At 70.6% G+C, this 230,686-nt stretch carries 183 protein-coding genes, 9 tRNA genes, 3 rRNA genes, 3 pseudogenes and 1 riboswitch (2 of these 199 only partly in view); of the genes and pseudogenes, 102 read left to right on the forward strand and 96 right to left on the reverse strand.

Annotated elements, in window-relative coordinates:
• Positions 1–211, reverse strand: partial view of a right-handed parallel beta-helix repeat-containing protein gene (locus PS467_RS21675; RefSeq protein WP_311036653.1) — the 5' portion only. It extends 1,139 nt beyond the left edge of the window; 211 of the gene's 1,350 nt are visible here — the first part of the coding sequence; it begins with the start codon at positions 209–211; the stop codon falls past the left edge of the window.
• A gap of 67 nt (positions 212–278) precedes the next feature.
• Here PS467_RS21675 and PS467_RS21680 point away from each other — a divergent pair, with 67 nt between their 5' ends.
• The gene (locus PS467_RS21680; RefSeq protein ID WP_311036654.1) at positions 279–1,430 is read left to right on the forward strand and encodes a Dyp-type peroxidase; all 1,152 of its coding nucleotides are present in this window, start codon (positions 279–281) and stop codon (positions 1,428–1,430) included.
• Positions 1,431–1,447: 17 nt separating this feature from the next.
• Here PS467_RS21680 and PS467_RS21685 read toward each other — a convergent pair whose 3' ends face one another.
• Positions 1,448–3,613, reverse strand: a complete 2,166-nt coding sequence (locus PS467_RS21685) for an ATP-binding SpoIIE family protein phosphatase (RefSeq protein ID WP_311036655.1) — start codon at positions 3,611–3,613, stop codon at positions 1,448–1,450.
• 119 nt (positions 3,614–3,732) lie between these two features.
• Here PS467_RS21685 and aspS point away from each other — a divergent pair, with 119 nt between their 5' ends.
• Both aspS and PS467_RS21695 read left to right on the forward strand, forming a co-directional pair.
• Positions 3,733–5,550: an aspartate--tRNA ligase gene (gene aspS / locus PS467_RS21690; protein ID WP_311036656.1), complete on the forward strand. Its 1,818-nt coding sequence runs from the start codon at positions 3,733–3,735 to the stop codon at positions 5,548–5,550.
• Positions 5,551–5,704: 154 nt separating this feature from the next.
• Positions 5,705–6,640 (forward strand): intradiol ring-cleavage dioxygenase, encoded by a 936-nt coding sequence (locus PS467_RS21695; RefSeq protein ID WP_311036657.1) that lies wholly within the window; start codon positions 5,705–5,707, stop codon positions 6,638–6,640.
• 48 nt (positions 6,641–6,688) lie between these two features.
• Here the strand turns inward: PS467_RS21695 and PS467_RS21700 are convergent, their stop codons facing one another.
• From PS467_RS21700 to PS467_RS21710, 3 genes are all read right to left on the reverse strand, one after another.
• The gene (locus PS467_RS21700; RefSeq protein ID WP_311036658.1) at positions 6,689–7,114 is read right to left on the reverse strand and encodes a DNA-binding response regulator; all 426 of its coding nucleotides are present in this window, start codon (positions 7,112–7,114) and stop codon (positions 6,689–6,691) included.
• Between the two features lie 108 nt (positions 7,115–7,222).
• The gene (gene metG / locus PS467_RS21705; protein WP_311036659.1) at positions 7,223–8,950 is read right to left on the reverse strand and encodes a methionine--tRNA ligase; all 1,728 of its coding nucleotides are present in this window, start codon (positions 8,948–8,950) and stop codon (positions 7,223–7,225) included.
• Between the two features lie 135 nt (positions 8,951–9,085).
• Positions 9,086–11,389 (reverse strand): VWA domain-containing protein, encoded by a 2,304-nt coding sequence (locus PS467_RS21710; RefSeq protein WP_311036660.1) that lies wholly within the window; start codon positions 11,387–11,389, stop codon positions 9,086–9,088.
• A gap of 269 nt (positions 11,390–11,658) precedes the next feature.
• On the opposite strand from PS467_RS21710, the gene PS467_RS21715 reads away from it, so the two are divergent.
• A complete protein-coding gene (locus PS467_RS21715) occupies positions 11,659–13,737 on the forward strand; it encodes a PhoX family protein (protein WP_311036661.1) in 2,079 nt (692 codons plus the stop codon).
• Positions 13,738–13,802: 65 nt separating this feature from the next.
• Here the strand turns inward: PS467_RS21715 and PS467_RS21720 are convergent, their stop codons facing one another.
• The gene (locus tag PS467_RS21720; RefSeq protein WP_311036662.1) at positions 13,803–14,801 is read right to left on the reverse strand and encodes a DNA polymerase domain-containing protein; all 999 of its coding nucleotides are present in this window, start codon (positions 14,799–14,801) and stop codon (positions 13,803–13,805) included.
• A 156-nt stretch (positions 14,802–14,957) separates the two neighbouring features.
• On the opposite strand from PS467_RS21720, the gene PS467_RS21725 reads away from it, so the two are divergent.
• On the forward strand, positions 14,958–16,007 hold the full coding sequence (locus PS467_RS21725; protein ID WP_268973323.1) for a LysR family transcriptional regulator: 1,050 nt from the start codon (positions 14,958–14,960) through the stop codon (positions 16,005–16,007).
• 75 nt (positions 16,008–16,082) lie between these two features.
• Here PS467_RS21725 and PS467_RS21730 read toward each other — a convergent pair whose 3' ends face one another.
• The gene (locus PS467_RS21730) at positions 16,083–17,621 is read right to left on the reverse strand and encodes an ATP-dependent DNA ligase (RefSeq protein WP_311036663.1); all 1,539 of its coding nucleotides are present in this window, start codon (positions 17,619–17,621) and stop codon (positions 16,083–16,085) included.
• A gap of 222 nt (positions 17,622–17,843) precedes the next feature.
• Here PS467_RS21730 and PS467_RS21735 point away from each other — a divergent pair, with 222 nt between their 5' ends.
• Positions 17,844–19,040: a PP2C family protein-serine/threonine phosphatase gene (locus PS467_RS21735; protein WP_432280616.1), complete on the forward strand. Its 1,197-nt coding sequence runs from the start codon at positions 17,844–17,846 to the stop codon at positions 19,038–19,040.
• Positions 19,041–19,061: 21 nt separating this feature from the next.
• Here the strand turns inward: PS467_RS21735 and PS467_RS21740 are convergent, their stop codons facing one another.
• Positions 19,062–19,517, reverse strand: a complete 456-nt coding sequence (locus PS467_RS21740; RefSeq protein ID WP_311036664.1) for a DUF7144 family membrane protein — start codon at positions 19,515–19,517, stop codon at positions 19,062–19,064.
• 176 nt (positions 19,518–19,693) lie between these two features.
• Between PS467_RS21740 and PS467_RS21745 the strand changes: the two genes are divergently transcribed.
• From PS467_RS21745 to PS467_RS21785, 9 genes are all read left to right on the forward strand, one after another.
• A complete protein-coding gene (locus PS467_RS21745) occupies positions 19,694–22,366 on the forward strand; it encodes a SpoIIE family protein phosphatase (RefSeq protein ID WP_311036665.1) in 2,673 nt (890 codons plus the stop codon).
• Positions 22,367–22,600: 234 nt separating this feature from the next.
• On the forward strand, positions 22,601–24,178 hold the full coding sequence (locus tag PS467_RS21750) for an ATP-binding protein (protein WP_311036666.1): 1,578 nt from the start codon (positions 22,601–22,603) through the stop codon (positions 24,176–24,178).
• 14 nt (positions 24,179–24,192) lie between these two features.
• Complete coding sequence (locus PS467_RS21755; protein WP_311036667.1) at positions 24,193–24,618, forward strand: roadblock/LC7 domain-containing protein; 426 nt, start codon at positions 24,193–24,195, stop codon at positions 24,616–24,618.
• Entirely contained in the window at positions 24,615–24,974 is a 360-nt protein-coding gene (locus PS467_RS21760) for a DUF742 domain-containing protein (RefSeq protein WP_268973329.1), read from the forward strand. The genes PS467_RS21755 and PS467_RS21760 overlap by 4 nt, the downstream gene beginning before the upstream one ends.
• Positions 24,955–25,581 (forward strand): GTP-binding protein, encoded by a 627-nt coding sequence (locus PS467_RS21765; protein WP_361251576.1) that lies wholly within the window; start codon positions 24,955–24,957, stop codon positions 25,579–25,581. The genes PS467_RS21760 and PS467_RS21765 overlap by 20 nt, the downstream gene beginning before the upstream one ends.
• A 224-nt stretch (positions 25,582–25,805) precedes the next feature.
• Positions 25,806–26,423 (forward strand): TetR/AcrR family transcriptional regulator, encoded by a 618-nt coding sequence (locus tag PS467_RS21770; RefSeq protein WP_311036668.1) that lies wholly within the window; start codon positions 25,806–25,808, stop codon positions 26,421–26,423.
• A gap of 97 nt (positions 26,424–26,520) precedes the next feature.
• A complete protein-coding gene (locus PS467_RS21775) occupies positions 26,521–27,750 on the forward strand; it encodes a cytochrome P450 (RefSeq protein WP_311036669.1) in 1,230 nt (409 codons plus the stop codon).
• A gap of 29 nt (positions 27,751–27,779) precedes the next feature.
• Positions 27,780–27,974 (forward strand): ferredoxin, encoded by a 195-nt coding sequence (locus PS467_RS21780; RefSeq protein WP_311036670.1) that lies wholly within the window; start codon positions 27,780–27,782, stop codon positions 27,972–27,974.
• Positions 27,975–28,220: 246 nt separating this feature from the next.
• On the forward strand, positions 28,221–28,832 hold the full coding sequence (locus tag PS467_RS21785; protein WP_311036671.1) for a TetR-like C-terminal domain-containing protein: 612 nt from the start codon (positions 28,221–28,223) through the stop codon (positions 28,830–28,832).
• Between the two features lie 82 nt (positions 28,833–28,914).
• On the opposite strand, the gene PS467_RS21790 is transcribed toward PS467_RS21785, so the two are convergent.
• The 6 genes from PS467_RS21790 to PS467_RS21815 form a co-directional block, all read right to left on the reverse strand.
• A complete protein-coding gene (locus PS467_RS21790; RefSeq protein WP_432280617.1) occupies positions 28,915–29,694 on the reverse strand; it encodes a DUF305 domain-containing protein in 780 nt (259 codons plus the stop codon).
• Positions 29,691–30,359 (reverse strand): thioredoxin-like domain-containing protein, encoded by a 669-nt coding sequence (locus PS467_RS21795; protein WP_311036672.1) that lies wholly within the window; start codon positions 30,357–30,359, stop codon positions 29,691–29,693. Before PS467_RS21795 ends, PS467_RS21790 begins: the two co-directional genes overlap by 4 nt.
• 714 nt (positions 30,360–31,073) lie before the next feature.
• Entirely contained in the window at positions 31,074–32,177 is a 1,104-nt protein-coding gene (locus tag PS467_RS21800; RefSeq protein ID WP_311036673.1) for an AMP-binding protein, read from the reverse strand.
• A gap of 72 nt (positions 32,178–32,249) precedes the next feature.
• The gene (locus PS467_RS21805; protein WP_311036674.1) at positions 32,250–33,644 is read right to left on the reverse strand and encodes an aldehyde dehydrogenase family protein; all 1,395 of its coding nucleotides are present in this window, start codon (positions 33,642–33,644) and stop codon (positions 32,250–32,252) included.
• A 221-nt stretch (positions 33,645–33,865) separates the two neighbouring features.
• Positions 33,866–34,210 (reverse strand): YbaY family lipoprotein, encoded by a 345-nt coding sequence (locus PS467_RS21810; RefSeq protein ID WP_311036675.1) that lies wholly within the window; start codon positions 34,208–34,210, stop codon positions 33,866–33,868.
• Between the two features lie 149 nt (positions 34,211–34,359).
• Positions 34,360–35,295: a hypothetical protein gene (locus PS467_RS21815; protein ID WP_311036676.1), complete on the reverse strand. Its 936-nt coding sequence runs from the start codon at positions 35,293–35,295 to the stop codon at positions 34,360–34,362.
• 412 nt (positions 35,296–35,707) lie between these two features.
• Between PS467_RS21815 and PS467_RS21820 the strand changes: the two genes are divergently transcribed.
• The 4 genes from PS467_RS21820 to PS467_RS21835 all read left to right on the forward strand — a co-directional run bounded on the left by PS467_RS21820 (position 35,708) and on the right by PS467_RS21835 (position 39,114).
• Positions 35,708–36,097 (forward strand): TOBE domain-containing protein, encoded by a 390-nt coding sequence (locus tag PS467_RS21820; RefSeq protein WP_268973341.1) that lies wholly within the window; start codon positions 35,708–35,710, stop codon positions 36,095–36,097.
• Between the two features lie 61 nt (positions 36,098–36,158).
• Positions 36,159–37,049, forward strand: coding sequence for a molybdate ABC transporter substrate-binding protein (gene modA / locus PS467_RS21825; RefSeq protein WP_311036677.1), 891 nt, complete (start codon positions 36,159–36,161; stop codon positions 37,047–37,049).
• 35 nt (positions 37,050–37,084) lie between these two features.
• Positions 37,085–37,918 carry an ABC transporter permease gene (locus PS467_RS21830; RefSeq protein ID WP_311039930.1) on the forward strand — a complete coding sequence of 278 codons (834 nt, stop codon included), beginning with the start codon at positions 37,085–37,087 and terminating at the stop codon, positions 37,916–37,918.
• Complete coding sequence (locus PS467_RS21835; protein ID WP_311036678.1) at positions 37,915–39,114, forward strand: ABC transporter ATP-binding protein; 1,200 nt, start codon at positions 37,915–37,917, stop codon at positions 39,112–39,114. The genes PS467_RS21830 and PS467_RS21835 overlap by 4 nt, the downstream gene beginning before the upstream one ends.
• 156 nt (positions 39,115–39,270) lie before the next feature.
• On the opposite strand, the gene PS467_RS21840 is transcribed toward PS467_RS21835, so the two are convergent.
• Entirely contained in the window at positions 39,271–39,831 is a 561-nt protein-coding gene (locus PS467_RS21840) for a hypothetical protein (RefSeq protein WP_311036679.1), read from the reverse strand.
• 226 nt (positions 39,832–40,057) lie between these two features.
• Between PS467_RS21840 and PS467_RS21845 the strand changes: the two genes are divergently transcribed.
• The gene (locus tag PS467_RS21845) at positions 40,058–40,654 is read left to right on the forward strand and encodes a TetR/AcrR family transcriptional regulator (protein WP_311036680.1); all 597 of its coding nucleotides are present in this window, start codon (positions 40,058–40,060) and stop codon (positions 40,652–40,654) included.
• 93 nt (positions 40,655–40,747) lie between these two features.
• Here PS467_RS21845 and PS467_RS21850 read toward each other — a convergent pair whose 3' ends face one another.
• Positions 40,748–41,341 carry a TetR/AcrR family transcriptional regulator gene (locus tag PS467_RS21850; protein ID WP_311036681.1) on the reverse strand — a complete coding sequence of 198 codons (594 nt, stop codon included), beginning with the start codon at positions 41,339–41,341 and terminating at the stop codon, positions 40,748–40,750.
• Positions 41,342–41,438: 97 nt separating this feature from the next.
• On the opposite strand from PS467_RS21850, the gene PS467_RS21855 reads away from it, so the two are divergent.
• Positions 41,439–41,825 carry a nuclear transport factor 2 family protein gene (locus PS467_RS21855; protein WP_311036682.1) on the forward strand — a complete coding sequence of 129 codons (387 nt, stop codon included), beginning with the start codon at positions 41,439–41,441 and terminating at the stop codon, positions 41,823–41,825.
• Positions 41,826–41,934: 109 nt separating this feature from the next.
• On the opposite strand, the gene PS467_RS21860 is transcribed toward PS467_RS21855, so the two are convergent.
• Together PS467_RS21860 and PS467_RS21865 are read right to left on the reverse strand one after the other, a co-directional pair.
• The gene (locus tag PS467_RS21860; protein WP_311036683.1) at positions 41,935–42,474 is read right to left on the reverse strand and encodes a DinB family protein; all 540 of its coding nucleotides are present in this window, start codon (positions 42,472–42,474) and stop codon (positions 41,935–41,937) included.
• Positions 42,475–42,589: 115 nt separating this feature from the next.
• Positions 42,590–43,246 carry a hypothetical protein gene (locus PS467_RS21865; protein WP_311036684.1) on the reverse strand — a complete coding sequence of 219 codons (657 nt, stop codon included), beginning with the start codon at positions 43,244–43,246 and terminating at the stop codon, positions 42,590–42,592.
• Positions 43,247–43,627: 381 nt separating this feature from the next.
• On the opposite strand from PS467_RS21865, the gene PS467_RS21870 reads away from it, so the two are divergent.
• The gene (locus PS467_RS21870; protein WP_311036685.1) at positions 43,628–44,980 is read left to right on the forward strand and encodes a hemolysin family protein; all 1,353 of its coding nucleotides are present in this window, start codon (positions 43,628–43,630) and stop codon (positions 44,978–44,980) included.
• A complete protein-coding gene (locus PS467_RS21875; RefSeq protein WP_311036686.1) occupies positions 44,977–45,993 on the forward strand; it encodes a hemolysin family protein in 1,017 nt (338 codons plus the stop codon). The genes PS467_RS21870 and PS467_RS21875 overlap by 4 nt, the downstream gene beginning before the upstream one ends.
• Before the next feature lie 117 nt (positions 45,994–46,110).
• Here the strand turns inward: PS467_RS21875 and PS467_RS21880 are convergent, their stop codons facing one another.
• Positions 46,111–48,399, reverse strand: a complete 2,289-nt coding sequence (locus tag PS467_RS21880; protein WP_311036687.1) for a protein kinase domain-containing protein — start codon at positions 48,397–48,399, stop codon at positions 46,111–46,113.
• A 253-nt stretch (positions 48,400–48,652) separates the two neighbouring features.
• On the opposite strand from PS467_RS21880, the gene PS467_RS21885 reads away from it, so the two are divergent.
• The 4 genes from PS467_RS21885 to PS467_RS21900 all read left to right on the forward strand — a co-directional run bounded on the left by PS467_RS21885 (position 48,653) and on the right by PS467_RS21900 (position 51,689).
• Positions 48,653–49,417 (forward strand): DUF4232 domain-containing protein, encoded by a 765-nt coding sequence (locus PS467_RS21885; protein ID WP_311036688.1) that lies wholly within the window; start codon positions 48,653–48,655, stop codon positions 49,415–49,417.
• 138 nt (positions 49,418–49,555) lie between these two features.
• The gene (locus PS467_RS21890) at positions 49,556–50,314 is read left to right on the forward strand and encodes a sulfite exporter TauE/SafE family protein (RefSeq protein ID WP_311036689.1); all 759 of its coding nucleotides are present in this window, start codon (positions 49,556–49,558) and stop codon (positions 50,312–50,314) included.
• Positions 50,315–50,354: 40 nt separating this feature from the next.
• Positions 50,355–51,137: a vWA domain-containing protein gene (locus PS467_RS21895; RefSeq protein ID WP_311036690.1), complete on the forward strand. Its 783-nt coding sequence runs from the start codon at positions 50,355–50,357 to the stop codon at positions 51,135–51,137.
• A 111-nt stretch (positions 51,138–51,248) separates the two neighbouring features.
• Positions 51,249–51,689, forward strand: a complete 441-nt coding sequence (locus tag PS467_RS21900; protein ID WP_311036691.1) for a nuclear transport factor 2 family protein — start codon at positions 51,249–51,251, stop codon at positions 51,687–51,689.
• Positions 51,690–51,765: 76 nt separating this feature from the next.
• Here the strand turns inward: PS467_RS21900 and PS467_RS21905 are convergent, their stop codons facing one another.
• Both PS467_RS21905 and PS467_RS21910 read right to left on the reverse strand, forming a co-directional pair.
• Positions 51,766–52,326 (reverse strand): NUDIX hydrolase, encoded by a 561-nt coding sequence (locus PS467_RS21905; protein WP_311036692.1) that lies wholly within the window; start codon positions 52,324–52,326, stop codon positions 51,766–51,768.
• A 432-nt stretch (positions 52,327–52,758) separates the two neighbouring features.
• Positions 52,759–56,079, reverse strand: a complete 3,321-nt coding sequence (locus tag PS467_RS21910; RefSeq protein ID WP_311036693.1) for an AfsR/SARP family transcriptional regulator — start codon at positions 56,077–56,079, stop codon at positions 52,759–52,761.
• 193 nt (positions 56,080–56,272) lie between these two features.
• On the opposite strand from PS467_RS21910, the gene PS467_RS21915 reads away from it, so the two are divergent.
• Positions 56,273–58,396: a tetratricopeptide repeat protein gene (locus PS467_RS21915; protein WP_311036694.1), complete on the forward strand. Its 2,124-nt coding sequence runs from the start codon at positions 56,273–56,275 to the stop codon at positions 58,394–58,396.
• A gap of 185 nt (positions 58,397–58,581) precedes the next feature.
• Here the strand turns inward: PS467_RS21915 and PS467_RS21920 are convergent, their stop codons facing one another.
• From PS467_RS21920 to PS467_RS21940, 5 genes are all read right to left on the reverse strand, one after another.
• Positions 58,582–59,268: a hypothetical protein gene (locus tag PS467_RS21920; protein WP_311036695.1), complete on the reverse strand. Its 687-nt coding sequence runs from the start codon at positions 59,266–59,268 to the stop codon at positions 58,582–58,584.
• The gene (locus PS467_RS21925; RefSeq protein WP_311036696.1) at positions 59,265–60,533 is read right to left on the reverse strand and encodes a hypothetical protein; all 1,269 of its coding nucleotides are present in this window, start codon (positions 60,531–60,533) and stop codon (positions 59,265–59,267) included. Before PS467_RS21925 ends, PS467_RS21920 begins: the two co-directional genes overlap by 4 nt.
• Before the next feature lie 228 nt (positions 60,534–60,761).
• Entirely contained in the window at positions 60,762–61,457 is a 696-nt protein-coding gene (xynA, locus tag PS467_RS21930) for an endo-1,4-beta-xylanase XynA (protein ID WP_311036697.1), read from the reverse strand.
• Between the two features lie 259 nt (positions 61,458–61,716).
• Entirely contained in the window at positions 61,717–63,765 is a 2,049-nt protein-coding gene (locus PS467_RS21935; protein ID WP_311036698.1) for a CocE/NonD family hydrolase, read from the reverse strand.
• Positions 63,766–63,907: 142 nt separating this feature from the next.
• On the reverse strand, positions 63,908–65,245 hold the full coding sequence (locus tag PS467_RS21940) for an ATP-grasp domain-containing protein (protein WP_311036699.1): 1,338 nt from the start codon (positions 65,243–65,245) through the stop codon (positions 63,908–63,910).
• A 185-nt stretch (positions 65,246–65,430) separates the two neighbouring features.
• Between PS467_RS21940 and PS467_RS41935 the strand changes: the two genes are divergently transcribed.
• On the forward strand, positions 65,431–65,796 hold the full coding sequence (locus PS467_RS41935) for a con-10 family general stress protein (RefSeq protein WP_349256469.1): 366 nt from the start codon (positions 65,431–65,433) through the stop codon (positions 65,794–65,796).
• A gap of 225 nt (positions 65,797–66,021) precedes the next feature.
• On the opposite strand, the gene PS467_RS21955 is transcribed toward PS467_RS41935, so the two are convergent.
• On the reverse strand, positions 66,022–66,414 hold the full coding sequence (locus PS467_RS21955; protein ID WP_311036700.1) for an ANTAR domain-containing protein: 393 nt from the start codon (positions 66,412–66,414) through the stop codon (positions 66,022–66,024).
• A gap of 600 nt (positions 66,415–67,014) precedes the next feature.
• Here PS467_RS21955 and PS467_RS21960 point away from each other — a divergent pair.
• Positions 67,015–67,665, forward strand: a complete 651-nt coding sequence (locus PS467_RS21960; protein WP_311036701.1) for a DUF4232 domain-containing protein — start codon at positions 67,015–67,017, stop codon at positions 67,663–67,665.
• 264 nt (positions 67,666–67,929) lie between these two features.
• Positions 67,930–68,655: a DUF899 domain-containing protein gene (locus PS467_RS21965; RefSeq protein WP_268973367.1), complete on the forward strand. Its 726-nt coding sequence runs from the start codon at positions 67,930–67,932 to the stop codon at positions 68,653–68,655.
• A gap of 170 nt (positions 68,656–68,825) precedes the next feature.
• Here PS467_RS21965 and PS467_RS21970 read toward each other — a convergent pair whose 3' ends face one another.
• The 3 genes from PS467_RS21970 to PS467_RS21980 form a co-directional block, all read right to left on the reverse strand.
• A complete protein-coding gene (locus tag PS467_RS21970; protein ID WP_311036702.1) occupies positions 68,826–70,040 on the reverse strand; it encodes a serine hydrolase domain-containing protein in 1,215 nt (404 codons plus the stop codon).
• Positions 70,041–70,780: 740 nt separating this feature from the next.
• Positions 70,781–71,182, reverse strand: coding sequence for a PIN domain-containing protein (locus PS467_RS21975; RefSeq protein ID WP_311036703.1), 402 nt, complete (start codon positions 71,180–71,182; stop codon positions 70,781–70,783).
• Positions 71,179–71,427, reverse strand: coding sequence for a hypothetical protein (locus tag PS467_RS21980; RefSeq protein WP_311036704.1), 249 nt, complete (start codon positions 71,425–71,427; stop codon positions 71,179–71,181). The genes PS467_RS21975 and PS467_RS21980 overlap by 4 nt, the downstream gene beginning before the upstream one ends.
• A gap of 288 nt (positions 71,428–71,715) precedes the next feature.
• Here PS467_RS21980 and PS467_RS21985 point away from each other — a divergent pair, with 288 nt between their 5' ends.
• Entirely contained in the window at positions 71,716–72,261 is a 546-nt protein-coding gene (locus PS467_RS21985; RefSeq protein ID WP_311036705.1) for an AAA family ATPase, read from the forward strand.
• A 245-nt stretch (positions 72,262–72,506) separates the two neighbouring features.
• Here the strand turns inward: PS467_RS21985 and PS467_RS21990 are convergent, their stop codons facing one another.
• Positions 72,507–73,652 (reverse strand): FAD-dependent oxidoreductase, encoded by a 1,146-nt coding sequence (locus tag PS467_RS21990; RefSeq protein ID WP_311036706.1) that lies wholly within the window; start codon positions 73,650–73,652, stop codon positions 72,507–72,509.
• A 79-nt stretch (positions 73,653–73,731) separates the two neighbouring features.
• Here PS467_RS21990 and PS467_RS21995 point away from each other — a divergent pair, with 79 nt between their 5' ends.
• On the forward strand, positions 73,732–74,427 hold the full coding sequence (locus PS467_RS21995; RefSeq protein WP_311036707.1) for a TetR/AcrR family transcriptional regulator: 696 nt from the start codon (positions 73,732–73,734) through the stop codon (positions 74,425–74,427).
• A 98-nt stretch (positions 74,428–74,525) separates the two neighbouring features.
• Here the strand turns inward: PS467_RS21995 and PS467_RS22000 are convergent, their stop codons facing one another.
• From PS467_RS22000 to PS467_RS22010, 3 genes are all read right to left on the reverse strand, one after another.
• Entirely contained in the window at positions 74,526–74,672 is a 147-nt protein-coding gene (locus tag PS467_RS22000) for a hypothetical protein (RefSeq protein WP_311036708.1), read from the reverse strand.
• A gap of 178 nt (positions 74,673–74,850) precedes the next feature.
• Positions 74,851–75,111 carry a hypothetical protein gene (locus tag PS467_RS22005; protein ID WP_311036709.1) on the reverse strand — a complete coding sequence of 87 codons (261 nt, stop codon included), beginning with the start codon at positions 75,109–75,111 and terminating at the stop codon, positions 74,851–74,853.
• A gap of 423 nt (positions 75,112–75,534) precedes the next feature.
• Positions 75,535–75,795: a DUF7660 family protein gene (locus PS467_RS22010; protein ID WP_311036710.1), complete on the reverse strand. Its 261-nt coding sequence runs from the start codon at positions 75,793–75,795 to the stop codon at positions 75,535–75,537.
• A 242-nt stretch (positions 75,796–76,037) separates the two neighbouring features.
• Between PS467_RS22010 and PS467_RS22015 the strand changes: the two genes are divergently transcribed.
• Positions 76,038–76,298, forward strand: a complete 261-nt coding sequence (locus PS467_RS22015) for a hypothetical protein (protein ID WP_311036711.1) — start codon at positions 76,038–76,040, stop codon at positions 76,296–76,298.
• 117 nt (positions 76,299–76,415) lie between these two features.
• Here PS467_RS22015 and PS467_RS22020 read toward each other — a convergent pair.
• From PS467_RS22020 to PS467_RS22040, 5 genes and pseudogenes are all read right to left on the reverse strand, one after another.
• Positions 76,416–76,980, reverse strand: a pseudogene (locus PS467_RS22020) (nucleotidyl transferase AbiEii/AbiGii toxin family protein).
• Positions 76,977–77,324 carry a transcriptional regulator gene (locus PS467_RS22025; protein WP_311036712.1) on the reverse strand — a complete coding sequence of 116 codons (348 nt, stop codon included), beginning with the start codon at positions 77,322–77,324 and terminating at the stop codon, positions 76,977–76,979. The pseudogene PS467_RS22020 and the gene PS467_RS22025 overlap by 4 nt, the downstream one beginning before the upstream one ends.
• Before the next feature lie 280 nt (positions 77,325–77,604).
• The gene (locus PS467_RS22030) at positions 77,605–78,015 is read right to left on the reverse strand and encodes a type II toxin-antitoxin system VapC family toxin (RefSeq protein ID WP_311036713.1); all 411 of its coding nucleotides are present in this window, start codon (positions 78,013–78,015) and stop codon (positions 77,605–77,607) included.
• Positions 78,002–78,223, reverse strand: coding sequence for a hypothetical protein (locus PS467_RS22035; protein ID WP_037954114.1), 222 nt, complete (start codon positions 78,221–78,223; stop codon positions 78,002–78,004). The genes PS467_RS22030 and PS467_RS22035 overlap by 14 nt, the downstream gene beginning before the upstream one ends.
• Positions 78,224–78,376: 153 nt before the next feature.
• Positions 78,377–78,450 (reverse strand) — tRNA-Gly (locus tag PS467_RS22040).
• Positions 78,451–79,013: 563 nt separating this feature from the next.
• Between PS467_RS22040 and dcd the strand changes: the two genes are divergently transcribed.
• Together dcd and PS467_RS22050 are read left to right on the forward strand one after the other, a co-directional pair.
• Entirely contained in the window at positions 79,014–79,589 is a 576-nt protein-coding gene (dcd, locus tag PS467_RS22045) for a dCTP deaminase (protein ID WP_268973373.1), read from the forward strand.
• 5 nt (positions 79,590–79,594) lie between these two features.
• The gene (locus tag PS467_RS22050; RefSeq protein ID WP_311036714.1) at positions 79,595–80,092 is read left to right on the forward strand and encodes a phosphoribosyltransferase; all 498 of its coding nucleotides are present in this window, start codon (positions 79,595–79,597) and stop codon (positions 80,090–80,092) included.
• Positions 80,093–80,218: 126 nt separating this feature from the next.
• On the opposite strand, the gene PS467_RS22055 is transcribed toward PS467_RS22050, so the two are convergent.
• Together PS467_RS22055 and PS467_RS22060 are read right to left on the reverse strand one after the other, a co-directional pair.
• On the reverse strand, positions 80,219–81,184 hold the full coding sequence (locus PS467_RS22055) for a Yip1 family protein (RefSeq protein WP_311036715.1): 966 nt from the start codon (positions 81,182–81,184) through the stop codon (positions 80,219–80,221).
• 160 nt (positions 81,185–81,344) lie between these two features.
• Positions 81,345–82,967, reverse strand: a complete 1,623-nt coding sequence (locus PS467_RS22060) for a VCBS repeat-containing protein (protein WP_311036716.1) — start codon at positions 82,965–82,967, stop codon at positions 81,345–81,347.
• Positions 82,968–83,891: 924 nt separating this feature from the next.
• On the opposite strand from PS467_RS22060, the gene PS467_RS22065 reads away from it, so the two are divergent.
• Entirely contained in the window at positions 83,892–86,639 is a 2,748-nt protein-coding gene (locus tag PS467_RS22065; RefSeq protein WP_432280618.1) for a SpoIIE family protein phosphatase, read from the forward strand.
• 130 nt (positions 86,640–86,769) lie between these two features.
• Here PS467_RS22065 and PS467_RS22070 read toward each other — a convergent pair whose 3' ends face one another.
• Positions 86,770–89,058 (reverse strand): (Fe-S)-binding protein, encoded by a 2,289-nt coding sequence (locus tag PS467_RS22070; RefSeq protein WP_311036718.1) that lies wholly within the window; start codon positions 89,056–89,058, stop codon positions 86,770–86,772.
• A 285-nt stretch (positions 89,059–89,343) separates the two neighbouring features.
• Between PS467_RS22070 and dnaK the strand changes: the two genes are divergently transcribed.
• The 6 genes from dnaK to proP all read left to right on the forward strand — a co-directional run bounded on the left by dnaK (position 89,344) and on the right by proP (position 96,126).
• Positions 89,344–91,212, forward strand: a complete 1,869-nt coding sequence (gene dnaK / locus PS467_RS22075) for a molecular chaperone DnaK (RefSeq protein ID WP_311036719.1) — start codon at positions 89,344–89,346, stop codon at positions 91,210–91,212.
• Entirely contained in the window at positions 91,209–91,868 is a 660-nt protein-coding gene (grpE, locus tag PS467_RS22080; protein WP_311036720.1) for a nucleotide exchange factor GrpE, read from the forward strand. Before dnaK ends, grpE begins: the two co-directional genes overlap by 4 nt.
• A 45-nt stretch (positions 91,869–91,913) precedes the next feature.
• Positions 91,914–93,095, forward strand: coding sequence for a molecular chaperone DnaJ (dnaJ, locus tag PS467_RS22085; protein WP_268973381.1), 1,182 nt, complete (start codon positions 91,914–91,916; stop codon positions 93,093–93,095).
• Between the two features lies 1 nt (position 93,096).
• Positions 93,097–93,576: a heat shock protein transcriptional repressor HspR gene (locus tag PS467_RS22090; RefSeq protein WP_311036721.1), complete on the forward strand. Its 480-nt coding sequence runs from the start codon at positions 93,097–93,099 to the stop codon at positions 93,574–93,576.
• 481 nt (positions 93,577–94,057) lie between these two features.
• Positions 94,058–94,429, forward strand: a complete 372-nt coding sequence (locus tag PS467_RS22095; RefSeq protein WP_268977059.1) for a cupin domain-containing protein — start codon at positions 94,058–94,060, stop codon at positions 94,427–94,429.
• A 167-nt stretch (positions 94,430–94,596) separates the two neighbouring features.
• Positions 94,597–96,126 (forward strand): glycine betaine/L-proline transporter ProP, encoded by a 1,530-nt coding sequence (proP, locus tag PS467_RS22100; RefSeq protein WP_311039931.1) that lies wholly within the window; start codon positions 94,597–94,599, stop codon positions 96,124–96,126.
• Positions 96,127–96,161: 35 nt separating this feature from the next.
• Here the strand turns inward: proP and PS467_RS22105 are convergent, their stop codons facing one another.
• Positions 96,162–96,566, reverse strand: coding sequence for a pyridoxamine 5'-phosphate oxidase family protein (locus tag PS467_RS22105; RefSeq protein ID WP_311036722.1), 405 nt, complete (start codon positions 96,564–96,566; stop codon positions 96,162–96,164).
• A 115-nt stretch (positions 96,567–96,681) separates the two neighbouring features.
• Between PS467_RS22105 and clpB the strand changes: the two genes are divergently transcribed.
• Together clpB and PS467_RS22115 are read left to right on the forward strand one after the other, a co-directional pair.
• Positions 96,682–99,279, forward strand: coding sequence for an ATP-dependent chaperone ClpB (clpB, locus tag PS467_RS22110; RefSeq protein ID WP_311036723.1), 2,598 nt, complete (start codon positions 96,682–96,684; stop codon positions 99,277–99,279).
• 107 nt (positions 99,280–99,386) lie between these two features.
• Complete coding sequence (locus PS467_RS22115) at positions 99,387–99,923, forward strand: type III secretion system chaperone family protein (RefSeq protein ID WP_311036724.1); 537 nt, start codon at positions 99,387–99,389, stop codon at positions 99,921–99,923.
• A gap of 53 nt (positions 99,924–99,976) precedes the next feature.
• On the opposite strand, the gene PS467_RS22120 is transcribed toward PS467_RS22115, so the two are convergent.
• Together PS467_RS22120 and PS467_RS22125 are read right to left on the reverse strand one after the other, a co-directional pair.
• Positions 99,977–101,194, reverse strand: a complete 1,218-nt coding sequence (locus tag PS467_RS22120) for a putative hexosyltransferase (RefSeq protein ID WP_311036725.1) — start codon at positions 101,192–101,194, stop codon at positions 99,977–99,979.
• A gap of 194 nt (positions 101,195–101,388) precedes the next feature.
• Positions 101,389–102,570, reverse strand: a complete 1,182-nt coding sequence (locus tag PS467_RS22125; protein WP_311036726.1) for a pyridoxal phosphate-dependent aminotransferase — start codon at positions 102,568–102,570, stop codon at positions 101,389–101,391.
• Positions 102,571–102,808: 238 nt separating this feature from the next.
• Here PS467_RS22125 and PS467_RS22130 point away from each other — a divergent pair, with 238 nt between their 5' ends.
• A complete protein-coding gene (locus tag PS467_RS22130) occupies positions 102,809–103,753 on the forward strand; it encodes a DUF5996 family protein (protein WP_311036727.1) in 945 nt (314 codons plus the stop codon).
• 16 nt (positions 103,754–103,769) lie between these two features.
• Here PS467_RS22130 and PS467_RS22135 read toward each other — a convergent pair whose 3' ends face one another.
• Positions 103,770–104,150 (reverse strand): VOC family protein, encoded by a 381-nt coding sequence (locus PS467_RS22135; protein WP_311036728.1) that lies wholly within the window; start codon positions 104,148–104,150, stop codon positions 103,770–103,772.
• Positions 104,151–104,287: 137 nt separating this feature from the next.
• Between PS467_RS22135 and PS467_RS22140 the strand changes: the two genes are divergently transcribed.
• The 15 genes and pseudogenes from PS467_RS22140 (at position 104,288) to PS467_RS22210 (ending at position 118,746) form a co-directional block, all read left to right on the forward strand.
• Positions 104,288–104,791 (forward strand): hypothetical protein, encoded by a 504-nt coding sequence (locus PS467_RS22140; RefSeq protein WP_311036729.1) that lies wholly within the window; start codon positions 104,288–104,290, stop codon positions 104,789–104,791.
• Between the two features lie 142 nt (positions 104,792–104,933).
• Positions 104,934–105,233 carry a hypothetical protein gene (locus tag PS467_RS22145; protein WP_268973397.1) on the forward strand — a complete coding sequence of 100 codons (300 nt, stop codon included), beginning with the start codon at positions 104,934–104,936 and terminating at the stop codon, positions 105,231–105,233.
• A gap of 289 nt (positions 105,234–105,522) precedes the next feature.
• Positions 105,523–106,038: pseudogene (locus PS467_RS22150) on the forward strand (DUF2617 family protein); the annotation flags it as partial.
• A gap of 232 nt (positions 106,039–106,270) precedes the next feature.
• Positions 106,271–107,845 (forward strand): polyamine aminopropyltransferase, encoded by a 1,575-nt coding sequence (locus PS467_RS22155; RefSeq protein ID WP_311039932.1) that lies wholly within the window; start codon positions 106,271–106,273, stop codon positions 107,843–107,845.
• Positions 107,846–107,961: 116 nt separating this feature from the next.
• On the forward strand, positions 107,962–108,858 hold the full coding sequence (locus tag PS467_RS22160) for an SRPBCC domain-containing protein (RefSeq protein WP_311036731.1): 897 nt from the start codon (positions 107,962–107,964) through the stop codon (positions 108,856–108,858).
• A gap of 25 nt (positions 108,859–108,883) precedes the next feature.
• Positions 108,884–109,699, forward strand: a complete 816-nt coding sequence (locus PS467_RS22165; RefSeq protein WP_311036732.1) for an aldose epimerase family protein — start codon at positions 108,884–108,886, stop codon at positions 109,697–109,699.
• Positions 109,700–109,740: 41 nt separating this feature from the next.
• On the forward strand, positions 109,741–110,286 hold the full coding sequence (gene pyrE, locus PS467_RS22170) for an orotate phosphoribosyltransferase (protein WP_311036733.1): 546 nt from the start codon (positions 109,741–109,743) through the stop codon (positions 110,284–110,286).
• Positions 110,287–110,475: 189 nt separating this feature from the next.
• The gene (gene fbaA / locus PS467_RS22175) at positions 110,476–111,498 is read left to right on the forward strand and encodes a class II fructose-bisphosphate aldolase (protein ID WP_268973402.1); all 1,023 of its coding nucleotides are present in this window, start codon (positions 110,476–110,478) and stop codon (positions 111,496–111,498) included.
• A gap of 161 nt (positions 111,499–111,659) precedes the next feature.
• Entirely contained in the window at positions 111,660–113,270 is a 1,611-nt protein-coding gene (locus PS467_RS22180) for an MFS transporter (RefSeq protein WP_311036734.1), read from the forward strand.
• Positions 113,271–113,404: 134 nt separating this feature from the next.
• Entirely contained in the window at positions 113,405–113,818 is a 414-nt protein-coding gene (locus PS467_RS22185; RefSeq protein ID WP_311036735.1) for a DUF3151 domain-containing protein, read from the forward strand.
• Between the two features lie 248 nt (positions 113,819–114,066).
• Positions 114,067–114,903, forward strand: coding sequence for a tryptophan 2,3-dioxygenase family protein (locus PS467_RS22190; protein ID WP_311036736.1), 837 nt, complete (start codon positions 114,067–114,069; stop codon positions 114,901–114,903).
• Positions 114,896–116,248, forward strand: a complete 1,353-nt coding sequence (gene kynU / locus PS467_RS22195) for a kynureninase (RefSeq protein ID WP_311036737.1) — start codon at positions 114,896–114,898, stop codon at positions 116,246–116,248. The genes PS467_RS22190 and kynU overlap by 8 nt, the downstream gene beginning before the upstream one ends.
• A 3-nt stretch (positions 116,249–116,251) precedes the next feature.
• Positions 116,252–117,238, forward strand: coding sequence for a prolyl oligopeptidase family serine peptidase (locus PS467_RS22200; RefSeq protein ID WP_311036738.1), 987 nt, complete (start codon positions 116,252–116,254; stop codon positions 117,236–117,238).
• 98 nt (positions 117,239–117,336) lie between these two features.
• Positions 117,337–117,474 (forward strand): hypothetical protein, encoded by a 138-nt coding sequence (locus PS467_RS22205; protein WP_432280619.1) that lies wholly within the window; start codon positions 117,337–117,339, stop codon positions 117,472–117,474.
• A 39-nt stretch (positions 117,475–117,513) separates the two neighbouring features.
• Positions 117,514–118,746, forward strand: coding sequence for a cytochrome P450 (locus PS467_RS22210; protein ID WP_311036739.1), 1,233 nt, complete (start codon positions 117,514–117,516; stop codon positions 118,744–118,746).
• A 127-nt stretch (positions 118,747–118,873) separates the two neighbouring features.
• Here PS467_RS22210 and PS467_RS22215 read toward each other — a convergent pair whose 3' ends face one another.
• Together PS467_RS22215 and PS467_RS22220 are read right to left on the reverse strand one after the other, a co-directional pair.
• Positions 118,874–120,526: an ABC transporter permease gene (locus tag PS467_RS22215; protein ID WP_311036740.1), complete on the reverse strand. Its 1,653-nt coding sequence runs from the start codon at positions 120,524–120,526 to the stop codon at positions 118,874–118,876.
• A complete protein-coding gene (locus tag PS467_RS22220) occupies positions 120,523–121,440 on the reverse strand; it encodes an ABC transporter ATP-binding protein (RefSeq protein WP_268973411.1) in 918 nt (305 codons plus the stop codon). The genes PS467_RS22215 and PS467_RS22220 overlap by 4 nt, the downstream gene beginning before the upstream one ends.
• Positions 121,441–121,532: 92 nt before the next feature.
• Here PS467_RS22220 and PS467_RS22225 point away from each other — a divergent pair, with 92 nt between their 5' ends.
• A complete protein-coding gene (locus tag PS467_RS22225; RefSeq protein ID WP_268973412.1) occupies positions 121,533–122,054 on the forward strand; it encodes a GbsR/MarR family transcriptional regulator in 522 nt (173 codons plus the stop codon).
• A gap of 388 nt (positions 122,055–122,442) precedes the next feature.
• Here PS467_RS22225 and PS467_RS22230 read toward each other — a convergent pair whose 3' ends face one another.
• On the reverse strand, positions 122,443–123,615 hold the full coding sequence (locus tag PS467_RS22230) for a hypothetical protein (protein ID WP_311036741.1): 1,173 nt from the start codon (positions 123,613–123,615) through the stop codon (positions 122,443–122,445).
• 154 nt (positions 123,616–123,769) lie between these two features.
• Between PS467_RS22230 and PS467_RS22235 the strand changes: the two genes are divergently transcribed.
• The gene (locus PS467_RS22235) at positions 123,770–125,053 is read left to right on the forward strand and encodes an adenylosuccinate synthase (RefSeq protein WP_268973413.1); all 1,284 of its coding nucleotides are present in this window, start codon (positions 123,770–123,772) and stop codon (positions 125,051–125,053) included.
• Between the two features lie 67 nt (positions 125,054–125,120).
• On the opposite strand, the gene PS467_RS22240 is transcribed toward PS467_RS22235, so the two are convergent.
• Positions 125,121–126,992 carry a protein kinase domain-containing protein gene (locus tag PS467_RS22240; protein ID WP_349256487.1) on the reverse strand — a complete coding sequence of 624 codons (1,872 nt, stop codon included), beginning with the start codon at positions 126,990–126,992 and terminating at the stop codon, positions 125,121–125,123.
• 1,733 nt (positions 126,993–128,725) lie between these two features.
• A pseudogene (locus tag PS467_RS22245) lies at positions 128,726–130,090 on the reverse strand (serine/threonine-protein kinase); the annotation flags it as partial.
• Positions 130,091–130,443: 353 nt separating this feature from the next.
• Here PS467_RS22245 and PS467_RS22250 point away from each other — a divergent pair.
• Both PS467_RS22250 and PS467_RS22255 read left to right on the forward strand, forming a co-directional pair.
• The gene (locus PS467_RS22250; protein ID WP_311036743.1) at positions 130,444–131,178 is read left to right on the forward strand and encodes a GntR family transcriptional regulator; all 735 of its coding nucleotides are present in this window, start codon (positions 130,444–130,446) and stop codon (positions 131,176–131,178) included.
• A 137-nt stretch (positions 131,179–131,315) separates the two neighbouring features.
• Complete coding sequence (locus PS467_RS22255) at positions 131,316–131,966, forward strand: putative DNA-mimic protein (RefSeq protein ID WP_311036744.1); 651 nt, start codon at positions 131,316–131,318, stop codon at positions 131,964–131,966.
• Between the two features lie 27 nt (positions 131,967–131,993).
• Here the strand turns inward: PS467_RS22255 and PS467_RS22260 are convergent, their stop codons facing one another.
• Positions 131,994–132,728: an SLATT domain-containing protein gene (locus tag PS467_RS22260; protein WP_268973417.1), complete on the reverse strand. Its 735-nt coding sequence runs from the start codon at positions 132,726–132,728 to the stop codon at positions 131,994–131,996.
• A 325-nt stretch (positions 132,729–133,053) separates the two neighbouring features.
• Here PS467_RS22260 and purD point away from each other — a divergent pair, with 325 nt between their 5' ends.
• The 3 genes from purD (at position 133,054) to PS467_RS22275 (ending at position 138,267) form a co-directional block, all read left to right on the forward strand.
• Positions 133,054–134,319, forward strand: coding sequence for a phosphoribosylamine--glycine ligase (gene purD / locus PS467_RS22265; RefSeq protein ID WP_268973419.1), 1,266 nt, complete (start codon positions 133,054–133,056; stop codon positions 134,317–134,319).
• A gap of 324 nt (positions 134,320–134,643) precedes the next feature.
• Positions 134,644–136,494, forward strand: coding sequence for a hypothetical protein (locus tag PS467_RS22270; RefSeq protein ID WP_311036745.1), 1,851 nt, complete (start codon positions 134,644–134,646; stop codon positions 136,492–136,494).
• 273 nt (positions 136,495–136,767) lie between these two features.
• The gene (locus PS467_RS22275; protein WP_311036746.1) at positions 136,768–138,267 is read left to right on the forward strand and encodes a N,N-dimethylformamidase beta subunit family domain-containing protein; all 1,500 of its coding nucleotides are present in this window, start codon (positions 136,768–136,770) and stop codon (positions 138,265–138,267) included.
• Between the two features lie 63 nt (positions 138,268–138,330).
• Here the strand turns inward: PS467_RS22275 and PS467_RS22280 are convergent, their stop codons facing one another.
• The gene (locus PS467_RS22280) at positions 138,331–139,800 is read right to left on the reverse strand and encodes a phytoene desaturase family protein (protein WP_311036747.1); all 1,470 of its coding nucleotides are present in this window, start codon (positions 139,798–139,800) and stop codon (positions 138,331–138,333) included.
• Between the two features lie 230 nt (positions 139,801–140,030).
• Between PS467_RS22280 and PS467_RS22285 the strand changes: the two genes are divergently transcribed.
• On the forward strand, positions 140,031–140,951 hold the full coding sequence (locus PS467_RS22285; RefSeq protein ID WP_311036748.1) for a phosphoribosylaminoimidazolesuccinocarboxamide synthase: 921 nt from the start codon (positions 140,031–140,033) through the stop codon (positions 140,949–140,951).
• A 125-nt stretch (positions 140,952–141,076) separates the two neighbouring features.
• Here the strand turns inward: PS467_RS22285 and PS467_RS22290 are convergent.
• From PS467_RS22290 to PS467_RS22325, 8 genes are all read right to left on the reverse strand, one after another.
• Positions 141,077–141,149 (reverse strand) — tRNA-Gly (locus PS467_RS22290).
• A 127-nt stretch (positions 141,150–141,276) separates the two neighbouring features.
• On the reverse strand, positions 141,277–141,897 hold the full coding sequence (locus tag PS467_RS22295; RefSeq protein ID WP_268973424.1) for a response regulator transcription factor: 621 nt from the start codon (positions 141,895–141,897) through the stop codon (positions 141,277–141,279).
• Positions 141,894–143,240 carry a sensor histidine kinase gene (locus PS467_RS22300; protein ID WP_311036749.1) on the reverse strand — a complete coding sequence of 449 codons (1,347 nt, stop codon included), beginning with the start codon at positions 143,238–143,240 and terminating at the stop codon, positions 141,894–141,896. The genes PS467_RS22295 and PS467_RS22300 overlap by 4 nt, the downstream gene beginning before the upstream one ends.
• 28 nt (positions 143,241–143,268) lie before the next feature.
• Complete coding sequence (locus PS467_RS22305) at positions 143,269–144,051, reverse strand: ABC transporter permease (protein ID WP_311036750.1); 783 nt, start codon at positions 144,049–144,051, stop codon at positions 143,269–143,271.
• Positions 144,052–144,089: 38 nt separating this feature from the next.
• Positions 144,090–145,091 carry an ABC transporter ATP-binding protein gene (locus tag PS467_RS22310; protein ID WP_311036751.1) on the reverse strand — a complete coding sequence of 334 codons (1,002 nt, stop codon included), beginning with the start codon at positions 145,089–145,091 and terminating at the stop codon, positions 144,090–144,092.
• Between the two features lie 164 nt (positions 145,092–145,255).
• Positions 145,256–145,331, reverse strand: a tRNA-Gly gene (locus tag PS467_RS22315).
• An 80-nt stretch (positions 145,332–145,411) separates the two neighbouring features.
• A tRNA-Gly gene (locus PS467_RS22320) sits at positions 145,412–145,483 on the reverse strand.
• Positions 145,484–145,587: 104 nt separating this feature from the next.
• Positions 145,588–145,905 carry a histone-like nucleoid-structuring protein Lsr2 gene (locus tag PS467_RS22325; protein ID WP_268973429.1) on the reverse strand — a complete coding sequence of 106 codons (318 nt, stop codon included), beginning with the start codon at positions 145,903–145,905 and terminating at the stop codon, positions 145,588–145,590.
• 302 nt (positions 145,906–146,207) lie between these two features.
• Between PS467_RS22325 and purS the strand changes: the two genes are divergently transcribed.
• Genes purS through purL form a run of 3 tightly spaced genes read left to right on the forward strand, consistent with a single transcriptional unit; the run spans position 146,208 to position 149,415 of the window.
• Complete coding sequence (gene purS / locus PS467_RS22330) at positions 146,208–146,492, forward strand: phosphoribosylformylglycinamidine synthase subunit PurS (protein ID WP_268973430.1); 285 nt, start codon at positions 146,208–146,210, stop codon at positions 146,490–146,492.
• Positions 146,489–147,169: a phosphoribosylformylglycinamidine synthase subunit PurQ gene (gene purQ, locus PS467_RS22335; RefSeq protein WP_268973431.1), complete on the forward strand. Its 681-nt coding sequence runs from the start codon at positions 146,489–146,491 to the stop codon at positions 147,167–147,169. The genes purS and purQ overlap by 4 nt, the downstream gene beginning before the upstream one ends.
• On the forward strand, positions 147,166–149,415 hold the full coding sequence (gene purL / locus PS467_RS22340; protein WP_311036752.1) for a phosphoribosylformylglycinamidine synthase subunit PurL: 2,250 nt from the start codon (positions 147,166–147,168) through the stop codon (positions 149,413–149,415). The genes purQ and purL overlap by 4 nt, the downstream gene beginning before the upstream one ends.
• 100 nt (positions 149,416–149,515) lie before the next feature.
• On the opposite strand, the gene PS467_RS22345 is transcribed toward purL, so the two are convergent.
• Positions 149,516–149,914 (reverse strand): nuclear transport factor 2 family protein, encoded by a 399-nt coding sequence (locus PS467_RS22345; protein WP_311036753.1) that lies wholly within the window; start codon positions 149,912–149,914, stop codon positions 149,516–149,518.
• 78 nt (positions 149,915–149,992) lie between these two features.
• On the opposite strand from PS467_RS22345, the gene PS467_RS22350 reads away from it, so the two are divergent.
• The 3 genes from PS467_RS22350 to purM all read left to right on the forward strand — a co-directional run bounded on the left by PS467_RS22350 (position 149,993) and on the right by purM (position 153,662).
• The gene (locus PS467_RS22350) at positions 149,993–150,781 is read left to right on the forward strand and encodes a maleylpyruvate isomerase family mycothiol-dependent enzyme (protein ID WP_268973434.1); all 789 of its coding nucleotides are present in this window, start codon (positions 149,993–149,995) and stop codon (positions 150,779–150,781) included.
• A gap of 201 nt (positions 150,782–150,982) precedes the next feature.
• Positions 150,983–152,542, forward strand: a complete 1,560-nt coding sequence (gene purF / locus PS467_RS22355) for an amidophosphoribosyltransferase (RefSeq protein WP_268973436.1) — start codon at positions 150,983–150,985, stop codon at positions 152,540–152,542.
• 43 nt (positions 152,543–152,585) lie between these two features.
• The gene (gene purM, locus PS467_RS22360) at positions 152,586–153,662 is read left to right on the forward strand and encodes a phosphoribosylformylglycinamidine cyclo-ligase (RefSeq protein WP_268973437.1); all 1,077 of its coding nucleotides are present in this window, start codon (positions 152,586–152,588) and stop codon (positions 153,660–153,662) included.
• A gap of 104 nt (positions 153,663–153,766) precedes the next feature.
• Here the strand turns inward: purM and PS467_RS22365 are convergent, their stop codons facing one another.
• Together PS467_RS22365 and PS467_RS22370 are read right to left on the reverse strand one after the other, a co-directional pair.
• Positions 153,767–154,018, reverse strand: a complete 252-nt coding sequence (locus tag PS467_RS22365; RefSeq protein ID WP_311036754.1) for a DUF3073 domain-containing protein — start codon at positions 154,016–154,018, stop codon at positions 153,767–153,769.
• 385 nt (positions 154,019–154,403) lie between these two features.
• Positions 154,404–155,558 carry a Leu/Phe/Val dehydrogenase gene (locus PS467_RS22370; RefSeq protein WP_311036755.1) on the reverse strand — a complete coding sequence of 385 codons (1,155 nt, stop codon included), beginning with the start codon at positions 155,556–155,558 and terminating at the stop codon, positions 154,404–154,406.
• A 175-nt stretch (positions 155,559–155,733) separates the two neighbouring features.
• Between PS467_RS22370 and PS467_RS22375 the strand changes: the two genes are divergently transcribed.
• Positions 155,734–156,570, forward strand: a complete 837-nt coding sequence (locus PS467_RS22375) for a DUF8083 family protein (RefSeq protein ID WP_268973440.1) — start codon at positions 155,734–155,736, stop codon at positions 156,568–156,570.
• A 480-nt stretch (positions 156,571–157,050) separates the two neighbouring features.
• Positions 157,051–157,257: a developmental transcriptional regulator BldC gene (bldC, locus tag PS467_RS22380; protein ID WP_003949541.1), complete on the forward strand. Its 207-nt coding sequence runs from the start codon at positions 157,051–157,053 to the stop codon at positions 157,255–157,257.
• Positions 157,258–157,699: 442 nt separating this feature from the next.
• Here the strand turns inward: bldC and PS467_RS22385 are convergent, their stop codons facing one another.
• The 3 genes from PS467_RS22385 to hrpA all read right to left on the reverse strand — a co-directional run bounded on the left by PS467_RS22385 (position 157,700) and on the right by hrpA (position 162,159).
• On the reverse strand, positions 157,700–157,900 hold the full coding sequence (locus PS467_RS22385; protein WP_311036756.1) for a DUF6274 family protein: 201 nt from the start codon (positions 157,898–157,900) through the stop codon (positions 157,700–157,702).
• Between the two features lie 119 nt (positions 157,901–158,019).
• Positions 158,020–158,094, reverse strand: a tRNA-Asp gene (locus tag PS467_RS22390).
• Positions 158,095–158,232: 138 nt separating this feature from the next.
• A complete protein-coding gene (gene hrpA / locus PS467_RS22395; RefSeq protein ID WP_311036757.1) occupies positions 158,233–162,159 on the reverse strand; it encodes an ATP-dependent RNA helicase HrpA in 3,927 nt (1,308 codons plus the stop codon).
• 100 nt (positions 162,160–162,259) lie between these two features.
• Here hrpA and PS467_RS22400 point away from each other — a divergent pair, with 100 nt between their 5' ends.
• Entirely contained in the window at positions 162,260–163,324 is a 1,065-nt protein-coding gene (locus PS467_RS22400; RefSeq protein ID WP_311036758.1) for an ABC-2 transporter permease, read from the forward strand.
• A gap of 252 nt (positions 163,325–163,576) precedes the next feature.
• Here the strand turns inward: PS467_RS22400 and PS467_RS22405 are convergent, their stop codons facing one another.
• Positions 163,577–164,668, reverse strand: coding sequence for a DUF1152 domain-containing protein (locus tag PS467_RS22405; RefSeq protein ID WP_311036759.1), 1,092 nt, complete (start codon positions 164,666–164,668; stop codon positions 163,577–163,579).
• A 223-nt stretch (positions 164,669–164,891) separates the two neighbouring features.
• On the opposite strand from PS467_RS22405, the gene PS467_RS22410 reads away from it, so the two are divergent.
• Complete coding sequence (locus PS467_RS22410; RefSeq protein WP_311036760.1) at positions 164,892–165,323, forward strand: hypothetical protein; 432 nt, start codon at positions 164,892–164,894, stop codon at positions 165,321–165,323.
• 81 nt (positions 165,324–165,404) lie between these two features.
• On the opposite strand, the gene PS467_RS22415 is transcribed toward PS467_RS22410, so the two are convergent.
• Together PS467_RS22415 and PS467_RS22420 are read right to left on the reverse strand one after the other, a co-directional pair.
• Positions 165,405–165,478 (reverse strand) — tRNA-Phe (locus tag PS467_RS22415).
• Positions 165,479–165,482: 4 nt separating this feature from the next.
• Positions 165,483–165,557: transfer RNA gene (locus PS467_RS22420), tRNA-Asp, on the reverse strand.
• 560 nt (positions 165,558–166,117) lie between these two features.
• On the opposite strand from PS467_RS22420, the gene PS467_RS22425 reads away from it, so the two are divergent.
• Positions 166,118–167,401: a sulfite oxidase gene (locus tag PS467_RS22425; RefSeq protein ID WP_311036761.1), complete on the forward strand. Its 1,284-nt coding sequence runs from the start codon at positions 166,118–166,120 to the stop codon at positions 167,399–167,401.
• Positions 167,402–167,417: 16 nt separating this feature from the next.
• On the opposite strand, the gene PS467_RS22430 is transcribed toward PS467_RS22425, so the two are convergent.
• The 3 genes from PS467_RS22430 to PS467_RS22440 form a co-directional block, all read right to left on the reverse strand.
• On the reverse strand, positions 167,418–168,239 hold the full coding sequence (locus tag PS467_RS22430; RefSeq protein WP_311036762.1) for a DUF1684 domain-containing protein: 822 nt from the start codon (positions 168,237–168,239) through the stop codon (positions 167,418–167,420).
• 206 nt (positions 168,240–168,445) lie between these two features.
• Positions 168,446–168,521, reverse strand: a tRNA-Glu gene (locus tag PS467_RS22435).
• Positions 168,522–168,602: 81 nt separating this feature from the next.
• A complete protein-coding gene (locus PS467_RS22440; protein WP_311036763.1) occupies positions 168,603–170,222 on the reverse strand; it encodes a metallophosphoesterase family protein in 1,620 nt (539 codons plus the stop codon).
• Between the two features lie 126 nt (positions 170,223–170,348).
• Between PS467_RS22440 and PS467_RS22445 the strand changes: the two genes are divergently transcribed.
• The 5 genes from PS467_RS22445 to PS467_RS22465 all read left to right on the forward strand — a co-directional run bounded on the left by PS467_RS22445 (position 170,349) and on the right by PS467_RS22465 (position 175,972).
• Positions 170,349–170,699, forward strand: a complete 351-nt coding sequence (locus PS467_RS22445) for a metallopeptidase family protein (protein ID WP_180990685.1) — start codon at positions 170,349–170,351, stop codon at positions 170,697–170,699.
• A gap of 411 nt (positions 170,700–171,110) precedes the next feature.
• Entirely contained in the window at positions 171,111–171,695 is a 585-nt protein-coding gene (locus PS467_RS22450; protein ID WP_311036764.1) for a hypothetical protein, read from the forward strand.
• A gap of 272 nt (positions 171,696–171,967) precedes the next feature.
• The gene (locus PS467_RS22455; protein ID WP_311036765.1) at positions 171,968–174,388 is read left to right on the forward strand and encodes a DEAD/DEAH box helicase; all 2,421 of its coding nucleotides are present in this window, start codon (positions 171,968–171,970) and stop codon (positions 174,386–174,388) included.
• Positions 174,389–174,569: 181 nt separating this feature from the next.
• Positions 174,570–174,642, forward strand: a tRNA-Lys gene (locus PS467_RS22460).
• 262 nt (positions 174,643–174,904) lie between these two features.
• Positions 174,905–175,972, forward strand: coding sequence for a right-handed parallel beta-helix repeat-containing protein (locus tag PS467_RS22465; protein ID WP_311036766.1), 1,068 nt, complete (start codon positions 174,905–174,907; stop codon positions 175,970–175,972).
• An 89-nt stretch (positions 175,973–176,061) separates the two neighbouring features.
• Here the strand turns inward: PS467_RS22465 and PS467_RS22470 are convergent, their stop codons facing one another.
• From PS467_RS22470 to PS467_RS22480, 3 genes are all read right to left on the reverse strand, one after another.
• Complete coding sequence (locus PS467_RS22470; RefSeq protein ID WP_311036767.1) at positions 176,062–176,625, reverse strand: hypothetical protein; 564 nt, start codon at positions 176,623–176,625, stop codon at positions 176,062–176,064.
• A gap of 310 nt (positions 176,626–176,935) precedes the next feature.
• Positions 176,936–177,442 (reverse strand): hypothetical protein, encoded by a 507-nt coding sequence (locus PS467_RS22475; RefSeq protein ID WP_311036768.1) that lies wholly within the window; start codon positions 177,440–177,442, stop codon positions 176,936–176,938.
• 205 nt (positions 177,443–177,647) lie between these two features.
• Complete coding sequence (locus PS467_RS22480) at positions 177,648–177,998, reverse strand: hypothetical protein (protein WP_311036769.1); 351 nt, start codon at positions 177,996–177,998, stop codon at positions 177,648–177,650.
• Between the two features lie 644 nt (positions 177,999–178,642).
• Between PS467_RS22480 and PS467_RS22485 the strand changes: the two genes are divergently transcribed.
• From PS467_RS22485 to PS467_RS22505, 5 genes are all read left to right on the forward strand, one after another.
• Entirely contained in the window at positions 178,643–179,413 is a 771-nt protein-coding gene (locus PS467_RS22485; RefSeq protein ID WP_311036770.1) for a DUF6227 family protein, read from the forward strand.
• Positions 179,414–179,630: 217 nt separating this feature from the next.
• Complete coding sequence (locus PS467_RS22490; RefSeq protein WP_311036771.1) at positions 179,631–180,041, forward strand: hypothetical protein; 411 nt, start codon at positions 179,631–179,633, stop codon at positions 180,039–180,041.
• 194 nt (positions 180,042–180,235) lie between these two features.
• Positions 180,236–181,690, forward strand: a complete 1,455-nt coding sequence (locus tag PS467_RS22495) for a PP2C family protein-serine/threonine phosphatase (protein ID WP_311036772.1) — start codon at positions 180,236–180,238, stop codon at positions 181,688–181,690.
• Between the two features lie 249 nt (positions 181,691–181,939).
• A riboswitch (cyclic di-AMP (ydaO/yuaA leader) is annotated at positions 181,940–182,083 on the forward strand.
• Positions 182,084–182,094: 11 nt separating this feature from the next.
• A complete protein-coding gene (locus PS467_RS22500) occupies positions 182,095–183,342 on the forward strand; it encodes a M23 family metallopeptidase (protein WP_311036773.1) in 1,248 nt (415 codons plus the stop codon).
• A gap of 162 nt (positions 183,343–183,504) precedes the next feature.
• Positions 183,505–184,449: an aldo/keto reductase gene (locus PS467_RS22505; protein WP_268973460.1), complete on the forward strand. Its 945-nt coding sequence runs from the start codon at positions 183,505–183,507 to the stop codon at positions 184,447–184,449.
• 109 nt (positions 184,450–184,558) lie between these two features.
• Here the strand turns inward: PS467_RS22505 and PS467_RS22510 are convergent, their stop codons facing one another.
• The 4 genes from PS467_RS22510 to PS467_RS22525 all read right to left on the reverse strand — a co-directional run bounded on the left by PS467_RS22510 (position 184,559) and on the right by PS467_RS22525 (position 186,250).
• On the reverse strand, positions 184,559–184,858 hold the full coding sequence (locus PS467_RS22510; protein WP_268973461.1) for a hypothetical protein: 300 nt from the start codon (positions 184,856–184,858) through the stop codon (positions 184,559–184,561).
• A gap of 93 nt (positions 184,859–184,951) precedes the next feature.
• Positions 184,952–185,143: a DUF397 domain-containing protein gene (locus tag PS467_RS22515; RefSeq protein ID WP_311036774.1), complete on the reverse strand. Its 192-nt coding sequence runs from the start codon at positions 185,141–185,143 to the stop codon at positions 184,952–184,954.
• 52 nt (positions 185,144–185,195) lie between these two features.
• Positions 185,196–185,405, reverse strand: coding sequence for a DUF397 domain-containing protein (locus tag PS467_RS22520; RefSeq protein WP_311036775.1), 210 nt, complete (start codon positions 185,403–185,405; stop codon positions 185,196–185,198).
• Complete coding sequence (locus PS467_RS22525) at positions 185,405–186,250, reverse strand: helix-turn-helix domain-containing protein (protein ID WP_311036776.1); 846 nt, start codon at positions 186,248–186,250, stop codon at positions 185,405–185,407. The genes PS467_RS22520 and PS467_RS22525 overlap by 1 nt, the downstream gene beginning before the upstream one ends.
• A 220-nt stretch (positions 186,251–186,470) precedes the next feature.
• On the opposite strand from PS467_RS22525, the gene PS467_RS22530 reads away from it, so the two are divergent.
• Positions 186,471–187,106: an ATP-binding protein gene (locus PS467_RS22530; protein WP_311036777.1), complete on the forward strand. Its 636-nt coding sequence runs from the start codon at positions 186,471–186,473 to the stop codon at positions 187,104–187,106.
• A 246-nt stretch (positions 187,107–187,352) separates the two neighbouring features.
• Here the strand turns inward: PS467_RS22530 and PS467_RS22535 are convergent, their stop codons facing one another.
• Positions 187,353–187,841 carry a DUF397 domain-containing protein gene (locus tag PS467_RS22535; RefSeq protein WP_311036778.1) on the reverse strand — a complete coding sequence of 163 codons (489 nt, stop codon included), beginning with the start codon at positions 187,839–187,841 and terminating at the stop codon, positions 187,353–187,355.
• An 88-nt stretch (positions 187,842–187,929) separates the two neighbouring features.
• On the opposite strand from PS467_RS22535, the gene PS467_RS22540 reads away from it, so the two are divergent.
• Genes PS467_RS22540 through PS467_RS22550 form a run of 3 tightly spaced genes read left to right on the forward strand, consistent with a single transcriptional unit; the run spans position 187,930 to position 191,917 of the window.
• Positions 187,930–190,017 carry a helix-turn-helix domain-containing protein gene (locus PS467_RS22540; RefSeq protein WP_311036779.1) on the forward strand — a complete coding sequence of 696 codons (2,088 nt, stop codon included), beginning with the start codon at positions 187,930–187,932 and terminating at the stop codon, positions 190,015–190,017.
• A complete protein-coding gene (locus PS467_RS22545) occupies positions 190,014–190,985 on the forward strand; it encodes a hypothetical protein (protein WP_311036780.1) in 972 nt (323 codons plus the stop codon). The genes PS467_RS22540 and PS467_RS22545 overlap by 4 nt, the downstream gene beginning before the upstream one ends.
• Complete coding sequence (locus PS467_RS22550) at positions 190,982–191,917, forward strand: DUF6339 family protein (protein ID WP_311036781.1); 936 nt, start codon at positions 190,982–190,984, stop codon at positions 191,915–191,917. The genes PS467_RS22545 and PS467_RS22550 overlap by 4 nt, the downstream gene beginning before the upstream one ends.
• On the opposite strand, the gene PS467_RS22555 is transcribed toward PS467_RS22550, so the two are convergent.
• The 10 genes from PS467_RS22555 to PS467_RS22600 all read right to left on the reverse strand — a co-directional run bounded on the left by PS467_RS22555 (position 191,892) and on the right by PS467_RS22600 (position 206,047).
• The gene (locus PS467_RS22555; RefSeq protein ID WP_311036782.1) at positions 191,892–193,085 is read right to left on the reverse strand and encodes a DNA cytosine methyltransferase; all 1,194 of its coding nucleotides are present in this window, start codon (positions 193,083–193,085) and stop codon (positions 191,892–191,894) included. The genes PS467_RS22550 and PS467_RS22555 overlap by 26 nt on opposite strands.
• 89 nt (positions 193,086–193,174) lie before the next feature.
• Positions 193,175–194,155 carry a DNA cytosine methyltransferase gene (locus PS467_RS22560; protein ID WP_311036783.1) on the reverse strand — a complete coding sequence of 327 codons (981 nt, stop codon included), beginning with the start codon at positions 194,153–194,155 and terminating at the stop codon, positions 193,175–193,177.
• 88 nt (positions 194,156–194,243) lie between these two features.
• Positions 194,244–197,243, reverse strand: coding sequence for a Z1 domain-containing protein (locus PS467_RS22565; RefSeq protein WP_311036784.1), 3,000 nt, complete (start codon positions 197,241–197,243; stop codon positions 194,244–194,246).
• Positions 197,244–197,268: 25 nt separating this feature from the next.
• Positions 197,269–198,264: a PD-(D/E)XK motif protein gene (locus PS467_RS22570; protein ID WP_311036785.1), complete on the reverse strand. Its 996-nt coding sequence runs from the start codon at positions 198,262–198,264 to the stop codon at positions 197,269–197,271.
• Positions 198,254–199,789: an ATP-binding protein gene (locus PS467_RS22575; RefSeq protein ID WP_311036786.1), complete on the reverse strand. Its 1,536-nt coding sequence runs from the start codon at positions 199,787–199,789 to the stop codon at positions 198,254–198,256. The genes PS467_RS22570 and PS467_RS22575 overlap by 11 nt, the downstream gene beginning before the upstream one ends.
• A 136-nt stretch (positions 199,790–199,925) precedes the next feature.
• A complete protein-coding gene (locus PS467_RS22580) occupies positions 199,926–200,315 on the reverse strand; it encodes a very short patch repair endonuclease (protein ID WP_311036787.1) in 390 nt (129 codons plus the stop codon).
• A gap of 145 nt (positions 200,316–200,460) precedes the next feature.
• Positions 200,461–202,107, reverse strand: coding sequence for a PrsW family intramembrane metalloprotease (locus PS467_RS22585; RefSeq protein ID WP_432280620.1), 1,647 nt, complete (start codon positions 202,105–202,107; stop codon positions 200,461–200,463).
• Between the two features lie 64 nt (positions 202,108–202,171).
• Positions 202,172–202,987, reverse strand: a complete 816-nt coding sequence (trmB, locus tag PS467_RS22590) for a tRNA (guanosine(46)-N7)-methyltransferase TrmB (RefSeq protein ID WP_311036788.1) — start codon at positions 202,985–202,987, stop codon at positions 202,172–202,174.
• Positions 202,988–203,087: 100 nt separating this feature from the next.
• Entirely contained in the window at positions 203,088–204,302 is a 1,215-nt protein-coding gene (gene lhgD / locus PS467_RS22595; RefSeq protein ID WP_311036789.1) for an L-2-hydroxyglutarate dehydrogenase, read from the reverse strand.
• A 278-nt stretch (positions 204,303–204,580) separates the two neighbouring features.
• Entirely contained in the window at positions 204,581–206,047 is a 1,467-nt protein-coding gene (locus tag PS467_RS22600; RefSeq protein ID WP_311036790.1) for an NsdA family TPR-like regulatory protein, read from the reverse strand.
• 963 nt (positions 206,048–207,010) lie between these two features.
• Between PS467_RS22600 and PS467_RS22605 the strand changes: the two genes are divergently transcribed.
• On the forward strand, positions 207,011–209,098 hold the full coding sequence (locus tag PS467_RS22605) for an asparagine synthase-related protein (protein WP_311036791.1): 2,088 nt from the start codon (positions 207,011–207,013) through the stop codon (positions 209,096–209,098).
• 334 nt (positions 209,099–209,432) lie between these two features.
• The gene (locus PS467_RS22610; RefSeq protein ID WP_311039934.1) at positions 209,433–213,434 is read left to right on the forward strand and encodes an AfsR/SARP family transcriptional regulator; all 4,002 of its coding nucleotides are present in this window, start codon (positions 209,433–209,435) and stop codon (positions 213,432–213,434) included.
• Positions 213,435–213,698: 264 nt separating this feature from the next.
• Here PS467_RS22610 and PS467_RS22615 read toward each other — a convergent pair whose 3' ends face one another.
• Positions 213,699–214,424, reverse strand: a complete 726-nt coding sequence (locus PS467_RS22615; RefSeq protein WP_268973471.1) for a TetR/AcrR family transcriptional regulator — start codon at positions 214,422–214,424, stop codon at positions 213,699–213,701.
• A gap of 321 nt (positions 214,425–214,745) precedes the next feature.
• On the opposite strand from PS467_RS22615, the gene PS467_RS22620 reads away from it, so the two are divergent.
• A complete protein-coding gene (locus PS467_RS22620; RefSeq protein ID WP_311036792.1) occupies positions 214,746–216,101 on the forward strand; it encodes an NAD(P)/FAD-dependent oxidoreductase in 1,356 nt (451 codons plus the stop codon).
• A gap of 235 nt (positions 216,102–216,336) precedes the next feature.
• The gene (locus PS467_RS22625) at positions 216,337–218,289 is read left to right on the forward strand and encodes an ATP-binding SpoIIE family protein phosphatase (protein WP_311036793.1); all 1,953 of its coding nucleotides are present in this window, start codon (positions 216,337–216,339) and stop codon (positions 218,287–218,289) included.
• Positions 218,290–218,474: 185 nt separating this feature from the next.
• Here the strand turns inward: PS467_RS22625 and PS467_RS22630 are convergent, their stop codons facing one another.
• On the reverse strand, positions 218,475–219,788 hold the full coding sequence (locus PS467_RS22630) for an MFS transporter (protein ID WP_311039935.1): 1,314 nt from the start codon (positions 219,786–219,788) through the stop codon (positions 218,475–218,477).
• Positions 219,789–219,946: 158 nt separating this feature from the next.
• On the opposite strand from PS467_RS22630, the gene PS467_RS22635 reads away from it, so the two are divergent.
• The 4 genes from PS467_RS22635 to rrf all read left to right on the forward strand — a co-directional run bounded on the left by PS467_RS22635 (position 219,947) and on the right by rrf (position 226,163).
• Positions 219,947–220,498: a MarR family winged helix-turn-helix transcriptional regulator gene (locus PS467_RS22635; RefSeq protein ID WP_268973474.1), complete on the forward strand. Its 552-nt coding sequence runs from the start codon at positions 219,947–219,949 to the stop codon at positions 220,496–220,498.
• Between the two features lie 539 nt (positions 220,499–221,037).
• Positions 221,038–222,564: ribosomal RNA gene (locus PS467_RS22640) — 16S ribosomal RNA — on the forward strand.
• 290 nt (positions 222,565–222,854) lie between these two features.
• Positions 222,855–225,974, forward strand: a 23S ribosomal RNA gene (locus tag PS467_RS22645).
• A gap of 72 nt (positions 225,975–226,046) precedes the next feature.
• A 5S ribosomal RNA gene (rrf, locus tag PS467_RS22650) occupies positions 226,047–226,163 on the forward strand.
• Together the 16S, 23S and 5S rRNA genes form the textbook arrangement of a ribosomal RNA operon.
• 120 nt (positions 226,164–226,283) lie before the next feature.
• On the opposite strand, the gene PS467_RS22655 is transcribed toward rrf, so the two are convergent.
• The 3 genes in view from PS467_RS22655 to PS467_RS22665 are tightly spaced (at most 49 nt apart) and all read right to left on the reverse strand, a layout consistent with a single transcriptional unit that may run on beyond the window.
• Complete coding sequence (locus PS467_RS22655) at positions 226,284–228,143, reverse strand: hypothetical protein (protein WP_311036794.1); 1,860 nt, start codon at positions 228,141–228,143, stop codon at positions 226,284–226,286.
• Between the two features lies 1 nt (position 228,144).
• Positions 228,145–229,548: an ATP-binding protein gene (locus PS467_RS22660; protein ID WP_432280753.1), complete on the reverse strand. Its 1,404-nt coding sequence runs from the start codon at positions 229,546–229,548 to the stop codon at positions 228,145–228,147.
• 49 nt (positions 229,549–229,597) lie between these two features.
• Positions 229,598–230,686, reverse strand: the 3' portion of a protein-coding gene (locus PS467_RS22665; RefSeq protein ID WP_268977066.1) for an SCO6880 family protein. It continues 468 nt past the right edge of the window; only the last 1,089 of its 1,557 coding nucleotides appear in the window; its start codon lies off the right edge, out of view; the stop codon is at positions 229,598–229,600.

The raw sequence follows: 230,686 nt of genomic DNA on the forward strand, positions 1-230,686 counted from the left end.
GCGCGACCAGCACCAGATCACCGGACCGGGCCAGGGACACCGCGTCCGAGATCGTCGGGGCGTCGGCCGGCACGTTGATCGTCACATGCGCACCGGACGGTCGTCGGCCGTGGTTGGAACCGTCACCGTCATCGTCCGCGCCGCAGCCGACCAGTACGGGGGCCAGTGTTCCGAGCACCGCGGCCATCAGGCGAAGACGGAGACGAGGCATGGCCTCATCCTGGCACGGAGGCCGACGGAGTCGCAGGCGCCGGAACGGATATGGCACAGTTCACACTGTGCGCCAATCCGATTCCCGTCCGTCACGCCGCGCCTTCCTCGGTGCCACCGGTACCGTGACCGCCGTCGGCCTCTCCGCCGGGTGCCAGTCGGATTCCGCCCGTCCGGACCGGTCCGATGCCCCCGCGCCGACCCCGCCGGTCTCCCCAACGGGCCGGTACCAGGCGGGCATCACGCTTCCCCAGCCGGCCCAGCGGAACCTGCTGGCCGTGGTGGCCGACCTCGCTGACGCCGGGTCCGTCCGTCCGCTGCTGGCCGAACTCGGCGAGGCCATCCGCACCCTCACCACGGGGACCGACGCACGGCTGATGGGCCTGGAGCCGGGCGATCTGACCGTGACGATCGGGGTGGGCCCCCGACTGGTGCGCACGGTCGATCCCGCCCTGCCCGGCGCGAAGGACCTGCCACGGTTCTCCCGTGAGCGGATCGACCCATCGGCACGCGGCGGCGACCTGCTGATACAGATCTGCGCCGGCGACGCCCTGGTGTTACCGATGGTGGCCGCCGCGCTGCTGGAGCAGGCCGGTGACCGGATACGCGAACGCTGGCGGCAGTCCGCAGGCCGCGGCTCCAACGTCCGAGTGGATCAGGGCCTCGCCGCGCCACGAAACCTGTTCGGTTTCGTCGACGGCATCGTGGGCCCCCACACGAAGGCCGAACAACGACGCCACCTGTGGCTGGCCGGGCCGGCTCCGGTCGCAGACGGCACCCTCGCCGTCGTACGACGCATGGAACTGGACCTGCCGCGGTTCGCCAAGCTGTCCGTCGCCGAACAGGAAGCGGTCTTCGGCCGGCGCCGAGCCAGCGGCGTGCCCCTCTCCGGCGGCACCATCGCCTCGGGCCCGGACCTCGGCGCCAAAACGCCGGACGGACGCTATCTCGTCCCGGCGGACGCCCACGCCCGCAGAGCGCACGCCACCGCGGTCGGGGTCGGCCTCATGCTCCGTCGCTCCTACAGCTTCGACGGACCCGCCCCCGGCCTGCTCTTCATGAGCTTCCAGAACGACCTGCGCACCTTCACCAGCACCCTCACCCGTATGGACGCTTCGGACGCCCTGCTGCCGTACACGACCACGACCGCCAGCGCGACCTTCCTGATCCTTCCGGGTTTCGACGAGGACCACCCGCTTGGTTCCCGGCTCTTCCGCTGACCGGGCCGGCCGCCTGATCAGCGCCCATCGGGCGGAGGCGGGGGCGAGGCCGCGCCGTCCGGCGACGCCTCGTACAGCTCGTACCAGATGCACTTGCCCTCGCCGCGCGGATCGACCCCCCAGTTGTCGGCGAGCATCTCCATCAGCAGCAGTCCGCGCCCCGACGAGGCCAGCTCGCCCGGCCGCCGGCGGTGCGGCAGCTCATCGCTGCTGTCGGCGACGTCCAGCCGCAGCCGCCGGGCCCCGCGCACCCCGCTGACCTCGGCCACCAGCAGGGCGTCCCCGTCGGTGTGCACCAGGACGTTGGTGACCATCTCGGAGAGCATCAGCACCGCCGACTCCACCTGGTCCGGATCGGCCCAGTCGTGCAGCATCTCGCGCAGCTGCCGGCGGACGCCCGCTATGCGCTCCGGCTCGGCCTGCGCGACCGTGACCGCCGTCCGCCGCACCGGCGCCGTACCGGGCCCGACCAGGCACACCTCCGCGTCCCGGCGGATCAGCAGCAGCGCTATGTCGTCCTCGCGCCGGTCCGCCAGCGGGCCGGTGGAGTGGTGGGAGGGCGGCCCGTGCACCGCCTGCACCAGGGACTCGGCAAGCGCCTCCAGGTCGTCGGAGCCGTCGGAGCCGCCGGCGCGGTCGTACGGGGTGGCCCGCTCGAAGACCTCGCGGATCCGGGCCCAGCCGGTCTCCAGATCGTGCCCGCCGGTCTCGATCAGCCCGTCGGTGCACATCAGCAGCGTCTCACCGGGCTCCAGCACCACCCGGGTGGTCGGATAGTCGGTGTCCGGGACGATGCCCAGCGGCAGCCCGCCCGCCGTGGGCCTGATCATCATGGTGCCGTCGGCGAGCCGGACCGCCGGGTCGGGATGGCCCGCGCGGGCGATGTCCAGGGTGCCCGCGACCGGGTCCACCTCCATGTAGAGGCAGGTGGCGAACCTCGGGTCGTACCGGCCGTCCGGGCCGTCGGGCTCGGCCAGTCCGGCCAGGAAGCGGGAGGCGCGGGAGAGCACCGCGTCGGGGTGGTGCCCCTCGGAGGCGTACGCCCGGACCGCGATCCGCAGCTGCCCCATGATCCCCGCGGCGCGCACATCGTGGCCCTGGACATCGCCGATCACCAGCGCGGTACGCCCCGAGGGCAGCCCGATCACGTCGTACCAGTCGCCGCCGACCTGGAGCCCGCCGCCGGTCGGCACATAGCGCGCGGCCACCGTCAGCCCCGGGATATCGGGCTTGCCGGCGGGCAGCATCGAGCGCTGGAGCCCGTCCGACAGCTCCCGCTCGGTCTCCTGGAGCGCGGCGCGGGACAGCGCCTGGGCCAGCATCCGCGCGATCGTGGTCAGCACCGAACGCTCATCGGGCGAGAACGACACCGGATGGGCGAATCCGGCCATCCACGCGCCGATGGTGCGGCCCGCGACGATCAGCGGCAGAAAGGCCCAGGACCGGCGCTTACGGGGCCGGCCCAGCGACCAGGCGGTCGGAAACCGGCCGCGGTAGTCGTCCGGCGTGGGCAGATAGACCGCCCGGCCGGTGCGGATCACCTCGGCCGCCGGATAGTCGGTGTCCAGCGCCATGTCGTGAAACGGGTGATCGGTGCCCGCCCGCGGCCCGTGGTGGCCGATCACCGAGATCCGCTCGCCCCGGAGGCCGAAGACCGCGAGCCCCTCCGGCGAGAAGCCCGGCATGGACAGCCCCGCCGCGACCCGCAGCACCTCGGCGGTGGACATCGCCTCCGCCAGCGCCCGCCCCGCGTCCAGCAGGAACGCCTCCCGGTTGCGCCGCCAGTCGCCGGTGATCGGCGGGCCGGCGGCCGAGGTGCCCGGCAGCGGCTCGGGGACCTCCTGGAGGATGCCGAGCAGATAGTGGCCGTCCTCGCTGTCACCCCGCGCGATCGGCCGGGAGCGGGTGCGCACGGTCCGCAGTACGGTGCCCTTCTCGTCCACGACCCGCAGCCGGGCCTCGGCGAGGGTGCCCTCGGCCACCGCGAGCTGGACCATCCCCTTGATCTCCAGCCAGTCCACCGGGTGGAAGCAGGCGCGGGCGGCGGCCACGGGGAGGGTGACGGCCTCGGCGGGAAGGCCCACCAGCCGGGCGGCCTCCGCGTCGTAGCTGACGGCGCCCGAGACACTGTCCCAGCGCCATAGGCCGGTCGCTATGGCGGCCAGCAGGTCCTCGGTGCGCATTGCACTACCTTATGGGGATTTGCCAACCGCTTACCAGCGAGGGGCGCGGCGCCGGTAGGCTTGGCCGGAAGCTTCCCGAGGGTACGTACGCCTCCCGATCGACACGACTTGGATGAATGATGCATCGGTACCGGTCCCACACCTGTGGTCAGCTCCGCGCCGCTGACGTCGGCACCGACGTCCGGCTCTCCGGCTGGCTCCACAATCGACGGAACCTGGGCGGCATCCTCTTCATCGATCTCCGCGACCACTATGGCCTGGTCCAGCTGGTGGTCCGCCCCGACACCCCCGCCAACGAGGCCCTGAGCTCGATCAGCAAGGAGACCGTCGTCCGCGTCGACGGCCGGGTCATCGCGCGCGGCGCGGAGAACGTCAACCCCGAGCTGCCGACCGGCGAGATCGAGGTCGAGGTCACCGATGTCGAGGTGCTCGGCGCCGCCGACCCGCTGCCCTTCACGGTCTTCCCCGAGGACGGGGTCGGCGAGGAGCGGCGTCTGGAGTACCGCTTCCTGGACCTGCGCCGCGAGCGTATGCACCGCAACATCATGCTGCGCTCCGCGGTGATCTCCGCGATCCGGCAGAAGATGACCGCGCAGGGGTTCAACGAGCTGGCGACCCCGATCCTGTCCGCCACCTCGCCCGAGGGCGCCCGGGACTTCCTGGTCCCCTCCCGGCTGCACGCGGGCAAGTTCTACGCGCTGCCGCAGGCCCCGCAGCAGTTCAAGCAGCTGCTGATGATCGCGGGCTTCGACCGCTACTTCCAGATCGCCCCCTGCTTCCGCGACGAGGACGCCCGCGCCGACCGCTCGCCGGGCGAGTTCTACCAGCTCGACGTCGAGATGAGCTTCGTGGAGCAGGAGGACGTCTTCGGCGTCATCGAGAAGGTCATGACCGAGCTCTTCGAGGAGTTCGGCGGCGGCCGCCACGTGACCTCGCCGTTCCCGCGCATCCCGTTCCGCGAGGCCATGCTGAAGTACGGCTCCGACAAGCCGGACCTGCGGGCCAAGCTGGAGCTCAAGGACGTCAGCCATGTCTTCGCGGGCTCCGGTTTCAAGGCGTTCGCGGACAAGCACGTCCGCGCGCTGGCCGTGCCGGACACCGCCGACCAGCCCCGGAAGTTCTTCGACCAGCTCGGCGAGTTCGCCGTGGAGCAGGGCGCGAAGGGGCTCGCCTGGGTCCGGATCGGCGAGGACGCCAAGCTGACCGGGCCGATCGCGAAGTTCCTCACCGACGAGGACGTCGAGAAGCTGATCGCCGAGGTCGAGGGCAAGCCCGGCACGTCGGTCTTCTTCGGCGCGGGGGAGTTCGACGAGGTCTCCAAGATCATGGGCGCGGTGCGCGTCGAGGCCGCCAAGCGGGCCGGCCACTTCGAGGAGAACGTCTTCCGCTTCTGCTGGATCGTGGACTTCCCGATGTTCGAGCGGAACGAGGACACCGGGCAGATCGAGTTCTCCCACAACCCCTTCTCCATGCCGCAGGGCGGCCTGGAGGCCCTGGAGACGAAGGACCCGCTGGACATCCTCGCCTGGCAGTACGACATCGTCTGCAACGGCGTGGAGCTGTCCTCCGGCGCCATCCGGAACCACGAGCCGGACGTCATGTACAAGGCGTTCGAGATCGCGGGCTACGCCCGGGAGGAGGTGGAGCGCGAGTTCGGCGGCATGCTGCGCGCGTTCCACTTCGGCGCCCCGCCGCACGGCGGTATCGCCCCCGGTGTCGACCGCATCGTGATGCTGCTCGCCGATGAGCCCAACATCCGCGAGACCATCGCCTTCCCGCTCAACGGCAACGCCCAGGACCTGCTGATGGGCGCGCCGAGTGAGGTGGACGAGGCCCGGCTGCGGGAGCTGCACCTGTCGCTGCGCAAGCCGCCGCAGGTCAAGAAGGCCGAGCAGGCCGAGAAGGCGGAGGGTGCGGCGGAGCAGCCCGCCGAGTAACGGGCCTGACGAGACCCACAGGGCGGGGGCGTGCCGGACGGCGCGCCCCCGCCCTGCTGCCGTACGGCGGGATTGGCCGAAAGGCGCTCATCACCAGGCTCTTCACAGCCCGCACCCATGTGGCTGCCAGGTTGTCTCCCTACCGTCCTCCGCCATGACCGAACAGCAGAGCAACGACCTCGACCCCCAGCCCCAGCGGGACATGACGAGACGGCGGGCCGTGATGGCGGGCGGCGCGGCGGTCGCGGCGGTGGGCCTGGGAACGGCCGTCGCCACCACCGCCTCGGCGGGCGAGACCTCCGCCACCCCCTCGGCCTCCGCCTCCTCCTCGTCCGGGGAGGTCTGTTACCGGCTCACCTCGGAGACCACCGAGGGGCCGTACTACATCGACGCCGACAAGATCAGGAAGGACATCACCGAGGACAAGGAGGGCATTCCGCTGACCCTCCGCCTCAAAGTGATCGACTCCGAGAGCTGCAAGCCCCTGGCGAAGGTGGCCGTCGACATCTGGCACTGCGACGCACTGGGGATCTACTCGGGCTATGAGGACTCGAGCGCGGGCGGCGGCACCCCGCCCACCGGGACGCCGCCCACCGGTACCCCGACCGGGACGCCGCCCACCGACACCCCGACGGGCGCTCCCACCGGTGCCCCGCCCGGTGGCGGCCACCAGGAGCCGACCGACGACGAGCGGTATCTGCGCGGCACCCAGCTGACCGACCGGCACGGCGTCGTGGAGTTCACCACGATCTTCCCCGGCTGGTACCGGGGCCGCTGTGTGCACATCCACACCAAGGTGCACGTCGGCGGCACGATGACCGACGCCGGTTACGAGGGCGGCCACACCTGCCACACCGGTCAGCTCTTCTTCGCCGAGGAGGCGGTGCTGGCCTCGGCCGAGGTGGCTCCCTACAACACCAGCACCACCGAGCGCACCACCCTCGACGAGGACGGGATCTACCCCGGCAACGGTGCGCAGGGCGGTCTGCTGAACCTGAAGTACCGCAAGGGGAAGATCGAGAAGGGCGTCCTCGGAAGCCTCACCCTGGGGGTCGACCCCGACGCGACCCACGACGGCACGGACCTCTGAGGCCCCCGTGACTCTCTGAGGTCCCGTGGTTCTCTGAGGCCCCTGCGGTCACAGCTTCCGGTCCACCCCGCACGGTGCGCCGCGGTCCGCGCGGGCGGCCCGGTGCACGGCGCGCAGCAGCCGCTTCGGGGTGGTCCGGTGCTGCCATAGGACGGCCCGGACGCCGTACTCCATCACCGCCATCAGCTCCGTCTCACGGAGCTCGCCCGCGATCAGCACCACCCGCTGCCGGCCGCCCCGCACCAGACGGCGCAGCTCCGCCCCGGCGCGGTCGTCGAGGCGCTCGGCGAGCATGACGGCGACGGCGCCGTGGGGTTCGGTGCCATGGGGTTCGGCGCCGTGGGGTTCGTCGCTGAGCGGGCGCGGCCGGTCGACCAGCTCGACGCTGGGCTGATGCTGTAGATGACGTACGACCCCGGCCCGGCTGAGCGGGTCGGGGCCGTGAACCGTCACCGTGACACGTGGGTCCGGCACTGCGTTCCTCGATTCCGGTGGACAGGGACTCCACAGGGTCACCGAGGGGGCTAAACGAACGGTTGCCGGGCGATCAATGACCGCTCGGGACCCGGCCGCGTCCGCCGGCTACGCGGCGCCGTTCTGCTCCGCGCCGCCGAAGCGCTCCCGGAAGGACTCCAGGTCCTCCTCGGTGATCTTGGCGAAGAGCACCGGGGGAACGGTGAAGGCCGTGCCCGACGGGACCGACGCCAGCGCCTTCGCCTCCTCCTGGCCGACCCAGGTCGCGGTGTCCTCGCCCAGCGCGAACGCCGTCCGCATGGCCCGCGCCGAGGACGGGATGAACGGCTCGGAGACGATCGCGTAGAGGTGGATGAGGTTCATCGCCGTACGGAGGGTGAGGGCCGCGGCCTCCTGGTCGGTCTTGATCTCCAGCCAGGGGGCCTTCTCCTCCAGGTAGGAGTTGCCCGCGCTCCACAGGGCGCGCAGCGCCGCCGCGGCCTTGCGGAACTGGAGCGCGTCCATGTGCTCCTCGTACTCCGCCAGCAGCCGCGCGATCTCCTCGCCCAGCCGCTCCTCCGCCTCCCCGGCGGCCTTCCCGGCCGGGACCGCGTCGCCGAACCGCTTGCGGGAGAAGGACAGCACGCGGTTGACGAAGTTGCCGAGGGTGTCCGCCAGGTCCTTGTTGACGGTGGCGGTGAAGTGCTCCCAGGTGAAGGAGGTGTCGTCGGACTCCGGGGCGTTCGCCATCAGGAAGTAGCGCCAGTAGTCGGCGGGCAGCACCTCGAGCGCGGCGTCGGTGAACACCCCGCGCTTCTGGGAGGTGGAGAACTTCCCGCCGTAGTACGTCAGCCAGTTGAACGCCTTGACGTAGTCGACCTTCTTCCAGACGTCCCGGGTGCCGAGGAGGGTGGCCGGGAACATCACGGTGTGGAACGGGACGTTGTCCTTGGCCATGAACTCGGTGTAGCGGACGGACTCGTCCACGTCGTACCACCACGACTTCCAGTCGCGGTGCTCCGGGTCCCGGTCCGCCCACTCCTTCGTCGCGCCCATGTACTCGATCGGGGCGTCGAACCAGACGTAGAAGACCTTGCCTTCGGCCGCCAGGTCCGGCCAGGTGTCGGCCGGCACCGGCACGCCCCAGTCCAGGTCACGGGTGATCGCCCGGTCCTGAAGCCCCTCGTTCAGCCACTTGCGGGCGATCGAGGAGGCCAGCGTCGGCCAGTCCTTGCCGCGCTCGTCGACCCAGGCGGCGACCTCCTCCGCGAGCTTGGACTGGAGGAGGAAGAGGTGCTTGGTCTCCCGGACCTCCAGATCGCTGCTGCCGCTGATCGCGGAGCGGGCGTCGATCAGGTCGGTCGGGTCCAGCACCCGGGTGCAGTTCTCGCACTGGTCGCCGCGGGCCTTGTCGTAGCCGCAGTGCGGGCAGGTGCCCTCGATATAGCGGTCGGGGAGGAAGCGGCCGTCCGCGTTGGAGTACACCTGGCGGATCGAGCGCTCCTCGATGAAGCCGTTCGCCTTGAGCTCACGCGCGATCGTCTGGGTGATCTGCACGTTCTGCGCGGAGGAGCTGCGGCCGAAGTAGTCGAAGGCGAGGCCGAAGCCGTCGTAGATCGCCTTCTGCGCGTCGTGCTGCTGGGCGCAGAACTCGTCGACCGGCAGCCCGGCCTCCTTCGCGGCCAGCTCGGCGGGGGTGCCGTGCTCGTCGGTGGCACAGATGTAGAGGACGTCATGGCCGCGCTGGCGCATATAGCGGGAGTAGACGTCGGCCGGGAGCATGGACCCCACCATGTTGCCCAGGTGCTTGATCCCGTTGATGTAGGGAAGGGCGCTGGTGATGAGGTGTCGAGCCATTGCAGGCTGCTCCCGAGTCGGTACGGTAAGTGACGTTTCGCTCTACTGAGCCGCCCATATCGTATCCGAGTGACAGGGGCCACCCGCGCGGCGTTTTCCGCGGCGGATGGCCCCTGGTGTGCTGCGGGTCGCCGGTCAGCCCTGTGCGCGGGCGGCCAGCCACCCCGGGAACTTCTTCAGAAGCTCCCCGTACAGCTCGGCGTCGGCGACCGTACGCGGGTCGAGCCCGGCGTGGAAGAAGCCGGTGTTGTCGACCGCCCGCTTCTCCGGGACGGCGAGGGCGGGCGAGGTGTCGAGCTTGCGGAGGAAGTCGAAGCCCTTCGCCTCCGGGTCCCCGAACGCCACGAACTGCCAGAACAGCGGCAGCCCCGCCGCCTCGCACAGCGCCTTCTCGGCAGCGGTCTTGGCGGTGGGCGCGCCGTCCGTCTGGAAGATCACGAACGCGGGGTCGGTGGTGCCGGACGCCTTGTAGTGCTCGATGACGGCGTTGACGGCGGCGTGGTAGTTCGTCCGCCCCATGTGCCCGAGCGCACCGTGCAGCTCGGCGATGCGGCCGGCGTGGTGGGCCGGCTCCAGGTCGGCGGTGCCGTCGATGTCGGTGGAGAAGAACACGACGGGCACGGTGCCGGTGCTGTCGAAGTGCGCGGACAGGGCGAGCGCCTGGTCGGCGAGGTGCTGAACGGTGCCGTCCTTGAAGTACCCCCGCATCGACCCCGACCGGTCCAGCACGAGATACACCACGGCCCGCTGCCCGGCCAGCCCATGGGCCCGGATGGCCTCCCCCGCGGCGGTGTACGCCCCCACGAGGGCGGGAGCCCGCGCCTCGAGGTCATCGAGCGCGATGGCGGCGGGCGCGGTGGGGGTGGGCGCGGTGGCGGGTGCGGCCGGCTCGGCCTCGGGCGTGGGGTCTTCCTCGGCCTCGGGCGCGGGGTCGGCTTCGGCGTCGTTCTGGGTCTCGGCGTTGGCGGCCTCGGGCTGTCCGTCGGTGCCCGTCTCGGCGACCTGGGCCGTCGTGGCTTCGGTCTCGGGTGCGGTGGTGGCTTCGGTGGCGGGCTCGGCCTCTGCCTCTGCGTCCGCCGTCGTCTGGGCAGGCTCCGGTGCGCTGTCGTCCTCGGTCTCGGCCGCCGGGCTGGTCTCCGGCTCCGCCTCGGCGGTGGCGTCACCGTCGGCCGCGGGCTCCGGCTCGCGGGCCTCCTCGGTCTCGGCCTCGGAGGTGGTGTCGGCTGCTGCCTCGGGAGCGGTGGCGGTGGTGGGTGCTTCGGTCTGGGGTGCGGTGGCTGCGACCGGCTCGGTCTCGGGCGCGGGGTCGGCCTTGACGTCGTTCTGGGGCTCGGCCTCGTCGGCGGCCTCGGGCTGTCCGTCGGTGTCCGCCTCAGCGACCGGGGTCGTCGTGGCTTCGGTCTCGGGCGCGGCCTCTGCCTCCGCGTCCGTCGTCGTCTGGGCAGGCTCCGGTGCGCTGTCGTCCTCGGTCTCGGCCGCCCGGCTGGTCTCCGGCTCCGCCTCGGCGGTGGCGTCACCGTCGGCTGCGGGCTCCGGCTCGCGGGTCTCCTCGGTCTCGGCCTCGGCCTCGGGCTGTGCGTCGGTGTCCGCCTCGGCCGCCGGGGCTGTCTCGGCTTCGGCGTCGGGCGACGCGGTGGTGTCCGTTGCCGCCTCGGTGGTGGCTTCGGCGGTGTCCGTCGCGGATGTGGTGGTGGTTTCGGTCTCCGGCGCGGGGGCGCTGTCGGTGTCGGCCTCCGTCACGGTCTCGGCGGGCTCGTCGTCGGCCTTGGTGGCTGGGCTCGTCTCGGCTGCCGGGTTGGTCTTCGCCTCTGCCTCGGCGGCGTCGGCCTCGGCCTGGGGCTCGGACTCGGAGGTTTCTGCCTCGGCGGGCTCCGGCGCGGGGTCGGTGTCGGCCTCAGGCTCTGCAGCTGCCTCCGCCCCCGGCTTGGGCGTGGTCTTGGCCTCGGCCTGGGGGTCGGGCCGGTCTGCGTCTGCCTCTGGCGCGGCACTCGCTTCGGTGGCCGAGGGCGTCGTGGGCTCCGAGGTGGCCGTTTCCTTCCCGTCGGCGGTTGCCGTTGCCTCGGTGTCCTCGGACGCGGGGGATCGCAGGATCTCGTCGAGGGACTTCAGCGGGGTGGACAGGGCCGGATCGTGCGCGGTTTCGTCGTCGGAGGGGTCCGGGGACGGGGCGACGGTGTCCGCGGTGGGTTCAGACGCGGGCTCGGGCGTCTGCTCGGACGTCCGCTCGGGCGCCGGCTCGGGCTCCGATTCGGGCTTGGGCTCCGTCTTCCGTTCAGCCTTCTGCTCGGCCTTCCGCTCGGCCTTCTGCTCGGGCTTCGGCTTCGGCTCCGTCGACTCGGGGTCCGGGACAACCGCCGCCTCCGGCGCAGCAGAAGATTCGTCCACCCCCGTGGCTCGGGAGCGTCCGAATACTTTGCGCAGTAGGTCCCGTATGCCCATGGGAGATACCTCTCACGTGTCGAGTGCGGTGCATGGCGGTGCATAGCCGTGGTGCCGAAAGGCTAGCGGGCCGGTCCTCGGGGCTCTTCCGCCGATTCCGCTCGCGCTTCGTTCACCTTTGGTTCAGGCGTTCGTCGCCGCCGCGCGGTTCTACGCCCATAGCTTCGCCGCCGAAGGATTCCGACCTCATGTCGGCGCGTTCCGCGTCGGCGGACTGCTCACGCGGGCCCTGCGAAGCCCATACGTGACACCCTTACGGAGGGGAAGACGTGCGCAACCTCCTGCCGCTCATCAGCTCGCACCCGGGCGGTCGTTCCGCGCTGACATGCCGGTACCGCTGCGGTGACGCCTGCTTCCACGAGACGCCGAACACCAGCGACAACGCCTATGTGGGCGATGTCATCGCCGGTGCCGCGTCGCGCCGTTCCCTGCTGCGGGCCGGTGCCGTGATGACCGTGGCGGCCGCGACCGGGGCCGTGGCGCTGGAGCGGGCGCCGCAGGCGTCCGCCGCGACGGGCACCGCCGCCGCGCAGCACACGGCCGCTGCCGCGAAGGACAAGGCGGCCCGCGGCCTCCGCTTCGCGCCGGTCGCCCCCAACACCGAGGACAGCGTGGTCGTCGCCGAGGGCCACGACCAGAACGTGGTGCTCCGCTGGGGTGACCCGATCCTGCGCGGTGCGCCCGCGTTCGACCCGGACAACCAGAGCGCCAAGGCCCAGGCGGGCCAGTTCGGTTACAACAACGACTACATGGCGGTGCTCGACGTCCCGGGCGAGCGCGACCACCAGATGCTCGTGGTCAACCACGAGTACACCGACGAGGTGCTGATGTTCGCCGGGTACGACCCGGAGAACCCCACCCGCGAGCAGGCCGAGATCGGCTGGGCCGCGCACGGCATGTCGGTGGTCGTGACGGCCGAGGAGCGCGAGCTGGGCCGGCTCACCGCCGTACCCCGCCACCGCCTCAACCGCCGTATCACCGCCACCACCCCGTTCGAGGTCACCGGCCCGGCGGCGGGCAGCGAGCTGCTGCGCACCTCCGCCGACCCGTCCGGCAAGCGCATCCTCGGCACGCTGAACAACTGCGGCGGTGGCATCACGCCGTGGGGCACGGTGCTCTCCGGTGAGGAGAACTTCAACCAGTACTTCGCCAACGCGGACGCGGTCACCGATCCGGAGACCGCGGCCCGCCTCAAGCGGTACGGCATCACCGGCGCCGCCTCCGAGCGCAAGTGGGAACGGTTCGACGACCGTTTCGACGTGGCCAAGGAGCCGAACGAGACCAACCGCTTCGGCTGGGTGATCGAGATCGACCCGTTCGACCCCGAGTCCACCCCGCGCAAGCTGACCGCGCTGGGCCGCTTCAAGCACGAGGCCGCCGAGCCCCGCCTGACCACCGACGGCCGCCCGGTCCTCTACATGGGCGACGACGAGAAGTTCGACTACTTCTACAAGTTCGTCTCCGCCAAGCGGATGATGAAGGGCAACAGCCGCACCGCCCGCGAGCACAACCGCACCCTCCTGGACGAGGGCACGCTGTACGTAGCCAAGTTCACCGGCGACAGCCCGTCCGCCGAGATCGACGGCTCCGGAAAGCTGCCGAAGGACGGCGAGTTCGACGGTGCCGGTGAGTGGATCCCGCTGGCCAGCGGCAATCGCTCGTTCGTGGCGGGGATGACGGCCGAGGAGGTGTACGTCTTCACGCGGATCGCCGCCGACAAGGCCGGTGCGACGAAGATGGACCGCCCCGAGGACGTCGAGCCGAGCCCGCGCACCGGCCGGGTCTACATCGCCCTGACCAACAACTCCGACCGCGGCAAGGCGGGCAAGGCCCCGGCCGACGAGGCCAACCCGCGCAACGCCAACAAGCACGGCCAGATCCTGGAGCTGACCGAGCGCTGGAACAACCCGGGCTCCACCCGCTTCAACTGGCGGCTGTTCCTGGTCTGCGGCGACCCCGAGGACCCCAGCACCTACTTCGGCGGCTTCCCCAAGGACCAGGTCAGCCCGATCTCCTGCCCGGACAACATCACCTTCGACGCGTACGGCAACCTGTGGATCTCCACCGACGGCAACGCGCTCGGCAACCACGACGGGCTGTTCGGCGTGGCGACCTCGGGCAGCCGCCGCGGTGAGGTCAAGCAGTTCCTGACCGTGCCGACCGGGGCCGAGACCTGCGGGCCGATCGTGCAGGACCGGCGGGTGCTGGTGGCCGTGCAGCACCCGGGCGAGATCGACGGCGCGAGTGTCGAGAAGCCCGCGTCCACCTGGCCCGACGGTCCGGGCAAGCTCACCCGCCCGTCCGTGATCAGCGTCTGGCGCCGCGACGGCGGTGCCATCGGGGCCTGAGCCGCGTTCACACGCCGAGCCTCTGAGCCCTGGCCCTGGCCCTGGTCCTGGTCCTGGCCCTCGTCCTAGCCCAGGCCCTCGTCCTCCGCGAGCCGTCGTAGCCGCTCGCGGGGGGCGCGCAGGGAGCGGCCCCTGGTGTCCGTACGGGCCCAGGGGTCGTCGGCGAGGCGCTCGCCGACGGTCCGCAGGGTCCAGCGGTCGGACCGCAACGCCGGGTCGTCCAGCTCCCGTGCGTCGATGGGCGTGGCGACGGGGGCTCCGGGGCGGGCGCGCACCGCGTACGGGGTGACGGCGGTCTGGGCGTAGGCGTTGCGCTGGGTGTCGAGGTAGAGCCGGCCGCGCCGCTTGGCCTTGCGCGGCTCGGTGGTGAGCCGGTCGGGGTGGCGGGCGGCCAGCAGATCGGCGGCGTCGCGGGCGAAGGACCGCACGGTGTCGAAATCGGCGTGGCCGTCCAGCGGGACGACGACGTGCACGCCGCGCGAGCCGGTGGTCATCAGCAGCCCCGGCAGCCCGAGCTCGCCGAGCAGCGCGCAGCAGCGGCGGGCCGCCCAGCGCACCTCCTCGAAGCCGCTTTCAGCGGATACACCGGATGTGCCGGATGCACCGGGTTCGTTGGTTTTCCTCGACTCGTCGGACGACGGCGGATCGAGGTCGAGGATCAACCGGTCGGGGTGGTCGGGCCGGTCGGCGCGGGAGAGCCAGCGGTGCGGGGTGACGCACGCCTGGTCGGCGAGGTAGAGCAGGGTCGCGGTGTCATCGCAGACCACATGCGTGACCTTGCCGCCCTCCTTGGGAAGGACGGCGCGCCGCACCCAGTCCGGAAAGTGGTCGGGTGCGTTCTTCTGCATGAGCGGCTTGCCGCCGATTCCGTCCGGATGGCGTTCCATCATCAATGGGCGGCCGCGCAACTGCGGAATGATGCGCCGCGAGACCGAGCGGTAGTACTCGACAAGATCCCACTTTGTGATCCCATCATCGGGGAAGAGCACCTTTTCCGGCCGGCTGACCCGTACGGTGCGGCGCCCGGCCCTGACGTTCCGCGCATCGTTCCGCTTCTCGCTCATATGGGACGGGGGTTACCGCATGGTCGCTGACTAAACTCTGGAGCCGGGAAAAACGGAGGAAGTTGAAAAGCGGGGGAAATCATGGTGAGGCCCGGATCGCTCGGATCACCGGTGAGGGAGGGGCCCCGGCGCTGGACGCAGAGCCCGCTCGCTCTCATGGACACCACGATGGACCAGTTGCGCACCCTGATCATGGTCCATGAGGCCGGTACCGCGCTGGGCGCGGCACGGATTCTGGGCCGCGAACAGTCCAGCGTGCAAAAGCAGATCGACACGATGAACCGGAACTTTCGCGAGCTTTGCGGCGAACCGCTCGTGCTCAAGCAGGGGCGGGGCAAGGACGTGCTGTTCACCGGCACCGGAGAAGCCCTGGTCGAATTGGCGCGCGGAACTCTCGGTGACTGGCTGGACGGCATCCATGAGTCGCGCCGCCGACTGGGAAAAACCCTGATGGTGGGCACCACCCGATTTACTCTCAGCTATCTGGCGGGTGCCGGGGAACTGGTGGCCGAGGAGTTCCGGCAGCGGGAGATCGAACTCAAGGTCGGCCATGTGCGCACCCGGGACGTACTGGCCAAGCTGCGCGCCAAGGATGTCGACCTGGTGTGCGGCTCCGTGGTGACCAGGCCCGACAGCGCGGATGAGCTCACCGCCTTCGATGTAATGGAGTGGCGCCGCAGCGGGGTTTCGCTGCTGACCAATCTGCCCGAGGACGAGCTGCCCGGCCCGACCGCCCCGACCAGCGCGCTGCGCACGCTGCCGCTGGTGGTCTCGGCCAGCGGGCTGATGGCCGGGGTGCTGCACACCTGGTTCGGCGGTGACTACCGCGGCAAGCTGCGCATCGCCGCCGAGATCGACACCGTCAACTACGGTTTCGAGCTGCTGCGCTCCGGTCTGCTGCGCGGCTGCATGCTGGTCACCAAGGGGGTCGCGGACGCGGCGGGCGATCCGAGGGTGGCCTATGGACGCGGGTTGCGCGCCGTCGAGCTGGTCAATGACACCGGGCCCCGGCTGGAGGTGCTGCTGGGCGCCTTCACCCGGCGCGGGGAGCGCGCGTCCTACGACGCCGCCCACCCGCTCAATCTGCTCTGGGACGCGCTCGCGCGGGAGAACGCGCGCTGGCAGCGGGAGCAGCGCTGGCCCACACCGGGGCTGGAGCCCGATCCGTTCGAGCTGGCCAACTCCTACAACCCGAGCGAGAGCTGAAGCTCCGCCCAGCCGCCACTGCCCCGTCCCCGCCCGCCCCGACCGTACGACGGCCCGGGGCCGGGCGGTCCGGGGTCACTCGCCGCGCAGCGCCAGCACCGTCTCGACCGTGTCCGCCTGGTCCGCCGGCTTGTCCTCCCGGTAGCGCAGCACCCGCGCGAACCGCAGCGTGACGCCCGCCGGGTAGCGGGACGAGCGCTGCAGCCCGTCGAAGGCCACCTCCACCACCAGCTCCGGCCGCACCCGCACCACCCAGCCGTCGTCGCTGACCGCGAGCCCCAGCAGCGCCTCCGTCTGCCACTCCAGCATCGCGTCGGTGAGCCCCTTGAAGGTCTTGCCCAGCATCAGATACGTCCCGTCCGGCTGCCGCGCGCCCAGGTGCAGGTTGGACAGCTTCCCGGTGCGGCGGCCGTGCCCCCACTCCGCCGCCAGCACCACCAGATCCAGCGTGTGCACCGGTTTGACCTTCAGCCAGGACGCCCCGCGCCGACCCGCGCCGTACGGCGCCTCCAGCGCCTTGACCAGCACCCCCTCATGGCCCCGGGCCAGTACGTCCGCGGCGAACTCGCGCGCCGCCCGGCGGGTCTCCGGGTCCGCGGGGTCCCCGGCCACCAGCCGCCGCACCCGGCGGGGACCGGGGGCTATCCGGGCCAGTTCGGCGTGGCGCTCGCGGGCCGGGAGATCGAGCAGATCGCGGTCGTCCACGGCGAGCAGGTCGAAGAAGACGGGGGACAGCGGCAGCGCGGCCGACGCCCCGGCCACATCGAGCCGGGAGCCGACCCGGCCGGAGATCTCCTGGAACGGACGCGGCCGCCCCTCCGCGTCCAGCGAGATCACCTCGCCGTCGAGGATCGCCCGGTCCACCGCCAGTTCGCGCGCGGCCGTGACGACCTCCGGCAGGCGCTCGGTGATCTCGTCGAGGGTGCGGGTGTAGATCCGCACGTCCGCGCCGTCCCGGTGCACCTGCACCCGGATGCCGTCCAGCTTCTCCTCGACCGCACACGACCCCAGCCGGTCCAGGGCCTCGTCGAGGTCCTTGGCGCTCTGCGCGAGCATCGGCAGCACCGGCCGTCCCACCCGGAGCCGGAAGTCGGCCAGCGCCTTCGGGCCGCGCGCCAGCAGCGCCTCGGCGACCGCGCCCAGCGAACCGCCGAGCATCACCGCCCGCCGTACCTCGGCGGCCGGTGCGCCCACCGCCTCGGCGAGCCCCTCCACGGCCAGCCCCTCCAGCGCCCCCTGCCGCAGCTCCCCGCCGATCAGGCCGAGCAGAAAGTGCTGCTCCTCCTTGGTCGCGGCCGACATCAGCCCGCCCACCAGCCGCTTGCGGGCCGCCGTCGCCCCGGTGCCGGAGACCGCCGCGACCTCGCTCAGGGTCTGGTCCACATCGAGCACCGCGAGACTCGGCTCGGCGGCGGGCTCCCGCCGCTGCCGCAGGGTGGACCAGCCCACTCCGGTGCGGCGCTGGGGCAGTCTGCCCGCGAGGTAGGTGATCACCACGGCCGCCTCGGCCGGTTCCGTACGCCGGAACAGCCGGGCCAGCGCGGCGATCTTCGCCGAGCGGGCGGAGGTGGCCGCGACCTGGCGGGAGGTCAGCGCGACATCGGCCAGCAGCATGGCTCCAGCCTGCCCCGCACCCCGCCCGGCCGCCATACGGCACCGGGGCCCGGCCGCCCCGGTGGCCCCGGCCGCCCCCGCGGCATCTGTGGGCCCGAGCGGTGGGAGAGGAATACATTTGCACATAAGGGTCATAGGGGGCGGGGCGGGTGTACACACAGGGAGCGCGCCACGAAACAGCACATCGACTACGAAACTCTGTTCGAGGCCACTCCGAGCCCGATGCTCGTTCTGGGTCCCGATCTGGTGATCGTCGCGGCCAATGACAGCTATCTGAACGTCACCGGGCGCACCCGCGAGGACCTGATCGGGGAGTATGTCTTCGACGCCTTCCCCCGCAACCCGGCCCAACCCGAGTCCACCGCCACCCGCAATCTGGAGGCCTCGCTGCACCGGGTGCTGTGCACGGGGGAGCGGGACGCGATGGCGCTGCAGAGGTATGACATCCCGGTCACCGACCGCGCGGGCGGATTCGAGGAGCGGTACTGGAGCCAGATCAACTCCCCCGTGCGCGGCCGGGACGGCAGCGTCGAGCTGATCATCCACCGGGTCGAGGACGTCACGGCCTTCATCCGGGGGAGCGAGGGCCGGGCCGCATCGGAGGAGGGCCTGGGCCCGCGGACCGAGAACATGGACGCGGACCTCTACATCCGCGCACGGGAGCTGCAAGAGCTCAACGAGTGGCTGCGGCAGGCCCACGCCCGCGAGCGGGAGACCGCGCTGACCCTCCAGCAGTCGATGCTGCCCGCCTGCCCGCCGGAGGCGCATCCGAACGCGGCCGTGCGCTACCACCCGGCCGTGGGGTCGCTCAATGTGTGCGGCGACTGGTACGAGCTGACCGACCTGGCCGACGGCCGGATCGCCGTCGCGGTCGGGGACGTGGTGGGCCAGGGGCTGGAGGCCGCGTGTGTCATGGGGCAGCTGCGCAGCGCGCTGTCCGCCGCGACCCGCGCCGTGAACGGACCGGCACGGGCGATGGACGTGCTCGGCCGCTATGCGCGCTTCGTCGACGGGGCGCTGGCCGCGACCGCCGTCCAGGTCGTCATCGACCCCGCCGCGCACACCGTCGAGTACAGCTGCGCGGGCCACCCGCCGCCGCTGCTGCTCCAGGCCGGGGGCGCCGTGGACGTGCTGGACCAGGCGACGGATCCGCCGCTGGGGGCTCGGGCCGAGGAGATCCCCCGGCCGCAGGCCAGCGTCGGCTACGCCGCGGGGGACACGCTGGTGCTCTACACCGACGGGCTGATCGAGCGCCGCGAGGAGGACATCGACGTCGGGCTGAACCGGCTCAGCGAGAGCCTCGCCCGGCACTGCGGGCTGAAGCCGGAACCGATGGCCGACGCGCTCCTCGGCGACCTCGGTGTCACCGGTGGCGGCCCGGCCGCCGACGACACCGCGCTCGTGGTGATCGGACTCTGAAACAGAACGCGACGCCGGGGGTCAGGCGGTACGCCCCGCCTCGGCGCGTGCCGCGTCGCCACGGCTCGGCCCGGCGCACAGCGCCCAGATGACCAGGGCGTCGAGGATGAGCAGCACCGTGGCCCAGACCGGGTAGTACGGCAGCCACAGGAAGTTGGCGACCAGCGCGAGACCGGCCAGCACCACCCCCGTGACCCGCGCCCACATCGCACCGGTGAAGACCGCGCAACCGGCGACCAGGAGGGCGATGCCGATGGCGAAGTGGACCCAGCCCCATCCGGAGAGGTCGAACTGGAAGATATAGCTCCGCGTGACCAGGAACACATTGTCGGTCCGGATGGCCGAAATGCCCTGGAGCAGGTTCATCGCGCCACCGAAGATCATCATGACGGCCGCGAAGACGACCCACCCGCTCACCGCCCGGTGCGCGCGGCCCGGGGCGGCCCCTGTCTGCACTCCACCGACGTGACTGGCCATGTCGGGCTCCTTCATCAGGCGAAATTACCCTTTTTACAGGTTTGCACAGCGCCCCGCTTTCGGCACTTCGCCCGTCGGCGGCGCACCCCGTGCCGAACGTCCGGAGCGGTGCGTCCGGAGCGGTGCGTCCGGAGCGGGACAGGGATTCGCCTTCCGGGAATTCCCGGTGTAGATGTATGGGTATGCCCCGGTTCATGGGTCGATCGCGGGGTCGGTCATGGCTGAGCGTGCGCAGCGTCGCCGGCCAGGTCTTCGTTCTCCAGCTTGTGATCGTGCTGCTGCTCGGCGTGGCGGCGACCGTCGCCCTGGTGCTCCAGGGGCGGCACGACGCCGTCGAGCAAGCCCGCGGCCGGTCCGTCGCGGTCGCCGAGACCTTCGCCAACGCACCGGGGGTCGCCCAGGCGCTGCACAGCCGCAATCCGACCAAGGTGCTCCAGCCCAGGGCCGAGGCGGCCCGGAAGCGGTCCGGGCTCGACTTCGTCGTGGTGGTGAACCCCAAGGGCATCCGGATCACCCACCCCAATCCGCATCGCATCGGCAAGCCGTTCATCGGCACCATCGGCCCCTCGCTGCGGGGGCACACCATCACCGAGAGCCGCCCCGGAACCCTCGGCCCGGCGATGCAGGCGGTCGCCCCGATCTTCGACAGCCGGCACAAGGTCGTCGGCGTGGTGGGTGCCGGGTTCACCATCCGCAGGGTGAGCGGGCTCGCCGAACGTCAGCTGCCGCTGCTCGTCGGCGCCCTCTCCGCCTCCCTGGCCCTGGCCACCGGCGGCACCGCGCTGGTGGGCAGGCGGCTGCGGCGCCAGACCCGCGGCCTGGACCCGGTCGAGCTGACCCGGATGTACGAGCACCATGACGCGGTGCTGCACTCGGTGCGCGAGGGCGTGCTGATCGTCGGCGATGACGGCCGGCTGGTGCTCGCCAACGACGAGGCGTCCCGGCTGCTCGGTCTGCCCGAGCGGCCGGAGGGCCGGAAGGTCGCCGAGCTGGGCCTGGAGCCGCATGTCAGCGACGTCCTGACCGCCGGGCGCGATGTCACCGACGAGGTGCTGGTGGCCGGCGACCGGCTGCTGGCCATCAACAACCGGCTGACCGACCGCGACGGCGGGCCGCCCGGCAGCGTCGCCACCCTGCGCGACTCCACCGAACTGCGCGCCCTCTCCGGCCGTGCCGAAGTGGCGCAGAAGCGGCTCAAGCTGCTGTACGACGCGAGCGTGGGGATCGGCACCACGCTCGATGTGAGCCGGACCGCCGAGGAGCTGGCGCAGGTGGCGGTGGACCGCTTCGCCGACTTCGTCACCGTCGACCTGGCGGAGCCCGTCCTGCGCGGCGACGAGCCGCTGGCGCTCGGCGGTACCGACATGTGCCGGACGGCGGTCCACGGCATCCGGCCGGACCACCCCTTCTATCCGGTCGGCCGGCGGTTCTCGTTCGTCCCCACCTCACCCCAGGCGGGGGGCCTGAACAGGGGTGAGCCGGCGGTGGAGACCGATCTGGCCGAGGCCACCGGCTGGCAGGCCCAGGACCCGCGGCAGACCGCCAAGGTCATCGCGTACGGCGTGCGGTCGCTGGTGACCGTGCCGCTGCGGGCCCGGGGCGTGCTGCTGGGCGTGGTCAACTTCTGGCGGACGGCGCGGCGCGACCCCTTCGAAGAGGAAGAGGTGTCCCTCGCCGAGGAGCTGGCCTCGCACGCCGCGGTCTGCATCGACAACGCCCGCCGCTACACCCGCGAGCACACCATGGCGGTGACGCTCCAGCACAGTCTGCTGCCCCGCGCCCTGCCCGCCCAGAGCGCCCTCGATGTGGCCTTCCGCTATCTGCCGGCCGAGTCGGGGGTCGGGGGCGACTGGTTCGACGTGATCCCGTTGCCGGGGGCGCGGGTGGCGCTGGTGGTGGGCGACGTCGTCGGGCACGGTCTGCACGCGGCGGCCACGATGGGGCGGCTGCGCACGGCGGTGCACAACTTCTCCACCCTGGACCTGGCGCCCGATGAGATCCTCTCCCACCTGGACGATCTGGTGGCCCGTATCGACCAGGACGAGCGCCCCGGGCAGCCGGGCGGTGACGGCGGTGAGGGGATCACCGGGGCCACCTGTCTGTACGGGATCTACGACCCGGTCACCCGGTGCTGCACCATGGCGCGGGCCGGTCATCCGCCGCCCGCGCTGGTCCGGCCGGACGGCACCGTGGAGTTCCTCGAGCTGCCCGCCGGACCGCCGCTGGGCCTGGGCGGGCTGCCGTTCGAGACCGCCGAGGCGGAGCTGGCCGAGGGCAGCCATCTCGTCCTCTACACCGACGGGCTCGTCGAGGACCGCCGCCGGGAGATCGACACCGGTCTGGAGCTGCTGCGCGACGCCCTGTCCCATCCCGGCCGGACGCCCGAGCAGATCTGCACTGAGGTGCTGGACGCGATGCTGCCCAGCGATCCGAGCGATGACATCGCCCTGATCGCCGCCCGTACCCGGGTCCTGGGCGCCGACCGCGTGGCCTCCTGGGACGTGCCGTACGATCCGGCCGCCGTGGCCGGGGTGCGCGCCGAGGTCATGCGGCGGCTGGCGGAGTGGGGGCTGGCGGAGGTCGCGTTCACCGCCGAGTTGGTGCTCAGCGAGCTGATCACCAACGCCATCCGCCATGCCACCGGCCCGATCCGGGTGCAGCTGATCCGCGAACGCGCCCTGATCTGCGAGGTCTCCGACACCAGCAGCACCTCCCCGCATCTGCGGTACGCGGCGACGACGGACGAGGGCGGCCGGGGGCTCTTCCTGGTCGCCCGGTTCGCCGAGCGCTGGGGCACCCGCTACACCTCGGACGGCAAGGTCATCTGGGCCGAGCTGGCCATTCCCTGACGCCTGGGTCCACGGCCCGTCAGGGCGCGGCGTGGCGGGAAGATGAGCGTCGGCCGTGGCATATACGTCCGGAACGCGGCGCTTTCGGCCAACTCGATTTGACGGTCCGTCATGATCCATGTGCTGAGAGGGGCCGGTCAAAATCACGTGACTCTACTAACATGTGGCGCCCACGGCTTGATGTCCGCGTGGTCCAGCCACAAACCCTCAACGCGCCCCATGAGGACCTGATAGATGTCAGCACATATATCCAGCCATCCGTACAAAGGGCCCTCGGTGACGTGGCGGGCCCTGACCGTCCCTGTGCTGGCAGCCGTCGCCGCCGGTGCCGCGGGACTGTGGGTGACCACCGCCGTGCCGTCCGCTCAGCGCGTCTTCGTCGCCGTCTTCTGCGGGACCGCCGCCGTACTGCTCGGTGTGGCGCTCGCGGTGGCCACCTACCGTTCGCGGACCATCGGCCGGCTCCAGGAGCGTGTCACGGCGCTGGAGACGGCGGCCACCGCGCGGGAGATCGAGGCGGTCCGGATCGCCGAGGAAACGATTCCTTCCGCGGTTCGGCAGCTGCGTGCGGGTGGCTCGGTGGACACCGTGGTGAGCCGCCTGCCGCGGCCCACCAGCAGGGCCCATCAGCAGCTGCTGCGGACGCTGCTGCGCGAGATCGGCGACGGTGAGCGGATGCGCGCCTCGGCGATGGCCGCGTGCGCCAACGCCGCGGGCCGGGTCCAGGCGCTGGCCACCAGCATGCTGGCCGATCTGCGGGAGATGGAGAACCGGCACGACGAGAGCGTGCTCGGCGATCTGCTGAAGCTGGACCACACCACCGCCCAGGCGGGCCGGATCGCCGACAGCATCGCGGTGCTCACCGGTGCGCGCTCCGGGCGCCGCTGGACCAGGCCGATCGTCATGGAGTCCGTGCTGCGCGGCGCGGTCGGCCGGATCAGCGCCTACCAGCGGGTACGGGTCCACTCGGCCAGCAGCGCCGCGGTGGCCGGTTACGCGGCCGAGGGCGTCATGCACGCCCTCGCCGAGCTGATGGACAACGCCGCCAGCTTCTCGCCTCCCACCGAGGAGGTGCATGTGTACGTCGAGGAGACGCACGCGGGCGTCGTGGTGACCATCGAGGACGGCGGGCTGGTGATGGGCCCGGCCGCCCTGGAGCGCGCGCAGAAGGCCGTCTCCTCCGAGACCCTGGACCTGATGAGCCTGTCCGGCACCCGGCTGGGCCTGGCGGTCGTCGGCTGTCTGGCCCGCAAGCACGGGCTCACCGTCTCCTTCCGGCCGTCCGCGCGGGGCGGCACCGGTGTCGTGGTCCTGATCCCGCAGCAGCTGATCACCCACGTCAACCAGGACGCCGTCGTCCTCGGCACGCCGGGCTCCATCCGCTCCGGCATCCCCCGGCAGGCGTCCGCCCCGTCCGCCCCGTCTGGTTCAGCCGCCGCGACCGCGATCGCGCCCGCCCCCGCCACCACCCCGTCCTCCGCTCCGCTGCCGCCCGCCACCGGACCCTCGTCCGCGCCGGAGCCCGCCGCGGAACCCTCGCCGGCCGTCAACGGACTGCCCAAGCGGCGCCGTGGCGAGACGCTGGCCGCGGCCACCCGGGCCGCCGCCGGCGCCGCCGAGGGGGAACCCAAGGCGAAGACCAGCCGTCCCCGACCCGAGGACGCCGGAGCCCGCTTCGGCGCCTTCCGCCAGGCGGCCCGCGGTGGCTCCGCCGCTGGTGCCCCGCGTGATACCGAGCCCGCGTCCGCGCAGCCCGCCGAGGCCACCCAGTCCGCCGAGTCCGTCGAGCCCGCCGAGAACGACAAGCCGTGACGATAGGAACGCCGATGAACACCACCGACCGCAGCTTGGACTGGCTGTTGGAGAACCTGCTGGAGAAGACCCCGGGGTCACGCCACGCCCTGGTGCTGTCGCGGGACGGGCTCAAGCTGTGCCTCTCCTCCGGGTTGTCCGTGGACCAGGCCGATCAGCTGGCGGCCATCGCGTCGGGCATCCAGAGCCTCGCCCATGGCGCGTCCATCGAGTTCGGCGACGGCAGCGGCGGCGTACGGCAGTCGATGACGGAGTTCCACGGGGGGATTCTGTTCATCATCGAGGCCGGCGAAGGCGCCCACCTCGCCGTGGTGGCCCATGACGACGCCGATGTCGGCATCATCGGCCACAACATGAACGAGATGGTCGAGCAGATCGGCGACCATCTGCGGGCCGCCCCGCGGGTGGCCACGGACGGCAGCGGCGGGACGACGGCATGATCCGAGGGCCGCTGGACAAGGAGGGACCGGACCGGCTGTACACCGTCACCGGCGGCCGCAGCCGCGCGGACGAGAGCCGGTTCGACATGGTCACGCTGATCGTCAGCGAGAGCGACCCCACTCCCGGGATGCAGTCCGAGCACGTCAAGATCCTGCGGATGTGCCGTCGCCCCTTGTCGGTCGTGGAGATCTCCTCGTATCTGGAACTGCCCGTCAGCGTGGTCAAGATCCTGCTGTGCGATCTGCTGGACACCGGCCGGATCACCGCGCGCCATCCGCAGCCGGCCCGCCCCGGCGGGCGGCTGCCCGGGCCCGAAACCCTGAAGAAGGTGCTCGTTGCACTCCAGAATCTCTGACAGCACCGCCAGCGCCGCTCTCCCCGGCAGCACCGGACACGCCCCGCTGCGGGAGAGCGCGAGCAACGGCCTCAAGATCGTGATCGTCGGCGGGTTCGGTGTCGGCAAGACGACGATGGTGAAATCCGTCAGCGAGATCCGCCCCCTCAGCACCGAGGAGACGATGACGCAGGCGGGCGTCGGCATCGACGACGCCTCGTTCGTCCAGGACAAGACCACCACCACGGTGGCCTTCGACTTCGGCCGGATCAGCCTGGACGAGCAGATGGTGCTGTATCTGTTCGGCGCCCCGGGGCAGGAGCGGTTCTGGTTCCTGTGGGACCGGCTCTTCTCCGGAACCCTGGGCGCGGTCGTCCTGGTGGACACCAACCGGCTGGCCGACTCCTGGTACGCGCTGGACCGGCTGGAACACCACGGCACACCGTTCATCGTGGCCCGCAACAACTTCACCGAGCCGGAGCACTCGCTGGAGGACGTGCGGGAGGCGCTCGATCTCTCCCCCGATGTGCCGATGATCGACTGTGACGCCCGCAAGCGCGACTCCAGCAAGGCCGTACTGGTCGCGCTCGCCCGTCACCTCTACTCCCTGTCCACCGGCGCCGCCTGAGCGCCGCCGGCCCTCCTACTCCCCCCCGAACGGCCCGACCGGCCCGCCCGAACCCGCCCGGCCGCCCGCCCCCGCGCCCCCGAGGGGGCGGTGCCCGGCACGACGATCCGGCCCTGTCGCCCTGACGGCAGGCCATCGCCGTGGGTGCTGGCGCATCGACGGGATCTGGCCACATTCCCTCATGCTTCACCGAAGCTTGAGGGGGAGTCGGAGAGGAGCCGGAGATGACCGAGGGGTTCAAGCGCCGCACGCCGAGCCGGTGGGGCGAGGGCGGTGCGCTGAAGGAAGAGATCCTCGTGGCCGCCGCGCGGATGCTGATGGAGTCCGGCCGGGAGGGGGATCTGTCGCTGCGCGCGGTGGCGCGGGAGGTCGGGATCTCCGCGCCCAGCGTCTATCTGCACTTCAAGGACCGGGCGGAGCTGGTGGCCACCGTCACGCGGCGGGCCTACGAAAGGCTGGTGGCCCAGCTGCGCGAGGCCGGGGACCGCGGGGGTGAGGGCGGCCCGCGGGAGGCGTTGCGGGCGATGGCCCGGCGGTACTGCCACTTCGCGCTGGACAACCCCAAGCTGTACCGGCTGATGTTCGGCATCGAGCGGATCGAGGGCCCCCGCGATGAGCTGGCCAGTCATCCGCTGTGGACGGTGCACGAGGTGTGGGTCGAGGCGGTGTCCGCCTGCCGGGACGACCGTACCGGGGCGGCGGACGACGAGCGGGTGGCCAAGCTGCTGTGGTTCTCCCTGCACGGGATCGTGGCCATGGCTGTGTCGATGCCGTTCGCGGCCAGCCGGCAGGGGATGGAGGAGATGGCGGACGACCTGCTCGATCTGGCGTTGACCAAATAGCGGCGGTGCGGCTGGTCACTCTTGGCCATTTGGTTGCCCTGGGCTCCTAACGCTGTTAGGAAAGTCCGTGACGCGCTCCCTCTCCACGGAGGCACATATGACCGAGACACTGGCGGACACGGCGGCCGGGCCGCTGGAACACCCGATGCCCAGGGCGGCCGGGTGCCCCTTCGACCCGCCGCCGGCCCTGATGGCCCTCCAGACGGATAGCCCGATCTCCAGGGTGCGGATCTGGGACGGCACCAGTCCATGGCTGATCACCCGCCACGACCATCTGCGGACCCTGCTCGGCGACCCGCGCGTCAGCGCGGACCCCACCCGGCCCGGCTATCCGCACCGCACCGCCGGGATGAAGGCGAGCGACCAGGCCCGCCAGACGTTCCTCACCATGGACGACCCGGAACACGCCCGGCTGCGCCGGATGGTGACGGCGCCCTTCGCGGTGAAGAAGGTGGAGGCCCTGCGGCCGTCGGTGCAGAAGATCGTCGATGACCTGATCGACGGGATGCTCGCCGGGCCGAAGCCGGTCGACCTGGTCGAGGCGTTCGCACTGCCGGTCCCCAGCCTGGTCATCTGCGAGCTGCTCGGCGTGCCCTACGAGGACCACGACCTGTTCCAGCGCAACACCAAGGTCGTCGTCCGCCGCACCTCGACCTCGGAGGAGGTGCTCGCGGCCCAGCGGGAGCTCGCCGACTACCTGGACGACCTGCTGACCGTCAAGCGCGCCCGGCCCGCGGACGACCTGCTCTCCGTGCTCGCCACGGAACGGGTGGCCACGGGCGAGATGACGCAGCGGCATGCCGCGGAGACCGGTGTCCTGCTGCTCGCCGCGGGCCACGAGACCACCGCGAACATGATCGCGCTCGGCACCCTCGCGCTGCTCCGCAACCCGGACCAACTCGCCCTGCTCCGCGACGCCGAGGACCCCAAGACGGTCGCCGGGGCCGTGGAGGAGCTGCTGCGCTACCTGAACATCACCCACTCCGGGCGCCGCCGGGTGGCGCTCGAGGACATCGAGGTCGGCGGCGAGGTCATCCGCGCGGGCGACGGCATCATCTTCGCCAACGACATCGCCAACCGGGACCCGGAAGCCTTCCCCGAGCCCGACCGGCTCGACATCAGCCGCGACGCCCGCCGCCACGTCGCCTTCGGCTACGGCGTGCACCAGTGCCTCGGCCAGCCGCTGGCCCGCCTCGAACTCCAGGTCGTCTACAGCACCCTGTACTCCCGCATCCCCACCCTGGCCCTGGCCACCGGGTTCGACCAGGTGGAGTTCAAGCACGACGGCATCGTCTACGGCGTCTACGAACTCCCCGTCACCTGGTAGCAGCACCCCCGAGCAAGAGGAGAAACCCCATGCGCGTGGAAGTCGACCAGCCCAAGTGCGTCGCGTCCGGACAGTGCGTCCTGATCGCTCCCGAGGTCTTCGACCAGGACGACGACGGCTTTGTCGAGTTGCTGACCGACCGTCCCGAGCCCGGCCAGTACGACGGCGTCAAGGAGTCGGCGGTGGTGTGCCCGGCCGCGGCGATCCGGCTGGCGGAGGACTGACGGCCAACTCGCCGCCGACTCGCCGCAACGCTCGTCCAGGGGAGCGTGCTGGACCTTCCTTCCCCTCGTGAGGAAGGTCCGGCAAACTCTGCCCCCCACCTAATGCGCTTTCACGCGCATTAGGTAACGGGTGTCACAGTAGCGAGGGGGTGTACGGGTCGCAATGGGTTACCGGGCGTAGGGTGACGGGGTGTTCGTGAAGATCTGGTGCTCACCAGAGCGGAGGGGACGTAGGGTCGGCGCGTCATGACAGAGCGACCACCGCATGGGTCGGCCCGCCCCGGAGGGCGTACGGCCCGGACCCGGGCCGCCGTGCTGGCGGCCGCGTACGAGGAGCTCGACCGCGACGCGTACGCCGCCCTCACCCTCGACCGGCTGGCGCGTCGGTCGGGAGTGCACGTGTCCACCATCCGGCGGCGCTGGCGCACGGTGGAGGGGGTCGTCGTCGACCTGCTGGCCGAGCGCAGCTCCACGCTGCCCACCCCGGACACCGGCGACTTCCGGCAGGACCTGGCAGAACTCGCCATGGCCATCGGGGACTTCAACAACGCGCTGCGCAACCGCAACGTCATCCAGGGGCTGCTCGTGGCCGCCGCGCACGACCCCCAGGTCGAGGAGATCGTCCGGGGCGCGTTCGTGGGGCGGATCGAGCAGGTGACCCGGATCGTGCGCCGGGCGATCGAGCGGGGGCAGATCCCCGAGCGCACCGAGCCACGCGAGGTCATCGCCGCGCTCGCGGCGCCCATCTACTACCGGGTGCTCATCCTGCGCGGGTTCATCGACGAGCGGCTGGTGCGCACGGCCGTCGAGGTGACGTACCAGGCGGCCTTGTCGGGGACGTTCGTCCGCGAGGGATGAGGGCGTCGTCCCGGTTTCCGGCGATAGCGCCCCTCCGGCGATGGGCGCCCCTGCCGGGTGAGGGACGCCCATCGTCGCGGTGTCAGGAGGACGCGCCGCGTGCCGTGAGCATGTCGGCCATCAGCTGGATCTCCGACTGCTGGCCCTGGACCATCGTCTCGGCCAGATGTTTCTCGGTCGGGTCCTTGACCAGCTCGACCGCGCCCTTCGCCATCCCGATGCCGCCCTTGTGATGGGCGGTCATCAGCTTCAGGTAGAGCACCTCGGCCGCCTTGCCCTTGGCCTTGCGCAACGCGTCCAGCTGGGTGTTGGTGGCCATACCCGGCATGAGCGAACCGTCGTGCGGCGTGTACGTGGAGCCGCCGTCCATGCCCTCCATGCCCTCCATCGAGCCGTGGTCCATGCCGTCCATGTGGTCCGTCGACGCGTTCTTCATCCACGTCATCGGCGGGTCGTCGGACGTCTTGTCCAGCCCCCACATGTCCAGCCAGCCCTGCAACATCCCCGCCTGGGTGGCCTGCGTGCTGGCGATGTCGAACGCCAGCCGCCGCACCTCCTCGTCGCTGGTGCGGTCGCGCACGATGAACGACATCTCCACCGCCTGCTGATGGTGGATGGACATGTCGCGGGCGAAACCGGCCTCGGCGGAGGTGTCCTTCGGCGTACCCGTGCCGGCTGTGCCCTCCGAGCGGTCGCTCATCAGCCACACCACCGCCACCGCCACCAGCGTCAGCACGGCGAGGGCGGCGGCGATCCCGGCCACCAGCGGCTGTCGTGACGCGCGGCCGACGGCGGCTCCGTCGGTCCCGTCGGTCACCTCGGTTCCGGCGGTCACGTCGGCTCCGTCGGTCACATCGGTCACGAAGACTTCCCGTTGGTGCAGTAGGCGCCCGGCTCGGGGGTCTGCTTGCCCTGGACGAACTTCTTGAAGAACGCGGCCACCCTCGGGTCCGACGCCTCCTGGATGTCCAGCTGGTTGCCCCAGGCGTTGAGGACGATCGGCGCGTCCTGGTCCTGGTAGGGGCTCATCATCGAGTACGGCGTCTTCTCCACCCGCTCCTTGAGCGTGGCGATGTCCTCCTTCGACGCCTTGTCGGTGTAGGTCACCCACACCGCGCCGTGCTCGAGCGAGTGCACCGCGTTCTCCTTGGTCAGCGGCTTGGTGTAGACGTCGCCGTTGCAGTTCTGCCAGACCTGGTTGTGGTTTCCGCCGACCGGCGGCGACATCGCGTAGTCGACCGTGCCCTCGACATGCGTCCGGCCCAGGTTCTGCCAGGTCCGCATGGACTTGAACTCACCGGTCCTGACGACCGACGAGGTGACCTTGGCCTCCTTCTTGTCCTTCTTGTCGCCCTCGTCGACGAGGAAGTAGCCGCCGACGGCCAGTCCGGCGACGATCACCACACAGGAGGTGATGGTGATGATCCGGTAGCGGCGCTCGCGCGCCTTCTCCGCGCGGCGCAACTCCTCTATCTTCGCGCGGCGGTCGGCCGCGCCGGCCTTCGTCTTCGATCCCTTGGAGCCCATGGCTGTCCTTGTCCTCGCAGTTCTCTCGGTTCTCGCGGTTCTCCTGACTCGCGGTGAGCGGCGTCGGCCTAGGTCCGAAGCACTTGGAGCTGATGGAGGCCGAGGGCTCGGACAAGGTGATCGGGCGGCGCCCGGACGGAGTCCGGGTCCCGAGGGGCGCCGGGCGGCGGAACCTCGGCGAGGGAGGGCGGGGGCACGGGCGTGGGCACCAGGGCCTGGACCACCGCCCGGGGGCCCGCGACGCAGTTGCCGCTTCCGGTGCCGGTGCCGGTGCGGGAGACGTCGGCCGGGCAGCGGTGCGGTGCCGTAGCCGTGAGCGGATCCTGGGCCGGAAGCGGCGGACGCGCCCCGGTGCCGGCCACGCGGGTACCCGCCGGGCGGTTGTCGGCCAGGCGGTCCGGGCACCTCGTCGACAGGGTGCTGTGGTCATCTGCGGCGGGATGGACGCACGAGGGCGCCACCCATATCGCCGCGGCGAGCACCAGCACGGCACGCCAGAAGGCGGAAGGTACGGTGCCGCGCACCGGAACCCTTCGTATGTGGCCCGCTCCGTCCCGCCCTCTGCCCATCGCGCCAGATCGTAACCACTGTGCCTGCCGCGACTGAATGGGTACATGACGAAACGCGGCAAACGCCTGGTGGGCGGCGGACGTGTAAGCAGCTCAGAGAGCGGGCGCAGCGGACGTAGCGGGCACAGTAGACGTAGCGGACGTCTCAGTAGACGCCCTCGATCACGACCTCGTCGTCGAACATCGCCACCGGCCCCACATCGGCCACCGAATCCCCGACCCCACCCTCGGGCGGCGGGATGCGGATCGCCAGATCGCGTTCGAGGTTGTTGGGCAGCAGACAGGACTTGCTGACGTGGTTCATCACCACCTGGCCGCGCTCGCCGTACGGCACCGGCTCCCCGCTCACCGGGTCCACCACCGAGAAGGTGACGAACGGGGTGCGCGGATCGAAGACACACGGCTCGTCCGGGCCCAGCCCCAGCCGCTCCGTGGCGCCGCCGAGGATCATGGTGTTGCCGTAGGTGCCGTAGAGCTCACAGTCGGGGAAGACCTCGGTGCGCAGCAGATCGCGGGTGTCGGCGTCCATATGCGCACCGCCCCACATGATGCCCTTGACCTTCCGCCCGATCAGCTCGATGAGGTCGTCGTGCCGGGCCAGCCGCTCCAGCAGCGGCGGAGTGGTCATCAGCACACCGATGTCCTGGGTGCGCAGGACGTACGCCGCCTGCTCCACCAGATGGCTCACATAGGCGTCGGTCTCCTCGGTCTTCCCGGCGGAGATCAGCTTCTTCACCCACCGAGGGTCCATGTCGACGCGGAACATCAGCCCACCGTGCCGGGCGGCCGCGCCCGCGACCATCTCGCCGACCATGTGCGGGCCGCTGGGGGCGATGGCGAGCCAGTCCACCCCGCGCGGGATGCCGAGCCCGTCCAGGTCGGCGCTCAGCCCGTACGTGAGGCGGTCCAGCCAGTCGCGCAGACACACGATCCGCTTGGGCGCGCCGGTGGTCCCGCCGCTTTCGAAGACACCGACGATCCGGGCGTCCGCGCCGTAGCCCTGGGGGATGAGGTCCCGCACCGGCACCTCGCGCAGCTCCCCGGTGACATTGGGGAAGAGCGCCAGATCGGCGACGCCCTTGACGTCCCGCCGCGGATCGAAGTCCAGCGACGCGGCCCGCCGCAGCCAGAAGGGGGAGCCGGTGTCCGGGCCGAAGTGCCACTCCATGGCGGCGCGTATGTACTCGTCGGGGTCGGGGCGCTCGTCGAAGGGGACGTCGAGCACCGAAAGGGAGGGAGTGGTCGGCACGGAATGCTCCTCGCGGGTGGCGGCGGGTGGCGGCGGGGCGGCGCGGACAGTGGGTGAGGTGACAGGGGCCCGTCAGCCGCGGATGACGGCTTTTGTGCGCATCAGGAACTCGCCGAGATACGCGTCGTGCGGAATGCCCGGGGCGATCCAGTGGGTGGGATGGTCCCCGATGTAGAGGTTCTTGATCGACGGCTCGGCGAGCAGCGCGTCCAGCAGCGCCTCGTCCCCGGTGATCGCCGTGACGACCAGGCTGTCCCGGAGCGCGGCGACACCCGCAGTGGGCGTCCAGGGGGCCACCCAGACGCAGGGGAACGACAGCTCCACACCCAGCCGTGCGTCCCGTGGGTCGTCGAGCTGGAAGACGGCGGGGCGCAAGGCGGCGCTGCCGTCGCCGAGGTCGTCCACCACCCCGTCGCCGCCCAGCCAGGCCCGCGCGCCCGCGGCCTTGGTGCGCAGATGGCGCTCGAAGCCGCGCGCGACCTCGAGCGGATGGACCGGCAGCACCGCCTTCTCGTCGTGCGGCGGCAGGCTGGGCAGGGCGGCGAGCCGTTCCGCCAGCGCCTCCGCGACCGGCGCCGGATCGCCCTCGACGAGGACGGCGGTGGCGTTGACACACGCGGTGCCGCCGTGGCGGGCGACGGAGTCGACGACGACATCGAGGTGGTCGCGCCAGTCCCGGTCGGCGGTGATCAGGATCTTGGAGCGGCCCGGTCCGTTGGGCAGTACGGCCGGATCGGCGGCGTAGCGGTCGATGACCTCCTGTCCGCCGTAGACCATGCTCAGATCCGCGCCCCGCAGAATCTCGCCCGCGGCGTCGTGGTCGGTGGGCAGCAGCACCACCTGGTCCGGGCCGAAACCCGCCTCCCGCAGGGCGCTGACCAGCCGGTACGGGGTGAGTGGCTCACGGCGGGAGGGGCGTACGGCCACCCGGTAGCCCAGCGCCAGCGCCTCCAGCCACAGGGCGTGCACGGCAGGGTGGTTCCCGGCGGCGTGCACGGCGAAGACATCGCCGCGCCGTATCCACACCGCGCTGCCGGTCCGGGCGTACGGATCGCGCCAGTCGCCCACCGCCCCCACCGGACGGGCCGCCTGCACACTGCGGAACGCCTCGGTGGCGCTGAGCCGTATCGCCTCCACCGCGATCCGCACATTGGCGAGCGGGGTGCCCGACATCCGGCACACCGCGCTCTCGTATCCGGCGGCCGTCATCCCGGCGACGGTGCCGGTGGCGAACAACTCCCCCGCCCGCTTCAGCGCGGCCAGCCGCTCCTCCAGCGGCGGCGTCCCGGCGGCGCGCAGCGCGGCCAGCGCCCGGGTGACGAACAGCCGCGGCACCAGGGAGAGTTCGGCCATGGGTGCGCCGGTGACATCGCTGACGGTGAGGCGGTGCCGGGAGCGGTAGGGCCCCTTGGGCCCCAGCGCGTCGAGCGTGTCGAGGGCGTCGAGGGCGGTGGCGGGCTGGGACACGCTGGCTCCTTGACGACGTTGCGCTGCTGAGGGGTGGCACAGGAAGGGATGGCAGGGAGGCATGACAGAGAGAGATGACGAGGAGGGATGACGGGGGATGAACCCGCCTCAATCCCACGGCGTGGACGGGGAGGTGTCAATTGGCCCAAAGGCCATGCCGGACCTCGTTCGCCGTACGAGAGCGCCCCTCGTCCGTCGGACGAGGGTGACCGGGGCGCCCGTCAGACGAGGCCGACCGGGGCGATCAGACCGGCGGTGGGACCGGCCGGTACGGGACTGGCCTCAGCACTGGCCAGGTCGCCGCTCTCCACGACCCCCGAGCCGCTGATGTCCACATGGACCCGCAGTCCGTAGGTGGCGCCCGGGTCGAGCTCACCGGGGACGGTGACGCTGAACGGGACATGGCCCCCCGGGCTCAGCGGCACATCGGTCAGCACCTGCGCCGCCACGCTCGACTCGGGCGTATCGGAGCGGGACACATTGCGCACCTCCACCACCACCCGCGCCGCGCGCCCGGCGGGGGCGTCGGGGGGCAGGGTCACGATGCCGCTCAGGACACTGCTCATTCCGCCATGGATTCCCCTCGGGCCGGTGGTCCTGTTCCGCCGTTCGGGTGGGAGTCCGTTGGTACGCCGTTCGGGCCGGGGGGAGTGGTGTCGTCAGCCCGCGCAGGGGCGGCCCCGGCTGTGCCGCGTCTGCCGTCGGCGCCGTTGGCTCATTTGCGCCGCCGTGCACCGATCCCGTCCCGGACCCGCTCCCGTAATCGCTCCCGCAGTGGCGCCCGGACCGGGTGCGCGGTGGGCGCTGCGGCGTGGGTCGCGGCCGGGGTACGGTCGGCGGCCGCGCGGCGCCGCTCGAGGTAGAGGTGGGCGCCCCAGCCGATGACCCCGCTCGCCAGCGAGCCGGGCAGCCCGCCGCCGTCCACGTACATGCAGGCGGCGGCGTCCCGGCAGGGCCCGCAGCGGGCCAGGTGCTGCCACAGGTCGGCGGGTGAGGGGGTGTCGGGCGACCGGGTGGCGGCGTCCAGCAGCTTGGCGTAGCTGCGGCACTCCTCGTCGGTGAGGGTGTCCACATGGGCGCGCTGACAGCGCGCGCGGAAGGACTCGCGGACCCGGGTGATCTCCTCGGGGGCGTACTCCGGGTCGTAGCCCAGCTGACGGGCCACCGTCTCGGTGGACCGCCCCTCCACCTCGACCAGCCACAGCAGCTCCCCGTCCGCCTCCGGCAGGTCCCGCAGACCGCGCAGGGCGAGCGGCTGCTCGCGGGGCGCGGCGGCGAAGCGCGCGGCACGGTCGGACGCCAGCCAGGTCCGCAGATCCGGGGTGAGCCGGTCTCCGTGGCGGTGGGCGTGCCAGTCGGCGGCGGTCTTCCGTACGGAGGTGAGGAAGAGCGGAAGCCACGGGAGGCGCTTGCCGAAGCCTCGGCTGCGGCGGTTGCGGGTCTCCCGGATGCCCCGCCGGAACGCCTCGGTGGCGAGCCGCATACCGGCTTCGGGGCTGGTGGTGCACAGTTCCGCGTAGTCGGCGACCGCGTCCCAGTAGGCGCCCAGCAGGGCCGTCGCGGAGGCGGTGCCATCGGCTTCCTCGGCGGGCGCTCCGGCGGGGCCGGGGCGCCTCGGGGAGCCGTCCCTGGGAGATGCGTGGTCGGGCATGGAGGCGATTCCTCCCTCACGAGCAGCGGCACTCACACGAACAGCGGTGCCCCCGCCGGGGGCGACCCTTCCACCACGGATCGCGGGGGGATGGCGGCCAACAGGGCGTCCCCACCTCGGAGTTGGGGATTCCCCTTGCGGGGCGCGCCGAGCTTTTCACGCGGGCGAGCCGGCTGACAAGGGACGTCGGGGAGTCCCGGCCCGGGTTTGTGATCCACCTGATAACCCCCGCCCGAGCGGTTCGCGACGTGAACTCCTGTGCGTTCGCGGGTACGTGAGGTGGGGCCGGGCGGCCGGTGACTCGGAGCACCCGCGCCGGTCACGCAGATGCCAGCCTCCATGCCCCAATGGTTGGACGAATACCAGCCTCCACCCCTGTACCACCTCGCAGACGCGGCGTTACCATCGGCGGATGCATACGTACCGGATCGGCGAGGCCGCGGCCTTGATGGGGGTCAGCGTCGACACCCTGCGGCGTTGGGTCGACAGCGGACGGCTGACCGCCGAACGGGACGAGCAGGGGCGCCGGATCATCCCTGGCCCGGCGCTCGCCGCGTTCGCCCGTGAGGTCAGCAGCGGCGCAGAGCGCGACCATCCCGGCTCATCGGCCCGCAACCGCTTCTCGGGCATCGTCACCGAGGTGATCCTGGGCGATGTGTCCGCGCAGGTGGAGATCCAGGCGGGGCCGTTCCGCGTGGTGTCCATGATCAGCCGCGAGTCGGCGGAGGAGCTGAAGCTGGAGCCCGGCGTTCCGGCCGTCGCCGTGATCAAGTCGACCAACGTGGTCGTGGAAACGCCGTGAACGCGCGCGCCGGGAACGGCAGCGGCAGAGCGGCAGTGGCAGAGAGGGAGAGACAGACCCCATGACGACCCCGGCCCGTTCCGTATCCGACCCCCAGCACGGACCCCGCCCCCGGCTCCGGTCCCGCCTCCGCTCTCGCCAGGCGCTGCGCGCGGTGGGCGGTTTCGCGCTCGCCGCCGTGGCGCTCACCGCCTGCTCCTCCGGAGACTCCGGCGGCTCCGGCGACTCCGACGGCTCCGCCACGAAGTCCGGCTCCGGCTCCTCCTCGAAGAAGCTGTCCGGCACCGTGACCGTGTTCGCGGCGGCCTCGCTGAAGGAGAGCTTCACCTCGCTGGGCAAGACCTTCGAGAAGGAGCACCCCGGCACCAAGGTCTCCTTCAACTTCGGCGGCAGCGACTCCCTCGCGGCCAGCATCACCTCCGGTGCGCCCGCCGACGTCTTCGCCTCCGCCAGCCCGAAGACCATGAAGACCGTCACCGACGCCAAGGCCGCCAAGGGCACCCCGGCCACCTTCGTCCGCAACCAGCTCGAGATCGCGACCCTCCCGGGCAACCCGAAGAAGATCGCGACGCTGAAGGACCTCACCGGCTCCGGGCTGAAGGTCGCGCTGTGCGCCAAGGAGGTGCCCTGCGGGGCGGCGGCGCAGAAGGCGCTGGACGGGGCCGGACTGAAGCTCACCCCGGTCTCGTACGAGCAGGACGTCAAGGGCGCCCTGACCAAGGTGGAGCTGAAGGAGGTGGACGCCTCCGTCGTCTACAAGACCGATGTGAACGCGGCGGGCGGCAAGGTCGAGGGCGTGGAGTTCCCCGAGTCGAAGCAGGCCATCAACGACTATCCGATCGCCCTGCTGAAGAACGCCCCGAACGCCGAGGCGGCCACCGCCTTCATCGACCTGGTGAAGTCCGCGCAGGGCCAGAAGGTGCTCGGTCAGGCCGGTTTCCTCAAGCCGTGACCGAGCTGGAATCCGCGGCCGGCCCCACGGAGGTCCTGGAGGACACGCCGCGACGGCCCCGCACCCCCCGCACACCCCGCACCCGCCTCCGGGCGGGGGTGCCGCTGCCGCTGCTGCTGCCCGCCCTCGGCGGCCTGGTCTTCCTGGTGCTTCCACTGGTGGCGCTGCTGGTCCGCGCACCCTGGCGGAGCCTGCCCGACCAGCTGACCGGGGTCGCGGTGTGGCAGGCGCTGCGGCTTTCGCTGATCACCGCGACCGCCGCCACCGCCGTGGCCCTGGTGCTGGGCGTACCGCTGGCGTGGCTGCTGGCCCGCACCCGGTTCCCCGGCCGCCGGCTGGTGCGCGCCCTGGTGACCCTGCCGCTGGTGCTGCCGCCGGTGGTGGGCGGCGTGGCGCTGCTGCTCGCGCTGGGCCGCAACGGGATCGTCGGCCGCTGGCTGGACTCCGCGTTCGGGATCACGCTGCCGTTCACCACCGCGGGGGTGGTGGTCGCGGAGGCGTTCGTGGCGATGCCGTTCCTCGTGATCAGCGTCGAGGGCACGCTGCGGGCCGCCGATCCGCGGTACGAGGAGGCCGCCACCACCCTCGGCGCCTCGCGTTTCACCGCCTTCCGGCGCGTCACCCTGCCGATGGTGGCGCCGGGCGTGGCCGCTGGCGCGGTGCTGGCCTGGGCGCGGGCGCTGGGCGAGTTCGGCGCCACCATCACCTTCGCGGGCAACTTCCCGGGCCGTACGCAGACGATGCCGCTGTCGGTCTATCTCGCGCTCCAGAGCGACCCGGCCGCCGCCATCGCGCTCAGCCTCGTGCTGCTCGCCGTCTCCATCGCGGTCCTGGCCGGGCTGCGCGACCGCTGGATGGCCGCCTCATGACCACGGACACCTCCCCCGAGCCCACCGAACCCACCGAGCCCCCCGAGCCCACCGAGGACACCGAGCCCCCTGAGGATGCCGCGCCGCACACCGACGGCCGCGACGGCCGCGACAGCCGCGACGGCCGCGACAGCCGCGACCGCGACGGCCTCGACGCCCGTCTCGTCGTCGACCGCGGCACCTTCCGGCTCGACCTGCGGCTGTCCGCCGCGCCCGGCGAGGTGCTCGCCCTGCTCGGGCCCAACGGCGCGGGCAAGACCACCGCGCTGCGCGCCCTGGCCGGGCTCACCCCGCTCACCGCGGGGGCGCTGCGGCTGGACGGCACGGCCCTGGAGGAGCCGGAGCGCCGGCTGCGGGTCCCGCCCGAGGACCGCCCGGTCGGCGTCGTCTTCCAGGACTATCTGCTCTTCCCGCACCTCACCGCGCTCGACAACGTGGCCTTCGGCCCGCGCTGCCAGGGGGTCCCGAAGGCGGCGGCCCGCGCCCAGGCGGCCGACTGGCTGGACCGGATGGGCCTGGCCGACCGGGCGGGCGCCAAACCCCGCGCGTTGTCGGGCGGACAGGCCCAGCGCGTCGCCCTCGCCCGCGCCCTGGCCACCCGGCCCCGGCTGCTGCTGCTGGACGAACCGCTGGCCGCGCTGGACGCCCGCACCCGCCTCGAGGTGCGCGCCGGGCTCCGCCGCCATCTGGCCGACTTCCAGGCGGTGGCCGTCCTGGTCACCCACGACCCGCTGGACGCGATGGTGCTCGCCGACCGGCTCGTGGTCGTCGAGGAGGGCCGTATCGTCCAGGAGGGCGCCCCGGCGGACATCTCCCGCCGCCCCCGCACCGACTACATCGCCAGCCTCGTCGGACTCAACCTCTACCAGGGCCGCGCCGACGGCCACACGGTACGGCTCGACGGCGGCGCCACCATCACCATCACCGAGGACCTCACCGGCCCGGTCTTCGTCGCCTTCCCGCCCGCCGCGGTCACCCTCCACCCCGACCGCCCCGACTCCAGCGCGCGCAACCTGTGGCGGCTGGAGGTGGCCGGCATGGAGTCGCACGGCGACCAGATCCGCGTCGACCTCACCGGTGAACTCCCCCTGCTGGCCGACCTGACCACCGCCGCGGTGGCCGAACTCGCCCTGCACCCGGGCCGCACCGTCTGGGCCACCCTCAAGGCGACCCAGACCCACGCGTATCCGGCCTGAGCCCGGACGCCGGCCCCTCGGGCACGGGATCGTCGGGCGGACGGGTTCGCGCTGCACGCGACGGCCTTTCGTCCCCTCACGGAGCCGCGGGCCCGGTCGGCGCGGGGGTGCCGACCGGGCCCGCGGTGCTTGGGGCCGGGGTGCTTGGGGCCGGGGTCATGCCTCCTTGCCGGCGCGGTTCAGGCGGAGGGCGGAGACGAGGAAGAAGACGCCGCCGAGGAAGGCGTAGCCGGCGAGACTGCCCAGGGAGGCGTCGTCCTTGCCGGCCTGCGCGAAGAATGATGCTCCGGCGAGGGTGGAGATGGCGCCGCTGGCGATCATCGGCCACTGGCCGCCCAGGTGGCGCCGGACGGCGCCGACGACGAGCTGGACGATGCCCGCGGTGATGGCCCAGACGCCCCAGACGCGCAGGACGGCCGGGATACCGGAGGTGGCGGCGATGACCAGGCCGATGCCGGTGAGCGTGCTGAGCGCGATGTTCGCGTACAGGCCCTGGACCGGGCCGTCGTTCGCCTGGGCGGACCTGACGTCGACGACCGCGCACGCCACGTCGAACAGGGGGTAGATCACCAGCAGCGTCGCGCTCAGCGGCCCCAGCGTGTCGGCGGTCGCGAACAGCAGGGCGGCCCACACGGCGGCGAACGCGAAGCGCACGAAGTACAGCTTGCGCAGGGCCGCGGGAACGCTGGTGGGGGTGGTGCCGACGAGGGTGTCCAAGGGGGTGCCTTTCGGTGGCGGCGTAGTGGTGTGCAACGGCTGAGTCATCGGGTGCCTGCGTCCGCTTCCCCGATCAGGCGGGTGACCGTGCGACGGAGGGCCATGAGGCGCCATGAGGCACCGCCAATCGTGAGGGAGAACGATCTGTCTCACCGGATCCAACGGGATCGGTGCGGCCACTGTCAAGACCGAACGTTCTCCCTCGCCGCATTGATAAGGTGGGCACATGAGCCCCAGCCCAGGAAGCCGCAGCACATCCGAAGCGCGATCGCGGCTGCTCAGTACGGCGGTCAGGATTTTCTACGCGGAGGGCATCCACTCCGTCGGCATCGACCGGATCATCGCGGAGGCGCGGGTGCCCCGGGCCACGCTGTACCGGCACTTCTCGGGCAAGGAAGAACTCGTCCTCGCGTACCTCGACCAGGCCGACCAGGGCATCCGGGCGCAGGTCGAGGCCGCCCAGGCGGGCGAGGGGTCGGCGGCCGACAAGGTCCGGGCCGTCAGCCGGTCCATCGCCGAAGGCATCCGGTCACCCGGCTTCCGCGGCTGCGCCTTCCTCAACGCGGTGGCCGAATACCCCGACCCCGCCCACCCGATCCACCAAGCCGTCCTGGCCCACCGGCAATGGTTCCTGGACGCCATCACGGACCTGCTGGCGCAAACCGACGACGCGCCCGCCGACACGGCCGGCCGGCACCTCGTCATGCTCCGGGACGGCGCCATGGCGGCCGGCTGCCTCTTCGACCCGGAACTGGTCACCGAGACCTTCCTGCACGGCGTCGAAGGAATCCTGCGGGCGCGCGCCGCCTCATGGAGGCCGTAGCCAGGACTCGGATCGGGTTCCCTCGGCGCGGCCGCTCCCGGTGTGACGCCCCAGCCCCTTCCCGGCGGACGGACCCGGACCGCCGCGGCGGGCTCAGGCGTGGTGTGCCGGAGGGGCGGCGGACCCGGCGTCCCACAACTCGGTGACCAGGGACCTCGCGTAGTCCTCGTCCGTCTCCGGGATCGAGAACACCACCCGGAAGTAGAGGGGGGCGACCACGCGGTCCAGCACCCGCTCCAGTGAGGGCGTCCGCTCGCCCCGCCGGGCCGCGGCCTCCAAGGGGGCCTGGAAGCGGGCGCTGACCCGCTCCAGGCACTCGCGCAGCCCGGCCCGGCGGGCGTCCACGTCCGGCGCCACTTCGGCGCGGAAGAACGCCACGCCTCCGGGCCGGGACAGATCGGTGAGCGTCCACACCGCCACCTGCTCGAGATCCTTCCGCAGATCGCCGAGCAGCTCCGGCGTCTCCTCGTCCTGACGCCGGGCGGCCACGTCCGCCAGGAGGGCGGAGGTGGTCCCCCAACGGCGGTAGACCGAACTGGGGTTGACGCCGGCGCGGCGCGCCACCGCGGGGATGGTCACCTTGTCGGCGCCGACTTCGTGCACCAGCTCGACCGTCGCCCGGTGCACGGCGGCGCGTACGCGGGCGCTCCGGCCGCCGGGGCGGCTGTCTTTGCTTTTGTCGGTCATCCCCCCACCTTAAAGCAATGAGTTGCGCTTTAGTGCGTGGTCTGTCTAGGCTGCTAAAGCAGAGATCGACGCTTTAAGCACTTCCCATGGAGGACCCATGTCCCAGTACGAGGCCGCCCACCAGCTCGGCAAGCAGTTCCACGCCTTCCTCGCCGCCGGTGACTGGGACGGCATCCGGACCCTGCTCACCGACGACGCCACCTGGACGCTCCCCGGTGACAACACCATCTCCGGTACGGCGGAGGGCGCCGACGCGGTCGTGGCGCGGGCGAAGAAGATCGCTTCCTACGGTCTGAACTTCGAGCTGCTGCACATCCTGGTCAGCCGCGAGAACATGGCCCTGTCCCTGCACAACACCGCCCGCCGGGGCGAGGTCCGGCTGGACGAGTACCTGTCCACCGTCTGCCGCCTGCGCGACGGCAGGATCGCGAGCATCGAGACCTACCTGTCCGACGTCCCCGGCATGAACGCGTTCTTCGTCTGAGCCTGTTCCGCACGCTCTGGCCCGGCGCCACGTTCGGTGACGGGCCGCCGGGGTGTTCCGGGTGTCCTGGGTGTCCTGGGGTGTCCTGGGGTGTCCTCGCGCCGGTCCGTCATTCCCCGGCGCGCAGCGGGGACGCGGCACGCAGCAGCCGCAGCTGGCCGATCTCCGAGACGTTCTTCATGAGTTCCGCGTTCACCCACGCCACCGTGTGAGCGACGGTCCGCTCGGGGTCGCGCTCCCACGGGAATGTCGCGGCGCGGTCGAGATCGGCGTCGGTGAGGTGATCCAGCCCGCTCAGCCAGTCGTCCCGAAGGCCGCGCAGCCAAGCGATCGCCGCGTCTCCCGGCCCCGGCCATACGATGTCCGCCCGCTCACGGGGCGTGCGGCCACATACGTGATCAGTGGTCACGCCCAGCCACCATCCCAGGTGCCAACTCACCCAGCCGATCGTGGGAACGGGCACCGGATCCGGCTCCGTATCCGCCCAGTCCGGGACCCAGCCGCCCCGGGCGTCCCGGCGAACGGTCCAGCACTCGGCGGCCGGCTCCCACAGGAAGTCCTCAGGCGCCAGACGCTCCAGGTGGTACTCGAACAACGACCAGGTCAAGCCGAACTGCCAGCGCAGCAGATCGCATCGGGGAGAATCCACCGGGCGACCCTGGCACGGAGGGTGAAGCCTCCGCAAAGCAATATCCCAGCCCTGACACACCGCCCGCCCCGCGCGCCGTCTGCCGCGCTGTTCCGCCTCGGCCGCCGCCTGGCTGCTACGAGGCGTCCTTGGAGCCGCTGCCCTCGGTGTCGGCGTCGGTATCGGCGTCGGCGTCGGTGTCGGTGTCGGCCTTGGTGTCGCTGGGGGCGTCCCCCTCGGCCTTGCCCTTGTCCTCGGCCTCGTCCTCGCTGGAGTCCTCGAAATACTCATCGAGCACCGCGTCGAGCTCCGCCGTCCATTCCTTGAGGAGCTTCCGGGCCGGTGCCTCGACATCGGCCGTGTACCAACGCCGGTTGGTCGTATAGACCGTGATCCCGAACCGCTTCCCGAACCGCGGGGTGTCGACCTCCACCGCGCCGATCTCGTCCCACTCGAACTCGGCCTTCTCGCCGTCGAGTTCGAACGCGACGCCACGGCGTCCGGCCCGGATCGCACCGCGCCGGTCGGACACCTCGAAGGCGACCCCGTCGTCGTCCGCTTCCCCGTCGGACGACGCGAGATCGGACGTGACGTCGGCCTCGGTGCCGGAGGGCGCCTCGGCGCCGGACTCCTCCTCGGCGTCGACGCCCTCTTCCCGGTCGACCTCCTCCTCGGCGGCGACTTCGTCCTGCGGCCGCTCGGCTGCCTTGTCCGGGGCGTCCTCCTCCGCATCGGCAGGGCGCGGGGGCGTCAGGCCGGGGACAAACCCCGGGTCCGTCCCGGCTGTGTGCATGGGCGGGATGATCGGTCCAGTGCTCTGCTCCACGGCCGGAAGTATTGCCGATAAACCTGTGCCGACGACAGGCAACCCCGCCCCCCAATCCAGCCGCCCGGCAAAGCCGCAGGTGACGCGCAAGGGATCGCCGGTGATCCCCACCACCCCGCCCCTTTTACCGTCCCTTTACCATGGATGTGGGGACACTGCTTCCCCGGACACCCGGAAAGCCGAGCGATGAAGGAGCACCAGACCCGCAATGGGTGAACCTCCCAGTACCACCCGTGCCATACCCCGCGCGCCTCTCACCAGGGCGCCCCTGCCCAGGGCAACCAGGGACACCAGGAACACCTGGGAAACCAGGAACACCTGGGAAACCAGGGAGACGGGGATGGCACGGTGACCGAGATCCTGCTGCTTCTGCTCGCCCTGGCCCTCACGCTCGCGTGTGCGGTGTTCGTGGCCGCCGAGTTCTCCCTCACCACCGTCGAACGCGGTGACCTGGAGCGGGCCGCCGAGGCCGGTGAGCGCGGGGCCGACAGCGCGCTCGCGGCGGTGCGCCGGCTGACGGTCCAGCTCTCCGGGGCCCAACTGGGCATCACCGTCACCTCCTTGGTGATCGGCATGCTCGCCGAACCCTCGCTGGCCGCCCTGCTCGAACACCCGCTCACGGCGACCGGCCTGCCCGCGGGCGCGGCGTCGACGACCGCGGTGGTGCTGGGCGTGGCCGTCTCCACGGTGGTGCTGATGGTCGCCGGGGAGCTGGTGCCCAAGAACTGGGCGATCTCCCGTCCCCTGCACGTGGCCAAGGCGGTCGCCGCCCCGCAGCGCGCCTTCACCGCCGCCTTCGCCCCGCTGATCCACCACCTCAACAACACCGCGAACCGCCTGGTCCGCCGTCTCGGCCTGGAGCCCGCCGAGGAGCTGGCCTCCGCCCGTACCCCGGACGAACTGGTCGCGCTGGCCCGCCACTCGGCCGCCGAGGGCGCGCTGGCACAGGACTCGGCCGAGTTGTTCGTCCGTACGCTCCACCTGAGCGAGCTGACCGCGGAGAACGTGATGACCCCGCGCGTGGACGTCCAGGCGCTGGAGGCCCACGCCACCGCCGCCGACGCGGCCAACCTCACCCTGGCCACCGGCCGGTCCCGCTTCCCCGTCTACCGCGACACCCTGGACGAGGTGGTCGGCACCGTGCACATCCGCGACGTCCTCGCCCTGACCGCCGCCCACCGCGCCACCACCCCGGTCACCGACCTGGCCACGCCCCCGCTCCTGGTCCCCGACAGCCTCCCGGTGGACCGGCTGCTGGACCGGCTGCGCGGTGCGCACACCATGGCCGTCGTCATCGACGAGTACGGGGGCACCGCCGGTGTCGCCACCCTGGAGGACGTCGTCGAGGAGGTCGTCGGCGACGTCCGCGACGAACACGACCCCGACGAGACCCCCGGCCTGGTGCCCCTCGGCCCCGGCACCTGGGAGGCGGACGGCGGCGTACGGCTGGACGAGCTGACCGGCATCGGCCTGACCGCTCCCGAGGGCCCGTACGAAACCGTCGCGGGGCTCCTGGCCACCGCCCTGGAACGCATCCCGGCGGCCGGGGACGCCATCGAGACCGACGGCGGCTGGCAGCTCACGGTCCTGAAGGTGGACCACCACCGCGCCGACCGCGTACGGATCACCGCTCCCGCGGCGGCTCCCTCAACCGGCACCCAGACCCCTGCCGAGAACGACGCCACCCAGGACGCCCGATGACCCTCCTCCAACTCGCCGTCGGCGCCCTCACCCTCCTGACCAACGCCTTCTTCGTCGGCGCCGAATTCGCCCTGATCTCCGTGCGCCGCAGCCAGATCGAGCCGCGCGCGCAGGCGGGCGAGAAGCGGGCGCGCGGTGTGCTGTGGGCGCTGGAACACCTGTCCGCGCAGTTGGCCACGGCCCAGCTCGGCATCACCATCTCCTCCCTCGTCCTCGGCGCGGTCGCCGAACCGGCCATCGCCCATCTGCTGGAGCCGGGCTTCGCCACCGTCCACGTCCCAGCCGCCCTGGTGCACCCGATCGCGTTCGTCCTCGCCCTCACGGCGGCCACGTATCTCCACATGCTCATCGGCGAGATGGTCCCCAAGAACATCGCCCTCGCCGCCCCCGAGCGCACCGCGCTCCTCCTGGGCCCGCCGCTGGTGGCCCTCACCCGCCTCCTGCGCCCCGTCGTCTTCGGCGTCAACGCCTTCGCCAACGCCGTGCTGCGGCTGCTGAAGGTCGAACCCAAGGACGAGGTCGAGTCGGTCTTCACCGACGCCGAACTCATCCGGCTGGTACGGGACTCCAGCGACGCCGGGCTGCTCGACAAGTCCGGCAGCGACCGGCTGCGCGACGCCCTGGAACTGGGCACCCGGCGGGTCGGCGACATCCTCGTCCCCCTCGACGAGATGGTCACCGTGGACCACCGCGTTACTCCCGACCAGCTCGAACGCACCGCGGCCTGCTCCGGCTACTCCCGCCTCCCGGTCACCGGCCCCGACGGCGCCGTCCTGGGCTACCTCCACATCAAGGACACCCTCGGCACCACCGACCGGCACCGCCCGTTCCCCCGCGCCGCCGTGCACACCATCCCCCGTGTCCGCGCCGACACCCCCCTGGACGACACCCTTACCACCATGCGCGCCACCGGTACCCACCTGGCCGCCGTGACGGCCGACACCGGTACGGTCCTCGGCTTCGTCACGATGACGGACGTCCTGGAAGAGCTCGTGGGCCCGGTCACGGAATAAAGGCCGACGGCATGAACGGCGACGGCATGAACGGCGACGGCATGAACGGCGACGGCATGAACGCCGACGGCATGAACGGCGACGGCATGAACGCCGACGGCATGAACGCCCACGGCCTTACGGGGCGCCGCGGTCCGGGCCTACGGAGAACGCGGTGTCGCCGGCCGTCGCCACGATCGCGTCCTTGACCAGCATCACCTTCGGTTCGGTCCCCTGCGCCGACGTCCCGGGGTTGTCCAGCGCGGCCGTGTGCCACGCCTCCGTGCCGTCGTCCGCGTTCAGCGCCAGCAGGCGACCGAAGCGGTTGGAGAAGTACAGCCGCCCGTACCGCCGGGACAACACCGGCGCGGACAGGCTCTCCGTGTCCGTCGCCCGCTGCCACAGCTCCCGGCCGCTGTCCGCCGACACCGCGGTGACCGTGCCGCTGGCCCGGACGAAGTAGACGACCCCGTTCAGCAGGGTGGGCGTGCCGCGCACCGCACGCCGCAGCGCGATCCGCGTCGTCTCGCCGGTGCCCGGATCGACCCGGACCAGGGCCGTGTACGGGCGCTCGTACCCCGAGTCGTACACGTCCTTCGCGGTCTCCGGCACCAGGAACAGCGGCTTGCCCTGGACGGCGCCGAGGGGCAGCGTCTTCCGCGGCAGGGTGGTGCGTGCGCGCTGGGTGCCGTCGGAGGGGTCGAGCCGCAGCAGGTCGTACGGGCCCTCGGCGGCCAGGCCATCGGCGTTCAGGGGCGAGCACATGACGTACGGCGCGTCGGCCGGCCCCGTCGGCTCGCAGAACTTCCCGTAGCGCCCCGGCGCCTGCCACAGCCGCGTACCGGACGTCCCGTAGGCGACGATCTGCCCGCCATCCGGCGACATCGTCAGCACCCCGCCGCGGAACAGGCGTACCGACGCCGAGCCGCTGACCCTGCGCTCCCACCGCCGGCGCTTGGTGCCGGCGTCCAAGGCCACCACCCACCGCGAACCGTCCATCGACACGCGGTAGGCGTAGACGGTCCCGTCCCGCACCCCGATCGGCCGTGCCGACTGGGGACGGGTGCCCCACCGCCACTGGACGCGACCGGTCGCGGCGTCGACCTTGGCCACCGTGAAACCGTGCCCGGCGCAGTACAGGGCCCGGCCGCCGCCCGAAACGCATCCGGATTCGTCGTAGTCGAGGGGCGGCCCCTCGGTCTCGACCCGTAGATTCGTCCGCCACGGCCGCCAGTCCGCGGGGAGTGACGCGGTCGGCAGGGAGGAGGCGGTGGACGCGTCGCCCGACGACTTCGTCGTGATGTCCGGGGCGAAGACCGCCGCCGCCACCATCAGCCCGGTGACGGTCAGGGCCACACCGGCGGTGGTGACGACGAGCCGCCGCCGGGCTCCCCGCCCCGGCAGGGTCCGCTTCGGGGCGACGTCGGGTGCGGGGGAGGCGGCAGGGCGTTCATCGGCAGCCGCTTCGGGATCGCCGGTTGTGCGGGGGCCCGTGGCCGTTCCGGCGTCCGTGGCGGATGCGCCCGTGCCCCTGTCCGTTCCCGTTCCCGTGCCCTTGGCCGTTCCGGCGTCCGGCTCCGCCACGCCTTGGCCGTCGCTCACCGGCTCCGCCGCCGGGAAATCGGGCAGCGCGCGCAGCATGCGGTGCAGCTCGTCCAGATCCGGCCGGGCGTCCGGCTCCTTGGCCAGACAGCGTTCGGCGATGTCCCGCAGCGGTTCCGGGACCCCCTCCAGCGTCGGATGCTCGTACATCACCTGGTAGCCCGACAGATAGGGACTGTCGGACTCGAACGGACTGCTCCCCCTCGCCGCGTACACCAGCAGCGACCCCAGCGAGAACACGTCCGATGCCGCCGTGACGCCACGCGGACTGCGCAGTTGCTCCGGCGACATGAAGGGCGGGGTGCCGAGCACGCGCCCGATGGTGACGGTGAGCGTCTGGCTGTCGACGGCGCGGGAGATGCCGAAGTCGATGACGCGCGGCCCGTCCTCGGCCATCAGGATGTTGGCCGGCTTCAGGTCCCGGTGCACCACTCCGGCCCGGTGGATGTCGCGCAGCGCCTCGGCCAGTCCGAGCCCGAGCGTCCGCAGCTCCCGCCCGTTCAAGGGGCCGTTCTTCCGTACGACCTCGGACAGCGTGCGGCCCGGCACGTACAGCGTGGCCATCCACGGGCGGTCGGCCTCCGGATCGGCGTCCACCACGGGGGCGGTGAACGCCCCGCTCACCCGGCGCGCCGCCGCGACCTCCTGGCGGAAGCGGGTCCGGAACTCCTCGTCCTGCGCGTACTGCTCGTGCACCAGCTTGAGCGCGACCTGCCGCCCCGAGGCCGAACGCCCCAGATAGACGACGCCCATGCCGCCCGCCCCGAGCCGGTCGACCAGGGCGTAGCCGCCTATGGATTCCGGATCTCCGCTGGCCAGCGGCATTGCCGATCCCCTCTCCCACGCCGTTGCCGCGTCTGGAACGGCCGTACCGGAGCCTAGATTAGGTCGGCGGGGGAGCCGGCGGACCATGCGGCCCACGCCGTGGCGGAACGGTGACGTATGCCGTGGCGTTAGTGCCGTGTTAGCGGAACGGTGCCGGGGCGGCAGTATCACGCCAGCGGACCACGGAAGGCTCATAGCCGTACCGAGAGTCCGGTGAGCACACCGGCCGACCGCCGACCGAGGGAATCCCGCCATGCACGTCACCGCTTACCGCCGCGGGCGCACCGTCCGTACGATCGCCGCCTCGATGCTGGCCGTCGCCGCGCTGAGCCTGACCGCGGCGTGCGGCGGGGACGGGGGCTCCGGCACCGCGGGCAGCGCGGGCAAGGCGGAAACGTCGGCGTCGGCCAAGGCCGCGTCCTCGGGCGGCCAGGACGCGGGCACCGAGCGGGGCACGGACACCAAGGACGGCCGGAGCACCGAGCAGGGCACGGACCTGGGCGCCAACAAGGGCACCGGCGGCGCCGGGGGTGAGGAGGACACCACGGGCGTCAAGGACGCCGAGACGCCGGACCAGAACCCCACCGGTGGCTCTCGGACCGGCCCGATCGGCGACTGCGACATCAACAAGACGCCGCTCTCCCTCCAGGAGGTCAAGAGCCCCGTCAACCACCTGCTGCTCAAGGCGACCAACGGGGCCGGTGCGGCCTGCAAGCTCGTCGGCTACCCCAGCCTGAAGTTCGGCGCCGACGCGCAGGCCGCCACCCCGGCGTACGAGGACAGCAAGCCGCAGTCGGTCGTCGTCCTCGCCCCGGGCGAGAGTGCGTACGCGGGCCTCACCACCTCCGCGGCGGACGGCTCGGGCGCGGAGGGCGGCACGGCCGACTCGCTCGACGTGTTCATCGACGGGAACGAGAACCCCACCAACGTCGAACTGCCCGGCGGCTCGGTCTTCGTCGACAGCGACGCTCAGGTCACGTACTGGCAGGCGGATGTGCAGGACGCGCTGTCCTGGTGAGGCGTCCCTCTATATGAACACTGTCTTGCATACGGGACAGCCCCCCTGGAGGATGAAGCGGTGCCGCCGACGCGGTGCACGGCGGCGCACACCAGCGCGCACCCGCACACAGAGCACAGGCACAGGGGTGGGGAACGGATGGGGATCGGCTCCGCGGCGCTGCTGGTGTCGGCCGGAGTGGCCTCCGGGCTCGCCGGTTCGATCGCCGGGCTGGCCTCGTTGTTCAGCTATCCGGCGCTGCTCGCGGTCGGCCTGCCGCCGGTGGCGGCCAATGTGACCAACACGGTGGCGCTGTTCTCCAACACCGTCGGCACCGCGGCCGGGTCCCGCGCCGAGCTCCGCGGTCAGCGCGACCGGCTCCTCCGGCTGGGCGTCATCGCGGCGCTGGGCGGCGCGGTCGGGGCCGCCCTGCTGCTGGGAACCCCGTCCTCGGCCTTCGAAGCCGTCGTACCGTGGCTGATCGCCCTCGGCTCGGTGCTGATCCTGGTCCGCGATCCGCTCCGCCGGCTCATGGCCTCCCGCTCACACCCCGTCGCCGACACCGCCCGGCCCACCGTCCCGCTGGCCTGCGCGGTCCTGCTGGTCGGCCTGTACGGCGGCTACTTCGGCGCGGCCTCGGGCGTCCTGATGCTGGCGGTGCTCTCGCTGTCCGCCGCCGAACCCCTCCCGGTCACCAACGCCGTCAAGAACATCGCCACCGGCGCGGCCAATCTGACGGCATCGGTCGCCTATGTCGTCGTCGCGCCGGTGAACTGGTCCGCCGCCGTCTCCCTCGGCCTCGGCGCCCTCCTCGGCAGCTGGCTCGGCCCCCTGATCGTCCGCCGCCTGCCCGAGACCCCGCTGCGGATCGCCATCGCCCTCGGCGGCTTCGGCCTGGCCATCTCGCTCTGGCTCTAGGCGTGCTCCGGCCCGCTCGGCTGGAGGACAATCACTGCGCATGGCCATCGACTACCGCAAGCGCCCCGCGACCCCTGGGATCGACTACCGCAAGCCGGCCAAGGCGCCCGCCCCCGCGATCAGCCTGGAGAAGGTCAGCACCAGGGCTCCCGCGCTGGTCAGCCTCTACAAGACGGCCGCCGTCTCATTGGCCAAGCACCAGGTCGGCGGGCAACGAGCCGCCGTGTACCTGGTCCTGGACCGCTCCGGGAGTATGCGCCGGTACTACCGTGACGGCACCGTGCAGCACCTGGCCGAGCAGACTCTCGCCCTCGCCGCCCACTTCGACGACGACGGGGTGGTGCCGGTCGTCTTCTTCTCCACCGACATCGACGGAACCGCCGAACTCGGCCTCGACGCCTATCGGGACCGGATCGGCCCCCTGCACGACTCGATGGGACACATGGGCCGCACCAACTACCACGTGGCCATGCAGGCCGTCATCGACCACTACGCGTCCTGCGGCTCGCAGGACCCGGCGTTCGTGGTCTTCCAGACCGACGGTTCCCCCACCTCCAAGGCGGCCGCGGAACATGTGCTGTGCACGGCCGCGAAGTTGCCCATCTTCTGGCAGTTCGTCGGGTTCGGCGACGATGAGTTCCGCTTTCTGCGCAGGCTCGACGACCTGCCGGTGCCGGACCGACGCGTGATCGACAACGCCGGGTTCTTCGCCGCCGGGCGGTCACCGAAGACCCTGTCCGACGCGGACCTCTACGACCAGCTGCTCCACGAATTCCCCCAGTGGCTGACCGCCGCTCGCGCCGCGGGCATCGTGAAGAGCTGAGCCCGGGACATTACCTGCCACGTCATCGCGCTGAGCCGCCACCTCGGACAGCATGGTGATCGCTTCGCTTCGCTGCCCGCAAGCGCGAGGCTTCCGATCGGAGGGATCACCATGTCCTTGGCCGCACCCACGACGACCCGCACCTTGGTGGCGGAGCTGCTGCGCCGCATCGGTGAGGGCGACCCCGAGCGCATCGCCGAACGGTACGCGGAGCGCGTCGACTGGAAGCTGGACTGGCCGGAGGCCGAGCACGGCCGCGCCGCCACCCCGTGGATCCGCCACCGGTCCACCCGCGCGGACGTGGCCGCCCACTTCCGGGAGCTGGCCCGCCACCATGTGCCCGAGCAGGCGGCCACCGAGATCGAGCGCGTCCTGGCCGACGGCGACGACGCGGTCGTGCTGGGCGAGATCCGCCAGACCGCCCGGTCCACCGGACGCGCCTATCGTGCGCGGTTCGCCCTGCATCTGACGTTCGCGAACGGCCTCGTCACCCGGCACCACGTGTACGAGGACAGCCTCGCCGTCGCCCAGGCATGCGACCTGGAGGCATGACCCGGGACCACTGGGGACCACCCGGGACCACTGGGACCCAGGCCCCCGGGACCACCCAGGACCAGGACTGCCGAGGTCAGCGCACGAGCAGGGGCTCCACCCGGGACAGGGTGTCCAGGATGTTGGCCTCGGTGATCGCCATCCGCGCCTCGTCCGGCGTCAGCCAGCGCAGCGGCGCGTCCGGGTTCTCCGGCCGTACCGCCTCGGGAGCGCTGGTGGCCAGCACGAAGCGGATGTCGGCGTGTTCATGCGCCGGCTCCCGGCTGTTCGCGGGGACCGGCACGATCACCAGGTGCCGTACCTCCGCGTCCGGCCACGGCGCCAGGTCGGGCAGCCCCGTCTCCTCCCGCCCCTCCCGCAGGGCGATGGCCAGCGGATCGTGCTCCCCCGGGTCGGCATGCCCGCCGACCAGCAGCCACGACTGATGACGCTGGTGCCAACGCAACAGCACACGGCCGCTGTCGGGGTGCACGATCAGCGCGGAGGCGGTGATGTGGAGGGGGCTCGACCGGTGCCAGGGGCTGCCGGGCTCACCCTCCATGAGGGCGCGCACCCGCTGCACAGCGACGCATTCCGCGGTGGTCTTCGGCCGGTAGCCCGTAAGGACATTGACGGCTGCATGATCGGCTGTGGCCATGCGCCGGATCCTAACGACGCGGCCGCCACCGCGGCGCGGGGTTTTCGGCAACGGCAAGGCCCAGGTCGGTGACCTGGGCCTGATGCTCGTGACGGGCCAGCGATCCTGGTCCGCTGGGGCGGACGCCCGTCAGGTAGCGGGTGCGGCGGTTTGAGTGCCGCCTCCGGCGCCAGAATTCCCTGATGGGATGTGCAAGGTCGGCATGCAGGCGAAGGCGACGTAAGCGCCTACAAGAAACGTTCCTGCCATGAGCAAGCCGATAAGGGGCTTATTTATGTGCACTGGTCCTCGCGCTTGTGCTGGTGGTGGTGCAAGTGAAGATCGAACAGCGCTGAGGCTAGCGTTCTTGATGTCCACAGGCAAACGCGAAATCGATAGACAGATGTGCGAGTCACTTGATGTGTACAGGCCGCCAAGCGATTCGATAGTAAGTTACTCGGTGGTCGCTCGGCCTGTGCCTTCTCGGTCGATTCTGCTCAGGAGTATGTGCAGTCTGCTCGTTTCCTGTTCGTCCCATGCACAGAGCGCGGAGAGTGCTCTCTCCAGCAGGTCCCTGGCAGCCGCCGTATCCCCCGTCGCCAGTCGTACCTCGGCGAGGATCGCTTCCGCCCTCGCCTTCTCGTCGAGGGCGTTGACCCTCGCCGCGGTCGCTACGGCCGCCGCCAAGTGCTCGGCCGCGTCATCGAGCCGGCCACCGGCGAGTTCGGACTTTCCGAGGCCGCGCAGCGCGCGTGTGATCTCCTGGGTCGTTCCGATGTCGCGGGCGATGTCGAGCGCCTTCAGATGGTTCTCCACGGATGCCTCGACGGAGTGCTGCTTCAAGTGCGCTTCCCCGAGCCCGTTGTATGCTGTCGCCTGACTCTTTCTGTCGCCCAGCAGGCGAAAATCCACCAAGGCCTGTTGATGCAATGCCAGGGCGCGGCCGCTTTCGCCGGTTTCGGCGAGATTCGCGGCCAAATTGGTGCGCACCATCGCCTGGGCGTAGAGATTTCCCGTGGACTCGGTCAGGGGGAGCAATTCCTCGAAGGTCTTCCGGGCCTGTGCGTAGTCTCCTTTGCGTGCGAACAGGTCGCCCAGATTATTGAGCGTCCTGATAAGGCCCGACTGGTCACCTGCGGATCGGAAACCGGATATCGCGTTCTGGAAGTGGTCGCGCGCGCGATCCAGTTCTCCGAGAGCGAGCAGGGAGATGGCGATGTTGTTGCGGCACTTGGCCTGGTCCCAGACGCTCCCCGTCGTCATCGCGATCGCGAGCGCTTTCCGGTGCAGTGCCACGGCCGTTTCGTTCTCGCCCAGGTGCCAGCGCAGCACTCCCAGAATCCGATAGCCCTCCGCCTCCGCCTCGTGGTGGCCCGTGGCCCGTGCGATCTCCAGAGCCCGTTCGCCCGCCTCCACGGCTTGTGCGTAGCGGCCCGTATTGGCGTGGTTGGAGCTGAGGCAGAGCAGCGCGTGGCTCAGAGCCTGTTGGTCGCCGGTGCGTGCCCAGTGTCCGGCGGCGTGCTCGAGGATGTCGGCGGCGTCCCGCCAGTGACACTCGGCGTCCAGGAAACCGGCCAGGGCGTGGGCGAGAAGGGCCGCGGAGCGCGGGGAGCCGTGCACGCGGGCGTGGCGCTCGGCGGCCAGGAGGTTGCCGCGTTCGGCGGCGAACCAGGCGCGGGCCTCGTCGGCGTTCCGAGGGGCGGAGGGGGCCGGGGGCCGGTCGGTGTCGTCACCGGGGAGCCTGATCCTGCGCGGATACGCCAGGCGATTGGCCTGCTCCGCGCCCAGCAGGTAGAAGGCGACGAGTCGCTCCAGGGCCGCTGCGCGCTCCTGCTCGCTGTCTTCCGCAAGGGAGAGCATCCGGGCGTATTCGCCCAAAAGGTCGTGGTAGCGGTAGCGTTCCGGGGTCGGTTCCCGAAGGAGATGGCACTCCAATAACGACTCGATCAGACGTTCGGTGTCCTTCGGGGGAAGATCGAGCAGCGCGGCGGCCGATTCAGCGGTGAAGTCGGGCCCCGGGTGCAGTCCCAGGCGGCGGAACGTCGTGCGTTGCGCGGTGTCGAGGGCCCGATAGCTCAGGGCGAAGGCGCGCACCATCTCCCCGTCGGCGTTGCGGATCTCCCCCAGGGGGCCGGGGCCGCGCGCCAGCCGCTCGCCCAGGGTGGTCAGGCTCCAGGAGGGGCGGGACCGGAACCGATTGGCCACGAGTTCGATGGCGAGCGGCAAATGCCCGCACAGCCGCACGATGCGGGTGGTCTCCGTGATGTCCTGGGTCCGTGCCGCACCCGCGAAACTACGGAAGAGGCTGATCGCGTCATCGGTCGGCAGGACGTCCAGGGGAAGCGGAACCGCATGGGGGAGCCCGGTCAGATGGCGGCGGCTGGTGACGATGGTCAGGGACGGCGAGTTGCCGGGCAGGAGCGGTGACACCTGATCGGGGCCGGCCGCGTCGTCCAGCACGATCACGGCTCGGCGGTCGGCGATGGTGGTCCGCCACTGGGCGATCAACTCGTCCATCCGGACGGGTATCGTGCCGGCGGGCGCGCCGAACAGCCGCAGGAGCATCGCGAGGGCCGCGCTCGGATCCAGCGGTTCCTGGGCCGGTGAGTGGCCCCTCAGATCGAGGAACACCTGCCCGTCCGGGTACCTGGGCGCGAGCGTACGGGCCGTGTGGACGGCGACCGCCGTCTTACCGACACCCGCCATGCCGCTGACCGTCTCCAGCGTCAGCACCGGCCCCTCGTGCGACTCGGCGCTGATGGCGGCCATCAGGACGTCGAGCTCGGAGCGCCTGCCGACGAGCGGGGGCTGGTACGGCAGGTTCCGTGGCGGAGGGGGCTGGGCGGCGGGGTGGGGCCCGGGAGGGGGCGCGGAAGACGCTCCCTCTCCGGCGGTCGCCTCCTCCTCGATGGAGGCCCTCTCCCCGGTGGCCGCCCGGTCTCCCGTGGTCGCCCCGTCAGCGGCCCGATCCTTGCCAGCGACCCCGTCGGCAGCGCGATCCCCGGCGGTTCCGACGAGTCCGGCCACCGGTGCCCTGTCGAGGACACCGCGATGTATCCGGTCCAGTTCGGCGCCCGGGTGCGAGCCGAACTCCGACATCAGCAGCCGCCGGGCTTGCTGGTACACCCGCAGCGCGTCGGTGTACCTCCCGCTGCCGTAGTACGCCAGCATCAGCAGTCCCGCCAGCGTCTCGTCCTCGGGGCGGTGGCGGACCAGGGCCGACAGCTCACCGACCGAGTCCGCGAAACGGCCGAGCCGGTGCAGGGCGGCGATGCGGGAGACGGTGGCGTGGAGACGGCGCTCGGCGAGCGTCTCGCGCACGGTCCCGGCCCAGGTGCCGGGAAGTCCGGCGAGGGCCTCCCCTTGCCAGAGGCGCTCGGCGCGGGTGAGCAGGTCCACGATCCTCTCGTCGTCGCCGTCTGTCGTCACCGCTCCCGCCAGATCGGTCAGGTGCTGGAAGCGGTTCAGGTCGATCGACTCGGGGTCGGCCTCCAGCGCATAGGTGTGGGCCCGGCTGGTGATGCGCGGGGCGCCCGGACCCGTACCGGCGAGGCGCAGGTGTTTCCGTACCCGCGAGATGTACGTGTGCGTGTTCTCCCGGGCGCGCGGTGGAGCCTTGCCGTCCCAGAGCCGGTCCGTGAGCGTGTCCATGGAGACGGGGCGGCCCGCCTCCAGCGCCAGAGCGGCGAGTACGGCCCGCTCCTTGTCCGATCCGAGCGTCAGCCGCCGGTCTGCCAGCCGAAGCTCCACCGGCCCCAGTAAGTGGATGTCCACCAGCGCCCTCCCGCTGGTCGGTCCCTTCTCAGCGAGCATGGCACGGGGCGGTGGAGAGTCGCTATACGCCGCGTCCGACGCACTGGCCGAATCACGTCCTCGGGTCTTTCCGGGTGCATCGCCGAAGCCCGGTTCAGGGTAGGACCGGACTGATCCACTCAAGCGGCGACCGACTGACCGGGGGGGCGGACGGATGGGCCAGGCACCGGAGGACGCCCATAACAACACGGTCGGCGGCCAGGCCCGGATCTATGGCGCAGCCGTGCAGGCGCGCGATGTGCACGGCGGCATCCATGTGCACACCGAGGCGGCCACCGCGATGCCACCGCCCCGGCAGCTCCTGCCGGTGCCCGCCCACTTCACCGGCCGTCGCCAGGATCTCGCGGCGCTGGACGCGCTGTTCACCGGACGGGAGCGGGACCGGCCGTCCCGCACCCTGATCGTGGTCAGCGGCCCGGCCGGTGTCGGCAAGACGACATTGGCGGGCAAGTGGCTGCACTCGCTCGCGTCCGAGTTCCCCGACGGGCAGCTCTACGCCGACCTGCGGGGGCACTCGGCCGGCGGCCCGGCGAGCCCCGGCGAGATTCTGAGCCAGTTCCTGCGGGCGCTCGGTGCCGGTTCGGTACCCGCCGATATGGCCGAAAAGGCATCGTTGTGGCGGTCTTGGACCGCTGAGGCCCGGATCGCGGTGATGTTGGACAACGCGTTCACGGCCGCGCAGGTCCGTCCGCTGCTGCACGCGGGCCCGGGTGGCCTCACGGTGGTGACCAGCCGCCGCAGGCTGACCGGCCTCCGCATGGACGGAGCGGCGATGCACCACCTGCACGCGCTGGCACCGGCCGCCGGGGCCGAGCTGCTCAGCCGTGCGATCGGTGACGACCGCGTCGCGAAGGAGCCCCACGCCGCGCGCCAGGTCGTCGCGCTGTGCGCGGGACTGCCGCTCGCCGTCTGCGTCGCCTCCGCGCGCCTGGCGTCCAGGCCACGACAGTCCGTCAAGACGCTGGCGGACGCTCTCAACCGGGACACGGAGCGTCTGACCGCGCTGGAAGTGGAGGGGGAGGCCACGGTGCGGAACGCGCTGGACGCGTCGTACACGGTATTGAGCGAGGGCGCCGCCCTCCTGTACCGCAGACTCGGACCACTGCCCTTGCGGACCTTCGACGCGCGAGTCGCCGCCGCGGCCTGCGCCGAATCCCTGGCGTGGGCCGAAGCCCGGCTGGACGAGCTCGTCGAGGCCAGCCTGATGGAGGACATCGGTCCGGACACCTGCCGGTTCCACGACCTGGTCCAGATCCACGCCCGGGGCGCGGCCGCCGCGGAGGACAGCCCCGAGGCCCGTGAGGAGGCCCTGCGGCGGGTCTGCGACTGGTATCTGGAGACCGCCACCGAAGCCGAGAAACGGCTCACGCCCGCACAGTTCGCCCTCCCCAGGGATGTGGTCCACCCGTCCGGGCTGCCCGTGCCGTTCACCGACGACCCGAGCGCGCTCGACTGGCTCGATGCCCACCGGACGAACCTGATGGCGGTGGTCCGTGCCGCCGCCGCCCGCGCATGGCACGCCATGGCCTGGCAGTTGGTGGACGCCATGTGGCCGCTCTTCCTCCGGCTGCGCTACTACGACCTGTGGATCGAGGCCCATGAGCTCGGCCTGGAGGCGGCGCGCGGAGACGGGAACACCGAGGCCGAGCGCCAGATGCTCAATTCCGGTGCCATCGGGCTGAGCGCCGCCGACCGCGTCGACGAGGCGGCCGAGTGGTATGCGCGGTCCCTCCGGGCGGCGCGCGAGGCGGGCGATGTACGGGACCAGGGGCAGGCGCTCCTGGGCCTGGGGACCTGTCACCGCACGGCCGGGCGGACGGCCCAGGCCGTCCCGTACCTCCATCAGGCCATCGACCTGTGGGGCTCGTGCGGATATCCGCGCGGTGTGGCCCTCACCAGGATCGTCCTCGGCGAGATCGCACTCGCCCAGGACGATCCCGGCCTGGCCATCGAGTACTTCACACAGGCTCGGGCCGGCCTCCTGGCCGTACGGGACCCCCATGACGCCGCCCGCGCCCTGGTCTTCCTGGGCCGTGCCCGTGCGCGCGCCGGCGAGCACACGGCGGGGGTGGCGGCGATGGAGGAGGCGCTCGCGGTGTTCGCCTCCTCCGGCGCCGCTCACTGGCAGGCCCGTGCCCTCGAAATGCTCTCGGACAGCGCGCGGGAACGCGGGGACGACGCGGCGGCACGCGACTTCCGCGCTCGGGCGCTCGCGCTGTTCGAGGTCACCAGCCCCTCCGACGCACGGCGGCTCAGGGACGCGCCGGCCGGAACCTGACCCGCGGGCGCGCGGCCGGACCCTTCAGGGACGCCGGTCCCGCGAGCCCTTCCGGGCTCTTCAGCGCCGCCGGGCTCTTCAGCGCTTCCGGGCCCTTCAGCGCTGCTGGTCCCGCCAGCGGGCCGGGCTCTTCAGCGCCGTCGGGTCCATCAGTGCTGCTGGTCCCGCCAGTGCGTCCGGGCTCTTCAGTGCTGCTGGTCCCGCCAGCGGGCCGGGCTCTTCAGCGCCGCCGGGCTCTTCAGTGCTGCTGGTCCCGCCAGTGCGTCCGGACCCTTCAGTGCTGGTGGTTCCGCCAGCGTGTCCGGACCCATCAGCGCGTCCGGACCCTTCAGCGCCACCGGTCCCTCCAGTGCGTCCGAACCCTTCAGCGCCTCGGGCCCGTCCAGTTCCTCCAGTCCTTCCAGCAGCCCGCTCAGCGGGAGCCCCGCCACCAGCCAGGCGTGCAGGCAGGACACGAAAAGCCATTGCTCCGCAGGTACCCCGCATGGCAGAACGACGACGCCCGGCTCCGTGCCGGCGGCCGCCGCCCAGCCGCCCTCGGCCAGTGGCACGGCGGCCAGTCGGCAGCCTGGTCGGGAGGACCTGACGTCCGCCAGCCATCGCACCGCCTCGGCGGCCGGACGCGGGCGGCTTCCGCGCAGGACGTCGGCGCAGTCCAGCCAGCGGGTGCCGGGGCGGGCGTCGGCGTCCACCGTCAGATGCTCGTCGAGGACGGGCGCCCGCGGGGCGGCCGCGCGTCCGGGGCGGGCCAGCAGGACGCCTCCGCCGGTCGCCCGGCCCGTCCCCAGGCACAGGGACGGAGCCGGTGTGGGCTCCGGCGGAGCCTCCTCCCGCCACTCCACGGTGACGAAACACCAGGCCGGGCAGGTCATGCCGACGCCTCGCCACGATCGGACGCGCCACGACCGGACGCGCATGCCCACGGTGACGGATCGGACGTCCACGTCCGCAGCGACGGCGGATCCGGCAGCGGCAGTGCCCGCGGCTCGTGGGCGGGCTGGCCCAGCCCCATCAGGCGGTACATCAGCCGCCGCATGTTGCGGTGGAAACGGCCGGGCTCGGAGGTGATGCGCGCGGCGATCGCGGCGTACTCCTCAGGGCGGTATTCCGCGGCGGCGTAGGCGAGTTGCTCGGGGAGCGGATGGGCCGGTGACAGCGCGGGCGCGGTGACGGCGAGCGTGGCGGCCGGAGAGTCCGGGTTGATCTCCGGCTCCGGCGACCCGGTGAGCAGGATCGGCACTCCGGTGAGTGTTCCGTAGAGCGTGACCGAGCCGTGGTCGCCGACGATGTAGTCGGCGGCGATCAGCATGGTGCGCCAGTCCGCCTCCGGCGGCACCACGCTGACCCCCAGCTGACCGCACCACGCCAACCACGCCTTGACCTGCCACGGTCCATGGCCCGACCACACGTTGGGGTGGACGAGGACGGCCGTACGGTACCGCCCGGACGGCAGCTCCCCGATCATGCGGGGCAGCATCGTCTCGAACCGGCCGAAGAACGAGTGCGGCCCCCAGGTCGAGACGGCGAGCACCAGCCGTTCCCCGTCCGCGAGGCCCAGCGCACGGCGGTACGCGGCGCGCCGCGACAGGCTCGCGGCGATCCGGTCGTGCGCGGGGTCGCCCACCACATGCGCCAGCTGGAGCGCCTCGGGGCAGTGACGGCCCAGCTCCCGCAGATCGGCGTGGTGCGGCACGACCACGGCGGCCGGCGGCTTGCCGCCGGGCATGAGGTCGCGCCTGCGCAGCCCCGCCACGCCCGCGTCCGGCGCTCCGGACAGGCGTTTGAGGTAGTTGGCGCCGTGCGGCATGGTGATCAGCGGTGCTCGCACCTGCTCCACCCCACGCGGCCCGGCCGCCACGGCGAGGTCGAAGGTCATGCGGGTGGCCTCCGCCCAGGGCAGCACGGGGCTGCCCAACTCCTGGAGGAAGCGCGGCACCTCGTCCCCGAAGACATGGGGCGGTGCGGTGAACGCCACCTGGAGCCGGAAGTCGGCTGCCAGGAGCGACAGGACATCGAGAAGTCGCTTCGCGTAGGTGATGGTGTGGACGACGGCCAGCACTTTCTTGCGCCCCACCAGTGTGAGCCACTGACGGGGCTCGTCCAGCGGAGCCTCTGTGATCGTGTTCAACGCCGACATGGCGCCCCCCGGTTCGATCTCATGCGGATTCCGGATGATTTCCGATATGGACTTGTCTGGGTCTCGCGTCGGTCCTCTGCCCGGCCCGGCGGACAGAAGGCTTGCCGGACCCTTGCGGAAACCTTGCGCGGGGGGTCTGTGTGCGGGGGGCGCTGGGCCTGCGCGGCAAGAAGCCCCGGGCTGTCGGCCCGGGGCTTCAATGGTGGTGGGACGGGAGGGGCGGGATGTTCATCCGCTCACTGTGAGGCTGGAGTTCCCACTGCTCTGGTATCCCTCGGTGGCGAGGATCATGTAGTACACGAAACTGCCCAGGGGCATTCCGGAGCGGGCCCATGCGTCGAAGTGATTGCCCGTGGTGATGGTTCCGCCCGTTTTCTTCGACTGCCGGACACTCCAGTACTGGTTGAACGTTCGCGTGCCTTCGACCGAGGGGGCGTTGTAGCGCGTGGTCTGGTAGATGTCGTACGTACCGCCGTCACTGCTGACCGCGCCCTTGTACGTGCCGGTGGGCCGGTATGTGCCCCAGTTGTCGACGATGTAGTACTCCACCAGTGGATTTGAGGTCCACCCATAGAGGGCCAGATATCCGTTGCCGGACGGGTTGAAGCTGCCCGAGTACTGCACGCTCCTGCGGCCGCCGTTGCTCCAGCCCTTGCCGCAGACGAAGTTCCCGCAGTTGGTCCACGAGGTCCGGTAGCTGCCACCGGACGCGAGGGTCATGGAGACCGATCCACCGCCGTCGGTCCAGAACGAGTAGTAGAAGCCGTTGTTGGTGCCGGTCTGATTCGTGGTGATCGTGGTGTCGGCGTTGGCGGCTCCGATGCCGGGCAGCGTCATCCCGGCGGTGACCAGCGTCAAGGCGCCGGCCCGGCCGAGTAAGCCTCGGCGGCTGATCGGGTGTGCGGGGGTGTTGTCCCGGTGCATGCTTCCTCCTCGTGAAGGACCGGTGATGCCGACAGTGTTGGACCACCCCTGTGGAGTGTCAACGGTTTCCGCAAGGATTACGGAAAGTCTGCCGTGGTCAGTGATCTCTTGAGGAGGAATAACCGCTGTTCATGCGCCTTTCTTGTTGATCGAATTCGGCGCGGATCGCTGAAATCCCGACTACGAAGATCAATCTTCATCGCGTCGGGGCGAAAGTTTTCGGAGTACTTCCGGATCGTCCGGGCGTCGCGGTGGGCGGTTACAGACAGTCCCGGGGCAGCGTCTCGTTCCAGCTGCGGGAGAACACCCGCCGGTCGCCCTCGTAGCCGTCCAGCGTGGCGTCGATGAAGAACTCGGTCTCGCTGGACCGCAGCACCGTGCTCGTCACCACCCGCGTCTCCCAGTCGTCGCGGTGGAAGCGCATGGTCCAGGTGGACTCGCCGCCCACCGAGGTGAAGTCGTCCGCGACGGCGGTGTAGCGCTCGTAGGCCCGGCGGCCGACGTCCAGCCCGATGTCCTCGAACCGCTGGATGCCCGCGTCCTTGACGATCTCCAGCTCGGACCGGTAGCCGACCAGGTCGCGCTTGACGTCCCAGCGTTCCTCGGGAGGCGTGAGCCGGGTGGTGGCGATGGGGGCCGCGCCCTCGGGTTCGCCGAACGGACGCTGGGGCCCGTCCTCGCCCGACGGCGCCCGGCGCAGCGGCAGGGTGAGGGTGCTGGCGCCCTCGTACACGCTCAGCAGGACCGGCCTGGGCGGGGGCCAGGCGAGCGGCCAGTACGACGTGGACAGCGACAGCCGGATGCGGTGGCCGGGCGGGAACGCCTGCGCCACGCCGTTGAGGTGCACGCGGGCGCGGTAGCGCCGGCCGGGCTCCAGGGGTTCGGGGGTGCCGATGGACTCGCGGTGGGTGAGGTTGAGCAGCCCGTAGGTGACGCGGGTGGCGCGGCCGTCCGGAGCCACGTCGGACAGCCGGGCGGCGACCATGGCCACCGGTTCGCTGACCGACAGCTCCAGTTCGACGGAGGGGGAGCCGAGGATCTCCACCCGCTCGGTGAGCGGTTCGGTGTCGAACACCAGTGAGCCGCCGTCCTCCTCCCGCTGGTCGTACGGCAGGTCCGGAGGCGCGTTGTAGGAGGCCCACTTGCCGGCGAACTGGCCCACGGACAGCGGGGACTGAACGGTCAGCGCCGTGCCGCCCGGGTCCTGTTGCCGTTCCTGTTGCTGTTTCTGTTTCTGTTCCCCGATGCGGTGGCGCGTGAGCGGGTGCGCGACCGGCTCGACGTTCGGGGAGGGCCACTGGGGCTCGTCCACCCAGCGGCCGGGCCGTTCCTCGTAGGCGGTGGAGGGCGGCACGCTGTCCTGCATCCAGGTCCGCAACATGGGCCCGTCCATGACGCCGTTGTCCACCCCCTTCAGCCAGTGGTCCCACCAGCGCACCACCTCCTGGAGATAGCCGATGGCGGGGCCGGGCTCGCCCAGGTGCGGGTACTTGTGCGACCAGGGGCCGATCAGGCCCTTGCGCGGCACGTCCAGATGGCTGAGCAGCCGGGTCACGGCGTTGGAATAGCCGTCCGCCCAGCCGCTGGAGGCCAGCACCGGGCACCGTACGGCCTGGTAGTCCTCGCACACCGAGGCGTGCCGCCAGTAGTCGTCGCGGCGCTGGTGGCGCAGCCACTCCAGCACCCAGGGGCGGGCGTTCTCCAGCCGCTCCCGCCACATCTCGCGCCAGCGCTCGCCGACCACCGCCGGGTCCGGCGGGCAGGTGGCGTACGCGAACATCGTCCCCGCCTCGGCGAGGTTGTCCGACAGCAGCGCACCGCCCATGTAGTGCATGTCATCGGCGTACCGGTCGTCGGTGAAGGAGGCGATCACGATGGCGCGCAGGGACGGCGGCCGGCGGGCCGCCACCTGGAGCGCGGCGAAGGCGCCCCAGGAGATGCCCATCATGCCGGTGGTGCCGTCACACCACGGCTGCTCGGCGAGCCACGCCAGGATCTCCTCGGCGTCGCTCTGCTCCCCCTCCAGGTATTCGTCCGTCAGCACGCCCTCCGACTCGCCGGTACCGCGCAGGTCGACGCGGACGCAGGCGTAGCCGTGGCCGGCGATGTACGGGTGGTGGATGGAGTCGCGTACGGCAGTCAGATCGCGTTTGCGGTACGGGATGTACTCCAGCACCGCCGGCACCGGCTCCTCGTCCGAGGACGTGGGACGCCAGATGCGGGCCGACAGGCGAACGCCGTCGGACATGGTGATCGTGACGTTTTCCTCTTCCTTCGTCGCACATGGCAGATTGCTCACGAGGCGCATAGGGCCGACATGCTCCTTCCTGGCGTCCTGGCGTCCTGGCGTCCTGGCGTCCTGGCGTCCTGGCGACTTTTCTTGCGAGACGGGTGGCACGGGTGCCCCCGGACGCCACCGGCACACCACCCGCGCCCGGGGCGACCGAGGCTCAACCGACCTGCCTCTCCCTCTCCGTGTCCGTCTCCGCCTCCTCCAGGCCGCCGTCGGGGGCGGTGGCGTCGAAGAGGCGGTTCAGGGCGGCGACACAGCGGTCGTACTTCTCGCGCAGGTCCGCCTCGCTGTCCCCGCCGGTGAAGATGTGGGCCAGTTCGAAGCTGTAGCTGTCCTGCTGCGCCATCTGCGACAGCCGCTGTCCCTCCTCGGGCACCACCTCGATCCGTACGCCCGGGATCTCCCGCTCGATGCGCTCGATCTCCTCCTCGACGGGGGTGTCGTGGACCACTCCGTCGGCGAACCACCGGTAGTACCACTTGGCGGCCATGTCGTAGGGGCCGGCGCGGTGCGGCAGGGCCGGGTCCTCGCCGAGAGCCAGGCTGAGCATGCAGTGGTGGTTGGACACCCCGTCCACGTAGGCGAAGAGCTCGGCGTGCGACTGGGAGTGCCGGGGGTTGATCTCCAGCAGATTGATCTCGTCCGTGCCCGGGTCGTAGAAGTACTCGATGCTGAACGTCGCCCCGTCCATGCCGATCTGCCGCATGACCCGCCGGGAGACGTCGTGCAGCCGCCGGATCACCGGCTCGGGCAGCGTGGAGGGGTACTGGTGGCGCAGAAAGCACGGGCTGTCGGGGTAGTCGATGGAGTCCAGCACGCCGTAGACGGTGACCTCGCCGTGGTGGACGTATCCCTCCACGGCGACCTGCACTCCGGTCAGCGCCTCCTCCGCGAGACACACCTGCCCGCCCACGCCCTCCATCTCGGGCGGCAGGTCCAGCCGTTCGAGGATGGCGTCGAACGGCCTGCCCACGCGGCCGATGCCGTCGCGGATCTCGGCGACCGCCGCCCGGAACTCCTCCTCGTCCTTGACGGAGAAGGCCAGCTCCGAGGAGTACGCCAGGGCCGGCTTGAGCCACATCGGAAACCGGACGCCCTCCGGCGGCCGCGGGTCCCTCGCCTCCAGATCGACCCGGCCGAACCGCGGATGCTCATCGATCACCTTCCGCTGCTCCAGCCGACTCCAGTACTTGTGCTCGCACTTGACCACCGACTCCAGGCTCGTGCTGCGCGTGCCGTAGCGCTCGCTCAGAATCGGCACGAGCGTGCTCACCGGGAAGTCCCAGTAGCCGACGATGGCGTCGACGCTGCCCTCGAAGGCATCCAGAACACCCTCCGCCTTCGCGATGAGATCCGCCACGGAGACCTCGCCGCCCTGTAGATCCTCGACCGTGAGCAGGCGATGGAACCGGTACCGGTGGGCACCGGGGCCACTCTCCAGGATGGGCACATTGGCCTCGTCCAGACCGATCACAAAGATGTTCTGCTCGTCCACGGAGTCCCTCCCTGCGCTGACACTTTCCGGCGCTCTGGGTACCCCTCAGCGGGCCGTCAATCCCCGGTGCGACCTTGAGTTCAAACTGTTCAAACCGGCTGGGGCGGTGCCCTGTTTAAGTCTGGGATCTCGGGTACCCGCTGCCCCGGACAGCACGAAACTCCGCGAATGAGGAGGAATCAGTGATGGCTGACAATCCCGGCAACTTCGCCAACGACCCGCAGCGGGCTTCGGAGGCTGGTCAGCGGGGTGGCCACGAGAGTGGTGGCAACTTCGCGAACGACCCGCAGCGGGCTTCGGAGGCCGGTCAGAAGGGCGGCCACGAGAGTGGTGGCAACTTCGCGAACGACCCGCAGCGGGCTTCGGAGGCCGGCCAGCGGGGCGGTCACGAGAGTGGTGGCAACTTCGCGAACGATCGGCAGCGGGCTTCGGAGGCTGGTCAGCGGGGTGGCCACGAGAGTGGTGGCAACTTCGCGAATGACCGGCAGCGGGCTTCGGAGGCCGGCCAGAAGGGCGGCCGTGAGAGCGGACGCGGCCAGGGCGGTGGCTGAACCAGCCGCTGCTGGGCGCAGTGGGCAGGAGCCATAGCCCCTGCCCACTCGCTCCGGGAGACCGGTGGGCCGGACGCCACGGCGAACGGCCCACCGGTCTTTCTCTCGCCCACCGATCCTTCTCTCAGGCGGAGGCCGTCTCAGGCGGAGGCCAGTCTCAAGTGGAGGCGTCTCAGACGGAGACCGTCTCAGACGGAGACCGTCTCGGATGGAGACCGTCTACGACTACGCCGAACCGGAACGGTGGCGGCGGAACGCGGCCGCCATGGCCTTCTCCACCTCCGGCGCCAGGCGGCGGCGCTCGGTCGTGGCCACGAGCTGGGTCGCGACGTCACGCAGCTTGGTGTTGGTGTGCTGTGAGGTTTCCACCAGCACCTCCCACGCCGTCTCGGCCGGGCACGGCACCATGGCCATCACCATGCCCCGGGCCTGGTCGATCACAGGGCGGCTCGCCATCGCCTCCCTGAGCTGAGCGGTTTCCTCAGCCAGCTGAGCGACCTCGGCCGCCAGCCGCGTCTCACGCCTCGACGCGTCGCGCCCCCTCCGTCTCTTCCCCCTGTGCGCGGCGGCCGGGCCGACCGCGCCGACGGTGCGGGCGTGACCAGGGACGGTGCTCATCAGCTCGTACTCCTGCCTGTGGTGACCCCTTCCAGGGCTTCATGGGCAACGCCACCAACTCCACCAACGCCACCAGCGCACTTTCGAGCGCGTAGGGCGTATGTAGATGCAAAAGCGGCACCGGAGGCTGTTTCGCCAACCTGCCGGTGCCTACGCGAGCGACGTCGCATGCGCGCATCGAGCAGGTTGCCACTGACGCCATCGGTTAAACCACCCCGGAGTCCCGCGTCAGCGGCCGTCCAAGAGGTGACGACGGTGGGCCCGTCACCAGCCCCCAACAACGGTGGGAAACAAGCCCTCTGCATACCCGTCAGGCACAGAGAAAGACACACAGTACGACGCTCAGTAACTCCCCTACGCACACCGACAGTTGGAACCACCCGTGCCGCCCCGGCCCTGAGCGCGGCCCAGCGGCGACGCCCCCGGTGCACCCACCTGTAGCTCCCCCTTCCCCTCGATTCACTCAATTCGCGAGGTCAGGGCGCTGCCAGCCCATTAGAGACGCGTTAGTAGGGTGGCAGCGGATCGTCAGCGCGGCCGGACAGTCTTGTTGTCACGGCCCCAGGACGGGGACAAACGCCCACGACAACAGGGGAACACATGTCACGTCGCATCACACTCCGTCACCTGCGCAAGGTCGCCGCCGGCGCGGTGGTCGCCGTCGCCGCGTTCGGGCTGACCGCGTGCCAGGACAACGCGGACGCCGGCGAGGGCACGAGTTCCTCCGCTTCGGCCAGCGCCTCGGACTCGGGCTCCTCCGACTCGGGCACCTCGGGCACCTCGGGGTCCTCGGGTTCCTCGGACTCGGATTCCGCCGGCTCCTCGGACTCCAGCGGCGGCAGCGACACCTCCGGCGGTTCGGGCTCCTGCAAGACCTCCCAGCTCGCGTTCAGCAGCTCCCATGGGATGGGCGAGGGCGATCTGATCGTCAACCTCAAGAACACCGGCTCCGCCGCCTGCACCCTCCAGGGCTTCCCCGGCGTCGACCTCAAGAGCAAGAACGGCACCGTCAGCGCCACCCGCAGCACCCTCGACGCGCCGAAGGTCAGCGTGGCGCCCAACGAGGAGACCCGCTTCACCCTCCACTACCCGCCGAACGACTCCGGCGGCAGCGGCGAGACCTTCACCACCCTCGTTGTCACCCCGCCCAACGAGACCCACTCCACGTCCCTGTCCGTCAGCATCAACGTCCCCGTCACCGACGAGACCACGTCCTCCATCAAGGTCGACCCCGTCGGCACCGGCAAGTAGGCACGCGCGGCGCGCTGACGTGATGACGCGCTGACGCAGAGATGACATCGCACCGCAGCGGCGCTTCCGGAACCATCCGGAAGCGCCGCGGGCGTTTGCCGGAGTCGCCGCGGGGAGGCCCGATCACACGTTTGATTTCTTGCCTTACGACGTGCGCCCGCACCGATGTCGGCCGACCCTGGACGCAGGGCCTGCCGAGCAGCGTCCGCTCACACTCCTGGTCCAGCGCATGAGCCGGGACCGCGTTGGAAGGTGAACGTCGACATGAAGACACCCCCGATCGTCTCGCCGCAAGAGTGGGAGGCCGCACGCGAGCGGCTGCTGGTGGAGGAGAAGCGGCTGACCCGCGCCCGCGACGCACTGGCCGCCAAGCGCCGGCGGATGCCATGGGTGGCGGTGGAGAAGGCGTACGAGTTCGACGGGCCCGAGGGCAAGGCGAGTCTGCTCGACCTGTTCGCGGGCCGTCGCCAGCTGATCGTCTACCGCGCCTTCTTCGAGCCCGCCGTATTCGGCTGGCCTGACCACGCGTGCCGCGGTTGTTCCATGGTCGCCGACCACGTGGGGGACCTCGCTCACCTGCACGCCCGCGACACCACCCTCGTCTTCGCCTCGCGCGCGCCGCAGCCGGAGATCGAGCGGGTGAAGGCCCGGATGGGCTGGACCATGCCCTGGTACACGATCACCGACGATTTCGACGCCGACTTCGACGTGGACGAATGGCACGGCACGAACGCGTTCATCCGCGACGGCGACAGGGTGTTCCGCACCTACTTCATCAACGCCCGCGGCGACGAGGCGCTGGGGAACACCTGGAGCTACCTCGACATGACCGCGCTCGGGCGGCAGGAGACCTGGGAGGACTCGCCCGAGGGCTATCCCCAGACGGCACCGTACGAATGGTGGAACTGGCACGACGCGTACGGCGACCCCGAGCCGGCGCCCGAGTGGCTGGCCCAAACCCGCCGAGGCCCCCGCCACCAGCCCGACTGAGCCGGTCGTCGGGCACCCGGGCCGGAGCGGGTGGGCACCGCCACTGAGCCCGTCGTCGGGCACCCGGGCCGGAGCGGGTGGGCGCCGCCGCGCACATCACCTGCACACGCACACGCACACGCTTCAGGCGACCAGCCCGGCGGCACCGCTCCCTTTCTTCTTCCGGCTCCTCACTTACCGCTGGTGGCGCAGAGCTCCCGGTCGACGAGGGCGTTCTTGGCCTTCTCGGTGGACTGATCGGGCGCGGAGTCGCCGGTCGTCGCCACCACGACGACCCGGCGGCCGTCGGCGCTGATGCCGTCCCGGGTGGAGAATCCGGGGATGTCCCCGCCGTGGGTGTAGTAGGACCCGCCGCAGGACAGCGGGACCTCCTGGAGCCCGAGGCCATAGCGCGCACCGGGCCACACCGCGTCCAGCCCCTCGGCCCGCACGGTGGTCTTCATCTCGGCCAGCTGGGCCGGGCGCAGCAGCCGGCCGCCCAGGAGTGCCGAGTAGAAGCGGGACAGGTCGGCTGTGGTACTGATCATGGCTCCGGCCGAGCCGGCCGCCGTGGGGTTGAGGGCGGTGACGTCCATCGTCGTACCGGTGCCGTAGAAGCTCGAGTAACCGTGCAGGTGGGTGCCGGCGATCCACGACTCGGTGTCCGGGGCGGAGGTGTGCCGCAGGCCCAGCGGGTGGATGATCCGCCGGGTCACCTCCTGCTGCCAGCTGCGTCCGGTCGCCTTTTCGATGATCATTCCGGCCAGGACGTAATTGGTGTTGGAGTATCCCCAGCCGGCGCCGGGCGCGAAGTTCGGCTTGTGCCGCATGGCGATCGCCACGAGCTGCTCGGGGGTCCAGGTGGTGTACCGGTCGGCCTGGAAGCCGTCCGCGGTGGTCATCTCCGGGAAGTCCGCGGTGAAGTCGTAGAGCCCGCTGGTGTGTTGCAGCAGCTGCCGCACGGTGATGTCGCGGCCGTCGTTGCCGTTGCCGGACACCGCTCCCGGCAGCCAGTGGTCCACGGTGTCGTCCAGCGAGATCCGGCCCTCGCCGACGAGTTGGAGTATCACCGTGGAGACGAACGTCTTGGTGGCGCTGCCGATCCGGAAACGGTCCCCGGCCCGCGCGGGCTGCCGCGTGGCGGTGTCGGCCACCCCGGCGGTGGCCGAGTACTGACCGCGGGGCCCGCTCGACCGGGCGACCACGCCGACCGAGCCGGTTCCGAGGATCGCGTCCACATCCTTCTGCAACGCGGCCCGGCCCGAGGCGGACGCCGCACCGGGGGATGCGGCCGAAGCCGCGGGCACCGCGACGGCGAGACCGGCCAACCCGGTCACGAGCGCCGTCGCCACGAGGCGGGAGGCGATCCGGGTCTTCGTTCGGGACGAACGCTGAGCCGATGTCATCAGGGGACGCTCCTTGCGGTGAGTACTGGTGGCGCGATGGACATGAACGTCTGTTGATCGCCGGTGCTCGCTGCACGAGGAAGAAGCGCTGCCACCCGGACATGGCGGCCACCCGCCAAGCCCGATTGCTCTCAACAACGAGAACGTTATCAGGTATGAGATCGGTAAGCCATCGCATCGGACGTCAGGCATCGGACGTCATGCGCCGGAGGTCAGACATGGGGGTGGGGGTCAGACGTCGGGTCGGCGGAAGCCCGAGGCAGTGCCGGGACCGGGCCGCGCGTGGCGGGCGTGAGCGAGTCGACCCGGGAAGCCATGATGGCCGGGGACGTTGGGGGAGACGACCGTGCGGAGTTGTCGGCCCGTGCTGGGTCGGTGCGCCCACCCGGGCGGAGAGACGAGGGATTCCGGCGCGGATCGGGCGCGGCGGTGACTCCGGTCACTCGTACCCGACTGCCGCGCTCAGCGCACGAGCGAAGAGTTTCCAGTCACCGTCCGCCAGCGGCTCCTGACCGAAGTTCGGTACCAACCCGGTGAGCCTTCGATCCATGCCGCGAGCGCCTCTAGGCAGTTCTCAAGCGTGGAACTCCCGACGGCGGGCGTACGGCTGGCTGCACCGGAAACGGTCGGCCCGTACTCCATCGCGAGCCCGGTCGAAAGGCATCGGCGCACCCTGCGGGATCACCCAGGGGTGGGGGTAGCGCGCCCGACAACAGGCGGCGTGCCAACAGGCCCGTGCCTCATAGGGCGATCAGCCGCACGCGGTCATCGCAGAGCTTGGCCATGTCGTCGGTGTCGGAGGTGACTACAGCGACTGGTGGCGGCTGGCGTAGTGCTGCCTCAGCGACGGTGGCGTCGATCGCGTATGTGTGCCCGTGCAGCCCTGCCGACTTGAGTAGTTCGGCAGCTGCCTTGGCCGCCTGTTCGGTGACGGGTTCGACCTTGACCCGCGACAGAGCCCAGTTCAGCCGTGGGAGATTCACTCGCGAATGGCTGACTTCGACGATGGTGTTGGCGCTGACGACGAGATCAGCTCCCATTTCATGGAACACCTGGAACATCGCGAGAACCTTGCGGTCCTGGGCGACCCAGGCGGATAGTCCCTGGGAGTCCAGGACGACGGTCTCAAGGTGTGTGCTCACGCGGCGTCCGTGTGGTCGGCACGGTCGGTGGTGCCGAAGATCTTGGCACGGGCTTCGGCCAGCTCTTCATCCGTGAAGGCGCCTTGCTCGTCCTGGTGGCGCCGCAGATCGTCACCGAGGAGCTGGTGCCTGAGCTGCCGGGCCACTGCTTCGGCCACATAGCCGGACACGTTGTCGGTGAGCTTCCTCAGCTCGGCGACCTGCTCGGTAGGCAGAGTGACGGTGATGCGCGTCGTGGCGGACATGAGTCGAGCATACTGCAGTATGCGTCCGGTCGGAGGCGGGCTGCGAACGGCTGTCCCTGTGAAAACCAAACGGTGCTCAGGCCACTGAGGTTTTCTCTCTGAAGATCACTTCCAACGCTGGTTGAGGACAGGTGCGGCGCGGGTGATGTCGCCGATACAGCGGGGGCTGAGTGTGATTAGGTGACCAACGTGAAGCCTCTGGTGGTTACGGACATGATCTTGTGGTGAGACCTGTCCTACCAGTGGCTTCACGGCAGTGACTCAGGCGCACCACGACGGGGGCCAACAGTGCAGGAGCTCAGTTCCGCGGTCGTGCTCGTCACAGGCGTCATGGCGTCCGGGAAGTCCACCATCGCCCAGCTGCTGGCCGAGCGGCTCCCCCGCTCCGTGCACCTGCGCGGCGACGGCTTCCGGCGGATGATCGTGTCCGGTCGCGAGGAGTTCACGCCCCAGCCGACCGCCGAGGCAGAGGCGCAGCTGCGACTGCGCTACCAGGCATCCGCTGCGGTCGCAGACCTGTACGCGCAGGCGGGATGGACGGTCGTCGTCCAAGACGTCGTCCTCGGCGAGCACCTGGATGCTTACCTAGACGCCGTGACGGCGAGGCCCCTGTATCTCGTCGTCCTTGCGCCCGGCCCCGAAGCAGTCACACGGCGTGAGGCCAGCCGCCACAAGAGCGGCTACGGCGGCCCCTGGACGGTCGACGTCCTGGACGACGTACTACGCCGGCACACTCCACGCCGCGGGCTCTGGCTGGACACGTCGATCCAGACACCCCACCAAACCGTGGATCAGATCCTCGCCGACCTTGCTACGGCTCGCATCGTCGGCTGAGAGAGCCCATCGCGAGGTCGCTGAGAGGGCGGGCCGGATCGACCGCGGGGCGTTGGGGCAGCAGTGCCGCGCATTGGTCCCACGGCGGATCGGTCAGCCATGCCGGAAGGACGGGCGCAGGTCTTCCCGGCGATCACAGCCCGGCGACACAGCCCGGCGATCACAGAGCGCCGCAACTCCATGATCACGGAAACCTGTGCCCGCCATGCCGTCGAGGCCCCCACCTCGCCTATCCGCGCGAACTCTTAGGCGAAGAAGGACTTCAGCCGCTCGGCCGCGTCCGGCGCGAGGCCCACCTTCTCCATCTGCGCCGCCCCTTCCGCGATCTCTGCCGCCCGGTCGAGCATCTCGGCCTCGTAGGTGCTGATGGCCGCCGCGAGGTCACCGCTGTTCTCCGCGATGGCCTGGGCCAGCATGATGCCGTCCAGCATCGCCTGATTGGCGCCATCGCCCACCGGCGGCATCAGGTGAGCGGCGTCTCCGAGGAGGGTGACATCCGGACGGGACTGCCACCGGGTGCCGACCGGCAGGGCCTCGATATTGCGCCCGATGAGCGAGCCGGGGTCGCAGGCATTGATCAGTCCGGTCAACTCCGGCGCCCAGTCGGGGAACAGTGCGTGCAGACGCGCCACGACGTCGGCCCACTCCGCGTTGCCGAACTGCTGGCGGTCGATCCAGCCCTCGTCGGTTCGGATCGTCACCGAGACGCGGATGCTGCCGTCGCCGGACCGCTGCGCTCCGAGGTTCAGGTTGTTGCCGAGGGTCATCAGGCTGCCCGGTCCGACGAAGTCCGCTACGTGCGGCTGACGCCGATCGGCGTCAGCGATGGTCAGCTGGAGATAGGCGGACAGGTGGACCGGCTGCGCGTCCGTGAGGAGGGCGCGGATGCGGGAGCGTCCGCCGTCCGCGCCGACAAGGAGGTCGCAGTCGCACTGGCTGCCGTCGGCGAAGTACAGCCGGTAGCCGCCGGCCGGCAGTTCCTCGGTACCGGTCAGGTGACGACCCCAGCTCATGGCACTGTCCGGCACCCTGGACATCAGCAGCTTCCGCAGAGCGCCGCGGTCGACCTCCGGCCGGGTGCCGCTGCCCGGCTCGGGGGCGTGCTCCGCCACGGTGTTGCCCCTGGGATCAAGAATGCGCAGGGACTCGCCCTCGGGCCGGGCCTCTGCCGCAAACGCGTCGGCCAGCCCCAGCTCCTCCAGGGCGCGCTGCCCTGATTCGGGGTGCAGATCGAGCGAGCCTCCCTGGGCGCGGGCGTCGAGGTCGGTGTCCCGCTCGTACACAGTGGCCGGCATCCCCTGCCGGTGCAGCATCCCCGCCAGCACCAGGCCGCCGATCCCGCCGCCGACGATGGCGATCCGCGGCCTCTTGTTCGTTTCGGTCGTGTCCATGCTTCCCTCCAGCTCGTTCCGTACAGCGTACGGAAGTTACCGTACACCGTACGGAACGATGCCGACGTACGGTAGTGCCGTGGAACTGATCTGGGAGCGTCCCGAACCACGTGGCCGCACGGTCGCACCCGTCGATCGGCGCCGGATCGTGGCGGCCGCCATCGCCCTGGCCGACGCGGAAGGGCTGTCCGGGTTGTCGATGCGCAAGGTCGCCGCCGCACTCCAGGTCAGCCCGATGCGGCTGTACGGCTACGTCGCCACCAAGGACGAACTGCTCGACCTGATGGTCGACGCCGTCTACGGCGAGATCGCGGCCGGACTCGGCGATCACCCTGAGCGGGAGGAGGCGCTCCTTGTGATCGCCGTCACCACCCGTGAATGCGCCCTGCGGCACGAGTGGTTCGTCGAGTTGATCGGCGGCAGGCCGCCCTTGGGGCCAAACGCTCTGACGGTGATGGAAGCCACCGCCGCCGCATTGGATCGCGCCCTTGGGCCGGACGGCGCCGACCGCATCATGGCGGCCCTCGGCGTCTACAACGCTTATCTCGTCGGCGCCGTCCGCAACGAGGTCACCGAGCTACGCCTCAACCGGGAGAGCGGCACCGAGGAGACGCAGTGGCAGGCGTCGGTCGGCGCCTACCTCGGCCGACAGCTCGAGACCGGCCGCTATCCGACGACGGCACGCATCCTCAACGGGGAACCAGAGGGCGACCCCGCCAAGACGTTCGCCGAGGAAGTCGCGATCATCATCCGCGGCGTGACCCACACCGGGTGACCTTGTACGCACGGGCTTCCGCAGTTCCCGGCATTGACCGCCATATCTGGTGCGCTTCTGGCGCGGGGGACGTTAGCCGAGCCATGTCACGCGGGTGATCACAACAAGTTCGAGCCGGTCAGAGCCATGAACATGAAGAAGCCCCGCCCTCCGAAAAGGTCTTGTGTCCGCAGACCTCCGCCCTGCGGGTTTCCGCGGCCGACGTCGACCGCGTCGCGGCCCAGGACCGTCAGCTGCTCAGCCAAGCGCTCTACCTCGGCCACGACTTCATGCGGCAGGCCGCCTACGACATGCTCGGCATCGGGGTCGTAGTCCCAGGTCCAGTTATCGCTTACGCGGAGAATTCGCGCTGCGCCAGGTCTGTGATCTGCCGCATCTCGGCGAGTGCGGAGTGCAGGGCCTCGTGGTCCGTTGCTTCTTCCGCTACGGCTTCCAGTTCACGCAGGCGAGCCGCGCGCGGGGGTAGCGCTCGATGGCAACGAATTCTCCCCACCACAGCAGGAAAGTGCGCAGCGGAGCGATAGTGCTCTGAGTGGCGGCTTGTTCAACCGCGCGGTCGAGGTGCTCGACGAAGGATGGCAACTGGGCGGGGGCGACCTGGGCGACCGCTGCGCGGAGCGCTGCCGGAGTGAGCGCCGGCATGGGGATGAGGGGCCCGTCGGGGGCAGAGGGCTGCTCGGTCATCGGAACGTCTCCTGGGCGGCGGTCTGCGTGATCATCGTGAGCATGGCCGTTGTTGCGGACGCTGGGCTGAGCCCACGTCCGCGCCTCGTCCGCCACACAACGCCTGACCCGTCTCGATCGCTTTGGCCCAAGTGCGATCGCGTCGCGTTACATCTTGGTGCGTCGTCGCAAGTTCCCGGAGACGCCAGTGGTCCCGAGCAACAAAGAAGCCCCGGGCCGCTGGCCTGGGGCTTTGCGCCGGAGCGGGTGACGGGAATCGAACCCGCGCTCTGAGCTTGGGAATCACCGGCTGTTTGCAGCCGATCATTGCGCTGACCTGGGTAAACAGGTTCTGGTGTGATCTTGGGCGTGGGCTCCTATAGCTGGTGTTGACCGTGGTTCACCGGTCGTTCTGGCACGTATCTCGCACGGTGGTAGCTGCGGTCACTCGTATACGACTGCGGCGCTCAGCGCACGGGCGAACAACGTCCAGGCGTCATCCGCTGGCATTTCTTCGCCGAAGTGCCGATACCACGCTGGTGATCCCTCGGGCCACGCCGCCAGTGCCTCTAGGTAGTGCTCAAGCGTGGGGTTCTCGCATTCATCGCCTCGTTCGAGGAGATCGTCACGCAGGCCGAGTATGTGGCTCACCAGGGCTTCCCGGCTGTCGACTCCGTGCGCAGGGTGGTCCGAAAAGTCCTCCATGGCGGCACCTTAGTGTGGCCTGCTGCCTCACTTCGATCTGCACCTCGGCCAAGGTTGCCCGGCCCGGTCGGGGCTGGTGACGGTGGGCTATGGCCTCGTTGGTTGCTGTACTTCGTTGCTGTACAGCTGATGAGCTCGACCCCAGTTTGCGCAGGGTAGGCCTCTGCAAGAATCTGCTGGTGCAGCCCACGCCGGATGACCCGTCGCAGCTCCCCGCCCCGTGGTGGGTGCCTGATGGTGGCATGCATGTGCTGGAAGTGGAGTTGCGCCGCGAGCTTGCTCATGGACACCCGCTGTATGGCGCTCGGGTCTCTGCTGCTGCCCGGTGCGAAGGATGTGACGACGTGCTGTTCAGCGTTGCCGGCCGTCCCTTCCCCTGGGCTGTGGTGCACTTGACCTGGGCGGGTCACGAGGAGCGCCTGCCTTGGCCAATGACGACACCGCTGGCCAGCCTGGCCGACCTCCTCGCCAAGTGGGCCGACCACGGATGCACCAGCGATTAGCGGCCGGCCTCTTCACCGAGCGGCAGCCGGATCGAGAGCTGACCTGTCCCACCTGCCGCGCTACTCGTCATCGACTTCCAGCTCGTGGAGTCGCTCCGTGATGTCGTCGGCCCACGACTATGCCCATCTGCGCAGTTCGGCGGTGGCTGCTTCGTCGAGGCCGTACGCGGCGAACTCGGCGTCGTCGATCCAGTCGATGCCGGTGAGCCGGGCCTGGAGGTCGTCGAGGTCGAAGCTGTCTCGGGCATGGCGTCGGCCGAGTGTTTCCAGTTCAGTATTACTCCAACGGTCCGCCGCGGCTCGGACATCAATCAGGTCGCGGGCGAGCCCGCGGTCGGCCAACGCGCGCACCTTCGTACCGACCACATCTTCGAGGGAGAGCACCAGACCGTGTTCTGTCTTCACAGGCGGGCGCCAGAGTGTGACGATCAGCCGCGCGGACAGTGGATCGGTTTCCAACGCCCTTGACGTGCCAACCGCGTTCTTCCAGTCCCGCGCGTACCGTCCGTGCGATGTTGTCCATCCGTTCCGGATTCTCTGTAGCGACGTCCAGATCCTGGCTGAGCCGGTCGACCAACCCATGCGCTTGCACCGCGTAGCCGCCGGTGAGGACGAGTGGGTAGGCACCTCCCACGGCAAGCACATCTGAGAGCAGTCGACGGTGCAGGTCCGTGAGGTTCACGCGACGGCCTGGGCATGGTGAGCCAGCTCGGGGAAGGCGCTCTCCCAGGCGTCGCGGATATCGCGGCTGATCAAAGTGCGGAGGACGGACCACATGCTGACCAGCAGGTCCTGGTTGAGGTACTGCACCAGATCATCGTGCATCCCCTCGGCCAAGGTGATCCGGTAGAAGCTCATCCTCAGCCGGGGCTGGTCAAGATCGAAGTGAGTTAGCCCCGACCATGCCATGTGCAGCGGGAGGCCGACGATGCCATGGGCCGGGCCTGCGAGCTCCGAGAGCTCGGCGGGGAGCCGCCGAGTGAACTTGGCGCGGCGAACCTCGGAGGCGCTGGGCGTTGATGCCATGCCTCGATTATTCCGCAGGGCAAAGCCGCTGGGGGCCTGCGGGAGAGAAGGGTTGGTCAACAAACAAGGCCCGGGTCGCTGACCTGGGCCTTCGTCGTGGAGCGGGTGACGGGAATCGAACCCGCGCTCTGAGCTTGGGAATCACCGTGCCTGGCGGCGGTGAAACCGGCCCTGGCCTGGTGAAACAGGCGTTCTGGCGTGCCGCGCTGGAGTTCGTTGTAGACCCTGATTGACCGTGGTTCACCGCTTGATCGGGCACGCATCGGGCACGGCGTGGGCCTCAAGGCAGAAGCGTCAGTGCCGGGACGTGGAGCGGCTTGATGGCGTGGAAATGACGGTGATCCAGGGTGGCGACACTCGATGCCCTGAGCCTTTCTGCGAGGGCGACCACTGAGGCGTCGGCGATTCCGAGAGGGAATCCGCGGTATTGCTGCATGAGCTCGGCCATGCGGGAAAGGTCGGCTCGCTCGGTGGGCACCTGGACGAGGTCCTCTGCGGCAACGGCCTCGATGAGGTTGATCTCTGCGTCGGGGCTGACGTACTTGGCCAGTAGGTAGCAGGCTTCGGTGAGCACGTACGGCGTGATCAGTAGTTCGCCGTCGTGGGACTCCAGCAGCTCGGCGCAACTCTTGTGGTCGGGGTCGTTCCGGTTCAGCAGGGCGACGATGGGGCCTGTGTCAACGATCAGCATCGGCCTCGCCGAGCTCCTCGCGAGCGATGTCCTTGGCGCGAGCTCCAAGGTCGTCCGACGGTCCGTCGAAGCTTCGCAGAACGCGGAAGCGGCTCGGCGGCGGCGTCTTCACCAGGCGCAGGGCGTGCCGACGCAGCTCTTCGACCTGCTCGGGTTCAAGCCGCTCGATGATGTCGTGCAGATCGCTGTAGTCGTGGGCGGCAGTCATCAGACTCTCCCTGTTGGCCGTCTCTGCTGCCACGATAGCGTTCGACCGAGAAGACCGCCGAGGACTCCTGCGGGTGGTGCGCATGTGGTGCGCGAGGCTTAACTCGGTCTAGACAACAAACAAGCCCCGGGCCGCTGGCCTGGAGCTTCTGTCTGGAGCGGGTGACGGGAATCGAACCCGCGCTCTGAGCTTGGGAAGCTCATGTTCTACCATTAAACTACACCCGCGAGGGGCGCCTGATCTCTGGCGCCGCATCGTCGGACACTTTACCCCATCGCTGACCCCCGGCGCATTCGTCGTGGGGTCTTTGTGTTGTGCGGGGTGGGATGGGGGTGGAGTCGGGGGTGGTTTGGGGTGGTTTCTGGGTGGTTTTTGGTGGGGCGGGTGGGGGAGAAGCGGCTGTTGGGGTGCGGGAGTTGGGCGTACGGTGGGGGTGCGGTGAGAGGCCGGAGTGCCGCGTGGAGTGGGGTGTGCTTGATCCCCTAATGTGGCTTTTGTCGTCCACGTCGTCCACGTTCTTGGGGAAGGGACTCATGGAGCGCACCGTCGTCCGCTGTGCTGAAGGGCACGTGTTCAGCACTGCCTCGTTCCCAATGCAGCACCTCACCGTCGACCGTATCGGCCCCGGCCGGCTGCTGCGGTGCCCGCGTTGTGCCCGGCTCCGGCACGCGGTGCCGGTGGCCGCCGAGAAGCGGTGAGCGGTAGCCGATGAAGTCGCAGGGTGCGGGCCCGGTCCGGTGGGACCGGGCCTGTGCCGTGGGGGCGGGTCCGGTGTGCGTATCCTCGTTGGGTGCTTCTCTCAGACAAGGACATCCGGGCCGAGATCGACGCCGGACGGGTGCGGATTGATCCGTACGATTCGGCGATGGTGCAGCCGTCGAGCATCGACGTGCGGCTGGACCGGTTCTTCCGGGTGTTCGAGAACCACCGCTACCCGCATATCGACCCGGCGGTGGAGCAGCCCGATCTGACGCGGCTGGTGGAGCCCGAGGGCGAGGACGCGTTCATCCTGCACCCCGGGGAGTTCGTGCTGGCCTCGACGTACGAGGTCGTGTCGCTGCCGGACGACATCGCCTCGCGGCTCGAGGGGAAGTCGAGTCTGGGGCGGCTGGGGCTGCTGACGCACTCCACGGCGGGGTTCATCGACCCGGGGTTCTCCGGGCATGTCACGCTCGAGCTGTCGAATGTCGCGACGCTGCCGATCAAGCTGTGGCCGGGGATGAAGATCGGGCAGCTGTGCATGTTCCGGCTGACCTCGCCCGCCGAGCATCCTTACGGCTCCGCCCGTTACGGGTCCCGATACCAGGGGCAGCGCGGGCCGACGCCCTCGCGGTCGTTCCAGAACTTCCACCGGACGAAGGTGTGAGCGGCGTGGCTGAGGAGCGCGAGAACCTTACGTACGAGCGGTTCGGTGCCGCGGTCCGCGAGCTGGCGCAGAAGATCGCCGACGATGGGTACGAGCCCGACATCGTGCTCTCCATAGCCCGCGGCGGGGTCTTCGTCGCCGGCGGGCTGGCGTACGCGCTGGACTGCAAGAACATCCACTTGGTGAACGTCGAGTTCTACACGGGCGTGGGGACCACCCTCGACATGCCCGTGATGCTCGCGCCCGTGCCCAACGCGATCGACTTCTCCGACAAGAAGGTGCTGATCGCCGATGACGTGGCGGACACCGGCAAGACGCTGAAGCTCGTCCGTGACTTCTGCCTCGGCACGGTCGCCGAGGTGCGCAGCGCGGTGATCTACGAGAAGCCGCAGTCGCTGGTGAAGTGCGAGTACGTCTGGCAGCGCACCGATCGGTGGATCAACTTCCCGTGGAGTGTCGAACAGCCCGTCGTGCGCAGGGAGGGGCAGGTGCGGGACGCTTGAGGCGGCTTGTTTGAGATGCCGCGCCTGATGGGCCGCGCTTGATGGGCCGCGTTTGAGGTGGTGCGTTGGAGATGGGGGCCCGCTGGTGCGGGCCCCTTGGTCGTTCGGCCTGCGGTGGTGGTGGCCTTACAGCGTGCCCAGCTTCAGCAGGCTCAGCAGTGCGATCAGCTGGATCGCCGAGGCGCCCAGCGCCTTCGGCCACGGCAGGTCGTGCGACTTGCTCACCATCGAGGTGAAGAGCGCACCCGCTGCCAGCCAGGTCGCCCAGCCCAGCACCTTCACCAGCGAGCTGTCCCCGCCCAGGAAGAGCGCGAACACCAGCCGCGGCGTGTCCGAGATCGACATGATCAGCATCGACAGGCCGATGGTCGGCGCCCAGATGCCGTTGCCGCCCAGCTGGCGGGCGAGGGTGTGGGTGACGGCGCCCAGGATCAGCCCGCTGATCAGCACGGCGACGCCCGCGGTGAGGACCCACGGGATGCTGTTGGACATGGGGGCGTTGAGGACGTCCTCACGGGCGTCGTCGAAGCCGAAGACCGCCAGCAGACCGTAGATGAAGGTCACGATCAGCGCCGGGCCCCACACCGCGTAGTCCCGCATCGCCCAGAAGGTGTCCGACGGGCGCAGCACGATGCCGCTCAGCAGCTGCTTCCAGGGCAGCCGGGGGCCGGCGGGCGGGGCGGTGGAGGAGCCGGTGCGGTAGGTCTGCCCGGCGTAGCCGCCGTCGTACGAACCGGGGTCCTGGCCGTACGGGTCGTACGCGTCGGGCCCCTCGCCGATGCTGAACTGCTGCGTATGGCCCGCGTTGTTGTCGGCGTACGCGCCGCCCTGTCCGTACGGTCTCTGCCCCTGGCCGTAGCCTCCCGGGCCGGGGCCGGGACCCTGCCCGGCCCCGGGCCCGGGGCCGTAGTGCGGGTCCTGGCTGCCGAAGTACTCCGGCTCTCCCTGTGAGGCGGGCTGCTGCCACTGCGGCTGCGGCTGACCGCCGTACGGCTCGTGCTGCCCGTACGGCGGCTGCGGCGGTCGCTGCTGCTGCCCCTGTTGCGCGGAGTGGGAGTCCCGTCCGCGTCCGATCCTGAATCCAGCCACCATGTGAACGTACCCGGTCGTAGCGGGCCGGGTGCGGGAGCTGCGTGGCAGGGCCAGGCATTGCGGCCGAGCTGTGACATCCCCTAGGGGGTTCCGGTTGGGTTTTCCCCCGGTGGTTGGTGGGGGTGGCCGGTGTCTCGCCTCTCTCCGCCGCCGCCTCCTCCTAGTCCGCGTCCGCGTCCGTGTCCGCGTCCGTGTCCGTGTCCGTGTCCGCGTCCGGGTGCGCGTTCGCGTCCGTCGCGAAGGGCTTGCTGCTGAAGGCCGTCTTGTCCGCGGTGCCGTCCGTGATCCACCACCGTTCGGGGCGTTCGCCGTACCGCGAGAAGGCCAGACCACGGCCCCAGGCCAGTACGATCTCGTCCTTACCGTCATGATCGAAGTCCGCGACGCCGTAGAGCCGGGCCGCCCGCTCGTCCTTACGGACCGCCTTGCCGTCCACGACGGCGGGTGTCGTGCGGGTCAGCAGGCGGCGCTCGGCGACGCGGATCGGGCCGCCGTGGGAGCCCTGCCGGAGGGTGAGCAGCTCGACGCCGCCCCGGCCGAGCGAGACGGCCAGCTCATCGGTGCCGTTCCCGTCGGTGTCGGCGGCGGCCAGCGCGCCCGACATTCCGGGGATCTTGAGGGGGCGCGGAGGGGAACCCGCCGTCTCCGCCGCCTCCTTGGGGTAGACGCTCACCGTCTTGCCGATGTCCGGCCGCTCCGTCTCACCGCCCGGTTCGTCGTCGCGGGTGCCGCTGTCGCCGACCGCGACGTCGCGGCGGCCGTCGCCGTCGAAGTCGCCGAAGGTGATCGAGTTGCCCTCGCGCAGCGTGCGGGCCTTATGGCTGAGACCGTGGGGGCCGGCGACGAGGAGGGCGGAGCCGGACTGTTCGTTGGAGTTGAGCGCGTGCACCACCAGATCGGTGGCGCGGTGGCCGTCGATGGTGTCGGCGATGAGATCGCCGATCTCTCCGTGGCCGTCCAGCGGACTCGGGTACGGAACGGCCCTGGCGGCCTTGCCCGCCCGGTTGAACGGTCCGTACAGCACCAGTAGCGAGCGGCGGTCCGCGCGGATCAGGGCGAGGTCGTGGTGGCCGTCGCCGTTGAAGTCGCCGACGGTCGGGCGCTGGGCATCCACCCCGTCGTCCGGGCCGGTCAGCTCGACACGGGCGGCGGCGCGGCCCCGGCGGGGGCCGCCGGGGCCGCCCCAGGAGACGTAGGGGACGGTCCGGACGGTGGCCTGGGTGCGCTCGGTCTCGCGTGCGCCGAGCGCCTCGCCCGCCGTGGTGGTCACATCGGCGTAGCCGTCGCCGTCGAGGTCGGCCGTGGCCACCTCGGTCGCGCCCGCGACGGTGACGTCCTGGGACGGCAGGCCGAGGTCCCGGTGGCGGAGCACGGTGCGGGTGGCGGGATCCAGACCGTGGGACGAGCCGTGGACGAAGGCGATCCGGCTGGGCAGACCGCCCTTGCCGGACGGGACGGGGAGGCGCAGATCGGGATAGCCGTCGCCGTTGACGTCATCCGGCAGCCGGCTGCCCTTGCCGTGGGGGACGGGCGCGGTCGCGGTGGGGGTGATGACGGACCCGGCGGAGGGGGAGCCGGCGTGCCCGCCGCGTTCCGCCCGCGCGCCGTCGTCGGGGCCGCAGCCGGCGAGCAGCAGCGCCAGGCCGGCCGTACCGGCGGTGACGAGGAACGACGTGGGGAGACGGGAGGCGGGGAAGTGGGCGGTGCGGGTGCCGCGGGGGGAGCGGTGTCGGGGGCCCGGGACGCGGCCGGGTGGTGCGATGGGGGGAGGTGCGGGCGTCATCGGCCCACCTCAACCCATCACCGGCGGCTGAGGCCATGGGGCCAGGCACTTCGTTACGAGGGTGATGCCTGGACGAGGGTGATGTCCGGCGCCGCGCTCCCGCCGGTGGTCGTTCCGGATGACGCGTCGGGTGATACGGGACTGATCAGTCCGCTTGGCTGTAAAGATGACCTTTGGAGCACAAGGGCCGTCCAGGACATTTACTGGCGAGTCGTTGGGCATGATCCTGTAGGGGATACGCAACGTCGTTGTGAGAAGGGATACTTCACGGCCAGTATCGGTAATCGTTCGAAGCGGACAAGCGGGGGCAGCCATGTGCTTAACGCACGGTGTGAGGGTGACGGGTGAGGCGGCGAAACCGGTGGAAGAGGGTGCGGGCGGGGCGTAGTCGCGATGTCGGACGGGAGTGGCCGGCCGGCGGCGGCGGATGCCGCTCGCTCGCCGCTGAACAAGGGTGCTAGAAATAACGACATGGCCGGACTTTTCGGTCGACCTTGGGTTCCGCTGGCCCGCACGATGACCGATGGGCGCCCAGGCGGTCGGCGTGAGGGGCCCCGCTCGGCGTGGGAACGACGCGGGCGGCGCGTACAGCAGGACGAGCGAGACCAGCGAGATCAGCTGGACCCACGAGAACAGCTGGACCCGCTGGAGCCGCGAGATCAACCCGATCAAGGTGGGCAAGCCGATCAGCTCGGCCCACCCGGTCAGCTCGGCCCATCCGATCAGCTCGGCCCACCTGGTCAATCCGGTCCGTGGGACCCGCATGAGCGGTCGTCCACGCGCACCGGCCGGACCGGCTACACCCACGGCCCCGGCCCCGCCCACGACTCCGGCTACGCCCACCGCCCCGCCCACGGCCGTGGTGGCTACGGGCGGGGCTGGCGGCGCCGGGGCCGCCAGGGGCGGCGGGGCCAGGCGCGCTGGGTGCGCACCGTGGCCGGCCAGGTCTTCGTCCTCCAGGTCGGGGTGGTGCTGCTGTTGGTCGTCGCCGCTGTGGTGGCGCTCGTCCTCCAGTCCCGCTACGACAGTGAGCGGGAGGCCCGTAACCGCTCCATGGCCGTCGCCGAGAGCTTCGCGAACGCGCCCGGCATGGTGAGCGCGATGCGCGGCCCCCAGCCGACCGCCGCGCTCCAGCCGCTCGCCGAGCGGGCCCGCGAGGGTTCCGGGGTCGACTTCGTCGTGGCCATGTCGCCGCGGGGGATCCGCTACACCCACCCCAACCCCGACCGGATCGGCAAGCACTTCATGGGCACCATCCGCCCGGCGGCGGAGGGCCGGACGTTCACCGAGACGTTCACCGGCACGCTCGGCCTGTCGGTGCGGGCCGTGGTCCCCGTCAAGGACGGCCAGGGGAAGGTCGTCGGCCTGGTCGCGGCCGGTGTCACGATCAAGAAGGTGAGCGGTGCGGCCGACCGTCAGCTGCCGCTGATGTTCGGCGCCGCCGCGCTCGCGCTCGCGCTCGCGACGGCGGGTACGGCGCTGGTCAGCAGGCGGCTGCGGCGCCAGACCCACGGGCTGGACCCGGCCGAGATGACGCGGATGTACGAGCACCATGACGCGGTGCTGCACTCGGTGCGCGAGGGTGTGCTGATCGTCGGCGGCGACGGCCGGCTGGTGCTCGCCAACGACGAGGCGCGCCGGCTCTTCGACCTGCCGCCGGACGCCGAGGGACGGCTGGTGTCCGAGCTGGGCTTCGATCCGCACACCGCCGCGCTGCTGGCGTCCGGGCGTCCCGCCACCGACGAGGTCCACACGGCGGGCGAGCGGCTGCTGTCGGTCAGCCACCGCCCCACCGACCGCGACGGCGGGCCGCCCGGCAGCGTCGCCACGCTGCGCGACACCACCGAGCTGCGGGCGCTGTCCGGCAAGGTCGACCTCGCCCGCAACCGGCTCAAGCTGCTGTACGACGCGGGTGTCTCCATCGGCACCACCCTGGACGTGGTGCGCACCGCCCAGGAGCTGGCGGAGTACGCGGTGGCCCGGTTCGCCGACTACGTCTCGGTGGACCTCGCGGACTCGGTGCTGCGCGGCGGGGAGCCCCCGGACGGCGTGGTGGGGCCGGACGGCGTGGCGGGCGCCGGTGCCCCGGGCGCGGGCCCGCCGGGCGCCGTGCCGACCGCCGACGGCCGCCGCACCGTGCTGCGCCGTACGGCCCTCAGCGGTATCCGCGACGACGGCCCGCTCTACCCCCTCGGCATGCTGATCGAGTTCGGCCCGAGCGCGCCTCAGGCCCGGGGTTTCCGCAGCGGGGCGGTGACGGTCGAGCCGGTCCTGAGCGACTTCGGCGGCTGGCAGGAGCAGGACCCCGAGCACGCCCGGCGGATCGTCGACTACGGCATCCACTCGATGATCACGGTCCCGCTGCGAGCCCGTGGCGTCGTTCTGGGCGTGGCCAGTTTCATGCGGGCGGAGAAGCCGGAGCCCTTCGAGGAGGACGACATCTCCCTGGCCGAGGAGCTGGTCACCCGCGCCGCCGTCAGCATCGACAACGCCCGCCGCTACACCCGCGAGCACACCATGGCGGTGACGCTCCAGCGCAGCCTGTTGCCCCGGGTGCTGCCCGAGCAGAACGCGCTGGATGTGGCGTACCGCTATCTGCCGGCCGAGTCCGGCGTCGGGGGCGACTGGTTCGACGTGATCCCGTTGCCGGGGGCGCGGGTGGCGCTGGTGGTGGGCGACGTCGTCGGGCACGGTCTGCACGCGGCGGCGACGATGGGGCGGCTGCGCACGGCGGTGCACAACTTCTCCACCCTCGATCTCCCGCCGGACGAGATCCTCTCCCACCTCGACGATCTGATCGCCCGCATCGACCAGGACGAGAGCCCCGGCGGACTCGACGGCGACGGCGGCGGCGTCGGTGAGGGGATCACCGGAGCCACCTGTCTGTACGCGATCTACGACCCCGTCACCCGGCGCTGCACCATGGCGCGGGCCGGTCATCCGCCGCCCGCGCTGGTCCGGCCGGACGGCACCGTGGAGTTCCTCGAGCTGCCCGCCGGACCGCCGCTGGGCCTGGGCGGGCTGCCGTTCGAGACGGCGGAGCTGGAGCTGCCCGAGGGCAGCCAGGTGGTGCTCTACACGGACGGGCTGATCGAGAAGCGCGACCGGGACATCGAGACCGGTCTGGAGCTGCTGCGCGACGCCCTGTCCCACCCCGGGTCCCACCCCGGCCGGACGCCCGAGGACGCCTGTACGGCGGTGCTGGACGCGCTGCTGCCCGACCGCCCGAGTGACGACATCGCGCTGATCGTGGCCCGTACGAGGGTGCTGGAGCCCGGTCTGACCGCCGACTGGGAGGTGCCGTCCGATCCGAAGCAGGTCGCCGGGGTGCGCGCCGCGGTGGCCCGGAAGCTGGCGGAGTGGGATCTGGGCGAGGTCGCGTTCACGACCGAGCTCATCCTCAGCGAGCTGATCACCAACGCCATCCGCTACGCGACCGGCCCGATCCGGGTCCGGCTGCTCTGCGACCGCAGCCTGATCTGCGAGGTCTTCGACACCAGCAGCACCTCCCCGCATCTGCGGTACGCGGGGACGACGGACGAGGGCGGCCGGGGGCTCTTCCTGGTCTCGCAGTTCGCCGACCGCTGGGGCACCCGCTACACCTCGGACGGCAAGGTGATCTGGACCGAGCAGGCGCTGCCGCTGACGAGGAACGGCAAGCCGCGGACGTGAGGGACGGCCTGCGGGGGAGCGGGCCGTCGACAAGCGTGCGGTTCCGGGCCGCCGACAAGCGTGAAGCCCGCCCACGGACGTTCCGTGGGCGGGCTTCGGCGTGCGGCGCGTGGCGCGCCGCGTCAGGCGACTACTTGACCGGGGCCGGCTCCGGCTCCTCGGCGGTCTGGCCGCCGTCCTCCGGTTCGGCCGGGGTCTTCACCGAGTCGAGGAGCAGCTGTGCCACGTCCACGACCTGGAGTTCTTCCTTCGCCTTCCCGTCATTCTTCTTGCCGTTGACGGAGTCGGTGAGCATGACCAGGCAGAACGGGCAGGCGGTGGAGACGATGTCCGGGTTGAGGGACAGCGCCTCGTCGACGCGCTCGTCGTTGATGCGCTTGCCGATCCGCTCCTCCATCCACATCCGGGCGCCGCCCGCGCCGCAGCAGAAGCCGCGCTCCTTGTGGCGGTGCATCTCCTCGTTCCGCAGTCCCGGCACCTTGGCGATGATCTCGCGCGGGGGCGTGTAGACCTTGTTGTGGCGGCCCAGGTAGCAGGGGTCGTGGTAGGTGATCAGGTCCTCGACCGGGGTGACCGGGATCAGCTTGCCCTCGTCGATGAGGTGCTGGAGCAGCTGGGTGTGGTGGATGACCTCGTACTCGCCGCCCAGCTGCGGGTACTCGTTGGCGATCGTGTTGAAGCAGTGCGGGCAGGTCGCGACGATCTTCTTCTTGGCCTTCTCGACGACGACGCCCTCATCGGCATCCTCACCGAAGGCCATGTTCAGCATCTCGACGTTCTGCTGGCCGAGCTGCTGGAAGAGGAACTCGTTGCCCAGGCGGCGGGCGGAGTCACCGGTGCACGCCTCGTCGCCGCCCATGATCGCGAACTTGACGCCGGCGATGTGCAGCAGCTCCGCGAAGGCCTTGGTGGTCTTCTTGGCCCGGTCCTCCAGGGCGCCCGCGCAGCCGACCCAGTACAGGTAGTCGACCTCGGTGAGGTCCTCGATGTCCTTGCCGACGACCGGCACCTCGAAATCGACTTCCTTGGTCCACGCCAGCCGCTGCTTCTTGGCCAGGCCCCAGGGGTTGCCCTTCTTCTCCAGGTTCTTCAGCATCGTGCCCGCTTCCGAGGGGAAGCTGGACTCGATCATCACCTGGTAGCGGCGCATGTCCACGATGTGGTCGACGTGCTCGATGTCCACCGGGCACTGCTCCACGCAGGCGCCGCAGGTGGTGCAGGACCACAGCACGTCCGGGTCGATGACGCCGCCCGCGGCGAAGCCGCTGTCGGACGCCGCCTCGAGGGTGCCGATCAGCGGCCGCTCGGCCTCGGCCAGCGCCGCCGCGGGCACCTGGGCCAGCTGCTCCTTGCTCGCCTTCTCCTCGCCCTCCATCGTCTTGCCGCCGCCGGCCAGCAGGTAGGGGGCCTTGGCGTGGCTGTGGTCGCGCAGCGCCATGATCAGCAGCTTCGGGGAGAGCGGCTTGCCGGTGTTCCAGGCGGGGCACTGCGACTGGCAGCGGCCGCATTCGGTGCAGGTGGAGAAGTCGAGGATGCCCTTCCAAGAGAAGTGCTCGATCTGCGAGACGCCGAACTGGTCGTCCTCGCCCGGGTCCTCGAAGTCGATCGGCTTGCCGTCGCTCACCATCGGCTGGAGGGCGCCGAGCGCGACCTCGCCGTCCGCGTTGCGCTTGAACCAGATGTTGGGGAAGGCGAGGAAGCGGTGCCAGGCGATGCTCATGTCGAGGTTGGTGCTGACCGTGATCATCCAGATCATGGTCGTGCCGAGCTTGACCATCGCGAACAGGTAGGTCAGGTTCTGCACGGTGTCGACGCTGAGCCCGCTGAAGAGCTGGACCAGCGGGTACGAGGCGAAGTACGCGGGCTCGTAGGAGTCGACGTGGTGCAGCGCGCCCTCCGTGCCGCGCAGCGCCATGATCGCGATGCCGATGATGAGGATGACGTACTCGACGAAGTACGCCTGCCAGGCGGTGGAGCCCGCGAACCGCGACTTGCGGCCGGCCCGGCTGGGCAGGTTCAGCAGCCGGATCACCATCAGCGTCAGGATGCCGAGGGTGGTCATCGTGCCGATGAACTCGATGTACAGCTCGTAGGGGAGGAAGCCGCCGAGGATGGGCAGCGTCCAGTCGGCCTGGAAGAGCTGGCCGTAGGCGTTGATGATGGTCGGTGGCAGGGTGAGGAAGCCGATCGCCACGAACCAGTGGGCGACGCCGATGACGCCCCACTTGTTCATGCGGGTGTGCGCGAGGAATTCTCGCACCAGGGTCACGCTGCGCTGCCAGGGGTTGTCGGTCCTGGCCCCCGCCGGGACCGGCGCGCCGAGTTTGAAGAAGCGCACGAACTGCGCGACGGCCCGGCCGAGCAGGGCAACGCCGACCGCGGTGAGGACCAGCGACACGATGATCGCGGCGAGTTGCATAGGGGGCTCCTCGAACCTGCGAGCTGGATTGCTGAGCAGAACTATTACTAAGCAGTAACTTAATGTGGCTTGACCGAGATTACCCGCCCGGACGGTCACCCATGTAGTCGACGAGCCGGTGATCTGTGTCGCTCACATGGCCCCTCCTCCACTTCTTCCACCCCCTCTTGGGTATAAGCCTCATATAAAAGTTGAGCCGCCGCGACTCAGGTCTGTTGACAGCGGCGAGCCGGTCATGCACCCTTGAGCCTGTTCCACTCAATGCTGTAGCTGGAGGATTGCGAAATGGCACGTGCGGTCGGCATCGACCTGGGTACGACGAACTCCGTCGTCAGTGTTCTCGAAGGCGGTGAGCCCACCGTCATCACCAACGCCGAGGGCGCCAGGACCACGCCGTCCGTTGTGGCGTTCGCGAAGAACGGCGAGGTGCTGGTCGGCGAGGTCGCCAAGCGCCAGGCGGTTACGAACGTGGACCGCACCATCCGGTCGGTCAAGCGCCACATGGGCACCGACTGGAAGATCAACCTCGACGGCAAGGACTTCAACCCCCAGCAGATCAGCGCCTTCATCCTGCAGAAGCTGAAGCGCGACGCCGAGTCGTACCTGGGTGAGAAGGTCACGGACGCGGTCATCACCGTCCCGGCGTACTTCAACGACTCCGAGCGCCAGGCGACCAAGGAGGCCGGTGAGATCGCGGGCCTCAACGTCCTGCGCATCGTCAACGAGCCTACTGCCGCCGCGCTCGCCTACGGGCTGGAGAAGGACGACCAGACCATCCTGGTCTTCGACCTCGGTGGCGGCACCTTCGACGTCTCGCTGCTCGAGATCGGCGACGGCGTGGTGGAGGTCAAGGCCACCAACGGTGACAACCACCTCGGTGGTGACGACTGGGACCAGCGCGTCGTCGACTACCTGGTCAAGCAGTTCAACAGCGGCCACGGCGTCGACCTGTCCAAGGACAAGATGGCCCTCCAGCGGCTGCGCGAGGCCGCTGAGAAGGCGAAGATCGAGCTCTCCAGCTCGTCCGAGACCAGCATCAACCTGCCCTACATCACGGCGTCCGCCGAGGGCCCGCTGCACCTGGACGAGAAGCTCACCCGCGCCCAGTTCCAGCAGCTCACCTCCGACCTGCTGGAGCGCTGCAAGACCCCGTTCCACAACGTCATCAAGGACGCGGGCATCTCGCTGTCCGAGATCGACCACGTGGTCCTGGTCGGTGGCTCCACCCGCATGCCCGCCGTCGCCGAGCTCGTCAAGGAGCTGACCGGCGGCAAGGAGGCCAACAAGGGCGTCAACCCGGACGAGGTCGTGGCCATCGGCGCCTCCCTCCAGGCCGGTGTCCTCAAGGGTGAGGTCAAGGACGTCCTGCTGCTGGACGTCACCCCGCTGTCCCTGGGCATCGAGACCAAGGGCGGCATCATGACCAAGCTGATCGAGCGCAACACGACCATTCCGACCAAGCGCTCGGAGATCTTCACCACGGCCGAGGACAACCAGCCGTCCGTGCAGATCCAGGTCTACCAGGGCGAGCGCGAGATCGCGGCGTACAACAAGAAGCTCGGCATGTTCGAGCTGACCGGCCTGCCCCCGGCCCCGCGCGGCGTGCCGCAGATCGAGGTCACCTTCGACATCGACGCCAACGGCATCATGCACGTCGGCGCGAAGGACCTCGGCACCGGCAAGGAGCAGAAGATGACCGTCACCGGCGGCTCCGCGCTGCCGAAGGACGACATCGACCGCATGATGCGGGAGGCCGAGCAGTACGCGGAGGAGGACCACAAGCGCCGCGAGGCCGCCGAGGCCCGCAACCAGGCCGAGCAGCTGGTCTACCAGACGGAGAAGTTCCTCAAGGACAACGAGGACAAGGTCCCGGGCGAGGTCAAGACCGAGGTCGAGGAGGCCCTCACCGAGCTGAAGGACAAGCTCAAGGGCGAGGACACCGCCGAGATCCGCACCGCGACCGAGAAGGTCGCCGCGGTCAGCCAGAAGCTGGGCCAGGCCATGTACGCCAACAGCCAGGACGGCGCGGCCGCGGCCGGTGCCGCCGCCGGTGACGCCGGCGCCGCGGGTCAGGCCAAGGCCGATGACGATGTGGTGGACGCCGAGATCGTCGACGACGACAAGGCCGACAAGGGTAAGGGTGGTGCCGCGTGACGGAGGAGACCCCGGGCTTCGAGGAGCAGCCCGACGTCCCCTCCGAGGCCGCGCAGACCCCCGACGACGCGGCGAAGGGTGCCGGGTCCGCCGACAAGGCGGGCCCGGCGGCCCCGGCCGGGGACAACGAGCAGGTAGCCCTTCAGGCACAGCTGGACCAGGCACGGAGCGCGCTCAACGAGCGGACGGCCGACCTCCAGCGGCTCCAGGCGGAGTACCAGAACTATCGGCGCCGGGTCGAGCGGGACCGGGTGACGGTCAAGGAGATCGCGCTGGCGAGCCTCCTGTCCGAGCTGCTGCCCGTGCTCGACGACATCGGCCGCGCCCGGGAGCACGGCGAGCTCGTCGGCGGCTTCAAGTCCGTCGGTGAATCGGTGGAGACGGTGGTGGCGAAGCTGGGCCTCCAGCAGTTCGGCAAGGAGGGCGAGCCCTTCGACCCGCTGGTGCACGAGGCCCTGATGCACAGTTACGCGCCGGACGTCACCGAAACCACGTGCGTGCAGATTCTGCAGCCGGGGTATCGAATCGGCGAGCGCACGATCCGCCCGGCGCGGGTCGCCGTCGCCGAGCCCCAGCCGGGTGCCACCCCCGCCAAGGGCGGCGAAGGCGAGGCCGCGGCGCCGGACGAGGAGAGCGGTGGCCCGGAAGAGGGCTGACGTGACGGTGACCGCGGGAGCAGTGAGAGAGGAGGGACGTCGCGGATGAGCACCAAGGACTTCGTGGAGAAGGACTACTACAAAGTCCTCGGCGTCCCCAAGGACGCCACCGAGGCGGAGATCAAGAAGGCGTACCGGAAGCTCGCCCGCGAGTACCACCCGGACGCCAACAAGGGCGACGCCAAGGCGGAGGAGCGGTTCAAGGAGATCTCCGAGGCCAATGACATCCTCGGGGACCCCAAGCGGCGCAAGGAGTACGACGAGGCCCGCGCCCTCTTCGGCAACGGGGGATTCCGCCCCGGGCCGGGCGGGCCGGGCGGCACCGGCAGCTTCAACTTCGACCTGGGCGACCTCTTCGGCGGCGGTGCCCAGGGCGGGAGCGGGGGCGCCGGCGGTTTCGGCGGCGGGCTCGGGGATGTCTTCGGCGGGCTGTTCGGCCGCGGCGGCGCCACCCGCGCCCAGCCGCGCCGGGGCCAGGACATCGAGTCCGAGGTGACGCTCAGCTTCACCGAGGCCGTCGAGGGGGCCACGGTCCCGCTGCGGATGTCCAGCCAGGCCCCGTGCAAGGTGTGCTCGGGCACCGGCGACCAGAACGGCAACCCGCGCGTCTGCCCCACCTGTGTCGGCACCGGCCAGGTCACCCGGGGCGGCGGGGGCGGCTTCTCGCTCACCGACCCGTGTGTGGAGTGCCGGGGCCGCGGGCTGATCGCGCAGAACCCGTGCGAGACCTGCAAGGGCAGCGGACGGGCCCGTTCCGCCCGCACCATGCAGGTCCGGATCCCCGCGGGCGTCAGCGACGGCCAGCGGATCCGGCTGCGCGGCAAGGGCGCTCCGGGCGAGACCGGCGGTCCGGCCGGCGATCTGTACGTGGTCGTGCACGTGGACCCGCATCCGGTCTTCGGCCGCAAGGGCGACAACCTGACCGTCACCGTGCCCGTCACCCTTCCGGAGGCGGCGCTCGGCGGCGAGATCAAGGTCCCCACCCTGGGCGGTCCGCCGGTCACCCTGAAGCTGCCCGCCGGCACGCCCAACGGCAGGACCATGCGCGCCCGGGGCAAGGGCGCGGTGCGCAAGGACGGCACCCGCGGCGACCTGCTGGTCACCGTCGAGGTCACGGTGCCGCACGAGCTGAGCGACCCGGCGCGGGAGGCGCTGGAGTCGTATCGCGAGGCGACCGCGGGAGAGGACCCGCGGGAGGAGCTGTTCAAGGCCGCGAAGGGAGCTTGAGATGGACGGCCGAGGAGGAATCGGAGGCAGGGGCGCTGGCCGGCCCCGCAACCCGTATGAGCTGACCGAGGATTCGCCGGTGTACGTCATCTCGGTGGCCGCCCAGCTCTCCGGACTGCATCCGCAGACTCTGCGTCAGTACGACCGCCTCGGCCTGGTTTCCCCCGACCGTACCGCCGGCCGCGGCCGGCGGTACTCCGCGCGCGACATCCAGCTGCTCCGCCAGGTCCAGCAGCTCTCCCAGGACGAGGGCATCAACCTCGCCGGGATCAAGCGGATCATCGAACTGGAGAACCAGGTCGCGGCCCTCCAGGCCCGCGTCGCCGAGCTCCAGTCCGCGGTCGAGGGCGCCGCCACGGCCATGCAGCAGCGCGAGGCCCAGGTCCACGCCTCCTACCGCCGCGACCTGGTCCGCTACCAGGACGTCCAGCACAGCAGCGCCCTGGTGGTGTGGCGCCCGAAGCCCAAGCGCGGCGAATAGCCCGCCGCACCGCGTGCCCGAGCGGCCCGGCGACCGGTTTTCCGGCCGCCGGGCCTGCTGTGTGTCTGGGCCTGCTGTGTGTCTGGGCGGGCTTTATCGGGGCGGCGCGGGTCACGACCCGTTCGGGCAGCTCCCTTCCGAGATCTTCATGACCCGGAGGTCGAATTCGATGTCGATCGCTTCGGGCCCACCGTCGCGGACGACCCGCACGCGGGCGGTGTCCGTCCCCGCTGCGGCAGGAGGAGGCAGCGGCCCGCACGCCTACGGGGACGGACGATCCGGCGGCCACCTGTGGGCGGGTGACGGCGCACACCACGTTCACCGTCGGCGACCCTCACCGTACGGCGGCTCACCCCGTGTCGGGTGGGGCGGCGGAGGACGCGGCCCATGCCTTGGTGTCCCGTCCAGGAACCTCCGGGCCGGGCGGCGCGCCGTCGGGGCGTCCCGGGCGCACCATGGAGGTATGGGAGGAGGTATCGCCATGGTGGAGGTCAAGACGATCGAGAAGCCGGATGAGCGGCGTGACTTTCCCGGGGGCCACATCGAAGCCCTGCATCTGACCGGGCTGGATTTCGCCGTGGGCACCTTCGAGCCCGGATGGCGCTGGCGGGAGTCGGTGCGGCCGATCGTGGGGACCGAGCTGTGCGAGGTCCACCACAGCGGGATCGTGGTCCAGGGCCGGATGCGGCTGCGCACGACCGAGGGCGCGGAGACCGAGGTGGGGCCCGGCGATGTGTATGTGGTGTCGCCCGGCCATGACGCGTGGGTCGTCGGCGATGAGCCGGTCGTGGTGTACGACGTCGCCGGGCAGATGGCGCAGACGTACGCGAAGTCGAGTCGGGCCGGGGCCTGAGACGGGGCGGCAGCGGCCTCCAGGGCGTCAGGAGCCCAAGCATGATCCGTACGACGCTCCTCAGCGGTACGTAGCCGTCGGCAGGGGACGAGATGAGTTCCGGCCGGACACCGCCGCGCGGGCCCTACCACGGGGGCCGGCCGCGCGGCAGTGCCCGCACCGACCGGATGCTCCGGACGCTGCTGCGCCGCCGCAAGGAGCCGCTGTCCATCGAGGACGTCACCGTCGTCGACAAGCCGAGGATGCGCCGCGCGGTCGCGGCGACGGCGGTCGGCAACATGATGGAGTGGTTCGACTTCGGCGTCTACGCGTATGTCGCGGTGACCCTCGGCAAGGTCTTCTTCCCGTCCGACAACCCCGCCACCCAGGTGGTCTCCACCTTCGCCACCTTCGCGGTGGCGTTCCTGGTGCGGCCCCTCGGCGGGCTGGTCTTCGGGCCGCTGGGCGACCGGATCGGGCGCCGGCGGGTGCTGTCCACCACCATGATCATGATGGCGATCGGCACCTTCGCGGTGGGCGTGCTGCCCGGTTACGACGCCGTCGGGTTCGCCGCGCCGCTGCTGCTGCTGGCCTGCCGGGTGGTCCAGGGCTTCTCCACCGGCGGTGAGTACGCCGGGGCGACCACGTACATCGCGGAGTTCGCGCCCGATCAGCGCCGTGGCTTCCTCGGCAGCTGGCTGGACTTCGGCACCTTCGTCGGCTACTCGATGGGCTCCGGTGTGGTCACGGTGCTCACCGCGATCCTCGGCGGGGACGGGATGGTGGCCTGGGGCTGGCGGGTGCCGTTCCTGGTGGCGGGTCCGCTGGGGTTGATCGGCCTGTACATGCGGCTGCGTCTGGAGGAGACCCCGGCCTTCCAGCTGGAGGCCGAGCGGGCGGCCGAGGCGGCGGAGGAGGCGGCCGCCCGGGGTGGCACCGAGCCGATCGAGGAGGCGCGCCAGTCCGGCAAGGGGCGGTTGAAGGAGATCTTCACCCGGCACTGGCAGGCGGTGCTGATCTGCATGGGCCTGGTGCTGCTCTACAACGTCACCAACTACATGGTCACGTCGTATCTGCCGACGTACATGACCTCCACGCTCGGCCAGCGGGCGACGGTCGCCCAGACGCTGGTCCTGGGCACCATGATCGTCGTCGCACTGACCATCACCGTGGTCGGGCGCAGCTCCGACCGCTGGGGGCGCAGGCCGATGTTCATGGTCGGAAGCGTGGGGTTGGTCGTGCTGGCGGTTCCGGCGATCCTGCTCATCCAGGCGGGCGGCATCCTGCTGCCCGCCATCGGCTGTCTGGTACTCGGTCTGCTGCTGGTCATCTTCGCGGGGACCAGCGCCGCCACGCTTCCGGCGCTGTTCCCGACCCGGCTGCGCTACGGCGCGCTGTCGATCTCGTTCAACATCTCGGTGTCGCTGTTCGGCGGTACGACACCGCTGCTGGCCTCATGGCTGGTGGCCACCACGCACAACACGCTGGTGCCCGCGTACTACCTGATGGTGGCGGGTCTGGTCGGCCTGGTCGCCACCATCTTCCTGTACGAGACGGCGGGGAAGCCGCTGCGCGGTTCGGGGCCGATGGTGGAGACCGAGGAGGAGGCCCGTACGGCGGTGGCCGAGAGCCGTACCGAGGCCGGGCGCCGCGCCCGCGACGTGTGGCTGCGGGTACGGCACCCCTGGACGCATGTGCACCAGGACGACGAGGAGTGAGACTAGACCCCAGGCCGCTCACCGGACCCAGCCGCTCACGCCCGGCCCATGGCCCGGGTGAGGGTGATCTCGATGAGGACGCGGTCGGGGTTGGGGCGTGGGGTGCGCTGGTAGCGCTCGGCGTAGCGGCGTTCGGCGTCCGCGATCAGCTCGGGGTCCTCGCATACCACCGCGAGCCCCTCCAGAGTGGCCCACCGCTTGCCCGCCAGCTGGCAGACCGCGACCCGCGCACCGCCCTCGCCCGCCGCCCGGACATGGGCGACCTTACGGCTGTGGCGGCCGGCGATGACGCGGGCGAGTCCCGCCTCGGGGTCGTAGGTGACGCCGACCGGGACGACGTGCGGGGTGCCGTCGGGGCGTGGGGTGGTCAGGGTGCACAGGTGGCGTTCGCGCCAGAAGGCGAGGTACTCGGGGTCGGGGTTGCGGGGGTCGATGGGCATGGCCCAGAACCTAAGGCCAGGGGAGTGGCGTGAGCGAGGTTGAGTGGAATAGACTCAACTTTACGGATGTTGGGTAGGGCAGGATGCAGTCCGGAGCGAGGAGGAGCACAGGGACGTGGATGCCGAGCTGACCAACAAGAGCCGGGCGGCGCTGAGCGCCGCCAACGACCGGGCGGTGTCCTCCGGGCACGCGGACATGACGCCCGCGCATCTCCTGCTCGCCCTGCTGGAGGGCCAGGACAACGAGAACGTCATGGATCTGCTGGCCGCCGTCGAGGCCGACGCGGCCTTCGTGCGCGGCGGCACCGAGCGGCTGCTCGCCGCCCTGCCCAGCGTGCAGGGCTCGACCGTGGCCCCGCCGCAGGCCAGCCGGGATCTGCTGGCCGTCGTCGCGGACGCCACCCAGCGGGCCAGGGAACTCGGGGACGACTACGTCTCCACCGAGCACCTCCTCATCGGCATCGCCGCCAAGGGCGGCCAGGCCGGGGAGCTGCTCGTCCAGCAGGGGGCGAGCGCCAAGAAGCTGCTCGCCGCGTTCGAAAAGGTCAGGGGTGGACAGCGGGTGACGACGCCCGATCCGGAGGGCACGTACAAGGCCCTGGAGAAGTTCGGCACGGACTTCACCGCCGCCGCGCGCGAGGGCAAGCTCGACCCGGTCATCGGCCGGGACCAGGAGATCCGCCGGGTGGTGCAGGTGCTCTCCCGGCGCACCAAGAACAACCCGGTGCTGATCGGCGACCCGGGCGTCGGCAAAACGGCCGTCGTCGAGGGGCTCGCCCAGCGGATCGTCAAGGGCGACGTCCCCGAGAGCCTGCGCGACAAGCGCCTGGTCGCGCTCGACCTCGGCGCGATGGTCGCGGGCGCGAAGTACCGCGGTGAGTTCGAGGAGCGGCTGAAGACCGTCCTGGCCGAGATCAAGTCCAGCGACGGCCAGATCATCACCTTCATCGACGAGCTGCACACGGTGGTCGGCGCGGGCGCCGGCGGCGACTCCGCGATGGACGCGGGCAACATGCTCAAGCCGATGCTGGCCCGCGGTGAGCTGCGCATGGTCGGCGCCACCACCCTCGACGAGTACCGCGAGCGGATCGAGAAGGACGCCGCGCTCGAGCGCCGCTTCCAGCAGGTGCTGGTCGCCGAGCCGACCGTCGAGGACACCGTCGCCATCCTGCGCGGGCTCAAGGGCCGCTACGAGGCCCACCACAAGGTGCAGATCGCCGACGGCGCGCTGGTGGCCGCCGCGGCCCTCTCCGACCGCTACATCACCTCCCGCTTCCTGCCCGACAAGGCCATCGACCTGGTCGACGAGGCGGCCTCCCGGCTCCGGATGGAGATCGACTCCTCCCCCGTGGAGATCGACGAGCTCCAGCGGTCGGTGGACCGGATGCGGATGGAGGAGATGGCCCTCGCCCGGGAGACCGACGAGGCCAGCAAGCAGCGGCTGGAGAAGCTGCGCCGCGACCTCGCGGACAAGGAGGAGGAGCTGCGCGGGCTCACCGCCCGCTGGGAGAAGGAGAAGCAGGGCCTCAACCGCGTCGGTGAGCTGAAGGAGAAGCTGGACGAGCTGCGCGGCCAGGCCGAGCGCGCCCAGCGCGACGGCGACTTCGACACCGCCTCCAAGCTGCTGTACGGGGAGATCCCGGCCGTCGAGCGGGAGCTCGCCGCGGCATCGGAGGCCGAGGCGGAGGCGGAGAGCCGGCCGGACCGCCCCACGATGGTCAAGGAGGAGGTCGGCCCGGACGACGTGGCCGATGTGGTCGCCTCCTGGACCGGTATCCCCGCGGGCCGGCTGCTGGAGGGCGAAACGAAGAAGCTGCTGCGCATGGAGGAGGAGCTGGGCAAGCGGCTGATCGGCCAGACCGAGGCGGTACGGGCCGTGTCGGACGCCGTGCGCAGGACCCGGGCGGGCATCGCCGACCCGGACCGGCCCACCGGCTCGTTCCTCTTCCTCGGCCCCACCGGCGTCGGCAAGACCGAGCTGGCCAAGGCGCTCGCCGACTTCCTCTTCGACGACGAGCGGGCCATGGTCCGCATCGATATGAGCGAGTACGGCGAGAAGCACAGCGTGGCCCGGCTGGTCGGCGCCCCGCCCGGCTACGTCGGCTACGAGGAGGGCGGCCAGCTGACCGAGGCGGTGCGCCGCCGCCCGTACAGCGTGGTGCTGCTGGACGAGGTGGAGAAGGCCCACCCCGAGGTCTTCGACATCCTGCTCCAGGTCCTCGACGACGGACGGCTCACCGACGGCCAGGGCCGGACGGTGGACTTCCGCAACACCATCCTGGTGCTCACCTCCAACCTGGGCAGCCAGTACCTGATGGACCCGCTGCTCGGCGAGGAGGAGAAGAAGCAGAGCGTGCTGGAGACCGTGCGGACCTCTTTCAAGCCGGAGTTCCTCAACCGCCTGGACGACCTCGTGGTCTTCTCCGCGCTCAGCGGGCCGGAGCTGGCCCGGATCGCCGAGCTCCAGGTGGCCCGGCTGGCCGGCCGCCTCGCCGACCGCAGGCTGACCCTCGACGTCACCCCGGCCGCGCTGGAATGGCTCGCCCAGGAGGGCAACGACCCGGCGTACGGGGCGCGCCCGCTGCGCCGGCTGATCCAGACCGCGATCGGCGACCGGCTGGCCAAGGAGATCCTCGCCGGGGAGATCCGGGACGGCGACAAGGTCCGGGTGGACCGGGCCGGCGACGGCCTTCTGGTCGGCCCGGCGCAGTAGCGCTCCGGGATCGGTTTCCGCCGGATCGGGCAATGTACGGCGGGGGTTGCACGGCGGGGGCGGGTGTGAGGGAGGATGGCGGTATTCCATACGAAGGGAAATCCACGGTGAGCATCGACCCGTCCTCGATTCCGAATTTCGGGGGTCAGCCCGAGCCCGAACCGACGGGTCCGAGCGGCCCCGTGCTGCCCGACCAGGACCTGGTCAAGCAGCTGCTGGAGCAGATGGAGCTGAAGTACGTCGTCGACGAGGAGGGGGACCTCGCCGCGCCGTGGGAGCAGTTCCGTACCTACTTCATGTTCCGCGGGGAGGACGAGCAGCAGGTCTTCTCCGTCCGCACGTTCTACGACCGGCCGCACGGCATCGACGAGAAGCCGCGGCTGCTCGAGGCGATCGACGACTGGAACCGCCGCACGCTGTGGCCGAAGGTCTACAGCCACACCAATGACGACGGCACGGTCCGGTTGATCGGTGAGGCGCAGATGCTGATCGGCACCGGCGTCAGCCTGGAGCACTTCGTGTCCAGCACGGTCAGCTGGGTGCGGGCTTCGATCGAGTTCGACCGGTGGCTCGTCGAACAGCTCGGTCTGGAGGCCGATATCGAGTCCGACGGCGACGACAAGCCGGACGACGACGGGGCCTGAGCCGCGACGGGGCCTGAGCCGCGACGGCCCGGCGCCGCGGCGGCCCGGCGCCGTCAGGGCGCCACATGGGCCACGGCCAGCAGATACGTCCCGTAGAGACAGGAGAGCCCGGCCAGCGCACCGCCCATCAGGACGACGGTGCGGGGCCGGGCTCTTGCCATCGCCAGCGCCGCCGGGAGCAGCAGCGGGAAGGCGGGCAGCAGGAAGCGCGGCTTGGAGGTGAAATAGTTCGTGCCGCCGATGGCGATGACCACCAGGGTGAGGGTGTAGACGACCAGCGCGAGCGGCGGCGGGCACAGGGCGAACCGGACGAGGGAGACCAGCGCGGCGCCGAGCACCGCCAGCACCATGGAGCGCATCAGCTGGTCGTCGCCGGTGAGCAGCTGGCGGACGAAGCGGAGACTGCCCGGTCCGAGGCGGAATCGCGAACCCCAGTCGTCCTGGACGTCCACATACCCGCGCCAGGTGCCGCGCCGGACCGCCACCCAGCCGAGATGGCCGAACCAGCCCAGCGGTGCGAGCCCCGCCCCCGCCCACACCCGCCCAGACACCCGCCCCCGGTGCCGCCGGATCCCGGCGGCGGCGCAGCAGCAGACGGCGGCGGCGACCGCGATCCCGTTGGGCCGGCAGGCCCCGGCGAGCAGGGCGAGCGCCCCGGCCCACAGCCACCGGCCGGTCAGCACGGCGTACAGCGACCAGGCCGCCAGCGCCGTCAGCAGCGACTCGGTGTACGCCATGGACTCGATGACCGCGTGCGGCAGCAGCCCCCACAGCGCGACCAGCAGCGTCCCCACCCGCCGCCCGTGCAGCCGCTCCCCGATCGCGTAGATCCCCCACACCGCCAGCCCCGACGCGACCCAGGCGATCAGGAGCGCGGCGGTCACCGCCGTGAGGGGCAGGGCGGTGGTGACGGCGCGGATCAGGGCCGGGTAGAGCGGGAAGAAGGCGAGATCGCTGAAGACCCGGCCGGGGTAGTGGACGGAGGGGTGGACGGTGCCGTACCCGTGCCGGGCGATGCTCACGTACCACAGGCTGTCCCACTGATGGCCGAGCAGCGTGCGCGGATCGCGGCCGGTCCGCCAGGCCCAGAGCGCCAGGCAGCCGGCCCCGGCCAGCCGTACGGCCGCGTACACCGCGAGCGCGAGCCAGGCCCGCCCCAGCGACGCCCGCATCCGCCTCAGCGATGCCCACGCCCGGCCCCGCCGCCACCGCCCGGCCGGTCCGCCGGGCGGCTCCGGCGCCCAGGTGGACGCGGCGGTGTCGGCGGACACGGGAACCTCCGGTGCGGGCACACGACGGGCACACGACCAACGCGCGCCGAGCCCCCGGGAGGGGACGGTCCAGGGGGCTCGGCGGATACCCCGACCATCCGCCGGATCGCGGCCGCCCGCGACCCGGGAGGCCCATCCGGCGGAACGGGGGTGTCCTGCCGGGGGCGTCCTGCTCGGAGGAAGGAACGGGGGTGTCAGCCCGCGGCGAGCCCCTTGAGCCGCCCGACCGCCTCCGTCAGGACGCTCTCGCGCTTGCAGAAGGCGAACCGGACGAAGGGCGAGCCCTGGTCCCGGTGGTCGTAGAAGACCGCGTTCGGGACGGCGACCACTCCGCAGCGCTCGGGGAGGGAGCGGCAGAAGGCGAAGCCGTCGGTTTCGCCGAGGGGACGGATGTCGGTGGTGATGAAGTACGTGCCCGAGGGGCGGAAGACGTGGAAGCCCGCGTCGGTCAGGCCGTCGGCCAGCAGATCGCGCTTGGCCAGCAGATCGTCGCGGATGCCGTGGAAATAGGCGTCGGGGAGGCGCAGCGCCTCGGCGACCGCGTACTGGAAGGGGCCCGCCGAGACGTAGGTGAGGTACTGCTTGGCCGAGCGCACCGCCGTGACGAGCTCGGGAGCGCCGGTCACCCACCCGACCTTCCACCCCGTGAAGGAGAAGGTCTTGCCCGCGCTGCTGATGGTGACGGTCCGCTCGCGCATCCCGGGGAAGGAGACGAGCGGGGTGTGCGTGGTGCCGAAGACGAGGTGTTCGTAGACCTCGTCGGTGACCACCAGCAGATCGCGCTCGACGGCGAGCTCGGCGACGGCGGCCAGCTCCTCGTGGGTGAGCACGGTGCCGGTGGGGTTGTGCGGGGTGTTGAGCAGGATCAGCCGGGTGCGGTCGGTGACGGCGGCGCGCAGCTCGTCCAGGTCCAGGCGGAAGGTGTCGCCGTCCGGGCGGAGGGTGACGGGGACGCGGACGCCGCCCGCCATGGCGACGCAGGCCGCGTACGAGTCGTAGTACGGCTCGAGCGCGATCACCTCGTCGCCCGGCTCCACCAGCCCCAGCAGCGACGCCGCGATGGCCTCGGTGGCGCCCGCGGTGATCAGCACCTCGGTGTCGGGGTCGACGTCCAGGCCGTACCAGCGCCGCTGGTGCTCGGTGACGGCGGTGCGCAGCTCGGGCACGCCGGGGCCGGGCGGGTACTGGTTGCCCCGGCCGTCCCGCAGCGCGCGGACCGCGGCCTCGCGCACCTCCTCGGGGCCGTCGGTGTCCGGGAAGCCCTGGCCCAGGTTGATGGCGCCGGTGCGCACGGCGAGGGCGGACATCTCGGCGAAGATCGTGGTGCCGAAGGCGGCCAGTCGGCGGTTGAGCGGCGGTCGTCCCATGGCGCCCATCCTCCGCCGAACCGGCGGCCTTCCTCAACTCCTCCCCTGGTCCGGGCGCGGTCGATGGCTTCACCGGCGGGGTTTTCAGCGGCGGGTCGCCGGGGGCACCGGCGGGGTTTTCAGCGAGCGGCGTTTTCAGCGAGCGGCGTTTTCACCGGCCGGGCGCACGGGTACCCGGCCGGGCTGGAAACCGTCGCCTGCGCGTTGCCGGAGCGGCGAGGACCGCGCGAGGCGAGCGGGAGGCGAGATGGCCGAGCAGAACACACAGCGGACCGGCGGCTGGCCACGGCTCCGGGTGGCGGACTGGACCGAGACCCGGGACACCCTGCACATGTGGACCCAGATCGTCGGCAAGATCCGGCTGGCCCACGCACCACTGGCCAACCACTGGTGGCAGGTCACCCTGTACGTCAGCCCGCGCGGACTGAGCACCTCCGCGATCCCGTACCGGACCGGGGCGTTCGATATCGAGTTCGATTTCGTGGACCACCGGCTGCGCATCCGGGTCAGCGACGGGAGCCGGCGCGAGCTGGCGCTGGAGTCCAAGCCGGTGTCCCGGTTCTACGCCGAGATCATGGACGCGCTGGGAGAGCTGGGCATCCACACCCGGATTTACCCCCGGCCGAACGAGGTGGACCCGGCGATCCCGTTCGCCGAGGACTACCGGCACGCCGCCTACGATCCGCACGCCGCGTACCTGTTCTGGTGCCAGCTGCTCCGGGCACACCAGGCGTTCGCGGAATTCCGGTCCTCTTTCATCGGCAAGGCCAGCCCCGTGCACTTCTTCTGGGGGGCGATGGACCTGGCCGTCACCCGCTTCTCCGGGCGGCCCGCGCCGACACATCCCTCCGGCGGGGTGCCCAACCTGCCGGACCGGGTGACGCGAGAGGCGTACTCCCTCGAGCTGTCCAGCTGCGGGTTCTGGCCCGGCGGCGGTGAGGAGGGCGGCTTCTACGCCTACGCCTATCCCGAGCCGGCCGGCTTCGCCGACCACCCGGTCCGCCCCGCGGCGGCGTCGTACCAGCGGCAGATGGGTGAGTTCCTGCTGCCCTACGAGGCGGTCGCCGACGCCGCCGACCCGGACCGGACGCTCAGCGAATTCCTGCACAGCACCTATGAGGCGACCGCCGACCTGGGCGGCTGGGACCGGGTGGCGCTGGAAGCCGACCTGCACCACGTGGAACACCACTAGTAGGTGAGGGGACCGCTCAGGGCCAGACGTTGGCCTGGGCCCGGAAGGTCTCCGCGTCGCTCTCCACCGGCAGCACGCACACCAGGTGGCCACCGGGCACGCGGAGCGTCCGGCACTCCTGCCACTGCGAGACCTGCTCAGCCCCCAGGGCGACCAAGCGCGCGGTTTCCGCGTCGATGTCGTCGGTCTCGATGTCCAGATGCATACGAGGCGCGTCGTCGACCGCCTGGACGGCGGTGTTCACCCCGGGCAGGGCCTGATGGAGCCTGGTGTATTGCGGAGCCGCCGGAAGCGGCCGAGCGGTGACGCCGAGCGCCGCCGACCAGAAGGCGACTGCCCGCGCGGCCTCGTCCCGCGGCGCGTCGATCAGAACGGCGTATACCCGGCTCCTGTGCATGCCCGTGCACTACCCCCCTGAGCCGACGGTCAGTCCTGCCTCGACGGACTGCGCAGCAGCACGGTTGTCCGCTGGTGGCGCTGCCATGTCACTGTCACAATCGTCCTGATTGCGGCGGCACGCGCAGAGGGGGGCGGGTGGCTCAGTCGGAGATCCCTGTGGCGTTGATCGGCCTGGGAGGCGCGGTTGCCGGGGCGGTGGCCACCGTCGCGGTGGGTCGCTTCACGGGACGCGCCAGTGTCAAGGCGGCCACCGTCGCCAAGGTGGACACCTTGCAGGACGAGCTGACCAAGTTCTGCGCTCCGTTCGTCGAGGCCAGGATCCAGCTGGAGCCGGCCCTCGCCGGACGGACTCCCACCGATCCCTGGCTGGCGCTGGCCCCGCAGATGTCCAGAGCGGCGCCACGCTGGACGTCCATGGCCGCGGACCCGCTGGCGCTGTGGGAGTTACCCGGAGTGGTGCGCCGTAAGGCCGCCTATGTCGACGGCGAGATCCGGTCCCATCAGTCCCGCAACGAGCAAGTGCTCCTCAACGAGGTGCACCTGGCGGCCCGCGAGCTCTACCACGGGGCCAAAGAGCTCATCGATACGTACACCCGGGAGTTCCGGCGGCTCGCCAAGCGCGGCATGGGCGTGATCTGACGCCCGGTCGGCCGGCTCGCCCATGCTCCCCTCAACCTCTGGACTTCCTCAACTCCGCTTTCGACCCCGGTGCGGTCGGGCAGGGGACCCGACAGGTACGAAGCGGTACCTCGCTACGGGGGTTGGAAGGAGAGTGAGGACCATGGGTCCTGTTGTCATCTTCGTGGTGCTGGCGTTCACGTTCGCGGCGGTCGCCGCGCTCACCGCCGGCCGGTCGAAGGGGTACAGCGGACGGCGCAGGCGGTCCTGGAGCGCGGGATCCGGTGGCGCGGCAGGCGGCAGCTGGTGGGCCGGTGACGGCGGGGGTGGCCATCACGGGGGTGGCCACCACGGCGGCGGGCACCACGGCGGCGGTGGCTGCGGCGGCGGGAGCGGCTGCGGTGGCGGGGGCGGCTGTGGTGGTGGCGGTGGTGGGGGTGGTGGCTGCGGTGGAGGCGGCTGACCCGCCCTCACCACGCGTCCTCACGGCCGTGATGCGACAAGCCCGCGCCCGGCGCGCCAACGTGCGCCGGGCGCGGGCTTGTTGAACACTTGACCTAGAGAGCGCCCTAGAGGGTGGAAACCCGGTGAAGATGGGTAAAAACGATGTGGCGCCGAGCATTTCATGATTCTGTGTACCACCATCGACCTTACGGACCCCACGTGGGCACGAGCCGGCGTATGCGCATGCCCCTGGTCCACCGCGGGGCGAGCCGGCCCATCTTTCCACTGCGTGCTTGCGGAGCCGACCCATGCTCACGACCCTCAAGACTGCCTACACCGATACCCGCGCCGCCGATCTCGCCTGGAGCCTGGGACGGGAACCGCTTCCCGCCCTCGCCGTACTCGATCTGCGACTCCATGGCTTCGCCGTCCAGTTGAGGCTGCTGGGAGCTTCGCACCAGGTCCTCCTCGAAGGGGAGGACGGCCGTTGCTCGGAGACCGTGGCCTGTATGTCCGGCAACAGCACCCCGCTTCCGCTGGGGGTTTCCACGCTCGTCGACGGCCGTGAATACGAGTTCGCGGCGCGCGTCGAGGAGTTGTCGCAAGGAGCCTTCGCCGGGCGCGCGCAGGAGTTGCTCGCCCTGGTGGCCGACCACCCGCACGGTCTGGCCGGCACCTTTCCCGGCAGCCCGCACGCGTTCACGGCGCTGCTCGCGCAGTGGCACGAGGGCACGGTGGGATGGCGGACCTGGCATGCCTATCCCCAGGAGGGCCGGCTGGTCACCACCCGCACCTGCGTGGGGGCCAGGGTGCCGGCCGCGCTCCGGCCGCCGGGAGCCGGTGGGCTCGACATGGGTGGGCTGGCGGGTGGGATGCCCGGCGGACTGCCTGATGGGCTGTCGGGCGGAGTGCCGGGTGGGGTGTCCTCTCACGTTTCGTGCGGGTGAGGTGCCTCGACGCGTATCGAGGCCAGACGTACGAACGGCAATGCACTCGTACGGGGGACGAGACGTAGGCCAAATGTGACGTAACGTTCCCTTTGTGATCGATTCGCCGATGTCCGCCGTCTCGGATGCGCCGCCGTCGCCGGAGTCCCCGCCTCCGGTGCGGTTGCCCGTGCGGGCGGGGCTCGGCCGCTTTCTCGTGCTCGGCACGGTCTTCGTCTGCGCCGCCTGCGGGCTGGTCTACGAACTCGAACTCGTCGCCCTGGCCTCGTACCTGGTGGGTGACTCGGTCACCCAGGCATCCGTGGTGCTGTCCGTGATGGTCTTCGCCATGGGGGTCGGCTCGCTGCTGGCCAAGCGGCTGCGCTGCCGGGCCGCCGTCGGCTTCGGCGCGGTCGAGGCGGTGCTCGCGCTCGTCGGCGGCTGTTCGGCGATGGCGCTGTACGCGTGCTTCGCCTGGTGCGGTCACTCGCGCACCGCGCTCGTCGGCTTCTCGTTCGCCATCGGTGTGCTGATCGGCGCCGAGGTGCCGCTGCTGATGACCCTGATCCAGCGGGTGCGCCGGCAGGACGCGGGCGGCGCGGTGGCCGATCTGTTCGCGGCGGACTACGTGGGCGCGCTGGTCGGCGGGCTCGCCTTCCCCTTCCTGCTGCTGCCCGGGTTCGGGCAGCTGACCGGCGCGCTGGTCACCGGCGCGGTCAACGCGGTCGCGGGCGGGGCGCTGGTGCTCTGGCTGTTCCGCCGTGATCTGAGCGTACGGGCGCGGTGGACGCTGATCGTCGCCAACGGGCTGGTGCTCGCCGTGCTGGCCGCCGGCGCCGCGCTGACCCCCGCCTTCGAGCGGGCCGCCCGGCAGGCCGTCTACGGACCGGGGGTGCGGGTCGCGCTGCGCTCCGGCGAGCAGGAGATCGTGCTGACGGGCGGGGGAGCGAGCGGGCGGCCGGTGTCCCTCTTCCTGGGCGGGCGGCTGCGGGTCAGCGGGCGCGACGAGCTCCGCTTCCACGAGGCGCTGATCCACCCGGCGATGGCCGCCGGACCGCACCGCCGGGTCCTGGTGCTGGGCGGGGGCGACGGGCTCGCGGTGCGCGAGGTCCTGCGGTACACGGGGGTCCGGTCGGTGACCGTCGTGGAGCGCGACGCGCAGGTGGTCCGGCTGGCCCGGCACGACCCGGACCTGTCGGCGCTCAACCACGGCGCCTACCGCGATCCGCGGGTGCGGGCGGTGACGGCGGACGCCTTCGACTGGCTGCGCCGGCCCGTGGCGTACGACGTGGTGGTCTGCGATCTGCCCGGCCCCGAGCTCACCGGGAGCACCAAGTACTACTCCCAGGAGTTCTACGGCCTGGCCGAGCGGGTGCTGACCCCCGGCGGCCGGCTGGTGGTCCACGCGGGGCCGCTGAGCCCCGCGCCGAGGGCGTTCTGGACGGTGGACGCGACGATGCGGTCGGTCGGCCTGCGGACCGCGCCCTATGTGATCGACACCCCGCGCCCCGGCCGCGGCCACCCGCACGACTGGGGCTTTGTGCTGGCGGCGCGCTCCCCGGTGGGGCTGCGGCTGGCCCCGCACGGCCCGCGGCCACGCTCCCTGACACCGGCGGGGCTACGGGCGGCCCGCCGCGGGGCCGAGCGCGTCCGCGAGGCGGGTCTGCCCCCTTCCACGCTGATGCGTCCGCGCTATGCGGAGTGAGGCGTGCGCGGGTGACCTTGTGGCCCGCCCCCGCCGGGCCGGGGGCGGCGCGCCCGGTGGGGAAAGTTGCGTGGGAACGGGTCTCAGCGAACGTGCGATGGGTACTGTCTTGAGCTATGGAGCATGAGGTGTTCGTTCCGTTTCCCGTCGACACCGTCCGGCTGGCGCTCGCGGAGCCCGACCGCGTCGCCCGTTGCGTTCCCGGGCTCCAGCAGGACGCCGATGAGGCCGCCGGTCCGCTCGCCGGCCGGCTGCGGCTGCGCATCGGCGGGTCCACCATCACCTACCGCGGCGCCCTGCGCGTCGGCCGGCGCGCGGATGTCTTCGAGGTCGAGGGCGAGGGCACCGAGGTGCGCGGCGGCGGCTCGGTGAAGCTCGCGCTGACCGTGACGCCGAAGCCCGTCGAGGGCGGCACGGAGCTGCTCTGCTCCGGGACGGTCCGGAGCGAGGGGCGGCTGGCCGAGTTCGACGAGGAGGCGGCCACCACCGTGGCCCGCCGCCTGCTGGACCGGTTCGCCTCGGCGCTCGCGGCCGGGCTGGAGACGTCCCCGATCAGCGCGGCCACCGAGGGCGAGGCCACCGGCGCGGCAGCCGAGGACGCGGCCGCCGGGGACGAGGGCGAGGGCGCGGCCGCCACCGGGGACGAGACCGGGCTGCCGACCGAGGCCGAGCTTCCGCTGTCGGCCGACGACATGGACATCGAGGACGTCGGCGACCTCGGCGAGGCGGACGCCGTCGAGGAGCCCGTCGGTTTGGGCGACCTGGGTGACCTCGGCGATCTCGATGACCTGGACGAGGAGCCCCCGGCCGAGGCCGCCCACGCCCGCCGCACCATGATCGGCCGCTCCACCGAGGAGGTCGACCACGCCCCGCCGCGCGGCCGCTACGCCCCCGTCCCCGCGCCCGAGACCGTCTCCACCAGCGCCACACTGCGCTGGGCCGCGCCCGCCGCGGCCGTGGTGCTCGCCTCGGTCGTCGTGGTGGGACGTCGGGTACTTCGCCGCCGCCGGTGAGCGTGTGCGCATAGGGTCGGTAGCTGTGACCACCGAAGAGACAACGGAGACCAAGGGCGTACGGCTGACCGCCGGGGACGCCGAGCTGACCGTCTCACCCGAGCACGGCTGCCGTATCGGCTCACTGCGCATCGGCGGTACGGAGCTGCTGCGGCAAGGCCCGCGGTTCGGGTCGTTCCCGATGGTGCCGTGGTGCGGCCGCACCGGGCTGGGCCGGTTCCGCAACGGCGGACGGACCCACCAGCTGCCCGTCAACTCCCCGCCGCACGCGATCCACGGAACCGGCCGGAACGTCGCCTGGACCCCGGTCAGCACCGGGCGGTCCAGCGCGGCCTTCACCTACGACCTCGCCGACCCCTGGCCGTACGAGGGCCGGGTCACCCAGACCTTCGAGCTCGCCCCGGACAGCCTGACCGTCACGATGAGCGTGGAGACCGAGGGCGATTCCTTCCCGGCGCAGGCGGGCTGGCACCCCTGGTTCCTGCGGAACCTGGGCGAGGGCGGTGCCGATGTCCAGCTCGCCTTCGACGCGGAGTGGCAGGAGGAGCGCGGGGAGGACCACCTCCCCACCGGCCACCGCATCGCGCCGAAGCCCGGCCCCTGGGACGACTGCTTCGGCATGCCGCAGGGCGTGGACGTCACGCTCACCTGGCCCGGCCGGCTCGAACTGAAGGTCACCAGCCGGACGGAGTGGGTGGTCGTCTACGACGAGCAGGCGGAGGCGGTGTGCGTGGAACCGCAGTCCGGGCCGCCCAACGGCCTCAACAGCCTGCCGCGCCTGGTCACCCCCATCGATCCGCTGGAGATCTCCATGACCTGGAGCTGGCGCGCACTGGCGTAGCGGAGCGGCTTGGAGGGGGCCGAGGGCCACGGCTTAAGCTCATGCGCATGAGCGATGCGCGCGAGGCCCTGCTTCAGCAGATCAAGGACAAGGCCGTGGTCCACGGCAAGGTGACCCTCTCCTCCGGGCGTGAGGCCGACTACTACATCGACCTGCGCCGGGTCACCCTGGACGCCGAGGCCGCGCCGCTGGTCGGCCAGGTCATGCTCGCCACCACGGCCGGTCTGGAGTACGACGCGGTGGGCGGGCTGACGCTCGGCGCCGACCCGGTGGCCACGTCCATGCTGCACGCGGCCGCCGCGCGCGGCCGTCGGCTCGACGCCTTCGTGGTCCGCAAGGCCCAGAAGACCCACGGGATGCAGCGGCGGATCGAGGGCCCGGACATCGCGGGCCGCCGGGTGCTGGTCGTCGAGGACACCTCCACCACCGGCGGCTCGCCGCTGACCGCGGTGGAGGCGGCGCGGGAGGCGGGTGCCGAGGTCGTCGCGGTGGCGACGATCGTCGAGCGCGGCGCCGCACCGGCGATCGCGGACGCCGGGCTGCCGTACCTCCCGGCGTACTCGCTCGCCGACCTCGGGCTGAGCTGAACCCCGGCCGACCTCGGGCTGAGCCGGTGTGGGTGAGGTTTCACGTGAAACCACCCCACCCCCGTCCGTGTGGTCCCCGCGTGCGCCGAGTGGAGCAATCGGCGGAGTCTGGGATTATGGCCCCGACGATGACGTCGCCCCTAGGTCAGGGCCAAGAACGACTAACCCGCACACACAAGGAGCGGACAGATGCCCATCGCATCCCCTGAGATCTACAACGAGATGCTCGACCGGGCGAAGGCGGGCAAGTTCGCCTACCCGGCGATCAACGTGACGTCGACGCAGACTCTGCACGCCGCCCTGCGCGGCTTCGCCGAGGCGGAGAGCGACGGCATCGTCCAGATCTCCACCGGTGGTGCCGAGTTCCTGGGTGGCCAGTACCAGAAGGACATGGTGACCGGTGCGGTCGGCCTCGCCGAGTTCGCGCATGTCGTCGCCGAGAAGTACCCGGTGAACATCGCCCTCCACACCGACCACTGCCCCAAGGACAAGCTGGACGGCTATGTCCGCCCGCTGCTCAAGGTCTCCCAGGAGCGCGTCGCCAAGGGCCAGAACCCGCTGTTCCAGTCCCACATGTGGGACGGCTCCGCCGAGACGCTCGACGACAACCTGCGCATCGCGCAGGAGCTGCTCGCCGAGGCCGTCAAGGCGAAGATCATCCTCGAGGTCGAGATCACCCCGACCGGCGGCGAGGAGGACGGCATCTCGCACGAGATCAACGACGAGCTCTACACGACGGTCGACGACACGCTGCGCACCGCCGAGGCCCTCGGCCTGGGCGACAAGGGCCGCTACCTGCTGGCCGCCTCCTTCGGCAACGTCCACGGTGTCTACAAGCCGGGCAACGTCGTCCTCCGTCCGGAGCTGCTGCGTCAGCTCCAGGACGGTGTCGCCGCGAAGTACGGCAAGCAGGACCCGTTCTTCTTCGTCTTCCACGGCGGCTCCGGCTCCACGGAGGAGGAGATCCGCACCGCGCTGGAGAACGGCGTGGTGAAGATGAACCTCGACACGGACACCCAGTACGCCTTCACCCGCCCGATCGCGGACCACATGTTCCGCAACTACGACGGGGTGCTGAAGGTCGACGGCGAGGTCGGCAACAAGAAGACCTACGACCCGCGCAGCTGGGGCAAGCTCGCCGAGAAGGGGATGGCCGAGCGGGTCACCAAGGCGTGTGAGAACCTCCGGTCCACCGGGACGAAGCTGAAGTAATTCCGCGGCTCGAGTGGTTCTGCTGCTCGAGTAGCTCTTCGGTTCGAGCAGTTCTGCTGCTCGCGCCTTCCGGGCCCGGCGCTCGCCTTCGCGGCGAGCCGCCGGGCCCGTTCACGTGGTGGGTTGGCCCCGTGGGGGCCGTACGCGGGATGATTCCAGGTATGGCAGGTGTGCGGCTCTCCGCGCCGGCGGGGCGGTGGCTGGTGTTCACCACCGTGCTGGGCTCCGCCATGGCCCTGCTCGACAGCACCGTCGTCAATGTGGCCCTGCCGCGCATCGGGCTCGATCTGGGCGCCGACCTGCCCGTACTCCAGTGGACCGTCAACGCCTACATGCTCACCCTCGCCGGGCTGATCCTGCTCGGCGGGGCGCTCGGGGACCGGTTCGGGCGGCGGCGGGTGTTCGTCACCGGGGTGGTGTGGTTCGCGCTGGCCTCGCTGGCGTGCGGGCTGGCGCCGAACGCCGGGGTGCTCATCGCCGCGCGGGCGCTTCAGGGCATCGGCGGGGCGCTGCTCACCCCCGGATCGCTCGCGCTGATCCAGTCGGTGATCCATCCCGATGACCGGGCGCGGGCGATCGGACTGTGGTCCGGCTTCGGCGGGGTCGGGGCCGCGATCGGGCCGTTCCTCGGCGGCTGGCTGGTGGACGGGCCCGGCTGGCGCTGGGTGTTCTTCCTCAATGTGCCGCTGGCGGCGGTGTGCGCGCCGGTCGCTTTGCGCCATGTGCCGGAGACCAGCGATCCGCAGGCGCGCGGCCGGTTCGACGTCCTCGGCGCCGTGCTGGGCGCGGCCGCGCTCGGCCTGGTCACGTACGCGCTGATCGCCGCGCCGCAAAAGGGCGTCTCGCCCGCGGTGGTGGTCCCGGCCGTCGCCGGACTGGCGCTGGGGGCGGCCTTCGTCGCCGTGGAGCGGAGGCGTCCCGAGCCGATGCTGCCGCTCTCCATCTTCTCGTCCCGCCAGTTCAGCGCCGTCAACGCGGTGACCCTGTGCGTCTACGCGGCCTTCAGCGGCTTCTTCTTCCTCTCGGTGCTCGACCTCCAGGTGGTCGTGGGCTACTCCGCGCTGGCCGCCGGTACCGCGCTGCTGCCCACGACGGCGCTGATGCTGGTGTTGTCGGCCCGCTCGGGAGAGCTGGGCGCGCGCATCGGCCCGCGCGTCCCGCTGACCGTCGGCCCGCTGCTGTGCGCGGTGGGGATGCTGCTGATGACCCGGGCCGGGGCGGGGGCGGTCTACTGGCGGGACATCCTGCCCGCGCTGGTGGTGCTGGGCATGGGCATGGTGGTGCTGGTCGCCCCGCTCACCGCGACCGTCCTGGCCTCGGTGGACGTCGGCCGCGCGGGTCTGGCCAGCGGTATCAACAACGCGGCGGCGCGTGCGGCGGGACTGGTCTCGGTGGCGGCGCTGCCGCTGCTCGCGGGGATGGGCCCGGAGGCGTACCGGTCGCCGGACGCGTTCGCCGACACCTTCCGGCGGGCGATGCCGATCTGTGCCGGGGTGCTGGTGCTGGGCGCGATCCTCGCCTGGCGCACGGTGCGCTCGGACGCCCTGGAGCGGGCGGGGGCGGACGTGGGTGCGGAGGCGGTCGCCGAAGCGAGTGCGGAAGCGGGTGCCGAGGCGGTCGCGGGGCCGGAGGGGGCCGAGGCCGTCGCGCCCGCAGAACGGGCGAAGGGCGCCGAGCGCGCCGCGCGGCCCCCGTGCCGTCCCGAGTGCGCCTACCACTGCGGTGTGTCCGCCCCGCCCCTGGACCCGGGCGAGCAGCGCCCCCACACCTGACCCGCGCCCTCGTCCGCCCCCTGGACCCAAGCCCGAGGATCGAGGACCGAGGACCGAGGCTCCCTGGACCGACTCGGCGGGCCGGTTGGCTTGAGCGTGTCGGGTGGGGCTCCGGACCAGGCAGACTGGAACTCATGGCCATTCACGAGAACCTGCTCGGGGGACCGCCCCCGACCCATCTGCCCGACGACCCCGAGCCGCGGGAGCTGCTCGCCTCCGGCGCGGCCCCGGCCGAGGTCGCCGCGAAGTACCCGGCCTCCTCGCTCGCCTGGGCGCAGCTCGCCGACGAGGCGTTCGAGGGCGGCCGGGTGGTCGAGTCCTACGCGTACGCCCGCACCGGCTACCACCGCGGACTCGACGCCCTGCGCCGCAACGGCTGGAAGGGCCACGGTCCGGTGCCCTTCGAGCACGAGCCCAACCGTGGTTTCCTGCGCGCCCTGCACGCGCTCGCACGCGCCGCGCAGACCATCGGTGAGCAGGAGGAGTACGAGCGCTGCTCCACCTTCCTCCGCGAGAGCTCCCCGACCGCGGCGGACACGCTTTCCTGAGCTGCCGCTGCCTTTCTCCACCTGCCTCGCCTCAGCCGTCTCCGCTGAACTGAGGCGTAACGAGACGCACCGGGCCTGTGGGGCGGCGTACGCCCCACGGGCCCCTTCCGTACTTGCCGTTCCTCCGTGCGACACGGATGATGCGGAGCGGGGCCCCTTCGGCTGTGGGCCCCGAGGGGACCGGGGCTCCGAGACCGAGAGGAAGGGGCGGACCGCTACCCGGTAGCGAGCAGTACACAGGAGACGCGATGTCGCAGCAGCCTGTCCCTGACCACCCCGACGCCCCCCACCTGGACTTCGACGGCACCACGCCGTACGAGGACTACGTCCGGGCGTCCGTGCTCACCCACCTCCAGCGCCCGCTCTCCGACGACCCCGGCGAGATGGTCTTCCTGGTCACCACCCAGGTCATGGAGCTGTGGTTCACCGTCCTCGTCCATGAGTGGCAGACCGCCGCGCAGGCGCTGCGCGAGGACGATCTGCCCACCGCGATGGCCGCGCTCCAGCGCTCGGCCTACGAGCTGGAGTCGCTCAACGCGTCCTGGACGCCGCTGGCCCATCTCACCCCCGGCCAGTTCAACGCGTACCGTTCCGCGCTCGGCGAGGGCTCGGGCTTCCAGTCGGCGATGTACCGGCGGCTGGAGTTCCTGCTCGGCGAGAAGTCCGCGGCCATGCTCGTCCCGCACCGGGGCGCGCCGCAGGTCCACGCCGAGCTGGAGAAGGCGCTGACCGAGCCCAGCCTCTACGACGAGGTGCTGCGCTATCTCGCCCGCCGCGGCCTCGCCGTCCCGGCCTCCGTACTGGACCGCGATCCCACCCTGCGCTACGAGCCGGACCCGGGAGTGGAGCGGGTCTGGGAGGAGATCTACTCCGGCCCGCGCGACAGTGAGCTGATCCGGCTCGGTGAGGCACTGACTGAGGTCGCCGAGCTGGTGTGGCGCTGGCGCAACGACCACTTGGTGGCGACCCGGCGGGCGATGGGCGCCAAGACCGGCACCGGCGGTTCGGCCGGGGTGGCCTGGCTGGAGAAGCGCGCGGCGAAGACCGTCTTCCCCGAGCTGTGGACGGCGCGCAGCCATGTCTGACGCGACGATCCCCCCGGAGCCGCGCGGCGCCGAGCCGGCCGGCGCCGAGTCGTCCGTGTCCGGACTGCCCGGCGCCGGGCAGTCCGAGGCCGAGCTGACCGGCGTCGAGCCGACTGGCGTCGCGTCGGCCGGTGTCGAGTCCGCCGAGGTCGGTCTGGTCGGCGAGGCCGCCAGGCTCGACGCGGCCGACAGGCTGCGTGCCAAGCGTGACGCCTTCACCCTCGACGAGGCGATCTACCTCGACGGCAACTCGCTGGGCGCGCTGCCGCGTGCCGTTCCGCCCCGGCTGGCCGATGTCGTCGCCCGCGAATGGGGGCGGCTGCGCATCCGCTCCTGGGAGGAGAGCGGCTGGTGGACCGCGCCGGAGCGGATCGGCGACCGCGTCGGCCGACTCCTCGGCGCCGCCCCCGGCCAGGTGGTGGTGGGCGACTCGACGAGCGTGAACGTCTTCAAGGCGGTCGTCGCGGCCGTACGGATCGCGCAGGAGCGCGGCGCCCACCGCGATCAGATCCTGGTCGACGAGGCCACCTTCCCCACCGACGGCTATATCGCCGAGTCCGCCGCCCGGATGACCGGCTGCACCCTGCGGCCGGTGGCCGCGCGCGACGTCCCCACCGCCGTCGGCCCGCGCACCGCCGTCGCGCTCGTCAACCACGTGGACTACCGCACCGGCCGCCTCCACGACCTGCCCGCGACCACGGCCGCCGTGCAGGCGGCGGGCGCGCTCATCGTGTGGGACCTGTGCCACAGCGCGGGCGCCCTGCCGGTCGGACTGGACGCCCACGGGGTCGACCTCGCGGTCGGCTGTACGTACAAGTACCTCAACGGCGGGCCCGGCGCGCCCGCGTACCTGTACGTCGCCCGAGCGCATCAGCCCCGCTTCGACTCGCCGCTCCCCGGCTGGAACTCGCATGCCGACCCCTTCGGCATGGACTCCGCCTACACCCCGGCCGACGGCGCGGCCCGCGGCCGCGTCGGCACCCCGGACATCCTCTCGATGCTGGCGCTGGAGGCCGCGCTGGAGGTGTGGGACGACGTGGCGATCGAGGACGTCAGGGCCAAGAGCCTGGCCCTGACGGACTTCTTCCTCCGCTGCGTCGAGGACTACGTCCCGGCGGGCCGCGTCCGGTCCCTCACCCCCGCCGCACACGCCGAGCGCGGCAGCCAGGTGGCGCTGCGGTGCGCGGACGCGGGGGAGGTGATGGCGGGGCTGGTGCGGCGCGGTGTCATCGGCGACTTCCGCCGCCCCGATGTGCTGCGCTTCGGCTTCACCCCGCTGTATACGGGCTTCGCCGAGGTGGAGCGGGCGGCGCGGGTGCTGGCCGCCGTGCTGAGGGAGGGCTGACCGATGGGCGGGCAGGCGGCCGAGGAGGCGTCGGTCTTCGGGCTCGCGCCCGTGGCCCCGGACCGGACCGCCGCGTACGGCGAACACCCGGACCAGGTGGTGGACTTCTACCTTCCGCCCGAGGCGTCCCGTCCCGCCCCGCTGGTCCTCCTCTTCCACGGCGGCGCCTGGCGCGCACCTTACGATCGCCGCCATGTGTCTCCCTTCGCCGCGTTCCTGGCGGGGCGGGGTCTCGCGGTGGCGTCGGTGGAGTACCGCCGGGGCGGGGCCGGCTCGTCCCCGCCCGGCCCGGCCGCCCGCGACGGACGGGGCCCGGGGACCGAGGACCGCGACGTGCCGGGCGGTGAGCCGGGCGCCGGCCCGCGCTCCGGGCGGGACGGCCCCGGCGGGGCGCCGCGGGCAGGGCGGTGGCCGGAGACGTTCGACGACATCGCCGCCGCCGTGGATCTCGTACCGGGGCTCGTCCGGGAGCTAGGGCTGTCCGGGGTCGATACGGACCGCACTGTGCTCACCGGGCACTCCGCGGGCGGGCACGCCGTGTTGTGGGCGGCGGCCCGGCACCGGCTGCCGTCCGGCACTCCTTGGCATCTGCCCTCGCCCTCCCCGCTCCGTGGTGTCGTCGCCCTCGCCCCGATCGCGGACCTCGCCACGGCTCGCGCACTGGACGTCTGCTCCGGCGCCGTGGGCGAACTCCTCGGCGAAGGCGTCGGTTACGGCGTCGGCGACGGCGACGGTGGCGAACTCGCGGTCCGGCTGGCCCTCGCCGACCCCGCCGCGCTGCTGCCCACAGCGATCCCCACCACCATCGTGCAGGGCGGCACCGATATCGATGTACCGCCGGCGGTCGCGGCCGCCTTCGCGGCGGCCGCGGCCCGCGCCGGGCAGCGGGTGCGGCTCGTCACGACCGAGGGCGGCCACTTCCCGCCGATCGACCCCACCACGCCCGCCGCACACACCACCGCCGAGGAGATCGCCCGGCTGGCCACGTAGCAGCCCGGGCGCTCGCTGCCTGCGCGTCTCCACGCGGCAGCGGGTGGCCGGGCTGACCGAGCTGGCCGGGCTGACCGAAGCGGGAGAACCATGTGCAGATGCTGGTCGCCCAGGGCTGCTCCAACGCCGACATCGCCGAGCCGACGGCGAAGCCGCATGTCAGCCGGATTCTGCCGAAGCAGGGCCGCGCGACCGCACCCAGGCGGTGGTGTGCGCGGACGAGGTCCGCCTGGTGACCTCTGGAGGCCGAGCGGGCCCGGCGGTACCGTCCGGGGATGAGCACGAGTGCGAGCAGTGCGGAAGCCCCTGCCTTCGACCCGTGGCGGCCGTCGTTCGTCGCGGACCCGTATCCGGCGTACGCCGCGCTGCGCGAGCGCGGCCGCGCGCACTGGTTCGAGCCCACCCGCCAGTGGCTGATCCCGCGTCACGCGGACGTCAGCGCCCTGCTGCGGGACCGCAGGCTCGGCCGCACCTATCTGCATCGGTTCAGCCATGAGGAGTTCGGCCGCACCGCGCCGCCGCCCGAGCACGAGCCGTTCCACACGCTCAACGACCACGGCATGCTCGATCTCGAACCGCCGGACCACACCCGGCTGCGCCGCCTGGTCTCCAAGGCGTTCACCCCGCGGACGGTCGAGGCGCTGGTGCCGACGATCCAGCGGCTCGCGGAGGAGCTCGTCGACTCCCTCGTCGCCTCGGGCGGCGGCGATCTCATCGCGACGGTCGCCGAACCGCTGCCGGTCGCCGTGATCGCCGAGATGCTCGGCATTCCGCAGGCCGACCGCTCCGCCCTGCGGCCCTGGTCGGCGGATATCTGCGGGATGTACGAACTCAATCCGAGCGAGGAGACGGCCCGTCGGGCGGTGCGCGCGTCCCTCGACTTCTCCGCCTATCTGCGCGGGCTGATCGACGCGCGCCGCAAGGCTCCGGGGGACGATCTGATCAGCGCGCTCATCGCCGCCCACGACGAGGGCGACCGGCTCACCGAGCAGGAGATGATCTCCACCTGTGTGCTGTTGCTCAACGCGGGCCACGAGGCCACCGTCAACACCACCGGCAACGGCTGGTGGGCGCTCTTCCGCCATCCCGAGCAGCTCGCCCTGCTCCGCGCCGACCCCGACGCGCTGCTGCCCACCGCCGTGGACGAACTCCTGCGGTTCGACACCCCGCTCCAGCTCTTCGAGCGCTGGGTGCTGGAGGACATCGAGGTCGGCGGTACGGTCATTCCGCGCGGCAGCGAGGTCGCCCTGCTCTTCGGCTCGGCTAACCGCGATCCGGACCGCTTCGACCGCCCCGACACCCTCGACCTCGCCCGCGCCGACAACCCCCATGTCAGCTTCGGCGCCGGTATCCACTACTGCCTCGGCGCCCCGTTGGCCCGTCTGGAGCTGATCGCCTCCTTCGGTGCCCTGCTCCGCAAGGCGCCCGGGTTGCGGCTGGTCAGGGAGCCGGAGCAGCGGGCGAACTTCGTCATCCGAGGGCTGCGGGAGCTGATGGTCGAGCTCTGAGCGGAGACGGATACCCACGGAGACGGAACCTGCGGAGACGGATACCCGCGAGACGAATGCGCCCCCTGTTGTCCACAGCCTGTGGACAACAGGGGGCGGGTGCCGGGATGTGGTGAGCCGACGGGGGTCAGCCGCCGATGTCACGGCGGCGCAGACCCACCAGTCCTCCGGCGGCCAGAACGACCGAGAGGAGCAGCAGCCACAGGAAGGGTGCGGCCGTTACGTCGTCGCCCGGCAGTTTCGGCAGATGGCTGAAGGGCGAGGTGTCCATGACGGGCTGGGAGAACTCGAGCGCCGGGCCCATCCAGCCCACGGCCACCACCCAGCCGACCGCTCCCCAGGCCACAGCCGCGTACTTCGGCAGCACGCCCACCAGGAAGAGCGTCAGGCTGGTGACCACCCACAGCGCCGGGAGCTGGGCGAGGGTGGCGCCCAGGGTGCGGGGGAGCTGGTCGGCCAGATCGTCCGCGGCGAGGCCGTAGCCCAGGCCCAGCGCCAGACCGCCGATGGCGAGCACGGCGACCGGGCCGAGATAGGCGATGACCAGATGGCTCCCGGCCCAGCGCAGCCGGCTGACCGCGTTGGACAGCAGGGGTTCGGCGCGCTGGTCGGTCTCCTCGCTGCGCAGCCGCAGCACGGAGCTGGCGGTGTAGACGGTGAGGATGGTGCCGAGGACGCCGACCATGGCGGCCAGGAAGGCGTCGTTGAGCCCCTGCGCGCCGCCCATCCGCTGGATGATGTCGCGGGTCTGGTTGCTGTCGCCGAGGAAGTCGTCGGCGCCGTCGGAGATGCTGCCGAAAATGGCGCCCGCGAAGACGAAGCCCGCGGCCCAGCCGAACAGGGCACCGCGCTGAAGCCGCCAGCCCAGACCGTAGACGCCGGCCAGCAGCGGGCCGGCGGCCGCGGGGCCGGGACGGCTGGCGTAGAAGCTGGCGCCCACGTCGCGCCGGCCCGCCAGGGAGTACGCGAGGGAGATGGAGGCGGCGGCGAGGACGGCGACCAGCAGCAGCGGCCACCAGCGCTCGTCCGCGTACGGCCGGGCGTACTCGGCCCAGCCCAGGGGCGAGAGCCAGACCAGGACGTGGCCGGAGCCCTCGCTGCCGTCCTCGGCGGCGTCACCCGCCATGCGCAGCACGAAGGCGACGCCGACCAGGGCGGAGCTCAGGCCCCGGGCCAGCCGGGTGTTCTCGGTGAGCTGGGCCGCGACGGCGGCCAGCCCGCCGAACGCCATCCCGGACAGGCCGACGGCGAGGCCGAAGGCGAGCGCACCGGTGCCGCCCTGGCCCGCGAGGCTGCCCGCGATGAGCAGGGTCACCGCGCCGTTGGCGATGGCCACGGTGAGCAGGGCCGAGGTGAGACCGGCGCGGCGGCCCACCATGCCGGCGGAGAGCGCCTCCTGGCGGCCGGTCTCCTCCTCCTCGCGGGTGTGCCGGAGCACGATGAGCAGGCTCATGATCGCGGCGAACACGGCCAGGAAGGCGCCCACGCGCCAGACGGTGAGCGCGCCGAGCGAATCGTCGAAGGCGGCGCCGAACAGGGCGCGCGTCGAGCCGTTCCCGTTCATGTCGCGGACGAGGTCGGCGCGCTGCTCAGGGGTCTCGTACGCGCTCTTCAGACGGCCGACGGTGCTGCTGGCCGTCAGCCCCAGGCACAGCACCCACACCGGCATCATGATCCGGTCGCGCCGCAGAGCGAGCCGCAGCAGGGTGCCGGTGCCGGCCAGGTCGTGGGCCGATCCGCGGGCGCGGGGGGAGACCCGGGTGTCGGCTACGGCGGTCATCGGGTGATCGCCTCGGCTTCCGTGCGCGTGACGTCGTCCTGGTAGTGGCGGAGGAAGAGCTCCTCCAGGGTGGGCGGCGTGGAGATGAGGCTGCGTACCCCCACCTGGGTGAGCTGCCGCAGCACGGCGTCCATCTTGTCGGAGTCGACCTGGAGCTTGACCTGGTGGCCCTGGACGTCCACGTTGTGCACACCGGGGAGGCCGGACAGGCCGTTCGGCTCGCCGGCCAGCTCGGCGGTCACCGACGTACGGGTCAGGTGGCGCAGCTCGGCGAGCGTGCCGGACTCCACCCGCCTGCCTTTGCGGATGATGCTGACCCGCCGGCACAGCGCCTCGACCTCGCTGAGGATGTGGCTGGAGAGCAGCACCGTACGACCGCGGTCGCGCTCCTCGGCGACACACTCGCGGAAGACCTCCTCCATGAGCGGGTCCAGCCCGGAGGTCGGCTCGTCGAGGATCAGCAGCTCCACTTCGGAGGCGAACGCGGCGACCAGGGCGACCTTCTGGCGGTTGCCCTTGGAGTAGGTGCGGCCCTTCTTGGTGGGGTCGAGCTCGAACCGCTCCAGGAGCTCGGCACGGCGTGCGGTGTCCAGCCCCCCGCGCAGCCGCCCGTACAGATCGATGACCTCCCCACCACTCAGGTTGCGCCACAGGGTGACGTCTCCGGGGACGTACGCGATGTGGCGATGGAGGTCGACCGCGTCGTGCCAGGGGTCCTTGCCGAGCATCTGCACCGCTCCGGAGTCGGCGCGCAGCAGGCCCAGGAGAACCCGGATGGTGGTGGACTTCCCAGCGCCGTTGGGCCCGAGGAAGCCATGGACCTCGCCTGCCTCGACTTCGAGGTCGAGGCCGTCCAACGCGTGGGTCCGGCCGAAGGACTTATGCAGACCGGACACGGAGATTGCCGTTTTCATGATACCGAAGCTACGCTACTTTCAGAAAATTGTGAAGTTAAGGAACCATATAAACTTATGATGATGTGACAAAGAGAGGAGATGATGAAGCGGTGAGGGAGACGACCGAACCGGAGAGCGCGCCCGGTGGTGAGCGTGACGAGGCGGCGGTGTCCAGGTTCGTCGAGCGGTTCGCGGCCGACCTGGCCGAGTCCGGGATGCAGCGCATGGCGGCGCGGGTCTTCGCGGCGCTTCTCGTCTCCGACTCCGGGGCCCTCTCCTCCGCCGAGCTGGCCGAGCGGCTGCGGATCAGCCCGGCCGCGGTCTCGGGCGCGATCCGCTATCTGTCCCAGGTGGAGATGGTGGTGCGGGAGCGCGAACCGGGCTCCCGCCGCGATCGCTACCGGCTCTTCAACGAGGTCTGGTACGAGACCCTGACCCGCCGCGACCAGATGATCTCCCGCTGGGAGAGCACCATGCGGGACGGCGCGAAGGTGCTGGGCCCCGGCACCCCGGCGGGGCGGCGGATCACCGAGACCGCCGACTTCTTCGAGTTCGTCCAGCAGGAGCTGCCCAAGATGCTGGAGCGCTGGCGCCACCAGCAGGCCGAGCGGCGCGCGGCCGAGGCGGGGTAACGGGCCAGGGCGCGGCCCGCCTCCGCCCGACCGACCCGGTGCCGCACCGGGTTCGGCCCGGCGGCGGTGTGCTTCTGCCGTCCGACGGAACCGCGCTCACGTCCGGCCCGTCGGTGGTCCGTGTCTCGCCTGGTGGCGTGCGGTGCTGTTCGGTTCGGCGTCGGTTCGTGCCGTACGTGTGGTGGTGCCGGGCCGGCCGCGTGGTGGTGGTGCCGGGCCGCCGGGGTCGGCGGCCGTCTCGTCGTGCCGTCCGGCCGGACGGCGTGGCGGTACGTGTCTCGCCTGGTGGCGGCGCGGTGCCGTCGTGCCGTCCGTTCGGCCGGACGCGGGCCGCGGGTCCCGGCTCGGTGGCGGTGCGTGTCTCGCCCCGTGACGGCCCGAGCGGCGCTCAAGGTCCGTGCGGCAGCATGAGGCTCCACGCCTCGGCCAGGACCGTCCAGGTGCGGCTGCGGACCGGGCCCCGGACCAGCGCGTCCGCGTGATAGTGGAAGTCCTGGCCGGAGACGGTGACGGCCCGCGCCCGGGTGCGCAGCGGACCGTCCGCGGCGTGCGGATGGACCACGACCTCGGCCAGTCCGCCGCCCGGTGCCGCCGTCGAGACCGAGACCCGCTCCACCGGCCGGTCCAGATCGGTCAGCAGCACCCCGTCCGCCTCGATCCGCAGCCGCTGCGGCGGCGGATGCGCCGGCCGCCGGGCGCCGCCGGCCAGCCCGATCATGGGGAGCGAGAGCAGCGTCAAGGCGGTGCGGGCGGTACGGGCCGCCGGGGTCCACCACGGCCGGTGGCCGTCGCCCTCCGGAGCGCCGCCCCGCGGGGCGTGGCCGGGCGGGCCCCCGCCGTCCTTGCCGTCGCGATCCGGGTGGTCGTGGCGGTCGTGCCGGCCGTCGTGGTCATGGTCGTGGTCGCAGGGGGCGCAGGGGTCGCAGTGGCAGTCCCGGCCCCTGGCCGCGCCGCCGTGCGGGTCCTGGCCGTGCCCGCCCGTTCCGCCCGTTCCACCTGGTCCGCCCGGCCCGGCCGTTCCATCCGGTCCAGCCGGTCCGGCCGTCGTGCCGCATCCGTCGGCCGGTGTCCCGTGCGCACTGTAAGGAGTGAGTCCGGAGGGGATGCGCAGTCCGCCGAGGACCACCCCGCCGCTCTCGTCCACCAGCAGATCCCGCGGGCGTGCGACCCCGTCGAGGACCGTACGGGCCGCGGTGACCGTGTCCGTCGGCACCCCGAGCGAATGGGCCAGGGCGATCGTCGCGGAGCCCCCGACCGGGACCACCGACAGCGTCGCGTCCGCGAGCTCCCGGCGCCGGTGCAGCAGTTCCACGATCCGCAGCAGGGCGCGGTCGTCGCCCACCACCACCGGGCGGCGGGTGCCCCGGCGGGCCAGTGCCCGCTCGACTTCCTCAGGGCCGTCCGGCAGGCAGATTTTCGCCGGCGCGCCCGCACACAGCACATCTTTCGCGATCCGCACCGACTCCCCGTCCGTTCGCCGGGCATGGGGGTCGATGACGATGAGCAGCGGGCGCTCCCGGACGGTGTCCGGTGCGGGGGGCCGGGGATCTGGAGCCGACACCTCGGTCCTTCCTCAGGTAATCTCTCGGTGCAAGAGCCCCTGTCGCTGTTGCGCCAGGGGCTTCGTCTATCCGGGGCACCGGTTCGACGGCTCTTGTGGTGGCGTACGTCACCACGCACGTTGGACATGCCCCGCCCGGAAGGGGTGTACGCCTGTGCCCGCACTTGTGCTGCTCGGTGCTCAGTGGGGTGATGAGGGCAAGGGAAAGGCCACCGATCTGCTCGGCGGCTCGGTGGACTATGTAGTGCGTTACCAGGGCGGTAACAACGCGGGCCACACCGTGGTCGTCGGCGACCAGAAGTACGCGCTGCACCTCCTCCCGTCCGGAATCCTCTCGCCCGGGTGTACCCCGGTCATCGGCAACGGCGTCGTCGTGGACCCGGCGGTCCTGCTCTCCGAGCTGAGCGGACTGAACGAGCGCGGCGTCGACACGTCCAAGCTGCTGATCAGCGGTAACGCCCATCTGATCACGCCGTATCACACGACCCTCGACAAGGTGTCGGAACGATTCCTCGGCAAGCGGAAGATCGGCACCACCGGCCGCGGCATCGGCCCGGCCTACGCGGACAAGATCAACCGCGTGGGCATCCGGGTCCAGGACCTCTTCGACGAGTCGATCCTGCGGCAGAAGGTCGAGGCGGCCCTGGACTCCAAGAACCAGGTGCTCGCCAAGCTCTACAACCGCCGCGCCATCGCGGCCGAGCAGGTCGTCGAGGAGCTGCTGGGCTACGCGGACCAGCTCAGCGGCTATGTCACCGACACCACCCTGGTGCTCAACAACGCCATCGACCAGGGCCAGGTCGTCCTCTTCGAGGGCGGTCAGGGCACGCTGCTCGACGTCGACCACGGCACGTACCCCTTCGTCACCTCCTCCAACCCGACCGCGGGCGGCGCCTGCACCGGCACCGGAGTGGGCCCGACCAAGATCAACCGCGTGATCGGCATCCTGAAGGCGTACACCACCCGCGTCGGCGCGGGCCCGTTCCCCACGGAGCTGCACGACGAGGACGGCGAGAAGCTGCGCACGATCGGCGGCGAGCGGGGCGTGACCACCGGGCGCGACCGGCGCTGCGGCTGGTTCGACGCGGTCATCGCGCGCTACGCGACCCGGGTCAACGGCCTGACCGACTTCTTCCTCACCAAGCTCGACGTGCTCACCGGCTGGGAGCGGATCCCGGTCTGCGTCGCGTACGAGATCGACGGCAAGCGGGTCGAGGAGCTGCCGTACAGCCAGACGGACTTCCACCACGCCAAGCCGATCTACGAGACGCTGCCGGGCTGGTCGGAGGACATCACCCAGGCCAAGACCTTCGACGAGCTGCCGAAGAACGCGCAGAAGTACGTCCAGGCGCTGGAGGAGATGTCGGGCGCCCCGATCTCGGCGATCGGCGTCGGGCCGGGCCGCGACGAGACCATCCAGATCAACTCGTTCCTCTGAGACCCCGGTGGGGTACCGGTGCCGGTCCCGGTGAGGCCCCGGTGGGGACGCGGCCCGCGCGCCGGCGTCAGTGCGCCGCGGGCGGGCCGAACACCCCGGCGGGCTGCTGCGGCAGGCCGACGGGCTGGGCGGCCCGCCGCTCCTGCATCTTGGTGATCCGCCGTACCACGAAGAAGGCCAGCAGCCCCGCGAGGATGCCGATGCCGTCGTCGATGATGTCGAGGATGGCGGCGGGCCGCTTGTCGTTGAGACCCTCGCCGACGAGGTCACCGCTCCCGGTCACCGGGGTGAGGAGGAACATCAGCACGAAGAACGTCCACCACCAGTGCAGCACGGCGCGTCCGCGGCGCCCGGTGCCGGGGGGAGTGCTGGCGGTCCAGATGTCATTGGCGATCTGCTTGGGCAGCCACAGCTGGGCGATCGGGATGAACCAGGCGCCCACGGCGTAGCCGCTGCCGAACCGCAGCCGGCCGACGTTGAGCACCGTGGCGTTGATGTACGCGACGCGGAACCAGATCAGCCACAGCACCATGACCACCACCACGCTGAGGCGGATGCCGGTGCCCATCGCGTCGACCGCGTCCTTACGGTTGGCGACCGCCTCGGAGCCGATCGCGCCGGCGTCGTGGCCGAAGTACGCGTCCAGCAGCGCGAAGTTCAACGACATGTCGACCAGGGTCAGCGCCAGCCAGATGCCGAACATGCTCAGCAAGGCGTTGGCCAGACCGCGGATCGGCCTCAGCCGCGCGCCCGAGGACGGGTAGCCGACCGGCGTCTGATAGCCGCCCTGCCAGGGCTGGCTCGGCTGCGGTACGGGCCCCGCGGAGCCGCTCATCGGGTACCCGGGCGCCTGGGGCGTCGCGTACGCGGACGGTGTGGCGTACGCGGACGGGCCGGGCGGTGTGTGCGGGCCGAGCTGCGGGTGGGCGTACGGCGAGGGGCCCTGCACCGGCGCCGTGGCGTTGGGCTGCGCGTTCTCCGCCTCCACCTCCAGCAGCTGGAGCGCGTCCCGCCCCAGCCGGGCGAGCAGTCCGCCCGGCAGCCAGGGCTCGCCGTCATCGGCCACCGGCTGGGTGGCGGCGACCAGGTCGTCCACCGAGGGCCGCTTGGCCGGGTCCTTCTGCAGGCACGCGGTGACCAGCCCGCGCGCCCCCTCGGGGAGCCCCGTCAGATCGGGCTCCTCCTGGGCTATTCGGTACATCAGCGCGTGGATACCGCTGTCCAGGTTGCCGAACGGCTGACGTCCGGTGGCGGCGAAGGCCAGCACCGAGCCGAGGCAGAAGACATCGCTCGCGGCGGTGACCGGCTCACCGCGCACCTGCTCGGGCGACATGAACCCGGGCGAGCCGACCACCGCCCCGGTCATCGTCAGATTGCCGCCCGTGGTGGTGCCCACGGCGTCCAGGGCGCGCGCGATGCCGAAGTCGATGACGCGGGGGCCGTCGATGGTGATGAGGATGTTGGACGGCTTGAGGTCGCGGTGGACCAGCCCGGCGTTGTGGATGTCGCGCAGCGCGAGGGACAGTCCGTTCGCCAGGATGCGCAGCGAGTGCTCCGGCAGCGCCCCGAAGTCCTCGGCGACGACGCTGTGCAGGGACGGGCCGCCGATGTAGCCGGTGGCCACCCAGGGCACCTCGGCGTCGGTGTCGGCGTCGAGCACGGGCGCGGTCCACTGGCCGCCGACTCGTCTCGCCGCTTCCACTTCCCGCTTGAAGCGGCCGCGGAAGTCGGCCTGGCGTGCGAGTTCGGCTTGTACGAGCTTCACTGCGACGGTGCGGCCGCGGGCGGAGCGGGCGAGATAGACCCGGCCCATTCCGCCCTCGCCGAGCTTGCCGAGCAGCCGGTACTCGCCGATCCACCGCGGGTCCTGGGCCCCGAGGTTCTCCATCGCGGTGTGGCTCCTGTCCCTGTGCCGATAGTCCCTTGCCGATCGGCCGATCAGTCGAGGCGGGTGAACGTCTGTGTCATCGTCTCATCGCTGTAGTCGTCCGGATCGTCATATTCCACACGCAGCTTGTCATGTCCGGAAGACGTGAAGGTCAGTGACGTGCCGGGACCGCACAGATCTTTGGGGGTGCCCCCAGTGAATTTCGAGGGGCTGAGGACGAGCCCCTTCTCCACCGAGACCAGCACCCGGTCACCCTCGCAGTGGTACTTCTTGCTGTCCGCGACGTCCTGGGCCACCACGGTGCCGACCGCGCCCTGTTTGACGGTGATCTTCAAGGTGGCGTCGGGCTTCCCGAACGCGTCCTTGGCCAGCCAGGTGCCCACGTAGGTGTCGGGGATCGGCTTGCCCCCGCTCTTCGAGGGGCGCAGCGTCGCCTCGGAGGAGCCGTTCGGGACGCTCCACGCGAGGGTGCCGTCGTCGCCTATCCGCAGGGTCTGCTCGCCGACGACGCTGCAACTGTCCTCGGGAATGCTGGTGGTGACGTCCTCGTCCTCGATGAGGAGCAGGTTGTCCGCCGACTTGAGCTTGGCGGAGTCCTGGCAGAACGAGTCCGAGTCGGAGGTCAGGGTCTCGGCGACGAACGAGCCGACCGGGCCCTGGGAGAGGACGACCCGGCGGATCTTGCCGGTGGGCTCGCCGTCCTCCTTGATCTCGCCCTCCCAGGCGCCCAGATACTCGGTGGGCACATCGCCGGTCGTCTCCAGCTTGGTCCCGGACGGACCGGGCGAGGGACCACCGGAGGGGGTCTGGGAGCCGGACGGGTCCGCGGTGCCGGGCGGGGTGTGGGTCATCGTGTCGTAGTCGGGCTTGGCCTGGTCGCCCTCGTCGTCGTTCCCCTTGACCACGACGAGGGCGGCGACGCCCGCGATGAGCAGCGTGGCGACGGCCGCCGAGACGACGATGAGCGTCTTACGGCGCCGCCGCTTGGGCTGCTGCGGGGCGGCTCCCCCGGGTCCGCCAGGTCCGCCCGGCGCGCCCGGTCCGCCTGGTCCGCCGAAGCCGGCGGAGGGTGTCGCGGCGGCCTGGTCCTGGGCGGTTCCGAACGAGGTGACGGCGGGCGGCCCGAAGGTGTGCGGCGTCTGGGCACCGCCGCCGTCCGCCGCGACGGCCTGCGGCGGCGCGGCGTTCGGCGGGTAGCCGTACGCCCCGGGCGCCTGCGCTCCGGGGGCCTGCGCACCGGGGGCCGCCCCGGCGTAGGGGCCGGCGGGGCCGGGCTGCTGGGAAGCTCCGGCGGCCGCCCCGGCCTGAGGCGGTGCGGAGTGCCCGGCGGCGCCATGCCCTGAGCCGGATGACGGCGCCCCGGCCTGCTCGGCGGCGTAGGGGTGGCCGGAGCCGGGCTGGTTGCCGGAGCCGGGCTGGCCGGGCGCCGCCGCGTCCGCGCCGGACGGTCCGCCGGGCGTCGCGGGTGCGGCCGCGTACGGTGCGCCGTGCCCCGGTGCGCCCCGGTCCGGCCCGGCCCCGCCGGGCGAGCCGGGTGGCGCGGCGGCCGCCCCGGGGGCCGCCCCGGCGTGCGCGGCGCCCGCCACCGGTGCGGCGGCGGGGTGACCCGGAGTCGCCTGGTTCGCGCCTGGGCCCGAGGGGTCCGCTTGAGGTGCGGCGTCCGGCTCCCCACCGGCCCGCGGCGTGGCGGACGGCGCCCCGGACCGGCCCGGGGCGCCGTGGTCCGGGCCCGCCTGCCCGGCGGCCTGTCGCGGGTCGGGCGACGGCGCACCGGCGTTGCCGTGGCTCGCCGCGCCCTGGCCTGCGGCTGCCCGCGGCGTGGCGGACGGCCCGGCGGGCGTCGCGGGTGCGGCGGCGTACGGGGTGCCGGGTCCCGGTGCGCCCTGGCCCGGACCGGCCTGTGGTCCGGCGGCCTGCCCGGGGTTGGACGGTGGCGTACTGGCGTGTGGTCCGCCGGGTGCCGCGGGCCCGGCGGCTCCCGCGCCCGCCTGGCTCGCGGCGGCCTGGCCGCCGGGCTGCCGCGCACCGGCCGGCCCCGGCCCCGCCGACGGCGGGGCGGACGGCGCCGGGGGAAGGGGCGCGGCCGAGGGGAGGGGCGGTGCGGTGGGCGGTGGCGGCGTGGGGGGTTCCGCCGGGGCCAAGGGGTACGACGTGGCCGACGGCGGCGCGGCGGGCGGCGGCGGTACGGCGGGGCCCGCCGCACCGGCCGCGGGCGGTACGGCCGGCCGCGCGGGCATCCCCGGCCCGGCGGGCGTCTCCACCTCGAGGAGTTGCACTGCATGCCGTCCGAGCTGGGCGACGAGCCCGCCGGGCAGCCACGGCTCGGCGTCGTCGTCCGGGCCGGCCGTGCGTTCCAGCAGCGCCTCCAGCGAGGGCCGGTCGTCCGGGGACTTCTTCAGGCAGTCGGTGACGAGCGCGTGCAGCCCCTCCGGGAGCCCCTCCAGGTCCGGCTCCTCCTGCGCGATGCGGTACATCACCGCGTGCACACCGCTGTCGGCCGTGCCGAAGGGCTGCCGTCCGGTCGCCGCGTAGGCGAGCACCGAGCCGAGGCAGAAGACGTCGCTGGCCGGGGTGACCCGCTCGCCGCGCACCTGCTCGGGCGACATGAACCCGGGCGATCCGACGACGGCGCCGCTGCGCGTGAGGATGCCGTCGGTGACGGTCTCCAGCGCCCGCGCGATGCCGAAGTCGATGACGCGCGGACCGTCGATGGTGACCAGGACGTTGGAGGGTTTGAGGTCTCGGTGGACCAGACCGGCGTCGTGGATGTCGTGGAGGGCCTGGGTGAGGCCGTGGCCCAGGATGCGGACGGTCCGCTCGGGGAGCGGACCGGACTCGGAGACGACCGCGTGCAGCGAGGGCCCGGCGATATAGCCGGTGGCGACCCACGGGGTGGCGGCCTCGGTGTCGGCGTCCAGCACCGGCGCGGTCCAGGTGCCCCCGACCCGCTGCGCGGCCCGCACTTCCTGTTTGAACCGCCGCCGGAACTCGGCCTGTTGGGCGAGTTCGGTCTGGACGAGCTTCACCGCCACCGTGCGGCCGCGTGACGAATGGGCCAGGAACACCCGGCCCATACCACCTGCGCCAAGGCGCCGCAGCAGCCGGTAGTCACCGATCCAGCGAGGGTCCTCCGCCCCCAGTTCTTGCATGCGTCGATCGTCCCTTCCCCTGAATCCCCCTGATCAGCCCCCTGGAGAGAATAAGGGCGGCTGAGAGCGAAGTGGACGACGCGGACGATCCGTTATCGGTTCCGTATCCGTCCTGTGTCGCGGCCGACGCGGATGCGGCGCAGCCGCCCCGGACCCCGGGTGGGCCGCTCCGGTGCGGTCCGTCTTCCGGCCGTTGCCCGTTTGCCGTCCAGTCGGTGCCCGACCGCCGCCTGGTGTGTGCCCGGCGTAGACCACCGCCGTACTCTGCGTGTTTCGCGCACGACCCTCGCATATCGTGATGCGAAGGCCGTTCGCATTCATACACCGACGGCCGTGGAAGGAGACGGTCCTCGATGCCCGTGCCCGGCGCCAGCCCGGTCAAGCGGAACACCCTGCGGCAGCAGATCGCCGACGCGCTCTGCGACGAGGTGCTCGCGGGCAGGCTCCCTGCGGGGCGCCAGTTCACCGTCAAGGAGATCGCCGAGCAGTACGGCGTCTCCGCGACCCCGGTCCGGGAGGCGCTGCTGGACCTGTGCTCCCAGGGGCTGCTCGATGTCGAGGAGCATCGCGGCTTCAGGGTCCACGAGTTCACCATCGAGGACTTCCGGTACATGGTCGACGCCCGCACGATGGTGGTCGAGGGGGTCTTCCGGCACTACGTCGACCAGACGCTGCGCGCCATGACCCCGCAGGCGCTGGCCTCGGTGCGGCGACGGGCGCAGGAGGCGGAGCGAGCCGCCCGCTCCGGTGACCTGGACGTTCTCATCGGCTACGACCTGCGCTTCTGGCGGGAGATCTGCGGTCTGGTCGGCAATCCGTACGTGTTGGACTTCCTCCAGCGGCTGCGCGTGCAGACCTGGGTCTTCACGGTGCCGTATCTGCGCCGCGTACCCGATCTGCGCGGCATGCTGTGGGCGGGCCACCGCGAGTTGATGGAGGCGGTCACCCGCGGGGATCCCGAGGATTCCGAGCGGCTGATATCGGCGTACAACGCGCATTTCCGTGCGCTGATCGAGCAGTTGGTGGCGGATGAGGAGACACGCTCGCGGACCGAGCCGGGAGCCGGACCAGGGGCCGACTCCCCGTGAGGTCCAGTGAGGTCCCGTAAGGTCCCCCTGACCTCCCCCCGGATCTCCCCTGTCCGCGTCCAGCACTCTTCGCGCCGCGTACGCGGGGCATTACGCTGGGCCGACCATCGACCGTACGGATACGAGAGTGAGATCGCGTGGCATGTGACCTCTGGCTGGTCCCCCTCGTCGATGTGCTGTGCCACAGCCCCGACAACCCCTTCGCCGAAGAGATCGCCGCGTACGACAAGGCGCTCGGTGAGGCCGGTCTGCCGCCCGTACCCGTTTTCAGTTATATGCCGGGACTATCCGGGGATGTTGCCCCGGTGGCCGGTTTCGACTACGACGCGCTGCACTTTCTCCGCCGCGCCTATCTGCTCCAGCTGTGCGGACTCGCGGTGACACCGGTGGACGAACTCGGCGGCGACTACGAGCAGTTGCTGGAGATGTTCGAGTCCACGGCCCAGCAGTCGCATCTGGTGTGGCACTACGACCACGCGGGCGCGTATGTCCCCGTCGACTTCCCCGGTCCGCTGTCCAACGACGAACTCCTCGAGGGCGGCGGCCCGTTGGGCTCCAGCCACGGACTGCTGCGCGAACTGGAGGCGGTCGCCCCGGCGCTCGGCATCGACCCGTCCAACCCACCGGCCGCCCCCGCGCCCCCGCCCCGCCCGACGAGCCTTGAGGAGCCGGCCGCGTCGGTCCCGTACGAGGACAGCCCCTTCGCGCGGGAACGGCATGTGTGGCTGGGGCTGCACGCGGCGGCGACGCGCAGTCTGGGCCAGGGCTCGATGATCGTCTTCAGCTAGGCGACCGTCTCCGACAGGCAGAACGAGTCAGCGAGGCGGCTCGGGAGGACGCTGCCGCGGCATATTGGGCCGGGTGGGGCCAGGCGGCAGCGGAAAGCGGCTCGTGGGGCTCCCGCTGTCCGGGCGGGTGCCCTGGGCCATCAGCGACTGGGTGAACAGCGGCGCCGAACCCGAGCCGAAATCCACCATCCAGCCCGCCGTCTCGGCCCGCACCAGCTCCGACACGTCCTCGCAGAACCGGCGCAGCACCGACAGACACCGCTCCACGGCCTCGCTCGCGGTGCCCTCGGTCGGGCCCAGCACCTCCCGGACGCTCTCCGAGGCCCAGTCGAACTGGAGCGCCTCCAGCCGCCGCTGCACCGCCTGCGCCGTGGCCATGTCCCGCATCCAGCCGGACGTCAGCCCGAAGAACCGGTCGCCGCCGACGCAGGCGACCGCCAGCAGCAGCGCCAGCGCGCCCCAGCCGGCGCCGCCGTCCAGCGCCCCGATCAGATCCAGCAGCGGCAGCACGCCCCCCACGACGGCCGCCACCGTGGCCCCCACCCGCAGCACCCGGGCGGTCCGCCGCTTCCATACCCGGTCGGCGAGGTACCACCGGGCGACCTCCAGCGCGCCCTCCTCGACCCACCGGTACAACTCGTCGAGCCGCTCCGCGGGCTCGCCCCAGTCGCCGTGCGGGAAGGGCCGGCCGAGCAGGTCACCCTGCTTCCTCGCACCCTCCTGCCGAGGGAGCCCCTCGGGCTGCATCTCCGGCTGACTCACCGTGCAACTCCCTCTGCGGCGGCGTTTCTCCTGGCGCGCGGCTGATGCGCGAACCACCATTCCTACCGCCGAACGGCTGGCCACGTGGACCCGAGCCCGGAATGTCCGCTCGTAAGAGCTGCCCCATCGGGTATAGGACCGCCCACCCCTCACCCGAAAGAGTGCCCCCTCGCCCCCTCTCCTTGGTCGTCCTTGGTCGTCCTTCACGCACAGTTCGGTCCGGACCCGCTCGCCCCACCCGAGGGGGCCGGTTCCCCGGCGACCGGAGACGTCCTCGACGCCCCGCCGACGGGGGGCGTCCGGCCGAGGCCGTAGGGTGCATACCGTGAAGGTCCTCGTCATCGGCAGCGGTGCCCGCGAACACGCCCTGTGCCGCGCTCTCTCCCTCGACCCCGACGTCACCGCACTGCACTGTGCCCCCGGCAACGCCGGCATCGCCGAGGTGGCCGAGCTGCACGCGGTCGACGCGCTGGACGGCGCCGCCGTCGCCGATCTCGCCGCCTCCCTGGAGGTGGGCCTGGTGGTCGTGGGGCCGGAGGCCCCCCTCGTGGCGGGCGTGGCCGACGCCGTGCGCGAGCGCGGCATCCCGGCCTTCGGACCGTCCGCGCAGGCGGCGCAGCTGGAGGGCTCCAAGGCGTTCGCCAAGGACGTGATGGCCGCGGCGGGCGTGCCCACCGCCCGCGCCTACGTGTGCACCACGCCCGCCGAGATCGACGAGGCGCTGGACGCGTTCGGCGCGCCCTATGTCGTGAAGGACGACGGTCTGGCCGCGGGCAAGGGCGTCGTGGTGACCGAGGACGTCGAGGCCGCCCGCGCGCACGCGCTGGCCTGCGGCCGGGTGGTGATCGAGGAGTTCCTGGACGGCCCGGAGGTCTCCCTCTTCGCGATCACCGATGGCGAGACCGTGGTCCCGCTCCAGCCCGCCCAGGACTTCAAGCGCGCCTACGACGGCGACGCGGGCCCGAACACGGGCGGCATGGGCGCCTACTCCCCGCTGCCCTGGGCCGACCCCAAGTTGGTGGACGAGGTCGTGGCCACGATCTGCCAGCCCACCGTCGACGAGCTGCGCCGCCGCGGCACGCCCTTCTCCGGGCTGCTGTACGCGGGCCTGGCGATCACCTCGCGCGGGGTCCGCGTGATCGAGTTCAACGCCCGGTTCGGCGACCCCGAGACCCAGGTGGTCCTGGCCCGGCTGAAGACCCCGCTGGCCGGGGTGCTGCTCGCCGCCGCCACCGGCCGCCTGGACGGCGAGCCGCCGCTGCGCTGGAGCGACGGGGCCGCCGTGACCGTGGTCGTCGCCTCGCACAACTACCCGGGCACCCCGCGCACCGGCGACCCGATCACCGGACTGGCCGAGGTGGCCGAGCAGGACGGCCCCAAGGCGTACGTCCTGCACGCGGGCACCAAGCGGGACGGCGCGTCCGGTGAGGTGGTGAGCGCGGGCGGCCGGGTGCTCTCCGTCACCGCGACCGGCGCCGACCTGGCGAAGGCGCGCGAGCGGGCGTACCGCGCGGTGGGCCGGATCGGGCTGGAGGGCTCCCACCACCGCTCCGACATCGCCGCGAAGGCGGCGGCCGAAGCGGTCTCGTAACCACTCTCACACCGGCTCTCGCACACGGTGCCGGAAACCGTCCCGGAGGCCGTTTCCGGCTGTTCACAGGGGGTCCGGCGGCGCCACCGAGAAGTTCCCGGTCGCGCCCAAGGCCATTCCATCGGGTGAGCGCTTCCGCATCCTGCTGACGCGCGCCCGGCCCCCAACTAGTGTGCCGCTCAGGCGAGGTGCGGCAACTGGCCCACCGGCATTGCGGAGTGGGCGGCCGGTGCGACAGTGGGTGGGGAGAAGGCAACGCCGCCGTCGTCCGCTGTTCCACCACCGGCCGGACAGTAGGGGGTGACGAGAACCGTGGCGAGAACCGTGGCAGGTCCCGAAGCAGGTGCGCTGGAGGCGCGCGTCCGCGCCCTCGCGGTACTGCGCATCCGGAGCGCCGCGCTCGCGGTCGCGCTCCTCCCGGCCGCCGCCGCCGTCGTGCTGCTGGCCGGAAGCGCCAGCGGCCGCATCGGCGGCTCGCACGGCCAGGGCTGGACGGCCCTGCGCTGGGTGGTGACCGGCGGCGCCCTGCTGGTCCTGCTGCTGGCGGCGGCCGTGGCCGCCGTGGTCGTCCGGGCCAAGCCCGCGCTCACCCCGACGGTACCCATCGCCGAGGAGACGGCGCCCGACCTCTACCAGCTGGTCCGCGATCTGGCCGAGCGCCTGGAGGTGCCCGCGCCCTCGGCCATAGCGCTCACCCCGGACTGCGACAGCTGGCTGGAGGACCGTACGCATCCGGCGTACGCGGGCCGCCGGGAGCGCCGGGACCGCGGCGCCCTCGCGGTCGAGGAGCCCCGCGCCGGCCGGGGCGCCAGGGCGCCCGGCCGGCCGGCCGCGGACCGGGTCGTGGACCGCCCCGAGCGGCGTGTGCCACGGGCTCCGGTGCTCGTGATCGGTTCGCCGTTCCTGTGGTGGATGCGGGTGGCCGAGCTGCGTGCGCTGCTCGCCCCGGTGGTGGCGGGCACCGGCCCGTCCGTCCACCCCGACATAGCCTCCGCCCGCCGCTTCGTGCGCGGCCTGGACGCCGCCGTGGCCGTCGCGGCCCGCGGCGGCGAGCCGTCGTCCGGCCCTGCCCCCGCCCTGGTGGCGGCGGTGCGCCGGCCCGCCTTCGGCTTCGTCGGCTGGGTCGCCCGGCTGCTGCTGCGCGGCTGCCGGGACCACGCGGCCCAGATGGAGCGGGCGGTCGCCGCGGCCGCCTCCGAGCGGGCCCAGTCGGTCGACTACGGGCTGCGGATCGTCGCCCAGGAGCAGGTGGGCCTCGCCTACGCGGGCTGGGACCGGCTGCTGACCCGGGTCGCGCTGCCCGCCTGGCGGATGGGCCGCTGGCCCTCCCGGCTGGACGCGGGCGTGGTCTCGGCGCTCACCGAGCTGTCCCGCCGCGACCGGCTCGCCGAGGGGTTCACCTCCCGGCTGAGCGAGCGCCCCGCCTGTGACCTCCTGGAGGAGCCCGGGGCGATGGACGAGGCCACCTCGCTGCTCGCCGCCCGCCTCTTCCACGGCGGCCCGTCGGAGCCGGGCCCCGACTGGTCCCCGGTCGACTGGGACACGTACCCGGAGGAGGTCGTGGACCGCAAATGGCGGCAGGAGGCCGCCCGGCTGAACCGCGTCCTGGACGAGCGGGACGATGCCCACGACCCCGCCGGCGCCGGTCCCGCACCGGCTCCGGTGAGCGCCTCCGAACCGCCCACCCTGGCCCGGGTCATCGACCGGCTCACCGCCGACCCGGCCGGCCCCGCCGACGGCCCTGACGGGCTCGACGGCGACGCGCCCCGGCTCGCCGCCCGGCTCAGCGTCGAAGTGGCCCGCGAGGAGGCCGCCGCCACCCGGGCGCACGGCCGGGACCGCGCGGCGGGTGCGGAGGGGCCCACGGCCGGGCCCGGCGGCGACCCGTGGATCGACGGCTTCGCCCCGGTGTTCCCGCTGCAACCGCCCCGCACCGGCCGTGAGCTGCTCGCCGACCATGTCACCGCCATGGTCTGCTGCGCCGCCGTGGACACCGCGGGCGCGGCCCCCGGCCTCGACTGGCTGGACGGGCCCGCGCTGCTCGTCGGCGGGCGGCGGCGGGCCGATCTGGCCCGTCCGGTGCTGAGCCTGGTCGAGGACGGTGACGACGGGCCGTTGCGGGCCTGGCTGGGCGAGGTGGGAGTCCGTCCGGAGAAGCCCGTCCGGCTGGTGTAGCCGCGCAGGGTATGCCGCGCATCGGCCCTATGTCCGCCCTTGTCGCGCGTTCGGTGGCTGTTTCGGCAAATTAGCGACAATCGGTGATGGAGTGGGTGCGTAATGTGATGTGCTGGGACCGGTCGCTGTCACCCGGCCCAGGAGTCCCGGCCCACCGGCCCGGACCGTCGAACCGGCCCCGCAGCCCGGCCCACAAGGCCGGACCCACGGCGGTGCGGTGTGCGAGGACAGCGAGGCGCGGCGCCGCCGGGTACGCAGGGAGGGGAGCAGTTGATGGGGACGGACCAGATCCGGCGCTGGGAATCGGGGGCGCTCGCCCACGCGGTGACGGATCCTTTCGGCCAGGGCCCGCTGCCCTGGCTGCGGGACAGCGAGAACTACTTCGACGACACCGGCCGTGTGGTCCCGTGGTACGTCGACCACGTCCACCTCTCCGGGGCCATCGACCGGGCGGTCGCCCGGCCCGGTGAGAAGGGCCCCGCCAGGATCCCCGGCCCCCGCACCGCCGACGACGTCCACCGGCAGATCAAGGGCTTCCCCTCCGCTTCCGCGGCCGCCCCCGGCGAAGCCATCGACTTCCGGATCACGGTGGACCCGCCTCAGCAGTTCAGCGTGGACATCTACCGCATCGGCTACTACGACGGCGCCGGCGCGCTGAAGATCACCACCAGCCCCCGGCTGTCCGGGATCGTCCAGCCGCCTCCGCTCACCGCCGACCGCACCGTCTCCTGCCACCACTGGTGGCTGTCCTGGCGGCTCCAGATCCCCTCCTACTGGAACCTTGGCGCGTATGTCGCGGTGCTCACCACCGTGGACGGCTACCGCAGCCACATCCCGTTCACCGTCCGCGACAACCGCCCCGCCGATCTCCTCCTCGTCCTCCCGGACCTCACCTGGCAGGCGTACAACCTCTACCCGGAGGACGGCCGGACCGGCGCCAGCCTGTACCACGCCTGGGACGAGCGGGGGAGGCTGCTGGGCGAGTCGGAGGCGGCGACCACGGTCTCCTTCGACCGGCCGTACGCGGGCGCGGGACTGCCCCTGCACGTGGGGCACGCGTACGACTTCATCCGCTGGGCCGAGCGCTACGGCTACGACCTCGCCTACGCCGAGACGCGCGATCTGCACGCGGGCGGTGTCGACCCCACCCGCTACCGGGGGCTGGTCTTCCCCGGCCATGACGAGTACTGGTCGGCGCCGATGCGCCGCACCGTGGAGTCGGCCCGGGACAGCGGCACCTCACTGGTCTTCCTCTCCGCGAACACCATGTACTGGCAGGTCGAGCTCGCCCCCTCGCCCTCCGGCCCGGACCGGCTGCTGACCTGCCGCAAGCGCCGCGGCCCCGGCCGCTCGGCGCTGTGGCGGGAGACCGTGCCCGAACAGCAGCTGATCGGCATCCAGTACGCGGGCCGGGTGCCCGAGCCGAGCCCGCTGATCGTGCGCAACGCCGGCCACTGGCTGTGGGAGGCGACGGGCGCGGAGGAGGGCGACGAGCTGCCCGGCCTGGTCGCGGGCGAGGCCGACCGCTACTTCCCGCGCACCGCCCTCCCCGACCACCTCCGCCGCATCCTGCTGGCCCACTCCCCGTACCAGGACACGGAGGGGGCCACCCGCCACCAGGAAACCTCCCTCTACCGGGCCCCGAGCGGCGCTTTGGTGTTCGCGTCGGGGACGTTCGCGTGGTCGCCGGCGTTGGATCGTCCGGGGCATGTGGATGAGCGGGTGCAGCGGGCGACGGCGAATCTGCTGGACCGGATCTGCAAGCGGGGGTGATGCGGTCGGGTGTGGCGGGGGTGCGGCGGTTGGGCAGGGGTGCGCGGCGCGCGGGGTGACCCCCTACGGCTCCGGGGCCAGGGGCGGGGGCTTCCGTATTCCGAAACGGTGCCGTAGCGCCGACAGGGCGGCCAGATAGCCGCACATCCCGTGCACCCCCGGCCCCGGCGGGGTCGCCGACGAGCACAGGAAGAGCCCGGGGAGCGGGGTGCGGTACGGGTCGAGGCGGGGCACGGGCCGGGCGAGGCTCTGCCACAGCGTCATCGCGCCCGAGCCGATGTCCCCGCCCACACAGTTGGGGTCGTAACGCTCCAGGTCCCGTCCGGACACCCCGCGCGCCGCGAGCACGGTGTCGCCGAAGCCGGGGGCGTAGGTCTCGATCCGGGAGCGGATCAGCTCCACCGGGTCGGTGTCGTCGCCGTTCGGCACATGGGCGTAGGCCCACACCGGACGCCTGCCGGACCGGGCGCGCCCGGGGTCGGTGACGGCCGGGTCGACGAGCAGCACGAAGGGCGCCCGGCTGCGGACCCCGCGCGTGGTCAGGGTCTCCTCCCGGACCAGCTCGCCGTGGCTGCCGCCCAGGTGCACGGTCCCGGCGCGGCCCACGGCCGGGTCGGCCCACGGGATCGGCTCGCTGACCAGGAAGTCGGCCTTGGCGGCGGCCGGGCCGTAGCGGAACCGCCGCAGCGCCCGGACGTAGCGGGCGGGCAGCGCTCGCCCGGCGATGTCCAGCAGCCCGGGGACGCCGGTGTCGAGCAGCACCGCGCGATGCCCGTCCAGCTCGGCGAGGTCGCTGATCTCGCGCCCGGTGTGGACGGTGCCGCCGTGCGCGGTGATGTCGTCCGCCATGGCCTCGGCGATCCGGGCGCTTCCGCCGCGCGGCAGCGGCCAGCCGGGGCCGTGCGCCAGATGCCCCAGGAGGGCCGCCACCGCACCGCCGGCCAGGCTGGGCAGTTCGCCCACGGCATGGGCGGCGACCCCGGTGAGCAGGGCGGGCGCCTGCTCACCGGAGAAGCGGGCGGGACCCAGCCGGGTGCCGTGCACGAGCACCCGTGTGGCCAGCAGCGCCGGCACCAGCGGATCGCGGGGGAGGGTGCGCTGCCCGGACAGGACGAAGTCGACCACGCCCTCGCTGTGCCGCAGCAGCGGCGCCATCAGCCGCCGCCAGCGCTCCCCGTCCGGGCCGAGCCGGGCGCAGGTGGCCGCCAGATCGCGGTGGGCGAGCGCGGCGCGCCCGCCGTCCAGCGGATGGGCGTAGGAGATCTCGGGCGCCAGCAGGTCCACCCCGCGCGCGGCCAGGCCGAACTCGCGGAAGAAGCGGGAGGCGGCCGCCATGGGGTGGACCGCCGAGCAGATGTCGTGTGCGATCTCCGGGTCGAACAGCGGCTGGGTGCGCAGCCCGCCGCCGATGGCGGCGGCGGCCTCGTACACCGCCACCCGCAGCCCCGCGCGGGCCAGGGTGACGGCGGCCGCGAGCCCGTTGGGGCCGCTGCCCACGATCGCCGCGTCGGCCGCGTCGCCCGCGTCGGCCATGCCGCGTCTCCTCTCCGGTGCGCCTTCCGTCTCCGGCGCGCGTCCCGTCTCCGGTACGCGTCCCGTCTCCGGTACGCGTCCCGCCGCATGAGTTCCTCGTACGCCGGGTTCGAACCGGCCGGAAGCGGAACCCGGGGTGCGACGGGAGGGGAGGGCGCGCCCCGCCGCAGGTCGCCGCCCGTCCGTGCGGCAGAATCGAAGGGGCTTGGACAAAACCACCAGGAGGAAGCGTGTCCGGATTCGTCGAAAAGCCCGAGCCGGTCGAGGTTCCGGGCCTTCAGCACCTGCACACCGGCAAGGTGCGCGACCTCTACCGGAACGAGCGCGGCGAACTCGTCATGGTCGCGAGCGACCGGATCTCCGCCTACGACTGGGTCCTGCCGACCGAGATCCCCGAGAAGGGCAAGATCCTCACCCAGCTCTCCCTCTGGTGGTTCGACCTGCTCGCCGATCTCGTCCCCAACCACGTCCTGTCCACCGAGCTGCCCCCCGGCGCCCCCGCCGACTGGGAGGGCCGCACCCTGGTGTGCCGGTCGCTGCGGATGGTCCCGGTCGAATGCGTGGCCCGCGGCTATCTGACCGGCTCCGGCCTGGCCGAGTACCGCGAGAGCCGTACGGTGTGCGGGATCGCCCTGCCCGAGGGGCTGACCGACGGCTCCGAGCTGCCCTCCCCGATCTTCACCCCGGCCACCAAGGCCGAGGTCGGCGAGCACGATGAGAACGTGGCGTACGAGGAGGTGGTGCACCGCGTCGGTGCCGAGCCCGCCGCCCAGCTGCGCCAGGCCACCCTCGCCGTCTACAACCGGGCCCGGGAGATCGCCCGCGCCCGGGGGATCATCCTCGCCGACACCAAGTTCGAGTTCGGCTACGCGGAGGCGACCGTGGGCGCGGAGGGCGCCGAGCCGGTGCTCGCCGACGAGGTGCTGACCCCGGACTCCTCCCGCTTCTGGCCCGCCGACCAGTGGCAGCCCGGCCGCGCGCAGCCGTCCTTCGACAAGCAGTACGTCCGCGACTGGCTGACCTCCCCGGCCTCCGGCTGGGACCGCACCGCCGAGCAGCCGCCGCCCCCGCTCCCGGCGGAGGTCGTCGAGCGGACCCGGGCGAAGTACGCGGAGGCTTACGAGCTGCTGACCGGCACCAGCTGGAGGTAAAGGGCGGAGAAGGACCGAGGGCCCCGGAAACGCGTCTCCAGGGCCTTCAGGGCCCTGGACACATCAGGACTCTCAGGAAGGACCAAGGGCCCCGGCCGATCGGCCGGGGCCCTTGATGTCCACCGAGCGGACGACGAGGCTCGAACTCGCGACCTCAACCTTGGCAAGGTTGCGCTCTACCAACTGAGCTACGTCCGCCTGCGCCGGACTTCTCCGGTTCGACGCGTCTCTACTATAACCAAACCTCCGACCGGTGAACTACCACCCTCGTGTCGGGGCCGCCCCGGGCGGCGCGACGGCGGCCGCCGCGCAGGCGGCGGAGCGCTCAGAACCAGCCGCGTTCCCGGGCGATCCGCGCCGCCGCGTGCCGGTTCTCGGCCCCCAGCTTCGCCGCCGCGGCCGACAGATAGTTCCGGACCGTCCCCGGGGAGAGCCCGGCGCGCTGGGCGATCTCCGCGATGGAGGCGCCGTCCGTCGCCAGCTCCAGCAGCTCCGCCTCCCGCGCGGTCAGCGGGGAGTCCCCGGCACCGATCGCGTCGGCCGCCAGGCCCGGGTCGACGTAGCGGGATCCGCCGTGCACCGTGCGGATGATCTCCGCCAGCCGCTGCGCGGACGTGGTCTTCGGCACGAAACCGCGCACCCCCGCCGCCAGCGCCCGCTTGAGGTGGCCCGGCCGGCCGTGGCTGGTCACGATCATCGACCGGCAGCCGGGCAGCTCCGACCGGAGCGCCGCGGCCACCGACACGCCGTCCGCCTCCGGCATCTGGAGGTCCAGCACCGCCACATCGGGCCGGTGCGCCCGCGCCATCGCCAGCGCCTCTGGCCCGGACGCCGCCTCCGCGACCACCAGCAGATCGTCCTCCAGCGCCAGCAGGGCGGCCAGGGCGCCCCGGATCAGATGCTCGTCGTCGGCCAGCAGCACCCGGATCGCCGCGGTGTCGTTCACACGTCCCCTTCCAGCGGAACCTCGGCCCGCAGCCGGTACACGCCGCCCGCCCTCGGGCCCGACTCCAGGGTGCCGCCCAGCGGCGCCAGCCGCTCCCGCAACCCCTTGAGCCCGTTCCCCGAGCCGCTTCCCGCACCGTTCCCCGAGCCGCTTCCCGCACCGTTCCCCGAGCCGCTTCCCGCGCCGGTGTCCGCGCCGTTTCCCCCACCGGTGTCCGCGCCGCTTCGCGCACCGTTCCCCGCGCCGGTGCCCGCGCCGACGCCCACCGCGTCCGGCACTCCGTCATTTTCCATCAGCAGCACCACCGTTCGGTCCCCTCCCGGCCGGGACGCCACCTTCAGCCGTACGGTGCAGCGGGCCGCGTCCGCGTGCCGCAGGACGTTCGTCGCCCCCTCGCGGACCACCCAGCCCAGCGCGGACCGCACCGTCCCGGGCAGCTCCACCCCGCCGCCGTCGCCCTCGATCCGGCAGTCCACCCGGGCCGCCCGCAGCACCGACCGGGCACCGGCCAGTTCCACCTGGAGATCCGCCTCCCGGTAGCCACGGACCACGTCCTGGACCTCCGCCTGCGACTCCCGTGCGATCCGCTGCACCTCCACCATCAGGGCCTCCGCCTCCGGCCTCCCCCGCCGGGCCAGACGCGCCGCCAGTTCGCCCTTGAGCGCGATCAGCGCGAGGTTGCGGCCCACCACGTCGTGCAGGTCCCGGCCGAACCGCAGCCGCTCCTCCGCGACCGCCAGCCGTGCCTGTGCCTCCCGGGACTCGTCCAGCTCCCACATCACCGCCAGCACCCACACCGAGCTGCGGACGGTCAGCAGGCACAGGGCACCCATCAGGGCCACGGCCACGACGGCCACCACCGGGGCGGAAATCCCCGGCCGGACCACCGCCTCCGCCAGGGCCACCGCCACCGCGAGCCCCATGTGCACCTCGGTGAACCGGCGGATCGACACCAGCAGCGCGTACGCGGAGGAGAAGGGCGCCACGCTCAGCACGATCAGCGGCACGACCTGTCCGGGTTCCCGCGGCCCGGCGTCGAGTGCCACCGCGAGTCCCAGGCCCACGGCCACCGTTGCCACGGCCACGGTGGGAGCCCACGGCTCCACCGGCCGGTCGCGCAACCGGTGGTCGAGCCCCCTGCGCAGCAGCGGCACGGTGAGCAGGAGCTGCGCCAGGGACACGGCGATCATCGCCCACGCGAGCGGAGCCGGGCCGTGCCGCAGCGCCGGCGTCAGGGCGTTGGCCAGCACGACGGGGTAGATCCACGGCACCATGTACAACGTCCACCGGGTGTACAGCTCGACCCGGGTGAGCCGGCTGTGCCCGCGCCATCGCCGTATCACGTGCCCCGTACCCCCGCTCCGCCGCCGCTCAGCGCCTCGGCTCCCAGAAGAACCGCCTCCGTACGGTCCACCATGCCAGCACCGTCCAGGCCACGGCCGTCACCAGGGCCCCGAACACCTCCAGCACGCTCATCCCGCCGTCCCATCCGCCCCGGACGAGGGCGACGACCGGGGTCAGCGGCAGCCGTTCGCACACCGCCGCGACCTGGTCCGGCATCACCTCCAGCGGTACGAACAGCCCGCTGGCCAGCATCGACACCAGCATCATCGGCATCGGCGTCAGCTGCGCGGACTCCGCGGTCCTGGTGTAGGCGGCCGTCGCGGCGGCCAGCGCCACCATCTGCGCCAGCCCGATCGCCACCCCGGCCACGGCCAGATACGGGGCCTTCGGCGCCGGTACGTCCAGGGCGATCCCCACGCACACCACCAGCAGTACGCATTGGGCGAGCCCCATCAGGACGGCCGGCAGCGCCGATCCGGCCAGGATCTCGGTGTCGGTGGGCTCTCCGGCGCGCAGCCGCTTGAGCACCAGCTCCTCACGCCGGATCACATACACGCCCACGAGGTTCATATAGACCGCGAGGACCAGGGCCAGGCCGATCGAACCGGGCAGGACCAGCATGCCCAGCGACAGACCCGCCTCCTCCAGGTCGATGTCCTTGGTGACCGAGGTCATGCTGAGCGTCAGCGCGCCGGGCAGCAGCAGGGCGTAGCTGAGCGCCGCCTTGTTCCGTAGCAGCAGCGTCAGTTCGGCGCGGCCGAGGGAGAGCACCCGGTCCTTGGCGGTGGTCCGGGCCGGACCGGCGGCCATGGCGGTTGTGGTCGTAGTCGTAGTCGTAGTCGTCGTGTTCATCGCGTCGCCCCCGCCGTCGTTCCGGCCGTCGCTCCCGCCGTCTCCCGCTCCGGCGGCGCTCCCGCCTCCAGTTGGCGGGCGATGTGCAGGAACGCTTCCTCCAGTGAGGCCGACCGGGCGTCGAGACCGGTCAGCTCGATCCGCCGGTCCCGTGCCCAGAGCAGCACCTCGGTCGCCGTGTGCTGGAGATCCCGGGTGCGCAGCAGGACGGTGCGGTCCGCCGACTCGGAGGCGGTGGCGCCCAGCCGGCCGGCCGGCGGCACCTCCTCGGGGCGGACGCCGGCGGGGAGGGTGAAGGAGAGCCGGGAGGGCCGCTCGGCCACGATGTCGGCGACCCGGCCCGAGGTGGCGATCCGTCCCGCGTGCATGATCGCCAGCCGGTCGGCCAGCGACTCGGCCTCCTCCAGATAGTGCGTGGTCAGCAGGACGGTGGTGCCCTCGTCCCGCAGGGCGCGCACCAGCTTCCAGGTCTCCCGCCGGCTCTCCGCGTCCAGTCCGGTGGTCGGCTCGTCGAGGAAGAGCACCTCGGGGCGGCCCAGCAGCGCGAGCGCCAGGTCCAGCCGGCGGCGCTCACCGCCGGAGAGCATCTTGACCCGGACGTTCCGGCGCCCGGTGAGCCCGACCAGCTCCAGGCCCTCCTCCACCGGCCGGGCGCCGCTGGTGCAGCCCGCCCACATCCGCGCGGTCTCGAGGGCCGTCAGCTCGGGCGGGAAGCCGCCCTCCTGGAGCATCACCCCGATCCTCGGCCGGACCTCGGCCCGTTCCCGGTACGGGTCGTGGCCGAGCACCCGCACCGTGCCGCCGGTCGGGGCGGCGAGCCCCTCCAGCAGTTCCACGGTGGAGGTCTTGCCCGCGCCGTTCGTGCCCAGCAGGGCGAACAGTTCCCCGCGGGCCACCGAGAAGGAGACCCCCCGTACCGCGTCGAAGCCCTGCGCCCCGGCGGGGCCGTATCTGCGCCGCAGGTCGTTCACGTCGATCGCGCTGTCACCGGCATCCATGGCTCCAGGCTTCCGCCGCCCGGACGGCCGGGGTAGTGCGCGCTGTCATCGGTCCCGATGACAAATGTCATCGGGCGACGGCCGGACCGAAGAGGCGCCGAAGAAAGGGGACTTGATGGGGGAAACGCACAAGGCGCCGGTCGATTCGACCGGCGCCTCATATCTGGAGCGGACGACGAGATTCGAACTCGCGACCCTCACCTTGGCAAGGTGATGCTCTACCAACTGAGCCACGTCCGCATGCCTCCGACCGGCTTTCACCGATCGGCGCGTGCACCACTCTACCTGATCCTCTTCGCACGAGGGCGGTAGGCGATGAGAGCGGGTGACAGGGATCGCACACTGCGCCTCCCCCTTGGAAAGGGGGCGCTCTACTACTGAGCTACACCCGCATGGTGTCTTCCTCGGGGTTTCGGCCTTTCGGCCCCGCCCCTCGGCGTGCTCCAGACTCTAGCGGATCACCCGGGGTGCTGTGCAACTCGGCTGAACGGGCCACTCAGGCGGACTCGTTGAAGGCCTCGTAGACCTTCTTGGGAATGCGGCCGCGCGGGGGCACTTCCATGCCGTGCGACCTGGCCCAGGCGCGCACCGCGGCCGGGTCCGGGGCGACGGCGGTGCGGCGGTACGTCTTGCCCGAGCGGGCTCGCTTGCGGCCGGCCTCCACGTACGGCGCGAGAGCGTCGCGGAGTTTCGACGCATTGGCAGAGTTGAGGTCGATCTCGTACATCTTGCCGTCGAGTCCGAACGTGACCGTCTCTTCCGCTTCGCCTCCTTCGAGGTCGTCGGAGAGCGTGACTACTACGCGCTGCGCCACGGATATCGGTCCTTTCGGGCTGCATCGATGCGTTGACGTGCAAAGATGTCAGCTGTCCAGTTGTTGTCGAACAATGCTTTTTCATTTGTACAGCTACTGGCATTGCATTGTGAACCCCGGTAATTCCATCCGCGTGTCATGCCGCGACCGGGACCTTACGTTTTCCATGACCTTTCCCTGTCAGGTGCCGCCGACGATGCTTAAACGTGACCGAACCCCTGTTATCTACTCGCGTAGATTTTTCGCCGGGGTAGGCTTGGGCTACCGCCTTACGCACCAGCACCACACCACCGGGAGTGCCAGTGGCACGCGTCGTAGTCGACGTCATGCTCAAGCCGGAGATCCTCGACCCCCAGGGCCAGGCGGTGCAGCGAGCACTGCCCCGCCTCGGTTTCGAGGGGATCGCCGATGTCCGTCAGGGCAAGCGCTTTGAACTCGAGGTGGAGGGCCCGGTCGATGACGCCGCCCTCGCCCGTATCCATGAGATCGCCGAGACCTTCCTCGCGAACACCGTGATCGAAGACTTCTCCGTGAAGGTCGAGGTCGGCGAGGGTGCCGACGCCGCCGCCGGGAAGGCGGGATCGTGACCGCGCGCGTCGGAGTCGTCACCTTCCCCGGCACGCTCGACGATCGCGACACCCAGCGCGCGGTCCGCACCGCCGGGCTGGAAGCCGTACCGCTGTGGCACCGTGACAAGGACCTCAAGCAGGTCGACGCGGTGATCCTGCCGGGCGGCTTCTCCTATGGCGACTATCTCCGGGCCGGAGCGATCTCCCGGTTCTCCCCGGTAATGGAGTCGGTGATCGACCAGGCGAAGGCCGGTATGCCGGTGCTTGGCATCTGCAATGGCTTCCAGGTTCTCACCGAGACCCATCTGCTCCCAGGTGCGATGCTGCGGAACAACCACCTGCACTTCATCTGCCGTGATCAGAAGTTGCGAGTGGAAAACGCGGAGACCGCCTGGACCCGCTCCTACGAGCAGGGCCAGGAGATCAACATCCCGTTGAAGAACATCGACGGCCGCTATGTCGCCGATGAGCGCGTGCTCGATGAACTCGAGGCCGAGGGGCGCGTCGTCTTCCGCTATCGGGAGCTCAACCCCAACGGCTCGCTGCGCGACATCGCCGGTATCTCCAATGCGGCCGGCAATGTCGTCGGCCTCATGCCCCACCCCGAGCACGCCGTCGAACCGCTGATCGGCACCGGTCGCACCGACGGCCTCGGATTCTTCACCTCGATCCTCAAGAGGCTGGTCAGCGCATGACCCTGGACACCACTAAGCACGCGGCGCAGACCCCGGACGCCGAGCAGCCCTGGGCCGAGCTCGGTCTCAAGCAGGACGAGTACGAGCGCATCCGCGCCATCCTGGGCCGCCGCCCCACCGGCGCCGAGCTCGCGATGTACTCCGTCATGTGGTCCGAGCACTGCTCGTACAAGTCGAGCAAGGTCCATCTGCGGCAGTTCGGCGAGAAGGCCCCCGAGAGCGACGCCCTGCTCGTCGGCATCGGCGAGAACGCGGGTGTGGTCGACGTCGGCCAGGGCTACGCCGTCACCTTCAAGGTCGAGTCGCACAACCACCCCTCCTACATCGAGCCCTACCAGGGCGCGGCCACCGGCGTCGGCGGCATCGTCCGCGACATCCTCGCCATGGGCGCCCGCCCGGTGGCCGTCATGGACCCGCTGCGCTTCGGCGCCGCCGACCACGCGGACACCAAGCGGGTGCTGCCCGGCGTGGTCGCGGGCATCGGCGGCTACGGCAACTGCCTGGGCCTGCCCAACATCGGCGGCGAGGTCGTCTTCGACCCCTGCTACCAGGGAAACCCGCTGGTCAACGCGCTCTGCGTGGGTGTGATGAAGCATGCGGACATCCACCTCGCCAAGGCGGCCGGCGCCGGCAACAAGGTGATCCTCTACGGCGCCCGCACCGGTGGCGACGGCATCGGCGGCGTCTCCGTGCTGGCCTCGGAGACCTTCGACGATTCGAAACCCGCCAAGCGCCCCGCCGTCCAGGTCGGCGACCCCTTCCAGGAGAAGCTGCTCATCGAGTGCACCCTGGAGGTCTTCAAGGAGGACCTGGTCGAGGGCATCCAGGACCTCGGCGGCGCGGGTCTGTCCTGCGCCACCAGCGAGCTGGCCAGCGCCGGCTCCGGCGGGATGCGGGTCGAGCTCGACACCGTGCCGCTGCGCGACTCCTCGCTCTCCCCCGAGGAGATCCTGATGAGCGAGTCGCAGGAGCGCATGTGCGCGATCGTGCAGCCCGAGAAGGTCGACCGCTTCCTGGAGATCTGCGAGAAGTGGGACGTCATAGCCACCGTCATCGGTGAGGTCACCGACGGCGAGCGGCTGGAGATCTACTGGCACGGCGAGCAGATCGTCGACGTCCCGCCGCGCACCGTCGCCCACGAGGGCCCGGTCTACGAGCGCCCCTACGCCCGCCCCGAGTGGCAGGACGCGCTCCAGGCCGACGACGCGGCCAAGCTGCCGCGTCCGGCCACCGCCGAGGAGCTGCGCGAGCAGGTCCTCACGGTGGTCTCGTCCCCGAACCAGGCGTCCAAGTCCTGGATCACCGACCAGTACGACCGGTTCGTCCAGGGCAACACGGTCCTCGCCCAGCCCGAGGACTCCGGCATGGTCCGGGTGGACGAGGAGACCGGCCTGGGCGTGGCCGTCGCCACGGACGGCAACGGCCGCTACGCCAAGCTCGACCCGTACGCGGGGGCGCAGCTCGCGCTCGCCGAGTCGTACCGGAACGTGGCCGCGTCCGGCGCCAAGCCGCTCGCCATCTCCAACTGCCTCAACTTCGGCTCGCCGGAGGACCCCGCGGTCATGTGGCAGTTCGCGGAGGCCACCCGGGGTCTGGCCGACGGCTGCCTGACCCTGGGCACCCCGGTCACCGGCGGCAATGTGTCGCTGTACAACCAGACCGGGGAGACGGCCATCCACCCGACGCCGGTCGTCGCCGTCCTCGGGGTCATCGACGATGTGGCCCGCCGCACCCCGATCGCCTTCGCGGAGGAGGGCCAGCTGCTCTACCTGCTGGGCGACACCGCCGAGGAGCTGGGCGGGTCGGCCTGGTCCCAGGTGATCCACGACCACCTGGGCGGACTGCCGCCGAAGGTGGACCTGGAGCGTGAGCGGCTGCTCGCCGAGATCCTGATCTCGGCCTCGCGCGACGGCATGGTGGACGCGGCCCACGACCTGTCCGACGGCGGTCTGATCCAGGCGCTGACCGAGTCGTGTCTGCGCGGCGGCAAGGGTGCCCGGATCGTCGTCCCCGACGGCCTGGACCCGTTCGTCCTGCTGTTCTCCGAGTCCGCGGGCCGGGCGATCGTCGCCGTACCGCGCAGCGAGGAGGTCCGCTTCAACGACATGTGCGGGGCGCGGGGACTTCCGGTGACCCGTATCGGCGTGGTCGACGGCGACGCGATCGAGGTCCAGGGGCAGTTCTCCATCCCGCTGGCCGAGCTGCGGGAGTCGTACGAGGCGACGATCCCGGGCCTGCTGGCCTGACCCCGGCGCATGGCCTGACCTTGTGAGGGACCGTACGGCCCGCCCCCTGCTGTCAGGGCGCGGGCCGTGCGGTCCGTTCGTGTCCGTGCGTCATGTGCCGTCAGGTGCCCCAGAAGGCGTTCAGGGCATCGATGTCCTCGGCGCATTCGTCGATGTCGGTGATCTTTCCGCCGACGATGGTGAAGAAGTCTCCGTTCTTCATGTCCAGGCCGCGGTTGCCGCGCTCCGCGCGCAGATGGTGCACCGCCATCGCGTGTCCGCGACCGTCGCACATCACCGTCTCCAGGTCGACCCGCATGGTGCCGCCGGTCTCCTCGGACATCGTGCGGTACAGCTCCAGGCAGGCGTCCCGGCCCTTGTGATGGCCGGAGATCGTGTTGTCACCCGGCACATGGTGGATGACGTCCGTCGTGACCAGCGTCGCCACCGTATCCAGATCGCCCTCCGAGAAGGCCGTACAGGCGCGACGCACCAGGGCGCAATCGGGGTGCTCGCCCATGGGATTTCACACCTTTCGTACCGATGGATAACCCTTCTTCCTCCATCCTGCTCCTTCCCGGGCCTCTAAGCTCTCCGCATGCCGTCTCGTGCCCGTGCCCGCAGCTATGACCCCGCCAAGACCCGGACCGCCGTGATCGCGCAGCTGCGGCGGGTGCGGGAGGCGGTCGGGGGACTGGACGAGACGGGCCTGGACGCCCCGACCCGGCTCGGCGACTGGACGGTCCGGGAGCTGATCGCGCACCTGGGGATGGCCGTTCGGTCCGTCGTCCGCCTGCTGGAGCAGCCCGCGCCGCCCGCGCGGCAGACCACTGTCACCGGCTGGGCCACCGCGACGGACGCGCATGCCGACCGGATCGACGCGGACACCCGCGCGCTCGCGGCCGGCGCCGACCCGGGCGAGCTGCTGGAGCGCGCCGAGGAACGGTTCGCGGAGACGACCTCCGTGGCGCCCGGTGACCGGCTGCTGGCCACTCGTGTCGGGGCGATGCGGCTCGACGACTACCTCGTCACCCGCTGTGTGGAGCTGGTGGTCCACGCCGACGATCTGACGGCCGCCACCGGTGTCCCCGTCGCCCACGACCGCCAGGCGCTGGCCACCGCCACCCGGGTGCTCGCCGACGCCCTCGCGGCGAAGGCGCCCGGCGGTTCGGTCGAGGTCCGCATCCCCCCGTTCGCCGTGGTCCAGTGCGTCGAGGGCCCCCGGCACACCCGCGGCACCCCGCCGAACGTCGTCGAGACCGACCCGCTGACCTGGCTCCGCCTCGCCACGGGCCGCCTGACCTGGGCCGAGGCCCTGGAGTCGGCGCCGCTGACGGCGAGCGGCGACCGCGCCGACCTCTCCGCGCACCTCCCCGTGCTGGGGTAGTCACGGTCCGTTCCGGCCGGATGTGATCCTTGCCCCAGCCGGCCGTCTCAGCACCTGGACAGCTGTCCTCCGGACCTTCGGCCGTGCGCAGGTGGGGCGCGGGTTCCGGGGCATCCGGGGCGGTGCGCGGGAATGTGACATGCGCCCCCCTCGCGGGTCCCTCGTTCGGAGGCACCGCGGAACTGGCCTAGACTCGATGACGTGCCACGTGGTGACGGACGACTCAGCCACGACCTGCTCCCCGGTGAGAAGGGCCCCCAGGACGCATGCGGCGTCTTCGGAGTCTGGGCGCCGGGTGAAGAGGTCGCCAAACTCACCTATTTCGGGCTGTACGCACTGCAGCACCGCGGACAGGAGTCCGCGGGCATCGCGGTGAGCAACGGCTCCCAGATTCTCGTCTTCAAGGACATGGGCCTGGTCTCACAGGTCTTCGACGAGACCTCCCTCGGCTCCCTCACGGGCCATATCGCGGTCGGCCATGCCCGCTACTCCACCACCGGAGCCTCGGTGTGGGAGAACGCGCAGCCCACCTTCCGGGCCACCGCGCACGGTTCGATCGCGCTCGGCCACAACGGGAACCTGGTCAACACCGCCGAGCTGGCGGAGCTGGTCGCGGCCCTGCCGCGGGACGGCGGCCGGGCCACCCAGGTCGCGGCGACCAATGACACCGATCTGGTCACCGCCCTGCTCGCGGGCCAGGTGGACGAGGACGGCAAGCCGCTGACCGTCGAGCAGGCGGCCCCGGTCGTCCTGCCCAAGGTCAAGGGTGCTTTCAGCCTCGTTTTCATGGATGAGCACACGCTGTACGCGGCGCGTGACCCGCAGGGAATCCGCCCGCTGGTCCTCGGCCGCCTCGAGCGCGGCTGGGTAGTGGCGTCCGAGACCGCCGCCCTGGACATCGTGGGCGCGTCGTTCATCCGTGAGATCGAGCCCGGCGAGATGGTCGCCATCGACGAGGAGGGGCTGCGCTCCACCACCTTCGCGCAGGCCCGGCCCAAGGGCTGTGTCTTCGAGTACGTGTACCTTGCCCGCCCCGACACCGACATCGCGGGCCGGAACGTGTACCTCTCCCGCGTCGAGATGGGCCGCAAACTGGCCAAGGAGTCCCCGGCCGACGCCGACCTGGTGATAGCGACCCCGGAGTCCGGCACCCCCGCCGCCATCGGCTACGCCGAGGCCAGCGGCATCCCCTACGGCTCGGGCCTGGTGAAGAACGCGTACGTCGGCCGTACGTTCATCCAGCCCTCGCAGACCATCCGCCAGCTCGGCATCCGGCTGAAGCTGAACCCCCTCAAGGAAGTCATCAAGGGCAAGCGCCTGGTCGTGGTCGACGACTCGATCGTGCGCGGCAACACCCAGCGCGCCCTGGTGCGGATGCTCCGTGAGGCCGGGGCCGCCGAGGTCCACATCCGGATCTCGTCCCCGCCGATCAAGTGGCCGTGCTTCTTCGGCATCGATTTCGCCACCCGCGCCGAGCTGATCGCCAACGGTCTCTCGGTCGAGGAGATCGGCAAGTCGCTGGGCGCCGATTCGCTGGCGTACATCTCCATCGACGGCATGATCGAGGCGACCACGATCGCCAAGCCGAATCTGTGCCGTGCCTGCTTCGACGGTGAGTACCCGATGGAGCTGCCGGATCCGGAGCTGCTGGGCAAGCACCTCCTGGAGTCCGAAACACAGGCCCCGAGCAGCGCCGACGCCGATGGTGTGAGGTCGCTGACCGCTGGTGTCGGCGGTGCCGACGCCCTGCGCCGCCCCTGAGCGCCGCACGCCTGTCGTCCCCGATACGAAAGATCTCAACGTCATGACACGCCCGTCCGAGTCCGGGTCCACTTACGCCGCCGCGGGCGTCGACATCGAAGCGGGCGACCGCGCCGTCGAGCTGATGAAGGAGTGGGTGAAGAAGGCGAGCCGCCCCGAGGTCGTGGGCGGGCTCGGCGGATTCGCCGGCCTCTTCGACGCCTCCGCCCTGGCCCGCTACCGGCGTCCGCTGCTCGCCTCCGCCACCGACGGGGTGGGTACCAAGGTGGACATCGCCCGGCGGGTGGGCGTGTACGACACCATCGGCCGCGACCTGGTCGGCATGGTCGTGGACGACCTGGTGGTCTGTGGCGCCGAGCCGCTCTTCATGACCGACTACATCTGCGTCGGCAAGGTCTACCCCGAGCGCGTCGCCGCCATCGTCAAGGGCATCGCCGAGGGCTGTGCGCTGGCCGGCTGCGCCCTGGTGGGCGGCGAGACCGCCGAGCACCCGGGGCTGCTGGGCGCCGATGACTTCGATGTCGCCGGGGCCGGTACGGGCGTGGTCGAGGCCGATCAGGTGCTCGGCGCGGACCGTATCCGAACGGGTGATGCGGTGATCGCCATGGCGTCGTCCGGACTTCACTCGAACGGGTACTCACTCGTTCGCCATGTGCTCTTCGACCGGGCCGGCTGGGCGCTGGACCGCGAGGTGCCGGAGCTCGGCCGGACGCTGGGGGAGGAGCTGCTGGAGCCCACCCGGATCTACTCGCTGGACTGCCTGGCCCTCACCCGCACCACCGAGGTGCACGCCTTCTCGCACATCACCGGCGGCGGGCTCGCCAACAACCTCGCCCGGGTCATCCCCGACGGGCTGCGCGCGGTCGTGGACCGCTCGACCTGGACCCCCGGCGCGATCTTCCAGCTGGTGGGTCAGGCCGGCTCGGTCGAGCGCCTGGAGCTGGAGAAGACCCTCAACATGGGCGTCGGCATGATGGCCGTCGTCCCGGCCGACTCCGTCGACGTGGCGCTCACCACACTCGCCGACCGCGGGGTGGACGCCTGGGTCAGCGGTGAGATCACCGAGCGGACGGCCGAGAGCGCGGACGCGGTGACGCTGACCGGTGACTATGCGCGCTGATCCGGCCGCGCCCGCTGCGCGGGCAGCACAGAAGCCGGTCCGAGGCGGGTACCCCGGACCGGTGGAGGTGTGCGGCGAAAAGCCCAGCGCCTCGAACGGGTGGTTCAGGCGCGGCGACGCTGCGGGGACGGATCGGACTGGTCGTCGTCCTCGTCCTCATCGTTGTACAGATCCGCGTACTGTGCGTACGGGTCGTCGTCCAGCTCATCGTCCTCGAACCGCTCGCCATTCGGTGGCTGGCTCGATGTCGATGCGCCCAGCTCCTCGGCCAGGCGTGAGAGATCCGTCCCACCGCTGTTGTACTTCAGCTGGCGGGCGACCTTCGTCTGCTTGGCCTTGGCCCGGCCGCGCCCCATGGCTCGACCCCCTCAACGACGGGGCTCGACGGCCCCAGAGTCTTGACACGCGTTCACGTTCATAAATCGGAGCGGGCTCTCGGGAGAGACCGGTCCGTAGGGCTTCAACGGTACCTGCTTCTGTGGCCATACGGTACGTCGCCCACACGACGTGCCACGAGGCAGAACCCGCGAGGAGCCCGTTCCTCGCTGGTCAGCTGCGATTTTAACGTGTCTTGGGCGCCGACCCGCCGACAGGCCGTGAGGGATCTCTCGCCAATGGCCCTCCGGGGGCTTCCGCGTCCCCCGTCCGGCGGCCTACGGCAAGGTCCCGCACGGCCCGTCCACGCCGCTTCCCGGAGGCTGCCGAGCGGTCCCGGACTGCCTCAGCCTGCCTCAGCCTGTCTCAGGCGTCGTGGCCCTCGGCCATCCGGTGCTCGGCCAGCCGGTCGGCGGCCGCGGCCGGCGGAATGCCGTCGGTCCGTGCCCGATCGAATATGGCCAAAGTCGTATCGAAAATCTTTGCTGCCTTTGCCTTGGCCCGATCGAAATCGAAACCGTGCAGCTCATCGGCCACCTGGATGACGCCACCGGCGTTCACCACGTAGTCCGGCGCGTAGAGGATGCCGCGGCCGGCCAGGTCCTTCTCGACGCCCGGATGGGCCAGCTGGTTGTTGGCCGCGCCGCACACCACCTTCGCGGTCAGGACCGGCACCGTGGCGTCGTCCAGGGCGCCGCCGAGCGCGCACGGAGCGTAGACGTCCAGGTCGGCGCGGATCAGCGCCTCGGTGTCCCGGACCGCCTGGACCCGGGGGTGGCGGGCCAGCACACGGTCCACCGACTCGCCGCGCACATCGGTGACCACGACCTCGGCGCCGTCCTCCAGCAGGTGCTCCACCAGGTGGTGGCCGACCTTGCCGACCCCCGCGATGCCGACCCGGCGGCCGCGCAGCGTGGGCGCGCCCCAGCACGCCTGGGCGCTCGCCCGCATGCCCTGGAAGACGCCGAAGGCGGTCAGTACCGAGGAGTCGCCGGCGCCGCCGTGCTCGGGGGAGCGGCCGGTGGTCCAGGGGCACTCACGGGCGATGACGTCCATGTCGGCCACATAGGTGCCCACATCACAGGCGGTGACGTAGCGGCCACCGAGGGAGGCCACGAAGCGACCGTAGGCGAGCAGCAGCTTTTCGGTCTTGATCTCCTCGGGATCGCCGAGGATCACGGCCTTGCCGCCGCCGTGGTCGAGCCCGGCGAGCGCGTTCTTGTAGGACATGCCGCGGGCCAGGTTGAGCGCGTCCAGGAGCGCCGCTTCTTCGGGGTGCTCCTCGGAGGCGTAGGCGTGGAAGCGGGTGCCGCCGAGGGCCGGGCCCAGGGCGGTGGAGTGGAGGGCGATGACGGCCTTCAGGCCGCTTTCCCGGTCCTGGCAGAGCAGGACCTGCTCATGCCCGCCGAGATCGGACCGGAACAGCGTCGAGAGCGGTGAGAGAGGGTTCGGTGCGCGACTCTCCGTCGGACCGTCGACGCTGACGGTGTGACGTACGTCAGTCACGGTGGTGACTCCCATAGGTCGGGGTAGACGCCCTCCTTGCTGGTGGGGAGGGCCGTGGCCAAGAGCGTAAGCCCTGGGGCCGCGCAGATCGGCCATGTCCCCGACGAGTCCGGATGGCGGGCATGGGACGATGCCGTCAGGTGGGGGTAAGGGAGCCCCTGGCGGTGGTCTCAGCCTTGAGGGAGCGCGTGTGACCTTGGCGTCTTCGGTGATTGTCCCGTACGCGGCGTATCTCCGGGTCTATGAGCCACTGGCAGCGTTCCCGGAGCCGGAGAGATCGCACTGGGCGCGGTATGCCAAGCGCGACGACCTGCCCGGCGCGCAGGACGAGCTGCGCCGCTCGCTCGCGGACCTGCTGCCGGTGCCGCCGGTGGCGGTCCCGGTGCACGAGAGCGCGGACGCCTTCGTGACGGCCGTGGACGGCGTCACATGCGTCTGTCCGTGGCGCACCCGGCTGAGGGGCTGGCTGGCCCTCGAAGAGCTGCCGGAGCGCCTCCCCGGGCCCCTCCTGGACGCGGCCCTGCCCCCGGTGGTGCGCCGGCAGGCGGTGGCGGACTACGAGCGGTGGCTGGAGCGCAATCCGGACGCCCGGCCGTGGATCCGCTCGGCCACCTGGCATGTGCCGGTGCGCTGGTTCGTGCTCTTCTCGGACGAGGAGCGCGAGTACACCAAGGGTGACGACGGTCTCATCCTCCGTTACCGCACCCCCATGGTCCAGGCGCGGCGCCGGGTGGCGCGTGGCCTTAAGGTGCTCAAGGAGGCCCTCGGCGAGGGGCCGCTGATCGACGGGCTGGTGGACGTCGGCCGGTGGCTCGAGGAGTTCCACCCCCGGTCACTGGTCGAGCTGGACTACGGCGGCCTGGTGCACACGGTGCCGGCCGGGCAGCTCGAGGACGACCATTCGGCCGCGGATGTGGCGGAGGGCCTCGCGGCGCTGCGCGACGGGGACGGGGAGCGGGCGGGTGCCGCGTACGAGCGGCTGACCGACCGCTGGAGCACGGTCCGCGGGCGGCAGAACGCCAGCTGACCGGACCGGCGGTCGAACGGGCCTCCGGCACAGAGGGGACGTAGGTCCCGATCCGGGCCATTGCCCCAATCGTGACCTAAAGCACGGACTTCGGGCCTTGCGGCAATCCCCCATCCTCGTGTCAAAATAGGACAACGAGTCCGGGAGGGGCTCCTTCCGCCCAACTATGGGCGGATTCATCGGTATTGCACTCCTTGACGGATCTGATGACCACTGATCCTGTTGTGACTGATCGTCACGGCCGCGTGACTGTCCGCTATGACATGGTCCATCGGCTTCCGTTGAGGTTGGACACCTGAGAGGGCAATTCCATCGGTTTGGCCGACGGGGCTGGACAGATGGTGTAGTTGTAGTGCCGAGGACAAGCCGTTCGTCCTATAACCGACTCGGCTCGCGTCCGCCATTTCGGGCAACGCGGGTCAAGGTGCAGAATTTAGAGGAAAGAACCGTGATGGTTCGGTTCTCCCGAGGAGGCCGCTCATGACCGCTCGCACCCCTGATGCCGAGCCGCTGCTGACCCCGGCTGAGGTTGCCACGATGTTCCGCGTGGACCCGAAGACGGTCACGCGCTGGGCCAAGGCAGGCAAGCTCACGTCCATCCGCACGCTCGGAGGGCATCGGCGCTACCGCGAAGCGGAGGTCCGTGCACTTCTTGCGGGCATCCCGCAGCAGCGCAGCGAGGCCTGAACAACCGCATAACCGGGCATTTCCGGGCCCCCCAGCCCGGCTTTCGCCTGTATAGCTCCACCACGACGGGCGCCTGCCCCAACAGGCCCTCCACCGCTCGACATGGGTGCGTCGTTGATCGCGCTGGACTCCGCCGGGTCCGGCGCGATCTTTTTATGTCCGGCGACGCAGGCCCGCGACGGCCTTCCGGAGGTGGCCTCCGCAGGGCTTCAAGTGGCCCTGGAGGGCCGATCGTTCGGCCCGCCGGAGGCGGTCCGGAGGGGGCTTCCGAGGTGCCCGCGGGGGGCATGGACAGACGGTGCAATTGCACATATTAAATTGACCCGCGGTAAGCGGGGTGTAAGTTCCCTCACTCCGGAAACCCATTCAGTGACTCCTGTCACACTAACCAGCTGTTGCCTTGTGGCAGCTGGTTGCGGTAGGAGGCAACTGCCGTAAGGGATCATGGAGTTGGCGGGGGCGCCGTGGCCGTCTCCTCGCGGTCGGCCCGGCCCATGGCCCCGTCGGCCCCCGAGGGCTCCATCGCCAGCCGCAGCAGGCGGTGGCAGACCGGACAGTGCCGGGTGAAGTGGCGGTAGCTCGCGGCGGCCGCCAGATGGGCCCGCAGCAGCGCCCTGGTCTCATGCTTCGCGGACGTCGTCATACGCCGCACCTCCCGCGCACCCCCGAGCACACCTTTTAGTCTGGGTACCGCTGCCTGCGGTGGGCCGTCAAGATGCGAAAGGCCCGGATCCATGAATGGATCCGGGCCTTCCGGGAAAGCGGTCCTGACGGGATTTGAACCCGCGGCCTCCACCTTGACAGGGTGGCGAGCACTCCAAACTGCTCCACAGGACCAACACCGACGCCCGCGGCTTCGCCGCTGTGCGTCGCGCGGTGTGCGCTGCGTTGCAGACTCTACAGCAGGTCAGGGGGTGCGGTCGAACTCGCGCCCGGCGGGGCCCCGGCGGCCCGCCGGAGCCCCCTGGGGCACCTCTACGGCGCCGCCGCGTCGATGGCCTTCACGATGCGCTTGTCGGACACCGGATAGGCCGTGCCGAGGGCGTGCGCGAAGTAGCTGACCCGCAGCTCCTCGATCATCCACCGGATCTCCAGCGCCTCCTGGGGCACCGGGCGCCCCGGCGGGAACTGCTCCAGCAGCCAGGCGTACTCGTCCCGCATCTCCCGCACCTTCGCCATCCGGGCGCGGTCCCGGTCGGCGTTGACCGGGAGCTGCTGGAGCCGCCGGTCCACGGCCACCAGATAGCGCATGAGGTCCGGAAGCCGCCGTACGCCGTGCGCGGTCACGAAACCCGGTGTGATGAGCTCCGAGAGCTGCTCCCTGATGTCGGTGAGGGACGGCAGCAGAACGGGGCTGCGGGTGGCCTTCAGCCGCCGCTCGCACGACTGCCAGGCCGCCAGCACCTCCTGGACCTTGCGCACGGTGTCCAGCGTGGTGTCCATGATGTCGGTGCGCACCGCGTCGAAGAGCTTGCGGAACGACTCCTCGTCCCAGACCGGGCCGCCGTGGGTCGCGATCAGCCGGTCGGCCGCGGCGGCCACGCAGTCGTCGAAAAGCGCCTGCACACTGCCGTGCGGACTGCTGGCAAGCGCCAGCTTCGCCTGGTTGGAGAGCTTGCCCTGGACGAACTTGGCGGGGTTGGACGGCAGCTGGAGCAGGATCAGCCGGCGCGTCCCCCGCCACATCGCCTCCCGCTGCTCGGCCTCGGTGTCGAAGAGCCGCACGGCCACCGACGCGCCCTCGTCGACGAGCGCCGGATACGCCTTGACCGGCTGGCCGCCGCGGCGCGTCTCGAAGGTGCGCGGCAGCGTCCCGACCGTCCACCGGGTCAGCCCGCCGCGCTGCTCGATCCCCACGGCCTCCTTGGAGGACTCGAACGCCTTGGAGATCGCGGCCCGCGTCTTCGGCCGCAGCCGCTGCCGCAGCGCCTCCAGGTCCTTGTCCTCGGCGAGCTTGCGGCGCCGCTCGTCCACCACCCGGAAGGTGATCTTGAGGTGGTCGGGGACCTTCGCCAGGTCCCAGTCCTCCGGCTCGATCCGCACGCCCACCATCCGGTGCAGCTCGCGCCCCAGCGCCGCCGTCAGCGGCTCCTGGAGGGGCACGGCGGCGTCCAGGAAGCGCTTGGCGTAGTTCGGCGCCGGGACGTAGTGCCGGCGGACCGGTTTGGGCAGCGAGCGGATCAGCTCGGTGACCAGGTCCTCGCGCAGCCCCGGGATCTGCCAGTCGAAACCGTCGGCGGTGACCTGGTTGAGCACCTGGAGCGGGATGTGGACCGTCACGCCGTCCGCGTCCGCGCCCGGCTCGAACTGGTAGGTCACCTTGAACTTGAGCCGCCCCTGGCGCCAGGAGTCCGGGTAGGCGTCCTTGGTGACGTCCTGCGCCCGCTCGTTGATGAGCATCGACTTCTCGAAGGTGAGGAGCTCCGGCGCCTCGCGCCGTTTGTGCTTCCACCAGGAGTCGAAATGCGCGCCCGAGACCACGTGCTCGGGGATCCGCTGGTCGTAGAAGTCGAAGAGCGTCTCGTCGTCCACGAGGATGTCGCGGCGCCGGGCACGGTGCTCCAGCTCCTCGACCTCGCCCAGCAGTTTGCGGTTGTCGTGGAAGAACTGGTGGTGGGTGCGCCAGTCGCCCTCCACCAGGGCGTTGCGGATGAACAGGTCGCGGCTGGTCTCCGGGTCGATCCGGCCGTAGTTGACCTTCCGCTGGGCGACGATCGGCACACCGTAGAGCGTGACCCGCTCATACGCCATCACCGCGGCCTGCTTCTGCTCCCAGTGCGGTTCGCTGTAGGTGCGTTTGACCAGGTGCTGGGCGAGCGGCTCGATCCACTCCGGCTCGATCCGCGCGTTGACCCGCGCCCACAGCCGGGACGTCTCCACCAGCTCGGCCGACATCACCCAGCGCGGCGGCTTCTTGAACAGCGCCGAGCCGGGGAACACCGCGAACTTGGCGCTGCGCGCGCCCAAGTACTCGTTCTTGTCGGTGTCCTTGAGACCCACATGGGAGAGCAGCCCCGCCAGCAGCGAGGTGTGGATATGGTCGGGCGCCGCGTCCTGCTCGGACATGTGGATGTCCATGGTCTTGGCGACCGTGCGCAGCTGGCTGTAGATGTCCTGCCATTCGCGTATGCGCAGGTAGTTGAGGAACTCATTGCGGCACATCCGGCGGAAGGCGGACGAGGACAGCTCCTTCTGCCGCTCCCGGATGTACTTCCACAGGTTGAGGAAGGCCAGGAAGTCGCTGGACTCGTCCTTGAAGCGGGCGTGGCTCTGATCCGCCTGCTGCTGCTTGTCGGAGGGACGCTCGCGCGGGTCCTGGATGGACAGCGCCGCCGCGATCACCATCACCTCGCGGACACAGCCGTTGCGGTCCGCCTCCAGCACCATCCGGGCCAGCCGCGGGTCCACCGGCAGCTGGGCCAGCTTCCGGCCGACCTGGGTGAGCCGCTTGCGCGGGTCCTTCTGCTTGCTGTCCAGGGCGTGCAGCTCTTCCAGGAGCTGGATGCCGTCCTTGATGTTGCGGCGGTCCGGCGGATCGATGAAGGGGAACTTCTCGATGTCGCCGAGGCCGGCGGCGGTCATCTGGAGGATGACGGAGGCCAGGTTGGTGCGGAGGATCTCGGCGTCGGTGAACTCCGGGCGGGTGAGGAAGTCGTCCTCGGAGTACAGCCGGATGCAGATGCCGTCGCTGGTCCGGCCGCAGCGGCCCTTCCGCTGATTGGCGCTGGCCTGCGAGATCGGCTCGATGGGCAGCCGCTGGACCTTGGTGCGGTGGCTGTAACGGGAGATCCGGGCGGCGCCCGGATCGATCACGTAGCGGATGCCGGGGACGGTCAGCGAGGTCTCGGCGACGTTCGTCGCCAGCACGATCCGGCGGCCGGTGTGTCTCTGGAAGACCCGGTGCTGCTCGGCGTGCGACAGCCGGGCGTACAGCGGAAGCACCTCGGTGGCCGGGAGCTTCTTCTTGTTCAGCGCGTCGGCGGTGTCGCGGATCTCCCGCTCACCGGAGAGGAAGACCAGGATGTCGCCGGGGCCCTCGGCCTGGAGCTCGTCGACCGCGTCGCAGATCGCGGTGATCTGGTCGCGGTCGCCGTCCTCGCCGCCCTCCTCCAGCAGCGGGCGGTAGCGCACCTCGACCGGATACGTACGTCCGCTGACCTCGACGATCGGGGCGTCGCCGAAATGCCGGGAGAAGCGCTCCGGGTCGATGGTGGCGGAGGTGATCACGACCTTGAGGTCGGGGCGGCGGGGCAGCAGCTGGGCCAGATAGCCGAGCAGGAAGTCGATGTTGAGGCTGCGCTCATGGGCCTCGTCGATGATGATCGTGTCGTACTGGCGCAGCTCGCGGTCGGTCTGGATCTCGGCCAGCAGGATGCCGTCGGTCATCAGCTTGACGTGGGTGTCCTTGCTCACCTGGTCGGTGAAGCGGACCTTCCAGCCGACGGACTCGCCCAGCGGCGAGCGCAGCTCCTCGGCGATGCGCTCGGCCACGGTACGGGCCGCGATCCGGCGGGGCTGCGTATGGCCGATAAGGCCCTTGACGCCGCGCCCGAGCTCCAGGCAGATCTTCGGGATCTGGGTGGTCTTCCCGGAGCCCGTCTCACCCGCGACGATCACCACCTGGTGATCCCGGACGGCCTCGAGGATCGCGTCCTTCTTCTGGCTGACCGGCAGCTCTTCCGGATAGGTGACGGCCGGCACGGCGGCGCGGCGGTCCGCGACCCTCAGCTCGGCACGCGTGATCTCCTCGGCGATCTCCTCGAGTACGGTGGCTCGGGCCTCGGGCTTACGGATCCGGCGCACTCCGTCGAGGCGGCGCCCCAGCCGCTGCTGGTCGCGCAGCATCAGCTCGGGCAGCCGCTCCAGCAGGGCGGGCAGGGCGGGGGCAGGCGTCGTGGACATACGGATCCCAGGATCTCACCTTCCGAAAACGGCTGGCGAACCATTTCCGTCCGCGCCGCGTCGCGCGGTATGTCCGAGATAGTCGCTTTAGCGTGGCCTCATGGCCGATGACCTGGCGCAGCGCCCAGACCCCGAGCGTCGATCACCGCGATCGGTGTGGACCTCCTTCAAACGGTCCCCGTACTTCCCCGCGACCGTCATCGTGTTGATCATCTCCGCGGGCGCGGGACTCTTCGCGGGCTCGTACACCTACGCCTTCGCCAACCCCACGCCCCGGAAGATCCCCACCGCCGTGGTGGTCACCGACGACGGCACCGCCGCCCCGCGGCACCGGTTCATCGCCGGGATGGAGAAGGCCCTGAACGCCTCCCTGCGGCTGCACGCCTACCCCTCCGACGAGCAGGCCCGCTGGTCCCTGGAGGAGCAGCGGGTCTTCGCGGTCCTGCGGATGCGCGACCACGGGGTGCGGCTGGACGTCGCCAGTGCGGCGGGGTCGAGCGTCGCCCAGGTGCTCACCCAGGCGGCCGTGAAGGTCGGCCGGGCCGCCAGGGTGCCGGTCGAGGTCACGGACGTGAAGCCGCTCCAGCGCGGCGATCCGCGCGGCCTCGCGGTCTTCTACATCTCCCTGGCCGCCACCATCATCGGCTTCCTCGGCGCCATCCAGCTCAGCGTGAACGCCTCCGGGCTCAACCCGGGCGAACGGATCCTCTTCATCATCGCGTACGCCCTGCTCGGCGGGTTCACGATCGCGGCGATCGTCGACTGGGGGCTGGGCGCGCTGCGGCTCCCGTTCCCCGAGTCCTGGGCGATCCTGGCGCTGACGATGTTCACCTCGGGGCTGGTGTTCTCGATGTTCAACGTCCTCTTCGGACGCTGGGCGCTCATCCCCACCTGGGGTCTGATGGTGCTCCTCGGCAACCCCTCCTCCGGCGGCGCCGTCTCCTGGCCCCTGCTCCCGTCCCTCCTCGGCACCATCGGCCGCTGGCTCCCGCCGGGCGCGTCGGTCAACGCCCAGCACACCGCGATCTACTTCCGCCAGCACCAGCACGCCTTCCCCTTCCTGGTGCTGGCGGGCTGGTGCCTGGTGTCCGCGGTGGTCTTCTGGACCTGGCGCCACCGCCACCCGGGCGGCCGACCGCCGAGGGCGACGCCGACGAGGTGCTGAGGGGGGAACGGGGCCGAAGGGGGAGGGTACGAACACGGACGCCGCGGACGCGGGGCGCAGTGCGCCGGACGTCGGACAGACGAAAAAGACCCTCCCCTGATGATCAGGGGAGGGTCTTCATACCGGAGCGCCGAGCAGGCCTTGCACCTACATCCCTCGTTTGGAGACGAGTATCTTTCCTTAGACGACCGACGCATCAACTCCCGCCCCTCGGGGCGGCGTTGCGAGATCAACTGTACCCCATCCGAGCGATCACAGTCGCCACAGCGGGGCGTCATACCGCTCGGGCTGAGTCCCGATCAGCAAAGCCCGCAGGTCGGCGCGTTGGGCACCGCTGAGGCCGAGGACCTCGGTGAGGCGGCGGAAGGTGGTGTGGCTGACCCCCCGGGCGTGGGCCTCCTCCGCGTATCGGGCGACCTGGTCGAGTACGGCCCTGGGCCGGAACGGTCCCTCGGGCGTCGCCCGGAACCGCGCGGCCTTCTCCCGTTCGTAGTCGATCTCCGAGTATCCGCAGACGTCCCGGCAGTGCCCCTCGGCCTCGGCGAGGCCGGTCGTGTCGGCGATGGCGCCGGCGAGCAGGTTCCGGCGGAACGCGGCGTCGAGATCCGCCTCGTGCACCACGGGCCCGTCGTCCGTCAGCGGGATCGTCAGCCCCGCGTCCCGTACCTCGCACAGCCCGCGCACGCCCCGCGCCGCCGCCGTGAGCATGCCGGTGGCCTCCGACGGATGCCATTCCATGACGGGGCCGATGGGCGCGACGTCCTCGGCGGTCAGCGTATGGACCACCGCCCCGAGCCGTTCGCGCAGCACCGCCACCGGAATCTCCCCGTCCAGCCCCGGCCCGGCGACCAGCAGCCGGATCTCCGCGTCGACCTGGGCACACGCGGCGAGCGACAGCGCGTCCCCGAGCGGGCTGCGCAGCGTCGGCTCATCACCCCGCGCGAGGATGTCACCGCCCACGTCCAGCAGGTCGACCGACGCCGGGGCCAGGTGCTCGATCACCTCTTCCAGCTGCCGGACCATGCCCGTCACCCCGTGGTGGGGATCGAGCAGGGCGAAGGTGTGCGGCAGCTCGGCGGCCAGCCGGGGCAGTGTGGACCCGGCCGGCGCCACCGGTTTCGCGTCCTCGGGCACGGCGTACACGCTGGGTGTCAGTGCCCGCAGCCCGGTGAAGCCGACGGCTCCCCGGGGCCCGGGAACGGGGTCGACGAGCAGCCGGTCCCAGGCGTAGGTCAGGACCACGGCCCGGTCATCGGCCGTCCCGTCCCGGTACAGAGCCCGATCGATCACCGCGGCGGCAACGGCGTCCCCGCCACCTCCGCCCGCCACGATCAGCCGCGTCATCCGCCCAGCGTACGGCGGGCACGGCCGATACCGGCGTACCCGCCCGCCTCTTCTGGCCGCCGAGCTCCGACGGCGCGGGCGCGCCCGTACGCCCCGCACGCTTCCCACCTTCGTGGGATTTGCATACTTTCATGCCTTACTCTCTGCATTGCCTGGTCACGCTTCTCACGGTGTCGGCTCCGCCAGGGGCCCGTGACGAAGGGAAGACACACAGAAGACACACATGCGTGGAAGGCTCGTCATCGCTGCCGCGGCATTGACCATGGCGCTGACGCCAGGCGTCGCGTCGGCAACACAGGGCGGCGAGGACAGCGGCGTCCAGCACAGCGGCGTCCAGCACAGCGGCGTCCAGACGACCGATTCCGACCGCGTCGAGGCGCCCGTCCCCCACGAAACCCCCCGCCCCGGCGCCGGAGTGCCCGGGTACGAACTGGTCACACTGCCCAATGAGAACGTCCCGAACTTCCAGCGGCGCACCGTGTACTGCCCTCAGGGAAAGAAGGTCATCGGCGGCGGCGCCGAGGCACGGGGCGACACCGCCATCCTCGTCGGCAGCTTCCCCACCGACGACGGAAGGGGCTGGATCGGCCTGGGCCGGCAGACCGCCACCGACAACATGGGCATCAGCGTCTTCGCCATCTGCGCCTACGTCTGACCGACGCGGCGTAGTGACCACACGACGAAAAGCCCCCTCCGGATACACCGGTAGGGGGCTTTGCCCTGGTGAGGGCTGCGGTGGCTGGGGCCGGGGTCGAACCGGCGACCTTCCGCTTTTCAGGCGGACGCTCGTACCAACTGAGCTACCCAGCCGCAGCGGTCCTGACGGGATTTGAACCCGCGGCCTCCACCTTGACAGGGTGGCGAGCACTCCAAACTGCTCCACAGGACCTTGCGTGTACGAGCACGAGTCTCGCACATGGTGGCGTGTGCTCCCAACGGGATTTCCCGCCGTGGATTCACACTCCTTTGCGACGTTCGAACCGGGGCTTGATTTTTCTCCGCCGCGTCGTTGTCGCTGGATCAGCGTATCAGACCTCCGACCCTGTTCTGACCGCTCACCGGGCGGTGGGGAGGGCAGGCGGCGGCGGGGGAGCCGAATGCCCCGCGTGATCGAATGGGTGCGGTGTGTAACCGTCGTGGGTGGTTTGGCCATCGGCCGTAGGGCTGACGCTGTATCGATTCCGCCCTACGATGAGCCTGTGCATTCCAGCAGCCCGGTGATGGCCGCCGTATGTGACGGCGCGCAGAGGTGTCCGGCCCTGTGCCGAGCCTGCCGTTGTTGCTGCTGTTTCCTCTGTTGCCGCTGAGCACGCCCGGGGCGAGCGAGCCCCGGAGGTCGGTCTCAGCTTCTCCGCAAGCTCCGCAAATCTCCGTAACAGAGTCTCCGTAACAGGACCTCTGTACGTGTCCTCGTACGCGTCCTCGCACAGAACAGGACTGTGGACTGCCATGACACACGTCCCCCGCACCCCCAGGGGCGAAGAAGCCTCGTATGACCGTGAGCGGCTGCGGCAGTGGCTTGCCGGACAGGCCAGAGCCGACGGGGTGTCCCGTCGGCGACTGCTCACGCTGCTCGCCGCCGTGCCCGCGGCAGCCGGCCTTCCCCCGGTGTCCCGGGCCGCTGCCACCACCCCGAAGGCCGCCGGGATCGTCAAGCCCCTCCCCGACTCGTGGTTCACCGTGCGCGGCACCAACGCGGAGACCAAGTGGGAGTCCCTGAGGGGCGTCGGCTATCACACCCCCATCGACCGGTTCTTCGTCCGTAACCACACCAGCACCCCCGTACTCGACGCCACGACATGGCGGCTGAAGCTCTGGGGCAGTGGACTGCGCGGTGCGCCCGGGGTCGATCGGGCGGTGGAGTTCGGGCTGGAGGAGCTGCGCGCGATGCCCTCGGTGACCCGCTCGGCTTTCGTCGAGTGCGCGGGCAACGGTCGCGGCTACTACGCCACCCAGCAGGGCCAGACCGTCACCGGCACCGCATGGACGCTCGGCGCGGTCGGGGTCGCCCGGTGGCGCGGGGTGCGGCTGGCCGAGGTGCTGCGGCGGGCCGGGCTCACCGGGACCGCGGTGGACGTCATGCCGCGCGGCCTGGACGACGAGTACGTCACGGACGGCGTCAACCTGGGTCGCGTACGGCGGCCGCTGCCGCTGGCCAAGGCCCTGGACGACGTGGTCCTCGCGTATGAGATGAACGGCGAGCCGCTGCCGTACGACCACGGCTACCCGGTACGGGTCCTGGTACCCGGCTGGGTGGGGATCTCCTCGATCAAGTGGGTCGGCGATATCGAGGTCTCCGCCGAACCGCTCTTCTCCCCCTGGAACACCGACTTCTACCGGCTGTTCGGCCCCGACCACCCCGATGGCGGCAGCCCACCGCTGACCCGGCAGACGATCAAGAGTGCCTTCGAACTCGCGGTCGGCGCGACCTTCACCGCAGGCCGGACACACCAGCTGCACGGCAGGTCGTGGTCCGGCGCCGGTGGAGTACGGGATGTCCAGGTCAGCACGGACGGCGGCGCCACCTGGCGGCCGGCCCGCCGCCGGGACGCCCCGCGTCCGGACGGCTGGGTGCGGTGGAGCCTCCCATGGCGGCCCTCCGCGCCGGGGCCGGCCGAACTGCTCGCCCGTGCCACCGACACCGCGGGCCGCAGCCAGCCCGATCAGGCGGTCTACAACACCCAGGGCTATCTGTTCGACGCCGTCGTCCGGCATGCCGTGACCGTCGTCTGACGCCGGGGCGGGCGGGTCAGGGCTGTCCGCCGCGCTCCAGGGGGATGCGCTCGCCCGCCTCGATCGCGAGCGGCAGCCGGTTCTCGGTGGGCGGCAGGGGGCAGGTCGCGAGGTCGGTGTAGGCGCAGGGAAGGTTCGTGGCGCGGTTGAAGTCGAGGGTGACCCGGCCGGCGTCGTCGGGGGCGTCGATCTGGAGGGAGCGGTTCGCCGCGTACGTGGTCACGCCGGAGGTCGCGTCGGTGAAGAGCACCAGGAGGCTGCCGGGGCGCCTGCCGTTGAAGGCGGTGAGCCGGAAGGTCTCGCCGTTCAGTTCGAACTCGACCTGTCCGGGCGCGTCGTAGACGTGCTCCAGTCCCTCCACCGCGGCGCCCACGGTCACCGCGCGCGGCGCGTCGAAGGGGAGGTAGCGGCCGGTGCGGACCCAGCGGGGGTCGGGGGTGTAGGCGGGAGTGCGGGTGTAGGCGGTGCGCAGCGGGTTGCCGGGGTGGCGGGGGCGGATGATGTCGTGGCCGCCGCGCTTGGCGACCTCGATCACCGCGTCGCCGTACCTCGGGTACACGCTGTCCCGCTCGGCGATCACGCCGAAGACGTACCGGCCGCGCACCACCGTGCCGTCGACGGTCAGCTCCTCGCCCTCGGCCAGCTCGACCACCACGCCGTCCGGGCCGCTGGACCAGGCCCCGGGAGCGTCCTCGAAGCGGGCCGGCTCCGGGCTCAGCCACCGCAGGCTGGTGATCGCGAGAAAGCCGTGCGGACTGGCGAGCGCCTGCTCGTGGTCGCGGTGCCACCGCTGCCACTCCTCGGCGAAGCTCACCCGGTCGACATCCTGGACGGTCATCTGCGCTCCCTCGTGTGGGGTCTGCGGCGGGTCCGCTGCGTACAACCACGTCGGGGAGGAAGCCATTCCGGGGGCCGGGGGCCGGGGGCCGGGGGGTGGGGTCGGGAGCTCCGGTGGCTTCTGCGCGTACCGATCCGTGCGTACCGATCCGGGCGTACAAAAAAGTCACCGGCAGGTACGTTCCGACCTGCGGTGACTACATAAGGTGGTGCCCCCAACGGGATTCGAACCCGTGCTACCGCCTTGAAAGGGCGGCGTCCTGGGCCACTAGACGATGAGGGCCGATGGCCCACCTGGGCGCCTCGCGGCGCTTTCGGGGACGCGAGAAGCATATGGGATGCCGGTGAGGTTCGCCAAAACGGTTTACGGAGTGGTGGGCGTCGGCGTGGCCCCCGGCCGGTTCTCGGCCGGCAAATGGCGGCTGACCTCCGCCTTCGCCAGGCCCAAACCGCCCAGATCGATCTCGTCCCACGCCTGGAGCCGTCGGGTGTCCCGGTCCAGATAGAGGACCGACGCCTGCACCTTGTCCGGTGTGCCGTCGTCCACCGCACGCAGCCCGCTGCCGCCCGTCGAGCCCTCCGTCATCAGCCGGGTACCGCCCGGCAGCACCTCCGTACGGCGGTGGTGGACATGCCCGGTGAGGGCCAGCGGCACGGTGCCGTCGGTCTCCCGGGCGGCGATCGGGTTGTGGGCGAGGGCGATGTCGACCGGGGCGCCGGCGGCCTTGCGGGCCCGGATCGCCTCGGCCAGCCGCCGTCCGGCGCGGTGCTCGACCGCGTCGCCGGCGGCCGCGGCGGACCGGTCGGGGGTGAACTGCGGGTCGCCGATGCCCGCGATCCGCAGCCCGCCGACGGTGATCACCTCGCCGTTGTCCACGACATGCGCCCCCTTGCGCCGGGCGAGGTAGCGCTGGGTCGACGCCGAGTCGTGGTTGCCGCGTACCCAGACATAGGGGGCGCCGAGGTCGGAGACGGGGTCGAGGAAGCCGTTCTCGGCGGAGGTGCCGTGATCCATCGTGTCACCTGTGTCGACGATCACATTGATCTTGTACTGCCGCACCAGCGATTCCACGATGTGCCACGCGGCCGGATTGAGATGGACGTCCGAGATGTGCAGCACCCGCATGGTGGTCGGGTCCGGCTGATACGCGGGGAGCGTCGAGGTCGCCTCGTAGAGCTGGGTGACGTTGGTCACCATCCGCGCCAACTCCCGCTGGTAGACGTCGAAGTCGGTCACGATGCTGCGCGCGTTGCCGACCATCGAGGGGGCGCTGGAGAGCAGCCCGGAGTAGCGCGGCTCCAGTACGGACTTCGGGTTCCAGGTCGCGTATGCGGCGCCCCCGGAGGCGATCAGCAGCGTGAGCGCGAGCCCCCCGGCGGCCATCGCCCGGCGCGGGCGGCGGTAGACGGCCAGGCCCAGCGCGGTGGCGCCGAAGACGACGGCGACGCAGGAGCGGAACGCGAGGTCGAGGGTGCCGTGGGTGACATCGCCGGCGACCTCGTCCTGTAGCCCGGAGAGCCGCTCGGGATGGTCGACGAGGGCCTGGGACCGTACGGGGTCGAGCCGGTCCACATCCACGTCGAGGCGGAGCGGGGCGTGGTGGCTGTTCAGCTCGAGCGCGCCGAGCGGGGCCACGTTGATCTTGGTGCCGCCGGTGAGGGACGGCCGCAGCGCCATCCGGGTGTCCATGGGGCCCACGGAGATGTGGACGCTGCCGACCACCAGCAGTCCGATCCAGGCGCCGAGGACGGTCACGGCGGCCAGCCCGGCGGCGCGGACGAGGGGGCGAGGGCGCGCGGTGGAATCGAGCGCCGCGTGGTCGAGCGCCGTCGGATCGAGGGAGGGGGTGGATGAGGGGATGGGCGAGGGGCGGCGGAGGAGGCGGAAGCGGCGGAGGGGGCGGAAGCGGCGGAGAGGGACGACGGCCGCGGTACGTGCGCGCTGAGCGGTGGCGCGGAGCAGCCGGAGCGGTTCGCGGGCCATTGATCCCGTATGCCCGGCCGCGCGAAGGCGTATGCCTGGGCGTGCGGAGGCGTATGCCTGGGCGGTGGCGCGGATACCTTGGCGCGGACCGCGCCTTTCCGGGCCGGGCTGCCCGACAATGGCCTCGTGCTGGAGATGACGCGCGAGGAGTTCGAGGAACTGGTCGCCGAGGCGCTGGACCGGATCCCGCCGGAGCTGACACGGCTCATGGACAACGTGGCCGTGTTCGTGGAGGACGAGCCACCGGCGGACGACCCCGAGTTGCTCGGGCTCTACGAGGGGACGCCGCTCACCGACCGGGGTGAGTGGTACGCGGGCGTCCTGCCGGACCGGATCACGGTCTACCGGGGGCCGACGCTGCGGATGAGCGAGACGCGGGAGGACGTCGTCCAGGAGACCGAGGTGACCGTGGTCCATGAGATCGCACACCACTTCGGGATCGACGACGCCCGGTTGCACGCGCTGGGCTACGGCTGACTTTGGGCACGGCTGGCGTTGGGCACGGCTGGCGTTGGGCACGGCTGGCCCCCGTCCCTGGCTACGCCCGGCCCCGGGCTACGGCTGGCCCCGGGCTACGGCCGGCCCGGCGCCCGGCTGTTCCCGGCTACGGCTGATCCCGGGCGGCTGCTCCCGGTGACGGCTGTTCCCGGTGACGGCCGATCCCGGGTATGGCGGTCCCCGGGCGCGGCTGATCTCGGTGACGGCCGACCCCGGGCACGGCTGATCCGAGCTACGTCCGCCGCCGGACATCGGCAGGGTCCGGGCTACGGCCGACGCCGGACGTGCGGTCTACGGGACGGGCCGGGTCCGTACCGTATGCGTGTCCTGGGCGGGGCGGGGCCAGTTGGGCAGGGCGTCACATCACTGCTGCCTGGAGGTGTCCCGCGCATGCCCGGATTCCCCGCTCCTCGCACCGCCCGTTCCCCTCGGACCTCCCGGCACGCGCCCCGTGCCGCGACGCGCGGGGCGGCGGTCGCGGCGCTCGTGGCCGCGGCGATGGCGCTGGGCGGCTGCATGAGCATCTCCGACGATCCCGAGCGGCCGGACAAGCACCGCGGCTCCCATCAGAAGGGCGAGGCGGCGGACACGGGCGGCGCCGTGGTGCGGTCGGACAGCAGGGGGCATGCGGATGCAGGTTCCGATCAGGATGACAAGGGCGGGAAGGACGGGAAGGGAGAGAAGGGGAAGAAGGAGGGGGAAAAGGGCGAGCATCGGAAGGACGGCGAGGACCGGTCGGCCTCGGCCTCCGCCACCGACCCTGAGGCCGCCCCTTCGGTCCCGTCCGGCGGGGCCGGGGCCCCGCACCACCGCCCGGCCCCCTCGGCGCCGCCGCAGCCGGGCGGCGCCGACCCGTCCGATGCGGCCCCCGCGCCCCGGCCGTCGAGTCCGCCGCCGAGCGCACCGGACCCGAAGCCGACCGACGCCGAGCCCGCGACCCCGCCCGCTTCTCCGTCCGATCAGTCGGCGGGCTAGGCCAGGAGACGCGGCACAGGGGACGCAGCACGGGGGACGCGGCACAGGGGACGCGGTGCAGGGGACACGGCGCGAACGGAGCGCATTTGCTCTTGAGGGGGGAAGGTGCGTATGGTGGTAGATCGTTTGATCCCATTTGCCCGGCGCCTTGGAGAAGTGCGCCGTGAGGCGCGTTCCTTGCTATCCCGTGGCTGACCGCATCGAGGCGGTTGTTTGCGACATCACACGGAGTTTGGGCGCGTGCCGAGACTCCGGAAGGTTTCGCATTTCGCATGTCCGTTTCCACTGACCACGCCGTCATGCCCACCCTCGACGAGCCGACTGAGGCGACCGCGTCGACTGAGCTGACCGCGTCCGCTTCGGCCGAGCAGGCCGTACCGACTGAGCAGGCCGTGCCGAGCGAGCCGACCGCGTCGGCCGAGCAGGCCGACCAGACGCCGTCGTCCGAGCACACCGCCCACGCCGAGCCGTCCGAGCACGCCGCCACGGAAGCCTCCGAGACCCCTAAGGCGCCCGACATCACTTTCGCCGACCTCGGCCTCCCCGAGCAGATCGTCCGCAAGCTCGCGCAGAACGGCGTCACCACGCCCTTCCCGATCCAGGCCGCGACCATCCCTGACGCCCTCGCCGGACGCGACATTCTCGGCCGCGGCCGCACCGGCTCCGGCAAGACCCTCTCGTTCGGCCTTCCGCTGCTGACCACGCTGGCCGGCGGCCACACCGAGAAGAAGCGCCCCCGCGGTCTGATCCTCACCCCGACCCGTGAGCTCGCGATGCAGGTGAGCGACGCGCTTCAGCCTTACGGCGATGTGCTCGGCCTCAAGCTGAAGGTCGTCTGCGGTGGCACCTCGATGGGCAATCAGATCTACGCCCTGGAGCGCGGTGTCGACATCCTCGTCGCCACTCCGGGCCGGCTGCGCGACATCATCGAGCGCGGCGCCGCGTCCCTCGACAAGGTGCAGATCGCGGTCCTCGACGAGGCCGACCAGATGGCCGACATGGGCTTCCTGCCGGAGGTCACCGAGATCCTCGACCTGGTGCCGCAGGGCGGGCAGCGGCTGCTGTTCTCCGCGACGCTGGAGAACGAGATCGACACCCTGGTCAAGCGCTACCTGGTCGACCCGGTCACCCACGAGGTGGACCCGTCCGCGGGCGCCGTCTCGACCATGACCCACCATGTGCTCGTCGTGAAGCCGAAGGACAAGGCGCCGGTCACCGCCGCCATCGCGGCGCGCAAGGGCCGCACCATCATCTTCGTGCGGACCCAGCTGGGCGCCGACCGCGTCGCCGAGCAGCTGTGCGACGCGGGCGTACGTGCCGACGCGCTGCACGGCGGCATGACGCAGGGCGCCCGCACCCGCACCCTGGCCGACTTCAAGGACGGGTACGTCAATGTGCTCGTCGCTACGGACGTCGCCGCGCGCGGTATCCACGTCGACGGCATCGACCTGGTGCTGAACGTGGACCCGGCCGGTGACCACAAGGACTATCTGCACCGCTCCGGCCGTACGGCGCGGGCGGGCCAGAGCGGCACCGTCGTCTCGCTGGCCCTGCCGCACCAGCGCCGCCAGATCTTCCGGCTGATGGAGGACGCGGGCGTCGACGCCTCCCGCCACATCGTGGGCGGTGCCGGAGCCTTCGACGAGGACGTGGCGCGGATCACCGGTGCGCGTTCGCTCACCGAGGTGCAGGCGGAGGCGGCCGCGAACGCCGCCAAGCAGGCCGAGCGCGAGGCGCAGGACCTCACCCGGGAGCTGGAGCGGGTGCAGCGGCGTGCGGTCGAGCTCCGCGAGGAGGCCGACCGGCTGGCCGCGCGGGCGGCCCGCGAGCGCGGCGAGACCGTCGTTCCGGCGGAGTCGGCGGAGTCGGCGGCCGAGGCCGGGGCGGCGGTGGCCGAGGCCACGGTGACGCTGCCGGCGCAGCGTACGGCGGAGCCCGCGACCGTGCCCGCCGCCCAGGCGGCGGCCGCCGAGGGCACGGGCACCGCCGAGGCGCCGCGCCGCTCCTCGTACGACCGGGACCGGCGCGATGACCGCCGTGACGACCGTCGGGACGATCGCCGTGATGACCGTGGTGGCCGTTCCTTCGACCGCCGGGACAACGACCGTGGCTTCGGCCGGGACCGCCGTGATGACCGTCGGGACGACCGTGGCTTCGGCCGGGACCGCCGGGACGATCGCCGTGATGACCGTGGTGGCCGCTCGTTCGACCGCCGGGACAACGACCGTGGCTTCAACCGGGACCGGCGCGATGACCGGCGCGATGACCGTCGGGACGATCGCCGCGATGACCGTGGTGGCCGTTCCTTCGACCGTCGCGACAACGACCGTGGCTTCGGCCGGGACCGCCGTGACGATCGCTCGTTCGGCCGCGACCGCCGGGATGACCGCGGTGGCTTCGGCCGCCGTGACGACCGTGGCGGCCGCCCGTACGAGCGCCGCGATGACCGCGGTGGCTTCGGCCGGGACCGCCGGGACAACGACCGTGGCGGCCGTCCCTTCGAACGCCGCGACCACAACCACCGTGGCGGGGACCGTCCGTTCAACCGGGACCGCCGCGACGACCGCCCGGCCCGCCGTGACGACCACCGGGGCGGCGGCACCGGCGGCCGTCCCTACGAGCGCTCCCACGGCTCGCACGACCGGTCCTTCGACCGCCGTGCCGACAAGCCGCGCTGGAAGCGCAACGGCTGATCGGCCCGACCGGAGAAACCTGACCGGAGAACCTGATCGGGGAGCCTGGTCGAGGCGTCTGACCGGCGTCTGACCGAGGCGTCAAGAGGGCCGTGCAACACCGTGCTGTTGCACGGCCTTTCGCTCCCGGAGGGTATTGGCTCGGGTGTTGGCCCCTGGCCGAGCTATGCTGCGGGGGTGCGGGTCATTAGCTCAATTGGCAGAGCAGTGGACTTTTAATCCATTGGTTCAGGGTTCGAGCCCCTGATGACCCACCTCGGAGACCGCAGGCACCATCGGTGACCTGCGGTTTCCTCGTCCCTGAGGGTCCGCTGCCCGCTGTCCGCCGCCCGCTGCCCGTCGTCCGGGCCCCGGAGCCGGGGGCGGGTCGCCCTCCGCCTCGTACGCAAGATCGAGTCTCACTCGACCGGCGCTTGAGCGGGTGCCGATCGCTGCTCGACCGCAGAGCCTGAACCTGCTGCTGCTCAGGAACGCGTAAGGAGACGGCTCGTGCGACTCGTGACAACGATCCGGGGGTTGATCCCCATCATGGCGCTGGCGGTATCGGCATGGGCGGTTTCCGCTCCGGCCTCCGCCGAGGGAAAGGGCGGCGGGGGAGGGGACGGCGAGCAGGCGGTCCCGGTGCCCTGCGGGGACGCGGCGGCGCTGGTCGCCGCGGTCAACGAGGCCAACAGCTCGGCCTCGGGCGGGGGCGTCGTCCTGGCCACGGGCTGTGTGTACACACTGGGTTCGGCGGCGTACACCGGTCCCAACGGGCCCGACGGACTGCCGCTCATCACCCGCGACGTAAGCATCACCGGCATCCAAGCGACCATCAGACGCAGCGCGTCCGCCGCAGACTTCCGGATCGCGGAGGTCGCGCCCGGTGGAAGCCTTACGGTCAACGGCGTGACCCTTTCGGGCGGCCGCGCGACCTCGGGGGCGGGCACCGACGGCGGTGGCGTCCTCGACCGGGGCACGCTGCGGCTGGCCCAGTCCACGGTCACGGGCAACACCGCGAGCAACGTCGGCGGTGGTATCGAGGTCGCCTCGGGCGGCTCGGCGGTGCTTTCGGGCACGGATGTGACGCATAACTCCGCTGGGGACGGTGGCGGTATTCACGTCAATACCTCGGCCACTCTCAGTGTCTCGGGCGGCACCATTTCCGACAATATCGCCGACAGCTCGGGCGGCGGCCTCGAAAACTATGGAACAACGCTGCTGAGCGCCGTCACGGTGCAGCGCAACAGAACGACGAACTTCGAGGGCGGAGGTATTGTCACCTCGATCGGAGATCTCACGATCAACGGCAGCCGGGTGCTCGAGAACACCGCCGGCAGTTTCGGTGGCGGTATCGCCAATATGGGCAGTGCACTGCGGGTGCTGTCCACCACGGTGTCCCAGAACGCCGCCACGCTGAACGGCGGCGGTGTCTTCCAGCACGCGGGCACCACACAAATGATCAGCGACGCCGTTACCGGTAATACGGCCAATGGCGGTCAAGGTGGCGGGATCTTCACCGACGGCGGCGCGATCTCGCTCACCGCGACCACGGTCTCGGGGAACAACCCGAACCAGTGCGTACCGGCCCTCGCGGGATGCTGAGAAAAGAGGCGTGACGACCGCTGAACGCCGCGGCGCCCCCGGAAGTCCTGCTTCCAGGGGCGCCGCCTGCCTGACCGCGTGCTCGACCGTCAGTGCTTGCAGTCCTTCTTCTTCGCCTTGGCCTTGGTGTGGTGCTTCTTGGCCTTGTGCTGGTCCTTGGCCTTGTGGGACTGCTTGGTCTTGTGCGAGTGCTTGGCCTTGTGCGGCTCCTTGGCCTTGTTGTGGTGCTCCTTGGCCTTGTGCTGCTCCTTGGCCTTCTGCTTCTTCGGCGGGTTCTGATGCACGACCACGATCGGCTCTTCCGCGACCGCGATGTTGGTGCACTTGGCCCCGGCCTCGACGTTGCCCGTCGGGGAGGCTCCACCCATCTGGGAGATGGCGCCGGTGGTCGTGTCGCAGTCGTTGGCCTGGAGGACCGAACCGCTCACACCCTTGGCGAAGTTGATGCAGTCCGCACCGGTGGTGATCTCCCTGGTGGGAGCCATGCCCCCGACCTGGGTGGTGGCGCCCTGGTTCAGGTCGCAGGAGTTGAGCTGAGCGGTGCCGCCGACGTGCGGGGAGAGACCGTGGGCGCTCGCGCTGCCGGCGCCGCCGACGACCATTGTGCCCGCGGCCGCCGCGGCCATGAGAGCTACCTTCTTGCCGATCTGCATTGTGCTGGTGCCTCCATATCAGGGTCTCCGCGAATGATCCGCAGACACCTCATCAACGAGATACCAAAGATCGGGATCCGGAATTACCGAGAGCATCACCCGTCCGCCACAGTAAAGGTATATTCAGTCGGTGGTGAAGTCGGTGAAACCATCCGGGTCGAGCCGAGAGGAGTCGGCCCATGGCGGGACGGACCGTTAATCATCACAACATGAACGCGACCCCGGGGTAATTCCCCCAGGGCCGCGTTCACGATGAGCGGGGCGCTCCCGGAGCTCGGGGTGAGTTCCGGAAGTGCTCAGCGATTCAGGGCTACTGGCGACCGCCCTGACTGCCGCTCTTCCCGCTCTTCGCGCCGTCCGCGCTCTTCTTCTGCTTTCCGTTCTCCGGTTCGGAGCTCGCCACATTGACGCAGTTGGCCCCGTTTTTGACCTCGCCGGGGCCGATGGTGATCGGGCCGACCACCGAGGTCGAATCACAGTCGTTGGTCTGCTTCCTCACGTGACCCGACTTGCTGATGTTGACGCAGTTGGTCCGGTTGTCGACCTCGCTTCCGGGGGCCAGCGCGATGGTGATCGGGCCGATGACGGAGTGGGTACGGCAGCGGTTCTTCTGCTCCGCCACGCCCGACTCGGCATAATTGACGCAGTCGGTCTCATTGCTGATTTCGGTCGGACTGGCGGCGACCGTGACGGGGCCGATTGCGGAACTGGTGTCGCAGCGATTGCTCTGGCTCCCGCCGTTGGCGCCGGCCACGAGGCCGGGACCGGGGTCGGCGGCGTCGGCTCCGCCCGTGCCGCTGATGAGCAGCGCGCCCACGGCCGTCACAAGAAGCGCCGTCCTTTTGCGCATGTGCATAAAGCCTCCAAATTGGCTTTCCGGGCGGTGCGCTCAGCACTGTCACCGGAAGCCCTTTTCGTGGCAGCGGCCCTGGAAGGAAGACTTCCAGGGCCGCGATTCCCAACGGGGGGATGCCTCACGGTGTGGCCGCCGCGGGCGGGAACACCGTGAGAGAGTCAGCGACTCAGGGGTTGTCGTTGACGGCGATGTTGGCGCACTTGGCGCCGACATTGACATCGCGCGTCGGGGAGGCTCCACCCATCTGCATGATGGGCCCAGTTGTGGTGTCGCAGTTGTTCTCCTGAAGCACCGCCTGCCCCTGGATGTTCGTGAAGTTGACGCAGTCGGCCCCGACCTCGACCTCCCCCGTGGGCGCCATACCGCCGACCTGGGTGATGGCACCGGTGTGCGTGTCACAGTTGTTGATCTGCGCGATCAAGTCGTCGTGGTTGTTGGCCAGGGCACCGCCCGCGCCACCGATGACCAGAGCGCCGGCGGCTGCGGTGAGGAGAACTGCCTGCTTGCCGATGTTCACTTGATTCCTCCGTCTGGGTTGCTCCGCGAATTCACGGACGCATGACACAACGAAGCTCATCAGTTAAGGCTTCGGGGTGCCAGTCAGCTTCACCCGTCCGGCATAGCGCGGCTCTTCCGGGGCGTGTTCTCCGAGAATCCCGCTAAGGGGGACCAATACACGAGCCATTTGGCCCAGCGAACATCTGAGTTTCTTTTATGTGGATGGCGGAGACGGTCATCGGGCGGACGGATCCGGGAGACGGGAGCGGCGGGACGGATCCGGGGGACGGGAGCGGCGAGACGGAGCCGGGGGCGGCCCTCGGCCGCTCGACCGCCGGCCGATGGCGCGGAGGCGGTGGAGGCGGCGCAGGCGGTGGGGTGGCGCGCCGATGGCGGGAGCGGTGGCGCGGAGGCGGCAGGGAAGCGGCGGGGAGGCGTCCCCGCGGTGACCGGCCGGGTCGCCCATCCCCCTGCCTCCGGACTTGTTCGACCAGTCGGACGAGTGATACATCCAGGCTTTCCGGCGCAGGAGTGAGTGAGGCACAGTCAATCGACAGCTTCGCCGAACCGCAGCGCGGCGTGTGTTCACGCCGCTACGCTAAGTGCGCGAGGTGGTCGCCCGGGGGGCGCGGCGAATCAACGCCGGGAGGCGGGAGGAGAGACATGGGGCACTCAGGAGCGGACGGTACGCCGTCCGAGCTGATGGACGGGCTGCTCGCCCGTGCGCAGAACGGCTTCGAGATCGGCGAGGCGGTGCTGGCCCAGGCGCGGAGCGCCCTGATGCACCAGTCCGAGCTGCGGTCCTGCCGGCAGTGCAACGAGCAGCGCGGCCAGCTCGGGTACAGCACCTACCGGCATGTCTTCCTGCTCCCCGACGGCAGCAGCCTGCTGCTGTGGGAACTGGAGCACAACACCGGCGAGGAGAACCGCCCGCTCCACGAGCTCTACGCGGACGAGGACGCCCTGGCGCTGGCCGAGCGCCGCGTCCATGAGCGCATCGGTGGCGCCCGCTGGGAGGAACTCGACGGATTACCCCTGTGGCTTCCCGATCAGCTGCTGCACACGGCCGAGCCGGTGGAGAGCTCGCGTGCGTATGTGGCCGACGATTCGGCCGACCACGCCCGCCGTGTCCTGCGCCGCGCGGAGAACGCCGACCGTCCGGGCGAGGAGACCGAGCGGCTGCTGGCCACCGCGTTCGCCCATGACATCGCCCTCGCGCCCAAGCCCCGGCGCCGCTCCGGCGGGCCCGATGCCACCTGGTGCCGCTTCTATGAGCACGCCTTCCTGCTCGCCGGAGGGGACGAGATCGTGCTGTGGGAGCTGGAGCACAATCTCACCCGCGACGGACGGCTGGTGTGCGAGGTGTACCTCGACGAGGTTTCGGCGGAACTCGCGGCCGACCGCCACGCCCGCGCGCTCGGTGTGGACCTGTAATCATTTGATCGTTAGATCTTATTGGGTGATGCATTTGCGCGCCTCCGGTGCCGCGCGGATCGCCGTTCGTTCAATGTGAGCGTCTGGCTTGTTCGCGGATCGGCTTTTCTGGAGGAACCAAGTGAACATCGGAATGAAGGCAGCTCTCCTGTCCGTAGCGGCAGGCGCTCTGGCCCTGGGGAGCGCGGGTGGAGCGTCCGCCCACGGCCTGGATAGCTTGGGAGCGATCCAGACCAACGCGTGTGACACGGCCACCGGCGCCATCATCAGCGGCGCCCTGGGCGCCCCGACGGGCGACACCGATGTCGGCTCGGAGTGCATCAACTTCACCAACTCCGACGCGGCCGTCCAGAGCAACGACTGCGACACCGCGACCGGCCCGATCGCCGGCTTGGGTGTGCTCTCCCCGACCGGCGACATCAACGTCGGCAGCAAGTGCGCCAACATCGCCGTCGACGACACCTCCGACGACACCTCCGACGACAACAGGGGCCACGACAACAAGGGCCACGACAACAGGGGCCACGACAACAAGGGCCACGACAACAAGGGCTACGGCACCAAGGGGCACGACAACAGGGGCCACGACAACAAGGGCTATGGCGGCGGCCAAGGTAACGGATTCTGAGTCCGGGCGAACGCCATGCTTGGCGAGTGGCCCCGGAGGCATGCCCTCCGTGGCCACTCGGGTTCCAGCACACCACCATCACCGATCTGGAAACGTCGCCTGACGCCCCCACATGGCCGACACCGACTCGCATCGCGGCCCGGCACCCGCAAGCCTGATACCGGGGCACGGACCAGGGAAAGCGAGAGAAGCCGGTGCGGGTGCGAGGGAGCAGGGCTCGTACGGGCGCCCGTGCGGAGTGGCGTACGGCCTGGTCACGGCTGAGCGGCCCGCGCGTCCGCAGGCCCCGTAACCGCCTCCGTACGCCTCTCGGCCCCAGCGCCTCGACCGGTGCCTCCGCCCACGCGTCCCCCTCGTCCCCCTCGTCCCCCTCGTCCGCCCCGTTCACCCCGGAGGCCGGCGCGGCTCCCGGTGCGAGGTCCGGCGCGGCCGAGGAGGCGGACGAGGGGCCGCCGGGCCGTCGGCTGGCCCGCTGGGTCCCCGCCGTCCTCGTCCTCGGCGGCATCGCCTACGACCTGGCCGCCCCGCCCGGCTACACCGCCTCGCCCTTCTTCGCCGCCGCCCCCTTGGTCGCCGCGGCGCTCTTACCGTTGCGCCAGACCGTCGTCACGGCCGTCGCCGCCGTCCTCACGACCTGTCTGCTGGCGGAGCTGCACGGGGTGGCGGACCCGACCCAGGCGGCCACCGAGATCGTCACGGTTGCGACCGTGACCGTGCTCGCGCTGGTGATCAACCGCATCGTGCGGCTCGGCTACCACCGGCTCGCCTCGGCGCGCGGTGTCGCGGAGGCGGCTCAGCGCGCCGTCCTGCCCGCGCCGCCGGACCGTCTCGCCGGGCTGGAGATCGCGGCGCGGTACGTACCGGCGGAGAAGTACGCGGCGATCGGCGGTGATCTGTACGCGGTCCAGGACACCCCACACGGCGTACGGCTGATCATCGGGGACGTACGTGGCAAGGGGCTGCAAGCCGTGGAGGTCGTGGCGATCCTCCTCGGCTGCTTCCGGGAGGCGGCGGAGCAGGAGTCGACCCTGGAGGCGCTCGTGGGCCGGCTGGAGCGGGCGCTGCAACGCGAGGGCGCCCGGCGGGCCGACCTCGAGGTGGTCGAGGGGTTCACCACGGCCGTGGTGGCCGAGATTCCGCGCGGCGACTCCACCCTGCGGCTGATCAACCGGGGCCATCCGGCGCCGCTGCTGCTGGACGAGGACGGCGCGCTGCGCGCCCTGGAACCGGAGGCACGGGCGCTGCCGCTGGGCATGGGGGAGATGGACGGCTGGCCGGACCGGGTCAAGGAGCTGGGGTTCGCGGAGGGGGAGACGCTGCTGTTTTTCACGGACGGGGTGACGGAGGCCCGGGACCGGAACGGCGAGTTCTACGACCCGGAGGAGCGGCTGCGCGGCCAACGCTTCGATGAGCCGCAGGAGCTGGTGGGCGCGTTGGTGGCCGATGTGGAGCGCCATACGGGTGGCGGGACGCCGGACGACATGGCGCTGCTGGCGGTCCGCCGGACCTCGGCCCGCGGCAACGGACGGGCGAACGGCAACGGACGGGGGGACGGCAACGGACGAGGGAACGGCAACGGACGGGCGAACGGGAACGCGGGCGGTCGCGACGCCCGTACGAGCGCCGGCGGCCCCGCACACGGTGCGTAACCAACCGAGCTCCCTCCGCATAACAATTGACACACGATCAGCCGGACCGCGTTTTTGCCAACCCTTGCCCGAGGTGTTGACTCGCCCCCATCTGTCCCTCCATGGGCGCTAAGTTCATGCCAAAGGTGCGCGGATTCCTCGGAACGGCTTGGAATCACATCCCGCTCTCTATTAACGTTCGATAACGCAGCGCGGTCGTCACAACCGTCGCAAGGGCGGCACCGTGCGCCGTCGCCGAATCCCGTACGCACAGCGGCAGCACCGCACCACCAGCAACACCAAGGGAACCGGGGAACCAACAACCTTGGGGTGAATCGGGTCGAACCTGACCCGTAGGAGACCTTCCTGCTCCGAACCCGTCAGCTAACCCGGTAGGCGAGAGGGAAGGAAAGGAGTGCGCCTCCGTGGCGTCCAACAGGTCTGTCCTGGACGAGGCTCCGTATCGCACAGGGGGAGGCGGTTCGGGGACCGCCACCGCCTACGGCCCCGGCTTCGACGCCGGCGGCGGGACGAGCTCCGGGGGTGGGACGAGCTCCGGGGGTGGGACGAGCTCCGGGGGTGGCCGCTTCGCCCCCGACGACCGGTACTTCGCCCCCGGCGATCGGCAGGCGGACGGGGACGCGCCCGAGACCCCGGGCGCCGGCTTCGAAACCGAGTCCTGGGAGGAGTGGAACCCCACCGAGGACTCCATCGCTCCCGTACGTGGCCGGCACCGCGTGGTGAAGCAGCGGGGCGGGACCATGGCGCGCAGCGGCGCCGTCCTCGGGGTCGGCATGATCGCGGCGGTCGGCGCGGGCGGTATGGCCAGCGCCAAGGACCGTCCGGCCGCGCCCATATCCCTGCCCGACCTCGGCCATGTCGCCGACGAGGTCAAGGCCAGTCTGCCCGCCGCCAAGGACCTGCCCGGCATCGGCTCCTTCATGTCGGACGACAGCGACAGCGACGGCGCCCAGACGACCGCCGCCCCGCTCTCCCAGGCCGGTCTGACCAGCGCGGACGAGCAGCGCGGCACCACCGACGCGGGCGAGGCGCTCCGCGCCCGCATCCTCCAGCAGGCCGAGAACCAGCAGAACGCGGCGGACGAGGACAACCGCACCGCCGCGGCGAAGGCCGCCGCCAAGGACGCCGCCGACAAGGCCGCGGAGGTGGCCGCCCAGGCCAAGGCCAAGGCCGAGGCGGAGAAGAAGGCCGCCGAGCAGCGGGCGAAGGAGGCGGCCGAGAAGAAGGCCGAGGCCGCGCGCCAGGCCAGGCTCGCCGCCGCGTACACCCTCCCCGTCGGCTCGTACACCCTGACCGCGAGCTTCGGCCAGGCGGGCGACATGTGGTCGGCCGACCACACCGGCCAGGACTTCGCCGCCCCGACCGGCACTCCGGTCAAGGCGGTGCACGGCGGCACCATCACCCAGGCGGGCTGGGCCGGCTCGTACGGCTACCGCATCGTGCTGACCCTCGACGACGGCACCGAGCTCTGGTACTGCCACCTGTCCTCGATGGTCGTCACCTCCGGCAAGGTGACGACGGGCGAGACCATCGGCCGCGTCGGCGCCACCGGCAATGTGACCGGCCCGCACCTCCACCTCGAGGTCCGGCCCGGCGGCGGCTCGCCGATCGACCCGATGCCCTGGCTGCGCCAGCACGGACAGAACCCCTGACACCTCTGACACCCCTGACACCACGGTTACCCCTGATACCCCGGCGGCCCTGGCGCTCTCTCCCCCCTTGACGCCAGGGCCGCCGGTTGTTCGTGCCCGGCACGGCGCAATCCGCGCGGGTGTGGTGGAACAACCTCTTCCAGTCAGTCGTTGAGGGAATACATGGCTGACAACAAGCAGAAGATCGGTGACCTGTCCGTCTTCCCGCTCTCCTTCGGTGGGAATGTCTTCGGCTGGACCGCGAACGAGGCCGAGTCCTTCGAGGTGCTCGACGCCTATGTGGCGGCGGGCGGCAATTTCATCGACACCGCCGACGTTTACTCCGCCTGGGTGCCGGGCAACGAGGGCGGCGAGTCCGAGATCATCCTCGGCAAGTGGTTCGCCTCCCGCGGCAACCGCTCCGACATCGTCCTGGCCACCAAGGTGGGCGCCGGGGTCCCGGAGCCGCGCGGCCTGACCTCGTCCGCCATCAAGTCGGGCATCGAGGAATCCCTCCAGCGGCTGGGCACCGACTACATCGACCTCTACTACACCCACTACGACGATCCGTCGGTGCCGGTTGAGGAGATCATCACCACCCTGGACGAGCTGGTCCGGGAGGGCAAGGTCCGCGAGATCGGCGCCTCCAATGTGAGCGCCGAGCGCCTGGAGGCCCAGCTCACCTTCTCCACCCAGGAGAACCTGGCCCGCTACGTCGCCCTCCAGCCCCACTACAACCTGGTCTCGCGCGACACCTTCGAGGGCGAGCTGGCCGACGTCGCCGCCCGCCACGGCCTGGCGACCCTCCCGTACTACTCCCTGGCGTCCGGCTTCCTCACCGGCAAGTACCGTCCGGGCACCGCGGTCGACAGCCCCCGCTCCACGGGCGCGGCCAAGTACCTGGAGACCGAGCGCGGCCAGAAGGTCCTCGCCGCCCTGGACGACGTCGCCGCCAACCACGGCGCCGAGCCCGCCACGGTCGCCCTGGCCTGGCTCCTCGCCCAGCCCACGGTCGTGGCCCCCATCGCCAGCGCCCGCACCGTCGACCAGCTCCCGGCCCTCCTGGCCTCGGTCGACCTCAAGCTGACCCAGCCGGAACTGGACCTGCTGACCTCGGCCTCGGACTGAGGCCGCAGGCCGTCCGGCGGCACGGATACGCGATACGAGATACGAGGGGGCGGGCGGGCCGCAAGGCCCCGCCCGCCCCTCGTCATGCGTACGCCTACGAACCGAACGCCTACCGCCGATCGGCAAGAGCCCACGAAGCAAGGGCGACGCCACCGGCGACGGCGAACACGGACGGCCAGGCCCCGATCTTCTTCGCCAGCGGATGCGACCCGGCGAAGGCGGCCACATACGCCGCACTCAGCGCGGCCGCCGTCCCGTTCCCCGCCTTCTCCCGCCACCCCCGAGCGGCCACCGCCCCGGCGGCGGCCAGGGCAACCCCACCCAAGGGCCGCTTCTTGGTCCACCGGGCAACCCCATACCCACCGACCAACCCACTAGCGGCCACGACACCCGCCGGCACTCCAGCCATCCCGATACCTCCCACTCCAAGGATCTCCTCGCCCCGACCCTACGCAGCGGGCACCCCGAACGGACCCTCGACCCGGTCCAAGCCCAGCCGGTCTCAGCCCAACCGACCACTCCGCACCGCCGCGACAAAGTCCCGCCAGGCGCCACCCGAGAACCCGACCACGGGCCCACCCGGATCCTTGGAGTCCCGCACCGCGGTCCCCTCACCGGCCAGACCGGCCACCTCGACGCAGTTGCCTCCGGCTCCGTTGCTGTAGCTGCTCTTGTGCCAAATGAGAGGTGTCATCGGCGCACTTCTCCATCTCTGTCCTGAGCGGTCAGGGACGCGAGACGGGATCTCAGCCGAGCTGTCCGTGACGCACAGCGGCCACGAAGTCCGACCACGCGCGGTGCGAGAACCCGAGCACGGGACCGCTCTGATCCTTAGAGTCCCGCACGGCGGTCGAGTCCGGCCGGAAGGCCGCCTCGACGCATTCGGTGTTGCCGGCACCGCTGTAGGAGGACTTGAACCAGCCGCCGTCTCTCTCGGATATGCCGGGCTCGCGCATCACATCTCCTCACGGACGCGTTCGATGAGGGCGGAGGACGAGGCCATGTCCAGCGCCTGAGCGCGAAGGTAGTCGAACGCGACCCGGTAGCGCTCCAGTTCCTCGTCCTTCTCCATGAAGAGCGAGCCGACGTGGATGTCGACGTACACGACGTCCAGTGAGGGCTCGGCACCCCCGAGGATCACGAAGCTCCCCATGGCGGCCGAGTGCGCGCCCTTGGCGAACGGCAGGACCTGGAGCGTGATGTCCGGAGACTCGTTGGCCCTCAACAAGTGATCCAGCTGCTCCCGCATCACCTCTCGCGAGCCGACCACGCGCCGGATCACCGACTCGTCGAGGATGGCCCACAGGTGCGGTGGCTTCGGTCGGCTCAGAATCTCCTGCCGCTTCATCCGAAGATCGACCAACCGCTCGATCTCCTCCGCGGACAGCCGCATCTCCGACGCGTGCTGCACCGCCTCCGTATAGCCGCGCGTCTGCAGAAGCCCCGGCACATACAGACACGCGAAGTGGTCCTCCCGAACCGCCTCGTCCTCCAACGTGAACAGCAGGTTCATGCTCTCCGGCAGGGAATCCGCGAAAGAGTTCCACCACCCCTGCCGCTTCGCGTCCTTGGCAAGGCCCACCACGGCCTCGCGCTCCGCCTCACTCGCTCCGTACTCACGGCACAGCGCGTCCACGATGGGCCACTTCACAGGCCCTTCCTGCGTCTCGTACCGGCTGACGGTCGCCTTCGAGACCCCGACGAGCCGCCCGGCCTCCTCCAGCGTCATCCCTTTGCGGGCCCGGAACTTGCGCATCATGACGCCGAGCTGGCGTCGTCGAGTAGTGGCCCGCGCTGGCATGACGACTACCTCTCCCTCCGAGCCGGCCACGAGGGGGCCGACGCAACAAGGCTATGGGCGGCCGAAGTTGGCACACCACCGGATTCACTCTTCCGAGAACGCCATGAGAAGTTACATAGCGAGACTTCTCAGTGCCATACTCGCATCAGCGAGACTACGCAGCGCAGTCGTACGGATACGACTGGGCGCAGCGCTGACGTAGCGCCCAAGGAGTGTGGCCATGCACCGCTACTCAGTCACCGACCCCGAACCACGCCGCTGCATCCTCCCCTTCGCCGCCGAACCGCTCCAACTGGCCGGCCTCCGCCGAGCCGTGAAAGCCGAGCTAGCCGCCTGGGGGATGTCGGCCCTCGCCGACGAAGCACAGTTGATCACCACGGAACTGGCCTCGAACGTGATCAAGCACGTCGGCCAGGGCTCCGCGGCCACCCTCGTCCTCGACGCGGACGCCGATCAGCTACGCGTGGAACTGCACGACAGCAGTGACAAGGAACCCCAGCGCCTCCACCCGGCCTGCGACGAGGAGTCCGGCCGCGGTCTGCAACTCCTCGCCGCCCTGGCAGCCACCTGGGGCACGACTCCCACCGCGGCCGGCAAAGCGGTCTGGTGCGAGCTTCCGCTGACTCCCGACGAAACCCGCCGCCGAATCCAGCGCGCGACGACCGTCATGGAGACCTACGGCCGTGCGGTCGGCAGTCCGGCCGCGCGGCTCAGCCACCGACCGGCCCTGGAAGAGTCGGCGACGGGCCTCGTCCTGGACCTACTGCACTGGCTCACAGCTCACGGCCTCGACCCGGACGACATCCTCGACCGCGCGCAGCTCCACTTCGAAGCCGAGGTGGGAACGTTCGGGTGACCCTGTGGTCGTACGTGCTCCTGCTCCTGGGCTGTACAAGCCGAGTCCGGCCGTGCTGGCACCTCGATCCGCAGCGGCGCGGAACCCGCGTCGACATCATCGATCAGTCGTGGCTCATGAAGCTACAAGGCGGAGCAGATGACGCCCGTTTCAGAGTGATCGCTCCGTAGGCGATGATCAGGGTGCCGGCCGGCTGATCGCGATGCCCAGCCGAGAGATCGAGGTGTGTGGCGTGCGCTTCGAAACCTAGATGCGGCCCGCTTCCCCGTATCGAACGGCCCGGACGAAGTCCCCCCAGGCGCCTGCTGAGAAAGCGAGTACGGCCCGATCCGGCTCCTGCGAGTCCCGTACGGCGATGCCGCCCGGTCGGAAGGCCGCTTCGACACATTCCGTCTGGCCCGCATCGCTGTACGAAGACTTGAACCATGCGTCATCGGCGACCGAGGCGGGGGACTCGCGCGCCAGCGCTGACCCGGAGTCGTGGGGGCACGACTGTCCGGGCCCTGCCGTTACCTCATTGATCGAGATCCTGACGGTGCGGGCAGTGGGGTTCACGACGATGGCGGTTCCGCCCTCGGCATGATGGAGCGTCACGGAGGCCGGGTGGTCCTTCTCCACCTCGAAGGTGTACTCGACGCGTGCCGGTTCGGACATGAGCTGGACCCTTCTGGTCAAGCGAAACCGCTTGGTGGCACAGGAGTTGTTGCCTGGTGCCCGACTACGGTAGCAGCCCATTCGAACACTCCGTCAACCTAGATTTGACCGGCTCGGACATGTCAAATAACCTCGGTGGCCCAGTGAGGGACGGGAACGGGGAGGTTCGGTGAGTGAACTCGACTCCTTCGGCGCTTGGCTGGAACGTCAGCTACGGCGGAGCAGAGTCAGCCAGGCGGAGTTGGCTGCAGCCTTGAACATGACGCGAGCGGGGGTGTCGGCTTGGGTCAACAACCGGGCCATGCCGCGAGCCGAGAAACTTCGGTCGATCGAGGAGTTCTTCGGCCTCCTGCCCGGGGCGGCCACATCTCTTCAGGACACCGAAAAACGGGCCGTTGCGCGCATCTGGTACCACCGGCGTGCGCATGCGGACGGTGGGAGGGAGTTCGGCAACGCTGCCGCTTTCGCCTTCGACGCAGACTTCGTCACACTCGCCCGAGAGGCCACCCAGAACAGTCTCGATGAGCGACTGGATCCCACACGTCCAGTTCGGGTGCGGTACACACTGCACGAGTTGAGTGGCGACCAGTTGCGTTCGTTCAAGGACCACCTGCAGTGGGATGACCTGGAGCCGCACCTTCGTGCCGCGGCTCGACACCGTCAGAAGGTGGGGCGAGTGCTCGCTGAGGGACTTCGCGAACTCGACGAGACCGACAGCCTGTTGCTACTACGGATCGACGACTACAACGCCGCTGGACTGACGGGGCCGGAGTACGACGACGGCAGGTTCTCCGCAGTCGTGCGGCGTCAGTTGGACAGTCACAAGACAACAGGTCGCGCTGGTGGGTCGTTCGGGTTGGGCAAGGCGACCCTGTGGGCAAACAGCCGCCTGGGTCTCGTCCTGATCAACAGCACTCTCTCCGAGCCACACGAAGGCCATCACGAGCGACGTATGATCGGGCGTCTGGATCTGCCATGGCGACGGGTGGACGGCGAGCCATTCGCCGGACCGGCATGGCTCGGAGAGCCGGACGAGACACCAGGGTTCAGAAGAGTCGCTCGGTCGTGGTGGGCGGACGAAGCGACGACCCGTGCTTTGCACGTGGAGCGTGAGAACCAGGAGCCGGGCACGTCCTTTTTGATCGTTGGCGCTCATGACGTTGGTAGCGAGAGAGAGCCAGGGCGTCCAGATCTTGCCGCGATGTACACCAAGTTGGCCGAGGCGCTGGCCGACAACTTCTGGGCCGCGATGACGGCTGGGGAGAGCACGCCTCCGTTGCTGCAAGCCTCGGTCGCGGCATTGCGTAACGGTGAGGTCCTGATCCCCGAGCAGCGTGTGGACCCCAGCGAGTACTTTCCGGCTCACGTGCGGGCGTTGAAGGCGTACCTGGACGGCGACACCGTTGACAGGCTCACTGAGGTGGACCAAGTGGCACTCGTCCGGGTCCCCCTATCGGTCCCGCCGTTGCGTGGCACCGGAGACAAGGCGGTCGAGCATCGAGCCGTGTTGCTGGTCACCCCGGCAGACGACGCGGACGAGGACCACAGCAAGATCGCCTACATGCGTGGAAGCCGGATGACGGTCATGAAACGTCGACCGCGCGAGGTCCCTTTGGGAACTGATCCCTTCCAGGCCATCCTTCTGGCCGGTTACGCCACCGGCGAAGACGGCCCGGAGGTCGCGTCGGCGGAGGCGTTCCTACGGGCATCTGAGCCGCCTGAGCACGACAAGTGGGATAGAACCGAGGAACTCGCGGTTGTGTACGCCCGGGGCGCGCTGACCCGTCCCAGGAAGTTCCGAGCCGATGTGGACGCCGCGTTGCGCGGAGTCGTCGGGCGCCGCGAAGTACAAGCCAAGGGGGGGCCGTCCGCCCTACGGGAGCTTCTCCAGTTGGACACCGCGGCCGGGGCACGCCGCGCTGAGGGATACCCGACCGTTCGCCATCTGGAGGGAACGATCGACGACGCCGGGGCCTGGAGGGTGCGTATAGAACTGCGTATTCCGCAACGGAATGACCCCTGGTTGCTGACTCCCGTCGCCTGGTTCGACGGGCAGGAAGGCGGGAAAGCCACGATCGCCTGGGCGGAACTCACTGCGGTGGAGAACTGCGAGATCGATGGAGAGTATTTGCGGGTTCCCCCTGGTGTACGCAGTGCGTCGTTTGCCGGTGTGACGGAACTAAGCAGCCACTGGGTCCCGGCCGGCTGGGCGCGTCTCGCCGTGGACATTCGGCGAGCGAAAGGGGCGCGGATATGAAGACCCTGATGCCCTACCCCACGGTTGTTGGCGATATAGATGTGACAGTCACGAAGGTTACGCTCGACGGGCGGGAACTTTCCTACTCGATGATCTCCCGAAACGAGCATGTCGTTGCCTTGCACGAGGTCGAGCGTGAGGAGTGGGAAGAGGCAAGGATCGAGCTGCGCGTCTCACTGCCGGAGCGGGAGATCGAGACGGGCCCATGGGCCGATGTCGGCTGTGTCGCGGTCATTACCGAAGCAGTGACCAACGCCCGACTGGCCCGCCCGCTGCGGAGGAGGGCGGACGGGACATGGGTTGGGAGCGTTCCGGTGTTGCGCACGCTGCATCGTGCTCATGCATCCCTCACGGTGAGTGTCGTTGCCACCGTCGGAGGAGTGGCCGGCCGAGTGATCGGTGTCGCTGACCCAGTTTGGGTGATCGACCTGACTGCTCGTACTCCTGAGCGCAAGAAACAACTGAACATCGTCGAGATCGACTTCGGCGACGACACCGAGGAGTGGTTGGCCAGGTTCAAGGAGACTCCCTGGCTGGTGGAAACGAGCGGCGAGATGCCGACCGTCTACCTCAACACCGGGTTTGAAGGTCTCGCAGCGCTGCTCAACGGTGCGGTGAGTGAGTTGGAGAGAGGCGCGCGAGGATTGGTGGTCTCCCAAATTGCGGACGAGGCGTGGACGGCCATGTTCCATGCAGCCGTGAGCGATCTGGAGATCGATGACGACGGAACCCCACAAATGCCGTCCGGGTGGCGTGAATCGGTATTGCGCCAGATGCTGCCGGATGTCATGCCCGGAGTCTCATTGGCCGATGCCCTGCTGGAGGTACATGAGCGCCGTACCGACGGTCAGGGCTGGTCCGAACTACAGACCAGCATTCATCACGCAGCGGCCAAGCGCGCCCGCATCCCGAAGCACGTCAGAACTGCCGTTCGCGCGCTCGATCGAGCGGAGGATTCAGACCGATGATCCGGACTTCGCCTGCTCTTCCAGAGGTTCTTGCCCTGCTGCCCACCCCCGCAGCAACGCAGTACCTGACGTGGAGCGTGCTCGCCGGCCAAGAGGATCCGCCCAGGGTCGCCCTCCAGCGTGTCAGTAAGCCTATTGGTACAACTGCAGCGCGTTGGCAAACCGTTCCGGTGAGAGAACTGGTCGAAGAGGCCATGCGGAGGTTCGCACACACACGTACTCAAGCGGACGCCTGGCTGGCACCACGGCTGCACGCCACCCTACGTATGACGCGAGCCGAAGCAGCCGACCCGGAGCTATGGAACTTTGTGTCCTTGGTGGTGGCACCGGATTACGTGGTCTGGCGCCACAGAGGGGCGGTTACGTCGGCTACGCCCAAGCCGACCGCCCCAACGGATCGGTTCGTGGGGACTCACCATAAACAAGCCTTCGCGAGACTGTGGTGGGCCGCAGAAATGTTCCGGGATGGTGAGGACTACAGGAGCGCGGAATTCGCTTGTGGGAACCAGGACGTGCTCAATACGGCCCTCAAGCTGAATGCGATCGATCACCGTCCAACGGCGCTGGCGCTTCTTCGAATCCTTCGAAACCTGGCGGAACGTAAAGCGCCTCGCCTCGGTGATCATGTCAATGCATTGGCGAGCGAAATAAATCTCGTCCGGAGCACCTTGATGTGCGATTTCATCGCGCCCGTGGAACCCCCTGATGCCGACGCTGTTCTTGATTGGATCGCGGAGGGGGAGGCGGCTCCGCCTGTACCACTGGAATCGCTCCCGGAAGGACCGAGGGATGGACGAGTACCCGAAACCTCGGTGGATGTGTTGGTGAATATCTTTGAGAAGATCCACGAAGAGTCCACGCATCTTCGCCGCCGGGGAGCGACCATTGGTGGTTCAGGTACCCGAGTCAGCCTTGCAAAGCCCGGTGTATAACTCCTGCTAGCGCCCGCGAAAGGCCGACTGGCACCGCATTCCCGATCTGACGCCCGATCTGGATTTTGCTGCCGCACCATTTGAATGATTCGGGGAAGCCCTGGATGAGCGCGGCCTCATAGTGGGTGATGGGACGCCATGCGAAGGGGTGCAGGTAGCGGCCCTTTTCTGGCTTGTAGAATTCCGTTCGGATAGTTACCGATGGTCGATCCCAGTACATGCGCCCCATGACGTCGTGAGAGCCGCTTCGGTGAGCCAGCCAGTTTGGAGTCGAAAGTTCGGGCGGAAGGTCGTGCCTGTTTCCGCCTCTGGGAATTGCCTTATAGCGAGCCAAGGAGACATCTGTAGGCGTCCGCCCGAAATGCAAATCCGTGGTCCTGAAAATTCCGGGCAGGCTGAAGTCCTTCAACCTGAGTGGATTGCAGCTTCCTTGTGGGAGTTCAGTGGTAGTGGGGGTTACCAGGGAGCGAGAGAAGACTGCGGGGCCGACTGCCACCCAAGGCTTCTTGGATTCGATTCCAGGCAACATTGTGCCCGTGGTTTCGGGTGTCTTGGCATGGCTGGGCTCGGGGTAGCGGAGTCCGTTGAGGTATTTGAGATCTCGGCGGATCCCTATCACGATGGTGCGGCGTCGTGACTGCGGTACACCGTAGTCAGCCGCGTTCAGGAGGGAGTACTCAACAAGCTTGTAGTCGCGCAAATCGCCGTTGGGCTTCTCCGTCGCGGCGTAAAGCGCCTCGAACTCGGCCGACCGCAAGAATCGGTCGACGTTTTCAATGACGAAAATCTTGGGCTCGACTTCGTTGACGACCCGCATGTACTCGCGCCACAACTTGTTGCGAGGGTCGTTGACGTCCCCCAGGCCGAGCCCGGAGAAGCCCTGGCACGGAGGGCCACCAAGAATGACGTCTGCCTTGATGCCGTGATCGCGAGGTCGCCAGTCCTCGATGTCGCCCGCATGGATGTGATGCAAGCCGCCGGCTTCGTCGGCGAAGTTGGCGGCGTAGGTCGAGGCCGCAGCCAAGTCGTGCTCGACGGCCGCAACCGATCGGAAGACCGGAGCTGTCCCGTCGGGGGCGCGGAAGGACCGGAAACCTTCCGTGAAGCCCCCGCATCCCGAAAAGAGATCAACAACTGTGATCGGCTCCGGGGCTTCCTGGTTGTTCATGACGGTGAGTTTAGCCGGCCGCCGTGAGTGATCAAGAACGGATCTGGTGCTCCCCCATGGAGGCAGCTCGGAAAGCCGGCAAATCGCACTCAACTGCTCCCCGCCTGCGTCTTCACCCCGAGTACCTGAGCGATGCGCCGTCCTACGGCCTCGGCAACCGGGGGCGGTGAGGCGTGGCCCACCTGCCGGTACACGGAGGTCTTTCGGCCGAAGAACCGCCACTCGTCGGGGAAGGACTGAAGCATGGCGACCTGACGCACGTTGAGCTTGGGCATGGCATCGACGGGGAAGTCAGGTCCTGGTACAGCATCTCCGATGCTGTTGCCGTTGACGCCCAGCCTTGCCCAGGCACGCTTGGAGCCGGTTGGCCCGAGATCGGCTCCGCCTCTGAAGGCGGAACCACCCACGATGGCGGGTGCCGGCTCGTTCGCGCCTCTTGCCCACGCGGAGGCTCCGGGCCAGCCGTCTCGGCCCATGGAAGCTTCCAACACCTCGCCGACGGTGGGGGCCGGTTCGGCCGAGGGCTCAGGCCACTCGAAACGGCTGAACTCCGGGTCACGCATGGCCACGAGAAACCCCTGTCTGCGGTGCTGGGGGACGCCGAAATCCGCCGCATCGAGCACACGCCAGTGGACGTCGTAACCCACGTCGGCGAGATTGGCGACGATCCAGGACCTGATGTCCTCGAACTTGTCAGAGGTGACAAGGTCAGGGACGTTCTCAAGCAGGACGGCGCGTGGCTGCACCGAGTGGGTGAGCCACACTGCTGCCTCCAGGAGCTTGCGCTCATTGTCGCTCTCGCGGCGTTGGACCGTCGCTGCCGACTTGACGCGTGGTAGGCCACCTGCAAGCAGGTCTACGTCATAGACGTAGGGATGTTCTTCCGGGTCGAAGTCAATGACGTCTGTCCGTAGGACTTCCCAACTCGGGCGATTCAACTTCAGCGTCTTGCAGGAGTTCTCGTCGTTCTCGATCAACATGACCGGATCGAACCCTGCTCGTTCCAGCCCCAAGGCCTGGCCGCCTGCTCCCGCGCAGATTTCGAGAGAGGAGAGACGTGGTGGGGTCAATGCAACTTTCTCCTAGTGGTAACGGTGGCGGGCCGGTGACCGGGTGGACCGGGCAGCCCACGACATTTGGTGGCGGGCGTGTCCGGTGTCACGCTGTGTCGATGATTGCCTCGTCCTCTTGGGCAGAGTCGATGGTCGTGAACCGCACAACTTTGTTGTCGGGGCCATGTGCAGCAGCGGGAGCCACGAAGGAGAAGGCCATGACCAAACCTTTGAGGTCGGCCTCGCCTGATGCCCCAGGACAAGGGCGTTGCTCGAGTACGGGATACAGAGTGATCACGCCGCGTCGGGAAGCAACGTGCTGCTCCGTGATTGGGTCGTTGCTGTTTGCGAGGGCGCCTGCAATCCGCATGGCCACTGCTCGGTGCTTTGGGTCGCTGATGGCGCCGAACAGGGGGTAACGCTCGGGCCGCCGCTTCCGGCTGAACCAGGACAACGGACGTTTCCGCGTCCCCAGCGGGACGCGCTGGCCAGAAGATGAATGCTGAGGGGCAATAACCAGCCAGTCATCGACGTCCCGTCGATTCTCTGAGATCGTCTCCAAATAGGCCAGGCTAGGAGTGAATTGCTGCCCGTGCCATTTCAGGGACCGGAAGATACTAAGAGCTTCCTCCGAGCGCAGCAGTCCGGTAAAGGCGTCGAATCCGTGAGTGACCCCTGTGTCTGTATTGTGGAATGAGAAAAGCGTCGGAGTGTCCGACAGCTGATCCAGGACCGGAAGCCACAGATCAGTATTGTGGCGCAGCGCAGCAGTCTGGTTCTCCGCAGGGTAAGCGGTGGGCTCCGACCACTGGCCCGGTGTCCTGACCTCGGCCAGGCGGGCATTGTACATTTTGTTGCGACTCGTCGGCTTCAATTTCGGGAAGTGCTGGGAAACCAGAGGGGGCACCTGAGCCGGCGTCACCTGAGGCTTACCGTTCACCATGACCGAGTACTGCTCCAGTTGCGCCCGGAAGCTCTCCTCGTCACGGCAGATTGCCTCAAAGGCGTCGTAGAGATCGATGTCATGCGGGCGCAGGCCACCAGACGACTCCTTGCGGCCGATCCACAAGCGAACCAGATCTCGGTAGCCCCTCCGAAAACCGAACCAGCGACCCATCTGCATCATCGTGGAGGCATTGCCCGCACGACGACGGTAGTAGGTGACGGTGAGGCCCTCGACGGTGAAGCCGCGGGACAGCTTTTGCCCGCCGATGAGGATCTTCCAGATGGCACGACGATCGAAGTCCGCTTCGCCTTTCTCGACGTCCTTGTCTCCGTTGACCACGATAACCGGTCGGTCGTCGGCTCCAATGCGGGCCCAAGCCGGACCCACGTACGGCGCCAGGTCGTCATAGGAGCTGGGAACTGCGAAACCGTCGGCTCGGACGCGAGAAACGGGAAGGAGATCTGACTCGAAGAGGTCGCGCAGTCGCTCCCGGCCAGAGGGCCCGGTGTAGCCGCCCCCGTCCCACAGACGCAGAAGCCTACCTCTCAGTTCGCTGTGCTCCGCTGTGAGCCTGGACTCGTGCACCAGCATGGTGTGGTGTCGGAAGTAGTTCTCATCCACCCTCGGGTCCACGGCCTCCCGATAGATCTTCATTGCTCCGGTGAGGACGAACATGTCCAAGGCCTTGCGCAGGCTGATGTCGTCCTCTTCCTCGACGGAGCCGCCGATCTCACGGACGTAGGCCTTCTGGTTCGAGTTTGCGACGGTGCGTTGCTGTGGTGGAATCTTCGAGTCGAGGTCGTGAAAATCTTGGACCCCCATGTAGCCGTCCGGTCGACGGAGGGAGATCAGAAAATCCTTCGGGAAGATGTCCCTGGTGTCACTGGGGTCGATGAACACATTAGCGAACGGTGTCGCTGTATAGCCAACGTACTGGGCCCTGGGAAGAAGTCCCAGTAGCTCCGACAGCTTCTGATTGATGGCTGTGCGATCAGGTCCGTCGCTCCTCTTTGGGTTGGCGGTGTTCGGAGACGCCTCGTCGGACTCATCATCGATGATCAAGGCGGGAATTTCACCGAGGAGTCCTTTGATCTTCTCCAGGTCCTTCACCAGCTTGTTGAGCACAGTCTTGTTCTTCTTGACCACCATCAGGCGGGCAGCCGCGTGGTCGAGGTTGCGCGGGTCGTACAGCGGGAGTGCCTTATCCCGTTTCTCGATCTGCAAGGCGCGGATGCCTTGAGCCAAAGACTTGTAGTCATTGGCTCGTGTAGTGAGCCGTTCCACATCGAAGGCACCGAGTTCTGATGGCATCCCACCATGAGTCAGGAACCTGTTGCGCAACCATGCGGTATCGTCCGCGTAGTCGGAATCGATCTCGTTGCCGGTCCCGCGCAGGATGTTTTCCCGCCCTACCAATTCCATGTCGAGGCGACGTTGTGTCTGTGCTCGTAGTAGATTGAGTGTCCCCCCGAGCACGATGACGAGACGGTAGCCGGCGTCGATGGCCTTCGCGATGACGCCCGTGAAGTTGGCAGTCTTCCCGGACTGCACGTAGCCGACGACCAACCCCTTCGACTGGTACGTCTCGGGTGAGGTCGGGTCCGCCAAGCGCTCGACGACCCGTTCCGCTGCGTCACCCAGGTCCGCCGTGGTTTCTGGGCTCCAGCCCTTCTTCTCCTGCAAGTAGCGCTGATACGCCGGCCAATACCAGTCGATGCCACGCTGAGTGCCGATACCGCGCCACGGCTTCCGCTCTTGGCTGATGACGACCGGACCGGCTGTCTTCTGGACGGGAATCTCGGCATCCAGAACCTTGCGGGTCGCGGGCTCGAGGCCGAGCCTGTCATGGATGGCAGTCCGACGCTCGTCCGTACGTGGCTCCGTATCGGAGGCCCAGTCGGTCGTCGTGGGTCCGGTCGCGTAGTCCCAGTCCGTGAGCTGAACGCGCCACAGGCGCTTCAAAGCCTCGGCGCCATCCCCGCCTGCAGTCAAAAGCTCCCTGAATGTGGTTTCGGACACGTCCTGTCCCAAAGTCTGCATCTCGGCGTAGAAGGCCACGGCGCGGCCGAGCGGTCCGGGGCCCACCGCTTGCATGCCGGCCAATGCAGCCTGGTGCACCTTGAGAAGTGCGTCGGCCTTGAGATTTTCCGCTGTGCTCATGTGACGCTTCCTCAAGAATGGTCGATTACGGTAGGGCGAATTCAATCTGGAGCGCGGCGGGAGGCCCGGGACTGGCGGGCAGCCCGGTCACGTCGATGTTGTAATCGACCCGGCTTATTCGGGCGGCCGACCCCGCCGGTAGCAGGCGAAGCAGGGACTGGTCCAAGCGTGGCAGATGCTCGTCGACCATCAGGACAAGAGGAGTACTACGGAGCGACCAACGTTCGTCGTCCACGGGCGGAGCGTTCGCGCCATCGGGCTGGGATATGGCTGCAAGGCGTTGTTCCAGCATGTCGACAGCGCCACCTGTTGTGTGTTCTGCGAGCTGATCCCGGACGGAGGAGACACATTGGGTGAAGGTGCGACCGTGCGCACCGCCCCGCGTGAGCTGCAGCGACACCAGCCAGAGCGGACGGTCGGCACTCGGGGTGAGCTGGGAAAGGCCGTGGATGGTGTGACGGCGTTCCTCCGCGGAAGTGGTTTTTACCTCGATGTCGTAAGACGGCAGACCGAAGTCGTGCTCCTCGCCGTACGACCCTCGCCAAGATTTCGCGGCGGTTTGCCACCCGTGCGAGGCAGCTATGGCTGCCAGCATCACCAGTTCACCCATCAAGCCGATTCGTTTCTCCAGGCTTGTCACACGGGGCCTGTCCAATAGCGCACGCCAAGCATGCACCGTCTCCCTGAAGGCTTGATCAGGAGTGCGCCCACGGTCGACGACACGGTCGGCGACGGCGCAGAGGAGGTCGTGGAACTCCCGCAGCAGTTCGCGTCGGGTGGTTCTGAGGCGAGCCATGCGCATGCCTTCGTAGGCTATTTCCTCGACCAGTATCAGCGGGTGGGGCGAGCGAGGAAGCCTCTGACGCGAGGTGAGTTCCAGATGTAGGGCGATGTCTCGATCGTCCGTCACGACGTAGTCGACACGGGGTAGGGCGCTGCCAGCGAGAGGGATGGTCGTGCCTTGACCAGCATGGAGGAAGTGTTCGATCTGCGACCAATCGGCTTTTGAGTCAGCTGTCATCGTCTGTCACCCGATCCAACTCACTGCGTGCTGCGGCAACTAGTATTGATTGCCATAGCTGTAGGTTGTCCTTCTCGCGGCGGCCGCTGTATTCTTTCTCGAACACTTCGTGCAGCAGTAGATACATCAACGACTTCAGAAGTGGAGCATCATCGACACTGCCGTGACGGCCACCCAGGATGGCCTTGCGATAGTGCTGGTTGAGCACGATGGTCCGCTGCTCACGGTCGATGTGGAAGAACATTTCGTTGTCCAGCTTTTCCCAGTGCACCGTGATCGGCTCTTCGTTGGGAAGCAGCGGCAACTCCTCCTCGATAGCCGCTCGTACTTCAGAGGCGATTCCCTTTCCCGGACCGATAACTGCTTTACGCGTAACGCCTACCCGTCTGCGAGCCTCTCGGTAGACGGAATCTGCGTCAGAGAGAAACTGAGAGAAGGTCATGCCTGACGTGGAAGTCGCTCCATCGAGTGCGGCTGCGAATTCCGGGGATGTGTCGACCCCTGATTTCTTGACTGTGAGTCGGAAGACTTCGCCGAGGTTTGGCGGTAGGTCAATCGCCACGCGAGCAAGAGATAGGTGCTGTTCGGGCTGCCGGTAGTTGTTCCAACCACCGGCCTGGACGAGTCGATCGTTGCGATAGAAGTAAAAACCCTGTCGATCGATGACGGATCCCACGGCTCGATATTCGTCGATGTTGGACTTGGGGGGCCAAATGTGGGCGTCCAGGACGACATTGGAGGCTAGGCTCTTGATCGGAGCATGGAACTGCTTCGGGTAACCAGCTGAACCGGTGACCGGATAGGCGAACGGATTCAGCGGTTCAACACCGAAGTCCAGATAGACCGTGCCGGTCAGTACATCCTCCACGGCTATGGTGATGTTGAAATCCGTGCGGGCCAGGAAGCGATGGAGGTGGAGCCCCAAGTGGAGACCCAATTTGTTGATCGTACGGTGCAGGTAGCGATCGGTCTGGCCGCTGCCGCCATGCTTCGGGAAGTCCTTCACGCCGTCCCAGCGAACAATTGTGCCCTGCCATGTGATGGGCTTGTCGTAGTAGCGATCGACAAGTCTCTGTGCGAAGTCCGGTTCGACGATGTCACATTGGAAGCCCGCCTTGGCGTGCTCCATCAACCAGCGGCGGCCCGTGGCACGGGTGCGTTTCGTGGTGCTTACAACTGTCACGGCGTCAGCGTGGGACAAAGAGGCCGACTTCAGGCCGGTGCCGAACATTCCGAGCGACTTGGCGCCGTACGACTGGCGGCCGCCGATCGTCATGGCGACGTCCAACGTTTCCTCGTCCATGCCACGACCGTCGTCCACGACCAGGAGCGAGACGAGTTGCTCGCCGTCACGAAGAAAGTGGATCACAACGTCTTTCGCGCCTGCATCGATCGAGTTGTCGACGAGGTCGGCAATGGCCACTTCGAAGCTGTATCCCTGACTGCTCAGTGCCTCCATGTACCGGGCGTCCGGGGGCAGGTGCTTGCTGCCAGTGGTGGGGACATCGAACTGCCAGCTTGTCATCTTCCGCCTTTGGGTCCCGGAGCGCGAGGAGGGTGGCCAGACGCCGCCGCATGATTCGTACGAGCAATGGTGACGGTAGAGCAGGTGCGCGACAAGTGGGTTGGAAACTCTGAAACCAGGCTCTTCCGGAACTGGACTATGAGGTGCGCGATCTTTTCGCATCGGCGACAGTGGCAGCCACTCGCTCTGCCACATCGGACGGTGCTTCGTGCTCCCAGAAGCGAAGAACCGTCCAGCCGTCCGTCGCGAGGCGCTCCGTGGTTTCAAGATCGCGTGCCATGTTGCGATTCAGTTTGTGTCGCCACCAGTCGGCATTCGCCTTCGGGTGGGTCGCATGCTGGGGGCAGCCGTGCCAGAAACACCCGTCGAGGAAGACAGCGATCTTGAGGCCGGGGAAGGCGATGTCGATCGTCCGGCGGGGGAGCCCTGGGACAGGGCGGTGCAGACGGTAGCGGTGCCCGCTTGCGTGTAGGAGACGACGCACGGCCAGTTCCGGCGCGGTGCCCTGACTGGCCTGACGGCTCATGCGGGCGGAGACCCTTGGGGAAGACGGTGTGACGGGCACATGGCCATTGTGCCGGCCAGGCCCGATGTGGCTCGGGCGCGTCAGTTGAACGGAGTGCCTGTAGATCACGGGGTTCTGCCGGAGGCCTGTCTGAACAGCGGCTATGTCACGGCTGACCCTGGGGATGCGACGGTTGGTGCGCCGGGGGCCAGGCCGGATAGCCGTACTGGGGGGACTGGGCGTATGTGGTGTACGGCACGTACACGGCCTGGTGGGAGGTGGGCCAGTACGGTGCGGGCATCGTGCCCGGGGGTGGGTGGGGGACGAAGCGGGGGCGGGGGAGGGGGACCGAGAGGGCCGCGTGGGCCAGGGCGGGCTGGGCGGTCTCGCGCCGCTCCCAGAGGCGGTCCAGCAGCTCCTTCTCGCGGGTGGTGAAGTCCGGGCCCGCCGTGCCCCGGTACGCGCGCCGCCGCAGAAGGGCCAGTGAGGTCGCGTAGGCGGTGTACTCGCCGACCGTACGGGCCGCCGCCGCGCCCTGGGTGCGGCGGGCGAGGTCCCGGGCGATACCGCGGGCGCGCATCGAGGACAGCGCGATGGGCTCGGGCGGGGTGAGCCAGCCGGCGGCCTGGTAGGCCGCGAGCTGCTCCCGTATGGCGCGCAGCTCCTTGGTGCGGGACCAGATGGTCAGCCAGGTCAGCAGTCCGAACACCGGGACCATGAAGAGGGCGTAGACGATGAGGAAGCCGTAGCCGCCGAGGCTCGCCGAGCCGTTCCAGACGCCGTGCAGGACCATCGCGCCCAGCAGCATCGCGATCGGTATGAGGACGCGGCGGACGCGCTGGTGCCGTGCCGTCGCGGCGGCTATGCCGAAGCCGACGCCGGTCATCGAGGTGAAGAGGGGGTGCGCGAAGGGGGACATCACGGCGCGGATGAAGAAGGTCGCGGCCGTGGTCGACCGGATGCCGGAGTAGCCGAGCGTCTGGTCGCTGACGAAGGCCGAGCCGAGATAGAGGATGTTCTCGGTGAAGGCGAAGCCGGTGGCGGTGATTCCGGCGACGACGACCCCGTCGACCAGCCCGTTGAAGTCGCGGCGGCGGAAGAGGAAGAGCAGCAGGACGGCGGCCGCCTTGGCGCTCTCCTCCACGAACGGCGCGACGAAGGTGGCGCCCCAGGCGTCGGCGTCGGCCTGGCCGCTGGAGGACGAGGAGTCCACGGTGGTCATGAGCCACTCGGTGGCGAAGCCGTTCGCTATCAGCGCGACCAGCGTCGCGGCGCACGCCCCCCAGGCGAAGGCGAACAGAAGGTTCCGCCGGGGCTTGGGGTCCACGCGGTCCAGCCACCCGAAGACCGCGATGATCAGGGGTACGGGGAGGACGGCGAGGCCGAGCCCCACCAGGAAACCCTTGGTGCCCGTCTGCTCACGCACCAGCGCCAGGATGATCAGGCCGGAGAGCGAGAGCAGGCCGGTGAGCGCGGTGGCCCGGAGCGCCCTGTTGTCCCAGAGGCGGGCGAGGCGGCCGCCCGGCCCCCACAGGCGCTGGCGCGGCGGATGCGGCCAGCCCGCCGGCGCGGCGCCGGCGTCGAACCACGGGTGCGGGCCGCCGCCGTACGGACCTCCGTAGGACGTGCCGTGCGCACCGGACGGAGCGCTGTACGGGGCCTCGTACGGGGCACCGGGCGGAGCGCTGCGGGGAGCCTCGTACGAGGCGCCGCGCGGAGCGTCGGGCGCCTCGCTCGGCGTGCCGGGCGGAGCCTCGCGCGGCGGCGTGGCCGGTGGATCGGGCGGTTCTTGCGGGGACGGGGACTGATGCACTCGACCGACCCTAACGAAAGGGAGAAGAGGGGACTCGGGGTATATGCCCACCCCCTTGGGGCCGTTATGTGTCGTTGCGGCGGAAGATCAGGTCATGGACGAGGTGCCCCTTGTCCAGCCCCTGACTCTCGAACTTGGTCAGCGGCCGGAAGTCCGGACGCGGGGTGTAGCCACCGTCGGGCTGGGAGTTGTCGAAGGCGGGGCTCGCGGAGAGGACCTCCAGCATCTGCTCCGCGTACGGCTCCCAGTCGGTCGCGCAGTGCAGCAGGGCGCCGGGCCTCATCCGGGTGGCGGCCAGCTCGATGAACTCGGGCTGGATGAGGCGGCGCTTGTGGTGCCGCTTCTTGGGCCAGGGGTCGGGGAAGAAGACCCGCAGCCCGGAGAGCGAGGCGGGGGCCAGCATCTCGCGGAGCAGGATGATCGCGTCGCCGTTGGCGACCCGTATGTTGTCCAGGCCGTTCCGCTCCGCGAGCGCGAGCAGATTGCCCTGGCCGGGGGTGTGGACGTCGGCGGCGAGGATGCCCGTGCCGGGGTCGGCGGCGGCCATCTGCGCGGTGGCCTCGCCCATGCCGAAGCCGATCTCCAGGACGACGGGGAGGCCGGGGCGCGGGCCCGCCTCGGTGGCGAACAGCTCACCGAGGTCGATACGGCTCAGCCCGTCGATGTCCAGGCCCCACTGCTGCCACAGGCGGCGCAGCGCCTCGCCCTGGCCCGCGGTCACCCGGCCGCGGCGGGGGCGGAAAGAGCGGATGCGGCGCTCGTGGTGCGAGCCGGCCGGATCGGCCGCGGGGCCGCCGGGGAACAGGGGCTCGCCGCGGTCACGGGGGGCGGGCAGCGTGCGCTCCGCGCGGGGGTCGGGGGCGGTGGGGTTCTCGGACACAGTGCTTCGATTCTACGGGCGCGGGTGGGTGGGGCGGTGGGGTGCGGCGCGTATCCCGGGTGGTGGGGTGCGGCACGTATCCCAGGCCCCGGCCCCCGTCTCACCCCGCCCGCAAGGTCTCCAGCACGCGCCGGGCGATCTCCCGGCCGATCGGCAGGGAGGCCGTGGCGGCGGGCGACGGGGCGTTGAGCACATGGACGATCCGGGGCGACTGCGAGATGAGGAAGTCGTCCACCAGCGTGCCGTCCGGCAGCACCGCCTGTGCGCGCACGCCCGCCGGGGCCGCTATAAGGTCGTCGGCCGTCACATCCGGCAGCAGGCGGCGCACGGCGTCGGTGAAGGCGCGCTTGGACAGGGAGCGCCGCATCTCACCCGCCCCGTACCGCCAGTGGCGGCGGGCGATCCGCCAGGAGCCCGGATACGCCAGCGTGCCGGCCAGCTCCCGGGGGCGCACCGTGTGCCAGGCGTAGCCCTCGCGGGCGAGGGCCGGCACGGCGTTGGGCCCGATGTGGACGCCGCCGTCGATGCCGCGGGTCAGATGGACGCCGAGGAACGGGAACGCCGGGTCGGGCACCGGGTACACCAGGCCGTTCACCAGCGCGGCGCGGGAGGGCACCAGCTCGTAGTACTCCCCGCGGAAGGGCACGATCCGCATGCCCGGGTCGTCGCCCGCCAGCCGGGCGACGCGGTCGCAGTGCAGCCCCGCGCAGTTGACCAGGGCCCGCGCGCGCAGCACGGTCCCGTCCGCCGTACGGACGGCGACCGCGGAGGGGCGCCGGCCGATGGTGCGCACCCGCGCTCCGTAGCGCACCGAGGCGCCCGCGTCCTGGGCCAGCCGGGCCAGCCGGGCGGCCACCGCGCCGAAGTCGCAGACGCCCGTCGTGCCGACATGGATCGCGGCGAGGCCGCGCACCCATGGTTCGTACTCCGCGATCTGGGCGGGGCCCAGCTCGCGGACCGGAATGCCGTTCTCCCTGCCGCGCTGGACGAGGCCGTGGAGCCGGGGCAGCTCGGCGCGCTCCGTGGCGACGATGAGCTTGCCGGTGACCTCGTGCGCGATGCCGTACTCGGCGCAGAACTTCACCATCTCGGCCGCGCCGCGCACCGCGAACCGCGCCTTGAGGGACCCCGGCCGGTAGTAGATACCGCTGTGGATCACTCCGCTGTTCCGCCCGGTCTGGTGGCGGGCCGGACCCGCCTCCTTCTCGAGCACGGTCACGCGGGTGCCGGGCGCGGCGCGCGTGATCGCATACGCCGTCGACATGCCGACGATCCCGCCCCCGACCACCAGCACGTCGCAGTCCAAGGCCGTCACGCCATGTCACCTCCCCACGCGCCACACCGTCCAGTCGCCCGACCGTCGATCCCTATCATGACCTGCGCCACTGACAACGGCCCGAAACCCATGCGATGACCAGGTTCCGGGTCGGTCGCGCCGGTCATACGGTTCGATGCGCGTCGAGCCGCTCATCTCGGGCGGACGGCGTTGAGCCGCCTGTATCGGGTGATTCTTCGCGCATCGCCCACTCGGATCCGATCACCTCGATCCGCCCGCCCCGGTCCGTTCGCCTCGCCCCACTCGCCCCGGCCCGCTCACGCCGGGGCCACCAGCAGCGGCCGGGCCTGCTCGCGCAGCTCGGCGACGCGCGGTTCGTCGCGGTACGCCTCGAGGCGGCGCATCAGATCGCGTACGTACTCCGTGGTACGCGCGGACGAGATCCGGTTGGCGACCTCGACGGCACGGGCACCCGCCGCGCAGGCCGCGTCCAGATTGCCCGATTCCAGTTCGGCGACCGCGGACACCACCAGGCGCAGCCCGTGCGACCGCACGAACTCCTCCGTCGGCCGGGCCAGCGCCTGTTCGGTGAAGCGCCGCACCTGGCGCGGCAGCCGGAGGTCGCGGTAGCACTCGGCGGCGTCGGCCGCGAACCGCTCATGGCTGTAGAAGTCCAGCCAGGACGGATCGGGGTCGCCCGCCCGCGAGCGCTCCAGCCAGCCCTCGGCGGACTTCAGGGCCGCCCCGCAGGCGGGCCCGTCCCCGGACTTGGCCTGGGCGCGCGCCTCCACGAGCCGGAAGAAGCTCATGGTGCGGGCGGTGGCCAGGCCGCGGTTGCGCTCCAGGGCGGCCTGGGCCAGGTCCACGCCCTCGTCGGCGAATCCGCGGTAGGTGGCCTGGAGGCTCATCGACGCCAGCACATAGCCGCCCAGGGGGACGTCGGCCGCGGCGCGGGCCAGGCGCAGCGCCTGGATGTAGTACCGCTGCGCGGCCTCCTGCTGGCCGGTGTCGAAGGCCATCCACCCGGCGAGCCGGGTCAGTTCGGCGGTGGCGCCGAAGAGGGAGCGGCCGACCTCGTCGCTGTACGAGCCGAGCAGCAGGGGCGCCGCGTCCACCCGGAGGCACTCGGGCACCATGGACGAACGCCAGTCGCCGCCGCCGTACTTGGAGTCCCAGCGGCGGGCGTCCTCGGCGGCCTCGCGCAGTTTGGTGACGTCACTGTGGCCGACGCGCTGCGGCGGCACGGCCTCCAGGGCGGTCCCGCTCGCGGCGCTCGCGCCGGTGGTCGTTCCGTCCTCGGCATCCTTGGGCTCGCGGGCCACCGAGCTGTCGGCGGGGGATATGAGCCAACGCGAGGCCGGGGTGGCGTACGCGCTTACTGAGAAGGATCCGGCCAGGCTCTGCCAGATGCCGACCCCGCCGCGCCGACCCGCGAGATCCAGCCGGTAGAGCTCGGTCGCGGAGCGGACGGCCTGGCCGATGTCGCGCGGGAAGGTGAGACCGACCTCGGGGGCCGGATCGGCATCGGCCAGGCCGATCTCGTGCAGGGGAACGGGGCGACCGAGTTTGCTGGCGATCGCAGCCGCAATGAGGTGTGGCGCGGCACCCTGGGGCACCATGCCCTTGGACACCCAGCGCGCGACGGACGTCTTGTCGTAGCGAAGCGTCAGGCCGCGCTGGGCGCCGAGGTCGTTGACTCTCCGCGCGAGCCCGGCATTGCTGATCCCAGCGAGGGCGAGAACGGTGCCGAGCTTTTCGTTCGGCCCGCGTGGCTCCCTGGACATGCGCACCCCTCGACAGCACCGACGGCCGCCCCGGCATAAGCACGGGGCATTCGTAAACCCAGCGTAGTTCGCCGCATCCCGACCGTTAAGAGGTGGTGTCCCGGATGGCGAGATTCTTGTACGAACGGGCGTGCGGAGCGTGACGTGTGCTCCCGGTGTGTGTGGCTGTGCGCCCGTGTGTGCGCTCTGTCTCCCTCGCGGCGGGGACGTTTCGATGGGTCCTGCGTGGGTCGGCCCGCTGTACTGGATCCAGTGGGCTGGGGGACGCCGCCGCCTCATTCCCCGCGGGCGGCGGAACGGTCCGGGAGGCGAATGCCGCCTCCCGGACTGTCGTGTCGGGGGGTGCGAGGGGCGGCAGTTGAGCACATACAGGGCGTCCGCAAGACCATCGAGAGCGCCACGAGGATTTGGCTGAATAACGCCCATCACGGCCGGGCTCCCGTGTCGGACCGGGGAGGGGGAGGCCCGACGCGGGACGCTCTCTTCCGCGCAGAGCGGTGAGCGGCTCACCGCCCTGCATGAAAGCGGTTCACCGCTCCGAGACGTAAGTCCCTTGTCTGCTGCACGGGGTGGCGCCGTGTTGGCGTCGGGCTGGTGCCGGGTTGGCTTTGGCGTGCGACCTTCCGTGCTCCCTTTCGTGCGCCTCCCGCGCGCCGCTTCTGCGCCGTTCCGCACACTCGTCGACGCCCTTGCGCTCTTGCGCGCCCCAATCGTGGCAGCATGGGCCACGGCGGAACGGTGGGTCGCTACCGGCGGTGGTTCCCTCATGGCTCCTTACGGATGCCTTCCTGAGAGGCGCCACCCCCTGTGATCAACTCTGCGATTCCTGTGGTCATCTGTGGTCACGGGACATCCAAGAGATCCACGTTGTTGTCCGGTTCGAAGCCGAAACCGTCAACATGCTGTGCATGATGGCACCTACTTCTTGGTTGCCCTGGATGCCCACAGCCTGTGGAGGCGGCGATGCGGTGGTTGGTGGGGTGGAGCAGTACCGCATCCGGCCCGGTCCCCCCGGAAGGCCGTGCGATCCAGCCGGTCGGCGCCCAACTCCTGTGGGCCGACCCCGATCCGCTGTGGGCAGTGGGCGACTGGCGGCCCGATGAGGTACGCGTCGTCCAGACCGACCCCTTCACCCGCCTCGCCGTCTTCGGCTGCTGCGGCGCCAGCGACGAGGAGCTGCGGGTGGGCCTGTTCGCCGCCCGCGGCGGCGCCCTGCGCCATCTGACCGCCTGGCCCGGCAGCTACACCGCCGTCGCCCAGGTCGGCCGCCGCGTCACCATCGCCGGCGACCTCGCCGGCGCCCGGCCCGTCTTCCACACCGACTGGGCCGGCGGCACCGCCTACGCCACGGCCGCGCTCCCGCTCGCCGACCTCATCGAGGCACAGCTCGACGTCAGCCACCTCGGCGCGCTGCTCGCCTGCCCCGACTCCCCGGAGGCCATGGGCGACGGCACACCCTATATGGGCGTCAGACGCGTCCCCCCGGGCCACGCCCTGATCCTGCGCGACGGCGCCCGCGACGTCACCGGCTACGAGCCCACCGCGTCCCTCGCCGTCGCCGCACCCCCACTCGACCAGGACGAGGCCGTGGAGGCGGTCCGGGACGCCCTCGTGGAGGCCGTACGGGCCCGGCTCACCGCCCCGCGCCACGCCCCCGAGACCGCCGGCCGCGACCCCGGCCCGGTGCCCGGCATGGGGCCCGCCGAACGGCGGGCGGCCCGCGGCGCCCCGGCCCCCGGCATCGGCGCCGACCTGTCCGGAGGCAGCGCCTCCGCCACCCTCGCCCTGCTCGCGGCCGGTCTCCCCGGAAGGCCCGGCACCCTCTTCGGACACGGCACCGAGGCGGGCGAGCGGCTCCTGGCCGTCACCTTCAACGACCTGGCCACGACGGGCGGGGCCCGCACCCGCGAGGCCGAGCTGGAGCGCGCCGGCGCCATCGCCGCCAATCCGCGGCTGCACCATGTGGTCGTCGCCGCGGGCGAAGAGGCCCTGCCGTACGCGGGCCTGGACACCGGCGCCCTCACCGACGAACCCGGCCCCTCCCTCGTCATCGCCGAACGCCACCGGCGCCGGCTCGCCGCAGGCAGCGCGGACCACTTCATCGGCCACGGCGCCCGCCAGGTGCTCGACGCCCACCCCGCGCGCCTCGCCGACCTGCTGCTCGACCGCCGCAGACGCCATCTGCTGCGTCCCGCCACCGCGCTCGCGAAGGCCGACGGCCCCTCCGCGCAGTCCTTCTTCGTGCCCTTCACCGTCTACCGGGCCGCGCGCCGGCTGGCCCGCACGTCCTACCGCGACGGCGTCCAGGAGGCCGCGGCGCGCCTCCTGGAGCGCCGCTTCGCCGACGACCAGGCGGCCCGCGGCCCCGGCGCCGTATCGGCCTCCCTCGCCGCCCTGACGTGGTGCCGCCCCGGACCCGCCGCCCGCTGGCTCACCGGAGAGACGCTCGCCGAGGTGTCCGTCCGGCTGGAGGAGGCGGCCGTACGCCCCGTGCTGCTGCGCCGCCCAGGGGAGCGCCGCGCCGACGCCGCCCTCGCCCGCTACGCGGCCGACCACCGCGTCTTCGAGCAGGCCGCCGAGGTCCGCAGCCAGCGCCTGCACGCGCCCTTCCTCGACAACCAGGTCGTACGGGCCTGCCGCGCGCTCCCCGAAGCGCTGCGGGTGCAACCCGGGGCGCGCGCCGCGGTGCTGCGCGAGGTCCTCGCCGGAGCGGGCATCCGGGAGCTTCCCCCCGGCTGGGGCGCCACCTCCCACGCCGCCCACACCGCCGCCGTACGGACCGGCATGCGCACCTGGGCCGGCGAACTGATGACCCTCTTCGACGCGCCGCTGCTGGCCGACGCGGGCCTGATCGAGGCCCGTGTCGTCCGTAAGGCGCTGCGCGCCGCCGCACAGGGGGAGCGGCTCCCCCTGGACGGCCTGGCCGAACTCGTCTCCACCGAGGTCTGGCTCCGGCGGCTGCTGGCCCGCCGGGGCACCTGCTGGACGGGCACGGCGGCGCCACGGCAACGGGCGGTGGCGGGCGGAGTGGTGCCGCGACCGAGCCTGTGACGGCTTGCTGCCGCACCGGGGCGCCAACGGGCCCCTCGCGTTTGGGGCATCCCGCACCGGGCGCCCACGCGGCGTGCCGCACCGAGCGCTCGCGGGGGTATGGCGGGGGTCCTGGGGCCGGGGCGGTGCGGTGCGGTGCGGGGAGTTGGGGCCATGCGGTGTGGGGGCCGTGCGGCGTGTGGGGGCCAGGCGGCGTGAGGGCCAGGCGGCGTATGAAGTCGGCGTCCTTACGGCTGAAGTCGGCGTCCTTACGGCGGGCGAAACGAACGGACCCCAGCGCCGTCACGCGCACCATCTCCCGAGCGGCAACAAGCAACCTAGGAGAATGGCCCCTGTGCGGTATCTGATCCTCGGCACCACCGAAGCGCGCGACGACCACGGAAACCCACTGCCCCTCGGCGGCCCCCGCATCCGCGCACTGCTCGCCGCGCTCGCCGTACGAGCCGCACGCCCCGCCCCGGCCACCGTCGACGTCCTGATCGACGAGGTGTGGGCCGACGACCCTCCGCATGACGCGCCCGCCGCGCTCCAGGCGCTCGTCGGCCGGCTGCGCCGGGCCATCGGCAGGAGCGCCGTGATCTCCTCACTCGGCGGCTACCGCCTCGCGACCACCGTCCCCCAGGACGACGTCGACCTGCTGCGCTTCGAGCGGCTGACGAACGAGGGTTTACGCGCCCTGCAGGCCGGCGACCCCGAGACCGCCGCCGCCACCCTCCGTAAGGCGCTCGCCCTGTGGCGCGGTCCGGCCCTCGCCGACCTGCCGGACCGGGACGCGGCCGCCGCCCGCCCCGAGGCGCTTCGGCTGACCGCGCTGCACCGCCGGATCGACGCCGACCTCGCGCTCGACCGCCCTACGGACGTCATACCGGAGCTGCGCGAACTCGTCGCGGACCACCCGCTTGACGAAACGTTCCACGCCCAGCTGATCCGCGCCCTGCGGGCGGCCGGTCACTCCGCCGACGCCCTTGCTGCGTACGAGGACGTCCGCCGCACCCTCGCCGAACGCCTCGGCGCCGACCCAGGAGCGGAGCTGAGGGAGCTCCACAGACGGCTGCTGACGACCGCCGCCGAGCCGGCCCTCCGAGAGCCGATCGCCGCGCGCGGCGACCCGTCCACCGCGGCGGACGCAGCGCCGCGCGCTGACGGCCACGGAGCGACCGGGACCGGGTCCGGGTCCGGGTCCGGGAGGGAGAGCGGGAGCACGGGCGGGGGCCGGACCGGTGCCCGAGCCGGTATCCGGACCGATGGCCACGTCGGGGACCCGGCGGACGGCGTGGCGGAGCGCCGGGTCGACGGCCGGGCCATGGACGGGGCGGAGGAGCGCGGGGGCCACGGCCGGGCCAGGAGTGCGCTCGACCGTCGGCCCGGGGAGGCGTTCGAACCTCGGCCCGGGGAGGCGTACGACGGTCGGGCCGCAGGCGGGGCCGACGGCCGGGGGGCCGGTCCGCGCACCGCCGTACCGCGTCCGCCGCACGGCAACCTCAGAGCCCGCCTCACCAGCTTCGTCGGTCGGGAGACCGAGATCAGCGACATCCTCCGGGACCTGGAGAGCGCCCGGTTGGTCACTCTCACCGGCCCCGGCGGCTCCGGCAAGACCCGGCTCTCCGAGGAGGCCGCCGGGACCGTGACGGCCGATTACCCGGATGGCGTCTGGATCGCCGGACTCGCCCCGCTCGACCAGCCCTCCGCCGTCCCCGGCGCCGTCCTGAGCGCGGTCGGCCGCCGCGAGACCACGCTGCTCGCCTCCGGGCTCGAAGGCCGCGCCGCTGGGACGGACGGTGTGGACCCGACCAGCCGGCTCGTCGAGTACTGCGCGGACCGTCGGCTGCTGCTCCTGCTCGACAACTGCGAGCACGTCATCGACACCGCCGCCCGGCTCACCGAGACCCTGCTCGAGCACTGCCCAGGGGTGACCGTGCTCGCCACCAGCCGGGAGCCGCTGGGGGTGCCGGGCGAGATCGTCAGGCCGGTGGAGCCGCTTCCGCCCGCCCCGGCTCACCAGCTGTTCGCCGAGCGCGCCGCGACCGTACGGCCCGGGTTCGACCCGGCGGCCGATCCGGACACGGCGGCCGCGGTCGCGGAGATCTGCCGCCGCCTGGACGGTCTGCCGCTGGCGATCGAGCTGGCCGCGGCGCGGCTGCGGCTGCTGACCCCACGGCAGATCGCGGACCGGCTGGACGACCGTTTCCGCCTGCTGACCAGCGGCAGCAGAACCGCGCTGCCCCGCCAGCAGACCCTGCGGGCCGTCGTCGACTGGTCCTGGGACCTCCTCGATGAGCGCGAGCGCACCGTGCTGCGCCGTGCGTCGGTCTTCGCGGGCGGGTGGACCCTGTCCGCGGCGGAGGCGGTGTGCGCGGACGCACAGCCCGTCGAAAACGTCCTTACGGACGACGGCGAGGTCCATGGCGCCCTTACGGACGCGACGGCGGGCACACCGCGGCCCCCGGCCCCCGACGCGGTTGCGCGCGCCGAGACGCGCTCCCCCCTGCGCTTTCATGCGCGCCCCGGCGCCCGGATCACGCCGGCTGAGGTTCTGGAGCTGCTCGGGGCGCTGGTCGACAAGTCGCTCCTGGTCGTCGACCACCCCTCGCGCGGTACGGCGGCGGAGTCCGCCGGTACGGCGGGCAGGGAGCCCCGCTACCGGATGCTGGAGACGATCCACGATTACGTCAGCGAGCGCGCCACCGAGGGCCCCGCGGCCCGTGCCGACCACAAGGCCGCCGTGGCCCGCCATACCGCCCACTTCCGGGACTTCGTGCGCACCGCCGAGCCCCGTCTGCGCTCCGCCGGACAACTGCCGTGGCTGCGCCTCGTCGAGGCCGACCTCGACAACATCCGGGCAGTGCTGCACCGCTCCCTGACCACCGCGGACGAGGACACCTTCTTCGCGCTCATCCATTCCATGGGCTGGTTCTGGTGGCTGCGCAACTACCGGGACGAGGGCGCCGCCTGGATCGGCCGCGCCCTGGCCCTGGAAGACCGCCCGGACCATGGACTGGAGGAGACACCGGACGGAGACCACCCGTTCGAGCGATTCCCTCGTATCCCGGCCCGGGTGCCGGACGGTGTGGACGGCGTCGACGAGGAAGTCACCCGGTACTGGCACTTCATGGACCTGCGGATGCTGCTCTTCTTCCTGCTCGCGGAGCAGGGCAGCGGGCCGGACCTGAGTGACCCCGGGATCCGGGACGCCGCCCTACGCATGCGTGACGCCTACGCGGGCAATCCCGGGCCTCGCAGTGCCCGCTTCCCCGGTCTGCTGTGGCCGTTCGCCGCCTTCGCCGTCGAGGGCTTCGCCGGTGTGCTGCCGCTCATGGACCAGACCGTGGCCGGCTGCCGGAAGCACGGTGACGACTGGGCGGTCGGCGTCACGCTGATGTACCGCACCCACCTCGCCATCGACATGCCCGGCGGCATCGAAAGCGTCGATGACGACCTGGCCGAGCTGCGCGAGCTGACCGCCCGCGTCGGCGACCGCTGGATGCTCGCCCAGGTGGAGGGGGCGCGCGGCGAGATCGCCGCCCATCGCGGGCGGTTCGCGGAGGCGAGGGCCGCCTATGAGAAGGCACGGCGACTCGCGCAGGAGCTCGGCGCGCACACCGAGGTGCCGTTCCTCTTCACCCGCCTCGCCGATCTCGCCCTTCACGAGAAGGACGTGGCGGGCGCGATAGGGCTGGTGGAGCGTTCCGAGCAGGAGGCGGAGCGTCGTGGCACCCAGGACACACGGGCCTTCAACCAGGTCCTGCGCAGCCTGGTGGAGCTGGTGCGCGGTGATCTGGCCCAGGCGCGAGCCCGCTGCGACGCCGCGCGGGATTTCGCGCTGCGCGGCACTCCACCGCCGCAGTTCTGGGTCGTGATCAACGGCCTGGACGGCCGCATCACCGGCTTGGAGGGCGATCTGGCCGGCGGAGTGCGCAAGCTGCGGAACACGCTGCGCGATGGCCTCGAGGCGGGCTCCATGGAGCTGCTGCTGGCCCATCAAGCAGAGTCGGCGGCGGAACTCCTGGCGAGATGCGGGCAAGAGCGGCTCGCCGCACGGCTGGTGGGCGCCGCCGACGGCTGGCGCGGCCGGCTGCCGCGCTCACCACTGGTGGCCGAGGACGTCGGCACGACCGTGGCGCGCTTGAGCGAGGCGCTGGGCCATGACGCGGTGGAGAAACTGCGTACCGAGAACACGACCCTCACCCCCGAGCAGGCCATCCGCCTGCTCGACGAGGTGCTGACGTCTCTCGACGCCACCGACGCCACCCCTGCCCAGGCCGAAGCCGTCACCTGGGACGAGACCGCAGGCCGGGCCGGGGCTGCCGACCCGGAGGCTGACCCGGATGCCGATTAAGGACATCGCACCGCCCGCCCGCCCGCTCCAACGCGGCGCACCCCCTGGACCCCGGAACACGAAACGAACCCGGGAAACAGAACACGAGCCATGCGGACCGCCCACCGGGCCGACACATGCCGATGCCGCCATAGCGCCCAGCGCACCAGTGCATACGCAAATACATGTGCACCCCGCCCGGCACGGCCCTTCGGCGTCGTCGATACCGATACCGATACCGATGTCACCCTGCCGGGCGCGGGTATCACTCCCGGGCCGACGGCATCACCCCACGGGGCGCGACCGCAGCCCGTCCAGCAGTATGTCCAGCAGCCGGGACGACGCCGCCGCCTGCTGCGCCGCGTCCGGCAGCGAGGGCGCCGCCGTGGCGATCACCAGCAGCACATCGGCGACCGTCACATCCGGGCGCAGCTCGCCCGCCGCCCGTGCTCGCTCCACCAGTTGCCCGACGACCTCCAGCAGCGCCGCGGCGCCCGCGTCGTCCGGCTCGTCCTCAGGTGCGGTCGGCCGCTCGACCAGCCGCAGCTCCGGCTGAGCCGGTCCGGCTAACGCCGCCTGCCGCGGCTGCGGCAGCCGGATCTCGGCCTCCACGTCGACCCCGACCCGCAGCACCTGCGGCGGAAGCAGCCGGCCCGCGCCGGACGCCACCGAGGTGCGCAGGAACCGGGCCAGCGCGGACCACGGTTCGTTCTCCTGACCCAGCGCCGCCCGCGCCTGATCGGTCAGCCTTGCCGTCTCCTCCTCGGCTATGCGTCGCACCAGCACGTCCTTGCTGGGGAACCGCCGATAGACGGTGCCCACCCCGACCCGCGCCCGGCGCGCCACGTCCTCCATCGGAGCCCCGTACCCCAGCTCACCGAAGACTTCGCGGGCCGCCCGCAGGACGTGCTCCAGATTGCGCTGCGCGTCCACGCGCAGCGGTGTGTTCCGTCCGCCGTTTCCGTCCGACGACGCGACGGCTGCGGACCATGACGAACCCTGAAGGTGCATAAGTGATCCCCCGGTAATGACGTCTCCCCCCGGAGACTCCCCGCCCAGACTGTCGAGGCAGTCACAACCCCGACGAAGTACGAACATAGTTGAGCACAGGTCAAGAAAGAAGAGGGTAGCTCGGGACAGAACGCCCACTGATCGGAGCACAGGACCGCCTTGTTCCGACTCGCCACCCGTCGGTCACCGCCCATCCCGGGGCTGACCTGCGGACATTTCGTACGTGCAACCGATTCCGCACCGTGCGGCGGGCCAAGCCGTCCGGTCACACAATTCGTCGGGCCTGTGGACAAACCGCGGCCGCGCGTGCCTCATGGGAGGGTGAAGGAACCTGCGCGCATTCTCGTTGTCGGCGGTGGCTACGTCGGGATGTACGCCGCGCTGCGCCTCCAGCGGAAGCTGAAGCGAGAGCTGAGGCACGGCGGCGTACAGGTCATCGTGGTCGACCCCGAGCCGTATATGACCTACCAGCCCTTCCTGCCCGAGGCGGCTGCCGGATCCATCTCACCGCGCCATGTCGTGGTGCCGTTGCGCCGGGTCCTGCCCGACTGCACGGTCGTCATCGGCGAGGCCACCGCGATCCACCACGGCAAACGCACCGCGACCGTGAGAACCCTCGCCACCGAGGAAGAGGGCGCCGGCACGGTCGACATCCACTACGACGAGCTGGTGCTGGCCCCCGGCTCCGTGTCCCGCACCCTCCCGGTCCCCGGTCTCGCCGAGTTCGGTATCGGCTTCAAGACCGTCGAGGAGGCCATCGGCCTGCGCAACCATGTGCTCGAACAGCTGGACATCGCCTCCTCGACCCGGGACCCCGATGTCCGGGACGCGGCGCTGACCTTCGTCTTCGTCGGCGGCGGATACGCGGGTGTCGAGGCGCTCGGCGAGTTGGAGGACATGGCCCGGTTCGCCGTCCGGTACTACCACAACATCGCCCCCGAGGATCTGAAGTGGATCCTCGTCGAGGCCACCAACCGGATCCTTCCGGAGGTCGGCGAGGAGATGGGCAAGTACGCCGTCCGGGAGCTGCGCGACCGCAATATCGACGTCCGGCTGGAGACCCGCCTGGACTCCTGCGCCGACCGGATCGCCGCGCTGAGCGACGGCTCGCGCTTCCCCACCCGCACGCTCGTGTGGACCGCGGGCGTCAAACCGCACCCCATCCTCGCCTCCACCGATCTGCCGCTCAACGAACGCGGCCGCCTCACCTGCACGGCTGCGCTCCAGGTGGAGGGCGTGGAGCACGCCTGGGCGGCCGGGGACGCCGCGGCGATCCCCGACCTGACGGCCGACCGGCCCGGTGCGGAGTGCGCCCCCAACGCACAGCACGCCGTCCGCCAGGCCAAGGTCCTCGCCGAGAACGTGCTCGCCTCACTCGCCGGCCGGCCGCTCACGGACTACGCGCACACGTACGCGGGCTCCGTGGCCTCCCTGGGGCTCCACAAGGGCGTCGCACATGTGTATGGACGAAAGCTGAAGGGCTATCCGGCCTGGTTCATGCACCGCGTGTACCACCTCAGCCGGGTGCCGACGTTCAACCGTAAGGCGCGCGTGCTGGCCGAGTGGATCCTGTCCGGGCTGTTCAAACGGGAGATCGTCTCGCTGGGGTCGCTGGAGAACCCGCGCGCCGAGTTCAAACTCGCCGCGGATACCGGTCGCCATCCCGAGGCCAGTTGAGCCAATCGGGGCGGAGCCGGGAACTCCCCTCCCACGATCGGCGTCTGACGGATGTCAGACCGGTCGGCCACACTGGACGTGTGACCATGGGTGGGCTCGTATCTGCAAAGAGTGACAATCGCGAGGATTCGGAAGTTTGCCGCATTCCCCTGGGGGTCGCCCCCCGTACCCGCACCCAGCTCCCCGATCCCGCGCCGGCGCGCTGCTCAGCCACCACCCCACGAGGTAACCCGCAGTGAATTTCACGCGCTGGAGCGCCCGGCTCCCCCGAACCCAGCGACGCATCGCCGCCCGAGCCGACCGCGGTGCGCGGCGGCCGCAGCCCGCGGCCGCGGCGGGCGGCGGCTCCGTCCCGGCGGCCAGGGGCGAGCGCGCCGACGCCTCGGGGCGCGGCGAGCCTCCCGCGGCCGCCCCTTCCGACGCCGCGCCCGCCGCCGTTCCCACGCTCGACGGGCTGTCCGTCCATGACCTCCTCGGCCAGGTGCCGGCACTGGTCGCGGTGGTCTACGGACCCGAGCACCGCATCGCCTACCTCAACGACGCCTATGCCGAGCTCTTCGGCTCCCGGGCCCTCGGCACCTCCGCCCGCCAGGCCCTGCCCGAGATGAGGGAGCTGGGGCTGCTGCCGCTCATGGACCAGGTGCTGCGCAGCGGCAAGCCCCGTACGGTCAAGTCCCGGCGCGTGCCCGCGGGCCGCCCGGCGACCACGCCCGGCCCGCGGCAGGAGGGCGCGGCCCCGGGCTCCGGCCGGTCGCGCCACGGCTACTACACCTTCACCTGCTCCCCGATCGAGATGGCCGTGCCGACGGCCGCCGCCCCCGGGGCGCCGGCCGACGAGCGGGCGGGCGAGGGCGCCGTGGACGGAACACCGGTGGACGGGGCGCCGGTGGACGGACCGATCCCGGAAGCCGCCCTCCGTAAGGCCGTCACGCCGGAGGCGGTCACCACTGAGCCCGTCGCCACTGAGCCCGCCCCCGCCACGGCCACCGAGCCGGTCCGCGGCGTGCTCGTCTTCGGCGCCGACGTCACCGACCAGGTCGAATCCGCCGAGCGGCTGCGCGCCAGCGAGCGCCTCCAGCGTGAGGCCGCCGTCACCCTTCAGCGCAGCCTCCTCCCCCAGGAACTGGAGCAGCCCGACGATCTGCGGGTCGCCGCCACCTATCAGCCCGGCGGCACGGACGCGGCGGTGGGCGGCGACTGGTACGACGTCATCACCCTGGGCGCCGGCCGCACCGCCCTCGTCATCGGCGACGTCATGGGACGCGGTGTGAGGGCCGCCGCCGTCATGGGCCAGCTGCGCACCGCCGTCCGCGCCTACGCCCGGCTCGACCTCCCGCCGCATGAGGTCCTACAGCTCCTCGACGGCCTGGCTGCCGAGATCGACCCCCACCAGATCGCCACCTGCGTCTACGCCGTCCACGACCCCAACGAGAACCGCCTGGTCTACGCCTCAGCGGGCCATCTGCCGATCCTGGTCCGCGACCCGGACGGCACCGTCCGCCGCGCCTCCGAGCCCACCGGACCTCCGCTCGGCACCGGCGGCTGGCTGCACACCTCCGGCTCGGTCCCGCTCGGCCCCGGGGCCAGCGCGGTCCTCTACACCGACGGTCTGGTGGAGCGGCGCGACAAGGACATCTACGACGGTGTGGCCGCGCTCGAACGCGTCTTCGCGGGCGCGACCGGCTCGCCCCAGGTGATGTGCGACCGCCTCATCAGGGCCCTGGGCATCACCGCGGAGCACGACGACGATGTGGCGGTGCTGGTCCTCCAGCACCCCGCCCGTACGGGGCACGACGCGGAGCTCTTCCACAACGCCGCGCTGGAGCTCCTCGGCGGGGTGGAAGCCGCACCGCGCGCCCGAGCCTTCGCCTCCGGGGTGCTCGCCAGCTGGCGCTTCCCCATGGAGCTGCGCGATCTGGGCGTGCTCGCCGCCAGCGAGCTCGTCGCCAACTCCCTCCAGCACGGCACTCCGCCCATGCGGCTGCGGCTGCGGCGCACCGACCGCCGCCTGATCATCGAGGTGACGGACGGTGATGACCATCTGCCGCGCCGCCGCCGGGCCGAACCGGTGGACGAGGCCGGACGCGGCATCTCGATCGTCGCGACCATCGCCTCGTCCTGGGGCTCACGCCGCACACCAGGCGGCGGCAAGGCGGTGTGGTGCGAGTTCGCCCTGCCGGCGGACTAGGCGCGTGGTCCGAAGAGGCCGCTGACGCGGCACCGGCCGTGGTCCGCGAACGTCGGTGACGGGCCCGAGCGGTACGGGGACGGCAGACCTGAGCGGGACGGGTCCCAACCGGCACAACGCCCCGGCACGGCGGAGCCGAGCGGCTCCATCGCCGCGCCAGGGCGAGGGCGGAGTGGCCGGCCGGTTCAGGCCGCGGTGATCACCTCGTCCGACGAGGCCGCCCGCGGCGCGGGCACCGAGGCACCGGCGACCGTCGCCCGCAGCGGATTGTCCTGCTGGGCCGTGAGCCGCTTGCCGAGCCTGAGCGCGAGCGCGGTGATGCCGAGCGAGCAGACGATGAGCGTCGCGATGTACGTCCCGTACAGCCCGGCTCCCGCCAGCAGCCCGCCGACCGCCGGGCCCACCGCCAGGGCCAGCTGCTTCACCAGCGAAAACGCCGAGTTGTACTGACCGAGTGCCGTCGGCGGCGCCAGGTCGGCGACCAGCGGCGCGACCGTGGGCGACAGCATCGCCTCGCCCAGTCCGAAGAGCGCGTACGCCGAGATGATCGCGGTGACGCCGACGGCCTGGCCCCCGGGCACCAGGCCGGCGGCCCCGGCGGCGCACCACGCCACCGTCCAGACCAGCCCGACCAGCGCGATCACCCGGCTGCGCCGCCGCCACTCGACCAGCTTGAGCACGACGAACTGCGCCAGCACGATCGCCGCCGTGTTCGCGGCCAGGGCGACACCCAGCATCGACGGCGATATCCGGGCGACGTCCACCGCGAACGCCGACAGCCCGGACTCGAACTGTCCGTAGCAGGCGAAGAACATCACGAAGCCCAGCACGCACAGCTGCACCATGGCGCGGTCGCCGAGCAGGGAGCGCCAGCGGCCGGTGTCGCCGAGGCGCTCACCGACGGTCGGCACCGGGCCGTCGAACACCGGTGTCCGCTCCAGCCTTACGGTCGCGACCGCCGAGCCGAGCGCCAGGAACATCACCGCGTCGATCGCGAAGAGCCGCACAAAGCTCGCGGCGGCGGAGGCGTCCACGAGCAGCCCGCCGAGCAGCCCGCCGATCCCGAGGCCCAGGTTGCCGAGGAAGAACTGGGTGGCGAAGGCCCGCGACCGGGTGAGCGGAGTCGAGCACCAGACGATCAGCGTGGCCAGCGCGGGCTGGATGGCCGCCATACCCGCGCCCAGCACTCCGGCCGCGGCGATGACCGGCGGCTCGCTCGCCGCCAGCCCCAGCCCCATCGATCCGACAGCGGCGGCGACCGCACCCGCGACGGCAACGGACTGCGGCCCTCGCCGGTCGATCAGCCGACCGATGAAGGGCAGCACGGCGAGCGCGGCCACGGCGAACGTCGCGAGCACCACGCCCGCGGTGTTCGCGCCGAGGTCCCGCACCCGCGCCACATAGACGAAGAGGAACGGGACCGTGAAGCCGTTGCCGAACGCGCTCAGCGCGTTGCCCAGCTGGATACGGCGCAGCGCTGCGCCCATCGCGGTGGTCACACTCACCTACCTAGGTCGAGGAGGGGCAAGAGAAACGGGCCTGACCTGCGGGTCGGCCCGGAGGATGCATGTCTGAAGACTTCGAAGGTAAACTTCGATGCTTAAGAGTACAGAGAGAAGGACTTCAGCGCCAATGACTTTCGTGTCATGCTGTTCACATGGCGGAGACCCCCGACCCTGACGACCTGCTGAGCATCGAGGAGCAGATCGCGGCGTATCAGCGCGAGTTCCAGGACCTCGACCCCCAGGTGGAGCAGGTCGTGAGCGCACTCAGCCGGCTCACTCGGCGAATGAACGTCGCGTACAGCCGCCAGTCGGCCACGCTGGGTATCAGCAACTCCGAATGGGAAGTCCTCAAGGCGCTCGTCCTGTCCGGGGCTCCCTACCAACTGGGCCCCGGAGACCTGGCCAAGCGGCTGGGCCTCACCCCCGCCGCCATGACCCACCGCATCGACCGCATGGTCAACGAGGGTCTGGTCACCCGTGAGCGTGACGCGGACAACCGGGTCCGCGTCATCGTCGAGCTGACCCACGACGGCCGGGAGAAGTGGCTGGAGGCGATGCGCCAGGCCGCGATCTTCGAGGCGGACCTTCTCCAGGACCTCTCCAGCGAGGAGCGCGGAGCCCTCGGCGAGATGCTCACCCGCGTGCTGCGCAGGGTGGAGGAGGCCCAGCCCGACGCCGAGGGGCGGCTCAGCAACCTCGGCTGAGCCATGTGGCGTAGCGAGGTTGACACGGGTCCGGGCGATCCGTAACGTACTCCGAGCTGCCACGGAGCCGTAACGGTTATCCGGCAGCACTCGAGCCGCACCGGCGGCAAACCACTTCTGCACGGCCCCTCATCGGGATGGATTTCGGCATGCCGAAATTCGGATCGGGAAGCTCGATTATGAGCATCCGGGGGAATCCGCTAAAGTAGTGGACACGCCGGAAGGCGCGAAACACCCCGCTCCAACAGGGGGCCGGAAACGGAATTCGGATCGGAAACGGACCGGAAATCGGATCTGGTAAGGTTGGAAACACCGAAGGGAAGCGCCCGGAGAAACCGGTGAAAGGGTTTCGAAGGAAGCGTCCGTTCCTTGAGAACTCAACAGTGTGCCAAAAGTCAACGCCAGATATGTTGATAACCCCGTCCATCTCGGACGAGGTTCCTTTGAAAAACACAGCGAGGACGCTGTGAACGGGACTGGATTATTCCTCCGGTTCTGTTCCGCTCTCGTGCAGTGTTTGCCGGGATATCCCGGAAGCATTCACGGAGAGTTTGATCCTGGCTCAGGACGAACGCTGGCGGCGTGCTTAACACATGCAAGTCGAACGATGAACCGGTTTCGGCCGGGGATTAGTGGCGAACGGGTGAGTAACACGTGGGCAATCTGCCCTGCACTCTGGGACAAGCCCTGGAAACGGGGTCTAATACCGGATATGACCGCCGACCGCATGGTCTGGTGGTGGAAAGCTCCGGCGGTGCAGGATGAGCCCGCGGCCTATCAGCTTGTTGGTGGGGTGATGGCCTACCAAGGCGACGACGGGTAGCCGGCCTGAGAGGGCGACCGGCCACACTGGGACTGAGACACGGCCCAGACTCCTACGGGAGGCAGCAGTGGGGAATATTGCACAATGGGCGCAAGCCTGATGCAGCGACGCCGCGTGAGGGATGACGGCCTTCGGGTTGTAAACCTCTTTCAGCAGGGAAGAAGCGCAAGTGACGGTACCTGCAGAAGAAGCGCCGGCTAACTACGTGCCAGCAGCCGCGGTAATACGTAGGGCGCAAGCGTTGTCCGGAATTATTGGGCGTAAAGAGCTCGTAGGCGGCTTGTCGCGTCGGATGTGAAAGCCCGGGGCTTAACTCCGGGTCTGCATTCGATACGGGCAGGCTAGAGTTCGGTAGGGGAGATCGGAATTCCTGGTGTAGCGGTGAAATGCGCAGATATCAGGAGGAACACCGGTGGCGAAGGCGGATCTCTGGGCCGATACTGACGCTGAGGAGCGAAAGCGTGGGGAGCGAACAGGATTAGATACCCTGGTAGTCCACGCCGTAAACGTTGGGAACTAGGTGTGGGCGACATTCCACGTTGTCCGTGCCGCAGCTAACGCATTAAGTTCCCCGCCTGGGGAGTACGGCCGCAAGGCTAAAACTCAAAGGAATTGACGGGGGCCCGCACAAGCGGCGGAGCATGTGGCTTAATTCGACGCAACGCGAAGAACCTTACCAAGGCTTGACATACATCGGAAACACTCAGAGATGGGTGCCCCCTTGTGGTCGGTGTACAGGTGGTGCATGGCTGTCGTCAGCTCGTGTCGTGAGATGTTGGGTTAAGTCCCGCAACGAGCGCAACCCTTGTTCTGTGTTGCCAGCATGCCTTTCGGGGTGATGGGGACTCACAGGAGACTGCCGGGGTCAACTCGGAGGAAGGTGGGGACGACGTCAAGTCATCATGCCCCTTATGTCTTGGGCTGCACACGTGCTACAATGGCCGGTACAATGAGCTGCGAAGCCGTGAGGTGGAGCGAATCTCAAAAAGCCGGTCTCAGTTCGGATTGGGGTCTGCAACTCGACCCCATGAAGTCGGAGTCGCTAGTAATCGCAGATCAGCATTGCTGCGGTGAATACGTTCCCGGGCCTTGTACACACCGCCCGTCACGTCACGAAAGTCGGTAACACCCGAAGCCGGTGGCCCAACCCTTGTGGGGGGAGCCGTCGAAGGTGGGACTGGCGATTGGGACGAAGTCGTAACAAGGTAGCCGTACCGGAAGGTGCGGCTGGATCACCTCCTTTCTAAGGAGCGCATAGCCGACTGCGAGCGAGTGTCTCGCACGGTTGCTCATGGGTGGAACGTTGACTATTCGGCATCGTCTTGGATGCTCTCTCTGTCAGTACTGCTTCTTCGGGGGCGTGGAACGCAGGGTGAGTGGATGGATGGTGTCGGGCACGCTGTTGGGTGTCTGAGGGTACGGGCGAGAGGGTTTCGCTTGTTCCTTCGGCCGGTCTCGGTGTACTGCACGTGAGTGTGGGTGACGGGGTACGGGTCGTTGTTTGAGAACTGCACAGTGGACGCGAGCATCTGTGGCCAAGTTTTTAAGGGCGCACGGTGGATGCCTTGGCACCAGGAACCGATGAAGGACGTGGGAGGCCGCGATAGGCCCCGGGGAGCTGTCAACCGAGCTGTGATCCGGGGGTGTCCGAATGGGGAAACCCGGCAGTCGTCATGGGCTGTCACCCATACCTGAACACATAGGGTATGTGGAGGGAACGCGGGGAAGTGAAACATCTCAGTACCCGCAGGAAGAGAAAACAACCGTGATTCCGGGAGTAGTGGCGAGCGAAACTGGATGAGGCTAAACCGTATGTGTGTGATACCCGGCAGGGGTTGCGCATGCGGGGTTGTGGGAGTGAGCTTCAGTCGTCTGCCGGCGGCTGGGTGAGTCAGAAACCATTGCGATAGGCGAAGGGCATGCGAAAGGCCCGGCGTAGAGGGTAAGACCCCCGTAGCTGAAATCGTGGTGGCTTGCTTGCTTGTTTCCCAAGTAGCACGGGGCCCGAGAAATCCCGTGTGAATCTGGCGGGACCACCCGCTAAGCCTAAATATTCCCTGGTGACCGATAGCGGATAGTACCGTGAGGGAATGGTGAAAAGTACCGCGGGAGCGGAGTGAAATAGTACCTGAAACCGTGTGCCTACAAGCCGTGGGAGCGTCGCCGTGTTCTTCGGAGCACGGTCGTGACTGCGTGCCTTTTGAAGAATGAGCCTGCGAGTTTGCGGTGTGTTGCGAGGTTAACCCGTGTGGGGGAGCCGTAGCGAAAGCGAGTCCGAAGAGGGCGTTTGAGTAGCACGCTCAAGACCCGAAGCGGAGTGATCTAGCCATGGGCAGGTTGAAGCGGAGGTAAGACTTCGTGGAGGACCGAACCCACCAGGGTTGAAAACCTGGGGGATGACCTGTGGTTAGGGGTGAAAGGCCAATCAAACTCCGTGATAGCTGGTTCTCCCCGAAATGCATTTAGGTGCAGCGTCGTGTGTTTCTTGCCGGAGGTAGAGCACTGGATAGGCGATGGGCCCTACCGGGTTACTGACCTTAGCCAAACTCCGAATGCCGGTAAGTGAGAGCGCGGCAGTGAGACTGTGGGGGATAAGCTCCATGGTCGAGAGGGAAACAGCCCAGAGCATCGACTAAGGCCCCTAAGCGTACGCTAAGTGGGAAAGGATGTGGAGTCGCAGAGACAACCAGGAGGTTGGCTTAGAAGCAGCCATCCTTGAAAGAGTGCGTAATAGCTCACTGGTCAAGTGATTCCGCGCCGACAATGTAGCGGGGCTCAAGCGTACCGCCGAAGTCGTGTCATTGCAGTATGTACCCCTAACGGGGGCTGTGATGGGTAGGGGAGCGTCGTGTGCCGGGTGAAGCAGCCGTGTAAGCGAGTTGTGGATGGTTCACGAGTGAGAATGCAGGCATGAGTAGCGATTCACACGTGGGAAACGTGTGCGCCGATTGACTAAGGGTTCCTGGGTCAAGCTGATCTGCCCAGGGTAAGTCGGGACCTAAGGCGAGGCCGACAGGCGTAGTCGATGGACAACCGGTTGATATTCCGGTACCCGCTTTGAAGCGCCAACGCTGAACCAGGCGATGCTAAGTCCGTGAAGCCGCCCTGGATCCTTCGGGTGAAGGGGAGTGGTGGAGCCGACGGTCCAGACCTGTAGTAGGTGAGTGATGGGGTGACGCAGGAAGGTAGTCCATCCCGGGCGGTGGTTGTCCCGGGGTAAGGGTGTAGGACGCAAGGTAGGTAAATCCGTCTTGCTTATGTCTGAGACCTGATGCCGAGCCGATTGTGGTGAAGTGGATGATCCTATGCTGTCGAGAAAAGCCTCTAGCGAGTTTCATGGCGGCCCGTACCCTAAACCGACTCAGGTGGTCAGGTAGAGAATACCGAGGCGTTCGGGTGAACTATGGTTAAGGAACTCGGCAAAATGCCCCCGTAACTTCGGGAGAAGGGGGGCCATTGCTGGTGATGAGTTTTGCACTCGGAGCTGGTGGTGGCCGCAGAGACCAGCGAGAAGCGACTGTTTACTAAAAACACAGGTCCGTGCGAAGCCGTAAGGCGATGTATACGGACTGACGCCTGCCCGGTGCTGGAACGTTAAGGGGACCGGTTAGTCACATTTCGGTGTGGCGAAGCTGAGAACTTAAGCGCCAGTAAACGGCGGTGGTAACTATAACCATCCTAAGGTAGCGAAATTCCTTGTCGGGTAAGTTCCGACCTGCACGAATGGCGTAACGACTTCTCGACTGTCTCAACCATAGGCCCGGTGAAATTGCACTACGAGTAAAGATGCTCGTTTCGCGCAGCAGGACGGAAAGACCCCGGGACCTTTACTACAGCTTGATATTGGTGTTCGGTTCGGCTTGTGTAGGATAGGTGGGAGACTGTGAAGCCGCAACGCCAGTTGTGGTGGAGTCGTTGTTGAAATACCACTCTGGTCGTGCTGGATGTCTAACCTGGGTCCGTGATCCGGATCAGGGACAGTGTCTGGTGGGTAGTTTAACTGGGGCGGTTGCCTCCTAAAGGGTAACGGAGGCGCCCAAAGGTTCCCTCAGCCTGGTTGGCAATCAGGTGTTGAGTGTAAGTGCACAAGGGAGCTTGACTGTGAGACCGACGGGTCGAGCAGGGACGAAAGTCGGGACTAGTGATCCGGCGGTGGCTTGTGGAAGCGCCGTCGCTCAACGGATAAAAGGTACCCCGGGGATAACAGGCTGATCTTCCCCAAGAGTCCATATCGACGGGATGGTTTGGCACCTCGATGTCGGCTCGTCGCATCCTGGGGCTGGAGTCGGTCCCAAGGGTTGGGCTGTTCGCCCATTAAAGCGGTACGCGAGCTGGGTTTAGAACGTCGTGAGACAGTTCGGTCCCTATCCGCTGTGCGCGTAGGAGTCTTGAGAAGGGCTGTCCCTAGTACGAGAGGACCGGGACGGACGAACCTCTGGTGTGCCAGTTGTTCTGCCAAGGGCATGGCTGGTTGGCTACGTTCGGGAGGGATAACCGCTGAAAGCATCTAAGCGGGAAGCCTGCTTCGAGATGAGGGCTCCCACCTCCTTGAGGGGTTAAGGCTCCCAGTAGACGACTGGGTTGATAGGCCAGATATGGAAGCCGGGTGACCGGTGGAGTTGACTGGTACTAATAGGCCGAGGGCTTGTCCTCAGTTGCTCGCGTCCACTGTGTTGGTTCTGAAGTAATGAACCGTGTTGTTTCCGGTTGTTATCTTCATAGTGTTTCGGTGGTCATAGCGTTAGGGAAACGCCCGGTTACATTCCGAACCCGGAAGCTAAGCCTTTCAGCGCCGATGGTACTGCAGGGGGGACCCTGTGGGAGAGTAGGACGCCGCCGAACAAATTTTTAGCCTCGGTCCCGAGCATATTGTGCTCGGGACCGAGGCATTTTTGCGTTCAGCCCCTTTGTCGGGTCGGAGACCCTTTATCGGGTTGGAGAGCCGCGAGCGTCCTGGTGTGGCTACCCCAGTTCGTGGCTCACCAGGCTGCGGTGGGGCCAGCGGGCGCGTGCCTGCTCCTGGGAGCGCATCAGGGCCAGTGTGGGCAGGCCCTGGGCCGCGCCCTGGGCCAGGAGGTCGGGGAGTGCCGGAAGCGGGGCCACGGCGGCGACATCGTCCAGGACGAGGGTGAGTGGTGGGTCGAGCCGACCGGAGGATGACCGTTCGGCCATGCGCCGGCCGTGCTCGACCACGTGCGAGGCGAGTGCGGTCAAGAAGGGCATCGCACCCGGCTGGGTTCGGGGATCCTCGATGGATTCACCCATCAGATAGAGGGTTCCCCCTTCGGCGACGAATGACTCCAGTGCGAGCGTGTCGGCGCGTCCCGGATTGCAGGCGTCCCGGATGTGGATCGATGAGAGCGCGCCGAGAGCACGGGCGGTCAGCTCCTGGGCCATGTCACGGCGTTCGCGGTGTGCGGTGAGCGTGGCCTCCAGCTCACCGGCCGCCCCGCCCGCCGCCTTGGGATGCGTACGGAGGATCCGCACGGGTTCGTGGGCCGAGTTGCCCTGGGCCCAGCGGTGCACATGGCGGAACGGCCGGCCGTCCACGGCGGCGGCGTGCAGCCAGCAGCGGAGCATCGTCTCCGCGGCCTCCGCCATGGGCCGGTCCATCGCGTGTGCCGGGCGGACGGGGGCGAGGAGGGCGGTGGCGCGGGCGGCCGCGATCTCGCGGGAGCCGCAGTCCGCCGCCGGGTTCCAGCGCAGCCGGACCGGGGTGTCGAGCAGATGGGACGGGTCGAAGACATGGGTGGGGCCGAACTTGGCGCGGACGTCCTTCGTCGCGGCCCAGAGCTTGGGATCGCTGGTGACGACGAGGACGGGGCCGACGGCCTCCAGGACGGTGTGGACCGCGGACTCGCCGCGCTGGGCGCCGAAGAGGACACGGGACCGGACCGACTCGCCGTCGGGGAGGCCGGCCACGGTCAGCGGGCCGGTGCGGGCGGTGGGAAGCTGCTGTGCCGCCGTCGGGTGGAGCGGTGCGTACGCGCCGTCCTGGACGGGGGGCGTGGGGACGCCCTCAGCGGGGGCGTCCTGCACGCTCGCTCTCTGCTCGGCGATGCGGGGGTGCGGCTCGGGACCCGTCCCGGTGGCCGCTCGAGCGGCGACGGCCTCGGTCTCGGGGTGACCCGTGACGGGCGCGACGGCTCCGTTGCCGGACACCGCCTGGGTCGGGCCCGGCGCGGCGCTCCGGGACCAGGAGACCGGGGCGCCGTCGGTGGACTCGGCGGAGGGGCCGGCGGTGCCGGAAGCGACCTCTGGGGCCGCTGAGCCGCTTCCCGGGCCACGGGCGGGCGAGGGCTGTGCCTCGACACCCGCGGCCGGCTCAGCCCTCGTACCGCTGTGGGTCGCGGTCTCGGTGCCGCCCTTGGCGGCCCCCGCGCCCGTAAGGCCGAGCCGCTTGGCCTCCGCGGCCTGCGCGCGGGCGGCGCGGCGCCGGGCGCGGACGGTCCGGTAGCGGGCCAGCGTGCCGACCACGAAGATCGTCAGCACGATCAGCACCATCAGCTCGCCGATCACGATGCCCCAGAACAGCCCGTACCCCGACAGCTGGTCCTTCGGGATGCTGGGCCATGCCCCGGCCAGGTCCTGGGGCTCTGTCACCAACTGACGCAGCGCCTGCGGCGTCCGCATGAAGGCCAGGTTGTCCGGCCAGGCGCCGTGGGCGAGGAGTCCCGCCAGACCGGTCGCCGACCACATCAGGCCGAGCAGGCCCAGCAGAAGGACGAAGGAGCCGATCAGCAGGCCGTCCGGAATGCCGCCCCCCGCGGACGGAGGCCTTCCGCGCTCCGCGGGCCCGTCGTGACGCTGTCCCGCCGCCATCTCAGGCCACCGTGGATCCGTACGACGGCCCGCCGTAGGTATCCGCCTCCGCCGCCTCGACCGCGGCGGCGGCCCGCTCCTCGGCCTCCGCCTCGGCCGCCATCTGCAGGGCCAGCGCGTCCTCCGTCATCGCCCGGTCGGTGTAGACGAGAGGCCGCTCGGCCTCGGTGATCAGGTGTTTGACGACCTGTACGTTGCCGTTGACGTCCCATACGGCGATACCGGGGGACAGCGTGGGGATGATCTCGACGGCCCAGCGGGGCAGGCCCAGAACGCGACCGGTGGCCCGTGCCTCGTCCGCCTTCTGGGCGTAGATCGTCCGTGTGGAGGCCATCTTGAGGATGGCCGCGGCTTCCCGCGCCGCCGCGCCGTCCACCACGTCGGAGAGATGGTGGACGACGGCGACGAAGGACAGGCCGAGCCGGCGCCCGAACTTCAGCAGCCGCTGGAAGAGCTGGGCGACGAAGGGCGAGTTGATGATGTGCCAGGCCTCTTCGACCAGGAAGATGCGCTTCTTACGGTCGGGACGGATCCAGGTGTGCTCGAGCCAGACCCCCACGATGGCCATCAGGATCGGCATCGCGATCGAGTTGCGATCGATATGGGAGAGGTCGAAGACGATCAGCGGTGAGTCCAGATCGATCCCGGCCGTGGTGGGGCCGTCGAACATACCGCGCAGATCACCGTCGACCAGCCGGTCCAGCACCAGGGCGACATCGAGGCCCCAGGCCCGTACGTCGTCTATGTCGACGTTCATCGCCTCCGCCGATTCGGCCTCGGGGTGGCGCAGCTGCTCCACGATGTCGGTCAGCACCGGCTGGCGGTCGACGATGGTCTCGTTGACGTAGGCGTGCGCGACCTTCAGGGCGAACCCGGAGCGCTCGTCGAGCCCGTGCCCCATCGCGACCTCGATGATCGTACGGAGCAGGGCGAGCTGACCGGTCGTGGTGATCGCCGGGTCCAGGGGGTTCAGCCGGATACCGCCGTCCAGGGCCGCCATCGGGTCGAGCCGGATGGGCGTGATCCCCAGCTCCTGGGCGATGAGATTCCATTCGCCGACCCCGTCCTCACCCTGGGCGTCCAGCACCACCACCTGGCGGTCGCGGAACCGCAGCTGGCGCAGGACATAGGTCTTCTCCAGGGCCGACTTGCCGTTTCCGGACTCGCCCAGCACCAGCCAGTGGGGAGCCGGCAGCTGCTGGCCGTAGAGCTGGAAGGGGTCGTAGATGTAGCCCTTGCCGGAGTAGACCTCGCGGCCGATGACCACGCCGGAGTCGCCGAGGCCGGGGGCCGCGGTGGGCAGATAGACGGCCTGGGCCTGGCCGGTGGAGGTGCGCACGGGCAGCCGTGTCGTCTCCACCTTTCCGAACAGAAAGCTGGTGAACGCATCGGTGATGGCGCTCATCGGATCGGCCACGGCGGAGCCCCTATCGTCCCTGTCGTCCCAGTCGTCTCTATCGGCGGATGCCGGTCGCGAACGGCAACGTGTTCACAAAGGCCCGGTGGTGTTCGCGGTCGCACCACTCCAGCTTGAGGTAGCTCTTCCCCGCTGAGGCCCGGATGGTCCGCTTGTCGCGCGCGAGGGCCTCCGGCGACCGGGAGGAGACGGTGATGTAGCCGACGAGGTTGACGCCCGCGGCGCCGCTGGCGAGGTCCTCGCCGCGCTGGTCGAGCCGGCCGTGGGCGGCGATGTCGCGCGGGTCGACGGTGCGGTTCATCTTCGCGGCGCGGCTGGCCTCGGCCTCGTCGTTGGTCTTCTCGGTGAGCATCCGCTCGATGGCGACCTCGGTGGGCTCGAGGTCCATGCAGACGGCGACCGTACGGATGACATCGGGGGTGTGGACGAGCAGCGGGGCGAGGAAGTTGACCCCGACCGGCGTCATGGGCCACTCCTTCACCCAGGCCGTGGCATGGCACCAGGGCTCGCGGGTGCTCGACTCCCGGGTCTTGGCCTGGAGGTAGGTGGGCTCCATCGCGTCCAGCTCGGCGGGCCAGGCGTTCCGCTTGGTCATCGCCTGGATGTGGTCGATGGGGTGGTCCGGGTCGTACATGGAGTGGATGAGCGACGACAGCCGCCCCTGCCCCAGGGGCTGCCGCACCCGGATGTCGGCCTCGGCGAGCCGGGCGCAGATGTCGGTCAGCTCACGGGCCATCACCACGGCGAGGCCCGCGTCCTTGTCGAGCCGGCGGCCGCCGCCGCTGTGGCGGGCGGCGCGCGCGATGGCCTGGGCCTCGGCGGCGAGCTCGCGGGTGTAGTGCATACAGGCGACGAGATAGGCGCGGTGCTGCTCGGAGGAGGTGGAGACCATGGACTGCAACTGGTCGTAGGAGTCCTTGAGCCAGGCGGGGGCGTTGTCGTCGCCGCGCCGCTCGACGTCCTTGGCGTGCGCGTCGGGGTCGGCGGGGAGGGTGCGGGCCAGCATCTGCAGACGGGTCACGAAACCGTCGCCGTTGGCCACGTGCTTGAGCAGGGTGCCGAACCGGTCGACCAGGGCCTCCTGGTCCTCGCTGTCGCGCAGGCCGACGCCGGGGCCCTCGATCTC

The sequence above is a fragment of the Streptomyces luomodiensis genome, assembly GCF_031679605.1.
Taxonomy (GTDB): Bacteria; Actinomycetota; Actinomycetes; order Streptomycetales; family Streptomycetaceae; genus Streptomyces; species Streptomyces luomodiensis.

Excerpts from the sequence above, each read along its gene's own strand:
- PS467_RS21780 (WP_311036670.1), top strand. The coding sequence starts at position 27,780 with ATGCGCGTGGAAGTCGACCAGCCCAAGTGCGTCGCGTCCGGACAGTGC.
- PS467_RS22385 (WP_311036756.1), bottom strand. The coding sequence starts at position 157,900 with ATGACGACGTCCGCGAAGCATGAGACCAGGGCGCTGCTGCGGGCCCAT.
- PS467_RS22205 (WP_432280619.1), top strand. The coding sequence starts at position 117,337 with ATGCTGGTCGCCCAGGGCTGCTCCAACGCCGACATCGCCGAGCCGACG.
- fbaA (WP_268973402.1), top strand. The coding sequence starts at position 110,476 with ATGCCCATCGCATCCCCTGAGATCTACAACGAGATGCTCGACCGGGCG.
- PS467_RS21775 (WP_311036669.1), top strand. The coding sequence starts at position 26,521 with ATGACCGAGACACTGGCGGACACGGCGGCCGGGCCGCTGGAACACCCG.
- proP (WP_311039931.1), top strand. The coding sequence starts at position 94,597 with ATGCTCCGGACGCTGCTGCGCCGCCGCAAGGAGCCGCTGTCCATCGAG.
- PS467_RS21915 (WP_311036694.1), top strand. The coding sequence starts at position 56,273 with ATGGGCCAGGCACCGGAGGACGCCCATAACAACACGGTCGGCGGCCAG.
- PS467_RS22570 (WP_311036785.1), bottom strand. The coding sequence starts at position 198,264 with ATGACAGCTGACTCAAAAGCCGATTGGTCGCAGATCGAACACTTCCTC.
- PS467_RS21725 (WP_268973323.1), top strand. The coding sequence starts at position 14,958 with ATGGACACCACGATGGACCAGTTGCGCACCCTGATCATGGTCCATGAG.
- PS467_RS21990 (WP_311036706.1), bottom strand. The coding sequence starts at position 73,652 with ATGGACACGACCGAAACGAACAAGAGGCCGCGGATCGCCATCGTCGGC.
- PS467_RS21750 (WP_311036666.1), top strand. The coding sequence starts at position 22,601 with ATGTCAGCACATATATCCAGCCATCCGTACAAAGGGCCCTCGGTGACG.
- PS467_RS22660 (WP_432280753.1), bottom strand. The coding sequence starts at position 229,548 with ATGAGCGCCATCACCGATGCGTTCACCAGCTTTCTGTTCGGAAAGGTG.
- PS467_RS21920 (WP_311036695.1), bottom strand. The coding sequence starts at position 59,268 with ATGACCTGCCCGGCCTGGTGTTTCGTCACCGTGGAGTGGCGGGAGGAG.
- PS467_RS22125 (WP_311036726.1), bottom strand. The coding sequence starts at position 102,570 with ATGGGCGCCATGGGACGACCGCCGCTCAACCGCCGACTGGCCGCCTTC.
- PS467_RS22550 (WP_311036781.1), top strand. The coding sequence starts at position 190,982 with ATGATCCGGACTTCGCCTGCTCTTCCAGAGGTTCTTGCCCTGCTGCCC.
- PS467_RS22575 (WP_311036786.1), bottom strand. The coding sequence starts at position 199,789 with ATGACAAGCTGGCAGTTCGATGTCCCCACCACTGGCAGCAAGCACCTG.
- PS467_RS22250 (WP_311036743.1), top strand. The coding sequence starts at position 130,444 with ATGCCCGTGCCCGGCGCCAGCCCGGTCAAGCGGAACACCCTGCGGCAG.
- PS467_RS22280 (WP_311036747.1), bottom strand. The coding sequence starts at position 139,800 with ATGGCCGACGCGGGCGACGCGGCCGACGCGGCGATCGTGGGCAGCGGC.
- PS467_RS22275 (WP_311036746.1), top strand. The coding sequence starts at position 136,768 with ATGGGGACGGACCAGATCCGGCGCTGGGAATCGGGGGCGCTCGCCCAC.
- PS467_RS21695 (WP_311036657.1), top strand. The coding sequence starts at position 5,705 with ATGACCGAACAGCAGAGCAACGACCTCGACCCCCAGCCCCAGCGGGAC.
- PS467_RS22180 (WP_311036734.1), top strand. The coding sequence starts at position 111,660 with ATGGCAGGTGTGCGGCTCTCCGCGCCGGCGGGGCGGTGGCTGGTGTTC.
- PS467_RS22030 (WP_311036713.1), bottom strand. The coding sequence starts at position 78,015 with ATGCTGATCGTTGACACAGGCCCCATCGTCGCCCTGCTGAACCGGAAC.
- PS467_RS22600 (WP_311036790.1), bottom strand. The coding sequence starts at position 206,047 with ATGTCCAGGGAGCCACGCGGGCCGAACGAAAAGCTCGGCACCGTTCTC.
- PS467_RS22305 (WP_311036750.1), bottom strand. The coding sequence starts at position 144,051 with ATGGCCGCCGGTCCGGCCCGGACCACCGCCAAGGACCGGGTGCTCTCC.
- PS467_RS22485 (WP_311036770.1), top strand. The coding sequence starts at position 178,643 with ATGGGGCACTCAGGAGCGGACGGTACGCCGTCCGAGCTGATGGACGGG.
- PS467_RS21820 (WP_268973341.1), top strand. The coding sequence starts at position 35,708 with ATGCATACGTACCGGATCGGCGAGGCCGCGGCCTTGATGGGGGTCAGC.
- PS467_RS22635 (WP_268973474.1), top strand. The coding sequence starts at position 219,947 with ATGGCGGAGACCCCCGACCCTGACGACCTGCTGAGCATCGAGGAGCAG.
- PS467_RS21970 (WP_311036702.1), bottom strand. The coding sequence starts at position 70,040 with ATGACATCGGCTCAGCGTTCGTCCCGAACGAAGACCCGGATCGCCTCC.
- PS467_RS22525 (WP_311036776.1), bottom strand. The coding sequence starts at position 186,250 with ATGCCAGCGCGGGCCACTACTCGACGACGCCAGCTCGGCGTCATGATG.
- PS467_RS21880 (WP_311036687.1), bottom strand. The coding sequence starts at position 48,399 with ATGCCGCTGGCCAGCGGAGATCCGGAATCCATAGGCGGCTACGCCCTG.
- PS467_RS21900 (WP_311036691.1), top strand. The coding sequence starts at position 51,249 with ATGTCCTTGGCCGCACCCACGACGACCCGCACCTTGGTGGCGGAGCTG.
- PS467_RS21960 (WP_311036701.1), top strand. The coding sequence starts at position 67,015 with ATGTCACGTCGCATCACACTCCGTCACCTGCGCAAGGTCGCCGCCGGC.
- PS467_RS22145 (WP_268973397.1), top strand. The coding sequence starts at position 104,934 with ATGGGTCCTGTTGTCATCTTCGTGGTGCTGGCGTTCACGTTCGCGGCG.
- PS467_RS21720 (WP_311036662.1), bottom strand. The coding sequence starts at position 14,801 with ATGAGCGAGAAGCGGAACGATGCGCGGAACGTCAGGGCCGGGCGCCGC.
- purM (WP_268973437.1), top strand. The coding sequence starts at position 152,586 with ATGACACGCCCGTCCGAGTCCGGGTCCACTTACGCCGCCGCGGGCGTC.
- PS467_RS22615 (WP_268973471.1), bottom strand. The coding sequence starts at position 214,424 with ATGCACCTTCAGGGTTCGTCATGGTCCGCAGCCGTCGCGTCGTCGGAC.
- PS467_RS21885 (WP_311036688.1), top strand. The coding sequence starts at position 48,653 with ATGCACGTCACCGCTTACCGCCGCGGGCGCACCGTCCGTACGATCGCC.
- PS467_RS21875 (WP_311036686.1), top strand. The coding sequence starts at position 44,977 with ATGACCCTCCTCCAACTCGCCGTCGGCGCCCTCACCCTCCTGACCAAC.
- PS467_RS22580 (WP_311036787.1), bottom strand. The coding sequence starts at position 200,315 with ATGAGCCGTCAGGCCAGTCAGGGCACCGCGCCGGAACTGGCCGTGCGT.
- modA (WP_311036677.1), top strand. The coding sequence starts at position 36,159 with ATGACGACCCCGGCCCGTTCCGTATCCGACCCCCAGCACGGACCCCGC.
- PS467_RS22130 (WP_311036727.1), top strand. The coding sequence starts at position 102,809 with ATGGCCGAGCAGAACACACAGCGGACCGGCGGCTGGCCACGGCTCCGG.
- PS467_RS22410 (WP_311036760.1), top strand. The coding sequence starts at position 164,892 with ATGCGTGGAAGGCTCGTCATCGCTGCCGCGGCATTGACCATGGCGCTG.
- PS467_RS22190 (WP_311036736.1), top strand. The coding sequence starts at position 114,067 with ATGTCGCAGCAGCCTGTCCCTGACCACCCCGACGCCCCCCACCTGGAC.
- PS467_RS22035 (WP_037954114.1), bottom strand. The coding sequence starts at position 78,223 with ATGACTGCCGCCCACGACTACAGCGATCTGCACGACATCATCGAGCGG.
- PS467_RS22530 (WP_311036777.1), top strand. The coding sequence starts at position 186,471 with ATGCACCGCTACTCAGTCACCGACCCCGAACCACGCCGCTGCATCCTC.
- PS467_RS22010 (WP_311036710.1), bottom strand. The coding sequence starts at position 75,795 with ATGGAGGACTTTTCGGACCACCCTGCGCACGGAGTCGACAGCCGGGAA.
- PS467_RS21745 (WP_311036665.1), top strand. The coding sequence starts at position 19,694 with ATGGGTATGCCCCGGTTCATGGGTCGATCGCGGGGTCGGTCATGGCTG.
- PS467_RS22505 (WP_268973460.1), top strand. The coding sequence starts at position 183,505 with ATGGCTGACAACAAGCAGAAGATCGGTGACCTGTCCGTCTTCCCGCTC.
- PS467_RS22430 (WP_311036762.1), bottom strand. The coding sequence starts at position 168,239 with ATGACCGTCCAGGATGTCGACCGGGTGAGCTTCGCCGAGGAGTGGCAG.
- PS467_RS22555 (WP_311036782.1), bottom strand. The coding sequence starts at position 193,085 with ATGAACAACCAGGAAGCCCCGGAGCCGATCACAGTTGTTGATCTCTTT.
- PS467_RS22450 (WP_311036764.1), top strand. The coding sequence starts at position 171,111 with ATGCCCGGATTCCCCGCTCCTCGCACCGCCCGTTCCCCTCGGACCTCC.
- PS467_RS21710 (WP_311036660.1), bottom strand. The coding sequence starts at position 11,389 with ATGGGCATACGGGACCTACTGCGCAAAGTATTCGGACGCTCCCGAGCC.
- hrpA (WP_311036757.1), bottom strand. The coding sequence starts at position 162,159 with ATGTCCACGACGCCTGCCCCCGCCCTGCCCGCCCTGCTGGAGCGGCTG.
- PS467_RS22350 (WP_268973434.1), top strand. The coding sequence starts at position 149,993 with ATGCCGTCTCGTGCCCGTGCCCGCAGCTATGACCCCGCCAAGACCCGG.
- PS467_RS22515 (WP_311036774.1), bottom strand. The coding sequence starts at position 185,143 with ATGACACCTCTCATTTGGCACAAGAGCAGCTACAGCAACGGAGCCGGA.
- PS467_RS21835 (WP_311036678.1), top strand. The coding sequence starts at position 37,915 with ATGACCACGGACACCTCCCCCGAGCCCACCGAACCCACCGAGCCCCCC.
- PS467_RS21685 (WP_311036655.1), bottom strand. The coding sequence starts at position 3,613 with ATGCGCACCGAGGACCTGCTGGCCGCCATAGCGACCGGCCTATGGCGC.
- PS467_RS21965 (WP_268973367.1), top strand. The coding sequence starts at position 67,930 with ATGAAGACACCCCCGATCGTCTCGCCGCAAGAGTGGGAGGCCGCACGC.
- PS467_RS22095 (WP_268977059.1), top strand. The coding sequence starts at position 94,058 with ATGGTGGAGGTCAAGACGATCGAGAAGCCGGATGAGCGGCGTGACTTT.
- PS467_RS22005 (WP_311036709.1), bottom strand. The coding sequence starts at position 75,111 with ATGACCGAGCAGCCCTCTGCCCCCGACGGGCCCCTCATCCCCATGCCG.
- PS467_RS21810 (WP_311036675.1), bottom strand. The coding sequence starts at position 34,210 with ATGAGCAGTGTCCTGAGCGGCATCGTGACCCTGCCCCCCGACGCCCCC.
- PS467_RS22565 (WP_311036784.1), bottom strand. The coding sequence starts at position 197,243 with ATGAGCACAGCGGAAAATCTCAAGGCCGACGCACTTCTCAAGGTGCAC.
- PS467_RS22400 (WP_311036758.1), top strand. The coding sequence starts at position 162,260 with ATGGCCGATGACCTGGCGCAGCGCCCAGACCCCGAGCGTCGATCACCG.
- kynU (WP_311036737.1), top strand. The coding sequence starts at position 114,896 with ATGTCTGACGCGACGATCCCCCCGGAGCCGCGCGGCGCCGAGCCGGCC.
- PS467_RS22025 (WP_311036712.1), bottom strand. The coding sequence starts at position 77,324 with ATGGCATCAACGCCCAGCGCCTCCGAGGTTCGCCGCGCCAAGTTCACT.
- PS467_RS21755 (WP_311036667.1), top strand. The coding sequence starts at position 24,193 with ATGAACACCACCGACCGCAGCTTGGACTGGCTGTTGGAGAACCTGCTG.
- metG (WP_311036659.1), bottom strand. The coding sequence starts at position 8,950 with ATGGCTCGACACCTCATCACCAGCGCCCTTCCCTACATCAACGGGATC.
- PS467_RS22310 (WP_311036751.1), bottom strand. The coding sequence starts at position 145,091 with ATGGATGCCGGTGACAGCGCGATCGACGTGAACGACCTGCGGCGCAGA.
- PS467_RS22220 (WP_268973411.1), bottom strand. The coding sequence starts at position 121,440 with ATGAAAACGGCAATCTCCGTGTCCGGTCTGCATAAGTCCTTCGGCCGG.
- PS467_RS21955 (WP_311036700.1), bottom strand. The coding sequence starts at position 66,414 with ATGAGCACCGTCCCTGGTCACGCCCGCACCGTCGGCGCGGTCGGCCCG.
- PS467_RS21785 (WP_311036671.1), top strand. The coding sequence starts at position 28,221 with ATGACAGAGCGACCACCGCATGGGTCGGCCCGCCCCGGAGGGCGTACG.
- PS467_RS22090 (WP_311036721.1), top strand. The coding sequence starts at position 93,097 with ATGGACGGCCGAGGAGGAATCGGAGGCAGGGGCGCTGGCCGGCCCCGC.
- PS467_RS21770 (WP_311036668.1), top strand. The coding sequence starts at position 25,806 with ATGACCGAGGGGTTCAAGCGCCGCACGCCGAGCCGGTGGGGCGAGGGC.
- PS467_RS22345 (WP_311036753.1), bottom strand. The coding sequence starts at position 149,914 with ATGGGCGAGCACCCCGATTGCGCCCTGGTGCGTCGCGCCTGTACGGCC.
- PS467_RS22545 (WP_311036780.1), top strand. The coding sequence starts at position 190,014 with ATGAAGACCCTGATGCCCTACCCCACGGTTGTTGGCGATATAGATGTG.
- PS467_RS22425 (WP_311036761.1), top strand. The coding sequence starts at position 166,118 with ATGACACACGTCCCCCGCACCCCCAGGGGCGAAGAAGCCTCGTATGAC.
- dnaJ (WP_268973381.1), top strand. The coding sequence starts at position 91,914 with ATGAGCACCAAGGACTTCGTGGAGAAGGACTACTACAAAGTCCTCGGC.
- PS467_RS21730 (WP_311036663.1), bottom strand. The coding sequence starts at position 17,621 with ATGCTGCTGGCCGATGTCGCGCTGACCTCCCGCCAGGTCGCGGCCACC.
- PS467_RS22535 (WP_311036778.1), bottom strand. The coding sequence starts at position 187,841 with ATGGGCTGCTACCGTAGTCGGGCACCAGGCAACAACTCCTGTGCCACC.
- PS467_RS41935 (WP_349256469.1), top strand. The coding sequence starts at position 65,431 with ATGGCTGACAATCCCGGCAACTTCGCCAACGACCCGCAGCGGGCTTCG.
- PS467_RS21905 (WP_311036692.1), bottom strand. The coding sequence starts at position 52,326 with ATGGCCACAGCCGATCATGCAGCCGTCAATGTCCTTACGGGCTACCGG.
- PS467_RS22070 (WP_311036718.1), bottom strand. The coding sequence starts at position 89,058 with ATGCAACTCGCCGCGATCATCGTGTCGCTGGTCCTCACCGCGGTCGGC.
- PS467_RS22440 (WP_311036763.1), bottom strand. The coding sequence starts at position 170,222 with ATGGCCCGCGAACCGCTCCGGCTGCTCCGCGCCACCGCTCAGCGCGCA.
- PS467_RS22470 (WP_311036767.1), bottom strand. The coding sequence starts at position 176,625 with ATGCAGATCGGCAAGAAGGTAGCTCTCATGGCCGCGGCGGCCGCGGGC.
- bldC (WP_003949541.1), top strand. The coding sequence starts at position 157,051 with ATGACCGCTCGCACCCCTGATGCCGAGCCGCTGCTGACCCCGGCTGAG.
- PS467_RS22200 (WP_311036738.1), top strand. The coding sequence starts at position 116,252 with ATGGGCGGGCAGGCGGCCGAGGAGGCGTCGGTCTTCGGGCTCGCGCCC.
- PS467_RS22155 (WP_311039932.1), top strand. The coding sequence starts at position 106,271 with ATGTCCGCCGTCTCGGATGCGCCGCCGTCGCCGGAGTCCCCGCCTCCG.
- PS467_RS21980 (WP_311036704.1), bottom strand. The coding sequence starts at position 71,427 with ATGTCCGCCACGACGCGCATCACCGTCACTCTGCCTACCGAGCAGGTC.
- PS467_RS22365 (WP_311036754.1), bottom strand. The coding sequence starts at position 154,018 with ATGGGGCGCGGCCGGGCCAAGGCCAAGCAGACGAAGGTCGCCCGCCAG.
- PS467_RS21895 (WP_311036690.1), top strand. The coding sequence starts at position 50,355 with ATGGCCATCGACTACCGCAAGCGCCCCGCGACCCCTGGGATCGACTAC.
- PS467_RS22105 (WP_311036722.1), bottom strand. The coding sequence starts at position 96,566 with ATGCCCATCGACCCCCGCAACCCCGACCCCGAGTACCTCGCCTTCTGG.
- PS467_RS21935 (WP_311036698.1), bottom strand. The coding sequence starts at position 63,765 with ATGCGCCTCGTGAGCAATCTGCCATGTGCGACGAAGGAAGAGGAAAAC.
- PS467_RS22655 (WP_311036794.1), bottom strand. The coding sequence starts at position 228,143 with ATGGCGGCGGGACAGCGTCACGACGGGCCCGCGGAGCGCGGAAGGCCT.
- PS467_RS22510 (WP_268973461.1), bottom strand. The coding sequence starts at position 184,858 with ATGGCTGGAGTGCCGGCGGGTGTCGTGGCCGCTAGTGGGTTGGTCGGT.
- PS467_RS22215 (WP_311036740.1), bottom strand. The coding sequence starts at position 120,526 with ATGACCGCCGTAGCCGACACCCGGGTCTCCCCCCGCGCCCGCGGATCG.
- dnaK (WP_311036719.1), top strand. The coding sequence starts at position 89,344 with ATGGCACGTGCGGTCGGCATCGACCTGGGTACGACGAACTCCGTCGTC.
- PS467_RS22370 (WP_311036755.1), bottom strand. The coding sequence starts at position 155,558 with ATGGGAGTCACCACCGTGACTGACGTACGTCACACCGTCAGCGTCGAC.
- PS467_RS22135 (WP_311036728.1), bottom strand. The coding sequence starts at position 104,150 with ATGCACAGGAGCCGGGTATACGCCGTTCTGATCGACGCGCCGCGGGAC.
- PS467_RS22605 (WP_311036791.1), top strand. The coding sequence starts at position 207,011 with ATGCGGTGGTTGGTGGGGTGGAGCAGTACCGCATCCGGCCCGGTCCCC.
- PS467_RS22055 (WP_311036715.1), bottom strand. The coding sequence starts at position 81,184 with ATGGTGGCTGGATTCAGGATCGGACGCGGACGGGACTCCCACTCCGCG.
- PS467_RS22185 (WP_311036735.1), top strand. The coding sequence starts at position 113,405 with ATGGCCATTCACGAGAACCTGCTCGGGGGACCGCCCCCGACCCATCTG.
- aspS (WP_311036656.1), top strand. The coding sequence starts at position 3,733 with ATGCATCGGTACCGGTCCCACACCTGTGGTCAGCTCCGCGCCGCTGAC.
- PS467_RS22060 (WP_311036716.1), bottom strand. The coding sequence starts at position 82,967 with ATGACGCCCGCACCTCCCCCCATCGCACCACCCGGCCGCGTCCCGGGC.
- PS467_RS22520 (WP_311036775.1), bottom strand. The coding sequence starts at position 185,405 with ATGCGCGAGCCCGGCATATCCGAGAGAGACGGCGGCTGGTTCAAGTCC.
- PS467_RS21815 (WP_311036676.1), bottom strand. The coding sequence starts at position 35,295 with ATGCCCGACCACGCATCTCCCAGGGACGGCTCCCCGAGGCGCCCCGGC.
- PS467_RS21925 (WP_311036696.1), bottom strand. The coding sequence starts at position 60,533 with ATGTCGGCGTTGAACACGATCACAGAGGCTCCGCTGGACGAGCCCCGT.
- PS467_RS21760 (WP_268973329.1), top strand. The coding sequence starts at position 24,615 with ATGATCCGAGGGCCGCTGGACAAGGAGGGACCGGACCGGCTGTACACC.
- PS467_RS21740 (WP_311036664.1), bottom strand. The coding sequence starts at position 19,517 with ATGGCCAGTCACGTCGGTGGAGTGCAGACAGGGGCCGCCCCGGGCCGC.
- PS467_RS22405 (WP_311036759.1), bottom strand. The coding sequence starts at position 164,668 with ATGACGCGGCTGATCGTGGCGGGCGGAGGTGGCGGGGACGCCGTTGCC.
- xynA (WP_311036697.1), bottom strand. The coding sequence starts at position 61,457 with ATGCACCGGGACAACACCCCCGCACACCCGATCAGCCGCCGAGGCTTA.
- purL (WP_311036752.1), top strand. The coding sequence starts at position 147,166 with ATGACCCTGGACACCACTAAGCACGCGGCGCAGACCCCGGACGCCGAG.
- PS467_RS22210 (WP_311036739.1), top strand. The coding sequence starts at position 117,514 with ATGAGCACGAGTGCGAGCAGTGCGGAAGCCCCTGCCTTCGACCCGTGG.
- PS467_RS21855 (WP_311036682.1), top strand. The coding sequence starts at position 41,439 with ATGTCCCAGTACGAGGCCGCCCACCAGCTCGGCAAGCAGTTCCACGCC.
- PS467_RS21845 (WP_311036680.1), top strand. The coding sequence starts at position 40,058 with ATGAGCCCCAGCCCAGGAAGCCGCAGCACATCCGAAGCGCGATCGCGG.
- PS467_RS22455 (WP_311036765.1), top strand. The coding sequence starts at position 171,968 with ATGTCCGTTTCCACTGACCACGCCGTCATGCCCACCCTCGACGAGCCG.
- PS467_RS21735 (WP_432280616.1), top strand. The coding sequence starts at position 17,844 with ATGCTCGTTCTGGGTCCCGATCTGGTGATCGTCGCGGCCAATGACAGC.
- PS467_RS21795 (WP_311036672.1), bottom strand. The coding sequence starts at position 30,359 with ATGGGCTCCAAGGGATCGAAGACGAAGGCCGGCGCGGCCGACCGCCGC.
- PS467_RS21890 (WP_311036689.1), top strand. The coding sequence starts at position 49,556 with ATGGGGATCGGCTCCGCGGCGCTGCTGGTGTCGGCCGGAGTGGCCTCC.
- pyrE (WP_311036733.1), top strand. The coding sequence starts at position 109,741 with ATGCGCATGAGCGATGCGCGCGAGGCCCTGCTTCAGCAGATCAAGGAC.
- PS467_RS22160 (WP_311036731.1), top strand. The coding sequence starts at position 107,962 with ATGGAGCATGAGGTGTTCGTTCCGTTTCCCGTCGACACCGTCCGGCTG.
- PS467_RS21865 (WP_311036684.1), bottom strand. The coding sequence starts at position 43,246 with ATGCACACAGCCGGGACGGACCCGGGGTTTGTCCCCGGCCTGACGCCC.
- PS467_RS21850 (WP_311036681.1), bottom strand. The coding sequence starts at position 41,341 with ATGACCGACAAAAGCAAAGACAGCCGCCCCGGCGGCCGGAGCGCCCGC.
- PS467_RS22015 (WP_311036711.1), top strand. The coding sequence starts at position 76,038 with ATGCATGTGCTGGAAGTGGAGTTGCGCCGCGAGCTTGCTCATGGACAC.